At 70.6% G+C, this 162049-nt stretch carries 151 protein-coding genes and 5 pseudogenes; 58 read left to right on the top strand and 98 right to left on the bottom strand.

The genetic code is table 11. The features are described from left to right. From SSQG_RS25770 to SSQG_RS25735, 9 genes and pseudogenes are all read right to left on the bottom strand, one after another. A partial coding sequence (locus SSQG_RS25770; protein ID WP_003992792.1) for a hypothetical protein occupies positions 1-982 on the bottom strand: 982 nt, incomplete at its 3' end. After that, positions 979-2699 (bottom strand): annotated as a pseudogene (locus SSQG_RS25765) (DUF3492 domain-containing protein). The gene SSQG_RS25770 and the pseudogene SSQG_RS25765, both read right to left, overlap by 4 nt. 189 nt (positions 2700-2888) lie before the next feature. Continuing rightward, entirely contained in the window at positions 2889-4469 is a 1581-nt protein-coding gene (locus SSQG_RS25760; protein WP_003992790.1) for a dipeptide ABC transporter ATP-binding protein, read from the bottom strand. Beyond that, positions 4466-5464, bottom strand: a complete 999-nt coding sequence (locus tag SSQG_RS25755) for an ABC transporter permease (RefSeq protein ID WP_003992789.1) — start codon at positions 5462-5464, stop codon at positions 4466-4468. The genes SSQG_RS25760 and SSQG_RS25755 overlap by 4 nt, the downstream gene beginning before the upstream one ends. Continuing rightward, the gene (locus SSQG_RS25750; RefSeq protein WP_003992788.1) at positions 5461-6471 is read right to left on the bottom strand and encodes an ABC transporter permease; all 1011 of its coding nucleotides are present in this window, start codon (positions 6469-6471) and stop codon (positions 5461-5463) included. The genes SSQG_RS25755 and SSQG_RS25750 overlap by 4 nt, the downstream gene beginning before the upstream one ends. Before the next feature lie 4 nt (positions 6472-6475). Further along, the gene (locus tag SSQG_RS25745; protein WP_003992787.1) at positions 6476-8194 is read right to left on the bottom strand and encodes an ABC transporter substrate-binding protein; all 1719 of its coding nucleotides are present in this window, start codon (positions 8192-8194) and stop codon (positions 6476-6478) included. Positions 8195-8379: 185 nt separating this feature from the next. After that, the gene (locus SSQG_RS43740) at positions 8380-8472 is read right to left on the bottom strand and encodes an Ms4533A family Cys-rich leader peptide (RefSeq protein ID WP_311774658.1); all 93 of its coding nucleotides are present in this window, start codon (positions 8470-8472) and stop codon (positions 8380-8382) included. A gap of 68 nt (positions 8473-8540) precedes the next feature. After that, positions 8541-9866: a DUF3152 domain-containing protein gene (locus SSQG_RS25740; RefSeq protein WP_425315002.1), complete on the bottom strand. Its 1326-nt coding sequence runs from the start codon at positions 9864-9866 to the stop codon at positions 8541-8543. Between the two features lie 221 nt (positions 9867-10087). Further along, complete coding sequence (locus tag SSQG_RS25735; RefSeq protein WP_003992785.1) at positions 10088-11128, bottom strand: alpha/beta fold hydrolase; 1041 nt, start codon at positions 11126-11128, stop codon at positions 10088-10090. Positions 11129-11377: 249 nt separating this feature from the next. Here SSQG_RS25735 and SSQG_RS25730 point away from each other — a divergent pair, with 249 nt between their 5' ends. The 4 genes from SSQG_RS25730 (at position 11378) to SSQG_RS25715 (ending at position 13281) form a co-directional block, all read left to right on the top strand. Then, a complete protein-coding gene (locus tag SSQG_RS25730) occupies positions 11378-11602 on the top strand; it encodes a hypothetical protein (RefSeq protein WP_003992784.1) in 225 nt (74 codons plus the stop codon). Positions 11603-11805: 203 nt separating this feature from the next. Beyond that, positions 11806-12453: a TetR/AcrR family transcriptional regulator gene (locus SSQG_RS25725; protein WP_003992783.1), complete on the top strand. Its 648-nt coding sequence runs from the start codon at positions 11806-11808 to the stop codon at positions 12451-12453. 135 nt (positions 12454-12588) lie between these two features. Further along, entirely contained in the window at positions 12589-12816 is a 228-nt protein-coding gene (locus SSQG_RS25720; protein ID WP_030232462.1) for a DUF3107 domain-containing protein, read from the top strand. A 195-nt stretch (positions 12817-13011) separates the two neighbouring features. Then, complete coding sequence (locus SSQG_RS25715) at positions 13012-13281, top strand: hypothetical protein (RefSeq protein ID WP_003992781.1); 270 nt, start codon at positions 13012-13014, stop codon at positions 13279-13281. A gap of 59 nt (positions 13282-13340) precedes the next feature. On the opposite strand, the gene SSQG_RS25710 is transcribed toward SSQG_RS25715, so the two are convergent. After that, entirely contained in the window at positions 13341-14090 is a 750-nt protein-coding gene (locus SSQG_RS25710) for a ferritin-like fold-containing protein (protein WP_208865668.1), read from the bottom strand. A 475-nt stretch (positions 14091-14565) separates the two neighbouring features. Here SSQG_RS25710 and SSQG_RS25705 point away from each other — a divergent pair, with 475 nt between their 5' ends. Both SSQG_RS25705 and SSQG_RS25700 read left to right on the top strand, forming a co-directional pair. Beyond that, the gene (locus tag SSQG_RS25705) at positions 14566-17283 is read left to right on the top strand and encodes a DEAD/DEAH box helicase (RefSeq protein WP_039935428.1); all 2718 of its coding nucleotides are present in this window, start codon (positions 14566-14568) and stop codon (positions 17281-17283) included. 133 nt (positions 17284-17416) lie between these two features. Then, the gene (locus tag SSQG_RS25700; protein ID WP_003992777.1) at positions 17417-18289 is read left to right on the top strand and encodes an alpha/beta fold hydrolase; all 873 of its coding nucleotides are present in this window, start codon (positions 17417-17419) and stop codon (positions 18287-18289) included. Here SSQG_RS25700 and SSQG_RS25695 read toward each other — a convergent pair. Further along, a complete protein-coding gene (locus tag SSQG_RS25695; protein WP_039933614.1) occupies positions 18286-19179 on the bottom strand; it encodes an NYN domain-containing protein in 894 nt (297 codons plus the stop codon). The genes SSQG_RS25700 and SSQG_RS25695 overlap by 4 nt on opposite strands. Before the next feature lie 205 nt (positions 19180-19384). On the opposite strand from SSQG_RS25695, the gene SSQG_RS40415 reads away from it, so the two are divergent. After that, on the top strand, positions 19385-19561 hold the full coding sequence (locus tag SSQG_RS40415) for a hypothetical protein (protein WP_167545766.1): 177 nt from the start codon (positions 19385-19387) through the stop codon (positions 19559-19561). A gap of 235 nt (positions 19562-19796) precedes the next feature. Here the strand turns inward: SSQG_RS40415 and SSQG_RS25690 are convergent, their stop codons facing one another. The 3 genes from SSQG_RS25690 to SSQG_RS25680 form a co-directional block, all read right to left on the bottom strand. After that, a complete protein-coding gene (locus SSQG_RS25690) occupies positions 19797-20402 on the bottom strand; it encodes a MarC family protein (RefSeq protein WP_003992774.1) in 606 nt (201 codons plus the stop codon). 88 nt (positions 20403-20490) lie between these two features. Beyond that, entirely contained in the window at positions 20491-21351 is an 861-nt protein-coding gene (locus tag SSQG_RS25685) for a PHP domain-containing protein (protein WP_003992773.1), read from the bottom strand. Between the two features lie 192 nt (positions 21352-21543). Then, positions 21544-22185, bottom strand: a complete 642-nt coding sequence (locus SSQG_RS25680; RefSeq protein WP_003992772.1) for a DUF6758 family protein — start codon at positions 22183-22185, stop codon at positions 21544-21546. Between the two features lie 157 nt (positions 22186-22342). Here SSQG_RS25680 and SSQG_RS25675 point away from each other — a divergent pair, with 157 nt between their 5' ends. Continuing rightward, complete coding sequence (locus SSQG_RS25675; RefSeq protein WP_003992771.1) at positions 22343-23566, top strand: MFS transporter; 1224 nt, start codon at positions 22343-22345, stop codon at positions 23564-23566. Between the two features lie 30 nt (positions 23567-23596). Here SSQG_RS25675 and SSQG_RS25670 read toward each other — a convergent pair whose 3' ends face one another. Continuing rightward, complete coding sequence (locus tag SSQG_RS25670) at positions 23597-24181, bottom strand: suppressor of fused domain protein (RefSeq protein ID WP_003992770.1); 585 nt, start codon at positions 24179-24181, stop codon at positions 23597-23599. 457 nt (positions 24182-24638) lie between these two features. On the opposite strand from SSQG_RS25670, the gene SSQG_RS25665 reads away from it, so the two are divergent. Together SSQG_RS25665 and SSQG_RS25660 are read left to right on the top strand one after the other, a co-directional pair. Continuing rightward, complete coding sequence (locus SSQG_RS25665; RefSeq protein WP_003992769.1) at positions 24639-25757, top strand: magnesium and cobalt transport protein CorA; 1119 nt, start codon at positions 24639-24641, stop codon at positions 25755-25757. Positions 25758-25780: 23 nt separating this feature from the next. After that, complete coding sequence (locus SSQG_RS25660; protein ID WP_003992768.1) at positions 25781-26293, top strand: hypothetical protein; 513 nt, start codon at positions 25781-25783, stop codon at positions 26291-26293. A gap of 41 nt (positions 26294-26334) precedes the next feature. On the opposite strand, the gene SSQG_RS25655 is transcribed toward SSQG_RS25660, so the two are convergent. After that, positions 26335-27087: a hypothetical protein gene (locus SSQG_RS25655; RefSeq protein ID WP_003992767.1), complete on the bottom strand. Its 753-nt coding sequence runs from the start codon at positions 27085-27087 to the stop codon at positions 26335-26337. A gap of 225 nt (positions 27088-27312) precedes the next feature. On the opposite strand from SSQG_RS25655, the gene SSQG_RS25650 reads away from it, so the two are divergent. Genes SSQG_RS25650 through SSQG_RS25640 form a run of 3 tightly spaced genes read left to right on the top strand, consistent with a single transcriptional unit; the run spans position 27313 to position 30359 of the window. Next, positions 27313-28596 (top strand): magnesium transporter MgtE N-terminal domain-containing protein, encoded by a 1284-nt coding sequence (locus tag SSQG_RS25650; protein WP_003992766.1) that lies wholly within the window; start codon positions 27313-27315, stop codon positions 28594-28596. Beyond that, the gene (locus SSQG_RS25645; RefSeq protein WP_003992765.1) at positions 28586-29182 is read left to right on the top strand and encodes a DUF1003 domain-containing protein; all 597 of its coding nucleotides are present in this window, start codon (positions 28586-28588) and stop codon (positions 29180-29182) included. Before SSQG_RS25650 ends, SSQG_RS25645 begins: the two co-directional genes overlap by 11 nt. Before the next feature lie 43 nt (positions 29183-29225). Continuing rightward, on the top strand, positions 29226-30359 hold the full coding sequence (locus SSQG_RS25640; protein WP_003992764.1) for an Mrp/NBP35 family ATP-binding protein: 1134 nt from the start codon (positions 29226-29228) through the stop codon (positions 30357-30359). A 132-nt stretch (positions 30360-30491) separates the two neighbouring features. Here the strand turns inward: SSQG_RS25640 and SSQG_RS25635 are convergent, their stop codons facing one another. The 5 genes from SSQG_RS25635 to sigE all read right to left on the bottom strand — a co-directional run bounded on the left by SSQG_RS25635 (position 30492) and on the right by sigE (position 36181). Beyond that, positions 30492-31163 (bottom strand): hypothetical protein, encoded by a 672-nt coding sequence (locus SSQG_RS25635; protein ID WP_003992763.1) that lies wholly within the window; start codon positions 31161-31163, stop codon positions 30492-30494. Positions 31164-31414: 251 nt separating this feature from the next. Continuing rightward, positions 31415-31855 (bottom strand): sec-independent translocase, encoded by a 441-nt coding sequence (locus tag SSQG_RS25630; RefSeq protein ID WP_003992762.1) that lies wholly within the window; start codon positions 31853-31855, stop codon positions 31415-31417. A gap of 192 nt (positions 31856-32047) precedes the next feature. Next, a complete protein-coding gene (locus tag SSQG_RS25625) occupies positions 32048-33673 on the bottom strand; it encodes a S1C family serine protease (RefSeq protein ID WP_003992760.1) in 1626 nt (541 codons plus the stop codon). A 712-nt stretch (positions 33674-34385) separates the two neighbouring features. After that, entirely contained in the window at positions 34386-35336 is a 951-nt protein-coding gene (locus SSQG_RS25620) for an anti-sigma factor family protein (RefSeq protein ID WP_003992759.1), read from the bottom strand. A 71-nt stretch (positions 35337-35407) separates the two neighbouring features. Beyond that, entirely contained in the window at positions 35408-36181 is a 774-nt protein-coding gene (gene sigE / locus SSQG_RS25615) for an RNA polymerase sigma factor SigE (RefSeq protein ID WP_208865667.1), read from the bottom strand. Between the two features lie 162 nt (positions 36182-36343). On the opposite strand from sigE, the gene SSQG_RS25610 reads away from it, so the two are divergent. Next, entirely contained in the window at positions 36344-37042 is a 699-nt protein-coding gene (locus tag SSQG_RS25610; protein ID WP_078506917.1) for an O-methyltransferase, read from the top strand. A 118-nt stretch (positions 37043-37160) separates the two neighbouring features. On the opposite strand, the gene SSQG_RS39630 is transcribed toward SSQG_RS25610, so the two are convergent. Further along, positions 37161-37328: a DUF3117 domain-containing protein gene (locus SSQG_RS39630; protein WP_003966491.1), complete on the bottom strand. Its 168-nt coding sequence runs from the start codon at positions 37326-37328 to the stop codon at positions 37161-37163. Positions 37329-37711: 383 nt separating this feature from the next. Here SSQG_RS39630 and SSQG_RS25605 point away from each other — a divergent pair, with 383 nt between their 5' ends. Then, a complete protein-coding gene (locus tag SSQG_RS25605) occupies positions 37712-38515 on the top strand; it encodes an enoyl-CoA hydratase/isomerase family protein (RefSeq protein WP_003992755.1) in 804 nt (267 codons plus the stop codon). Between the two features lie 94 nt (positions 38516-38609). Here the strand turns inward: SSQG_RS25605 and SSQG_RS25600 are convergent, their stop codons facing one another. Continuing rightward, positions 38610-39197: a DNA-3-methyladenine glycosylase I gene (locus SSQG_RS25600; RefSeq protein WP_003992754.1), complete on the bottom strand. Its 588-nt coding sequence runs from the start codon at positions 39195-39197 to the stop codon at positions 38610-38612. Next, positions 39194-39568 carry a DivIVA domain-containing protein gene (locus SSQG_RS25595; RefSeq protein ID WP_078506915.1) on the bottom strand — a complete coding sequence of 125 codons (375 nt, stop codon included), beginning with the start codon at positions 39566-39568 and terminating at the stop codon, positions 39194-39196. Before SSQG_RS25595 ends, SSQG_RS25600 begins: the two co-directional genes overlap by 4 nt. 169 nt (positions 39569-39737) lie before the next feature. Between SSQG_RS25595 and folP the strand changes: the two genes are divergently transcribed. Next, positions 39738-40598, top strand: a complete 861-nt coding sequence (gene folP, locus SSQG_RS25590) for a dihydropteroate synthase (RefSeq protein WP_003992752.1) — start codon at positions 39738-39740, stop codon at positions 40596-40598. 52 nt (positions 40599-40650) lie between these two features. On the opposite strand, the gene SSQG_RS25585 is transcribed toward folP, so the two are convergent. Further along, on the bottom strand, positions 40651-41409 hold the full coding sequence (locus SSQG_RS25585) for a TIGR00730 family Rossman fold protein (RefSeq protein WP_003992751.1): 759 nt from the start codon (positions 41407-41409) through the stop codon (positions 40651-40653). A 119-nt stretch (positions 41410-41528) separates the two neighbouring features. Continuing rightward, on the bottom strand, positions 41529-42608 hold the full coding sequence (dapE, locus tag SSQG_RS25580; protein ID WP_003992750.1) for a succinyl-diaminopimelate desuccinylase: 1080 nt from the start codon (positions 42606-42608) through the stop codon (positions 41529-41531). Positions 42609-42693: 85 nt separating this feature from the next. Between dapE and SSQG_RS25575 the strand changes: the two genes are divergently transcribed. Then, positions 42694-43668, top strand: a complete 975-nt coding sequence (locus SSQG_RS25575) for a heavy metal transporter (RefSeq protein WP_086025184.1) — start codon at positions 42694-42696, stop codon at positions 43666-43668. Between the two features lie 345 nt (positions 43669-44013). Then, a complete protein-coding gene (locus tag SSQG_RS25570) occupies positions 44014-44460 on the top strand; it encodes a hypothetical protein (protein WP_003992748.1) in 447 nt (148 codons plus the stop codon). A 121-nt stretch (positions 44461-44581) separates the two neighbouring features. On the opposite strand, the gene SSQG_RS25565 is transcribed toward SSQG_RS25570, so the two are convergent. Together SSQG_RS25565 and fdxA are read right to left on the bottom strand one after the other, a co-directional pair. Next, complete coding sequence (locus tag SSQG_RS25565; protein ID WP_003992747.1) at positions 44582-45673, bottom strand: bifunctional succinyldiaminopimelate transaminase/glutamate-prephenate aminotransferase; 1092 nt, start codon at positions 45671-45673, stop codon at positions 44582-44584. A gap of 128 nt (positions 45674-45801) precedes the next feature. Further along, complete coding sequence (gene fdxA / locus SSQG_RS25560) at positions 45802-46119, bottom strand: ferredoxin (protein WP_010047804.1); 318 nt, start codon at positions 46117-46119, stop codon at positions 45802-45804. A gap of 140 nt (positions 46120-46259) precedes the next feature. Here fdxA and SSQG_RS25555 point away from each other — a divergent pair, with 140 nt between their 5' ends. Further along, on the top strand, positions 46260-47276 hold the full coding sequence (locus SSQG_RS25555; protein ID WP_003992745.1) for a GNAT family N-acetyltransferase: 1017 nt from the start codon (positions 46260-46262) through the stop codon (positions 47274-47276). Positions 47277-47332: 56 nt separating this feature from the next. Next, positions 47333-48184, top strand: a complete 852-nt coding sequence (locus SSQG_RS25550; RefSeq protein WP_039933607.1) for a transglutaminase-like domain-containing protein — start codon at positions 47333-47335, stop codon at positions 48182-48184. Between the two features lie 112 nt (positions 48185-48296). Here SSQG_RS25550 and SSQG_RS25545 read toward each other — a convergent pair whose 3' ends face one another. From SSQG_RS25545 to SSQG_RS25500, 10 genes and pseudogenes are all read right to left on the bottom strand, one after another. Continuing rightward, complete coding sequence (locus tag SSQG_RS25545; protein ID WP_003992743.1) at positions 48297-48911, bottom strand: response regulator transcription factor; 615 nt, start codon at positions 48909-48911, stop codon at positions 48297-48299. Then, positions 48908-50071, bottom strand: coding sequence for a sensor histidine kinase (locus SSQG_RS25540; protein WP_003992742.1), 1164 nt, complete (start codon positions 50069-50071; stop codon positions 48908-48910). The genes SSQG_RS25545 and SSQG_RS25540 overlap by 4 nt, the downstream gene beginning before the upstream one ends. Beyond that, entirely contained in the window at positions 50068-50808 is a 741-nt protein-coding gene (locus tag SSQG_RS25535) for an ABC transporter permease (RefSeq protein WP_003992741.1), read from the bottom strand. Before SSQG_RS25535 ends, SSQG_RS25540 begins: the two co-directional genes overlap by 4 nt. Next, complete coding sequence (locus tag SSQG_RS25530) at positions 50805-51716, bottom strand: ABC transporter ATP-binding protein (protein WP_003992740.1); 912 nt, start codon at positions 51714-51716, stop codon at positions 50805-50807. Before SSQG_RS25530 ends, SSQG_RS25535 begins: the two co-directional genes overlap by 4 nt. Before the next feature lie 171 nt (positions 51717-51887). Continuing rightward, positions 51888-54378, bottom strand: a pseudogene (locus SSQG_RS42210) (hypothetical protein). 156 nt (positions 54379-54534) lie between these two features. After that, a complete protein-coding gene (locus tag SSQG_RS25520) occupies positions 54535-54945 on the bottom strand; it encodes a DUF6113 family protein (protein WP_003992738.1) in 411 nt (136 codons plus the stop codon). Next, entirely contained in the window at positions 54942-55802 is an 861-nt protein-coding gene (gene mshB / locus SSQG_RS25515) for an N-acetyl-1-D-myo-inositol-2-amino-2-deoxy-alpha-D-glucopyranoside deacetylase (RefSeq protein ID WP_003992737.1), read from the bottom strand. Before mshB ends, SSQG_RS25520 begins: the two co-directional genes overlap by 4 nt. 49 nt (positions 55803-55851) lie before the next feature. Then, on the bottom strand, positions 55852-56469 hold the full coding sequence (locus tag SSQG_RS25510; RefSeq protein ID WP_039933606.1) for a Uma2 family endonuclease: 618 nt from the start codon (positions 56467-56469) through the stop codon (positions 55852-55854). Positions 56470-56521: 52 nt separating this feature from the next. Beyond that, a pseudogene (locus SSQG_RS25505) lies at positions 56522-57464 on the bottom strand (helix-turn-helix domain-containing protein). 229 nt (positions 57465-57693) lie between these two features. Further along, the gene (locus SSQG_RS25500) at positions 57694-58176 is read right to left on the bottom strand and encodes an ATP-binding protein (protein WP_003992734.1); all 483 of its coding nucleotides are present in this window, start codon (positions 58174-58176) and stop codon (positions 57694-57696) included. 154 nt (positions 58177-58330) lie between these two features. On the opposite strand from SSQG_RS25500, the gene SSQG_RS25495 reads away from it, so the two are divergent. Beyond that, positions 58331-59215, top strand: a complete 885-nt coding sequence (locus tag SSQG_RS25495) for a helix-turn-helix domain-containing protein (protein ID WP_052310348.1) — start codon at positions 58331-58333, stop codon at positions 59213-59215. Next, positions 59212-59421 (top strand): DUF397 domain-containing protein, encoded by a 210-nt coding sequence (locus tag SSQG_RS25490; RefSeq protein WP_003992732.1) that lies wholly within the window; start codon positions 59212-59214, stop codon positions 59419-59421. The genes SSQG_RS25495 and SSQG_RS25490 overlap by 4 nt, the downstream gene beginning before the upstream one ends. Positions 59422-59490: 69 nt before the next feature. Here SSQG_RS25490 and SSQG_RS25485 read toward each other — a convergent pair whose 3' ends face one another. Next, positions 59491-59685 carry a hypothetical protein gene (locus SSQG_RS25485; protein ID WP_003992731.1) on the bottom strand — a complete coding sequence of 65 codons (195 nt, stop codon included), beginning with the start codon at positions 59683-59685 and terminating at the stop codon, positions 59491-59493. Positions 59686-59861: 176 nt separating this feature from the next. On the opposite strand from SSQG_RS25485, the gene SSQG_RS25480 reads away from it, so the two are divergent. Both SSQG_RS25480 and SSQG_RS25475 read left to right on the top strand, forming a co-directional pair. After that, the gene (locus tag SSQG_RS25480; RefSeq protein ID WP_003992730.1) at positions 59862-61985 is read left to right on the top strand and encodes a S9 family peptidase; all 2124 of its coding nucleotides are present in this window, start codon (positions 59862-59864) and stop codon (positions 61983-61985) included. A gap of 649 nt (positions 61986-62634) precedes the next feature. Beyond that, on the top strand, positions 62635-63771 hold the full coding sequence (locus SSQG_RS25475; protein ID WP_039933603.1) for a hypothetical protein: 1137 nt from the start codon (positions 62635-62637) through the stop codon (positions 63769-63771). 460 nt (positions 63772-64231) lie between these two features. Here SSQG_RS25475 and SSQG_RS25470 read toward each other — a convergent pair whose 3' ends face one another. The 7 genes from SSQG_RS25470 to SSQG_RS25440 form a co-directional block, all read right to left on the bottom strand. Further along, on the bottom strand, positions 64232-65380 hold the full coding sequence (locus tag SSQG_RS25470) for an ABC transporter ATP-binding protein (RefSeq protein ID WP_039933602.1): 1149 nt from the start codon (positions 65378-65380) through the stop codon (positions 64232-64234). Further along, positions 65373-66431 (bottom strand): ABC transporter ATP-binding protein, encoded by a 1059-nt coding sequence (locus tag SSQG_RS25465; protein WP_003992727.1) that lies wholly within the window; start codon positions 66429-66431, stop codon positions 65373-65375. The genes SSQG_RS25470 and SSQG_RS25465 overlap by 8 nt, the downstream gene beginning before the upstream one ends. A gap of 11 nt (positions 66432-66442) precedes the next feature. Further along, positions 66443-67411 (bottom strand): ABC transporter permease, encoded by a 969-nt coding sequence (locus SSQG_RS25460; protein ID WP_003992726.1) that lies wholly within the window; start codon positions 67409-67411, stop codon positions 66443-66445. Further along, complete coding sequence (locus SSQG_RS25455) at positions 67404-68330, bottom strand: ABC transporter permease (protein WP_003992725.1); 927 nt, start codon at positions 68328-68330, stop codon at positions 67404-67406. Before SSQG_RS25455 ends, SSQG_RS25460 begins: the two co-directional genes overlap by 8 nt. Before the next feature lie 147 nt (positions 68331-68477). Further along, positions 68478-70118 (bottom strand): peptide ABC transporter substrate-binding protein, encoded by a 1641-nt coding sequence (locus SSQG_RS25450; RefSeq protein ID WP_003992724.1) that lies wholly within the window; start codon positions 70116-70118, stop codon positions 68478-68480. Between the two features lie 603 nt (positions 70119-70721). Then, on the bottom strand, positions 70722-72629 hold the full coding sequence (gene typA, locus SSQG_RS25445; RefSeq protein ID WP_003992723.1) for a translational GTPase TypA: 1908 nt from the start codon (positions 72627-72629) through the stop codon (positions 70722-70724). Positions 72630-72822: 193 nt separating this feature from the next. After that, entirely contained in the window at positions 72823-74994 is a 2172-nt protein-coding gene (locus tag SSQG_RS25440; RefSeq protein ID WP_003992722.1) for an ABC transporter family substrate-binding protein, read from the bottom strand. A 288-nt stretch (positions 74995-75282) separates the two neighbouring features. Between SSQG_RS25440 and SSQG_RS25435 the strand changes: the two genes are divergently transcribed. The 4 genes from SSQG_RS25435 to SSQG_RS25420 are packed head-to-tail and all read left to right on the top strand — an operon-like array spanning position 75283 to position 79216. Further along, entirely contained in the window at positions 75283-75570 is a 288-nt protein-coding gene (locus tag SSQG_RS25435) for a hypothetical protein (protein ID WP_003992721.1), read from the top strand. A 55-nt stretch (positions 75571-75625) separates the two neighbouring features. After that, on the top strand, positions 75626-76462 hold the full coding sequence (locus tag SSQG_RS25430) for a hypothetical protein (protein WP_003992720.1): 837 nt from the start codon (positions 75626-75628) through the stop codon (positions 76460-76462). A gap of 16 nt (positions 76463-76478) precedes the next feature. After that, entirely contained in the window at positions 76479-78443 is a 1965-nt protein-coding gene (locus SSQG_RS25425) for a fumarate reductase/succinate dehydrogenase flavoprotein subunit (RefSeq protein WP_003992719.1), read from the top strand. Beyond that, positions 78440-79216, top strand: a complete 777-nt coding sequence (locus SSQG_RS25420; protein WP_003992718.1) for a succinate dehydrogenase/fumarate reductase iron-sulfur subunit — start codon at positions 78440-78442, stop codon at positions 79214-79216. The genes SSQG_RS25425 and SSQG_RS25420 overlap by 4 nt, the downstream gene beginning before the upstream one ends. Before the next feature lie 137 nt (positions 79217-79353). Here the strand turns inward: SSQG_RS25420 and SSQG_RS25415 are convergent, their stop codons facing one another. The 8 genes from SSQG_RS25415 to SSQG_RS25380 all read right to left on the bottom strand — a co-directional run bounded on the left by SSQG_RS25415 (position 79354) and on the right by SSQG_RS25380 (position 88221). Further along, complete coding sequence (locus SSQG_RS25415) at positions 79354-80400, bottom strand: glycosyl hydrolase family 18 protein (protein ID WP_086025182.1); 1047 nt, start codon at positions 80398-80400, stop codon at positions 79354-79356. 109 nt (positions 80401-80509) lie between these two features. Then, a complete protein-coding gene (locus SSQG_RS25410) occupies positions 80510-83146 on the bottom strand; it encodes a SpoIIE family protein phosphatase (RefSeq protein WP_039933600.1) in 2637 nt (878 codons plus the stop codon). 252 nt (positions 83147-83398) lie between these two features. Next, on the bottom strand, positions 83399-83830 hold the full coding sequence (locus SSQG_RS25405; RefSeq protein WP_039933599.1) for an ATP-binding protein: 432 nt from the start codon (positions 83828-83830) through the stop codon (positions 83399-83401). 136 nt (positions 83831-83966) lie between these two features. Beyond that, on the bottom strand, positions 83967-84419 hold the full coding sequence (locus SSQG_RS25400; RefSeq protein WP_003992714.1) for a (deoxy)nucleoside triphosphate pyrophosphohydrolase: 453 nt from the start codon (positions 84417-84419) through the stop codon (positions 83967-83969). Between the two features lie 67 nt (positions 84420-84486). After that, on the bottom strand, positions 84487-84681 hold the full coding sequence (locus SSQG_RS25395) for an SPOR domain-containing protein (protein ID WP_003992713.1): 195 nt from the start codon (positions 84679-84681) through the stop codon (positions 84487-84489). 341 nt (positions 84682-85022) lie between these two features. Then, the gene (locus SSQG_RS25390) at positions 85023-85775 is read right to left on the bottom strand and encodes a GntR family transcriptional regulator (protein ID WP_003992712.1); all 753 of its coding nucleotides are present in this window, start codon (positions 85773-85775) and stop codon (positions 85023-85025) included. 147 nt (positions 85776-85922) lie between these two features. Continuing rightward, positions 85923-87062, bottom strand: coding sequence for a DUF4190 domain-containing protein (locus SSQG_RS25385; protein ID WP_003992711.1), 1140 nt, complete (start codon positions 87060-87062; stop codon positions 85923-85925). 253 nt (positions 87063-87315) lie between these two features. Beyond that, entirely contained in the window at positions 87316-88221 is a 906-nt protein-coding gene (locus SSQG_RS25380) for a LysR family transcriptional regulator (protein ID WP_003992710.1), read from the bottom strand. 81 nt (positions 88222-88302) lie between these two features. On the opposite strand from SSQG_RS25380, the gene SSQG_RS25375 reads away from it, so the two are divergent. Continuing rightward, positions 88303-89133, top strand: coding sequence for an oxidoreductase (locus SSQG_RS25375; protein ID WP_003992709.1), 831 nt, complete (start codon positions 88303-88305; stop codon positions 89131-89133). Positions 89134-89140: 7 nt separating this feature from the next. Here the strand turns inward: SSQG_RS25375 and SSQG_RS25370 are convergent, their stop codons facing one another. Then, positions 89141-90031, bottom strand: a complete 891-nt coding sequence (locus tag SSQG_RS25370; RefSeq protein ID WP_039933597.1) for a helix-turn-helix transcriptional regulator — start codon at positions 90029-90031, stop codon at positions 89141-89143. 134 nt (positions 90032-90165) lie between these two features. Between SSQG_RS25370 and SSQG_RS25365 the strand changes: the two genes are divergently transcribed. Together SSQG_RS25365 and SSQG_RS25360 are read left to right on the top strand one after the other, a co-directional pair. Further along, positions 90166-90486: a carboxymuconolactone decarboxylase family protein gene (locus SSQG_RS25365; RefSeq protein WP_003992707.1), complete on the top strand. Its 321-nt coding sequence runs from the start codon at positions 90166-90168 to the stop codon at positions 90484-90486. Positions 90487-90582: 96 nt separating this feature from the next. Continuing rightward, on the top strand, positions 90583-91014 hold the full coding sequence (locus SSQG_RS25360) for a (R)-mandelonitrile lyase (RefSeq protein ID WP_003992706.1): 432 nt from the start codon (positions 90583-90585) through the stop codon (positions 91012-91014). Between the two features lie 42 nt (positions 91015-91056). On the opposite strand, the gene ychF is transcribed toward SSQG_RS25360, so the two are convergent. After that, positions 91057-92145 carry a redox-regulated ATPase YchF gene (ychF, locus tag SSQG_RS25355; protein WP_003992705.1) on the bottom strand — a complete coding sequence of 363 codons (1089 nt, stop codon included), beginning with the start codon at positions 92143-92145 and terminating at the stop codon, positions 91057-91059. 169 nt (positions 92146-92314) lie between these two features. Here ychF and SSQG_RS25350 point away from each other — a divergent pair, with 169 nt between their 5' ends. After that, positions 92315-92890: a DUF6542 domain-containing protein gene (locus SSQG_RS25350; RefSeq protein ID WP_003992704.1), complete on the top strand. Its 576-nt coding sequence runs from the start codon at positions 92315-92317 to the stop codon at positions 92888-92890. A gap of 53 nt (positions 92891-92943) precedes the next feature. On the opposite strand, the gene ppgK is transcribed toward SSQG_RS25350, so the two are convergent. Together ppgK and SSQG_RS25340 are read right to left on the bottom strand one after the other, a co-directional pair. Continuing rightward, a complete protein-coding gene (ppgK, locus tag SSQG_RS25345) occupies positions 92944-93690 on the bottom strand; it encodes a polyphosphate--glucose phosphotransferase (RefSeq protein WP_003992703.1) in 747 nt (248 codons plus the stop codon). Positions 93691-93760: 70 nt separating this feature from the next. Further along, a complete protein-coding gene (locus SSQG_RS25340; RefSeq protein WP_003992702.1) occupies positions 93761-94786 on the bottom strand; it encodes a 4-hydroxy-3-methylbut-2-enyl diphosphate reductase in 1026 nt (341 codons plus the stop codon). Positions 94787-94986: 200 nt separating this feature from the next. On the opposite strand from SSQG_RS25340, the gene xseA reads away from it, so the two are divergent. From xseA to SSQG_RS25325, 3 genes are all read left to right on the top strand, one after another. Beyond that, complete coding sequence (gene xseA / locus SSQG_RS25335; protein ID WP_003992701.1) at positions 94987-96195, top strand: exodeoxyribonuclease VII large subunit; 1209 nt, start codon at positions 94987-94989, stop codon at positions 96193-96195. Positions 96196-96204: 9 nt separating this feature from the next. Continuing rightward, positions 96205-96450, top strand: a complete 246-nt coding sequence (locus SSQG_RS25330) for an exodeoxyribonuclease VII small subunit (protein WP_003992700.1) — start codon at positions 96205-96207, stop codon at positions 96448-96450. Between the two features lie 159 nt (positions 96451-96609). Beyond that, entirely contained in the window at positions 96610-97200 is a 591-nt protein-coding gene (locus SSQG_RS25325; protein WP_003992699.1) for a malonic semialdehyde reductase, read from the top strand. Between the two features lie 96 nt (positions 97201-97296). On the opposite strand, the gene SSQG_RS25320 is transcribed toward SSQG_RS25325, so the two are convergent. Further along, positions 97297-97821 carry a DUF4245 domain-containing protein gene (locus tag SSQG_RS25320; protein ID WP_003992698.1) on the bottom strand — a complete coding sequence of 175 codons (525 nt, stop codon included), beginning with the start codon at positions 97819-97821 and terminating at the stop codon, positions 97297-97299. 127 nt (positions 97822-97948) lie between these two features. On the opposite strand from SSQG_RS25320, the gene glpX reads away from it, so the two are divergent. Beyond that, the gene (glpX, locus tag SSQG_RS25315) at positions 97949-98983 is read left to right on the top strand and encodes a class II fructose-bisphosphatase (RefSeq protein WP_003992697.1); all 1035 of its coding nucleotides are present in this window, start codon (positions 97949-97951) and stop codon (positions 98981-98983) included. Positions 98984-99083: 100 nt separating this feature from the next. Here glpX and SSQG_RS25310 read toward each other — a convergent pair whose 3' ends face one another. Together SSQG_RS25310 and SSQG_RS25305 are read right to left on the bottom strand one after the other, a co-directional pair. Beyond that, positions 99084-99461 carry a WhiB family transcriptional regulator gene (locus tag SSQG_RS25310; RefSeq protein ID WP_003992696.1) on the bottom strand — a complete coding sequence of 126 codons (378 nt, stop codon included), beginning with the start codon at positions 99459-99461 and terminating at the stop codon, positions 99084-99086. Positions 99462-99635: 174 nt separating this feature from the next. Further along, on the bottom strand, positions 99636-100331 hold the full coding sequence (locus SSQG_RS25305) for a DUF1707 SHOCT-like domain-containing protein (protein WP_003992694.1): 696 nt from the start codon (positions 100329-100331) through the stop codon (positions 99636-99638). A 180-nt stretch (positions 100332-100511) separates the two neighbouring features. Here SSQG_RS25305 and SSQG_RS25300 point away from each other — a divergent pair, with 180 nt between their 5' ends. The 4 genes from SSQG_RS25300 (at position 100512) to SSQG_RS25285 (ending at position 106888) form a co-directional block, all read left to right on the top strand. Next, entirely contained in the window at positions 100512-102185 is a 1674-nt protein-coding gene (locus SSQG_RS25300; protein ID WP_039933594.1) for a fumarate hydratase, read from the top strand. 77 nt (positions 102186-102262) lie between these two features. Then, a complete protein-coding gene (locus SSQG_RS25295) occupies positions 102263-103666 on the top strand; it encodes a class II fumarate hydratase (RefSeq protein WP_003992692.1) in 1404 nt (467 codons plus the stop codon). An 83-nt stretch (positions 103667-103749) separates the two neighbouring features. Beyond that, a complete protein-coding gene (gene fomD / locus SSQG_RS25290) occupies positions 103750-104442 on the top strand; it encodes a cytidylyl-2-hydroxypropylphosphonate hydrolase (RefSeq protein WP_078506912.1) in 693 nt (230 codons plus the stop codon). A gap of 301 nt (positions 104443-104743) precedes the next feature. Then, positions 104744-106888 (top strand): SpoIIE family protein phosphatase, encoded by a 2145-nt coding sequence (locus SSQG_RS25285; RefSeq protein WP_003992690.1) that lies wholly within the window; start codon positions 104744-104746, stop codon positions 106886-106888. A gap of 101 nt (positions 106889-106989) precedes the next feature. Here the strand turns inward: SSQG_RS25285 and SSQG_RS25280 are convergent, their stop codons facing one another. Beyond that, complete coding sequence (locus tag SSQG_RS25280) at positions 106990-109281, bottom strand: transglycosylase domain-containing protein (RefSeq protein ID WP_003992689.1); 2292 nt, start codon at positions 109279-109281, stop codon at positions 106990-106992. Between the two features lie 262 nt (positions 109282-109543). Here SSQG_RS25280 and SSQG_RS25275 point away from each other — a divergent pair, with 262 nt between their 5' ends. The 5 genes from SSQG_RS25275 (at position 109544) to SSQG_RS25255 (ending at position 114422) form a co-directional block, all read left to right on the top strand. Then, positions 109544-110479 carry an SPFH domain-containing protein gene (locus tag SSQG_RS25275; protein WP_003992688.1) on the top strand — a complete coding sequence of 312 codons (936 nt, stop codon included), beginning with the start codon at positions 109544-109546 and terminating at the stop codon, positions 110477-110479. Further along, positions 110476-110736, top strand: coding sequence for a hypothetical protein (locus SSQG_RS25270; protein WP_039933592.1), 261 nt, complete (start codon positions 110476-110478; stop codon positions 110734-110736). The genes SSQG_RS25275 and SSQG_RS25270 overlap by 4 nt, the downstream gene beginning before the upstream one ends. A 139-nt stretch (positions 110737-110875) precedes the next feature. Then, entirely contained in the window at positions 110876-111400 is a 525-nt protein-coding gene (locus SSQG_RS25265) for a PadR family transcriptional regulator (protein ID WP_003992686.1), read from the top strand. Further along, positions 111397-112086 (top strand): ABC transporter ATP-binding protein, encoded by a 690-nt coding sequence (locus SSQG_RS25260; protein ID WP_003992685.1) that lies wholly within the window; start codon positions 111397-111399, stop codon positions 112084-112086. Before SSQG_RS25265 ends, SSQG_RS25260 begins: the two co-directional genes overlap by 4 nt. Next, positions 112083-114422, top strand: coding sequence for an ABC transporter permease (locus SSQG_RS25255; RefSeq protein WP_003992684.1), 2340 nt, complete (start codon positions 112083-112085; stop codon positions 114420-114422). Before SSQG_RS25260 ends, SSQG_RS25255 begins: the two co-directional genes overlap by 4 nt. Before the next feature lie 59 nt (positions 114423-114481). Here the strand turns inward: SSQG_RS25255 and SSQG_RS25250 are convergent, their stop codons facing one another. Then, on the bottom strand, positions 114482-115450 hold the full coding sequence (locus SSQG_RS25250) for a LysR substrate-binding domain-containing protein (protein ID WP_078506911.1): 969 nt from the start codon (positions 115448-115450) through the stop codon (positions 114482-114484). A gap of 133 nt (positions 115451-115583) precedes the next feature. On the opposite strand from SSQG_RS25250, the gene SSQG_RS25245 reads away from it, so the two are divergent. Beyond that, positions 115584-116138 carry a peroxiredoxin gene (locus SSQG_RS25245; protein ID WP_039933591.1) on the top strand — a complete coding sequence of 185 codons (555 nt, stop codon included), beginning with the start codon at positions 115584-115586 and terminating at the stop codon, positions 116136-116138. A gap of 6 nt (positions 116139-116144) precedes the next feature. Continuing rightward, complete coding sequence (locus SSQG_RS25240) at positions 116145-116678, top strand: alkyl hydroperoxide reductase (protein WP_003992681.1); 534 nt, start codon at positions 116145-116147, stop codon at positions 116676-116678. Positions 116679-116759: 81 nt separating this feature from the next. Here the strand turns inward: SSQG_RS25240 and SSQG_RS25235 are convergent, their stop codons facing one another. The 9 genes from SSQG_RS25235 to SSQG_RS25195 all read right to left on the bottom strand — a co-directional run bounded on the left by SSQG_RS25235 (position 116760) and on the right by SSQG_RS25195 (position 126636). Continuing rightward, positions 116760-118076, bottom strand: a complete 1317-nt coding sequence (locus SSQG_RS25235; RefSeq protein WP_039933590.1) for an AI-2E family transporter — start codon at positions 118074-118076, stop codon at positions 116760-116762. Between the two features lie 136 nt (positions 118077-118212). Continuing rightward, on the bottom strand, positions 118213-118914 hold the full coding sequence (locus tag SSQG_RS25230) for a transglycosylase SLT domain-containing protein (RefSeq protein ID WP_052310347.1): 702 nt from the start codon (positions 118912-118914) through the stop codon (positions 118213-118215). A 419-nt stretch (positions 118915-119333) separates the two neighbouring features. Beyond that, the gene (locus tag SSQG_RS25225) at positions 119334-120659 is read right to left on the bottom strand and encodes a PhoH family protein (RefSeq protein WP_003992678.1); all 1326 of its coding nucleotides are present in this window, start codon (positions 120657-120659) and stop codon (positions 119334-119336) included. A 394-nt stretch (positions 120660-121053) separates the two neighbouring features. Further along, on the bottom strand, positions 121054-121827 hold the full coding sequence (locus SSQG_RS25220) for an isoprenyl transferase (RefSeq protein ID WP_003992677.1): 774 nt from the start codon (positions 121825-121827) through the stop codon (positions 121054-121056). Positions 121828-122602: 775 nt separating this feature from the next. Next, positions 122603-123397, bottom strand: a complete 795-nt coding sequence (locus SSQG_RS25215; protein ID WP_039933589.1) for a class I SAM-dependent methyltransferase — start codon at positions 123395-123397, stop codon at positions 122603-122605. A gap of 53 nt (positions 123398-123450) precedes the next feature. Beyond that, a complete protein-coding gene (locus tag SSQG_RS25210; RefSeq protein ID WP_052310346.1) occupies positions 123451-123912 on the bottom strand; it encodes a GNAT family N-acetyltransferase in 462 nt (153 codons plus the stop codon). Between the two features lie 54 nt (positions 123913-123966). Next, on the bottom strand, positions 123967-124848 hold the full coding sequence (locus SSQG_RS25205) for an LLM class flavin-dependent oxidoreductase (RefSeq protein ID WP_003992674.1): 882 nt from the start codon (positions 124846-124848) through the stop codon (positions 123967-123969). Between the two features lie 91 nt (positions 124849-124939). Beyond that, positions 124940-125989 (bottom strand): hypothetical protein, encoded by a 1050-nt coding sequence (locus tag SSQG_RS25200; protein ID WP_039933588.1) that lies wholly within the window; start codon positions 125987-125989, stop codon positions 124940-124942. Continuing rightward, positions 125977-126636 carry a hypothetical protein gene (locus tag SSQG_RS25195; protein ID WP_086025113.1) on the bottom strand — a complete coding sequence of 220 codons (660 nt, stop codon included), beginning with the start codon at positions 126634-126636 and terminating at the stop codon, positions 125977-125979. The genes SSQG_RS25200 and SSQG_RS25195 overlap by 13 nt, the downstream gene beginning before the upstream one ends. A 278-nt stretch (positions 126637-126914) precedes the next feature. On the opposite strand from SSQG_RS25195, the gene SSQG_RS25190 reads away from it, so the two are divergent. Continuing rightward, positions 126915-127298, top strand: coding sequence for a DUF192 domain-containing protein (locus SSQG_RS25190; protein WP_039933587.1), 384 nt, complete (start codon positions 126915-126917; stop codon positions 127296-127298). Between the two features lie 26 nt (positions 127299-127324). Here SSQG_RS25190 and SSQG_RS44060 read toward each other — a convergent pair whose 3' ends face one another. Further along, entirely contained in the window at positions 127325-127981 is a 657-nt protein-coding gene (locus SSQG_RS44060) for a hypothetical protein (RefSeq protein ID WP_003992670.1), read from the bottom strand. Between the two features lie 485 nt (positions 127982-128466). On the opposite strand from SSQG_RS44060, the gene SSQG_RS38325 reads away from it, so the two are divergent. Further along, positions 128467-128730 carry a hypothetical protein gene (locus SSQG_RS38325; protein WP_052310345.1) on the top strand — a complete coding sequence of 88 codons (264 nt, stop codon included), beginning with the start codon at positions 128467-128469 and terminating at the stop codon, positions 128728-128730. Positions 128731-128861: 131 nt separating this feature from the next. Beyond that, positions 128862-129019: pseudogene (locus SSQG_RS39605) on the top strand (IS5/IS1182 family transposase); the annotation flags it as partial. Positions 129020-129165: 146 nt separating this feature from the next. Here the strand turns inward: SSQG_RS39605 and SSQG_RS25180 are convergent. From SSQG_RS25180 to SSQG_RS25105, 16 genes are all read right to left on the bottom strand, one after another. Next, complete coding sequence (locus tag SSQG_RS25180; protein ID WP_003992668.1) at positions 129166-129993, bottom strand: hypothetical protein; 828 nt, start codon at positions 129991-129993, stop codon at positions 129166-129168. Continuing rightward, a complete protein-coding gene (locus tag SSQG_RS25175) occupies positions 129990-132248 on the bottom strand; it encodes a hypothetical protein (protein ID WP_003992667.1) in 2259 nt (752 codons plus the stop codon). Before SSQG_RS25175 ends, SSQG_RS25180 begins: the two co-directional genes overlap by 4 nt. Before the next feature lie 199 nt (positions 132249-132447). After that, positions 132448-133089, bottom strand: coding sequence for an OmpA family protein (locus SSQG_RS25170; protein WP_003992666.1), 642 nt, complete (start codon positions 133087-133089; stop codon positions 132448-132450). A gap of 11 nt (positions 133090-133100) precedes the next feature. Next, the gene (locus SSQG_RS25165) at positions 133101-133676 is read right to left on the bottom strand and encodes a hypothetical protein (RefSeq protein ID WP_003992665.1); all 576 of its coding nucleotides are present in this window, start codon (positions 133674-133676) and stop codon (positions 133101-133103) included. A 33-nt stretch (positions 133677-133709) separates the two neighbouring features. Next, entirely contained in the window at positions 133710-134318 is a 609-nt protein-coding gene (locus SSQG_RS25160; protein ID WP_003992664.1) for a pilus assembly protein TadG-related protein, read from the bottom strand. Next, positions 134315-134512: a Flp family type IVb pilin gene (locus SSQG_RS25155; protein ID WP_039933585.1), complete on the bottom strand. Its 198-nt coding sequence runs from the start codon at positions 134510-134512 to the stop codon at positions 134315-134317. Before SSQG_RS25155 ends, SSQG_RS25160 begins: the two co-directional genes overlap by 4 nt. 233 nt (positions 134513-134745) lie before the next feature. After that, complete coding sequence (locus SSQG_RS25150) at positions 134746-135723, bottom strand: response regulator transcription factor (RefSeq protein WP_003992662.1); 978 nt, start codon at positions 135721-135723, stop codon at positions 134746-134748. Positions 135724-135749: 26 nt separating this feature from the next. Then, positions 135750-137447: a sensor histidine kinase gene (locus tag SSQG_RS25145; protein ID WP_039933583.1), complete on the bottom strand. Its 1698-nt coding sequence runs from the start codon at positions 137445-137447 to the stop codon at positions 135750-135752. 15 nt (positions 137448-137462) lie between these two features. Then, entirely contained in the window at positions 137463-138350 is an 888-nt protein-coding gene (locus SSQG_RS25140) for a DUF5936 domain-containing protein (RefSeq protein ID WP_003992659.1), read from the bottom strand. 16 nt (positions 138351-138366) lie between these two features. Further along, the gene (locus tag SSQG_RS25135; RefSeq protein ID WP_003992658.1) at positions 138367-139311 is read right to left on the bottom strand and encodes a type II secretion system F family protein; all 945 of its coding nucleotides are present in this window, start codon (positions 139309-139311) and stop codon (positions 138367-138369) included. A 9-nt stretch (positions 139312-139320) separates the two neighbouring features. Further along, positions 139321-140658 carry a CpaF family protein gene (locus SSQG_RS25130; RefSeq protein ID WP_003992657.1) on the bottom strand — a complete coding sequence of 446 codons (1338 nt, stop codon included), beginning with the start codon at positions 140656-140658 and terminating at the stop codon, positions 139321-139323. Between the two features lie 24 nt (positions 140659-140682). Further along, positions 140683-141039 carry a TadE/TadG family type IV pilus assembly protein gene (locus tag SSQG_RS25125; RefSeq protein ID WP_039933580.1) on the bottom strand — a complete coding sequence of 119 codons (357 nt, stop codon included), beginning with the start codon at positions 141037-141039 and terminating at the stop codon, positions 140683-140685. Next, entirely contained in the window at positions 141039-141365 is a 327-nt protein-coding gene (locus SSQG_RS25120) for a pilus assembly protein (RefSeq protein ID WP_244299520.1), read from the bottom strand. The genes SSQG_RS25125 and SSQG_RS25120 overlap by 1 nt, the downstream gene beginning before the upstream one ends. Before the next feature lie 53 nt (positions 141366-141418). After that, positions 141419-142651 carry an AAA family ATPase gene (locus SSQG_RS25115; RefSeq protein WP_003992654.1) on the bottom strand — a complete coding sequence of 411 codons (1233 nt, stop codon included), beginning with the start codon at positions 142649-142651 and terminating at the stop codon, positions 141419-141421. Positions 142652-142660: 9 nt separating this feature from the next. Beyond that, entirely contained in the window at positions 142661-143368 is a 708-nt protein-coding gene (gene cpaB / locus SSQG_RS25110; RefSeq protein ID WP_003992653.1) for a Flp pilus assembly protein CpaB, read from the bottom strand. A 70-nt stretch (positions 143369-143438) separates the two neighbouring features. Further along, a complete protein-coding gene (locus SSQG_RS25105) occupies positions 143439-144305 on the bottom strand; it encodes a hypothetical protein (protein ID WP_003992652.1) in 867 nt (288 codons plus the stop codon). Positions 144306-144656: 351 nt separating this feature from the next. On the opposite strand from SSQG_RS25105, the gene SSQG_RS25100 reads away from it, so the two are divergent. Genes SSQG_RS25100 through SSQG_RS25080 form a run of 5 tightly spaced genes read left to right on the top strand, consistent with a single transcriptional unit; the run spans position 144657 to position 149340 of the window. Next, the gene (locus SSQG_RS25100; protein ID WP_039933576.1) at positions 144657-146216 is read left to right on the top strand and encodes a hypothetical protein; all 1560 of its coding nucleotides are present in this window, start codon (positions 144657-144659) and stop codon (positions 146214-146216) included. A 20-nt stretch (positions 146217-146236) separates the two neighbouring features. Then, positions 146237-146797 (top strand): hypothetical protein, encoded by a 561-nt coding sequence (locus SSQG_RS25095; protein ID WP_039933574.1) that lies wholly within the window; start codon positions 146237-146239, stop codon positions 146795-146797. 2 nt (positions 146798-146799) lie between these two features. Continuing rightward, entirely contained in the window at positions 146800-147234 is a 435-nt protein-coding gene (locus SSQG_RS25090; protein WP_003992649.1) for a DUF3592 domain-containing protein, read from the top strand. Then, complete coding sequence (locus SSQG_RS25085; RefSeq protein WP_039933572.1) at positions 147231-147620, top strand: hypothetical protein; 390 nt, start codon at positions 147231-147233, stop codon at positions 147618-147620. The genes SSQG_RS25090 and SSQG_RS25085 overlap by 4 nt, the downstream gene beginning before the upstream one ends. Before the next feature lie 31 nt (positions 147621-147651). Next, the gene (locus SSQG_RS25080; RefSeq protein ID WP_039933571.1) at positions 147652-149340 is read left to right on the top strand and encodes a chitinase; all 1689 of its coding nucleotides are present in this window, start codon (positions 147652-147654) and stop codon (positions 149338-149340) included. A 12-nt stretch (positions 149341-149352) separates the two neighbouring features. Here the strand turns inward: SSQG_RS25080 and SSQG_RS25075 are convergent, their stop codons facing one another. From SSQG_RS25075 to SSQG_RS42205, 4 genes are all read right to left on the bottom strand, one after another. Beyond that, positions 149353-149790, bottom strand: a complete 438-nt coding sequence (locus tag SSQG_RS25075; RefSeq protein ID WP_039933569.1) for a hypothetical protein — start codon at positions 149788-149790, stop codon at positions 149353-149355. A 17-nt stretch (positions 149791-149807) separates the two neighbouring features. After that, positions 149808-151124: an Nramp family divalent metal transporter gene (locus SSQG_RS25070; protein ID WP_039933568.1), complete on the bottom strand. Its 1317-nt coding sequence runs from the start codon at positions 151122-151124 to the stop codon at positions 149808-149810. A 297-nt stretch (positions 151125-151421) separates the two neighbouring features. Next, entirely contained in the window at positions 151422-152333 is a 912-nt protein-coding gene (locus SSQG_RS25065; RefSeq protein ID WP_003992644.1) for an MEDS domain-containing protein, read from the bottom strand. A 66-nt stretch (positions 152334-152399) separates the two neighbouring features. Continuing rightward, entirely contained in the window at positions 152400-152966 is a 567-nt protein-coding gene (locus tag SSQG_RS42205; RefSeq protein ID WP_039933567.1) for a helix-turn-helix transcriptional regulator, read from the bottom strand. A 273-nt stretch (positions 152967-153239) separates the two neighbouring features. On the opposite strand from SSQG_RS42205, the gene SSQG_RS25055 reads away from it, so the two are divergent. Continuing rightward, the gene (locus SSQG_RS25055) at positions 153240-154592 is read left to right on the top strand and encodes a M14 family metallopeptidase (protein ID WP_003992642.1); all 1353 of its coding nucleotides are present in this window, start codon (positions 153240-153242) and stop codon (positions 154590-154592) included. Here SSQG_RS25055 and SSQG_RS25050 read toward each other — a convergent pair. The 5 genes from SSQG_RS25050 to SSQG_RS25030 all read right to left on the bottom strand — a co-directional run bounded on the left by SSQG_RS25050 (position 154589) and on the right by SSQG_RS25030 (position 159000). Then, entirely contained in the window at positions 154589-155131 is a 543-nt protein-coding gene (locus tag SSQG_RS25050; protein ID WP_039933566.1) for a hypothetical protein, read from the bottom strand. The two genes, SSQG_RS25055 and SSQG_RS25050, sit on opposite strands and share 4 nt — an antisense overlap. Before the next feature lie 85 nt (positions 155132-155216). Next, the gene (locus tag SSQG_RS25045) at positions 155217-156695 is read right to left on the bottom strand and encodes a GntP family permease (protein WP_003992640.1); all 1479 of its coding nucleotides are present in this window, start codon (positions 156693-156695) and stop codon (positions 155217-155219) included. Positions 156696-156800: 105 nt separating this feature from the next. After that, positions 156801-157211 (bottom strand): RidA family protein, encoded by a 411-nt coding sequence (locus SSQG_RS25040; RefSeq protein WP_003992639.1) that lies wholly within the window; start codon positions 157209-157211, stop codon positions 156801-156803. Next, positions 157208-157969: an IclR family transcriptional regulator gene (locus SSQG_RS25035; protein WP_003992638.1), complete on the bottom strand. Its 762-nt coding sequence runs from the start codon at positions 157967-157969 to the stop codon at positions 157208-157210. Before SSQG_RS25035 ends, SSQG_RS25040 begins: the two co-directional genes overlap by 4 nt. Then, the gene (locus tag SSQG_RS25030; RefSeq protein ID WP_039933565.1) at positions 157966-159000 is read right to left on the bottom strand and encodes a sugar kinase; all 1035 of its coding nucleotides are present in this window, start codon (positions 158998-159000) and stop codon (positions 157966-157968) included. The genes SSQG_RS25035 and SSQG_RS25030 overlap by 4 nt, the downstream gene beginning before the upstream one ends. A gap of 172 nt (positions 159001-159172) precedes the next feature. On the opposite strand from SSQG_RS25030, the pseudogene SSQG_RS25025 reads away from it, so the two are divergent. Next, positions 159173-160452, top strand: a pseudogene (locus SSQG_RS25025) (amino acid deaminase). 11 nt (positions 160453-160463) lie between these two features. Further along, positions 160464-162049, top strand: a 1586-nt coding sequence (locus SSQG_RS25020; protein WP_003992635.1) for an N-acyl-D-amino-acid deacylase family protein, incomplete at its 3' end; no start/stop codon positions are given.

Genomic DNA, 162049 nt, shown 5'->3' with positions numbered 1-162049 from the left:
CCACGGCCGGGGCGTACGTGAAGCCGTGGGTGGTGAGGAGGCGGGCCAGGAAGAGGAGGGCGCCGAGGGTGAGGACCTCCGCGTAGGCCGAGGGTTCGTCGAGGACCGCGGTGCAGAGGGTGAGCAGCGCCGTCAGGGCGCCCAGGAACAGGGCGAAGGCGCCGAGGAGCAGCGGTCGTACCGCGGCGGCGAAGTCCTCCAGGCCGCGGCTCGCCGCGAGCTTGCGGCGGGCGCGGGCGGTGAAGAGGTGGGCCGTCCAGGCCGCGGGCGCGCAGGCCAGGGTGAGGGCCAGGACGGGGGCGGCGGTGAGCGGCCAGGGGCCGTCGGCCGTGCCGGTGGGCAGGCCGTCGGGGCCTCCGGCGACGGCGCTGCGGAGCAGGCCGTCACCCAGGAGGGAGTAGGCGAGGAGCCAGCAGACCCACGCGCCGGTCGGGCGGGGGGTGGCGCGGTCGCTCGGACTCAGGGGGCCGCGGCGTGAGGCGGCGCGGAGGGCCAGGGCCACGGCGAGAGTGCCGGCGGCCACCGCGAGGAGGCGGGACCGGCCGTGGGCGAGGTGCGTGGCGGTCACGGCGGCGGCGCACAGCGTGCCGGGCAGGAGAGTCAGGAGGACCCAGCCGGCGCGCACCCCTGGGCCGTCGGGCGTGGCGGGCCGGGGCCCGTCCCCGTTCCGGGACACTCGCGCGAACATCTCCTCCGCCAGCGAGAAGACGTCCCGGTGGCGGAAGCGGGCGGCGGACCGGTCGGTGAGGCCGTGCGCTTCCAGGCCTGCCGCGATCTCGAGGGGGTCCACCGCGCGTTCGCACAGCTCGCGGTGGCGGTGCATCAGCGCCTTGACGGGGTCGGCGGCACCGCGCCGCGTGGCGGCCGGTCCGCGGCCGGTGGTCTTCTCCGCGGCGGCCGGGTCCGTGGTCACGGGGCTCAGCGCCTGCTCCGGGTCGGAGTCCCACGCCCCGGGGCGGCCCAGTTCGTCCAAGTCGTTCATCGTGCTCCCTCCGGGGCCGGGACGGGGCCGGCGTCTCGTACGGGTCGGTCCATCGCCCAGCCGGGGGCGCTCCGAGCGGCGAGCGGGGATGTCGAAGCCGACCAGCGGACGGGGACGTGGGCCTCGGCGGGGTGGGCGAAGGGCAGCGGCTCCCCCGCCTGGTCGAGGACGACGCGGCGGACCGGGGTGCGCGAAACGATCTCGAGGTAAATGCCGTGAAATGCCTCGATGTTCTGCTCGACCGTGAACAGTTCGAGGGCACGGGCGCGGGCGGCGGCACCCAGGCGCGCACGGCGTTCGGGGTCGCGCAGCAACGCCACGCACGCCTCGGCGAGCGCCCTGGGGTTGCGGGGCGGGACGACGAGGCCGGTGCCTCCGATGACCTCGACGACCGCGCCGACGTCGGTCGACACCGTCGCGCGCCCGCAGAGCATGGCCTCGACGAGGCCGATCGGGAAGCCCTCGACGACGCTGGACAGGACCGTCACGGCGCCCGAGGCGTAGCGTCGGAGCGGGCGGGGAGCTCCGGCCCGCCGATCTCCTCGAAGGACACCGGGTTGTCGCCGGCGGTGTGCGGGCCGTCGGCCTCGTCGGGGAAGAGCTGGGCGGCCAGTGTCCGGCAGTGGCCGAGGTAGGCCGTGCCCTCGGGGCCGGTGGGCGCTCCGACGATGCGCAGGCGCGTCGCGGGCTCCCGCTTGCGGATCTCCGCGAAGGCGTGCAGCAGCGAGACCAGGTCCTTGGCGGGCTCGACGCGCCCGACCCAGACGAGCGTGCCCGGGTCGGCACACTCCGGGGACTCGCCGACGTCCGCGAAGGGCCGGGCGTCCATGCCGGGGTGGACGGTGCGGAGCTTCTCGCGGTCGGCGCCACAGCGCTCCTGCCAGCGGCGGGCGTGGGCGTTGCCGGCCGTGACGAGGACGGCGCGTGCGTAGGCCTCGGTCGCGAGTCTGTTGTGGAAGGCCGCCAGCAGGGACCGCACGGCGGGTGGGGCGTCCGGGGCGGTGAGGTAGTGCGTCCGCAGGCGCACGCCGTACTCGGTCACCAGCAGGGGCACGCCGGTGAAGTGCCGGGCCAACAGGCCCGGCAGGGCGGCGGTGCCGCCGGACGCGGCGTGGCAGAGGTCGACCGTGCCCAGCCCGTCGTCCTCGTACCAGTCGAGGGAGAGCGGGCGCAGGGCGCGTTCCAGCTGTCCGGCCACGGCGAGCAGATCCGGCACCCGGGCCTCGCGTGCAGCCCGGTGTGCGCCGGGCGCACGACAGGCGCGTTCGAGCGTGCGGACGGCTGTCTCGGAGCGGAGCGCTCCTGCCAGTCCGCCCTCCTCGCGGGCGAGTTCGGCCAGCCCGTACAGCGCGTTGGCGAAACGGTCCGCCTCGGGGGTCCGCGCCGTCCCTGAGGGTCCTTCGGCAGCCGCTGGAGCGCCTCCGGACACCCCGCACAGCACGGCCGCCAGTTCGCCGAAGCACTCGGTGAACCGCCGACGGGCACGGCGGCCGAGGACCACTCCGTCGTCCTCGGCCATCCACAGCGGCGCGGTGCGCACCCTGCGGACATGCGGGGGCAACGGGATCCAGCCCTCGTCCTCCTGGTGTTCGCTGCGGCTGAGCGCGTAGACGTCGAACTCGTGCTGTCCGAGCCCGCGCACCAGCCGGTCGCACCAGAGCCTGGCGTCACCGCTCACGTACGGATAGCCACCCTCGGTAAGCAGTCCGATGCGCACGAGTGCACCCCCGATCTCCCGTATGGGGAGCCGCCGTTGCCCGGCGGCTCGCAGCGGGAAGAAGGTATGCGGACAAGGCGGTGGTGCGACGGACGGTTGTCCGTCGCACCACCAAAAGGGGTGAACGGTCGTAACTTTCCCGTGCGGGTCGCGTTTTGTCGCGCTAGGAGATCAACCGGACACGGCTCGTCACGCGATGGCCAACTCCCGCCGGGCGGCCCTGCGCCGGGCCGCGAGCTCCGGGTCGAGCGCCGGTACGGCGGCCAGGAGCTGCCGGGTGTACGGGTCCTGAGGGTCCTCGTAGACCTGGTCGGCCGGGCCGGACTCGACGATCCGGCCGCGGCGCATCACCGCGACCCGGTCGCTGACCTGGCGTACGACGGCGAGGTCGTGCGCCACGAAGACCAGCGCCAGCCCGAGCTCGCGCTGCAGCTCTCCCAGGAGGGCGACCACTTGTGCCTGTGTGGTGACGTCGAGCGCGGAGACGGGCTCGTCGCAGACGATGACGCGTGGGTCGGCGGCGAGTGCCCGCGCGATGCCGACGCGCTGGCGCTGACCGCCGCTGAACTCGTGCGGGTAGCGGTCGTGGTGCGCCGCTTCGAGCCCCACGCGCTCCAGAAGTTCCCGTACGCGCTCCCGGATGCGCCCCTCGTCCCGCTCTCCGCGTGCCCGCAGCGGGTCCGCGATGGACTCCCCCACGCTGCGGCGCGGGTTGAGGGAGGAGACGGGGTCCTGGAAGACCATCTGCACGTCCGGGCGTACACCGCCGCCCGGCTCGATCCGTCCCGCCGTGGGTTCCAGCAGCCCCACCAGCATGCGGCCCAGGGTCGTCTTGCCGCTGCCGCTCTCGCCGACCACGCCGAGCGTCTCACCGCGGTGCAGGGTCAGGGACACGTCGTCCACGGCCGTGAACGCCCGCTTCCCGCGCCCGAACTCGCGCCGCAGACCCGTGGCCCGGAGGACCACCTCGCCGGACACCTCGGAGGGGGCGCGCGACGCGTCCACGCGCGGGACCGCGGCGAGCAGGTCCCGGGTGTACGGCTCCGACGGCGCGCCCAGGACGGCGGTGACCGGCCCGTGCTCCACCGCCCGGCCGTGCCGCATCACCAGCACCTCATCGACGCTCTCGGCGGCGACGCCGACGTCGTGCGTGACGAGCAGCAGGCCCATGCCGGTCTCCTCGCGCAGCGTGTGCAGCAGGTCGAGGACCTGGGCCTGGACGGTCACGTCGAGGGCGGTCGTCGGCTCGTCGGCGATCAGCAGCCGGGGCTCGCACGCGAGCGCCATGGCGATCAGGGCGCGCTGGCGCATGCCGCCGCTGAACTCGTGCGGCCGGGACCGGGACCGCCGGACCGCGTCCGGGATGCCCACCCGGTCGAGGACCTCCACGGCACGCGCGCGTGCCGCCCGCCGGGACACGCGCGCGTGCACCCGGTACACCTCGGCGATCTGGTCTCCGATCGCGTAGTACGGGTCGAGGGAGGACAGCGGATCCTGGAACACCATGGCGGCTCGCCCGCCGCGCAGCCGCCGCAACTCCTCGTCGGAGGCCCGCTGCACGTCGGTGCCGGCCACCTCGACCGTGCCCTCGACCCGCGCGCCGGTGCCGCGGTGCAGACCGAGCAACGCGGACGCCACCGTCGACTTGCCGGAGCCGGACTCGCCGACCAGGGCCAGGGCGGCGCCCTCCTCCAGGCGGAAGGAGAGTCCGTCGACGGCACGCAGCGTGCCGAAGTCCACGCGGAGGTCTGTCACGTCGACCAGGCTCATGTCAGCACCACCCGTCGGTCGGCCACCGCGTACAGGACGTCCGCGACGGCGTTGGCGAGGACCACGAAGAATCCGATGACCAGGACCATGCCGACCACGACCGGCAGGTCGACGACGTTGACGGCATGGACGAGTTCCTGTCCGACGCCGGGCAGGCCGAACAGTGTCTCGGTGAGCACCGCGCCGCCGATCGCCGATCCGACGTTGTTGGCGTTCAGCGCGATGACCGGCGCGAACGCGCCACGCAGGGCGTGCCGTCCGACGATCGACCGTTCGCCGACGCCGTACGCGCGGAAGGTGCGGATGTGGTCTTCGGCCAGCGTCTCCAGCATGGAGGCCCGGGTCAGCCGGGCGAACGCGGCGGCCTCGATGAGGGCGAGCGACAGCCAGGGCAGCAGCAGGTTCCACGCCCATTGTTCGGGGTCGTCACCGAGCGCCACGTACTGCGGGAAGGGCAGCAGCTGAAGTTCCCCGCAGACGACGATCATCAGGACCAGGCCGATGACGAAGACCGGGGTGGCGGTGCCGGCGAGGGTGATGCCGGTCAGCACCCGCTCGGAGAGCCGGCCGCGCCGCCAGGCGGAGAGCACACCGGTGCCGACGCCGAGGACCAGCCAGATGACCATGGCGCCGGCCACCAGGGACAGGCTGACCGGGAGCTTGGTCAGGATCAGCTGCGTGACCTGCTGGTCGCTCTGGTACGACAGGCCGAGGCAGGGCGCGGAGCAGTGCTGCACGGACGTGCCGGTCGAGTAGTCCTGGCCGGCGACGAGGCCCTGCAGGAAGTGCCCGTACCGTACGAACAACGGGTCGTCGAGGTTCAGCTGCCGGGCCACCTGGTGCACCTGTTCCGGTGAGCAGCGCGGACCGCAGGTGATCTGGGCGACGTTGCCGGGGGTGGCGTAGAAGACGACGTAGACGATCACCGAGATGACGAGCAGGGTGACGGCCGCGCCGACGGCGCGGCGCAGGACGAAGCCGGGGACGCCGTTCATGCCGTGCCTCCCGCGTCCGCCTTCGACTCCCGCCTGCGTCCCGTCCCGATGCGCAGCCGGGAGGCCGCACGCGGGTCGAGGGCGGTGCGGACGCCGTCGCCGAGGACGGTGAGGGCGAGCACCGTGATGAACAGGGCGCCCGCGGGCAGCAGCAGGTACTGCGGGGCGGCCTGGTACCAGACGTCGGCGGCCGTGAGCATCTGCCCCCAGGAGGGGGTGGGCGGCTTCACGCCCACCCCGAGGAAGGACAGGGCGGCCTCGACGGTGATGTTCGTCGGGACGAGCAGCGCGGCGTACGTGATGATGGGCGCGGCGACCCCGGGCAGGAGTTCGCGGCGGGCGATGCTCCAGGTGCCCCAGCCGCTGAGCCGTGCCGCGGCGACGTGGTCGAGTTCCTTGAGGGTGAGCGTCTGCGCCCGCACGATCCGGGCGATGTTGCCCCAGCCGATCAGGCCGACGACGAGTGCGACGAGCACGGGCCGCGGGAAGCTCGGCGGCACGATCGCGAGCAGCGCAAGCGACATGATCATGAGCGGCATGGCGACCATGACGTCCGTGAACCGGCTCAGCAGTTGATCAACCCATCGCTTCCCCAGCGCGGCCGCGACGCCCACGGTGGTCCCGATGGCGACCTGCACCACGGTCGCGGCCAGGGCGACGCCCAAGGACACGCGTGCGCCGTGGACCAGACGCGCGAACAGGTCCCGGCCGGTCTGCGGTTCGACGCCGAACCAGTGGTCGGCGCTCGCTCCGCCGAGGGACCCGATGGGCACGCCGCCGCGCGCGGAGTCCACGAGGGAGGGGTGGTAGGTGGTCGGGTCCTGGCCTTCCAGGGCGGTGAGCAGCGGCGCGGCGAGAGCGACCAGGACGAGCAGCGCGACGACTCCGGCCGCTACGAGGGCGGCGCGCTGCGTGCGCAGCCGCCGCCAGAACTGACGAGCCCCCGAGGCGGCCGGGACGGTGGTGTCCGTCGCGGCCGCCTCGACGGCGAGAAGTGCCTCACTCACGGTGTCACTTCACCGCGACCTGGGAGATGTCCAGCACGCCGGTCCAGTCGCTGATCACGACGTTCTTGACGTCCTTGCCGACCAGTCGCTTGTAGACGGGGTGGAACAGCGGGACGGTGAGGGCCTTCTCGCCGATCTTCTTGTCCAGCGCACCCCACCTCTCGGCGGCCTGGTCGAGATCCGTCAGCTTGTTGATCGCGTCGATCTCGGCATTGACCGACTTGTCGTTCAGCAGGCCGGTGTTGAAGTTCGCGCCGTCCTTGACGATCTGCCGGCCGTCGAAGATCGGGGCGAGGAACGGGCCGCCGGAGGGCCAGTCGGCTCCCCAGTGGGCGAGGAAGAAGCCCGGCTCGGTCTTCACGCTGTGGATCTTGTCGGAGTAGTCGTTGTCCTCCAGGCCCTGCAGCTTGACCGTGATGCCGGCCTTCTTCAGCGCGTCCTGGATGGCGGTCGCGATCTCGGGGCTGGTCTCGAAGTCCTTGGCGTTGGAGTGCGTCAGCGTGACGGTGAGCCCGTTCGGGTGGCCGGCCTCCTTCAGCAGCTCCTTGGCCTTGGCCGGGTCACCGGCCTTGCCCGCCGGGAAGAGGTCGTAGGGCGTGTACCCGAAGGACTTCTGGTCCGGCAGGAAGGTGGTGGCGGGCTCGGCGAGCGCGGACCCGCCGGCGGCGTTGACCACGGACGACCGGTCGATGGCGTACGAGATCGCCTGCCGCACCTTGGGGTCGTCGAACGGCTTCACGGTCGGATTGAACGCGATGTAGTTGGTGTAGCCGAAGTGCCCGGTGCCGACGCGCGAGGCGAGGTCCTTGTCGCCGGTCACCTTGGCCAGTTCGGCGGGGCCGAGGTTGGTGTCCGTGGTGACGGCGGCGGCGTCCGCCCCCTGGGACGCGGACAGCCGCTGGTTGATCACGGCCGAGTCCAGCCCCGACCGTACGTCGATCTTGTCCGGGTAGGCCTTGCGTTCGGCGTCGGTCGAGGCGGACCAGTGCGGGTTGCGCTCCAGGACCAGCCGCTCGCCGTCGTTCTCGTTCCGCACGACCTTGTACGGCCCCGACGAGACGGGGTGCTCCTCGTACTTCGTGCCCGTGTCCTTGCTCTTCGGGACGGGCGTGAACTGCGTCTGTGTGGCGAGGTAGGGGAACTCGCCCTCGGGCTTGTTCAGACGGAAGACGATGGTCCGCTCGTCCGGCGTCTCGATCGCGTCGAGGCCCTTCTTGTCCTTGTACGGGCCCTGGTAGTCGGCGGCCCCGACCAGCCAGTCCCGCAGGTAGGGGGCACCGCCGGAGAGTTCGGGTGCGAAGGAGCGCTCGATGCCGTACTTGATGTCGGCCGAGGTGATCGGGGTGCCGTCCTCGTACGTGAGGCCCTTCTTCAGGGTGTACGTCCACACTGTCGCGCCCTTGCTGGGGCGCCCGGTGTCGGTGGCGAGGTCCGGGACGACCTCGGTGCCGGCGGCGCCGTTCTCGCGGTTGCGGGTGGTGAGCGTACGGAAGACCAGGGACGGGACGTTGCCGCCGCCGGAGGTGTACAGCCGCGCCGGGTCGAAGTCCTCCTGAGGGCTCGCGTTCAGCACACTGAGGGTGCCCCCCTTGTGGGGCGTGGAGTCGCCGCCGGCGCCCTTGGCATCGTTGTCCTTCGGCCCGCAGGCGGCGGCACCCGCTGCCAGGACCAGGCTGACGGATGCCGCGGCCACGCGGCGCGCTGTGACGGACGGTTGGCGCATCGGAATGACGACCTCTCGGATGATGTCTCGGATCGCGAGACGAAGAGACGAAGGGTGAGACGAGACTGAGCAGACGTCTCCCCGGGCGCCGGGTCGTCGAAGATGCCGCGACCGGGGTCACGGACAGGCCGTGACGGAGGTCACAAGGAGGGGGTCGGGTTCGCGACGCGCGCCTGGGGCGGGCGTCAGCAACAGTGGATGTCGGCCACGCAGAGCGGGGTCACGCCGATGAGCGCCAGCTCGATGGCGGCGCGAACGGATACATGACGGGGCGACATGCCCAGAAATATGAACGAACTTTCGGCGCCTGTCAACGCGGGACGTGGGCCGCTCCCTGTGACGCCTGTCAACTCCTGGGATACGGCCAGGGATTGGCCCGGCAGTGGATGCCGTCGTGGTCGAGGAACTTGGTCTGCTGCTGCATGACCGGGGCGAGGTCGCCGTTCTTGTCGCAGGTGACGTGGTTGTAGCCGAGGCGGTGGCCGACCTCGTGGTTGATCAGCATCTGCCGGTAGGCGTGGATCTTGTCACCGTACGTCTCCGAGCCCTGCGCCCACCGGTAGGCGTTGATCATCACGCGCTCGGTGGCGAGCGAGTCGCAGGAGACGTTGTCCACGGTGGTGTCCAGGCCGGACTTCTCGCACCAGTCGGCGGTCGTGCCGGGGCTGGCGAGGGTGATCACGAAGTCGGGGTTGCCGGAGTGGATGCGCTCGAAGGTGCGGGCGCCGTTGTGGGCCCAACTGCGCTGGTCGTTGAGCGTCTTCTGGACGGCCTCGGCGAAGAGCACGCCGTCGAGCCCGAGCCCCTGCTCCACGTCCACCCGGTAGGTGAACTTCTGCCCCGAGCCGGGTGCCTTGGCGATACCGGGGACGGCGTCGAACTTCCCCGAACCCTTGAGCTTGGCGCCGAGCGGGTAGGTCCTGGCCATCGCCTCGCCGTACGTCAGCGCCTTCGTGCCGGAGTCCGGGGCGGGCGCACGGCCGTCCGCCCGGGAGGCGGAGTCCCGTACGTCGCCGCGGCCTTGGTCGGCGGCGGACTGCGACTGCGTGCCGGCATCGCCGTTGCCGTCGGCGACCTGACCGGCGACGATCACGGCCAGCACGGTGGTGACGGCGGCGGCCGCGATACCGGTGAAGGTACGGCCCTTGGCGCCCTTGCCCGGCGCGGGTGCACCGGTGGGCTCCGCGTCGTCATCGTGAGCGTCGTCGTGATCGTGTTCGTGGTCGCCGAAGCGACCGCCTGCCGAGGCGCTCGGGTTCCAGCTGGTGACGGAGGCGTAGGCGTCCGCCGCGCGGGCGGAGGCGGGCGTGCCGGGCGCGAAAGCGTCGTCACCCTCGCCGAAGGCGTCGAGGTACTCCTGCCGCGGTCCGGGCACGGGCGCCCGTCGCTGCCGAGGTATCGGCGCGCCGTCAGCCCTCAGCTCACCCCAGCCGCCCCCGGCCTCCCGCTGCTCGGGGTGCCCGCCGCGGGCGTGGGGGAAGCCGTGCGGAGGGGTGCCGTCGGACAGCCGGGGCACCCCGCGCGCGGGGGTGCCGTCCGGAGGCCGTGGAACACCTCGCGCCGGCGTGCCGTCCTGAAGCCGCGGAACGCCCTGCGCGGGAGTCCCGCCGGGCGGACGCGGCGTGCCTTGCGCGGGTGCCCCGTTGCCCGGGGCGGGGCGGGGCCCCGGCATGCGCCGAGGGGCCGGGCCCTGGGGCGGCCGGCCCGTCTGTCCGGAGCGCGGCGGTGCCGCGCGGTCGCCCCGGCCGGTGTCCGGCGCCTGGCCCTGATCCTGACCTTCACCTTGACCCGGCCACTGTCCCGGCCCGGTCCGGCCTTCCCGTACTGCGGTTGTGTCCGCGGTGTCGCCCTTGGCGACGGGCCCGCGACGGCTGTGGCGTCCCACCTCGCGCCTCAGCCCCCCATGCTCTCGTCAGTGTGTTCCTCGTCGGCGGCCGGATCCGCCCGGGCGTCCGCGTCCCGCGTCCGCCGCTCACCCAACTCTCCCGCATCTTCGAGAAGTTCGCGAAACGCCAAGGCCACCGTCTCCGGGTACTCCATCATGGCCACGTGTCCCGCGTCCGGCAACGTCACGAGACGTGAGTCACGGAAAGCCCGGGCCGCCCGCTGCGCCATGCGGAAGCCGACCAGCTGGTCCCGGCCGCCGTAGACGAGAAGCGTCGGCGCGAGGACCCGTTCGGCCTGGCGCCACAGACCCTGCTGGCCGCCCAGCGTGTACGCGTTGACGATGCCACGCGCGGAACGCGCCATGGCGTCCCAGAAGTACGGCAGCCGCAGCCGCCGTTCCATCTCCTGCACGGCGTTGCGGAAACCTTCCGGCGTCACCCGGCCCGGATCCCCGTAGCACAGCGCCATCACACCGTGGACCCGTTGCTCCGCCGTCCATCCCCGGGTGAGCCGGGTGAAGAGCAGGGCGACGCCGGGCACCGCGAGCAGCCCCGTCGGAACGGCGGAGCGCTGCACTCGGATCTCGGGCAGAGCGGGCGACACGAGCGTGAGCGTACGGACGAGATCGGGCCGTACCGCCGCGACACGAGTGGTGACGGCGCCGCCGAGCGAGTTGCCGAACAGGTGGACGGGGCCGCGCCCGGTGGCGTCGAGGTAGCGGATCACCGCACGCGCGTGGCCGGTGACGGAGTAGTCGCCGTCGTCCGGCGGCGGGGAGTCACCGAAGCCCGGCAGGTCCAGTGCCTCGCTGTCGACGACGTCGTCCAGCAGCGGCATGAGCGCCGACCAGTTCTGCGAGGAACCCCCGAGCCCGTGCACGTACAGCGCGGGAGGCAGCCCCTCGCGCACGGGGCGTCGCGACCGCACCGTCAGTGTGACCCCGGGAAGCTCGACCGACCTGAGCCGCTCGCCCTCCGCGACCCTGACGCCCCCCACCTTCGGCAGCACGTTGGCGGGCGGCACGAACGGCAGCTCGGTCGAAGACATGCGGCAATGTTACGAGACGATCACGTAGTGGCTCATGTGTTCGCCGTCACAGGAATCGGCCATCGGGGAGCGACTGCCATTGAGGAGCCAGGAGGGGGCACCCGAGAATCAGCCGGCGGGATGCGCACTGCGTCACGTCCCGGACGCGGATCGCATAGCGTCCGGATCGGGTGTCTCCTAGGCTCGTACAGAGGGCACCCGCGTGTGGCCCCTGCATCCCCAGGGACGTTCGTAGGAAGGGAGCCCAGCATGGCCGTTGACCCCACCGACCCTGAGACGTTCGAGGCCGAGGACGCGCCGGAAACGCCTGAGTTCGACGTCGAGGCCCCCGAGGTCGACGCGGCCGAGCAGCACGCGGACATCGCGCCGAAGGGCGACGACCCGCTGACCGGCGTCGACCCGGACCGTGCCAACGAGGCCGATCTGGTCGAGCAGGCCCGGGTCGTCTCGCTCGACGAGGACGACTACCGCTGATGCATGCCGCCGAGGGCGACACTGAGCACCGGTGAGCAGGAAGGGAGGCGCATTTTGCCCGCTCTATCCCTGTTTGAAACCTTCTCAACCACTTTCGTAACCGTCCGGTCCGTGAAATTCTGCGCTCTCACCGCGCACACCACGGTTACCGAAAAGTACGATGGCGACGCGGCCAGATCCGCAGGACGACTATGGGAGGCGGCGTGACAGCCATCGAGCAGACAGAGGCGGTTCGCCCACGGGGCACACGCCTGCCACGCCGTGCCCGACGGAACCAGCTCCTGGGAGCCGCCCAGGAGGTGTTCGTGGCCCAGGGCTACCACGCGGCCGCGATGGATGACATCGCCGAGCGCGCCGGTGTCAGCAAGCCCGTGCTCTACCAGCACTTCCCGGGCAAGCTCGACCTCTATCTCGCGCTGCTGGACCAGCACTGCGAAGCGCTCATCCAGTCCGTGCGGAGCGCGCTGGCGTCGACGACCGACAACAAGCAGCGCGTCCGCGCCACGATGGACGCCTACTTCGCGTACGTCGAGGACGACGGCGGTGCCTTCCGCCTGGTCTTCGAATCGGACCTGACGAACGAGCCCGCCGTGCGCGAGCGCGTGGACAAGGTCACCAACGAGTGCGCGGAGGCCATCTGCGACGTGATCGCCGAGGACACCGGCCTCTCGCGCGCGGAGTCGATGCTGCTCGCCTCGGGCATGGGCGGTCTCGCACAGGTGGTGGCGCGGTCCTGGCTGCACAGCGACCGCAGCGTGCCGCGCGAGCAGGCCGTGCAGCTGCTCACCTCGCTGGCCTGGCGCGGTATCGCGGGCTTCCCGCTGCACGGGACCGACCAGCAGCACCACTGAGGGCCGCCTTGTTCCCGCCCGATGTTCGCTCGTGGCGTTCTCGGGCGGAGCGTGCGGATCCCCTCACCGGGCTAATGTGTGCTGCGTACGGCGCGGAAGGTCGCGCACATCACTGACCGTCGGAGGGACATAGCCGTGGAGGTCAAGATCGGCGTGCAGCACGCGCCCCGCGAGATCGTTCTGGAGAGCGGTCAGAGCCCCGAGGAGGTCGAGCGCGTGGTGGCCGAGGCTCTGGCCGGGAAGTCACAGCTGCTCAGCCTCGTGGACGAGCACGGCCGCAAGGTCCTGGTTCCGGCCGACCGTCTCGCCTACGTCGAGATCGGCGAGCCGGCTCCGCGCAAGGTGGGCTTCGGCGCGCTCTAGGCGCACCACGTGGGACGGGGCGGGGCGGCCATGGGCCATCCCGCCCCGTTCGCGTTCTCCCCACCCGCGCGGCACACGGATCACTCCACGGATGGAGCACAAATCGCCCACAGGGGTGGATTGGATTCCGCAGGTCAGGGGTAAGACGGGCTACGACCGATTTGGGCAGGCCGGCCGTGTGGGAGGGACCCCGACATGCTCCTGGAAGCGCTGAGCTCCGCGATCCTCGGCCTGGCTCTGGCGTGGGCGGCGTCGCACCGCCTGCCGCACCGTCTCCCGGCCCGCCCGCTGGTCCTGTCGACCGGCGTCGCCGGCGCGCTCTTCGGCGCGTTCGTGATGCACAGCGCGCTGGAGGCCGGGCATCTGCTGGTGGTCCTGCTCGGTGCGGTGATCGTCTCGGCGGCCTCGCTGTCGCTGCTGCTGCGTCCGGCGGGGCGCCTGCGCCGACGATCAGCGACGGCGTAGCCGAACCGCCAGGGGCGCGCGGAACCGCGCGCCCGGCGGGGACCACCTGATGACGAGCGCTAGGCGGCCAGGCCCAGCGCGGCCATCCGCTTGGTGTGGGCCTCGGTGATCCGCGAGAACATCTTGCCGACCTCCGCCAGGTCGAAGCCGTCGGCGACGCCTCCCACCAGCATGGTCGACAGGGCGTCCCGGTCGGCGACCACGCGCTGGGACTGCGACAGGGCCTCGCCCATCAGCCGCCGCGCCCACAGCGCGAGCCGGCCGCCCACCCGGGGGTCGGCGTCGATCGCGGCCCGCACCTTCTCCACGGCGAAGCCGCCGTGCCCGGTGTCGTCGAGGACCGCCAGCACCAGACCGCGGGAGTCGGAGTCCAGCCGCGCGGCCACCTCACGGTAGAAGTCGCTGGCGATCGAGTCGCCGACGTACGCCTTGACGAGCCCCTCCAGCCAGTCCGAGGGAGCCGTCTGCTTGTGGAACCCGTCGTACGCGGCGACGAACGGCTCCATCGCCTGCGTCGGCTCCTCGCCGATCTCCGCGAGCCGGTCGCGCAGCCTCTCGAAGTGGTGGAACTCGGCCGACGCCATCTTCGCCAGCTCCGCCTTGTCCTCCAGCGTTGGTGCCAGCTTGGCGTCCTCCGCGAGCCGCTCGAACGCCGCCAGCTCCCCGTACGCGAGCGCTCCGAGCAGGTCCACGACCGCGGCGCGGTACTGCGGGTCGGCGGAGGCCGTCGCCCAGTCCTGGGCGGCGACTCCGGTGTGTTCGGCGGGGGCGGTTTCCGAGGCGTTCTCAGGCTTGTCAGAGCTCGTCATGAAGCGCACAATAGCCCGCCCGCCGGGAGGCGTAAGGCCCTGGTCAATCACTGTGACGACGACTACGTGACCAAATCGGCCATCGCATGTGCGGGAATCCGGGGTATGGTGGTAATGCGCCTGCTGGTACGTTGCCGTACCTCGACAGGCCGCACGTATGAGGATGCCCGGTCGGTGGCCCGATCGGCTCCGACCCGACAGCCCTCGTCGGCCGTCCGCCACAGTGCGTACGAGATCCGGAGGGGGACACCCTCAGCGGCATGAGCGCTAGAGCGTCGGCGCGGTCCCGTGCTCTACGGCCCGCCCGTAGGCAGCCGACGTCCCCGGCACGGTCTGACACGACCCCGCGCTCGCCTCGCGCCGCCCACACAGAAGAGGCAGCACCCTGACTACGTTCCGAGAGCTCGGAATCCTCCCCGAGACCGCCGAAGCCCTTGAGGCCGTCGGCATCATGACCCCCTTCCCCATCCAGGAGATGACGCTCCCTGTGGCCCTGTCGGGCAAGGACGTCATCGGCCAGGCCAAGACCGGTACCGGCAAGACGCTGGGCTTCGGTCTCCCGCTCCTCGAGCGCGTCACCGTCCCCGCCGACGTCGAGGCCGGGCGCGCCGAGCCCGAGGCGCTCACCGAGGCCCCGCAGGCGCTCGTCGTCGTCCCCACGCGCGAGCTGTGCACGCAGGTCACCAACGACCTGCTGACCGCGGGCAAGGTGCGCAACGTCCGCGTCCTCGCCATCTACGGCGGCCGGGCCTACGAGCCCCAGGTCGAGGCCCTCAAGAAGGGCGTCGACGTGGTCGTCGGCACCCCGGGCCGGCTGCTCGACCTCGCCGGGCAGAAGAAGCTGAACCTGAAGCACGTCAAGTCCCTCGTCCTGGACGAGGCCGACGAGATGCTCGACCTGGGCTTCCTGCCCGACGTCGAGAAGATCATCAACATGCTGCCGGTGCGGCGTCAGACCATGCTGTTCTCGGCGACCATGCCGGGCGCGGTCATCGGCCTCGCCCGCCGCTACATGTCGCAGCCCACGCACATCAGTGCCACGTCGCCGGACGACGCGGGCGCGACGGTCGCGAACACCAAGCAGTACATCTACCGCGCGCACAACATGGACAAGCCCGAGATGGTCGCGCGCATCCTCCAGGCCGAGGGCCGGGGGCTGGCCATGGTCTTCTGCCGCACCAAGCGCACGGCGGCCGATCTCGCGGACCAGCTGAAGCAGCGCGGTTTCGCCTCCGGCGCGGTCCACGGCGACCTCGGCCAGGGCGCCCGTGAGCAGGCGCTGCGGGCCTTCCGCAACGGCAAGGTGGACGTGCTCGTCTGCACCGACGTCGCCGCCCGCGGCATCGACGTCGAGGGCGTGACGCACGTCATCAACTACCAGTCGCCGGAAGAGGAGAAGACGTACCTGCACCGCATCGGCCGTACGGGCCGCGCGGGCGCGAAGGGTACGGCGATCACGCTGGTCGACTGGGACGACATCCCGCGCTGGCAGCTGATCAACAAGGCGCTGGAGCTGGACTTCAACGACCCGCCGGAGACGTACTCCACCTCCCCGCACTTCTACTCCGACCTCGGCATTCCCGAGGGCACGAAGGGCGTCCTGCCGCGCTCGGAGCGCACGCGCGCCGGGCTGGACGCGGAGCAGCTGGAAGACCTGGGCGAGCCGGGCGGCCGGGCGCCGCGCGGGCGCGGAGGCCGGGGCCGTGGCGACCGGGACCAGTCCCGGTCGGCCGACCATGAGCGTTCGCCGCGTACGCCGCGACGCCGCCGCCGTACCCGCAGCGGGGCGCCGCTGGACGGGGCACCGGAGTCCGTCGGCACGACCACGCCGGAGACCACGGTCACGGGCGGCGCCGCCGAGGCGGAGGCCGTCACGGCACCTCGCACCCCGCGTCGCCGTCGCCGCACCCGCGGCGGCGCCCCGTCCCAGTCGGCGCCGGTCGCGGCGGTCGAGACGCCCGCGTCCGAGCAGGCGGAGAACGCCGTGGCGACCGCGGAGGGCACCGGCACGGAGGCGACTGAGGCGGCGGCCAAGCCGCGCCGGCGCCGTACGCGCAGGTCGGAGACCCCGGTGGAGACGCCGGCGGTGGAGACCGAGGCCGCGGTGACGCCGTCGGCCACGGAGCCGACGCCCTCGGCGAAGGCCCCGGCGGACGCGGACGCCGCGTCGGTCGCGACCGCCACAACGCCGCGCCGCCGTACCCGCAGGACCACCACGGCGTCCGCGGCCGAGACCGCGGTCGACACGGCCGAGGGCACCATAGAGGCCACCCCGGAACCGACGGAGACGAAGCCGCGGCGCACCCGCAAGGCTGCGGCGAAGTCCGAGGCCCCCGCCGACTCGGCCGAGGCCACGGAGACCAAGCCGCGCCGCACGCGCAAGGCCGCCACCGCGGCAGAGGAGGCCGTGGACACGGCCGAGACCGCCGAGGCCAAGCCGCGCCGTACGCGGAAGACCGCCGCACCGGCCGAAGCGGCCGTCGACACCGCCGAAGCCGCGGAGACCAAGCCCCGCCGCACCCGCAAGGCGGCAGCCGCGACGGACCCGGTCGACACGGCCGAGGCCACCGAGGCCAAGCCCAGGCGCACCCGCAAGGCGACGGCAGCGGCCGAGGCCGCCGTCGACACCGCCGAGGGCACGGAGGCCAAGCCGCGCCGCCGCACCCGCAAGGCCGCCGAGAGCGCCGCGACCACCGCCGTCACCACCGCCGAGATCCCGGCCCAGGCCGCTCACGACCCGGAGGCCGCCGAGGCCAAGCCGCGGCGTGCCCGTAAGGCGACGGCCAAGGCCGAGGCGAGTGCCGACACGGCCGAGGCGACCGACGCCAAGCCGCGCCGTACGCGGAAGACGGCTGCCGCGGCTCCGGACGCGGAGGCCACCGAGGCCAAGCCGCGCCGTACGCGGAAGACGGCCGCGGCGGCCGAGGCCGCCGTCGACACCGCCGAAGGTACGGAGGCCAAGCCGCGCCGCCGCACCCGCAAGGCCACCGAGAGCGCCGCGACCACCGCCGTCACCACCGCCGAGATCCCGGCGCAGGCCGCTCACGCCCCGGAGGCGGCCGAGGCCACGAAGCCGCGCCGCACGCGGAAGTCCACGGCGTCCGCCGAGGTCTCGGAGGACGCGGCCGAGGCGAAGCCGAAGGTCCGCCGCACCCGCAAGGCCACGGCCACCGCGGAGCCCACGGAGGGCTGACACTCCCCCCCCGGCGGCCCGGTCCCACCCAGCGTGGGGCCGGGCCGTCGGCCTTCCCCCGGGGTGCGGCCGTCGCGGACGCCGCCCGTCGGCGCGCACCCGCGACCACACCCTCACCCGTTACCCTCACCCCGTGACCAGGCAACCGACCTTCACCCCGCCGCCGGGCGCCCGCGCATACCCCCTGCGCACGACCCGCGGCGAGTTCGCCGTCGTCGACTCGTCGCCGAGGACGGAGGGGGAGGTCAAGGGCGTCGCCCTGATGGTGCCCGGATTCACTGGCAGCAAGGAGGACTTCGGGCTGCTGCACGAGCCGCTCGGGGCGCGTGGGTACCGGGTCGTCGCCGTGGACGGGCGGGGACAGTACGAGTCGGACGGGCCGGCGGACGACGAAACCGCCTACGCCCAGCGGGAACTGGCGCGGGACGTGCTCGCGCAGGCCGCCGCGCTGGGCGTGCCCGTGCACCTGGTCGGCCATTCGCTCGGCGGGCAGATCGCCCGTGCGGCCGTACTGCTCGACCACTCCCCCTTCCTCTCCCTCACCCTCGTCTCGTCCGGCCCGGCGGAGATCTCGGTCTCGCAGCGGCAGCGTGTGAAGCTGCTGCGGGACGCGCTCGCCTCGATGTCGATGGAGAAGGTGTGGGAGGCCATCGAGGCGATGGGGCCTCCGGAGGAGGTCGGCGGGCCCGCCCGCGGCCTCGGCGACCAGGAGCAGTTGCGCCGCCGCTGGCTGGGCACCAAGCCCGCCCAACTCCTCGCGACGGGGCGCCAGCTGTGCACCGAGCCGGACCGCGTCGCCGAACTGGCGGCCGTGCCGCTGCCGTTCCATGTGCTCTCGGGGGCGCACGACGACACCTGGCCGCTGGCGGTCCTCGACGACATGGCCGCACGGCTGTCCGCGCACCGCACGGTCGTCATGGGCGCCGAGCACTCCCCCAACGCCGACCAGCCCCTGCCCACGGCCCGGGCCCTGGCCGACTTCTGGGACAGCACCCGCGCGGCCTAGTACAGGGTTCGCAGATGTTCCCAGAAGCCGTCCCGCAGCGCACGCCGCAGGTCCGCCTGCCCGCGCAGCGAGTACTGCAACAGCCCCTCCGCCTCCACCAGCAGATCCTGATCCACCGAACCGGGCAGGTAGGGGTGCCCGGGCAACAGCTCCACGAGCGCGTCCCGGCCGCGCGCCGCCAGCCACTTCGCGGCGATCTGGGCGCCCACGAACCGCACGTCCTCGCGGGTGGGCCGGCCCGTGGTCGCCTCGTAGGCGGCGGCCGTGCGGCGGGAGACGTACGGCTTGAAGAAGTCGAGGTCCAGGGTGCGCTGGCTGTCGACCTCCCACAGCAGCGGTTCCGCCTGGTTGCGGCCCTCCGGTGCCTCGATGCCCCAGAGGTGGACGCGGGCGCCGTACCCCTGGGCCGCCTCCACCGCCGACACCAGGTCCTCGTCGCCGCCGAGCAGGGCGGCGTCGCTGATGGCGCGGTGCCGGGCGAGTGACTCCAGGTCGGTGCGGATGAGCGAGTCGACGCCCTTCTGCTGGTTGTTGGCGTTCAGGTTGCCCAGCCGCACTTTCACGTCGGGCAGTTCGGCGATGCTCTGCTGCTCCGCCGTGTGGATGCGGCGGCGGGCACCGTCGTACCAGTAGACCCGCAGCAGCCTGCTGTCGGCGAAGATCGTGCGGGCCTTGTCGATGAGCGCGTCGATCAGGCCCTCGGGGTCCAGGTCGAAGGCCCTGCGGTCCTCCGTACCGGCGACGAGCCGTCCCGCGGCGGCGTAGAGGTACCCGGCATCGACGAAGATCGCATGGGTCGAGGGCGTCTTCGCCACCTCGGCGAGCATGCGCTGGAGCAGCTCGTTGGTGCGGTCGATGCGGGCGCTGAGGGCCGCGAGGTCGTCGTTCATCACCTCCATTGTCCCGGCGGTCACGCTGCGAGCACAAACGGTCCCGGTCGGTCTCGTAACGACACTCTTACGGCTCAGTAATTAGCCGATCGAAAAATTTCCTTAGCGTAGGGAATGTTTGACCCATGCAGCCCTGTTGACTCATACGGAACACCGAGCGGCGCAGCCTGGTGGACCACGCACTCAAGTAGTTCTCCTCAGGAGGATGACCAGACGAAGGGAGAAGCCCTTGCGCTTCGAAATCATGCGACTCGACGACGTCGACGGCACGCCTGTGGACTCGACCGTTGTGGACGCCGCCTCCGTCAACCGCATCGTTCAGCAGGCCGCCGCCATCGGGCAGCGCCTGTGGATCCGCCCGGCCGAGACCACGGCCTCATAACGCGCGCGGCTCTCCCCACACCTCGAAGCCCCCGCCCGGCACCGGCCGTGCGGGGGCTTTGCTGTTCGGACCACCGTGGCCGGGGGCGTACTGGCTGAGGGGCGCGGCGACAGCGGGAACAGGACGGTGGGCCGGATGTCGGTGACGGGCCGGCCGCACCCGGAACTGCACGAACAGGCCGCCGCCGAGGCCGCGCGGCTCGGTGCTCACCGGCCCCCGGCCGTGACGCGCCCGGTCAGCTCCCCCGAATCACCTGCGTGACCCCGTTGATGATCTGCTGCACGGCGATCGCGGAGAGCATCATGCCCGCGAGCCGCGTCACCAGGACCACGCCACCGTCCTTGATGATCCGGATGATCACCAGCGAGTAGCGCATCACCAGCCACAGCACGACGTGGATGGCGAGGATGGCCGTCCACACCGACACCTGCGTGGCGACGCTGTGCGCCTTCTGCACGGCGAGGATGACCGACACGATCGCCCCGGGCCCCGCCAGCAACGGCATGCCCAGCGGCACGAGGGCGACGTTGACGTCCTTGGTCTGCTTCGGCTCGTCGGTCTTGCCGGTCAGCAGATCGAGCGCGATGAGCAGAAGCAGCAGCCCACCCGCGATCATCAGCGCGGGCACGGAGACGTGCAGATAGTTCAGGATCTGATGCCCGAGCAGCCCGAACACCGTGATCACCCCACCGGCGACACAGACGGCCTGAAAGGCCATCCGCTTCTGCACCTTGCCGGGCCGCCCGGCGGTGAGCGCGAGGAAGATCGGGGTGATCCCCGGGGGATCCATGATGACGAAGAGCGTGAGAAAGAGAGAGCCGAAGACGGCGATGTCGAACATGACAGTGATGGCCTTGCGAGTGTGGCGGGGGCGGGCGGGGCAGCCGGCAACGCCGAGTGCCTGAAAAGAAACCTGGAGGAGAGGAACCTCAGACGGCCCCGCCGGCCCCCGGCACGGGAAACGCCCCGAAGGCCCGCCGCGTGATCTCCCCGTACACCTCGGGATCCGTCGTGTACTCCCCGAGCACACAGGTCTTCCGACTGCCGTGGTAGTCCGAGGACCCGGTCACAAGAAGCCCCAGCTCCTTCGCCAGCCCCCGCAACCGCGCGCGCGTGTCCGCGTCATGGTCCATGTGGTCGACCTCGATGCCGTCCAGCCCGGCCACGGCCATCTCCGCGATCGCGGCCTCCGGCACCGTACGCCCCCGCTTGCTCGCCCCGGGGTGCGCGAACACCGCGACCCCGCCCGCGCCCTTGATCAGCCGGATCGCCTCGAAGGGGTCGGTCTCGTGCTTCTCCACGAAGACGCGGCCGCCGTCGGCCAGCCAGTCCTGCGTGAAGGCGTCGCTCACGGTCGGCACGACACCCAGCTCGACGAGCGCGCTCGCCACGTGCGGGCGCCCGACGGATCCGTCACCGGCGATCCGGGCCACCTGCTCCCAGGTCACCGGGACGCCCAGCTCCCGCAGCTTGGCGATCATGCCCTGGGCCCGGGGCACCCGGTCGTCCCGGACGAGCTCACGCTCGGCGAGCAGCGCCGGTTCGTCGGCGTCGAAGAGGTAGGCCAGCATGTGCATGCCGATCCCGTCGAGGCGGCAGGAGAGCTCGGCCCCGGTGACCAGCGTGAGCCCCTCGGGCAGCGCGGCGATCGCCTCGGCGTGCCCACGGGTCGTGTCGTGATCGGTCAGGGCGACGACGTCCAGCCCGGTCGCCGCGGCCTTGCGCACCAGCTCGGCCGGAGCGTCCGTGCCGTCGCTGGCAGTGGAGTGGGTGTGCAGATCGATACGCACGACACGAACTCCAGACACGGACGACACGAACAGGGCTGCTCAAGGATAACCGCATTTTCAACACCCACTGTCACACCCGAACCCCCCAAGCGCCCCCTACACCAACGCCCTCAAAGGGGCGCGGGGAACTGCGCGACCAGCCACACCCAGCCGGCAGCCGCCAACGCACCCAAACCCCCACCCCAGTAGGCGCTACGGCTGAAGCAAGCGCGGCGACAACGCACCGCACGGCACCAGCTCCACCTCGGCCCCCGCATCCCGCAGGTCCGCCAGCACCAGCTCGTCGTACATCAACAACCCCGACTGCTCGGGCCACACCACGGCCCACAGCCACATCCCCAGCGCCTCACCGGCGAAGACGGCCCGGTCGTCCGGCGCCCCCGACACATGCCACAGCGGCGTCGGCCGCCCCGCGGCGAGCACCTTCGCCTGAGCCGGCTTCCCGACGTCCATGGAGGGCCCGGGGTCCGGCCCATCCATCCCCGCGTACCGCGCGCCGAGGCCGACGCCGAGTTCCTCCGCGACCAGGATCAGCTCGCCCATCCCGCCGAGCGGCCCCGGCCCCGTGCAGGCCACCGCCGTCGCCCGTCCCCCCGTACGGTCGTCCCCCGCGCAGGCCACGCCCGTGAACAGCCAGCCGACCGGCAGCGGCCAGGGCATCCACACCGGCACCTGGGTGCGGTGCACCACGACGTTGAGGGCGTCGACGCTGGGCGGTATCACGGGCTGCACCGGATGGACGGTGCCGTGCACATCGCACTGCCAGGAGTCGGAGAAGAGACCGGGAGCCCTGACCCGGCCACCGCACTTCGGGCAACTGGGTTCGCCCCTCATAGGGCCCCACGGTCCTACCCCCGCCCCGCCGCGTCAAGGACGATCACCCAACCGGACGGAACCCTTCACTCAGGAGCTAGGTGTAGCTTGCATTAATTAGCATGGCTAACTTAGTGTGTGCATATACCAACTACCTCACCCGGGAAAGGGAGCACCCATGGACCCCTTCGACGCCGGAGCGGGCGGCCTTCTGAAGCAGCCCAAGTCCGTGTGGGCGACCGCCGGGGCGTCGGTCGTCGCCTTCATGGGCATCGGACTCGTCGACCCGATCCTGCCGTCCATCGCCCAGGGCCTGCACGCCACCGCGAGCCAGGTCTCCCTGCTCTTCACCTCGTACTTCCTCATCACCGCCGTCGCGATGCTGGTGACCGGCTTCGTCTCCAGCCGGATCGGCGGGAAGAAGACCCTGCTGCTCGGCCTCGCGTTCGTCGTGGTGTTCGCAGGGCTCGCCGGGACCTCCGGGTCCGTCGGCGAACTGGTCGGCTTCCGGGCCGGGTGGGGCCTCGGCAACGCGCTGTTCGTCTCGACGGCCCTCGCGGTCATCGTCGGCGCGGCGGCCGGTGGCAGCGCCGCGGCGATCCTGCTGTACGAGTCCGCCCTCGGCCTCGGCATGGCGTGCGGGCCGCTGCTGGGCGCGCTGCTCGGGGACGCCAGCTGGCGCTACCCGTTCTTCGGCACGGCGTTCCTGATGGCCGTCGGCTTCCTGTGCATCACGGTGTTCCTGAAGGAGCAGCCGAAGCCGGCCCGCAAGACCTCGCTGCTGGACCCGGTCAAGGCCCTCGGCCACGGCGGTCTGGCCTCCGCGGCGGCCTCGGCGTTCTTCTACAACTACACGTTCTTCACCGTGCTGGCCTTCACCCCGTTCGTGCTCAACATGAGCCCGTACCGGTCTGGTGCGGTGTTCTTCGCCTGGGGCGTGCTGCTCGCCGTGTTCTCGGTGATCGTGGCACCGCGTCTGCAGAAGCGGTTCGGCTCGCTGAAGGTGCTCGGCGGTTCGCTGGTGCTGCTCGCGGCCGACGTGCTCGTCCTCGGCTACGGCTCCCACACCACGGCCGTCGTCTGCACGATCCTGTCCGGTGCCTTCATCGGCGTGAACAACACCGTCTACACCGAGCTGGCCCTCGGCGTCTCGGACGCGCCCCGGCCGGTGGCGAGTGCGGGCTACAACTTCGTCCGTTGGTTCGCGGCGGCGGCCGCCCCGTACTTCGCGCCGAAGATCGAGGAGTGGACCGACCTCCACATCCCGTTCGTGGTGGCGGCGGTCACCGCGCTCGTGGGTGCCGGCGTGGTCGTCGTACGGCGCAAGGCCCTCACACACGAAGCCGAGGAGCTGGAGCCGAAGCACGCGACCGAGGACAGCGTCGCCGTCTTCGCCAACTGAGGCTTTCCGGCCTGGTGTTGGTGAGCTTCCTCACTCCAGCGGGACGGACTTCCGGGACGGATCCCGGAGGTCCGTCCCCTGGTTCAGCCACCGTTCCTGGAGCGCCTGGGCTCCGTGCACACGCTTCCAGGCGGCCTCGTTCGGGGTCATGGGAAGCAGCGGCAGGAACCGTACGGGGTCGAGGGGTTCGTCGAGCTCCAGGTCCTCGACCAGGCCGCCCGGCTCGGCCACCAGGACCGAGGTGAAGGGCGCGCCGGGCCACAGGGGCTCACCGACGTCGAGGGAGGCACCGGGGGCCACGACCAACCCCTCCACCTGCGGAGACGCGGCGAGCACGGCGAGCGGGCGGAGCACCTTGCCGGTGTCGGCGAGCCCGGCGCGGACGGAGAGGACCAGCTCGGCGCGCGGGCCCTTGACCGGGTCGGCGACGACCGCCGTGGGGTCCGTCATGGGGTGCGCGGACATGCCGAGCGTGGCGTAGCGGACGATGTCGCCCTCCTGGAAACGGAGCACCTCGATGCGGTCCGTGCCCAGGAAGGTGACCGCCGCCCGCGCGTCCGGTTCGCCCAGCGCGGTACGCAGCCGGGCCTCGACCAGAGGAAGAACATCTGCCATGCGGCGAGCATAGAACTCGTCAGTAGCGGGCAAACAAGCGCCTTGACACGTCGGGCGGCTGATACTCTTGCCCGGTGGTTCGGGGCAGCACGCAGCAGCGTCGCGATCAGGCTCCGACGCCGATGGAACTCCCTTACGAGGGACCGGCCGGAGGAGGTGGGACTGCAATGGATCGAAGTCGACCGTGCAGTAGCACCACGCTCTTCCGCCGCTGACGTAGCTGTTCTGGCTCCGGCTGACTGCCACCTCTCGCACTCGCTCCACCGCGGAAGAGCGCTTCGTTTCGCTTTGCCTGATCTGCCTCAGTAGCTGAATCAGTAACGAGACTCGCCACCATGACGGTGCGGTGCTCCCCGCTTTGTGGACGTGCCAAACATCCTCGGTCCCAACGTCCTCATTCCGGGTAGTTCCACCCGTCGCCGGTGCCTTTCGTTGCACGCCCGCGAAGGAGCCCGCCATGTCGATGATCCGCGACCTGCGCGCCGTCGTCCGTCCGTCCCGCGTGTCGCTGCGCAAGGACGGCGGGACCTACGACGCCACCCGCAGCCCCGCGACGCCCTCGGCCGTCGTCGACTGCGCCGTCTACCGGGACGGCCGCCGCATCGAGACCGAGATCCCGCTGACCCCGCACGAGGCGGTGCTTCTCGCGCGCCGTGACGGGGGCTTCGTGTGGATCGGCCTGCACGAGCCGACCGAAGCCGAATTCGCCGGGATCGCCGGGGAGTTCGGGCTGCACCCGCTGGCCGTCGAGGACGCCGTCCAGGCCCACCAGCGGCCCAAGCTGGAGCGGTACGACGACTCGCTGTTCACCGTGTTCAAGACCATCCACTACGTCGAGCACGACCAGCTCGACGCCAACAGCGAGGTCGTCGAGTCCGGCGAGGTCATGTGCTTCACCGGACGGGACTTCTTCATCACCGTCCGGCACGGCGGAAAGGGCTCCCTGCGGGCGCTCAGGCACCGCCTCCAGGACGACCCCGAGCTGCTGGCCAAAGGCCCCTCGGCCGTGCTGCACGCCATCGCCGACCACGTCGTCGACGGGTACATCGCGGTCGCCGACGCGGTGCAGGACGACATCGACGAGGTGGAGACCGAGGTGTTCTCCCCGGGCCGCCGCAAGGGCACACCGCGCGGCACCGACGCCGGCCGGATCTACCAACTCAAGCGCGAGGTGCTGGAGTTCAAGCGGGCCGTGGCGCCGCTGCTGCGGCCCATGCAGCTGCTGAGCGAGCGGCCGATGCGGCTGGTCGACCCGGACATCCAGAAGTACTTCCGGGACGTCGCCGACCACCTGGCCCGCGTCCAGGAGCAGGTCCTCGGCTTCGACGAACTGCTCAACTCCATCCTCCAGGCCAACCTCGCCCAGGCCTCCGTGGCCCAGAACGAGGACATGCGGAAGATCACCTCGTGGGCCGCGATCATCGCCGTGCCGACGATGGTGTGCGGGGTGTACGGCATGAACTTCGACTACATGCCGGAGACGCACATGAAGTACGGCTACCCGGTGATCATGGGCATCACGGTGACCATCTGTGTGGGCATCCACCGCATGCTGAAGCGGAACGGGTGGCTGTGAGCAGCCTGGATAGGCTGGACCCCATGACGGATGAGCTGCTCGGCCGCGCCCTCGTCGAGGAGGCCACGAAGAAGTCCGGCCTCATCTGGGTCCAGGGCCCCGACGGCCCGGCGCGTGCGCTGTGGCACGTGTGGCACGAGGGTGCCGCGTGCCTGGTCGGCGACGGGCCCGGCGAGCAGCCGCTGCCGGGTCTGGCCGACGGGGCCGAGGCCCGGGTGACCGTCCGCAGCAAGGACAAGGGCGGCCGGCTGGTCTCCTGGACCGCGCGGGTCACGCAGCTCGCACCGGGCTCCGAGGCGTGGGACGCGGCGGTCGCCGAGCTCAAGGGCAAACGGCTGAACGCGCCCGACGGCGAGGCCATGCCCGACCGCTGGGCCCGCGAGTGCCGGGTGCTGCGGCTGGAGCCGACCGGCGCGAGGGCGCCGATGCCCGACGGCTCCCTGGCCGAGGCCCCGCTGCCGTCCCCGGCGATCACCCGTCGGCCGGTCCCGGCGGGGCTGCCCCGGCTGCTGCTGAAGAAGCGCAAACGCCCGTGACCCGCGACGGGCGCGCGGCGGCCGAACGCGCGTAGCGGGCGCTACGACGTCGGCAGCTGCTTGCCGTAGTCCACCGTCTCGTTCCGCTCCGGCTCGCGCAGGCCGAAGTCCTCCCCCCAGGCGGAGAACGTGAGGGTGCCCGCGCCGCCGGCCCGCTCCAGGCGCAGCGGATACGGCTTGCCCTCCAGGGAGACCTCCAGGGCCCCGCCCGCGCCCTTGTCACCGGTGATGCGGATGGTGCGGACGCCCGCCTGCTCGTCGTGGCCGTCCGTCGCGAGTGTGCCGTGCAGGGTCAGCAGACCGTCGAGGAGGACACCCATGTCCGTGAAACCGCTGAACTTCTGGTACGAAGGGTCGCCCTGCGGCACCTTCACGAACTTGCCGCCGAGCTTGGAGGCCGCGGCCGCGTCCGCCTTGCCCTCGCCCTGGCCCTCGCCGTGACTCCAGAACTCCGCGTCGGCCTTGACGAAGAGCTGCTCGCCGACGCGCAGCAGCCGGAAGGTCGCCCCCTCGGTGGTGACCGACCCCTCGCCGCCGTCGTCCTTCAGACGCATGTCGAGCCCGTACGTGCGCTCGCCGCTGACGACGTTGCCGTGCACCCGGACCGCCCCGGCGGACTCGGCGGCCGTGCGGGTCTTGGCCTGGATCTTCCCGGCGGGGAGTCTGCCGACCCCGTTGGTGCCCTCGTTCGGATCCTCCGAGCAGCCCGTGAGCACCGTTCCCGTCACGAGCAGCGCGCACATCGCGCTCGCGAGTGCGGCACTGCGGCTACGGCCCTGGCGAATCGGAGTCACGGGTGGGGCTGCCTCTCTGACGGGAGACCTGAACGGCGTACCGCAGGGTACCGGGGTCGTGCGGGCCGTTCGGAGCCAGTCCGTCCGGACCGTCCGCCGACGCACCGCCGATCGGGACGGGCTAGCCTGAAGCCCACCCGAGCAGGCAATTCGGAAAGACCAGACAGGCAGACAGGCTCAGAGACAGGCAGCACGGAACACCCCGCACGAAAAGGAGCCGCGGCCATGGCAGCGGGCGCCCCCCGGATCTTCGTATCGCATCTCTCCGGTGTCGCCGTCTTCGACCCCACCGGCGACCAGGTGGGGCGGGTGCGCGATCTGGTCGTCATGCTGCGGGTGGGCCAGCGACCGCCGAGGCTGCTCGGCCTGGTCGTCGAACTCGCGACCCGCCGCCGCATCTTCCTGCCCATGACCCGGGTCACCGCGATCCAGGCCGGGCAGCTCATCACCACCGGCGTGCTCAACGTCCGGCGCTTCGAGCAGCGGCCCACCGAGCGGCTGGTCTTCGGGGAACTGCTGGACCGGCGGGTCACGCTCACCGAGACCGGCGAAGAGGTCACCGTCCTCGACCTGTCGGTGCATCAGCTGCCGGCCCGCCGGGAGTGGGAGATCGACCGGGTCTTCGTCCGCAAGGGCAGGAAGGGCAGCGCCTTCCGGCGGGCCAAGGGCGAGGCGCTGACCGTCGAGTGGAGCGCCGTCACCGGCTTCTCCCTGGAGGAACAGGGGCAGGGCGCCGAGAACCTGCTCGCCACGTTCGAGCAGCTGCGCCCCGCCGACCTGGCCAACGTCCTGCACCACCTCTCCGCCAAGCGCCGGGCCGAGGTCGCCGCCGCCCTGGACGACGACCGGCTGGCCGACGTCCTGGAGGAGCTCCCGGAGGACGACCAGATCGAGATCCTCGGCAAGCTCAAGGAGGAGCGCGCCGCCGACGTCCTGGAGGCCATGGACCCGGACGACGCGGCCGACCTGCTGGGCGAGCTGCCGCCGGACGAGCAGGAGCGGCTGCTGAGCCTGATGCAGCCGGGCGACGCGGCCGACATGCGGCGCCTGATGTCGTACGAGGAGCGCACGGCGGGCGGTCTGATGACCACCGAGCCGATCGTGCTGCGCCCGGACGCCACGGTCGCCGACGCCCTCGCCCACATCCGCAATCCCGACCTCTCCCCCGCCCTCGCCGCCCAGGTCTACGTGTGCCGGCCACCCGACGAGACGCCGACCGGGAAGTACCTGGGCACGGTCCACTTCCAGCGCCTGCTGCGGGAGCCACCGCCCTCCCTGGTCAGCTCGATCCTGGACAGCGACCTGCAACCGCTCGACCCCGAGGCGGAGCTGCCCGCCATCGCCGGGTTCTTCGCGACGTACGACATGGTCGCGGCCCCCGTGGTCGACGAGGCCGGGGCGCTGCTCGGCGCGGTGACCGTGGACGACGTGCTGGACCACATGCTTCCCGAGGACTGGCGGGAGTCCGAGTTCCACCTGGACGAGGAGGTGACCACCGATGGTTCCTGAGCGCGAGAACTCGCGAGAACGCACGCCGTCCGGCGCCACGGCCGCCTCCCGGCCGCGCACCCGCCTCGATCAGCCGCTGCCGCCCCGGCGCCGGTTCCTGCCCGAGTACGACCCGGAGGCCTTCGGGCGGCTCTCGGAGCGCATCGCGCGCTTCCTGGGCACCGGGCGGTTCATCGTCTGGATGACGGTCGTCATCATCGTGTGGGTCGCCTGGAACATCCTCGCCCCGAGCCCCCTGCGCTTCGACGAGTACCCGTTCATCTTCCTGACCCTGATGCTGTCCCTCCAGGCCTCCTACGCCGCCCCGCTGATCCTGCTCGCGCAGAACCGGCAGGACGACCGCGACCGGGTCAACCTCGAACAGGACCGCAAGCAGAACGAGCGGTCGATCGCGGACACGGAGTACCTGACCCGCGAGATCGCCGCCCTGCGCATCGGCCTGGGCGAGGTCGCCACCCGCGACTGGATCCGCTCGGAGCTCCAGGACACGATCAAGGAGCTGGAGGAACGGCAGAACGGTCACCGTCACGACCCCGTCGTATTCCCGGCGGAACGGTCACGGGGACGTGACGCAGACGACCGCTGACAGGCTTTCCTACGCCCCGGTACGGAGCCGTACCATCGTCCTTATGGCTACGGAAGACGCGGTGCGCGAGGCACTGGCGACGGTGAACGACCCCGAGATCCACAAGCCCATCACCGAACTCGGGATGGTCAAGTCCGTGGAGATCGGTGCTGACGGGGCCGTCGCGGTCACCGTGTACCTGACGGTCTCGGGCTGTCCGATGCGGGACACGATCACGCAGCGCGTGACCGAGGCGGTCTCCGGCGTCGAGGGCGTCACCAGCGTCGACGTCACGCTCGACGTGATGAGCGACGAGCAGCGCAAGGAGCTGGCGTCCGCCCTGCGCGGCGGCCAGACCGAGCGCGAGGTCCCCTTCGCCAAGCCCGGGAGCCTCACCCGCGTCTACGCCGTCGCCTCCGGCAAGGGCGGCGTGGGCAAGTCCTCGGTCACGGTGAACCTGGCGGCCGCGATGGCGGCCGACGGCCTGAAGGTCGGTGTCGTCGACGCCGACATCTACGGCCACTCCGTGCCGCGCATGCTGGGCGCCGACGGCCGTCCGACCCAGGTCGAGAACATGATCATGCCGCCGTCGGCGAACGGCGTGAAGGTCATCTCCATCGGCATGTTCACCCCGGGCAACGCCCCGGTCGTGTGGCGCGGCCCGATGCTGCACCGCGCGCTCCAGCAGTTCCTGGCGGACGTGTACTGGGGCGATCTGGACGTCCTCCTGCTGGACCTGCCGCCCGGCACCGGCGACATCGCGATCTCCGTGGCCCAGCTGGTCCCGAACGCCGAGATCCTGGTCGTGACGACCCCGCAGCAGGCGGCCGCCGAGGTCGCCGAGCGCGCGGGTTCCATCGCCGTGCAGACCCACCAGAAGATCGTCGGCGTGGTCGAGAACATGTCCGGCCTGCCCTGCCCGCACTGCGACGAGATGGTCGACGTGTTCGGCACGGGCGGCGGCCAGGTGGTGGCCGACGGCCTGACCCGCACGACGGGGACCTCGGTCCCCGTCCTGGGCAACATCCCGATCGACGTCCGTCTCCGCGAGGGCGGCGACGACGGCAAGCCGGTGGTCCTGACCGACCCGGACTCCCCGGCGGGCTCCGCACTCCGGGCCATCGCCGGAAAGCTGGGAGGCCGCCAGCGCGGCTTGTCGGGCCTGTCCCTGGGAATCACCCCGAAGAACAAGTTCTGATCGAAACGCCTCCGGGGGCAGCGCGCTCAGGGGCGCGGGGAACCGCGCGAACACCACAACGCACCCGCGGCCGCCCACGAACCCTGCCCCCACGGCGAAGGGGCGCCGAAACCCACGGCGCCCCACGATCGATCACGCGTAAGCGGCGATGTCCTTCACCGCGGCGAACCCAAGGCCATACGCACTCATCCCTCTGCCGTACGCCCCGACATGAACCCCGACCGAGGTGGACCCGGCCAGCACCCACCCGAACTCCGACTCACGGTAATGAAACGCCGTCGGCACACCGTCCACGGGAAGCGACAACGTCGACCAGTCCGCCCCGTCGAGGTCGTCCGCCAGCACCCACGCCGTCTCCGTCTGCTGCTCCAGCCAGTCGTCCCGCAGGGAGTGGTCCATCTGCCCGGGCCAGGTGAAGGACAGCAGCCCCACCCCCGCGAGCCACGCCGCCGAGGACACCGACGTCGCCTCCAGCAACCCCGTGCCGTCCGCGCTGCGCCGTGAGGGACTCGCCGCCACGGTCACCACGACCGCGAACTTCTCCTTGGCGTCCTGATCGGCCCCGGCGGCATGCTCGTTGCGCACCGTGGGCTCGTCACCGTGCCCGATCGACCCGTGCTCGACGACCCCGTCGGCCGTCGTACCGACCTGCATCAGCCAGCGCGGCCCCGTGAAGGCCTCGTCGAGGCCGTACCACGGGAAGGGCGCGCGCAGGTAGCCGTCGACCGTACGCCGGGCGGAAGGGACCTGTTGGCCTCCCTCCGCGGTCGGCGCCTGCGCGACTCCCCGACTCGTCGTCTCCATGTTCCCGGACGCCTCCTCGCTCTAGTCGGACCGGGACGGCCCGCCCCCCTTCGGGCGGTGCCGCTGGTTCAGTACGGCCCGCCCAACAACTCGGCAGCATAGCCACACCGCTGCGAGCAGCAGGGAAAACGCCCGGCGCGTGGGCCGCACGGGCGCCTGGATCAGGCCGTACGCAGCCCGACCGGAGTATGAAACGCGTCACGCCCGCCGAAGGCGTACGCCCCGGCGGGTGTCGCTCGGCTGACTGTCTCTCAGGTGGCGTCCGCGTCGAAGGGCGGACGGTCGTCCCGGTCCGGGGTCTCGGGCTTCTTCGTCATGTCGACGCGGCCGCCGGAGGCACCGGAGGACGACGAGGACGACGTGTCGGAGTCACGGCTGTGGACGGCGTCGGTGACCTCGGCCATCTCCTTCTTCAGGTCGAAGCCGTTGCGGATCTCCTTGAGCCCCAGGTCCTCGTTGTCCAGCTGCTTGCGGATGAACGTCTTGGGGTTCAGGTCCTCGAACTCGAAGTCCTTGAACTCCGGGCCGAGTTCCTCCCGGATGTCGTTCTTGGCGCTCTCCGAGAACTCACGGATCTTCCGGATCGTGCGCGTCACGTCCTGGATGACCTTGGGGAGCTTGTCCGGACCGAAGACGAGCACGGCAAGGACGATGAGCGTCACCAGCTCGAGCGGTCCTATGTCATTGAACACCTGAAGCTCCTTGCGATGTCCTCGGTCCTCGGCCCTCGGTGGTCATGGGGTCTTGCCGTGGTCCGGGCCGGATCCACGGTACCCGGCGTTCCTGTCCGACCGGTACCGTCCCGAGACTTCCGAGTGCGGGGAGTGGGAGCGCTTTCCCGAATGTTTGCCTTCTTCGTCCCTGTACATCCCGGACCTCACGTCTCATCCGCCGGAGGACCCGAGGACGAGCGTGACCGTCCGCTCCTTGCCACCGCGTTCCAGGGTCAGTTCCAGCCGGTCGCCGGGGCGGTGGGCGCGGGTCTTGACGATCAGTTCCTCGCCGGAGTGGACGCGCTGCCCGTCGACCTGGGTGATGACGTCACCGGCCTTGAGCCCGGCCTTGGCGCCCGGCCCGGCCACGGTGACCGGCGGTCCGCCCCCACTGCCCTCGGTGGCTACACGGGCGGCGTCGCCCGTGTAGTCCATGTCCAGGGTGATGCCGATCACCGGGTGGGTGGCCTTGCCGGTGTTGATCAGCTCCTCGGCGACGCGTTTGCCCTGGTTGATGGGTATGGCGAAGCCGAGGCCTATCGAGCCGGCCTGGCCGCCCTCGGGGTCGGAGCCGCTGTCCGCCGACCGGATGGCCGAGTTGATGCCGATGACGCGGGCCTTGGCGTCGAGCAGGGGCCCGCCGGAGTTGCCCGGGTTGATGGGTGCGTCGGTCTGGAGCGCGTCGACGTACGAGACGTCGCTGCCGTCGCCCTTCTCGCCGCCGGCCGTGATGGGCCGCTGCTTGGCGCTGATGATGCCGGAGGTGACGGTGCCGGCCAGGTCGAAGGGCGCGCCGATGGCCACGACCGGGTCGCCGACCTGGACGTTGTCCGAGTTGCCCAGGGGCAGGGGGGTGAGTCCGCGCACGCCCCTCACCTTCACGACGGCGAGGTCGTAGCCGCTGTCCCGGCCCACGAGTTCGGCCTGGGCGGTCTCCCCGCCGTCGAAGGTCACGGTGATCTTGCCGCCGGATCCGGCGGACTGCACGACGTGGTTGTTGGTGAGGATGTGGCCTCGGGTGTCGAGCACGAAGCCGGTGCCGGTGCCCTGCTCGCCGGAGCCGCTCACATGCAGGGTGACCACGCTGGGCAGCGCGTGTCCGGCGATCCCGGCCACGCTGTCCGCGTCCCGGGCGGCGGGCTCCTTCCCGGCCTGCGGCAGCTCGACGGTCCCGACGCCTCCGTTCCGCTCCAGATACGTCCCCATGAGGCCGCCGACGCCCCCGGAGACCAGGGCGATCAGCACGGCGCCGACGACCAGCGTCTTCCTGCCCCGCCGTCGCCGCTGCTCCGTGCTGAGCACGCCGGCGCCGGTCTGCTGGAGCGGGCCGACGCCTCCGGGAGCCACCGGGGCGGCCCAGGGGTCGTACCGCTGCCACGGGTCGGCGGCCGGGGCGGGAGCGGGTATCGGGGCACCGGGGGCCGGCACCTGTATCGCCGGTGCCGGCGCCGCAGGAGGCGGAACGGGCCCGGCCGGCGCGGCCTGGGGTGCCGGTGCCGCCACGCCGTGCGCGGGTGTCGCCGCCGGATGCTGGACAGGCGGCGCGGGCGCCCAGGGCCCCGGTTCGCCGTAGGGCGGGGTGCTGTAGGGGTCGGGGTCGTGCAGCGGCTTGGGCCCACCCTCGACCGGCACACCGGCCGCGAGCGTCACACCACCCCCGGCCCCCTCAGCGGCCACCGCATGACCGGAAGGCGACGCCCCCAGCGCACTCCGCGCGGGCGCCGCACCTGCTCCGCCCGTGCCCAACCCCGCCGACACGACGGGCCCCTCATCGGCAGCCTGGCCAACAACAGGCACCGCCTCCACGCCGCCCTCGGCCCCTTCAGCAAAAGCCGACTCCAGGACACTCCCGGCCTGCGCCGCACCGGCTCCGCCCGCGGCCACCCCGGCCGACACGACGGGCCCCTCATCGGCAGCCTGGCCAACAACAGGCACCGCCTCCACGCCGCCCTCGGCCCCTTCAGCAAAAGCCGACTCCAGGACACTCCCGGCCTGCGCCGCACCGGCTCCGCCCGCGGCCACCCCGGCCGACACGACGGGCCCCTCGTCGACGGCCTGCCGGGCGGTGGGCACCGTGTCCTGGGATCGCCCGGCAGGTTCGCCTTCGGCCCCGTCGGCTTCGCCGGCTGCCGGCATCGGCTCCGGGCGCCTCAGCTCGTAGTCGCCCTCGTCGTCGATCCGCCGGGCGGCGGGCCGTGCCAGCTCGAAGTCTCCGTCGTCGGAGCCGGACGGGCCCGCGACCTGCCCCACGGGCATCCGGACCTCGTCCACGCCCTGCCCCGCCTCCGCGGCCCCGGCCGTCTCCTCCGGTTCCCCGGAGAGGCCTTGCGGCCGAGGACGGCTCCACCACTTGGCCTTCGTGGGCTTCCCCTCGTTCATGCTCTCCCCACAGCCGCGGCACGGCTCGACGACGTGGCCGCAGTTCGTCGAATCGGCGCCCGGCCACACCTGGGCCGCGGGCGCCACCCCCGGATTCAATCAGGTTCGCGCGCCGCTGCGCAGAGGCCGGTCAGCGGACCCTACGCGAGGAGGCGGACGGAGAGGCGGACGTGGTCGTCTCGGGGAGCGGCCGGGCGAGCAGGGGCGCCGTGATCTCGGGGATGGCGGACCACGAGGTCAGGGCTGCCGAGGGAGCCGCCTCAAGGGGTCGTATCAGCGGGGACACGGCCGCGGCACCCGCCAGTACCGGGGCGGTCAGCGCATGCACGGCGGTTTGCTGCGCGGCGGGGTGCGCGACGCCGGGCAGCAGCGGTGCGGACACCTCGGTCGGGGCGACCGGGGTGGTGCCGAGTGCGCTCTGCCCCTGCACCTGCCCGAGCAGCGGCCCGGCGCCGCGGCGCCGCTGGGTGTCGGGCTGTGTCGCCGTGCCCGTGCCCTGCGTGCGCATCGGCGTCACGTTGCTCCCCGTGCCGGAGCCGCTGCGGGCCTCCGTGTCGGCCGGGGTGCCGACGGTGACGCCGCCCAGCGCGACCGCGGCCAGGGACACGGCCCCGGCGGCCGCGAACGCGAACCGCAGCCGCGAGGAGGACCGGTCGCTCTCGTGCCGGCTGACGTCATGGATGCGCAAGCCCCGGCCGGCCGCGGGAAGGCCACGGTCGCCGGCGGGCAGGACCCGGTTGCCGGAAGGCGGCAGCACGGGGACGTGCGACCGCGACGGTGCGTACCCGAACTCGAATCGGTCGCCGCGCTTCATTCCGAAGGCCCCGGACGATCCGAACCGTCCGGTCAGTCCCCCGGGCAGCCCTCCCCCACCCAGCGGCGTGCCATCACCGTCCGGGTCACCTCCGCCGGGTAGTCCCTGCAGGCGGGCCAGGAAACTCTCGGACGGGGGCGGCGGGGCCGCCTCCGCGAAGACGTTCTTCAGCCGGCGCTGGGCGTCCACCTCTGCCTTGCACTTCGGGCAGGTGGCCACATGCGCCAGTACGCGTTCACGCGCGTCATGACCGAGCTCTCCGTCCACCAGGGCGGAGAGTCGGTCTCCCAGGTGCTGCTCTGCGAGGTGTCCCTCGGAAGGCTTCGGCCGTGATCCGCTCACGCGCTCGCGCCCCCTCCTCCCAAGGCGGGAACACGGGGCACGAAGGAGCGGCGCTCGGCGCGTGCCTGAGGGGAGCGGTGCGCGAGGGCCTTGCGCAGCTGGGAGCGGCCACGGTGGATCCGCGAGCGGACCGTGCCGAGCTTCACTCCGAGGGTCGCGGCGATCTCCTCGTACGACAGCCCTTCGATGTCGCACAGCACGACCGCGGCGCGGAACTCGGGGGCGAGGGTGTCGAGGGCCTGCTGGACGTCCGCGTCGAAGTGGGCGTCGTTGAAGACCTGCTGCGGGGTGGGCTCCTTGCTGGGCAGCCGCTCGGCCGCGTCCTCGCCGAGCGCGTCGAAGCGGATGCGCTGCTTGCGGCGGACCATGTCCAGGAACAGGTTCGTGGTGATGCGGTGCAGCCAGCCCTCGAAGGTGCCCGGCGTGTAGGTCGACAGGGAGCGGAAGACGCGGACGAAGACCTCCTGCGTGAGGTCCTCGGCGTCGTGCTGGTTGCCGGTGAGGCGGTAGGCGAGCCGGTAGACCCGGCCGCTGTGCGTGCTGACGATCTCCTCCCAGGTGGGCGGAGTCCACGCCTGCCCGTCCGCGTCGGTGGTGAAGGTCGCGGTCTGGGCGAAGTCAGCGGCGTGACTGTGGTCAGCAGCGGTGTCGTTCACGGATGTCGGCCTGCCCGCTGATCCGAAGAAGCGCCGGAGCGCTCCTCCTCGATCCACAGGCGTAGCCGCACCTCCCCTGTCAGCTCTGGTGGTGTCCAGTGGAGCCCCTACCATAGCCACCTCGCCCGTTAGGACCGGATAAGCGGTTTTACGAGAATTTGATCTGTGCTGATACGCCTCGTACTGCTGCGTCGGCACTTGCTCGGCATCCTGGTCCACTGCCTGCCCCCCGTCCCGGCCCGCGCCGTTTGCTCACCCCTTTAAACGACCGGTCCCATCTGCGGGTTCCCGCGCCCAACGGATACAGTCACGCCCAGGCATTCACGGGGACAGGAGAGGGTCATTACCGGCAACCGGCAGACGAGCTGGGCGTTCGCCGACGCCTATGTCGCCGAGGACGAAGCGCTGCGCTGGGCCCGTGACCGGGCCCGCGACGCAGGGCTGCGCTCGGTGTCGCCCGGCACGGGCGCCGCGCTGCGGTTGCTGGCCGCCTCCGTCGACGCGAAGGCCGTCGCGGAGATCGGGACCGGCTGCGGTGTCTCCGGGATCCATCTCCTGCACGGTATGCGGCCCGACGGTGTCCTCACGACCGTGGACTCCGAGCCGGAGCACCAGCAGTTCGCCCGCCAGGCATTCCGCGCCTGCGACTTCGCCAGCAACCGGGCCCGTTTCATCCCGGGACGTGCCCTGGACGTGCTGCCGCGCCTCGCGGACTCGGGCTACGACCTGGTGTTCTGCGACGGTGATCGCCTGGAGGTCATGGAGTACCTCGCTGAATCGTTGCGGCTGCTGCGCCCCGGCGGGCTCGTGGTCTTCGAGGGCGCCTTCGCGAACGGCCGGACCGTGGACTCCGGTCCGCAGCCCACGGAGGTGCTGCGGCTCCGGGAGCTGCTGCGCGCGGTGCGCGAGAGCCCGGAGCTGGTCCCGTCCCTGCTGCCGGTGGGCGACGGTCTGCTGTGCGCGGTGAAGCGGTAGCCGGGTGGCACGTTAGCGGAATGCCGGCCGGGGCAAACGAAGGACAGCGCTGAGAAAACAGCCGCCCCGGCACCTCATGTGATGCCGGGGCAGCTGAAAGGGTATGGTCGCTTGCGCGTCAGCCGACGACCTTCTTGAGGGCATCGCCCAGCGCGTCGGCCTCGTCCGGGGTCAGCTCGACGACGAGCCGACCGCCGCCTTCGAGCGGAACGCGCATGACGATGCCCCGCCCCTCCTTGGTCACCTCGAGCGGGCCATCACCCGTCCGCGGCTTCATGGCCGCCATGCTCGTTCCCCTTCCTGAAACCCAGCTCATCATCAAAGCCGCCGGCCCTGAGAAGGACACACGTGCGGCCCTTGAGGCAGGACACGCGCCACCGGCATCGAACACATTGCTTCCAGGCCATTATCCCGCATCCCAGGACCCGATGACCAACATCAGTAGGCATCGCTTGGGCAACGCACGCGAGCAAAACCACTCAATTCGGCGATGAGACTGCGATACTCCGCCACCGCACACACATCCGCCGGACGGATCCGGACAGGATTTGTTTGACGCAGGTCACACGTCCGGTCCGGTCTCTCCTCGGCGATCTCCGTCATGCTGTGCTGCAGAGCGGGACCTACCGACCGGTAGGTCCCGGAGCCGCGACGCGGAGGGGATACGCCATGGCCGACACCGTGCTCTACGAGGTGAGCGACGGACTCGCGACGATCACGCTCAACCGCCCGGAGGCGATGAACGCGCTGAACGTGGAGACCAAGGTCGCCCTGCGGGAGGCGGTCGAGTCCGCGGCGGGCGACACCGCCGTGCGGGCGGTGCTGCTGACCGCCGCCGGTGACCGGGCGTTCTGTGTGGGGCAGGACCTCAAGGAGCACATCGGGCTGCTGGTCCAGGACCGGGAGACCGGCTCGGGACAGACGATGAACACGGTCCGGGAGCACTACAACCCGATCGTGCGGGCGCTGGCCGGGGCGGCCAAGCCGGTCGTCGCCGCCGTGAACGGGGTGGCGGCCGGGGCGGGCTTCGGGTTCGCGCTCGCCGCGGACTACCGGATCGTGGCGGACACGGCCGCCTTCAACAGCTCGTTCGCCGGGGTGGCGCTGACCGCCGACTCGGGCATCTCGTGGACGCTGCCTCGGGTGGTCGGACCGGGCCGCGCCGCTGACCTGCTGCTTTTCCCGCGGAGCATCTCCGCGCAGGAGGCGTACGAGCTGGGTATCGCGAACCGGCTGGTGCCTGCCGGCGAGCTGCGGGCGGAGGCCGAGAAGGTGGCGCGGGGGCTGGCCGAGGGGCCGACCGTGGCGTATGCGGCGTTGAAGGAGTCGGTCGCGTTCGGGCTGACGCACTCCCTGGAGGAGGCACTGGAGAAGGAGGACGAGCTGCAGACCCGGGCCGGCTCTTCCGAGGATCACGCCATTGCCGTGCAGGCCTTCGTCAACAAGGAGAAGCCGAAGTACCTGGGCCGGTGAGCTCGGGGGTGTAGCGCCGTCGGGGGCTGCGGGTTCCCTGTGGTGGATCGCGCCCCCGCGGCGGAGCCGCACATCGGACTCAGCCCCGCGCCCCTCAGGGGGCGCTTCTGGCCACGCACGTCTCCAGGTGATCGTCCACCAGGCCGCACGCCTGCATCAGGGCATACGCCGTCGTCGGGCCCACGAAGCGCAGGCCTCGCTTCTTCAGGGCCTTGGACAGGGCCGTCGACTCCGGGGTGACGGGCGGGACGTCCGAGAGGGTTTTCGGGATCGGGCGGGTGCCCGGCTCGGGGGCGTGGGACCAGATCAGGGTGTCCAGTTCGCCCGGGGCCCACTCGGTCAGCACGCGCGCGTTGGCGAGGGTCGCGTCGATCTTGGCACGGTTGCGGATGATGCCGGTGTCGGCCAGGAGGCGCTCGCGGTCCTCGTCGGTGAAGGCGGCCACGGACGCGATCTTGAAGTCGGCGAAGGCGGCGCGGAAGCCCGGGCGGCGGCGCAGGATCGTGATCCAGGACAGGCCCGACTGGAAGGCCTCCAGGCTGAGGCGTTCGTAGAGCGCGTCGTCGCCGTGGACCGGGCGGCCCCACTCCTCGTCGTGGTAGGCCACGTACTCCGGGGCGGACAGGGCCCAGGGGCAGCGCAGCGCCCCGTCCGGGCCGGCGAGGGCGGTGCCGTCACTCACGGTCGGTCCTCCGGGCGGGGGGCGGGCTTGTCCATGGACACGTGGTGCTCCGGGGCGTGTGTGGCCGCCGCTCGGGCGCCGGCCAGGGCCGACTCCAGGTCGGTGATACGGGCGTCGCGCTCGGCGAGCTCGGCGCCCAGGCGGCTGAGGGCCTCGTCCACGTCCGCCATGCGGTAGCCGCGCGCCGCGAGGGGAAAGCGCAGGGCCTCCACGTCGGCGCGGTCCACCGGGCGGTCCGGGGGCAGCGGGTCCCGCAGCCGCTCGGGGGCGGCCTCGGGCAGCGGGCCGTTCTCGCCGCCGCCCACCACCGCGAGGGTCACCGCCGCGACCACGACGGCCAGCGCGACGACCAAGAACAGGAACATAACCATCGCGGAGCCCCCACGGTCGGATGTGTCGGTGTCTTCGAAGGCTCGGAGTCCGCGTGGTCCCCGGAGCCCTCGGAGTCGGATGTTGTCAGGCTCCGATCGTGCCATGCGAGCCCGGCCGTTAGGGTCGCAGGCGGCGGAAGACGGGTCGTAACAGGAAAGGTCACAGGGGATGCTCAGGCTGGGCAGGCGGGAATTCGAGCCGCACGAGCCGGTGATCATGGCGATCGTGAACCGGACGCCGGACTCCTTCTACGACCAGGGGGCCACCTTCCGTGACGAGCCGGCCCTCGCGCGCGTGGAGCAGGCGGTGGCCGACGGGGCCGCGATCATCGACATCGGCGGGGTCAAGGCCGGGCCGGGCGAGGAGGTCACGGCCGAGGAGGAGGTCCGGCGGACGGTCGGCTTCGTGGCGGAGGTGCGGCGGCGCTTCCCGGACGTGATCATCAGTGTGGACACCTGGCGGGCCGAGGTCGGGGCGGCCGTGTGCGAGGTGGGGGCGGACCTGCTGAACGACGCGTGGGGCGGGGTGGATCCGGGTCTCGCCGAGGTCGCCGCGCGCTATGGAGCGGGGCTGGTGTGCACGCACGCCGGGGGCGCGGAGCCGCGCACCCGGCCGCATCGGGTGCAGTACGACGATGTCATGGCCGACATCCTGGATGTGACGGTCGGGCTGGCCGAGCGGGCCGTGGAGCTGGGGGTGCCGCGGGAGTCCGTGCTGATCGATCCCGGGCACGACTTCGGGAAGAACACGCGGCACAGTCTGGAGGCGACTCGGCGGCTGGACGAGATGGTCGCCACGGGGTGGCCCGTGCTGGTGTCCCTGTCCAACAAGGACTTCGTGGGGGAGTCACTGGACCGGCCCGTCAAGGAGCGGGTGGTGGGGACGTTGGCGACGACCGCGGTGTCCGCGTGGTTGGGGGCGCAGGTGTACCGGGTGCATGAGGTCGCCGAGACGCGGCAGGTGCTGGACATGGTCGCGGCGATCGCGGGGTGGCGGGAGCCTGCCGTTGCCCGGCGTGGGCTGGCCTAGGCCGGCCCACCACCCGAAGCTGTCGGACAGGAGGCTGAGCTCGAAAGGCCTCCTACCGGCCCGCCTCCTTCGACACCAGGGCCACCGCCTCGTCCACGTCGTCCGTGACGTGGAACAGGAGGAGGTCCTTCTCCGCGGCCTTGTGCTGGGCGATGACCGTGTCGCGGAGCCAGTCGACCAGCCCGCCCCAGTACTCGCTGCCGAAGAGCACGATGGGGAAGCGGGTGACCTTCTGGGTCTGGACGAGGGTGAGGGCCTCGAAGAGCTCGTCGAGGGTGCCGAGGCCGCCGGGCAGGACCACGAAGCCCTGCGCGTACTTGACGAACATCATCTTCCGGACGAAGAAGTACCGGAAGTTCAGGCCGATGTCGACGTACGGATTCAGGCCCTGTTCGAACGGCAGCTCGATGCCGAGGCCGACCGAGATGCCGCTCGCCTCGAGGGCACCCTTGTTGGCCGCCTCCATCGCGCCCGGGCCGCCGCCCGTGATGACCGCGAAGCCCGCCTCCACCAGGCCCCTGCCCAGCCGGACACCCGCCTCGTACTCGGGCGAGTCCGCCGAGGTCCGGGCCGAGCCGAAGACGCTGATCGCCGGGGGGAGTTCCGCGAGCGTGCCGAAGCCCTCGATGAACTCCGACTGGATGCGCAGCACGCGCCAGGGGTCGGTGTGCACCCAGTCGGAGGGGGCTCGCTCGTCCAGCAGCCGCTGGTCGGTGGTGCTGGCCTGCACCTGGTCCCGCCGCTGGAGGACCGGGCCCAGGCGCTTTTCCTCCGGCGGCTGCTTCTTCCCCTCGGGGTTGCCGGTCGCCATGTGCGCTCCCTCCGTCGTGCCTGTCGTTCCACCTCAGCGTAGATCTACGCGGGTTACCAACGAGGGACGTGAGCATGTCCGCGATGGAGCAGCGTAAACACGAAGGCGTCCCGGCGGGGTCAGGCGGTCAGCCAGTTCCGCAGACGCTCCTCGCCCGCGAGGATCTTCGCGATCTCCACCCGCTCGTCCCGCTTGTGCGCCAAGTGGGGGTTGCCCGGGCCGTAGTTGACGGCCGGGACGCCCAGGGCGGAGAAGCGGGAGACGTCGGTCCAGCCGTACTTCGGCATCGGCGTGCCGCCCACCGCCTCGATGAACGCCTTCGCCGCCGGGTGGGACAGGCCGGGCATCGCCGCGGAGCTGTGGTCGTCGACCTCGAACTCCTCCACCCCGCAGTCCGCGAAGACCTCGCGGACGTGGGCGACGGCCTCCTCCGGTGTGCGGTCGGGGGCGTAGCGGAAGTTGACGGTGACGACGCACTCGTCGGGGATCACGTTGCCGGCCACTCCCCCGGTGATGCCCACCGCGTTCAGGCCCTCGCGGTACTCGAGGCCGTCGATGACCGGCCAGCGGGGTTCGTAGGAGGCGAGGCGGGCGAGGATCGGGGCGGCCTTGTGGATCGCGTTGGAGCCCATCCAGCCGCGTGCCGAGTGGGCCCGCTCGCCCGTGGTCTTCAGCAGCACCCGCAGGGTGCCCTGGCAGCCGCCCTCGACCTGGCCGTCGGACGGTTCCAGGAGCACCGCGAAGTCGCCCTGGAGCCACTCGGGGTGCGCCTCGGAGACGTGCTTGAGGCCGTTCAGCTCCGCCGCGACCTCCTCGTTGTCGTAGAAGACGAAGGTCAGGTCGCGGTTGGGCGCGGGGACCGTGGCCGCGATGCGCAACTGCACCGCGACGCCCGACTTCATGTCGCAGGTGCCGCAACCCCACAGCACGCCGTCCTCGTCGAGCCGGGAGGGGACGTTGTCCGCGATCGGGACGGTGTCGATGTGGCCGGCCAGGATCACCCGCTCCGAGCGGCCCAGGTTCGTCCGGGCCACGACGTTGTTGCCGTACCGGTCGACCGTGAGATGGGGCAGCGCGCGCAGTGCGGTCTCGACCGCGTCCGCGAGCGGCTTCTCGGTGCCGCTCTCGGAGCGGAAGTCGACGAGCCGGGCGGTGAGCTCCGCGGCGTCCAGCGTGAGGTCGAGCGAGGTGTGCGCCATGCCGTCGACCCTAACGCGCCTGGTCCGGTGCCCAGTGTCCCCATCCGGCCCAAGGCACTCAGTACTCTCCAGTATTTTGTACGACGTGCCAGAGCCGTCCCCCACCCCCAAGCGCCGTGGCCGTCTCCTTCGATGCGGATCCGCCTTCGTGATCCTGCTCGCGGTCGCCGGTTACCTCGTCGTGCAGTACGTCACCGGAGGCACGGGCGAACCGGGCTGCAAAGTCGTCTCCGGCAAGGGCGACGGGGCGTCGTACGAGTTCTCGCCCGAGCAGGCGGTGAACGCGGCGACGATCACCGCCGTGGGCACCGGGCGGGGCCTGCCGGAGCGGGCCGTGACCATCGCGCTGGCGACCGCGCTGCAGGAGTCGGCCCTGCGCAACATCAAGCACGGCGACCGGGATTCGCTCGGGCTCTTCCAGCAGCGGCCCTCGCAGGGCTGGGGCACGCCGCAGGAGATCCTGGACCCGGCGTACTCGGCCGGTGAGTTCTACGACCACCTGGTCAAGGTGCCCGGCTACACGCGGCTGCCCCTCACCGTCGCCGCGCAGCGCGTCCAGCGCAGCGGTTTCCCCCAGGCCTACGCCAAGCACGAGCCGGACGCCGCGCTGCTCGCCGCGGCCCTCACCGGGCAGTCCGCGGCCACGCTGACCTGCGAGGGCCGTCCGGCCGCGACCCGGGCGACGGGCCCCGACGGGGTGCGGGCCGCGCTCGTGCGGGACTTCGGGCGGGACGTCCTGGAGCCGGCCGGCGCTCAGGTGGGCGACGCGCCGGCGTCCACCCCGACGCCGTCCCCGGGCGGCACCGACGGCCGGACCGTGACACTGCCCGTGACCGCCGACGCCGGTTCCGCCACCGGGCGGAACACCGAGCAGCGCGGCTGGCAGCTGGCGCACTGGTCCGTGGCCAACGCCTCCGAGCTGCACATCGCGCGCGTCACGTACGCGGGGCGGGAGTGGGTCGCCGGGAACACCGCCAGCGAGTGGCGGGCCTCCTCGGCGCAGGGCGGCTCGGGTACGGAACGGGACGTGAACGCCGTCCGTATTGTCACGATGCGCTAGCTCGTGCAGGGGTACGGGAGCTCACCCCCGGGGGTTGCACGCGCGGCTCGGCCGTGACGGTGCGCGCAGGTTTTCGCTTCCTCACCCGGGACTCCACGAGACCCTTGGGAGCAAAGGGCGGGAAGGATTCGGCGGACTTTCTCCTCGCCGGCCTTTTCGCCCTTTTGTCCCTACCCGATTATGCGACGCATTACCAAGTCTTTACGTTGCGCCTCCGCAACCTTCGCGGGCTTCGAGCGGTAGTCACTGCGCCCGAGCCGGGGCGATCAGCAGCCAGTCGATCAAGTCCCGGCCCCGGTCGGACATTTCACGAAGCTCACTGTTCTCTCCCGTCGAAGGAGCACCATGTCCCTCCCCCTGACCCGCCGGATCGCCCGTGCCGCGCTGATCGTCGCTGCGGGAGCGGCTGCCGGGGTCGGTGCGGCCGGCTCCGCCAGTGCGGCCCCCGAGCTGCCGGCCTCCCCGAATCTCGGCGGCCTGACCGCCCTGGACGGGGCGAGCGTCGGCAACACCGTCGACGGTGCGGCGCGCGAGGTCACCAAGTCCGCGGGTGACACCGGCGGCAAGTCGGTGAAGAAGGCCGTGCCGACCGCGGGCAAGCTCGGCGGCGGAGTGGTCAAGAAGGCCACCCCTGTCGCGCAGAAGGCGGCGGGTGACGCCGCGGGCTCCGCCGGGCAGCTCGTCGGTGACACGGCCGGTTCCGCGAAGGGGGGCCTGCCGACGGGCTCTCTGACGAAGGGCGGAGTGCCGGCCGCGGGCTCGCTGCCGACGAAGGGCCTGCCCATCGGCTGAGGCCGGGCCCGCACGCACACGGCGACGGGGTCCAGGGAGCTTCCCTGGGCCCCGTCGCCGTGTGCGTGTGGGCCGGTGGGGCCGGTGCGGCCGGTCGGAACCGCCGCCGCCCCCCCGGCGGTCACAGCCGGCGTACCGCCGCGGCGATCCGCTCGTCCGTCGCCGTCAGGGCCACGCGGACGAACTCCGCGCCCGCCGGGCCGTAGAAGTCGCCGGGAGCCACGAGGACGCCCCGTTCCGCGAGGTGGGCGACCGTGTCCCAGCAGGACTCGCCCCGGGTGGCCCACAGGTAGAGGCTGGCCTCGCTGTGCTCGATCCGGAAGCCGTGGGTGAGCAGGGCCTCGCGCAGGAGCTCGCGCCTTGAGGCGTAGCGCGCACGCTGGACGCGGACGTGGTCGTCGTCGCCCAGCGCGGCCACCACCGCCGCCTGCGTCGGCGCGGACGTCATCATGCCGCCGTGCTTGCGGATCTCCAGGAGCGGGCCGAGGACGGCCGGGTCACCCGCCAGGAAGGCCGCGCGGTAGCCGGCGAGGTTCGAGCGCTTGGAGAGGGAGTGGACGGACACGATGCCGTCGTACGAGCCACCGTTGACGTCCGGGTGCAGCACCGAGACCGGGTCGGCCTCCCAGCCCAGCTCCAGGTAGCACTCGTCGGAGAAGACCAGGACGCCGTGCTCGCGGGCCCACGCCACGATCCGGGTGAGGTCCGTCTTCGACAGGACCTTGCCGGTCGGGTTCGACGGGGAGTTCAGCCAGAGCAGCTTCAGGCCCTCGGGGTCCAGCTCCGTCGGGTCGTCGTAGACCTCGTACTCGGCACGGGCCAGGCGGGCGCCGACCTCGTACGTCGGGTAGGCCAGGCGCGGGTAGGCCACCCGGTCGCCGGGGCCGAGGCCCAGCTGGGTCGGGAGCCAGGCGACGAGCTCCTTGGAGCCGACGATCGGCAGGACGTGGCGGTGGGTGACGTCCCGGGCGCCGAGACGGCGCTCCACCCAGCCGGTGATCGCGTCGCGCAGCTCGGGCGTGCCCCAGACGGTCGGGTAGCCCGGCGAGTCCGCCGCGGCGACCAGTGCTTTCTGGATCAGCTCGGGGACCGGGTCGACCGGGGTACCGACGGACAGGTCCACGATGCCGTCCGGGTGGGCGGCGGCCGTGGCCTTGTACGGCGTCAGCTTGTCCCAGGGGAAGGTGGGAAGGCGGTCGGAGACTGCGGACACGGGTTCTGGCTCACTTTCTGGTTCGCACGAGCCGGGTGCCGGGAAACGCCTCGGCCCCGTACGGCGATCAGGGCGTGATCGGGCCGTACGGGACCGAGGCGGCACGGTGTGCGGGCCGCTTGCGGTGACTAGGCCTGCGGCGGCAGCGCGGCGATGAAGGGGTGGTCGCGCTCGATCAGCCCCAGCTTGCTGGCGCCGCCGGGCGAGCCGAGCTCGTCGAAGAACTCGACGTTCGCCTTGTAGTAGTCCTTCCACTCCTCCGGGGTGTCGTCCTCGTAGAAGATCGCCTCGACCGGGCAGACCGGCTCGCAGGCACCACAGTCGACGCATTCGTCCGGGTGGATGTACAAGGACCGGGAGCCCTCGTAGATGCAGTCGACCGGGCACTCCTCGATGCACGCCTTGTCCTTGACGTCGACACAAGGCTGCGCGATGACGTAGGTCACGCTGTCGTTCCTCCTCGATAGGGCGCTGGCGGGCCTCCTCAGGCTCCGCCGCCTGGCGCGCGGGAGCGCGGCGTCGTCGATGCCCACCCCTAGTATCTCCGTTCCTGGGCACGATCCGAACAGGAGGGGTGAACTGACCAGTGGAAATCTCTGCCGCCGGGCGACTCGAGGTCCGTATCACCACTGCTGACGTGGGAAAACGGGTCTCCGTACGGAGCTTGATCGAACATGCGGCTCCAGGTGAGAAGTTCACCGACACGGTCGGTGTTCTCACATCATGGGACAAGGGTGTGCTGCTGATCACACGGAAGGACGGCCAAAGCGTCCGCATCGCGGAATCCACGCTGGTCGCGGGCAAGGTCGTGCCGTCCGTCCCGGCGCGTCGCCGTGGTCCGGCCGCTTCCTACGACGAACTGGCCCGGGTCGCCGCCCGGGCCTGGCGGCCCGTGGAGAGCGAGCGGCTCGGGGAGTGGGAGCTGCGGGCCGCCTCCGGGTTCACGCGGCGGGCCAATTCGGTGCTGCCGCTCGGCGATCCCGGAGTGCCTCTCGACGAGGCGCTGGGGGCGGTGCGGCGGTGGTACGACGACCGCGGCCTGCCCGCCTACGTCCAGACCGCGACCGGCGCCGAGGGCACGCAGGAGCTGCTCTGTGCCGAGCTGGAGGCGCGGGGCTGGGTGCGCGAGGTGACCGCCGAGATGTGGATCGGTCCGCTCGCGCCGGTCGCCGACCGTGCCGAGCCGTCGGGGGTCGTGCTGTCCCGGGACGCCGACGAGGCGTGGCTGGCCCGCTACCAGCGCAAGGGTGTGAGCGAGGTGGCGCTGCGGGTGCTGGGGAGCGGTCCGTCGGTGTGGTTCGCGACCGTGCCGGGTGCCGCGGGGGCCGCTCCGGCCGCCGTCGGGCGGTGTGTCGTCGACGGGCGGTGGGCCGGGTTCGCCGCCGTGGAGGTCGATCCGGCGCTGCGGCGGCAGGGGCTGGGAACGGCCGTGATGGCGGCGCTGGCCCGGCAGGCCCTCGACGAGGGCGCGTCTGCCGCGTGGCTCCAGGTCGAGGACGAGAATGAGGGAGCGCGGGCGTTGTACGCCGGCCTGGGATTCGCCGCGCACCACGCCTACCACCACTACCGGGCGCCGGAGGCCGACGGCACGGGCCGCCGGTGACTGATCGCGATGTCGGATCGCGATGACGGAACGTTGTGAGAGGGCACGAGCCAGCTATGCGTCCCCCGTATCCCCCCTCCCCGGAGCGTTCCGCCGAGCTGCGGCGGAGGTTCTCCGAAGAGGCCCGGTCCGAGCGGCCCGATCTGTCGACGCTGTGCCTGCTGGTGGGCGCGGAGGCGGACCGGGAGCTGGACGAGGGCGGCCTGGACGAAGCGCAGGTCGAGCTCGACCGGCTGGCCGGGCTGCTGCCGCACCGGCCCGGAGGGCCGCGCGCGTGGGCCGTCGCCCTGCGGGAGCTGCTCGGTGAGCGCACGGGGTTCCACGGCACCCCGGCCGACTACCAGCGGCTGGAGTCCTCGCTGTTGCACGAGGTGCTGGTGCGACGGAGGGGGTTGCCGATTCTGCTGTCCGTGGTGTGGATGGAGGTGGCCCGGCGGGCCGGTGCGCCGGTGTGCGGGGTGGCTCTGCCGGGGCACTTCGTGGTCGGGTTCGGGTCCGGTGCGGAGCAGGTGCTCGCCGATCCGTTCGACGGTGGGCGGGTGCTGACCGGGGCGGACGCCGAGTTGCTCGTCGTGGGGGCGACCGGGGCGCGGCTGGATCCGGCGATGTTGCGGCCGGCCGATCCGCTGGACGTGGTGCTGCGGATCCTGAACAACGTGCGGGCGTGGGCGGTGGCTCGGCCGGAGCGGTCGGACGTTGCGTTGTGGGCGGTCGAGTTGTCGCTGCTGTTGCCGTCGCATCCGGCGCGGTTGCGGTACGAGCGGGCGCAGTTGCTCGTTCAGCGGGGGGATTTCGTCGGCGGTGCCGTGGAGTTGGAGGCGTATGCGGACGTCGTATCGGCGGTGGATGAGGCGGCCTCGGAGCGGGTGCGGGGGGAGGCTTCGGCGGCCCGGGCGATGTTGAACTGACCTCTCGCCGTAGGGCTTCGCGTGGTGTGAGTGTGCGGGCTTGTCGTGGTTGATCGCGCTCACGCGGCGGAGCCGCATATCGACACAGACCCGCGCCCCTTTGGGGCCCGTACTACAACCAGCCCTTTTCGCGGGCCACCCGGACCGCCTCCGCCCGGTTGCGGACCGCCAGTTTCTGGATGGCTGTGCTGAGGTAGTTGCGGACCGTGCCCTGGGAGAGGTGCAGGGCCGTTGCCAGTTCCGCGTTCGTGGAGCCGTCGGAGGCCGCTCGCAGGACTTCTCGTTCCCGGTCCGTCAGCGGGTTGGCGCCCTCCGCCAGGGCCGCCGCCGCGAGGGTGGGGTCGATGACGCGTTCGCCGGTGAGGACCTTGCGGACCGCTTCGGCGAGCTGGGCGGCGGGGGCGTCCTTGACCAGGAAGGCGTCGGCGCCGGACTCCATGGCGCTGCGGAGGTAGCCGGGGCGGCCGAAGGTGGTGAGGATGACCAGCTTCACGGCCGGGAGTTCGGCGTGCAGCAGGGCCGCGGCCTCTATGCCCGTCGCGCCGGGCATCTCGATGTCCAGGAGGGCCACGTCGACGGAGTGCGCGCGGGCCGCCGGAAGGACCTCGTCGCCGCGGGCCACCTGGGCGACGACCTCGATGTCCTCCTCCAGGCCGAGCAGGGCGGCCAGGGCCTCGCGGACCATCGACTGGTCCTCGGCGAGCAGGACCTTGATCGTGCGGCTCATGCCGGGGATCCTACGTCCGCCGGTCCGGCCGTGGGCACGCGGGCGACCAGGCGGAAGCCGTGCTTGTACGGAGCCGCCTCCAGGGTGCCGCCCGCCTTCGTCAGGCGTTCGGTGAGGCCCGTGAGGCCGTTGCCGTGGCCGCCCCGGCCGCCCGAGCCGTTGTCCTCGACGGTGAGTTCGAGCACGGGGCCGTCGAGGGTCTGGCGGCGCAGCAGCTCGACCGTGCAGCGGCGGGCCCCGCTGTGCCGTACGACGTTGGTGACCGCCTCGCGCAGCGCCCAGGCCAGGGCGGACTCGCTCTCCTCGGGGACATCGGCGAGGTCGGTGTCGGCGGGCAGCTCGGCGGTGACGCCGGCCGCGGTGAGGGCGACCCGGGCACCGGCGAGTTCGCCGCTCATCCGGGGGCGGCGGTAGCCGGTGACGGCCTCGCGGACGTCGACCAGGGCCTGCCGGCTGACCTGTTCGATGTCGGCGACCTGCTGGGCGGCCTTGCCGGGGTGGTCGGGGAGCATCCGGCCGGCCAGCTCGCTCTTGAGGGTGATCAGGGAGAGCGAGTGGCCGAGCAGGTCGTGCAGGTCCCTGGCCAGGCGCAGGCGTTCCTCGTTGGCGGCGAGCTGGGCGACGGTGGCGCGGGCCTCCCGCAGCGCGATGGTCGTCCGGACGAGTTCGCGTACGCCGGTCATCGCGAAGCCGCCGAGCAGGGCCGGGATGAGCAGGCCGCCCAGGAAGGAGTGACCGCCCGGCACCGCGAGCGCCACGGCGGTCAGCAGCGCGCACGCGGCCGGGATCGTCCAGCGCGCCATACGCAGCGGCAGGGCCGCCCCGGACGCGATCGAGACGTACACGAAGAGCACCAGCCACTCGCGGCCCAGGGTGAGGGCGAGGAGCGTGGACTGGGCCGCGAGGACTCCGAGGGAGCCGAGCACCAGGCCGTCGCGCTCGCCCCGGCCGGTGCGGAAGACCAGCGCCATGTACCAGGCGACGAAAGCGGCCAGGCCGAGCCAGCCGAGGATGCTCACCCCCGTGCTGTGGCCGCCGTGCAGCAGGTCGGTGACGGGTGCGCTCAGGTAGACCAGCCAGATGCCGGTCCACAGCGACTTCACCGCCCGCTGCTTGCGGTTGACCGGGCGCTGCCCGATACCGATCCTCACGCCGCTCACGCCTTCAAGGTGTCCTTCCGGTACAGCCAGGCCGCGCCGCCCGCGAACAGGGCGAAGGACACGACGAGGACCGCGAGGTCCTGGACGTGTGGGGCGCGGCTCTGCTCGATGGCCTGCCCCAGGGCAGCGTACGCGTGCGTGGGCAGCCACTTGGCGATGTTCTGGAGCCAGTCGGGGAACGTCGTCGTCGGCATCCACAGGCCGCCGAGCATCGACAGGCCGAAGTAGGTGATCATCGTGATCGGGCGGACCGCGTCTCCGCTCGCCAGGTAGCCGAGGGCCACGCCGAGCGCGGCGAAGACCAGGCTGCCGGCCCAGATCGCGCCGGTGAGGGCGAGCCACTGCCAGGGGTCCAGGGTCACGTCCTTCACGGCCGCCGCGACGACGAAGACGATGACGATGGACGGCAGGCTGACGACGGCGGCGCTCGCGGTCTTGGCGAGGACGTACCCACGGCCCGGCAGGGTGGTCAGGCGCAGTTGCCGCACCCAGCCGCCCTCGCGCTCCTTGGCGATGCGCTCGCTGTTGCCCATGAGGACGGCCGTGAGGGCACCGAAGGAGGCCATGGAGACCATCATGTAGGTCGGCAGGGTCAGGGCGCTGCCGGGGACCTCGGTGGTGCTGTCGGCGTTGCCCGCGATGATCAGGAACAGCAGTGCCGGGTAGATCACGGAGAAGAACAGGAACTTGCGGTTGCGCAGGGCGCGCGCGAGTTCCAGCTTGATCAGGCCGTTCACTTGGACGTCGCCTCCTCGGCGGTGGTGATGGCCACGAAGGCCTGCTCCAGGCCGAGCCCGGCGACTTCGAGGTTCCTCGGGAAGACGCCGAGGCCGTACAGGGCGTGGACGGTGGCGTCGGCGTCGGAGGACTGGATGCGGACGGTCCGGCCGGAGACGGCCAGGGAGGTCAGGAAGGGCAGGCCGCGCAGGGCGTCCTCGTCGACGGTGTCCGCCAGGTCGAAGGAGATGCGGCGGGCGCCCGCCTTCGCCTTGATCTCGGCGGCGGTGCCGTCGGCGAGGAGCCGGCCGCGGTGCAGGACCAGGACCCGGTCGGCGACGGCGTCGGCCTCTTCGAGGTAGTGGGTGGCGAACAGCACGGTCCGGCCCTGGTCGGCCTGCTCGCGCATGGTGGCCCAGAAGGCCCGGCGGGTGGTGACGTCCATACCGGTGGTGGGCTCGTCCAGGACGATGAGGTCGCTGTCGCCGGCGGTGGCGAGGGCGAAGCGGACGCGCTGGGCCTGGCCGCCGGAGAGCTTGTCGACCTTGCGGTCGGCGATCTGCGCGATGCCCGCGCGGGACAGCACCTCGGAGGGCCGGTACGGCTTCGGGTGCAGGTCGCAGGCGAGCCGCACCAGTTCGGCGACGGTGACCTCGTCCATCAGCCCGCCGCTCTGCAGCATGGCTCCCACCCGCCCGGCGACGATGGCGTCCCGGGGGCTGGTGCCGAACAGGCGGACCGTGCCGCGGTCCGGGTTCTTGAGGCCGAGGAGCAGGTCGAGGGTGGTGGACTTGCCGGCGCCGTTGGGGCCCAGCAGCGCCACCGTCTCACCGGGGCTGAGGTCGAGGGTCAGTCCGTCCACGGCCCGGACGGTGCCGTACGCCTTGCTCACCTGGTCGAAGGCGACCACCGAGGCTGTCGTTGTCATGCGGTCATGGTGGCTTCGGGGGCGCCGGCGGGGGCAGTGTCGGGCGTCCGGACTGCCGCATGACAGGTGTCATGCCGGGGTCGCCCGGCACCGCGTCCGGGACAGCCGCACGCCCGTGACGACGAAGCCCCCGCCCGATCCGGGCAGGGGCTTCGTCGTCACGGGCGGCGATCAGTTCGGGCTGGTGTCGATGACCGCGGTGCGCTCCGCCGTCGTCTTGCCGCGCAGCGCCTTGCGCAGTGCGGAGACGACGTCCTGCGGCAGCACGTCACGCTTCCCGGTGGCGGTCTGGATCTGCACGCCGTCGAAGGTCGTGCCGTACGCCTCCTTGAGCGCTTCCAGGTCGTACGTCTCCACGAGCTTGCCGCCCACGGCCTTGAATCCGAGGATCTTCGGCAGCGACAGCGATCCGAACGGGATGCTGTGCGCCGCGTCGGTCTGCACGATGGCCTTGGCCGACATCGCGGGCTGCGCGAAGTCCTTCAGCACCCGGTCGACCTCGGCGTTCGAGACGGTCGGCTGCCGGGTGGTGGTCGGGAGGTTCACCTTCCCGGCCGTGCCCGTCTCCACCTGCGTGCGGTACGCCTCCTCGATCGCCGCGGTCGACTTGGCGACGTCGATGCCCTTGCCCGCCTTGCCGTACACGGCGACGGCCTTGCCGCCCTGGAACTTGATGGTGCCGTCGGACGCCGAGCCGGCGCCGCCGGAGGCACCCTCCAGGGACGCGTGCAGCTTCTCCTCGTCCACGGGCATGACCGGCGTGACGACACGGTGGTTGCCGAAGAGCGAGCCGATCACGGAGACCGGGTTGTAGTCGCTCTTCGCCGCCGCGTCGGCCGTGGCGTCCATGTCGAACTGGAGTCCGGCCTTGTCCGGGTCGAGGGACACGGTCTTGCCCTCCACCGACAGCTTGAGCGGCTTGCCGGCGTTGGTGTCGAAGGCCTCGTCGAGCTTCTTGACCGCGCCGTCACGGGTGGTGCCGCCGATGTCGACGCCGAGCACACTGGTGCCCTTGGGCACGTCGGTGCGGTTCATCAGCAGCCCGGCGCCGTAGACGCCACCGGCGACGACCACCAGACCGACGGCGAGCAGCACCAGCTTGTTGCGCCCCTTCTTCTTCGGCGCCTTCGAGGAACCGGCCGGGGGCGGGGAGACCGGCTCGGGCAGCTTCGGGGCCGCGTGGGGCACCGGGCCGTCGCCGGGCGCGCCCGGGCCGTACGGCGAGGCCGCGCCGGGCGGTACGACGGGGATGCCGCTGGTGACGGTGTGCCCGGAGACGTTGTCGTGGCGGGCACCGCCGTAGCCCTGGCCCTCCGGAGGTTCGGGGGCCGGCTTCTGCGGGGTGAGGATGGCGGTGTCGTCGCTCAGACCGCCACCGGGGCCGTGACCCGGGGCGCCGGGGGTGGCGGGTGCGCCGGGAGAAGCGGTGTTGCGCGGGCCCGGGGGGCCTCCTGGGGCGCCGTTCCTCGGGCCGGGGCCACCAGGACCACCGGGGCCGCCGCTCCTCGGGCCGGGGCCGCCTACGGCTCCGGGGCCGGAGGGCGCGCCGGGGCCGCCGGGGCGGCCGGGGTCGCTGAAAGCCGCCGGGGTCACCGGGACCGCCCGGGCGACCGGGCGCGTCGATACCGCCGGGGCCACCGGGGCCACCCGGCCTGCCGGAGTCGTGGAAAGCACCGGGTCCGCCGGGTCCGCCCGGTCCGCCTGACGGTGGGAACATCGGGCCGTCCCCGGTGACCGGCCCGCCGGTCGGGCCCGCCGGGCCCGGGGTGCCCTGCCCGCCGCGGCCGCCGGGCCCACCGGCGCCGTCGGGAGCGCCAGGGCCCCCCTGACCACCGTAGGCGCCTTGTCCGCTCTGCCCGTTCTGCCCTCGGTCGTTCTCCGAGAAGAACGGCAGGTCGTCGCGGCGCGGTTCGCCACTGCCCGGGGCGGGACGCGAACCGTTGCCCAGCGGGCCCGCCGCGAGTGCCTCGGTGACGTCGAAGGAGCCGGTACCCCCGCCGTGCCCGGGCGCGACGGGTCCGCCGGTCGCACCGCCCGGCAGCCCGGAGCCGTTGGTGGAGCCGGGCCGGGAACCGCCCGGAGCACTCATGGAGCCGACCACGCCGCCCGGTCGCCCGGCACCCGACGCACCGGTACCGGGAGCGGCCGAACCAGGTCCGCCCGCTCCGGAACCGCCCGCCGCGGGGCCCGAAGCGCCTGGCAGCCCGGCACCGTTGGTGGAGCCACTCCCCTGGCCCGGCTTGCCCGAGCCGGACTTGCGGGGCGCGAACCAGTCGCTGGTGGGCTTGTCGTCCCCGGGCCGGGCGGGATCGGCGGCGGGCTCGGCCGCGCCCGCGCCCGTGGGCGTGGCGGCACCTGGCGCCGTCGCTTCGTCGCCGGGCCGCGCACCCGCGCCGGCCCCGGTGTCGTCCGCGCCCTGCGCCCCCGTGACGGGCTTGCGCACCACCACCGGCGGAATGGGCCGCGACCCGGGGATGTTGATCCGGATCCGGGTCGTCAGCGTGGTCTCGGTCTTGCGTTCCTCCGGCCGCGTGGCCGAACGGGCCGCGTCCGCACCGGCGTCGGAGACCGTCGGGGTCCCGTACGGCGGCGTACCCGACGGGTAGGCGGCTCCGCCGCGCCCGTTGGGCCCGGAGGACGGAGTGTCAGTTTCACGACTCAAGGCAGGTTCTCCCGGTTGGCTCCGCCGCCCGTCACAACCTCACGCGGGCAGCTCGGCGGCGCGCACCACCATACTGGCCACTTCTCGCCCGTATCCCGTGACCGCTGGGGAAACCCACACCGGACCCCCACGCCCACGTTCTGGCGAAGTGGTACGTCACTTGCGAAGTCGGACGGGATCGCCGTCCGGTTGCCGCCCCGGACCGAGGGTGGCACACATCACAGCCACGGCGATGCCGCCGAGCAGGAAGAGGTAGGAGCCGCTTCCCGCGGCGAAGAGGAAGTCTCCCTCGGGGCGGCTGGCGGTGAGCAGGATGACGGCGAGCATCCAGCCTCCGGCGGCCGCGACGCCTCCGACCCGGCTGCGGGTGAGGCGCGCGGCACCGAGGACGAGACCGGCCTCACCGGCGAGCGCGAGCAGCAGTCCGCCCGGGAACCACCCGGGCTGCACCAGCGCCCCGGCCGTGCCGACCACGGCACCGAGCAGGAACAGTCCCAGGAAGGCGGCGACCCGTCCGACGGACGGCGGCCGCAACGGCTGGGCGAGCATCGGGCTCCGGTCGTTCACGAGGCCTCCTCGACACCGGCGAACAGGTCCGTCTCCCGCTCCCCGGGGCCCCGTTCACCCCGCACCAGCTCGTAGTACTCCGTGGTGAGGATCGGCTGGGCGAGCTCGTTGGACAGCACGAAGTACGGCTCGGCCACGGTGATCTGGGTGGCGTGGGCGCGCATCGCGGCGGCCTTGGCGGCGGCGTGGGCGGTGCCGTCGACGACGGTGGTGACGCGCTCGTCGGCCACGACGCCCGGCACGTCGTCGACGGCGGCCGACTTGGCGAAGGGCAGCCCCGGGAGATCGTCCTGGAGCCGGGCGAAGGACTGCTCCACAACGGACCGGGGGACCCGGTTCCAGTAGACCTTGGGGATCTTCCATCCGGCCTCGGCGGACAGCTCGGCGGCGCGCATGGCGACGCGGTGGGCCTGGATGTGGTCGGGGTGGCCGTAGCCGCCGTTGTCGTCGTAGGTGACGAGGACCTGGGGGCGTACCTCGCGGATCACCTCGACGAGGTGCGCGGCGGCCTCGTCGACGTCGGCCTGCCAGAAGCAGGCGGGGTCGTCGTTGTCGGGCAGGCCCATCATCCCGGAGTCGCTGTAGCGCCCGGCGCCGCCGAGCAGGCGGACGTCCTGCACGCCGAGCTCGGCCATGGCGGCGTCGAGCTCGCGGCGGCGGTGCCGGCCCAGGGCGGCGCCGGTCAGGTGGGCGAGCTCGGGCGGGATGACCTCGCCGCGCTCCCCCAGGGTGCAGGTGACCAGGGTGACGTGGGCACCCTCGGCCGCGTACCTGGCCATGGTGGCGCCGTTGTTGATCGACTCGTCGTCCGGGTGCGCGTGCACCAGGAGAAGACGCCGGTCGGGCAGTTCCGTCATGGGGCCAGCCTACGAGGCCCCGGATCGCTGTTCGTCGCGCCCTGGCCCGTCACCCCTCTGCGTCGAGCACCTCGTCGTCCTGGTAGCGCGGCAGGCCGCTCGTGGAGATGGTCCACTCACCGATGGTGACGTCCTCGCCGTAGACGAAGTTCTTGCGCACGGCGTAGCGAGGGCCGCTCGGAGTGGAGTGAATGTCGGTGAAGACGGCGCCGCTGCCGGTACGAGGATCGAAGATCGCGTAGATCGGAATGCCGAGCAGCGGGTAGTCGCGCATCTTGCCCACCCAGTCGTTCTCCGGGTTGGACCGGGAGACGATCTCGACGGCGGCGACGACCGTACGGGGGTCGATCGAACCTTCGACGTCTAGGTCGGCCCAGGCGATCACCATCACGTCCGGGTGCCGCATGATGCCCTCGGGGACGTCCTCCACGTCGGGCGTGCCGTTGTGGGCCAGCATCTCGTCCGGCATCACTCTCTCCAGACGGCGGCTGACGTGCGCGGCCGTGACCTCGTGCGGTCCCCCCGGCGACATCATGTCGTGCACGATTCCTTCCTTGGTCACTTCGAACTTCCCGGGGAGTGTGTCGTCCATCGACTGCACGACATCCCTCATGGACCGGTACAGATGGGAGCCGTCCCGCCGCGCGTTACCGGGTGCGATGGCCATGGCGCTCGCTCCTCGTCGTCTGTGCCCAGGGGCAAGGATCGTCACGTTCATGCTAGGCGGCCTCCTCGAGGTCAGAGCGGCAGTCGCGGCAGTGCGTGCTGGGGGCGGGGGAGCGGAAGGCGCGGTCGCAGCCGTCGCAGTTCCGCATCGGGTACCGGGGCGGCTGCGGGCCGGCCGGTGCCCGGAACGGGGGCGGAGGCGGGAGCTGGGCGGCGAGGCGGTGGGCCAGGAGGGCGACCGGGCGGCGTACGCCCTCGGGCGGGAGGTCGGCGGTCAGGGCACCGCGTACGGCTGCGGGGGTGACGTCCCGCTCCAGCAGCGGCGACGCCGGGGCGAGGTGGGCGGTGTCGCAGGCGGACAGGAGCAGCCCGGGAGTCGTGGCGGCGGAGGTCCGCGAGGAGGTCGGTGGCGGCTTGGAGGAGCGCGGGGGCGGGGTGTGCGGGGGTCGGTACGGCCGGGAGGGGCTTGCGGGGCGTTGCCGCGGCCCCGTTCCGCCCGCGCTTCTCACGTGCCGTCGGGGCGTGGTGCGTCCCGCTGTCCTCGCACGCCTCACGCCGCTGCGGTACGGCCCCAGCGGGGGCTTCTGGACGGTGGTGGGCTGACGCCGGCTGGTTGCAAGAGATCGTGCGAGTGATGATGCGGCCGGTGGCGGTGCGGACGCGTTCGCGGCGCAGGTAGCCGTGGGCCTCCAGCTCGCGCAGGGCGGCGGCGATGCGGGTGGCTCCCTCGGGGAACCGGGCGGCGAGGGTCTTGATGTCGGCGGGGGCGCCTTTCGGCAGCGACTGGAGATGTGTGCCGAGCCCGATGGCGAGGAGCGAGAGCTCCCCGTGCTGGGCCAGGTGATTGCCGATCACCGTGAAGCGGGTGGTGTGGCGGGTGTTGTCGTGCTGGAGCCCGCCGGTGCGGTGGGCCGCGCCGGGCCGCCGGTTCGGGTGCTTGTTGCCCGCAACGCGGGTCTGGGCGTGCGGGGGCACGCTAGGGTCCTGGGTACCCATCGGGAAGCCTCTATCTTCCTCGGTGGTCAGGCCCTCGCACTGGGATTGCCGTCCCGGCGGGGGCCGTCGCATGTCTGCGGTTGTGGTGGTGCGTTGGGCTGAGCGTCGGGCCTCGAGGGCCGCGAAATCCAGCCGGTCCGGGGAGGTTCACCCGCGCGAGTGAGCACGGGACGCGGGCGGGAGGGGTGGGGCTTGGCAGGGGTTCTTTCCCTCGGGGGTTCTTCGCCTTTCAGTCGCCGACGGCACCGGAGCGCGAGGGCACGGGTTCCGGCGGCGTGAAGGCCAGTTCGGCCCAGACGGTCTTGCGCGGGAAACGCCCTTCGGTCACACCCCAGCGGTCGGCCAGCGCCTCTACGAGCAGCAGGCCCCGGCCCGACTCGGCCACGTCACCGGCGGCTCGGAGCACGGGCAGCCGGTCGCCGCGCGCGTCGGTGACCTCGATACGGAGCGTGGCGCCGACCACGTAGAGGGTCACGCGGAAGCTGCGGCCGGGCAGACGGCCGTGGGTGGCCGCGTTGGCGGCCAGTTCGGCGACGACGTGGCTCGCCCTCTCGTGCGGGAGCCCCCAGCTCCGGAGCGCGTCCACGGTGAGCAGGCGGGCGAGACGGGCACCGCGCGGAGTGGACGACAGCAGCACGGTGAAGTTGCGTACCTCGCCGCCGGAACCGGGGCGCGTCCCGGGCTCGGCGGATTTCTGAGTTTCCTGATTCACGTCACTCAGCGTGGCCGACCGGTCGTACCGTGATGCGTGATTGCCCCGCTACGTAGAGCTACCGTCCAGGGCTTGTCCGGTGCTGTCCGGACTGTCCAGGCGGTCCCGGCGGGCGGGGCGCGACGGTACGAGGCGGCACCAAGGAGGGGCGCGCATGTCGGTGAACGGTGAGGCTGTGCGGGTCAGGACCGAGGCGGAGCAGACGGAGGAGCCGGGCTGGGAGGTGGACCCGGACGACGACTGGGCGCTCGCGGTGGTGGCCACCGTGGGGCGGCAGTTGAGGCTCCGCCGGGAAGCGGCCGGCATCCGGGTCGGCGACTTCGCCCTGGCGGTCGGGTACGGCGAGGACCTCGTCTACAAGATCGAGAGCGGCAAGCGGATCCCCCGGCCCGAGTATCTGGACACGGCGGACGAGGTGCTGTGCGCCGGGGGGCTTGTCGCGGCGATGAAGGAGGACGTGAGGAGGGTCAGGTACCCGAAGAAGGTGCGGGACCTGGCGCAGCTGGAGGCTCGGGCGGTGGAGCTTCAGCTCTACGATCCGCTGAACGTCCACGGGCTGTTGCAGACGCCTGATTACGCGCGCGGACTGCTCCTCATGAGGCGCCCCGCCTACTCGGCGGAGGAAGTGGAGCGGTTCATCTCCGCGCGCGTGGCCCGCAAGGCCGTCTTCGAGCGGGACCCAGCGCCTGAACTCAGCTTCGTCCTGGAGGAATGGGCACTTCGGCGCCCTCTGGGAGGAAGGACACGGCTGCGACAGCAACTCGAACACCTGCTGGAGGTCGGGCAGTTGCGCAACGTCGAGCTGCAAGTGATGCCGATGGACCGGGAGGAGCACGCCGGTCTGGCAGGCGGAATCGAGGTGCTGAAGTTCGACGACGGCTCCATGGTGGGACGCTCGCCGGCGGTCGCCAACGGCCGACCGGTGTCCGAGCCCAGGCAGCTCCGTATCCTGGAACTCCGGTATGGCATCATCCGGGCGCAGGCCCTCACGCCGCGTGAGTCGGCCTCATTCATCGAGCAACTGCTGGGGGAGACATGAGCCGCAAGATCTCGTCCGGGGGCGCATCCGAGCTGGCGTGGTTCAAGAGCAGCTACAGCAGCAGCAGTGAGGGCGACTCGTGCGTAGAGCTCGCCACCCAGCCCGGCACCGTCCACCTCCGTGACTCGAAGAACGTCGAGGGTCCCCGACTGGCCTTCACCCCTGCCGCGTGGGCCGACTTCGTGCCGTACGCGGTCGGGTCCTGAGGCGAAACGAGGCATGTGCTCCGGCCGGGGGCCCCGGGTCCCCGGGCTCTCGGCCGGAAGCCACGGCGCTCAGAACTTGATGCTGCCGATCATGCCCGCGATGTTCGTCGTCAGCTCGCTGATCGTGGGAGCGACGGTCGAGGAGGCGAGGTAGAAGCCGAGCAGCATGCAGACGATCGCATGACCCGCCTTCAGTCCTGATTTCTTGATCAGCAGGAAGACGATGATCGCCAGCAGCACCACCGCCGAAATCGAGAGTGCCACGGCGGTTCACCTCCAAAGATCCACAGGGGCGCGGGGGTCGGACTATGGGGGCATTAAATCCGTACAGCAGCCAGCAGGTTCATACCCACTATGCGACATTGATCATAACTATCCGTCCGTGCGCATCGATCGGCGCATGGCCGCACAAGGGGGCGCATGGCCAATATGGTCAGGGCATGACGACCGAGCCTGACTCCTTCCCCCGACGGCACGCCCGTACCCAGCGCTTCACGCTCGGCGCGCCGCGTTCGTTCACTGTGGCGCCCGACGGTTCACGAGTCGTGTTCCTTCGCTCTGGTTCCGGTACGGACCGGGCGAGTTCGCTGTGGGTCCTCGACACGGAGCAGGGCCGCGAGCGCGTCGCCGCCGACCCGCGCAGCTTGCTGGGCGGTGCCTCGGAGGACCTCTCGCCCGAGGAACGCGCCCGGCGAGAACGCAGTCGCGAGGGCGGGGCCGGCATCGTCGGGTACGCCACCGACAAGGCTGTCGAGTTGGCCTCTTTCGCCTTGTCAGGGCGGCTTTTCGCGGCCGAGCTGCAGGCCGGGACGGCGCGTGAACTGCCCGCTCCGGGGCCGGTGATCGACCCGCGTCCGGCGCCCGACGGGCGGCACATCGCCTACGTCGCCCAGGGTGCCCTGCGCGTCGTGGGCGCCGAGGGGGACGGCGACCGGGCGCTCGCCGAGCCGGATTCCGAGAATGTCTCATATGGACTGGCCGAGTTCATCGCGGCCGAGGAGATGGACCGGTCGCGCGGCTTCTGGTGGGCCCCTGAGTCGGACCGGCTGCTCGTGGCACGCGTGGACGACACGCCGGTGCAGCGGTGGTGGATCTCCGACCCGGCGCACCCGGAACGCGAGCCGCAGCGGGTGGCGTACCCGGCGGCGGGCACGGGCAACGCGGACGTACGGCTGTTCGTCATCGGCCTGGACGGGATGCGCACGGAGGTCGCCTGGGACCGGGCGCGGTACCCGTATCTGGCGCGTGTGCACTGGTCAGCGGCGGGCGCGCCGCTGCTGCTCGTACAGGCGCGCGACCAGCGCGGTCAGCTGATCCTGGCGGTGGATCCGGAGTCGGGCGCGACGCGGATGGTGCACGCCGACGAAGATCGAACTTGGCTTGATCTTTTCCCCGGGGTGCCGTGCTGGAGTCCGGCGGGGCAGCTGGTCCGGATCGCGGACGAGGGCGGTGCGCGGGTGCTGGCGGTCGGGGACCGGCCGCTCACGGGAGCGCAGTTGCACGTCCGGGCCGTGCTGGACGTCTCCGACCACGACGTGCTGGTCTCGGCGTCGGCGGGCGAGGAGGCCGCGGAGGCGGAGACGGGCCAGGTACATGTGTACCGGGTCAACGAGCTGGGCGTGGAGCGGGTGTCGCAGGAGCCGGGCGTGCACGCGGCGGTGCGCGCCGGGGGCGTGATCGTCCTGGTCTCGGCGACGCTGGATCGGCCAGGTTCGCGGGTGCGGGTCCTGCGTGGCGGAAAGGCGATCGCGACTGTCCCCTCATATGCCGAAGACCCCGGTATGTCCCCCCGCGTGACGCTCACCGAGGGGGGCGCACGCCGCATCCCGTGCGCCGTGCTTATGCCTCGGGACTACGCCGGTGACACCCCCCTGCCGGTGCTGATGGACCCGTACGGCGGGCCGCACGGCCAGCGGGTGCTCGCGGCCCACAACCCGTACCTCACCTCGCAGTGGTTCGCGGACCAGGGGTTCGCGGTGATCGTCGCGGACGGCCGGGGCACACCGGGCCGCTCACCCGCCTGGGAGAAGGGGATCCACCACGACTTCACCCTGTCCCTGGACGACCAGGTGGAGGCCTTGCAGGACCTCGCGAAGCGGTATCCGCTGGATCTGAACCGGGTGGCGATCCGCGGCTGGTCCTTCGGCGGCTGGCTGGCGGGCCTCGCGGTGCTGCGCCGGCCGGACGTCTTCCACGCCGGGATCGCGGGGGCGCCGGTGACGGACTGGCGTCTCTACGACACGCACTACACGGAGCGCTACCTCGGCGACCCGGCGCGGCACCCGGAGTCGTACGCCGGGAGCTCTCTGGTGACCGCCGACGGGCTGTCCTCCCCCGCCGAGCCGCACCGCCCCCTGATGGTCGTGCACGGTCTCGCCGACGACAACGTGGTCGTCGCCCACGCCCTGCGCCTCTCCTCGGCCCTCCTGGCCGCCGGCCGCCCGCACGAGGTGCTGCCCCTGTCCGGGGTCACCCACATCACCCCGCAGGAACAGGTCGCGGAGAACCTGCTGCTCCTCCAGGTCGACTTCCTGAAGCGTTCCCTGGGCCTCACCGGTTCCTGACCGGCCGGCCGGTTCCCGGACACGGCGACGGGCCGGGGCGACATGGCGCGCCCCGGCCCGTCTACGGCACCCGCACGGCCGTACGCTGATCAGCCTGACGTGTCCGTATATCGGGACCGGGTCAGCGAAGTTGCCTGCGTGTTAACGCAGTTCGCAGCGGTTTGTGGGGACTTCCAAGGCGATCGAGACCGTTGTCCTCTCCCGCAACGAGGACGGACTGCGGTTCCCGGAGAAGCACGGGTTCGCGAGGGCGGCTTGACCCTGTCTTTGCTTCTGCGCAGTCACCTCGGAAGCCCCACGCATCGAATGGGCAGTTGAGCGCCCGCCCTGAAGCAGACTTTCGTCTGGATCAGTGGACGTTGATCTGGGCATGTCACTGACGGATGGGGACCAGGCTCACCCGAGGGAGTGAAGATCGGGAACTCGTCGACTCAGAGGCCGTTGTGGATCGGGCGTACTGCGCCCGGAGTGCAGGACGGCCGCGCGCCACCAGGCCCGGGGAATCCCCCGCCCGGGCCTGGTGGCGCCTGACCCGCCCGGCGCGGGCGGCCCGGAGTGACTGAACGGAGTCACGCTGCGGTTGCTGCTCCCGCGCCCACCGCGTTACCTGGAACGGGGCGGAGCGAGGCTCGGAGCGCGAGGAGCGGTGATGATCACGCAAGACCAGGTCGATCGAATTCTCCGGCTGGACGGAAACGGACTTCCGTTGGTCTCGCTCTACATCCCCGCGGAACCGGACAGGACGGGCCACCGCGCGCTCCTGACCCGGGTGGCGAGCCTGCTGGACCGCATCCGGCCCCTCGCGGAGGATCGCTCACTTGAGCACGCCGCGCGGCTCTCGCTCCGCGACGACATCGCGAAGATCGGGAAATCGCTCGAGGAGGAGCCCCACAGACCGGGCGCTGTCGCCGTCTTCTCCTGCAGCGGCAACGGCGTCTACGAGCAGGTGTGGCTGCCGCGAAGCACCCGCGAACGCATCGTGGTGGACGCCGATCCGTACGTCCGTCCGATGCTCGGCGTGCTCGACGAGTACTACCGCACCTGCGCGGTCATCGTGGACAAGGGGACCGGCCAGGTCTGGGAGCACTACATCGACGAGGCCCGGGAGCTGGAGACGATCCGCGACCGTACGCTGCGCAAGCCCAATTACGCCGCGGGGCTCGCCGAGGACCGGGTCCGCAACAAGGCCGACGAGCTCAGCAAACGGCACTACCGGCGGCTCATCGGCGAGCTGAAGCAGCTGTTCGGGACCGGGCGCTTCGACCTGCTCGTCGTCGGCGGCCACTCTCATGAGGTACCGGTCTTCATCGAATTTCTCCCGCGCGAACTGCGGGACCGGCTCATCGGCAGCTTCACCGTCGACCGCGAGACCGCCACGCCCGCGGACATCAAGCAGAAGGTGCGGGAGCTCGTCTCCGACCACGCACACCAGGAGCAGCGACAGCTCGTCGGCGAGATCCTCGAAGCCAGGGCGGCCCGGCGGCCCGGCGCCGTCGGGCTCGACGAGACGCTGTGGGCGGCCTCGCTGGCCGCGATCCGGACGCTGGCGGTGGACGAGGATGCGGTTGCCCCAGGCGTCGTCTGCGACCGGGACGGGCTGCTTGCGCGCTCGGGAAAGACCTGCCCGCTCTGCGGGGAGCCGCTGCGCGAGGTCCCCGACATCATCGACGAACTGACCGAGACCGTCATCGACGACGGCGGCGAGGTCCGGCACATCGAGCCGGAGACGGAACTTCGCGCGCACCAGGCCGGGGCACTGCTGCGCTTCGAACTTCCCCCGCAGTAGGCCGGCGCGGGATGGTCCCGCCGGACCCTTTGACCACCTCGCATAATCGGAGTAATCATTGTAAATAGGACCGGTCAACCACGACAGGGCTCCCTCGCGGAGTACCTGTCGGGCACCGGCCAGGTCCCCGGCGACTTCTGAGATACGAGTAGTGGGTTGATCGGAAATTTCCGGGGACCGTCTGTGTGCACGATGCCCTCAGGCGCGGATCGACGCCCCGGGCCCACTCTCGTGGCTGTGCCATCCTCGATCTCCTCCAGGGCCTGCTGAGGTGCTGGACCGGTACCTGCACCACCTGCGGACGACCTGTCCCCACCCAACAAAGCCGCCGCAGACAGGGCAGAACCTGACGAAGCGCTACTGGCCCTCTCCACTGCCACGCCGCCCGGCTGCGACAGTCCCCCGACGGGGTTTTGTCGCAGCCGGGCGGCGGCATCTCAAGGACCCATGCGTGCAGGGATCAGGCCGCGTGGACGACGTCCTTTTCCTCGGCGAAGTGGCACGCCGATTCATGCGCCGCCGGGGTGTCCAGGCCCTTGAAAGGCTGGGGCACCGCCAACAGGGGCACTTCCTCAGCGCACTTGTCCTGGGCTTTCCAGCAGCGGGTGCGGAAGCGGCAGCCCGACGGCGGATTGGCCGGGGACGGGACGTCGCCGGTGAGGATGATCCGCTCGCGGCCCTCGCGGGACTCCGGGTCGGGGACCGGGACCGCCGACAGTAGCGCCTGGGTGTAGGGGTGCGTCGGGTGCTCGTAGATCTCCGTGTCCGTACCGATCTCGGCCATCTTGCCCAGGTACATCACACCCACCCGGTCCGAGATGTGCCGGACGATCGACAGGTCGTGCGCGATGAAGAGATACGAGAGGTTGAACTCGTTCTGCAGCCTCTCCATCAGGTTGATGACCTGCGCCTGGACGGACACGTCCAGCGCGGAGACCGGCTCGTCGCAGATGATGATCTCGGGGTTCAGGGCCAGGCCCCGGGCGATGCCGATGCGCTGGCGCTGACCGCCCGAGAACTGGTGCGGGTAGCGGTTGATGTACTCGGGGTTGAGGCCGACGACGTCCAGCAGGTCCTGGACCTTGCGGCGGCGATCGCCCTTCGGGGCCACCTCGGGGTGGATCTCGAAGGTCTCCCCGATGATGTCGCCCACCGTCATACGGGGGTTCAGCGAGGTGTACGGGTCCTGGAAGACCATCTGGATGTTGCGGCGTACGGCCTTCAGGGCGCGGCCGGACAGCTTGGTGATGTCCTGGCCCTTGTAGAAGATCTCGCCCGCGGTTGCCTTCTCCAGCATCATCAGCAGCTTGGCGACCGTGGACTTGCCACAGCCGGACTCGCCCACGATGCCGAGGGTCTCGCCCTGGTAGAGGTCGAAGGAGACCCCGTCCACGGCCTTGACCGCGCCGATCTGACGCTTGAACAGGATGCCCTGGGTCAGCGGGAAGTGCTTGACCAGGTTGCGCACCTGAAGGATCGGCTCACCGCGCTCGACCGGCGCCTCGATGGCGGCGACGGCCTCCTCGTCGGTGGCGGCCTCGACCGTCTCTACCTCGGTGACGTTGGGGGTGGCGTCCATGGGCTCGTCCGTCTTCTCCAGGTCAGCCATGGATCGTCTCCTTCCAGAAGTGGCACGCGCTGCCGCGGCCGGCCAGCTCGGCGCCGTCCCGCTCGGTGACCGGGTGCAGCGGCGGGACATCCGTACGGCAGATGTCCTGCGCCTGCGGGCACCGCGGGTTGAAGGCGCAACCGGTCGGGATGCGCAGCAGGTTGGGCGGCAGGCCCTTGATCGCGTAGAGGTCCTGGCCCTTCTGGTCCAGGCGCGGGATCGACTCGAGCAGGCCCTTGGTGTAGGGGTGCGCGGGCCGCTTGTACAGCTCGTGCACCGGCGCGGTCTCCACGATCCGGCCCGCGTACATCACCGCGATCTTGTCCGCGACGTCGGCGACGACGCCGAGGTCGTGGGTGATCAGGATCAGGCCCATGTTGTACTCGCGCTGCAACTCCGCGAGCAGGTCCATGACCTGGGCCTGGACCGTCACGTCGAGGGCCGTGGTCGGCTCGTCGGCGATGATCAGGTCCGGCTCCAGGGCGAGCGCCATCGCGATCATGATGCGCTGGCGCATACCGCCGGAGAACTGGTGCGGATAGTCGCCGACGCGCTCCTTCGCGGCCGGGATCTTCACGCGGTCCATCAGCTCGATGGCCTTGGCCTTGGCATCCTTCTTGCTCAGGCCCTGGTGGACGCGGAACATCTCGCCGAGCTGGTAGCCGACGGACAGCACCGGGTTCAGCGAGGACAGCGCGTCCTGGAAGATCATCGCGATCTTCTGTCCCCGGATCTTGCGCCGGGCGTCGCCCGACATGGTGAGCATGTCCTCGCCCCGGTACAGGATCTGTCCCTGGGGGATCCGTCCGGGCGGCATGTCGAGAATGCCCATGATCGCCTGCGCGGTCACGGACTTGCCGGAGCCGGACTCACCGAGCACGGCGAGGGTCTCGCCGGAGTTCACGGTGTAGTTGACGCCGTTGACGGCCTTGGCCACACCGTCACGGGTGTGGAACTCGACGTGCAGGTCGCGCACTTCGAGCAGGGGGACGTCCCCCTCGGCCGCGCCGCGCGGCTCGGGGACGTTCCGGGTCTTGTCAATGGTGGTCACGTACGCCCTCCTCAGCGCAGCTTCGGGTCGAGGGCGTCGCGCACCGCGTCGCCGAGCATGATGAACGCGAAGACCGTGAGGCTGAGCATTCCGGCCGGGAACAGCAGCGTGTGCGGGTTGTCCCGGATCACCTTGCTGCCCTCGGAGATGTCGATGCCCCACGAGATCGTCGGGTCGCTGAGGCCGAGGCCGAGGAACGACAGCGTCGCCTCCGCGGAGATGTAACCGCCGAGCGCGATCGTGGCCACGACGATGGTCGGCGCGACGGCGTTCGGCATCACGTGGCGGAACAGGATCCGCGGGGTGCCGGCGCCCAGCGCCCGGGCCGCCGTCACGTAGTCCGCCTGCTTGGCCGTGATCACCGAGCTGCGCATGACGCGGGCGATCGAGGTCCAGCCGAGGAAGGCCAGGGCCAGGATGACCACGTACACCTTGCGCTCGGTGAAGGCGTTCAGGACGACCATCGTGCCGAGCAGGAACGGCAGGCCGAAGAAGATGTCGACGATCCGGGAGATCACCGAGTCGATCCAGCCGCCGAAGTAGCCGGCCAGCATGCCGAGCAGTCCGCCGATCAGCGTGACGGCCGCGGTGACGCAGACGCCGACCAGGATCGAGGCGCGGGTGCCGTAGATGACACGGGCGTAGATGGAGCGGCCCTGCTGGTCGTAGCCGAACCAGTCGGGCTGGAAGACATGGCCCAGCTCCGGCTTGCTCAGGTAGTGGTGGACCAGGTCGCCGTCCCGCGGGTCGACGCTGGTGAACATGCCGGGGAACGCGGCGATCACCAGCAGCAGGACCAGCAGCACCGAGGAGATCCAGAACATGGGCCGGTGCCGCAGGTCGTACCAGGCGTCACCCCACAGGGAGCGGGGCTTGTCGCTCTTCTGCGCGCTCACCTTGCCGGGGGCGTCGACGGCCGGCGGGGCCACGGCGTCCACGGTCGCGGAGTCGGTGGTCTGGGCCTTGGTCACGTCAGGCATACCGGATCCTCGGGTCCAGGACCGCGTACAGCAGGTCGATGAGCAGGTTGATCAGGAGGATGACGAGGACGAGGACCGTCACCACACCCGTGACCGTCGAGCCCTCGCTCGTCTGGATCGCCCTGTAGAGGAGGTTGCCGACGCCCTGGATGTTGAAGATGCCCTCGGTGATGACCGCGCCGCCGATGAAGCCGCCGACGTCGGTACCGACGAAGGTGACCACGGGAATCAGCGAGTTGCGCAGCAGGTGGACACCGATGATGCGGCGCCGGGGCAGGCCCTTGGCCAGCGCGGTGCGCATGTAGTCGGCCCGCAGGTTCTCGGCGAAGGTCGTCCGGGTCAGCCGCGCCACGTACGCCATGGACAGCATGGCCAGGACGAAAGCGGGCAGGAACAACTGCGAGTAGTCCGTGGAGTCCTGCACGTTGGGCGGCAGCCAGCCGAGTTCGTCGGCGAAGATGAACCGGGCGATGAAGCCCAGCACGAACACCGGGATGGAGATCACCGTCAGGGTGAAGACCAGCACGCCGGTGTCGGCGGCCTTACCGGCCCGCAGACCGGCCCACGCCCCCAGGCCGACACCGATGATGATCTCGATGGTGATGGCCAGCAGCGTCAGCCGCAGGGTCACCGGGAAGGCCTCGGCCATCAGGTCGGCGACCGGGCGTCCGGCGAGGTTGCTGCCGAAGTCTCCCTTGAGGAGATTCAGCATGTAGTGGAAGTACTGCTCGAGGACGGGCTTGTCGAAGCCGTACTCGCGCTTGATCTGCGCGATCTGTGCGGGATCGGGAGCCTTGTCCCCGTAGATGGCCCGGACCGGGTCGCCCGGCAGGATGTGGACCATCAGGAAGATCAACAGAGTTGTCCCGATGAAGATCGGGATCATCTGGAGCAGTCGCCTGGCGGCGTAGCGCCCCATCTTGCGCCTCCATGCCGTGAGGGGTCGGCGAGGCCTGCGCACTCATCTCTACCGCAGGTCGGGGGGGGTGAGGTGGAGGCCTGTGCCTACGGACCGGCGCCGCCGCTCCCCTGACGGGAGAGGCGGCACCGGCCTGCGGTCGTGTGCTTACTTCTGCTTGACCTGGATCTGGTCGAAGATCGGGTCGCCGTCCTGGCCGTACTTGATCTTGCCCAGGATGTTGACGGACTGACCGCTGTTGACCTTGTAGAACCAGAGCGGGATGGCCGGCATGTCCTTTGCGAGGAGCTGCTCCGCCTCCTGGTACTTGGCCACGGTCTCGTCGATCGAGCCGGCCTTGTCCGCCTCGGAGCTCAGCTTGTCGAACTCCTTGTTGGAGTAGCCGCTGGTGTTACCGGCGGCCGTGGAGCCGTACAGGTCGCGCATGAAGTTCGAGTTGACCGGGTAGTCGAGCACCCAGCCACCGCGGTACATGGACTTGACCTGGTCCTTGTCACGGGCGTCGAGGTCGGCCTGGAAGGTCGGCTTCGGGTCGCCGGTGCACTCCACGCCGGTGGCCTTGCGGATCGAGTTGCAGACCGCGTCGACCCACGGCTTGTGGTCCTGGTCGGCGTTGTACTGGATCTGGATCTTGTTGCCCGGGACGCCGCCACCCTCCTGGACGAGCTTCTTGGCCTGGGCCGGGTCGAACTTGACGATGTCGCCGAGCGCGCCCTTCTTGTAGCCGAGGACGCCGGGGGCGACGTAGGAGTCGGCCGGGGTACGGGTGCCCTGCAGGACGGTCTTGGTGATCGTCTGGCGGTCGATCGCCATGGACAGACCCTGGATGACCTTGGGGTCGATGTCCTTGAACTGCTTGGTGTAGAACGCCGGGACGATCGACTGGACGGCCGAGTACGGCTGGTCGATGGCGCGGTCGCCGAGGTCCGACTTGTAGTTCGTCAGCGCGGTGGTCGGGACCTGCTCGATCCAGTCCACGTTGTTGGAGCGCAGGTCCGAGTACGCGGCGTCGGCGGTCGTGTAGTTCTTGAAGTCGATACCGCCGTTCTTGGCGGCGTTCGGGCCCTTGTAGTCCGCGAACTTGCGGACCTTGATGAGCTTGTTGTGCTCCCAGGAGACGAACTTGTACGGGCCGTTGCCGACCGGCTTCTGGCCGAAGCCCTTCGGGTCCTTGAAGAAGGCCTCGGGCAGCGGCGCCCACACGTCGTAGCCCAGCTTGTACGCGAAGTACGAGACCGGCTGCGTCAGCTTGACGGTGAAGGTGTTGTCGTCGACGACCTTCAGGCCCGACATCTTGTCGGCCTTCGGGTCACCCTTCTCCGGGTGCACCTGGTCGAAGCCCACGATGTCGGCGAACCAGCTGGAGTTGGTCTGGTTGTTCTTGATGTTGGCGGACCAGTTCCAGGAGTCCACGTAGGACTTGGCGGTGACCGGGGTGCCGTCGTGGAACTTCCAGCCCGGCTTGAGCTTGACGGTCCACTCGGACGAGTCGTCGTTCGGCGTGACCGACTCGGCGTTCACGTACTCGAGCTTGCCGGTGCCGGGCTCGTAGTCGACCAGACCCGCGAAGATCGTGCGCAGGACACGGCTGCCCTGGCTCTCCTTGGCGTTGGCCGGCTGCAGCGGGTTCTGAGGCTCGCTCAGCTGCGCAGTGACGATGCCGTTCGGGTCGGCCTTCCCCTTGTTCATGTCGTCGCTGCCGCTGTCGTCGCCGCCGCCGCAGGCGGTGGCGGCCAGAGCGACGACTATCGCCCCCGCGACCCACTTGGCGCTCTTGGCACCGCGCATGGGTTCCTCCTATGAAGTCATTGGTTCACCGCGAAGGGAGCACAGGACGGATCACCGCCACAGCCCGTCGCCGGTGCCGGTTTCGTCAGGTGCCCCCGCGCTCGTGAGTCGGCGCCGCCTCCAGCGCATGACCCGTTCATCCGAGCTCTACGCGCCTAACTATCTGCCAAACGCCAGGACCGAACCACACTCTCGAGGTCTCGGTTCGATCACAGCTCGCGCCTACATCTTCCAAAATCCGGACAAAGGGTTTGGTGAAAGATCCCTGCGAAACGGACTTGTTACACATCTATCGGTGGGGGCTGTCCGCATTCCGGACGCGAGAGTGAGAAAAACCGCTTGCGACGGGGCAGACTCCCGTGCAGGGCGCCTTGGTGCCTGTCGCGCGCTCAAGAAGCCTGTGCGGCAAGGCCATTGCGCGAACCCCGGAGTCGGGGTGGCGCGGCGCTTCCGCAGAAGCGTAGTGGGAACGGGGCGTTCCGGACGCCGGTCCCGGGCAAATCGAGGGTTTTCCCTACCCCTGCCCTTGGCGTTCTGTCTTCTTCATGACGACACCGGGCACCCCGCCTCGCGGGGTGCCCGGTGTCGTTTCAGCGGCAGGCGTCAGCCGTGCTTGGCGCGGCTCGCGGCGCGGGCGCGCTCGCGGGCGTCCAGGTTCACCTTGCGGATGCGCACGGCCTCCGGGGTGACCTCCACGCACTCGTCGTCGCGGCAGAACTCCAGGGACTGCTCCAGCGACAGCTTGCGCGGCGGGACGATCGACTCGGTCACGTCGGCCGTGGACGACCGCATGTTGGTGAGCTTCTTCTCCTTGGTGATGTTGACGTCCATGTCGTCGGCGCGGGAGTTCTCGCCGACGATCATGCCCTCGTACACCTCGGTGCCCGGCTCGACGAACAGCACGCCGCGCTCCTGGAGGTTGGTCATCGCGAACGCGGTGACCGCACCGGCGCGGTCGGCGACCAGGGAGCCGTTGTTACGGGTCTGGAGGGTGCCGAACCAGGGCTCGAAGCCCTCGTGGATGGAGTGGCCGATGCCCGTGCCGCGGGTCTGGGTCAGGAACTCGGTCCGGAAACCGATCAGACCGCGGGAGGGGACGACGAATTCCATGCGGACCCAGCCGGAGCCGTGGTTGGACATGTTGTCCATGCGGCCCTTGCGGACGCCCATGAGCTGCGTGACGGCGCCCATGTGCTCCTCGGGCACGTCGATCGTCATGCGCTCGACGGGCTCGTAGGTCTTGCCGTCGACCTCCTTGGTGACGACCTGCGGCTTGCCGATGGTGAGCTCGAAGCCTTCCCGGCGCATCGTCTCGACCAGGATGGCCAGCGCCAGCTCACCGCGGCCCTGCACCTCCCAGGCGTCCGGCCGCTCGGTGTCCAGCACCCGGAGGCTGACGTTACCGATCAGCTCGCGGTCGAGGCGGTCCTTGACCTGGCGGGCGGTGACCTTGCGGTCCTTGACGGCCGCCTTGTTGTCGGCGCCCTTGCCGGTGGCGCCGCGGCCGACCAGCGGGGAGGTGTTGGTGCCGATGACCATGGAGATCGCGGGCTCGTCGACCGTGATCAGCGGCAGCGCGACCGGGTTCTCCGGGTCGGCGAGGGTCTCGCCGATCATGATGTCCGGGATACCGGCCACGGCGCAGATGTCACCGGGACCGGCCATCTCGGCCGGCTTGCGGGTGAGCGCCTCGGTCATCATCAGCTCGGAGATGCGGACGTTGCTGACGGACCCGTCGCGCTTCATCCAGGCGACCGTCTGGCCCTTGCGCAGCTCGCCCTGCTCGACGCGGAGCAGCGCGATACGGCCGAGGAAGTTGTCGGCGTCCAGGTTGGTGACGTGCGCCTGGAGCGGGGCGGCCTCGTCGTAGGTCGGGGCCGGGATGTGCTCCAGGATGGTGGAGAAGAACGGCTCCAGGCTGGTGGAGTCGGACGGGACCGTGCCGTTGTCCGGCTTGGTCAGCGAGGCGATGCCGTCGCGGCCGCAGGCGTAGACGATCGGGAACTCGATCTGCTCCTCGTCGGCGTCCAGGTCGAGGAAGAGGTCGTAGGTCTCGTTGACGACCTCGTCGATGCGGGAGTCCGGGCGGTCCGTCTTGTTGATGCACAGGATGACGGGCAGGCGCTGCTGGAGCGCCTTGCGCAGCACGAAGCGGGTCTGCGGGAGCGGGCCCTCGGAGGCGTCCACGAGCAGCACGACACCGTCGACCATCGACAGACCCCGCTCGACCTCGCCGCCGAAGTCGGCGTGGCCGGGGGTGTCGATGATGTTGATGGTGATGACGTCCCCCCCGTCCTTCGGGTGGTACTTCACCGCGGTGTTCTTGGCCAGGATCGTGATGCCCTTCTCACGCTCCAGGTCGTTCGAGTCCATCATGCGGTCGTCGACCGAGTCGAGCTGATGCGCGGCGAAGGCGCCGGCCTGCTTCAGCATGCCGTCGACGATGGTGGTCTTGCCGTGGTCGACGTGGGCGACGATGGCGACGTTGCGGATGTCGTGGCGCGTGGCCATAAAAGGCGTACTCCCGGAGTAGTGAATGCCCTGCGCGTACGTCAGTGGTGCGCGGGCCCTGCCGGGCTCAACATGCCACGGCCTCACCCCATGGTACGGGTCTGCGCCCGTTGGGGTGAGCCGGGATACGTCGGTGCAGGTCAGGCGTGGTTGTGAGGTGCTCGGCGGCCGTGTCCGGGCCGGTACGGGCGGGTCAGCTGCTGCTGGCCGAGGGGCCTCCGGCCGACTTCATGCCCTTCTTCAGGAAGCCCATGTCCTCGAAGGCCGGTGTGCCGAGGCCGAAGGCGCCGGTGTTCACCAGGTTCTTGCGGGCCGCCATGAGCTGGGGGCGCTGGTAGAGGGGGATCGAGCCGGCCGCGGCCCAGATCCGGGAGTCGGCCTTGCGGATCAGGGAGCGGGACTCGCCCTCGTCGAGGGTGGCCACGGCCGCGTCGAAGAGCTGGTCGACCTGGTCGGTGCCGACGCGCGTGTAGTTCTGCTCGATGTTCAGCGAACCGTCGGCGGCCGGGACCGGCTTGGCGTAGACGGGGCGGGCGTCGGTGGCGGGGAAGGCGGTGGTCGGCCAGGAGTACAGGGCGAGGTCGTACTGGCCGGACGCGATGTGGTCCTTGAAGTAGGACTCGTCGGAGACCTTGGAGATCTCCGTGCCGATGCCGACGTGCTCCAGCATGCGGGAGATGCGGTCGGCGACCGTGCGCAGCGTCTGGGAGCCGGGCCCGGAGGGCAGGACGAAGCGGAGCGTGAGGGCCTTGCCGTTCTTGGCGAGTGGGGCGGCCTCACGGCCGGCCGGGGCGGCGGTGCCCTGGGGGGCGTACGCGCCGGGGGCGCCGCCCTGGTGCGGCTGCTTGTACTGCTTGCCGTCCTGGGCGGGGTGGCCTGCCGGGTCGTGACGGCGGTGTGCCTTGTTGTCCTCGCCGCTGTCGCTCTCGCCGACGATGTACGTGCTGTCGTCGCCGTCCGACTCCTCGTCGGAGGACTTGCCGGCCTTCTTGCCCTCGGCGCCGGCCGCCTTCTCCCCCTTCTTCTTCTCCTCCTTGACGGGGCCGCCCCGTACCCATCCGGCATCCGCGAGCAGGGCCTGCGCCTCCTTGGTGTCCTGGTCCCCGAGGGCGCCGCTGTTGTCGGCGTACGCGGCCTGGCCGGACAGGGCGAGGTGGCTGCCGACCGGTACGGCGGGCAGGCCGAGCGGCTTGAGGACGGAGGCGACCAGTTCCTTGCGGTCCAGGGCGCGGGCGACGGCCCTGCGGACGCGCTCGTCGGCGAGCGGGCCCTCGGCGCCGTTCAGGGCGAGCTGGGTGTAGGCGGGCTCCAGGGACTTGCGCACCTCGAAGCCGCGCAGGGCCTGCTGCTGCCGGGCGTATCCGGCGGCCGCCTTGCTCTGCTTCTTGTTCTTGCCGGAGGCGGTCTTCTCGTCGGAGCCCTTCTCCCCCTCCGCGGCGGAGGGGCTGGCGCTGGAGCCCATCAGCGGGCTGCCGGAGCTGCGGGGCCGGGCGGTGACGGTGATGCGGCGGGCCGCGGAGGGGTCGATCTCGGCCAGGTCGAGGGTGCCGGCGGCCAGTTCGTCGGCCCGCTTGTCGCGCGGGACCGTGCGCAGCACGATCTCGGAGAGCTTGGCCGGCTGGCCCCACCAGCGCGCGTTGCGCGCGAGGGTGATCTCGTCGTCCTTGCGGTCGACCTTCTTCACGGTGAAGGGACCGGCGGTGACCTTGAGCTTCTTGCGCGCCCCGTCGTTGAAGGCGTCCGGGGTGCCCATGACGTCCTTCGGGTACAGGGGCGAGAACAGCGACCGCCAGTCGGCGTAGGGGCGGCCGAAGGTGACCCTGACCTCCAGGGCGTTGTCGCCGCGCTCGATCTTCTGGATGCGGTCGTAGCCGGCGTTGCGGGCGGTCCAGTAGGCGGTGTCCTTGCCGGACAGGGCGCGCCACTGGGCGGCGAAGTCGGCGGCGCCGATCTCCCGGCCGTCGCTCCAGACGGCCTGCTGGTTGAGCTTGTACAGGACGACCTGCTTGGGCTCGGTCTCGACGACCTCGGCGGACTCCAGATAGTCGGGGTTGCGCTCGGGGCGGCCTTCGGCGTTCATGCGGAACATCGACGGCAGGACGGCCTGGGCGACGCGGGTGGTGGTGGCGTCGGCGTCCGACTGGAAGGTGTTCAGGGTGTCGGGCACGGAGTCCACGGCCCAGCGCAGGGTGCCGCCGTCGGTGATCCGGTCGCGGGCGGCGGGCTGGATGTCGGGGGCGGCGAGCGGCCTGCCGGCCGGGTCCTCGGAGCCGCATCCGGCGAGCGCGGGCACCGCGAGCACTCCCGCGGTGAGGAAGGCGACCGAGCGCGAGACCGCACGCGGGCCGACGCCGTGCTGGGACATCTGTGCTACCTCCGGGAAGCCGCGGGCGTTATGATCACTTTTGGCGGTATTTGGCTTTCATCTGATGTATGCCGCCACTGAAGAGGAAAGGGTTCGGCAACACAGGGCGACACGGCGGTCACAGGCGGGAAGTCACCCGACCGGCGCAACACACCGCGCGGTGCACCCATACGCCTCGGCCAATCGATGCACATCCCTTCACAGCACAAGGTGTGACGCGCAACACTCGCAGGCGCATGAACGTTGCCGCCTTGGGCCTCGAAGGACCTGCGGAAGTGAGGGCAAGTCATGTCCGTTCACGACGAACTGACGTCAGTCCAGCGCAGTCTCGACGAACTGTTCCGGTCGCTGGGACGCCTGGAGAAGCAGCTCGGCACCGGCGGCCTGGAGATGCGCCGCGTCCGTGCCGACGCCAACCACCTGCGCGAAAGCGTCGCCCTGCTGCGCGACGCCGCCGCACCCACCACGCAGAAGCGCCCCGAGCTCGTGACGATCTCCGACGCGCCGTACGACTCCACCCTGTGGCGTGACTCGGACGACGAGGGTCTCGGCGCCCGGGACCGGCGCGCTCCCTGACCGGGGAGGAGTCGAGCGACCGGCACCTCCCCCGAACCCGACCGGAGTCGTCAAAGTGGCCACTGGTACGGAACCCCCTGCCACAGAACCCGAACAGAGAGGCGGCGGCGTACGGGCCGGTACGCGCGCCGCGATCGACGCCCCGCACCTGCGTACCGACCGGTGGTGGGTGGCTCCGGCCTGCACGGCCGCCGGCCTGCTGGCCTTCATCGTCTACTCGACCTGGCGGGCCTTCGCGAACGCCGACTACTACGCGGCGCCGTACGTCTCGCCGTTCTACTCCCCCTGCCTGGCGGAGAACTGCGCCACGATGAGGGGCGGTCCGAACTGGGAGATCTTCGGGAGCTGGTGGGGCATCTCGCCCGCCATCATCATCCTGATCTTCCCGCTCGGCTTCCGCCTGACCTGCTACTACTACCGCAAGGCGTACTACCGGGGCTTCTGGGCGTCCCCGCCGGCGTGCGCGGTGGCCGAGCCGCACAAGAGGTACACCGGTGAGACCCGCTTCCCGCTGATCCTGCAGAACATCCACCGCTACTTCTTCTACGCGGCGCTCCTCGTCGCCGGGATCCTCACGTACGACACCGTGCTCGCCTTCCGCGACGAGCACTACGCGTGGGGCCACATGGGCCTGGGCACGATCGTGTTCCTGGTCAACATCGTGCTGATCTGGGCGTACACGATCTCCTGCCACTCCTGCCGGCACATCGTCGGCGGCAAGCTGAAGCACTTCTCCAGGCATCCCGTGCGCTACCGGATGTGGCAGTGGGCGGGGAAGCTCAACGCCCGGCACATGCAGCTCGCCTGGGCGTCGCTGGTGAGCGTGGCGGTCGCCGACTTCTACGTCTACCTGGTCGCGTCCGGCGCCTTCGACGATCCGCGGTTCTTCTGATGAGTGGAGCGTTCTGATGTCCGTGGTCGACCGGCAGGAGTGGGACGTCGTCGTGGTGGGCGCGGGCGGCGCGGGTCTGCGTGCCGCCATCGAGGCCCGCGAGCGGGGCGCCCGTACGGCCGTGATCTGCAAGTCGCTGTTCGGCAAGGCGCACACGGTGATGGCCGAGGGCGGCATCGCCGCGGCGATGGCCAACGCCAACGAGAACGACACCTGGCAGACGCACTTCCGCGACACCATGCGGGGCGGCAAGTTCCTCAACCAGTGGCGGATGGCCGAGCTGCACGCCCAGGAGGCGCCGCAGCGGGTGTGGGAGCTGGAGACCTGGGGGGCGCTGTTCGACCGCACCAAGGACGGCCGGATCTCCCAGCGCAACTTCGGCGGTCACGAGTACCCGCGTCTCGCCCACGTCGGCGACCGCACCGGCCTGGAGCTGATCCGCACGCTCCAGCAGAAGATCGTCTCCCTCCAGCAGGAGGACTTCAGGGAGACCGGCGACTACGAGTCCCGGCTGAAGGTCTTCCAGGAGTGCACGGTCACCCGGGTGCTGAAGACCGTGTCCGGCAGCGGCTCCGCCGCGGGCCCTCGGGTCTCCGGCGTCTTCGCCTACGAGCGCGAGTCGGGGCGCTTCTTCGTCCTGGAGGCGCCCGCGGTGGTGATCGCGACGGGCGGCATCGGCAAGTCCTTCAAGGTGACGTCGAACTCGTGGGAGTACACGGGTGACGGCCACGCGCTGGCGCTCCTCGCGGGCGCTCCCCTGCTGAACATGGAGTTCGTGCAGTTCCACCCGACCGGCATGGTCTGGCCGCCGTCGGTGAAGGGCATCCTCGTCACCGAGTCGGTGCGCGGCGACGGCGGTGTGCTGCGCAACTCGGACGGCAAGCGCTTCATGTTCGACTACGTCCCCGACGTCTTCAAGGACAAGTACGCGCAGACGGAGGACGAGGCCGACCGCTGGTACGACGACCCGGAGCACAACCGGCGACCGCCCGAACTGCTCCCCCGCGACGAGGTGGCGCGGGCGATCAACGCCGAGGTGAAGGAGGGGCGCGGCTCCCCGCACGGGGGCGTCTTCCTCGACGTGTCGACGCGTATGCCCGCCGAGGTCATCAAGCGCCGGCTGCCCTCGATGTACCACCAGTTCAAGGAGCTGGCCGACGTCGACATCACCGCGGAGGCGATGGAGGTCGGGCCCACCTGTCACTACGTGATGGGCGGGGTCGCGGTCGATTCCGACACGGCGGCGGCGCGCGGGGTGCCGGGCCTGTTCGCGGCCGGTGAGGTGGCCGGCGGCATGCACGGCTCCAACCGGCTCGGCGGCAACTCCCTCTCCGACCTGCTGGTGTTCGGTCGCCGGGCGGGCTGGCACGCGGCCGAGTACGCGGCGGGCTCGGCCGGGGCACGCCCGGTCGTGGACGACGTCCAGATCGACTCCGCCGCAGCGGAGGCGCTGCGGCCGTTCTCGGCCGAGGCGGAGATCGAGGAACCCGCGGGCGGCCCGCCGGAGAACCCGTACACGCTGCACCAGGAACTCCAGCAGACGATGAACGACCTGGTGGGCATCATCCGTCGCGAGCCGGAGATGAAACAGGCCCTGGAGAAGCTGGCCGAGCTGCGGGTGCGGGCACGCCGGGCCGGGGTCGAGGGGCACCGCCAGTTCAACCCGGGCTGGCACCTCGCCCTGGACCTCCGGAACATGCTGCTGGTCAGCGAGTGCGTGGCGCGGGCCGCGCTGGAGCGCACCGAGTCGCGCGGCGGACACACCCGCGAGGACCATCCGGCGATGGACCGCAAATGGCGCCCGGTCAACCTGCTGTGCGCCCTCACCGACCCGACGGGCGGGCTGGCGGCGACGGACCCGGTCCGCGGCCAGATCACCCTCACCCGTGAGACCACCGAACCCGTCCGTGCCGACCTGCTCGCCCTCTTCGACAAGGAGGAGCTGGTCAAGTACCTGGCCGAAGAGGAGCTCTTCGAGTGAGCAGCTACGAGGCCCGCTTCAAGGTGTGGCGGGGTGATGTCAGCGGCGGCGGCCTGGAGGATTTCGAGGTCGAGGTCAACGACGGCGAGGTGGTGCTCGACATCATCCACCGCCTCCAGGCCACCCAGGCCCCCGATCTCGCCGTGCGCTGGAACTGCAAGGCCGGCAAGTGCGGTTCGTGCTCGGCGGAGATCAACGGCCGGCCGCGGCTGATGTGCATGACGCGCATGTCGGTGTTCGACCGGGAGGAGACGATCACGGTGACGCCGCTGCGGGCGTTCCCGGTCGTCCGCGACCTGGTCACCGACGTCGGCTTCAACTACACCAAGGCCAGGGAGGTCCCGTCCTTCGTGCCGCCGGCCGGTCTGGCTCCCGGCGAGTACCGCATGATGCAGGAGGACGTGGACCGCTCGCAGGAGTTCCGCAAGTGCATCGAGTGCTTCCTGTGCCAGGACACCTGCCATGTGGTCCGTGACCACGAGGAGAACAAGCAGGCGTTCGCGGGTCCCCGGTTCCTGATGCGGGTGGCGGAGCTGGACATGCATCCGCTGGACGCGGCGGCGGAGTCGGGCCTGGACCGCAAGAGCACGGCCCAGGACGAACACGGCCTGGGCTACTGCAACATCACCAAGTGCTGTACGGAGGTCTGCCCGGAGGGCATCAAGATCACGGACAATGCGCTGATCCCCCTGAAGGAACGGGCGGTCGACCGCAAGTACGACCCGCTGGTGTGGCTGGGCTCGAAGATCAGGAGGCGGTCCTCAGCAGGCTGAGCGCCTCCTGGAGGTTGTGTTCGGCGATCTCCCGCATCCGTTCCGGGTGCGGGAAGTCCCCCTCGACGAGGGCCGACTGCCCGTCGGGCGTGAGCAGGACGTGGATCTCCTCCTCCAGTTCCCGTTGGGCGTACCGGTCACCGCACCCAGTCCTCCTTGTAGGAGCGCCAGTCTGCCTCCGTCGCGGCGAAATCGATGTACAGCGCGACGCCGAAGTTGGCCCGGTCGGCGTCCGTACGGGACAGGCCGAGCCGGACGCCTCGCACGGCGGCGGGGACGGTCTCGGCGTGGCCCCAGTGGTCGAAGTTGCTCTCCCAGTAGAAGGGCAGGCCCATCAGCAGGTCGGTGGAGGGCGGGGTGACCTCAAGCGCGAGGGAGGTCTGCTGGGCTACGTAGCCGCCATAGGTGCTCTCCAGCGGTTGGGCGGTGTCGTACGACATCACGGCGATCTGGTCGACGCGGCGGGCGACCTGGCCGAAGAACTCCTGCGACCACCACTTGGGGTGGTCGGTGAAGAAGCCGAACACGGTATGGAGGGCTGGGAGCGGGTCGATCTGGTGGGCGGCGACGGAGAGTTGTGCGTCGCGGGAGCGGGTCTCGCGGCGCAGGGAGTCGAGGAGGGTGAGGTAGTCGCGGTCGCCGGACGGCATGGGCTCCAGGTCGAGGTGGATGCCCTCGTAGCCGGTGTCCAGGACCTGGCGGGCGGAGGCGACGACCGCGGCGCGGGTGTCCGGGTTCTCCAGGCGCATGCCGTCGGGGCCCTCGGTGGCCAGGACATCACCGAGGAAGGCCTGGACGCGGACGCCGGGGAGTTTCTCGTGCACGGCGCCGATGAACCAGCGGGCTTTCGGATAGACCGACTCGGGCAGTGTGCCGTCGTGCTCCAGCGGGCCCGAGTGGACGTACAGGTCGCGGATACCGGTGCCTCGCAGGCGGCTGGCCAGGGCGGTGACGTCGGCGTCCTTCTTCCGGCCGTCCACCCAGGCGTGGCCGAGCCAGAGGGCGTCGCGGTTCCTGGTGTGCGTGCCGTCCGCCGGATCGCCCGCGTAGTTGACGCGGAGAGCCGTCAGGGCGGCCAGGAGCGGGAGCAGCAGAACCAGCGGCAGGGCGATCGCCGTACGTCTGACCCAGCGCCTGCGGCCCCTCTTGGGGGGCGTGTCCTCCGTGTCCGCCGTGCCGTCCATGCCGTCTCCCCCGGTGGTGCGATCGGTGTTGCCGGGGATGACGATCAGCACGAACGTTCGGTTGCGATCGGCTGGGCTCCTGGCGGTCGTACGCGGCCGCCGACCGCGGTCAGAACAGGCTCAGCAGCGCCTCCGCCGGGTCCGTCAGGCTCGTTTCGCCGCCCGGTAGTGGGAGTTCGAACCAGACCGTCTTGCCGCGGGGTGTGCGACGGGAGCCCCAGGCCGCGCTGAGGAGGCCGACCAGTTGGAGGCCGCGGCCGCCCTCGTCCGTGTCGCGGGCGCGGCGGCGGCGGGGCTGGACCAGGCCGGAGTCCCAGACCTCGCAGACCAGCGTGCGGTCGAGCAGGAGACGGAGGCGGATCTCGCCCTCGCCGTAGCGCAGGGCGTTGGTGACCAGCTCGCTGACCAGGAGCTCCGTGGTGTCGACCAGGGGTTCCATGTCCCAGCTGAGCAGTTGGGCGCGTGCGTACTCGCGGGCCCGGCCCACACTGCGCGGCTCGCGCGGCAGGGTCCAGTCGCCGACGGACTCGGTGGGCAGGCCCTGTACACGTGCCATCAGCAACGCGATGTCGTCCTCGCCGTGATGCGTGTCGAGGGTGTTGAGGACGTGGTCACAGACGTCCTCCAGGGGCTGGGCGGGGTCGGACAGGGCGCTGACGAAGGCCTGGAGCCCCTCGTCGAGCGGGTGGTCGCGGCTCTCGACCAGTCCGTCGGTGTAGAGCGCGAGCAGGGCGCCTTCGGGCAGTTCGACCTCGACCTCCTCGAAGGGCTCGCCGCCGACGCCGAGCGGCATGCCCGGCGGCACGTCCAGCATCAGCGCCTGTTCGCCCGGTTCGACCAGGACGGGCGGCAGGTGGCCGGCGTTGGCGAAGGTGCAGCGCCGGGTGACCGAGTCGTAGACGGCGTAGACGCAGGTGGCCAGGTAGACCTCGGAGAGGTCCGCCTCCCGGGGGCGGCGGGCCGCCCTGGTGGCCTGCTGGACGCCTCCGGGGGCGCCGAGGCCACGGGCGATCTCGTCCAGTTGGGAGAGCACCTCGGCCGGTTCGAGGTCGAGCTGCGCCAGGGTGCGGACCGCCGTGCGGAGTTCGCCCATGGCGACCGCCGCGCGCAGGCCACGCCCCATGACGTCGCCGACGACGAGGGCGGTGCGGTGTCCGGGGAGTTCGATGACGTCGAACCAGTCGCCGCCGACCTCGCTGGGCCGGCCGGTGTTGGCGTTGCCGGGCAGGTAGCGGCAGGCGATGTCGAGCCCGGAGGCCTCCGGGTCGCCGGGCGGGAGCAGGGACCGTTGCAGTATCAACGCGCGTTCGTGCTCGCGCCGATAGAGGCGGGCGTTGTCGATACAGACGGCCGCGCGCGCCGCCAGTTCGACGGCGAGGTCGCGGTCGCGGTCGCCGAACGGCTCACTGCCCTTCGTACGGGCGAACTGCACGAGCCCGACGACGGTGTCGTGGGCGACCATCGGTACGGCGAGGGTGGACTGCACGAGTCCGCCGTCCTCGCCGGGGACGGTCTGCGGCCGGGCCGTGCGCAGGGCGTCCGCGCAGGGCGAGTTGAACGGGTAGTGGTGGACTGCGCCGACCGAGACGGGCACACCGGCACCGGCGAAGGGCGCGTCGGAGACGGCACTGGCGAAGGCCACCCGGCGCAGTTCGGCGCTGCCGTCGGCGAGCCCGGGCGGGGTCTCGTCGCCGGCCAGCAGCCCCTGGTAGAGGTCGACGGTGGCCAGATCGCAGAAGCCGGGCACGACGACGTCGAGGAGCTGCCGGGCCGTGGTCTCCAGATCGAGGGAGTTGCCGATGCGGGCACCGGCCTCGTTCAGCAGGGCCAGATTGCGCCGGGCGGCGGCGGCCTCGCGGGCGGCGGCGCGGCGGGCGGTGATGTCGATCCCGAGCCAGGCGATCCCGATGGGACGGCCCGAACCGCTGTGCACGCGATAGAGGTTGACGGACCAGTGGCGGCGCTCGTCGGAACCCGGCACGAAGCCGGTGACGTGCATGTCGGTGATGGAACTGCCGGTCTCCAGCACCCGCCGCAGCGTGGCGGCGACCCGGTCGGCCTCGCCGCGCTGGAGGTAGTCGTGGACGCCCTTGCCGCGGTGGTCGTCGACGTCACCGCCGAAGATCGACGCGAACCGCTGGTTGACGCGGCGGACCCGCAGGTCGGGGTCGATCAGCAGGAACCCGAACGGGGATTGACTGAAAATGGCCTGCGAGGCGGCGAGGTCGGTCTCGATGCTGCGCAGCGTGCGGACGTCGACGACGATGCAGACGGCGGCCTTCTCGCCGTCCTCGGTGCGCGTCGGCATGACGTACACCTCGGCCAGTCCCTCGTGGCCGCACTCGCCCTCGGCGTCCTTCGGCATCCGGAAGGGCACCACGCCGGTCCACTCGCGGCCGTCGAGGATCTCGGCCATCTTGCGCATGCCCCGCTCGCGCAGGCGCGGGTCGATGAAGGCCTCGATGGGGTCCATGCCGACGGCGCGTTCGGCGGGGATGCCGAAGAGGTGCTCGGCGCGCAGGCTCCACTGGTCGACGAGCCCGTCCGGACCGATGGAGAAGGACGCGACCTTGATGTAGTCGTAGATGGACCCCGGGGGACTGCTCTGCCACACGGCGTCCCCGGTCTGGACCCCGTCGGCCGCGAGCGCACCTCCCACGGTGGAGGCCAGGCCGTCCACAACCCTCGTCCTCGCTCCCTCCGACGGGTCCTCGGACTCCGTGGACTTCGCTGGTATCTCGCTCACGCGAACCGTCCCCTCCAGCTCACCGCGTCCGGCACCGGTCACCGGGGGCGGCTGCCCGCAGTATCCAGCACTACGGTGCCGCACAACACGGTGTTCACGATCACAGCACGGTCCCGATGGTTTTCGGTCCGGACCGTGAGAACACTCCCAGTCTTCTAACCAGGGGACACCTCGTCGAATCCCGTCGGCCCGCAACCGCCACTGGCTTGAAGCAGTCGCTCTACAGCGGTGGGAGGTACGTACACCGTTTTTTCACTCCGGTACCGCGAGTTCGAACCACACGGTCTTGCCCGCGGTGCCCGGCCGGGTGCCCCAGCGGCGGGAGGAGGATGCCACCAGTTGCAGTCCGCGGCCGCTCTCGTCCTCGGGTCGGGGGATGCGCTCGCGGGGCGGGTCCGGGAGCGGGTCGGAGACCTCGACGAGGAGGACACCGTTCAGTTCGGAGGGGCGGACCAGGCGGACACCGATGGGGCCCGTGGCATGCCGTAGGGCGTTGGTCACCAACTCGCTGACCAGCAGGGCCGCGAGGTCGGTGAGGCTGTCGAGGCTCCAGCTGCGGAGTTGGCCGCGCACGGCCTGACGGGCGGTCCGCACGGCGCCCGGCTCGGCCGTGAAGGTCCACTCGGCGCGGTCACCATCGGGGTCGATCACGCCGATCACTTCCCAGACTTCGGGCCCACCCATGTCCGGTTTCATGGGGTTAATGGGCACATACCCGATATCCGGGGCGGAGTATCGCGCGGGGCAGCGCGCTGTGGCACGAAAGGCGTACACGGCGCCCGTACAACAGTCGTCCGACTGCGCACGCCCCCGGCCCGCCTCAGGCGCCGGGCGATTCTCCCGCGCCGGGCGCCTCCCCCGCGCCGGGCCCGAGGTGTCCCAGATGCGCGAGAGCCTGGCGCACGGCGGGCACGTCCTGGTCGAGCCAGTCCACGTCCCAGATCTCGCCCGGGCGGAGCCAGCGCAGTTCGTCGTGGTCCTGGAGGAGCTTGGGGGCGGCCGAACCGGGCAGCAGCCGCGCGGTCCACACATGCAGGACGTAGGGCGGCCTGAGGGGCCACTCCCCCGGAACGCGCTCGCCGGCCTCGGCGTCGACCCCGAGTTCCTCACGCAGTTCGCGCACGAGCGCGGCGTCGGCGGTCTCCCCCGGCTCGACCTTGCCGCCGGGCAACTCCCAGCGCCCGGCCAGCTCGACGGGCGCACTGCGCCGGGCGGCCAGCAGCCGCCCGTCGTCGACCAGCGCGGCACCCACGACGACGATCCGCTCACTCATGCGGGGAGCCTACGGGACCACCCCGCGGGCATCGCGGGCCGGCCGAAGGCCGCACCCCCACGGGAGGTCAGTCGTGCGCCGTCGCCGCCCCGTTCGGCCCGAGTCGCTCGACCCAGTACAGCTGTTTGTGGCCGCGACCGTCGAGGCTGTCCGCGATCTTCTGGGCCTCGGCCCGGGTCGCGTACCGGCCGACCCGGTAGCGGTTGCCGTTGTCGTCCTCTCGTATCACGAGCCAGGGAAGAGTGATCGTGCTGTCGTTCATCGCGCCCCTCCACTTCCCACCCGCGGCCTGTGCCGCGCCCCACCCGCTAAGGAAACCGCAATGCGCATATGCCCGACCCTACGCCTAACCTTCACGCAGCGAATACGGCTTTACACAAAGAGGTACGCAACCAGCCAGAACGCAGGGGGCGCACAGCAAAGAACGCGCCGTCCATGTACCCCGACGCACCCGCCCGGAGGCATACCTCGGACGCCATTGCCGACCTGCGCAAACGACGTCCGGCTACGGACCATGGACAGCCCCGGACCGTGACGGCCGTCACGGCGATCGCGTGAGCGGGGCGCACGGGGAGCGCGCTCCGGGACTGATGTGAGCGTTCGCTACTTGACCGGAAGGTGGTAGGCGACCCGGTACCGATCGGCCGGAATGACCACGTCGGCCGTCTCGACCGGGCGGCCGGAGGCGTAGAACGTGCGCGAGACGACCAGGACCACATGGCCGGGAACGCCCCCCAGGACGAGCAGTTCCTCGGCGAGACCGGGCCGGGCACCGACCTCCTCGGCGACGTTGTCCACGATCACGTCGATCGCTCGCATGCGCTCGACGACACCCATGCCGCCGAGCGGGCCCTCCTCCGGCAGCATCACGGGCGTGCGGCCCGTGAGGGCGAGGGGCTCCCAGGACGTGGAGAGCATCATCACCTCACCGCCCTCGCGGAAGAGGTACTTCGTGCACATCACCCGCTCGCCCGGCTCGATGCCCAGCCGCTCGGCGACCGCGACACTCGCCTCGGCCTGCTCGCTGCTGGACTCCCAGGTGCCGCGCCCCTCACCGTCGGCCTGCTCCTGGCGGAACGGGGTGGCCCCACCGGTCGGGCGGTATCCGGAGCGGGAGATGCGCCGGGGCACGGGCCGCTCGCGCACATACGTCCCCGAGCCGGAGCGGCCCTCGACGAGCCCCTCCGCCATGAGCACCTTGCGGGCCTCCAGGGCGACGGTGTCCGAGACCCCGTACTCCTGGCGGATTCTCGCCTGCGACGGGAGGCGGGTGTGCGGAGGCAGCTGACCGTCGACGATCTTCTGGCGGAGATCACCCGCGACACGCAGGTACGCCGGCTGCTCACCGAATGTCACTGGCCGCTCCCATCAGGTTGTACAGACAGCAACAGCGTGGCAACCGTAGGTTGTGCGGTGCAAGCAAAGGCCAGAGAATCACTCGATGTGATGACATGGGGACCCTGAGGGCTTTACGCAGGCACTTTCTCCCCGCTATGGCCGCCGTCACACTTGCGCTTCGGAGTCTCCGCCCGTGCGCCCCTCCCACGACGGTGGGGCGGCGGCCAGCCCGAGGGCCTTGCGCGCGGTGACGGTGGCCGGGCCGTCGACGTACGCGTACGCCTTGCCGCGGTGGGTGGAGTAGGTGTCCGCGTCGGTGGCCGTGCGCGCCCGCGCCCACTCCTCGCGGGCGTCCTCCAGGTCCCGGACCAGGTCGGCGACGGGTTTCTCGGCGTCCGACGGCCAGGAGTGCCCGCGCAGTGCCTCGATCTGCTCGCCGAGCACGTCGCGCACCAGCGTGGCCCAGGCCCGGTGGCCGGCCAGGTCGTCCTCGGGGCTGTCCTCGGGCTCCTCGTACAGCGCGGCGTCGACGGCGTTGGACACCGACAGGAAGACGACCTGGTCGGTGTCGAGCGTCGTGGGGTCACCGCGCAGCGAGCCGGTCAGCCCCGCCTTCCCGTCGGTGTTGCCGAAGACGCAGGTGATCGCGCGGTCGCCGTAGCGCCAACTGTCCCGGGACGGCATGAGGTAGTAGACGTCGACGTCGCCCGGCATCGCCCAGGTGTCCATGGCGTACTGGTCCTGGAGCGCGTAGCACTTCTCGTCGGCGATGTCGGTGACCTTCGCGTCCCCGGGGAAGGCGCCGCCCGGCAGCGTGACGACCGCGAACACCTCGCCGTCGTGTCCGCCCGCGCAGGAGACCCGGTCGACGTCGTACGTGTCGCCCTCCAGCCCGCCGGGCGCGTTGAAGCAGTCGCCCTTGCGGAGCGAAAGGCTCTCATTGCCCCGCGCGCCGTCCTTGAACTCCTCCCAGGCGTCGGACGCGACGCCGGTGGACAGCGTCACGGCCCACAGCACGATCCCGACGGACGACAGCACGGCCCCCGCGATCGCCATGCCCCGGCCGCTCTGCCCGCTCCGCCGGATCTGCCACAACGCGATCAGCCCCAGCACGAGCCCGGCGGCCGGAAGGAAGCAGAGCACACCCAGCGCGAGCGCGGCGACGGCGAGCGCGTTGACGGAGACCGGGGCGCCGTACGGACGCCCTGCGGGGCCGTACGGACCGTATGCCTGCGGCCAGTTGGCAGGGGGCGGGCCGTACGGGTCCTGGGGCTGCCGGCTCCCGGGGGGCGGGGGTATGGACACGGGTGCGGGGCTCCTGGTCGAGGCGGTGAGCGGGGGATCGGACGTACAGCCGGCACGGGGGCTCGGACGTACAACTGGGGCGGGGGATCGGACGTGCGGCTGGCGCGGGGGATCGGACGTACGGCCGGCGCGGGGGATCGGACGTACGGCTGGGCGCATCGTAAGCGGCGCAGCGTGCCGCGGCAGCGCCGGTGTTGCCGCTGGGGGTCCTGAAATGAGGCCGCTCGAAGGGCACCTGAAGCCGTGACGGCCGCTAGGCCCGTCCCGTCACCCTCCGGCAGGCCTCCGCGTACGCCCGTACCAGTGGCCGTCGCCCGTCCTCCCGGCGCCAGGCCAGGACGTAGCGGCTGGGGGTGACGCCGCGCACCGGGCGGGCGGTGACGCCGCCCAGGGAGAGCAGGGGGACGTTGCCCGCGGCCACGAGGCAGACGCCGAGTCCGGCGGTCAGGGCCTCGTACGTCTCCTCCGTGCTCGCGATCTCGGCACCGATGCGGGGCGGGCGGCCGCCGCGGGCGTCCAGGGCGAGCCAGTAGTCGCGGAGCGGGCCCGTGCTCTCGGGCAGCGCGAGGAACGGCTCGTCGAGCAGGTCCGCGAAGTCGACCTCGGCGCGGCCGGCGAGGGGGTGCGTGTCCGGGAGGGCGACCAGGACCGGTTCCTCGGCGATGACCGTCCAGTCGTAGCGGTCCTGGCCGGGCAGGGGCAGCCAGACGAACGCGACATCGGCGCCGCCGTCGGCGAGGCCGGCGGTCGGATCCTCCCAGTTCACCTGCCGGAGCCGGATGACCGCCTCGGGGCGCGCGGCCGTGAAGCGGGAGCGGATCGCGGGCAGCAGACCACCGCGGACCGGGCTGGTGCTCATGCCCACCACCAGCGTGCTGCGCTGCGCCGCCCGGGCCGACTCCACCGCGGCCGCGCCCTGAGCCCAGTCCGCCAGCACCCGCCGGGCGTGCGGCAACAGCGCCGTACCGGCTTCGGTGAGGGCCACACCGTGCCGGTCGCGCCGGAACAGCTCGACCCCCAACTGCCGCTCCAGCGCACGGACCTGCTTGCTCAGGGCGGGCTGGGACACGTACAGGCGCTCGGCCGCGCGGGTGAAGTGCAGCTCCTCGGCCACCATCACGAAGTAGCGCAGCTCCCGCAGATGGACATCCATAACCACTGGTTATCACCACAGGTCTTGGACGGGCCACCGGACCCGGCGAGAGGGTGAAGGCATGACGACACGAGACGGGGAGCTGTCATGAACAAGGTGTGGCTGATCACGGGCGCGAGCAGCGGTTTCGGGCGGGCGATCGCCGAGGCGGCCCTCGCCGCGGGTGATGTGGTGGTCGGTGCCGCCCGGCGTCCCGAGGCGCTGGACGACCTGGTCGCGACCCACCCCGACCGGGTGGAGGCGCTGCGCCTCGACGTCGCCGACACGGGCGCGGCCGAGGCCGCCGTACGGGACGTCCTCGCGCGGCACGGGCGGATCGACGTCCTGGTCAACAACGCGGGCCGGACCCACGTCGGGGCATTCGAGGAGACCACCGAGGAGGAGCTGCGGGCCCTGTTCGACGTGCACGTCTTCGGCCCGGCCGCCCTCACCAGGGCCGTGCTGCCGCACATGCGGGAGCGCCGCTCGGGCGCGATCGTGCAGATGAGCAGCATGGGCGGGCAGCTGTCCTTCGCCGGCTTCTCGGCGTACAGCGCGACGAAGTTCGCCCTGGAGGGCATGTCCGAGGGGCTCGCGGACGAGGTCGCGGAGTTCGGCGTCAAGGTGCTGATCGTCGAGCCGGGTGCCTTCCGCACGGGCCTGTTCGAGACCGGGCGGGCCGGGGTGAGTGCGGACAGCGGCCTGTACGGCAAGGTCGGCGAGACCCGCGGCGTCGTGGCCCGTGGCGACGGCACCCAGCCCGGCGACCCCGCCAAGGCCGCCGCGCTCGTCCTGGCCGCACTGGACGCCGACCCCACGCCGCTGCGTCTGCCCCTCGGCGACGACGGGGTGAGCGCGGTCCTCGGCCATCTCGACCAGGTGCGCGAGGAGGTTCTGGCCTGGGAGAAGCGGAGCCGGGACACCGCGTTCGACGACTGACGGTCCCTCAGGAGGGGCCCGGTTCCGGGGCGGTGATCCGGCTCTCCGGCTCCTCGGTGGCGGCCCAGGCGGCGAGGAGCCGGAGGGCGTCGTGGTCGGGTGTGCCGGGGGCCGCGCTGTAGGCGGTGAGGGTGAGGCCGGGCAGGGCGGACAGGTCCATGGCGTCGAAGTCGAGGGTGAGGACACCGACGGCGGGGTGGTGGAAGGACTTGCGGCCGGTGCGGTGCAGGCGCACGTTGTGCTTGGCCCAGGCGGTGCGGAACTCCTCGCTGCGGGTGACGAGTTCGCCGATCAGACCGGTCAGACCGGTGTCGTGAGGGGCCCGCCCGGCCTCGGTGCGCAGCAGGGACACGGTGGTGTTCAGGGACTCCTCCCAGTCGGGGAAGAAGTCGCGGCCGCGCGGGTCGAGGAACTGGAACCGGGCGATGTTGGCCGTCTCGGTGCCGGCGTCGGGGAACAGCGGGGAGTACAGGGCGCGGCCGAGGTCGTTGGTGGCGAGGATGTCCAGGCGGCCGTTGCGGATGAAGGCCGGGCAGTCGGTCATCGACCGCAGGACGCGCAGGACGCTGTCCGGCAGCGGGCCGCGGGAGCGTCCGGCGCGGCGGGCGGGGCGCTTGGCGGCGGCGCGCGCCAGGTCGAACAGGTGGGCTCGTTCGGCCTCGTCCAGCTGAAGGGCGTTCGCGACGGCGTCGAGGACCTCCTCCGAGACGCCGGCGAGACGACCCCGTTCGAGGCGGACGTAGTAGTCGATGCTGACGCCGGCGAGCAGGGCGACCTCTTCGCGGCGCAGGCCCGGCACACGCCGGTTGCCGCCGTAGGCGGGCAGCCCCGCCTGCTGCGGGGTGATCCTGGCACGACGGGAGACCAGGAACTCACGGACGTCGCTCTCGGTGCTCACACGCTCCAGGCTAGGCCGGACGGTCCACGTGTGGGGGGTTCTGTCAGTACCTGTAACGGCAGTCCCTTCCCCACCACTTCCGGCCGAGGTTTCCTCGAACCGTCAGCCCAGGACCCGACCGAGGAGCAGCCACCATGCCGAAGCAGTCCGCGCCCCAGGAGCTGGCCGGGATCGCGCCCAAGCTCGTGGAGGTCACCGACGAGGTCCTGTTCGGTGACGTCTGGGAGCGCCCCGGGCTGTCCCCGCGCGACCGCAGTCTGGTGACCGTGAGCGTGCTGGCCGCGCTGTACCGGGCCGAGCAGCTGGACTACCACCTCGGGGTGGCCCTCGACAACGGCCTGAGCGTCGAGGAGCTCTCCGAGGCGATCACGCATCTGGCCTTCTACGCGGGCTGGCCCAATGCCATGACCGCGATCACCCGGCTCAAGCGCATCGCCGACGAGCGAGGCGTCTGACCCGACGTCACGGCACACCCCGGCCCTCCGCGCTTGCGCTCCGCACTCCGCACGCCGCACTCCGCACTCCGCACTCCGCACGACAGGGAAGAACTCGTGGACCACGTCACCAGCACCCCCACCCTCAAGGCCCCGGCCGAGCGCTTCACCGGCGACGTCTACCTCAACATGATCGCGACCCCCGCCGAGCCGGCCCGCCTGGCCGCCGCCCTGGTGCGCTTCACCCCCGGCGCCCGCACCAACTGGCACTCCCACGCCCTCGGCCAGACCCTGCACATCACCGACGGCGTCGGCCTGGTGGGCACCCGCGACGGCAGCGTCGTCCGCGTCAGCGCCGGTGAGACCGTCACGTGCCCGGCGGGCGAGGAGCACTGGCACGGCGCCGTCGGCACCAACCTCATGGCCCACATCGCCATGGTCGTCGGTGACGGCACCGGCGACGGCACGACCTGGCTGGAGCCGGTCACCGACGAGCAGTACACCGCGGCCCTCGCGACGGTCACCGACGGGCTCGCCGACCCGTCGTGAACATCGCCGGAGCTGTCCGCCGCGGTGTCGCTCCCGAGAGGTTCAGACGTTGAACCTGAACTCCACGACGTCCCCGTCCTGCATCACGTAGTCCTTGCCCTCCATACGCGCCTTGCCCTTCGCGCGGGCCTCCGCGACCGAGCCCGTCTCCACCAGGTCGCCGAAGGAGATGACCTCCGCCTTGATGAAGCCCTTCTGGAAGTCGGTGTGGATGACGCCGGCGGCCTCGGGGGCCGTGGCGCCCTTCTTGATGGTCCAGGCGCGGGATTCCTTGGGGCCGGCCGTGAGGTAGGTCTGCAGGCCGAGGGTGCGGAAGCCGACGTGGGCGAGGGTGGCGAGGCCGGGCTCGTCCTGGCCGACGGACTGAAGGAGTTCGAGGGCCTCGTCCTCGTCGAGCTCGGCGAGGTCCGCCTCCAGCTTGGCGTTGAGGAAGATCGCCTCGGCGGGGGCCACCAGGGCACGCTGCTCGTTCTTGAAGTCCTCGTCGGTCAGCTCGTCCTCGTCGACGTTGAAGACGTAGAGGAACGGCTTGGTGGTCAGCAGGTGCAGGTCGTGCAGGAGCTCGTTGCGCTCGGTGCCCTGGACGATGCCGTGCGCGAAGAGCGTGTCGCCCTTCTCCAGCATCTCCTTGGCCTCCTCGACCGCCTTGACCTTCGGCGCGAGGTCCTTCTTGATGCGCGACTCCTTCTGGAGCCGGGGCAGGACCTTCTCGATCGTCTGGAGGTCCGCGAGGATCAGCTCCGTGTTGATCGTCTCGATGTCGTCCTTGGGCGAGACCTTGCCGTCGACGTGCACGACGTTCTCGTCCTTGAAGGCACGGATGACCTGGCAGATCGCGTCGGACTCGCGGATGTTCGCGAGGAACTTGTTGCCCAGGCCCTCGCCCTCGGACGCACCGCGCACGATGCCCGCGATGTCGACGAAGTCGACGGTCGCCGGGAGGACGCGCTGGGAGGAGAAGATCTCGGCCAGTTTGGTGAGGCGGGGGTCGGGGACGCCGACCACGCCGACGTTCGGCTCGATGGTGGCGAACGGGTAGTTGGCCGCCAGCACGTCGTTCTTGGTCAGGGCGTTGAACAGGGTCGACTTGCCGACATTCGGCAGACCGACGATTCCGATCGTGAGCGACACGTTGCGACTTCCCGTGAGTGGAGGGCCAGGGGGCCAGGGGACCGGCCGATCCACCAGTCTACGGCGTGCCCGGAACCGTCCCGGGCGGCGTATCGAACGCTTGGCCAAGCCTCGACGCTCGGCGTGTCTGAGGGGCCATTCGGCATATTGAACGACCTAAGTTGGTGCGGTGGAGCGATACAGGACGCGACCTGCCCAGTACGGACCGCGACGTGACCGGCCGGGGTCGTCCCTGCCGCCCCAGATGGGACGGGGTGCGGCCGATGGAGCGGTCCGGCGGCCGAAGCAGCAGCGCCGTACGGGGGCTGTGCGGCGGCCGGTCCCCGAGTCGGCTCCCGCCGCGGGCAGCATGCCGAACCCCCGGCTGACCGGGCTGGGCAGCGGACTGTTCTGCGCGGTGGTGATGTTCCTGCTCGGCGGGGTCTGCGCCCTGCTGTTCGGGGCGTCGCTCACGGCCTACGGCGTGCTGTTCCTGCCGGTGTGCGTGCTGACGGCCATGTGGGTGCGCCGGGGGGACCTGATGACCGCGCCCGTCGTCGTGCCGATCGCGTTCGTCGTGGGGCTGCTGCCGGTGGCGGACAGCGACGGGGGTGTCGCCGGCAGGCTGATGGGGCTCGTGACGGCGCTGGCCACGCAGGCCGTGTGGTTGTACGGGGGGACCCTGATCGCCGGGCTGATCGTGATCGCCCGGCGGATCCGGCTGGTGCGGCTGCGGCGGGCGGCCGGGGCCCGCCCGCCGGTGTGACGTCCGGGGCCGGCCACCGATCAGCCGTGTGACAACCCTGCGGGTCAGTACACCTAGTGGCCCGCGGCCCGCATCGCCGCCCCCACGATGCCCGCGTTGTTCTGCAGCTGCGCCGGGACGATCTCCGCCTGGATGCCCTCGATGTGGGGCAGGAACTTGTGGGACTTGCGGCTGACGCCGCCGCCGATGATGAACAGCTCGGGCGAGAACAGCATCTCGACATGGGCGAGGTACTTGCGCAGGCGGTGCGCCGCCCAGTGTTCCCACGACAGGTCGTGGTCCTCCCTGGCCTTGCTGGAGGCCCGCTTCTCCGCGTCGTGCCCGTCGAGCTCCAGGTGGCCCAGCTCGGTGTTGGGGACGAGGACACCGTCGGCGAAGACGGCGCTGCCGATGCCGGTGCCGAGGGTCAGCAGGATCACCGTGCCCGTGCGGCCGCGGCCGGCGCCGAAGTGCATCTCGGCGACGCCCGCCGCGTCCGCGTCGTTCACCACCGTCACCGGCAGTCCGCCCAGCCGCTCGCCGAGCAGCGCACGCGCGTCGGTGTCGATCCAGCTCTTGTCGACGTTCGCCGCCGTGCGGATCGTGGCCCCGTCGGTGACCACGCCCGGGAACGTGACCCCGACCGGTCCCGTCCAGCCGAAGTGGTCGACGACCTGCTTGACGCCGTCGGCCACCCCGCCGGGCGTGGCCGGGTGCGGGGTCAGGACCTTGTGGCGCTCCTGCGCCAGGTCGCCCTTGTCCAGGTCCACCGGGGCGCCCTTGATCCCGGAACCGCCGATGTCCACACCGAAGATCTGCATGGCCCTACGTTACGACGTACGACTTGACTGTCACGGGCCGAACAGCGGTGGCTGCCCGGCCCGTCCGCGATCACTTCGCGGAATTTTCACCGGCCCCGGCCCCGCCGCGCTCGGCGACCAGCGACGCCGCCTCCTCGCGCAGGTCGCGGCGCAGCTCCTTGGGCAGCGAGAACGTGATGGACTCCTCGGCCGCCTTGACGATCTCGACGTCCTCGAAGCCGCGCTGGGCGAGGAACTCCAGGACCTGCTCGACCAGGACCTCCGGCACGGAGGCGCCCGAGGTGACACCGACCGTGGAGACGCCCTCCAGCCAGGCCTCGTCGATCTCGTCGGCGTAGTCCACGAGGTAGGCCGCGCGGGCTCCGGCGATCTTGGCGACCTCCACGAGCCGCTTGGAGTTGGAGGAGTTGCGGGAGCCGACCACGATCACGAGGTCCGACTCGGCGCCCATCTGCTTCACGGCCAGCTGGCGGTTCTGCGTGGCGTAGCAGATGTCGTCGCTGGGCGGGGAGATGAGCTGCGGGAACTTGTCCTTGAGGGCGTCGACGGTCTCCATGGTCTCGTCGACGGACAGCGTGGTCTGGGAGAGCCAGACGACCTTGGACGGGTCGCGCACCTCGACCTTCGCCACGTCACCCGGCCCGTCGACGAGCTGGATGTGGTCGGGGGCCTCACCGGAGGTGCCGATGACCTCCTCGTGGCCCTCGTGGCCGATCAGGAGGATGTCGTAGTCCTCGTCCGCGAAGCGGACGGCTTCCTTGTGGACCTTGGTGACCAGGGGGCAGGTGGCGTCGATGGTGGCGAGCTTGCCGCGCTCGGCCTCCTCGTGGACGACGGGGGCCACGCCGTGCGCGGAGAACATGACGATGTTCCCCGGGGGCACTTCCTCCGTCTGCTCGACGAAGATCGCGCCCTTCTTCTCCAGGGTCTGCACGACGTACTTGTTGTGGACGATCTCGTGCCGGACGTAGACCGGAGCCCCGTACTGCTCCAGCGCTTTCTCGACGGCGATCACGGCGCGGTCCACACCCGCGCAGTAGCCACGGGGGGCGGCGAGCAGGACACGGCGGCCAGGCGAAGCAGACATGCGTCCCATCGTAAGGCCGCGTTCGGCGGGTCGAAGATCGCATCCGTGTGACCCTCCCGGGAAGACTGACGGGACGCGAGCCCAATGACGGATGCCGGATGACGGATGCCGAATGACGGGCGCCGGATGACGGACGCCGGATGACGGATGCGTGCGCGGGCGGTGAGCGGTGAGCGGTGTTGTCAGCGGTGCCCACTACGCTCGCGGGCATGGCTGTGAACACGTCTGCGGAGTCCCCGCTGCCCGTCGGTGAGGTGTCGCGGCTGATCGGGGGGTGGATCGACCGGCTCGGGGCGGTGTGGGTCGAGGGGCAGATCACACAGTTGTCGCGGCGGCCGGGCGCGGGTGTGGTGTTCCTGACGCTGCGGGACCCGTCGTACGACATCTCCGTCAGCGTCACCTGCTACCGGCAGGTGTTCGACGCGGTGGCGGACGTGGTGAGCGAGGGTGCCCGGGTCGTCGTCCTCGCGAAGCCGGAGTGGTACGCCCCGCGGGGGCAGCTGTCGCTGCGGGCCACCGAGATACGGCCCGTCGGGGTCGGGGAACTGCTCGCGCGGCTGGAGCAGCTGAAGAAGGCCCTCGCGCGGGAGGGCCTGTTCGCGCCGGAGCGCAAGAAGCCGCTGCCCTTCCTGCCGCAGCTCGTGGGGCTGGTGTGCGGGCGGGCCTCGGCCGCCGAGCGGGACGTCCTGGAGAACGCCCGGCACCGCTGGCCCGCGGTGCGCTTCGAGGTGCGCAACGTCGCGGTGCAGGGCGTGCACGCCGTGCCGCAGGTCGTGCAGGCCGTGAAGGAGCTCGACGCGATCGAGGACGTGGACGTGATCATCGTCGCGCGGGGCGGCGGCAGCGTGGAGGACCTGCTGCCGTTCTCCGACGAGCAGCTGATCCGGACGGTCGCGCAGTGCCGTACGCCGGTGGTCTCCGCGATCGGGCACGAGCCCGACAACCCGCTCCTCGACCATGTCGCCGACCTGCGCGCCTCCACCCCGACCGACGCGGCCAAGAAGGTCGTACCGGACGTCGGTGAGGAGTACGAGCGGGTGCGGCTGCTGCGGGACCGGGCGCGGCGGTGCGTGGCCGCGCTGGTCGAGCGGGAGGAACGCGGGCTTGCCCACGCCCTGGCCCGGCCGTCGATAGAGGATCCGCACCGGATGATCGACGAGCGTGCCGACCATGTGGCGGACCTGCTCGACCGGGGCCGGCGCTGTCTGCGGCACCAGCTGGACCGGGCCGACTCGGAGCTGACGCACACGCACGCGCGCGTGGTGGCCCTCTCCCCCGCCGCGACCCTGAAGCGCGGGTACGCCGTGCTCCAGAAGGCGGACGGGCACGCCGTCCGCGACCCGGGCGAGGTGGAGGCCGGCGAGGCCCTTCGCGCGCGGGTCTCCGAGGGTGAGTTCTCCGTACGAGTGGACACATAGGGTGGGTGGATGACCAGCGAGGTTGATGAGACGCCGGACATGAGCGAGGCGCTCGGGTACGAGCAGGCGCGGGACGAGCTGATCGAGGTCGTCCGGCGCCTGGAGGCGGGCGGTACGACGCTGGAGGAGTCCCTCGCGCTCTGGGAGCGGGGCGAGGAGCTGGCCAAGGTGTGCCGGCGCTGGCTGGACGGGGCCCGGGCGCGGCTGGACGCGGCGCTGGCCGAGGAGGCCTCGGAAGAAGCGGACGGCGAGTAGCCACAGGCTGTGCGCTGCGGGGTGACAGCGGTCCACCGCGGGTGACATACGACACGTGACGCACGACACCCTCAGGTTAGTTGAACGTTGAACTTCACTCGCGTACGGTCGGAGACGTCAGCCGGTCTTCCGGATCGACCGTCGCGAGAAAGTGCATCCATGTCCCTCGTTCTTGACCCCGCCGCCCAGGACCTGCTGTTCCGCGAGGCCCGTAGCGCCAACACCTTCACCGACGAGCCGGTGACCGACGAGCAGGTGCAGGCGATCTACGACCTGGTCAAGTACGGTCCGACCGCCTTCAACCAGACCCCGCTGCGCATCACCCTGGTCCGCTCCCCCGAGGCCCGCGAGCGCCTGGTCGCGCACATGGCCGAGGGCAACCGGCCCAAGACGGCGAGCGCCCCGCTGGTGGCGATCCTCTCCGCGGACAACGAGTTCCACGAGGAGCTGCCGCACCTGTTCCCGGCCGCCCCGCAGATCAAGGACATCTTCTTCTCCGAGCGCCCGGTCCGTGAGAACGCCGCCGCGCTGAACGCCGCCCTCCAGGCCGCGTACTTCATCGTCGGCGTCCGCGCCGCCGGTCTCGCCGCCGGCCCGATGACCGGCTTCGACTTCGAGGGCGTCCGCAAGGAGTTCCTGGACGACGACCACACCCCGCTGATGGTCGTCAACATCGGCCGCCCGGGCCCGGACGCGTGGTACCCCCGCTCCCCGCGCCTGGAGTTCGACCAGGTCGTCAAGACGGTCTGAGAGCCGTCCAGCCGGCCTGAGAGCCGCGTACAGGAAAGGCCCCCGGCAGCGCGCCGGGGGCCTTCGCCGTGTGCGGGGGCGTGTGCGAGGGGGGTGTCACTCCGTCTTGAGCGCGTCCGCCATCTTCGTCAGCTGCGCGAACGACGCCGTGCCGGTCACGACCGTCGTCGAGCCCTTGGTGCCTTCGAGGACCAGCGCGTCGTACCGGCCGCCCTCGTAGCGGGTCCATGTCCGGCCGTCGATCTTCTCGGTCCGCCCGGTCTCCTTCGCCCCCTGCGTCCGCTCGTCGACGAAGACGGGGCGCCGCTGAGTGGACTGCTCGACCGCCACGTACTCCCCTTCGGGATCGTGGAAGCCGAGGTGCCAGGCCTCGAACTCGTCACCCTGGTAGCGGACGGAGGTGGCCTTCCATGCGCCGGGCAGGCCGTCCGGCGCGGCCACGGGGTACGAGGCGGCGCGACGTGCCGTGAGCAGTTCGACCCGGTAGTCGACGCGCTTGGTCTCCTGCGGGCTGTCGTCGTGCGGGATGAAGAGGTATATGACGCCCGCGACGAGGACGATGACCCCCATGGAGAGGATCATGTCCCGTGCCGTCTTCTGCTTGCCGTTCGTGCCTGCCACGCCCTCTATCGTCGCAGGTCTCCGGTTTGCTCATCCGTGGGGGCCCCTGCTCATTTTGCCGTCTCGGAGATAGAGTCAGGCAACAGAACCCTCATCCGGCCGTCGTCGTACAGAAAGGTGCGCTCCGATGACCGAGCATCATCACTTGCCGTCCGAACTGGATGTGCCCTCCGAGGCCCCCGACCGCAACCTCGCCCTGGAACTGGTCCGGGTGACCGAGGCGGCGGCTATGGCCGCGGGCCGCTGGGTGGGGCGCGGTGACAAGAACGGCGCCGACGGAGCCGCGGTGCGTGCCATGCGGACCCTCGTCTCCACCGTCTCGATGAACGGCGTCGTCGTCATCGGCGAGGGCGAGAAGGACGAAGCCCCGATGCTGTTCAACGGGGAGCACGTCGGCGACGGGACGGGGCCCGAGTGCGACATCGCCGTGGACCCGATCGACGGCACCACGCTGACCGCGAAGGGCATGACGAACGCGATCGCGGTGCTGGCCGCCGCCGAGCGCGGCTCCATGTTCGACCCGTCGGCGGTCTTCTACATGGACAAGCTCGTCACCGGCCCCGAGGCGGCCGACTTCGTCGACATCAACGCCCCGGTGGCGGTGAACATCCGCCGGGTCGCCAAGGCCAAGCGCTCCGCGCCCGAGGACGTGACGGTGGTGATCCTGGACCGGCCGCGGCACGAGGGCATCATCAAGGAGATCCGGGACACGGGTGCGCGCATCAAGCTGATCTCCGACGGCGATGTGGCCGGCTCGATCCTGGCGCTGCGCGAGGGCACGGGTGTCGATCTGCTGCTCGGCATCGGCGGTACGCCGGAGGGCATCATCTCGGCCTGCGCCGTGAAGTGCCTGGGCGGAACGATCCAGGGCAAGCTGTGGCCCAAGGACGACGAGGAGCGGCAGCGGGCGGTCGACGCGGGGCATGACCTCGACCGGGTGCTGACGACGGAGGACCTCGTCACCGGGGAGAACGTGTTCTTCGTGGCGACCGGGATCACCGACGGTGAGCTGCTGCGCGGTGTGCGGTACCGGGCCGAGACGGCCACGACCGACTCGATCGTGATGCGGTCGCGGTCGGGGACGGTGCGGAGGATCTCCTCCGAGCACCGGCTGAGCAAGCTGCGGGCGTACAGCGCGATCGACTTCGACAAGGGGAAGTAGCGCCGCCTGGAGGGGCGGGGGCTGCGGATCGCCGGCGTGTGCGGGCCGGTTGTGGTTGATCGCGCAGTTCCCCGCGCCCCCGAGCAGTGGTGCTCGGCTGTCAGCCTGCCGCGGCTATGGGGTTCGCCGATTGCGCCGCCTTCTTCAGTTCCACGTCGCGGCGGCGGCGCCGGGCCAGGACCACGCGGCGTTCGGCGGCGGTGAGGCCGCCCCAGACGCCGTAGGGCTCGGGCTGGAGCAGGGCGTGTTCGCGGCATTCGACCATGACAGGACAGCGGGCGCAGACCCGCTTCGCCGCCTCCTCCCGGGAGAGCCGGGCGGCCGTGGGTTCCTTGGAGGGGGCGAAGAAGAGGCCGGCCTCGTCGCGCCGGCACACCGCCTCGGTGTGCCACGGGGCGTCCTGGTCCCTGTCTCGCGCTGGCACCCGCGGGGCCGGAACGGCAGCTACCTGCAGGGACGAATGCGGCGGTTGCAGCACGGTCTACTCCTGACGACGGCTTCGCGAGCGAGAGACGATGCAGCAAGCCCTACCCGCTGTGCGCGCGCCTATGCACTGAGTTCCGAACCGCTGGTTTCGCCCTCGTTCCAGAGCTCCGGGGGCCGGTGTCACCGGTGACCGTTTTGCTCCGAACCGCAGGTGAATTCGCGACTGTCAATGGTTCAGATGCTTGCGCAAACTCTTGTCGACCTTGCGGTGCACCCGGTCCAGGATGTCCGCGACGACCTTGCCCCGCCGGGGGCGCGCCTCGACGCTGCCGAGGACCGCCCAGCCGTCGACGTAGACGACCGGGGCCTCCGGTTCGCCCGAGTCGAGGGTGTCCACCTCGAAGCTGCCGAGCACTCCGCCGCCCATGCCGCGCAGCGAGACGTTCTCCGGGACGCGGATGTCGACGCTGCCGAAGATCGCGAACGACTTGATGACGACCTGCTGGTGGTCGAAGAGGGCCTCGCTGAGGTCGATCTCGACGCTGCCGAAGACCGCGTACGCGTGGATACGGCGGCCGGTGCGCCAGCGGCCCTTGCGGACGGCGCTGCTGAAGATCGCGACCACGTTGTCGTCCGGGTCGATCGGAATGGCGCCCGCGGTGGGGCGGTACGGGGCCGGTTCCGGGGAGGGGCCGTGGCGGTGCGCGGCGGGCAGGTCCCGTATGAAGACCTCCAGCTCGCCGACCGTCTTGGCGCTCAGCACCCCCTCGACCCGCTCGGCGTGCTCGTCCGCGGTGAGACGGCCCTCGGCGAGGGCGTCGCGGAGGATGTCGGCGATGCGGTCGCGCTCGGCGTCGGAGGCGCGGAGCTCGGAGCCGGCGGGCACGCCCTGCTGCTGAGGATCTGACTTCTGAAGGTCCACGGCAGCAGCGTACCGAAACACGATAGATCGCGACACCCCCTGTATCGCGGCCGAGGGCGACGCCGAGTGTGACGAACTGAGCCTTACCTCACGAGCTCACCCGTCAGCGGCAGGTTCTAGTCTGGTGGGCGCTCGCCGGAGGAGGCGGGCCGCCGTCTGTCGAGTGAGGAATGGGCGAAGATGCCTGCTGAGTTCGCGTACACCGATCTGCTCCCCCAGGGAGAGGACACCACGCCGTACCGGCTGGTGACCTCCGAGGGTGTCTCCACCGTGGAGGGGCCGGACGGGCGGACCTTCCTCAAGGTGGAGCCGGAGGCGCTGCGCAAGCTCGCCGAGGAGGCCGTCCACGACATCCAGCACTACCTGCGCCCGGCCCACCTCGCGCAGCTGCGCCGCATCATCGACGACCCCGAGGCCTCCGGCAACGACAAGTTCGTCGCGCTGGACCTGCTGAAGAACGCGAACATCGCGGCCGCCGGCGTGCTGCCCATGTGCCAGGACACGGGCACGGCGATCGTGATGGGCAAGCGCGGGCAGAACGTGCTGACGGCGGGCCGCGACGAGGAGGCGCTCAGCCGCGGCATCTACGACGCGTACCAGAACCTCAACCTGCGCTACTCGCAGATGGCTCCGCTCACCATGTGGGAGGAGAAGAACACCGGCTCCAACCTCCCGGCGCAGATCGAGCTGTACGCGACCGACGGCGGCGCCTACAAGTTCCTGTTCATGGCGAAGGGCGGCGGCTCGGCCAACAAGTCGTTCCTGTACCAGGAGACGAAGGCCGTCCTGAACGAGGCCTCCATGATGAAGTTCCTGGAGGAGAAGATCCGCTCGCTGGGTACGGCGGCCTGCCCGCCGTACCACCTGGCGATCGTGGTCGGCGGCACGTCCGCCGAGTACGCCCTGAAGACGGCCAAGTACGCCTCCGCGCACTACCTGGACGAGATCCCGGCCGAGGGGTCGGAGCTCGGGCACGGCTTCCGGGACGAGGACCTGGAGCAGAAGGTCTTCGAGCTGACGCAGAAGATCGGCATCGGGGCGCAGTTCGGCGGCAAGTACTTCTGCCACGACGTGCGCGTGGTGCGCCTCCCGCGGCACGGCGCGTCCTGCCCGGTGGCCATCGCCGTGTCCTGCTCCGCCGACCGCCAGGCCGTCGCGAAGATCACCGCCGAGGGCGTCTTCCTTGAGCAGCTGGAGACGGACCCGGCGCGGTTCCTGCCGGAGACCACGGACGAGCAGCTCGACGAGAGCGGCGACGTCGTGAAGATCGACCTCAACCAGCCGATGGAGACGATCCTCGCGGAGCTCACCAAGTACCCGGTGAAGACCCGCCTGTCCCTCACCGGTCCGCTGGTCGTGGCCCGTGACATCGCGCACGCCAAGATCAAGGAGCGGCTGGACGCGGGCGAGGAGATGCCGCAGTACCTGAAGGACCACCCGGTGTACTACGCGGGTCCGGCGAAGACCCCGGAGGGCTACGCGTCCGGTTCCTTCGGCCCGACCACGGCCGGCCGCATGGACTCCTACGTGGAGCAGTTCCAGGCGGCGGGCGGCTCCAAGGTCATGCTCGCCAAGGGCAACCGCAGCAAGCAGGTCACCGACGCATGCGGCACGCACGGCGGCTTCTACCTCGGCTCCATCGGCGGCCCGGCCGCCCGGCTCGCCCAGGACTGCATCAAGAAGGTCGAGGTCGTCGAGTACGAGGAGCTCGGCATGGAGGCCGTCTGGAAGATCGAGGTCGAGGACTTCCCGGCGTTCATCGTCGTCGACGACAAGGGCAACGACTTCTTCCAGGACCCGGCGCCCGCGCCGACCTTCACCTCCATTCCGGTACGGGGTCCCGGACTCGCCTGAGAAGGGCGGTGACGATTCGCCTCCACGGGGAACAGTGGTCGCGGCGCTGACGCTGTGACACGTGGAGGTGATCGTCGATGACCGACGAGCAGGACAGGACCGAGTACCGCACCGAGCACGATTCCATGGGAGAGGTGCGGGTGCCCGCCCACGCCAAGTGGCGGGCCCAGACCCAGCGGGCGGTGGAGAACTTTCCCGTCTCCGGGCAGCGTATCGAGCGCGCGCACATCGAGGCGCTGGCGCGGATCAAGGGTGCGGCGGCCAAGGTCAACGCCGAGCTGGGGGTCCTGGACAAGGATGTCGCCGGGGCGATCCAGGAGGCGGCCGGGGAGGTCGCCGAGGGGAAGTGGGACGAGCACTTCCCCGTCGACGTGTTCCAGACGGGGTCGGGCACCTCGTCCAACATGAACACCAACGAGGTCGTCGCCACGCTCGCGAGCGAGCGGCTGGGGAAGGGCGTGCACCCCAACGACCATGTGAACGCGTCCCAGTCGTCCAACGACGTGTTCCCCTCCTCCATCCACATCGCCGCCACCGCCGCCGTCACCCGCGATCTGATCCCCGCCCTGGACCACCTCGCCACCGCCCTGGAGCGCAAGTCCGAGGAGTTCTCGGACGTCGTGAAGTCGGGGCGGACCCATCTGATGGACGCGACGCCCGTGACGCTGGGGCAGGAGTTCGGCGGGTACGCCGCTCAGGTGCGGTACGGGATCGAGCGTCTTGAGGCCTCCCTGCCCCGGCTCGCCGAACTGCCCCTCGGCGGGACGGCCGTCGGCACCGGCATCAACACCCCGCCCGGTTTCTCCGCCGCCGTGATCGAGGAGGTCGCCCGTACCACCGGGCTGCCGCTCACCGAGGCCCGTGACCACTTCGAGGCGCAGGGCGCCCGGGACGGCATCGTGGAGACCAGCGGGCAGCTGCGGACCATCGCGGTCGGGCTGACGAAGATCGCCAACGACCTGCGCTGGATGTCCTCCGGGCCGCGCACCGGCCTCGCCGAGATCGCCCTGCCCGACCTCCAGCCCGGCTCCTCGATCATGCCGGGCAAGGTGAACCCGGTCATTCCGGAGGCCGTGCTGATGGTCGCCGCCCAGGTCGTCGGCAACGACGCGACCGTCGCCACCGCCGGTGCCGCCGGCAACTTCGAGCTCAACGTCATGCTGCCCGTCATCGCGAAGAACGTCCTGGAGTCGGTCCGGCTGCTCGCCAACGTGTCGCGGCTGCTCGCCGACCGGACCGTCGACGGCATCACCGCCGACCGCGAACGGGCCCGGGAGTACGCCGAGTCCTCCCCCTCCGTCGTCACCCCGCTCAACAAGTACATCGGGTACGAGGAGGCCGCGAAGGTCGCCAAGAAGGCCCTGGCCGAACGGAAGACCATCCGTCAGGTCGTCCTGGACGGCGGGTACGTGGAGCGCGGCGACCTCACCATGGAGCAGCTCGACGAGGCGCTGGATGTCCTGCGGATGACACGTCCGTGACGATCGGAGGCGTGCGTGCGCCCGGCGCGTGAACCGTGACACGCGCCGCAGCGTCGTATGCCTATGGCACCTAATATCTGTGCATGGCAGACGGCGGAGCGGTGAGACGCGTGGAAACGGGTGGTGCGGCTGGCTTCTGGGCGCCCGGGAGCCGGATCCTGTGGCGGTACCGGGAGAACGGCGGCGCGCGGTTCCACATCGCGCGTCCCGTCACCGTCGTACGGGACGACGCCGAGCTGCTCGCCGTGTGGCTGGCGCCCGGCACCGAGTGTGTGAAGCCCGTGCTCGCCGACGGCACCCCCGTGCACCAGGAGCCGCTGGAGTCCCGCTACACCAAGCCCCGGACCGTGCAGCGCGACCGCTGGTTCGGCACCGGTGTCCTGAAGCTCGCCCGGCCCGGCGAGCCCTGGTCCGTGTGGCTGTTCTGGGAGCCGGGCTGGCTCTTCAAGAACTGGTACGTGAACCTGGAGGAGCCGATGGTCCGTTGGGAGGGCGGCGTGGACTCCGTCGACCACTTCCTGGACATCTCCGTGCACCCGGACCGCAGTTGGCACTGGCGTGACGAGGACGAGTTCGCCCAGGCCCTGCGGGACGGGCTGATGGACGACCGGCAGGCCGAGAAGGTACGGGCGGCGGGGCGGGCCGCGGTCGAGGTGATCCGCGCCTGGGGGCCGCCGTTCTCGGAAGGATGGCAGCACTGGCGCCCGGATCCGTCCTGGGCTGTACCGTCACTTCCGGAGGACTGGGACCGTACGCCCGCGCATGTGTCCTCATGAGACCCTTGATGCGCCCCCGGGCAAGAAACGTAGGATCGTCCTCCGCAAGGGCGCGCGGCGGCAAACACCGGAGCACGCACTGGGCTTGACCGATCGTCACCGAGGGGCGGCAGGACGTGAGCGAGGGGTACGAGGGCAACACCGGCGGGGCCTGCGCAAAGGCCCCCGAGGACCGCAGACGGTCCGCCGGTGGCACAGGAACAACCTCTGACCACGCGGAAATTCCGTTCCTGGGGCACGTATTCCGGGTATCGGAGTTTCGGCGGGACCACCTGCACCTCTGGCGTGCAGCCCCGGACGGATGGATTCGACACGCGTGACGGAGCAGCCGACCTCCTGTGAACGCCCGCAGCCGGGCGTCGACCCCGCGGACCCCCGCGGGGCGCTCGTGCATACCTCGACACCGGTTCGTGCGCCCGGCATGGGCGCCTTACCCGTACAGGGCCGCTCAGGCGGCGACGCCACCGTTCCGGTCTCGACGGCGCACACTTCACCGGGTACGTCGGAGCCGGGCACCTCCACGCCGTTCGGCAAGGGCAAGGACACCGTGAGCGACCCCGCCTCCGAGCACTCCCAGCCGGGTGCCGAGCAGACCGCCGAGCGCGACACCCCGCGGCCGCGGCCCTCTTCCGAAGGTATTCCGGTCCAGCCGGCCGACGAGCAGGACCGGCCGGCGCCGAATCCCGAGGGACACGAGCGCCGCAGCGGCCAGACCCTGCCGCCCGGCCGGCCCACGCCGATGCGGCGGGACGGCGACCGGCTCAGGTTCGTCGGTGCCGCCACCCGGCGGATCGCCCGTGGCATCGACCTCGACGAGATCGTGATGGGGCTGTGCCGGGCCACCGTGCCCACGTTCTCCGACGCGATCCTGGTCTATCTGCGCGACCCGCTGCCCGTCGGCGACGAGCGGCCCACGGGCCCGCTGGTGCTGCGGCTGCGGCGCACCGACCGGATACCGGCGGAGCGCGACACCGAGAACGGCTTCCTGCCGGCCGCGCAGCCCGAGCCCAACGAGCTGGACACGGTCGGCGCCGAGCTGTGCGAGGTGCGGCCCGGCAGTGCGCTCGCCGAGGTGTTGCGGGGTGTGCGCCCGGTGTTCACCGACGCCCCCGCCGCGCGTGCCGCACTGCCCGAGCTGCTCGGTGACGGCGGTGAGTTCGCCGTGCCGGAGGGACAGCGGGCCATTCTCGCGCCGCTGCGCGGCCGGCGCCGGGTCATCGGTGCCGCGCTGTTCCTGCGGCGGCCCGAGCGCCTCGCCTTCGAACCGGACGACCTGCTGGTGGCCGCGCAGCTCGCCACGCACAGCGCGCTCGGCATCGACAAGGCCGTGCTGTACGGCCGCGAGGCCTACATCGCGGACGAACTCCAGCGCACCATGCTGCCCGAGACGCTGCCCCGCCCCACCGGCGTGCGGCTCGCGTCCCGTTACCTGCCGGCCGCCGAGACGGCCCGTGTCGGCGGTGACTGGTACGACGCCATTCCCCTGCCGGGCAGCCGTGTCGCCCTGGTCGTGGGTGACGTCATGGGCCACTCCATGACCTCCGCCGCGATCATGGGCCAGCTGCGCACCACGGCCCAGACGCTCGCCGGGCTCGACCTGCCGCCGCAGGAGGTGCTGCACCACCTCGACGAACAGGCCCAGCGCCTCGGCGTGGACCGCATGGCGACCTGCCTGTACGCGGTCTACGACCCGGTATCGCACCGGATCACCATCGCCAACGCCGGTCATCCGCCGCCCGTCCTGCTCCACCTGGGCGGCCGCGCCGAGGTGCTGCGCGTGCCCGCCGGTGCTCCCATCGGGGTCGGCGGTGTGGACTTCGAGGCGGTGGAGCTGGACGCGCCGGCCGGGGCGACGCTCCTGCTGTACACCGACGGTCTGGTCGAGTCCCGTCTCAGGGACGTGTGGACCGGCATCGAGCAGCTGCGGGAGAAGCTCGCCGCGGTCGCGCAGCTCACCGGGCCGGACCATCCGCCGCCCCTGGAAGCGCTGTGCGACGAGGTGCTCGACATGCTCGGCCCGGGCGACCGGGACGACGACATCGCGCTGCTCGCCGCCCGCTTCGACGGGATCGCGCCGAGTGACGTGGCGTACTGGTTCCTGGAGCCGGAGGACGCCGCCCCCGGCCGGGCCCGCCGCCTGGCCCGGCGCGCCCTGGCACGGTGGGGTCTGGAGGAGCTCAGCGACTCCGTCGAGCTGCTGGTCAGCGAGGTCGTCACCAACGCGGTGCGGTACGCGTCCCGGCCGGTCACGGTTCGGCTGCTGCGCACGGACGTCCTGCGCTGCGAAGTGGGCGACGACGTCCCCCAGTTGCCGCGGCTGCGGCAGGCCCGTGCCACCGACGAGGGCGGCCGTGGCCTGTACCTGGTGAACCGGCTGGCCCGGCGCTGGGGCGCGACGCGGCTGAGCACGGGCAAGGTGGTGTGGTTCGAGCTGAACCGGAGCTGACCGTCTCGGCCTCGTGACGGCGACCGGCACGGGACCGCCCGACGACAGCGCCGCACAGCACAAGGGCGCCCGGTGTCGACCGGGCGCCCTTCGCGCGTCTCCTACCCTTCGTCGCCCCGCCCGACCGGGTCGAACGGGTCGCCGTCGGTCGGCGGTGACGTACCCGGACTCGCCGGCGGCGAGAAGGTGGGCGGTGTCGTCGACGGGCTCGTCGGCGGTGTGCTGCTCGGTTCCTCCGTCGTCGGCGGCGGGGACGACGACGGCTCCTCGGTCGTCGGCTCCTGCGTGGGCTCCTCGGTCGTCGGCTCCTGCGTGGGCGTCGGCGTCCACGTCGGCTTGACGGCCGCGCCCTGCTGGGTGTCCAGGTCGAACTTGGTGACCTCGCCCATCACGCCGAAGGTGTAGCCGGCCCAGATCTGCGCCGGGAAGCCGCCGCCGTTGATCCGGGGCTCGCCGGCCGCCTTGTACATCGGCATGTGCTTGTAGGGAGGCTTGGTGTCCTCGCCGAACAGGCCGACCGAGGTGACCAGGTTCGGTGTGTAGCCGGTGAACCAGGCCGACTTGTTGTTGTCGGACGTACCCGTCTTGCCCGCGACCTGCTGGCCGTCGCGCCCCGGGTTGTTGCGCACGGACTCCTGGGCGGTGCCGTCGTCGACCACACCGGTCAGGACCGAGGTCACCGAGTCGGCGGCCTCGGGGCTGATGACCTGGTCTCCGACGGGATCGGGCATGGTCACGGTGTGGTTCAGGTGCTCCGCCGACTTCACGACGGCCGGCGTGACCTTCTTGCCGTGGTTGTCGAGGGTCGCGTAGACACCGGCCATCTGCAGGGGGCTGGCGCCCATGCTGCCCAGGGTCTGGGCGGGCACGGCCTCCATGTTCTCGGTGTCCATGCCCAGCTTGCCGGCGACCTTCACCACCTCGGACATGCCGACGTCGACACCCATCTGCGCGAAGACGGAGTTGACGGACTTGTTCATCGCCGTCTGGACGGAGATCGGGCCGTAGTCCTTGTCGTCCTCGTTCTCGGGGGCGAAGCCGACCTTGCTGCCGTTGTCCATGACCTGGCGCTTGCTCGTGCCGTCGTAGACCGTGCTCGCGGTGATCGGGTCGCCGTCCTGCGTCTTCGCCTGCTCCTCCAGGGCGGCGGCCAGGATGACCGGCTTGAAGGTGGAGGCGGGCTGGTAGTCGGTGCGGGTGGCGTTGTTGGTCCAGTGCTTGAAGTAGTCCTGGCCGCCGTACATCGCGACCACGGCGCCCGTCTTCGGGTTCACGGACGCGGCACCCGCCTGGATGTACGCGTCGACCTTGCGCTTGTCGGGGTCGAGCTTGCTGGTCAGCTGCTGCTTGACGGACTTCTCCAGCGCCGCCTGCTTCTTCTTGTCGATGTTGAGCGTGACGGTCCAGCCTCCGGCGCCGACCATCGCCTCGGCTTCCTTGCGGCTGCTCGCGGTGCCCTCCGCGACGAGCTGCTTCTCCAGTGTCGCGTTGGCCGCGTTGACCAGGTAGCCCTTCTGGCCCTCCATGCCGGGGGCGGGCTTGGGCTCCTTGGGCACCGGGAACTTCATGCCGGCGCGCTCGGACCGGCTGAGCCAGCCCTCCTCGACCATGTTGTCCAGGACGTAGTTCCAGCGCGCCTTCACCAGCTTCTTACCGCCCTCCGAGGCGACCGCCCAGTCGTACTGGCTGGGGGCCTGGAGCAGCGCGGCGAGGTAGGCGCCCTGCTCGACCGTGAGCTTCTCGGCGTCGGTGCGGTAGTAGGCCTGGGCGGCGGCCTGGATGCCGTAGGCGTTGCGGCCGTAGTAACTGGTGTTGATGTAGCCGGCGAGGATGTAGTCCTTGGACTTCTCCCGGTCCAGCTTCAGCGAGATGACCAGTTCCTTCAGCTTGCGCGAGACGGTCTGTTCCTGGGACAGGTAGTAGTTCTTGACGTACTGCTGGGTGATCGTCGAACCGCCCTGCGAGCCACGGCCGGAGAGCGTGTTGAACAGGCCGCGGGCGGTGCCCTTGAGGTCGACGCCCGCGTCCTTGTAGAAGGTCTTGTTCTCGGCCGCGACGAAGGTGCGCCGCACGTCCTTGGGGACCCTCGACAGGTCGACGACCTCGCGGTTGACCTTGCCGTCCCGGGCCATGATCGAACCGTCGCTGTACTGGTAGATGTTGCTCTGCCGCTTGGCGTCGGCGTTCCCCTCGGGGATGCCGATCACCATGTACAGCACGATGAAGGCGCCCATGCCGAGCAGGCACAGGGCGAAGAAGGTGCCGAGGATCTTCTTCCAGGTGAAGAGCCTGCGTATGCCGCTCTTCCCGACCGCGGCCGACGAACGGTGGCTCTTGGGTGCCGCCCGGCGCCCACCGCGCTGTCGGGCGCGTCTGTCTTCCGCTCGTCCCATGAGTCCGATCTGCTCCGCTTCGTTCATGTGTGCTCACAAGTCACACAGGTTCGCCGCTCAGGTCAGCTCAGAAAGCTAACACCGGGAGATAAGAGATAGGGCTGTCGATCCGGCCCTTTGCGGACGTGACAATCAGCACCCATCCCCACCGGAACCGACGTTCCAGACACCCACAGGGTTGCCAGAACCCGAAAAAGTGATATCACTTAGATAGGCGGAAGCCAGGCAGAAGCGGCTTCCCAGGAGAACCGGGGGATCACCCATGTCCACATCGAAACCGCAGGTCACGGCCGACGTGCCAGAGATGCCGGCGCCCCGCGTGCGGGAGTTCACCGCGCACAGCATCGGCGGCGGGCTCGCCCTGCTCCTCGGCCTGCTCGGACTGCTGACCGGCGCCGGGCTGATCGCGACCGCCACCTCGGTGGCCGGGGCCGGGGCGAAGGCCGCGCTGATCGTCGCCGGCATCCTGGTCGCCCTCGCGGCCTTCCTGGCCATGTGCGGGCTGAACATGGTGGCGCCCGGCGAGGCCCGGGTGGTCCAGCTCTTCGGCCGTTACCGGGGGACGATCCGGCAGGACGGCCTGCGCTGGGTGAACCCCTTCACCACGCGTACGAAGATCTCGACGCGTGTCCGCAACCACGAGACCGCAGTCCTGAAGGTCAACGACGCCTACGGCAACCCGATCGAGCTCGCCGCGGTCGTGGTCTGGCGCGTCGAGGACACCGCGCAGGCCACCTTCGAGGTGGACGACTACATCGAGTTCGTCTCCACCCAGACCGAGGCGGCCGTGCGGCACATCGCCATCGAGTACCCCTACGACGCCCACGAGGAGGACGGCCTCTCCCTGCGCGGCAACGCCGAGGAGATCACCGAGAAGCTCGCCGTCGAACTGCACGCGCGCGTGGAGGCCGCCGGGGTGCAGATCATCGAGTCGCGCTTCACGCACCTCGCGTACGCCCCCGAGATCGCCTCGGCGATGCTCCAGCGGCAGCAGGCCGGAGCGGTCGTCGCCGCGCGGCGGCAGATCGTGGACGGAGCCGTGGGCATGGTCGAGGCCGCGATCGCCCGGATCACCGAGCGGGACATCGTGGAGCTGGACTCCGAGCGGAAGGCGACCATGGTCTCCAACCTCATGGTCGTGCTGTGCGGAGACCGCGCCGCGCAGCCGGTCCTCAACACCGGGTCCCTCTACCAGTGACGGTCCCTCCCGAAGGTCCGGGTTCGCGGCGCCGGCCGCAGCAGCAGCGCAAGCAGGTGCTGCTGCGGCTGGACCCGGCGGTGTACGAGGCGCTCGCGCGATGGGCCGGGGACGAGCTGCGGTCGGCCAACGCACAGATCGAGTTCCTGCTGCGCAAGGCGTTGGCCGAGGCGGGGCGGTTGCCGCGGGAGACCGGGCCCATCCCCCGGCGCGGCCGGCCGCCCGGGGGCTCCGCCGGCGGGCCCCCGCCGGACTGAACGACCTCGTCCCCGAGCACCGTGACCGCTGTTGCGGAACCGTGACAACAGGCGTTCACCTGCACGCCCGCACCGCCGGACACGATCTGCACACTCGGCGTATACATGCCGCGTATACACCCCGTGTACAGTCCTGGGCATGTCCATCGGTCACACTCTCCTGGGACTCCTGGAGTCCGGCCCGCGGCACGGTTACGACCTCAAGCGGGCCTTCGACGAGAAGTTCGGTCACGACCGGCCGCTGCACTACGGCCAGGTCTACTCGACGATGTCCCGCCTGCTGAAGAACGGGCTCGTCGAGGTCGACGGCATCGAGGCGGGCGGCGGGCCCGAGCGCAAGCGGTACGCGATCACCGAGGCCGGTATCACCGACGTCGAGCGCTGGCTGGCGACGCCCGAGAAGCCGGAGCCCTACCTCCAGTCGACCCTCTACACCAAGGTCGTCCTCGCGCTGCTCACCCGCCGCGACGCCGGCGACATCCTCGACACCCAGCGCTCCGAGCACCTGCGCAGCATGCGGATCCTCACCGACCGCAAGCGCAAGGGCGATCTGGCGGACCAGCTCATCTGCGACCACGCGCTCTTCCACCTGGAGGCGGACCTGCGCTGGCTGGAGCTGACCGCGGCCCGGCTGGACAAGCTCCGTGAGGCGGTGACCCGGTGACCCATCCCGCTGGTTCGCTGCTCATCGCCCAGGACCTGCGCAAGACCTACGGGCCGACCACCGCGCTCGACGGCGCCGAGTTCTCGATCCACCCGGGCGAGGTCGTCGCCGTGATGGGGCCGTCCGGCTCGGGCAAGTCGACGCTGCTGCACTGTCTCGCCGGGATCGTGACGCCCGACTCGGGCTCGATCACGTACAACGGGCGCGAGGTGACCTCGATGAGTGACTCCGAGCGCAGTGCGCTGCGCCGCTCGGAGTTCGGCTTCGTCTTCCAGTTCGGGCAGCTCGTGCCGGAACTCACCTGCGTGGAGAACGTCGCGCTGCCGCTGCGGCTGAACGGGTCGTCCCGCAAGGCGGCCGAGCGGACGGCGCTCGGCTGGATGGAACGGCTGGAGGTCGACGACCTGCGCAAGAAGCGGCCCGGCGAGGTGTCCGGCGGTCAGGGGCAGCGGGTCGCAGTCGCCCGCGCGCTGGTCACCGACCCGCGCGTGCTGTTCGCCGACGAGCCGACCGGCGCGCTCGACTCGCTCAACGGCGAGCGCGTGATGGAACTGCTCACGGAGGCCGCCCGGTCCACCAACGCGGCCGTGGTGCTCGTCACCCACGAGGCCCGGGTGGCCGCGTACTCCGACCGCGAGATCGTCGTACGGGACGGCAGGTCGCGGGACATGGAGCGGGTCGTATGAGTGTCAGGCAGTGGAGCCGGGACCTGGCCATGGGGACCCGGTTCGCCTTCGCGGGCGGACGCGAAGGATGGACCCGGGCGCTGCTGACGGCTGTCGGCGTCGGGCTCGGTGTGGCGCTGCTGCTGCTCACCACGGCCATCCCGAACGCGCTGGCGGAACGGGACCGGCGCGAGGAGGCGCGCAGCGACCACACCTTCAGCCAGCAGGAGATACCCAAGGCCGACGACACCCTGCTCGTCGTGGACGCGGACACCACGTACCGGGACCAGGACGTCCGCGGGCGCCTGCTGGAGCCGGACGGGCCCAAGGCCCCGCGGCCGCCGGGGGTCGCGGCGTTCCCGGCGGACGGCGAGATGGTCGTCTCCCCCGCACTCAAGGAGCTGCTCGCCTCCGACGACGGGAAACTGCTGCGGGAGCGGCTGCCCTACCGGATCTCGGGCACGATCGGCGAACAGGGTCTGGTCGGCTCTCAGGAACTCGCCTTCTTCGCCGGCGGCAAGGGGCTCGAGCAGCGGCTGGAGGGCCCCGCCAGCGGGGCCCGGATCGACAGCTTCGGCAACGACGACCTGGGGTCGTCCGACCCCTGGGACCCGGTGCTGCTCCTGCTGGTCCTGGTCGTCTTCGTGGTGCTGCTGATGCCGGTCGCCGTGTTCATCGCCGCGGCCGTACGGTTCGGCGGCGAGCGGCGCGACCGCAGGCTCGCGGCGCTGCGGCTGGTCGGCTCCGACAGCCGGATGACCCGCCGGATCGCCGCCGGCGAGGCGCTCGCCGGTTCCGTGCTGGGACTCGTCCTCGGCACCGGGTTCTTCCTGCTCGGACGGCAACTGGGGGCATCCGCCGAGGTGTTCCACGTCAGTGTGTTCCCGAGCTATCTGAACCCCTCTCCCCTGCTGGCCGCCCTGGTCGCCGTGGCGGTGCCGACGGCCGCGGTGCTGGTGACCCTGTTCGCGCTGCGCGGGGTGGTCATCGAGCCGCTCGGCGTGGTGCGCACCGCCAAGCCCGCGCGGCGCCGGCTGTGGTGGCGGCTGCTGCTGCCGCTGGGCGGGCTCGCGATGCTCTACCCGATGATCGGGCAGGGCCGCGACCAGGGGGACTTCAACCAGTACCTCGTCGTCGGCGGTGTCATGCTGCTGCTCGTCGGTGTGACGGCGCTGCTGCCGTGGGTCGTGGAGACGGTGGTGGCCCGGCTGGGCTCGGGCGGGGTCGCCTGGCAACTGGCCGTGCGCAGGCTCCAGTTGAGCAGTGGCGCGGCCGCTCGCATGGTCAACGGCATCGCGGTGGCGGTGGCCGGGGCGATCGCGTTGCAGATGCTGTTCGCCGGGGTGGAGGGCGACTACACCGCGTCCTCGCGGTACGACGTCTCCCGGGCCCAGATGAGCGTGGAGGTGCCGGAGGGTGCCCGCACCGCGGCCACCATCGGGGAGTACCGCGACACGGAGGGCGTGCGCAAGGTCACCGCCCTGTCCGATGTCTATCTCGGTGACCGGCGCGACGAGCCGGACTCCTTCGCCCAGATCACCGTGGCCGACTGCGCGTCGCTGCGCGAGGTGGCCACGCTCCCCTCCTGCCGCGACGGTGACGTCTTCGCGGTCAAGGGCTCGCAGTACGACAGCGAGAGCGACCACCTGGCCAAGCCCGGCACGACGTTGTGGGCCGACGCCGGGGACACTGCCCGGTCCGGCGACCGCGAGGTCTCCTGGACCGTGCCGAAGGACATCCGGCAGGCCCAGCCCCGCGAGGACCCGACCGGGAACGAGCGCGGCGGCATCCTGCTCACACCGGGTGCGCTGCCGGGCAGCCTCAAGGCCCATCTCTCCACACAGCTCTTCCTGAGTCTGGACCTCTCCAAGGCGGACGCCTACGACCACGTGCGCAACACGGCCGCGCGGCTCGACCCGACGTCCCAGCCCATGACCTGGAACAGCATCGAGCGCAACGACCGCTACGCCACCATTCGCACCGGCCTGTCCGTCGGAGCCGCGTGTGTGCTGGCACTGATCGGGGCGAGCCTGCTGGTGTCACAGCTGGAGCAGTTGCGCGAACGCCGCAAGCTGCTCTCCGCCCTGATCGCCTTCGGTACCCGGCGCCGCACCCTCAGCCTGTCGGTGCTGTGGCAGACGGCGATCCCGATCGGTCTGGGGCTGCTGCTGGCGGCAACGGTGGGCATGGCCCTGGGGGCGGTCCTGCTGCGGATGACCAACATGAAGATCCGGGTGGACTGGCCGAGCGTGCTCTCGATGACCGGCATCGGCGCGGCAGTCGTCCTGGTGGTGACCCTGCTGAGCCTGCCGCCCCTGCTGAAGCTGATGCGACCGGACGGCTTGCGCACGGAGTAGCAAGCCCGGGCCCCGCCTGCGCCGAGCCGTACCCGGGGGGCGGCGGCGTAGGCGGGGGCCTAGGTCGTGTCCGCAATGTCCCCTCGTTCGCCTATGACCCGTACGGGCAGGGGCCGCAGGGCCTGGCGCAGGGCGGCTGCCAGTTCCTCGTACTCGGCGCCGCGCGGCGCCCCCGCCCGCATCGCCAGGGCGACCCGGCGGGTGGGGGCCGGGTCGGCGAAGTACCCGGTGAGGAGCTGGTTGCTGCGGGAGGTCTCGACCTTGAGGGCCGTGCGCGGCAGCAGCGTGACGCCGAGCCCGCCCGCGACGAGTTGCACCAGCGTGGACAGCCCCGCGGCGGTCGTGGTGACGGGCGCGTCCTCGCGGCCGGCCTCCCGGCAGATGTCGAGGGCCTGGTCGCGCAGGCAGTGCCCCTCGTCCAGGAGCAGCAGGTGCAGCTCGCGCAGCGCCTCGCGCGCGATGCCCTCGCGTCCGCCGAGCTCGTGGTCCAGCGGCGTGACGAGCACGAAGTCCTCGTCGAACAGCGGCAGTTCGGCCACGCCCGGCACGCCGAGGGGCACGGCGAGCAGCAACAGGTCGAGCCGGCCGCTGCCGAGGCCGTCGACGAGGGAGGCGGTCTGCTCCTCGTGCACCTGGAGGTCGAGGTGCGGATACCTGTCGTGGACGAGCCGCAGGACCGTGGGCAGCAGATAGGGCGCCACGGTCGGGATGACGCCCAGTCGCAGCACGCCCGTGAACGGGGCGCGCACCGCCTCGGCCTCCTCCATGAGCGCGCCCACTTCCCCCAGCACCGCCTTGGCCCGGACGGCGATCCGCTCACCCTCGGGTGAGAGCAGCACCTTGCGCGTCGTACGCTCGAGGAGCGTCACTCCGAGTGTTTCCTCGAGCGCCGATACGGCACCCGAGAGAGCGGGCTGGCTCATGCCGATCGCCCCTGCCGCGTCCCGGAAGTGGAGGTGCTCGGCCACGGCCGCGAACGCCCGTAGCTGCGCGAGGCTGGGTTGCCTGCGCTTATTACCCACAGTCACTAATAACTACCTCCGATCAACCCGACCGAGTATAGCTATTTCCGTAATCAATCGAGCCTGTGCCAACATCAATAACGTCCAACCCATGAGAAACACTCGCAATCCGGGTGTTTCTTCGCTGCAAGGAGTGTGTGTGCTCACCGTCGGTGACAAGTTCCCCGAGTTCGAACTGACCGCCTGCGTCTCGCTGGAGGCGGGCAAGGAGTTCGAGGAGATCAACCACAAGACCTACGAAGGCAAGTGGAAGGTGATCTTCGCCTGGCCCAAGGACTTCACCTTCGTGTGCCCCACCGAGATCGCCGCCTTCGGCAAGCTGAACGAGGAGTTCGCCGACCGCGACGCGCAGGTCCTGGGCTTCTCCGGCGACTCCGAGTTCGTCCACCACGCCTGGCGCAAGGACCACGACGACCTGCGCGACCTGCCGTTCCCGATGATGGCCGACTCCAAGCACGAGCTCATGCGTGCCCTCGGCATCGAGGGCGAGGACGGCTTCGCCAAGCGCGCGGTGTTCATCGTGGACCAGAACAACGAGATCCAGTTCTCGATGGTGACCGCGGGTTCGGTCGGCCGTAACCCGAAGGAGGTCCTCCGGGTCCTGGACGCGCTCCAGACGGACGAGCTCTGCCCGTGCAACTGGTCGAAGGGCGACGAGACCCTCGACCCGGTCAAGCTGCTCTCCGGGGAGTGATCTGACATGTCGCTGGACGCACTGAAGTCCTCGATACCGGACTACGCCAAGGACCTGAAGCTCAACCTGGGCTCGGTCATCGGCAACTCGGACCTGCCGGCCCAGCAGCTGTGGGGCACGGTCCTGGCGACGGCGATCGCCTCCCGCTCCCCGATCGTGCTGCGCGAGCTGGAGCCCGAGGCGAAGGCGAACCTGTCGCCGGAGGCCTACACGGCGGCGAAGTCCGCGGCCGCGGTGATGGCGATGAACAACGTCTTCTACCGCACCCGGCACCTGCTGTCGGACCACGAGTACGGCAACCTGCGCGCGGGCCTGCGGATGAACGTGATCGGCAACCCGGGCGTCGACAAGGTCGACTTCGAGCTGTGGTCCTTCGCGGTCTCCGCGATCAACGGCTGCGGCATGTGCCTGGACTCGCACGAGCAGGTCCTCCGCAAGGCCGGCCTCGACCGTGACGTCATCCAGGAGGCCTTCAAGATCGCCTCCGTGATCCAGGCGGTCGGCGTCACGCTGGACGCCGAGGCGGTCCTGGCCGAGTAACCCCTGGCCGCACGCCTCACGTCGCAGGGCCCCGCCCACCTGACCGGTGGGCGGGGCCCTGCTGCTCTTCGAGGACCCGGGCTACTCCGAGAGCGACTCGGACGGCGCGGGCTGCTGTGTCGCCCCCACCGGTGTCGCCTCACGCGGCCGCGCCGCGTGCCGCAACGCCGACTTCCGTGAGTACTCGCGCAGATATCCGGCGACCGTGTTCGTCACCGCCACCAGGGGCACGGCGACGACCGCACCGCCGATCCCGGCGACCATCCCTCCCGCCGCGACCGACAGCACCACCGCGAGCGGATGCACCCGCACCGCCCGCCCCAGGATGAACGGCTGCAGGATGTGCCCCTCGATCTGCTGCACCGCGAGCACCACCACGAGCGTCATGACGGCCGTGAACACCCCCTGGGTGACCAGCGCGACCACCACCGCCAGTGCCCCGGACACCACCGCGCCGACCAGCGGTATGAACGCGAACAGGAAGATGAACACCGCCAGCGGCACGGCCATCGGCACATCGAGGAAGTAGATGCCAAGACCGATGAAGATCGCGTCGATCAGCGCCACGATCACCGTGCCCCGCACGTACGCCGTCAGCGTCCGCCAGGCCGCCGGCCCGGCCCCGGCCATTCCCGGCCGCGCCGCCGCCGGCACCAGCCTCAGCGTCCACTCCCAGATGCGCTTGCCGTCGTAGAGCAGGAACAGCGTCGAGAAGACGGCCAGCAGAATCCCCGTCAGCGCCTCGACGACGACCGTCACGCCCTCCAGCCCCGCCGAGGTGATCTGGTCGGTGTTCGCCCCGACCGCCTCCCGCAGGTTCTTGGCGATCTCGTTGATCTGCTTGTCCGTGACGTGGAAGGGGCTGTTCAGCAGCCAGTTCCGCAACTCGTCGATGCCGTTCTGGATCTGGCCCGAGAGGTCGTCGATGTTCTCCATGACCTGCCAGGTCACGAACCAGCCGATCAGCCCCATGACGACGAACCCGAGGATCGCCGTCATCGCCGTGGCCGGCCCGCGGGGCACTCCCAGTCGCCGCAACCGTCCCACGGTCGGCTGGAGCAGCGCGGTGATGAGCAGGGCGCTCACGAACGCCAGCACCACCAGCTGGACGGCGCTGATGACCCGCATCAGCACCCACAGCGTGCCCGCGAGGACGAGCAGCCGCCATCCCGCCTCCGCCGCGACCCGCACTCCCCACGGCACGGCCGAGGCGGGGTCGGGCCGGGCCGGGACGTCAGGCGCGTAGTCCGGGGGCGGCGGCACGTGTTCGCCGGGACCCGCGAGGGACTCGGACGCCTCCCGCTCCCGTTCGGCCTCGGCGCGGCGCTCGTTCCACTGCTCGCTCATCTCGGTCAGTCCGGCACCGAGCCGGCCGAGCCACCCTGGCACACGCGACATGATCCGTCCTCTTCCCCCGTCTCTGCGCAGCACTCCCCCGGGAGCCGTCCGTCCCGACCGTACATGGCGCGAGCCCCGCACCGTTGAACGGTGCGGGGCTCGGGCGAAGCGTGGGCTGCGGCTCAGGGCCGCGGGCTCAGTACCAGCTGTTGGCCTGCCAGAACGACCAAGCGTCACACGGGCTGCCGTAGCGGTCGTTCATGTAGTTCAGGCCCCACTTGATCTGGGTGGCCGGATTGGTCTGCCAGTCGGCGCCGACGGACGACATCTTGGATCCGGGCAGAGCCTGGAACATGCCGTAGGCCCCGGAGGAGGGGTTGACGGCCTTGTAGTTCCAGTCGGACTCGTGGTCCACGATGTTGCTGAAGCACTGGAACTGACCCGACGGCACGATCTGCCGCGCCATCGCCTGGATCTGCGCGATGGTGTAGGAGCTCGAGACGGGGATGTTGGAGATGTCCTTGGAACGGCTGGCGGCGGCGTCCTTGGCCTCCGCGCGCTCCTTGGCCTCCTTGGCCGCCTTGGCTGCCTTCTCGGCGGCCTCCTTCTTGGCGATGGCCGTCTCGGCGGCGGCCTTGCGGGCGGCCTCCTCGGCGTCCTTCTTGGCACTCGCGTCCGCCGCGATGGCCTGTACGTCGGCCTGCTGAGTCAGGGACGCGGTCTGCACCTGGGCCTGCTGACCCGCGGGGATGTCCGCGAGCAGCGTGGTGCCGCTTGCCGTCGCTTCGGCGTCGTTGTTCTGCGCGGTGCTGCCCGAGGCAACTCCGACGACGCTTCCGACAGCGGTGACCGCCGTGGCCGAAGCCACTGCGAATCCCCGGACCGAGATCCGGCTCACACGGTTTCCTTCCAGCACCGTCCGCTTCGGTGACCCTCGCGGACGCAATCGTGCCCCTGACGCTGGCCTCCCCAACTGCGGGGTCACGGGAGGCTCGGGCCCGGTGGGCAACTCCCGCGAGGGGAGCGCCGTGTGATGCTCGGGCGGCATACGACATCGCTATGCAGTTGAAGCTGTGCTCTTTGTGGTGCCGTACCGCTGGGGGTACAGGTGTGTCGTATGCGGGGCCTGACAGGAGTGAGACTCTGCCGTAACACGACGGTGCAAGGCAATTCCGAGTTGCGTGTGAAAGCTCACAGCCCGTTTGACGCGGGAGATTCACAGAAACCGCAAGACGCGAAGGCGCCGCCCGGCTAGGCTCTTCGCCTTTCCGGACGGCGCCAACTACTGCGTAACCACCCCTCCTTGGGGCGGAACGGTCAGATGTGACCGTCTTCGAGCATTTCGGTCACAAGGGCAGCGATCTGGGACCTCTCGGACCGGTTCAGGGTCACGTGCGCGAAGAGCGGATGCCCCTTCAGCTTCTCGACGACGGCGACGACACCGTCGTACCGGCCGACCCTGAGGTTGTCCCGCTGGGCCACGTCATGGGTGAGAACCACCCGTGAATTGGCCCCGACCCGGGACAGAACGGTCAGCAGCACGTTCCTCTCCAGCGACTGCGCCTCGTCCACGATGACGAACGCGTCGTGCAGCGAACGGCCGCGGATGTGGGTGAGCGGCAGGACCTCCAGCATGCCGCGCGCGGTGACCTCCTCGATGACCTCCCGGCTGGTGACCGCCGACAGGGTGTCGAACACGGCCTGCGCCCAGGGGCTCATCTTCTCGGCCTCGGAGCCGGGCAGATAGCCGAGCTCCTGCCCGCCCACCGCGTACAGCGGACGGAAGACCATCACCTTCTGGTGCTGACGGCGCTCCAGCACCGCCTCCAGGCCCGCGCAGAGCGCCAGCGCCGACTTTCCGGTGCCGGCCCGGCCGCCCATGGACACGATGCCGACGTCCGGGTCGAGCAGCAGGTCGAGCGCGATCCGCTGCTCGGCGCTGCGGCCCTTGATGCCGAACGCCTCGCGGTCCCCGCGTACGACGCGGATGTTGCCCTCGGGTGTGACCCGCCCGAGTGCCTTGCCGCGCTCCGACTGGATCGTCAGACCCGTGTGCACCGGCAGGTCGGCGGCTTCGGGGACGTAGACGTGCCCCTCCTCGAAGAGGATGTCCACCTGCTCGCCGGGCAGGGTCAGTTCGGACATTCCGGTCCAGCCGGAGGAGTCCGTGATGGCGAGCTCCGCGCGGTACTCCTCGGCGAGGAGTCCGACGGAGGACGCCTTGATCCTGAGCGGGAGGTCCTTCGACACGACCGTGACGTCGAACCCCTCGGCCTGCAGGTTGCGGGCGACCGCGAGGATGCGGGAGTCGTTGTCCCCCAGGCGGTAGCCGCTGGGCAGCACGCTGGGGTCCGAGTGGTTGAGCTCGACACGGACGGTCCCGCCGAGGTCCCCGGTGGGGATGGGGGCGTCGAGGCGGCCGTACCGCACCCGGAGGTCGTCGAGCAGGCGCAGGGCCTGGCGGGCGAAGTAGCCGAGTTCGGGATGGTGCCTCTTCGCCTCCAGCTCTGTCACCACGACGATGGGGAGCACCACCTCGTGCTCGTCGAAGCGGCTCAGGGCGCCTGGGTCGGCCAGCAGGACGCTGGTGTCGAGGACATAGGTGCGCCGGTCTGGCTTGTGGCGCTTTGTGCTGGTCACCACGGAAGGACGTACCCCCTCGGATGAGGTCGGGGAGCGACGGAGTGGAGCTGGACCGGTTGACGGCCGCTGAGCACGGGCCGAGAACCGGCCCTCCGCCTCTTCGTCCGTGCTGTGACCGCACGATCGGGCTGGTGCAAAGGGCCTCCCGGGCGGACGGCCCCGTGCCGTCCGCTGAGAACCGACACCCGTGGTTCGGGCATCGACCTGTCTGACTTATGCCCTCGAACGAGCGTCGCCATGCCACGGCATATGACGGCGAGCCGGTGAACTCCGTGTGACATCCGTCTTCGGAGGGGTACCGGAAAGGGTTGCGACGTGCGGTGACAGCGGTGCCCGGCGGCGTACGGCGTCTTGTTGAAACAGGGACGTCAGGAGGTGCGCGCGGGCGCGTGAATCAGCCGCCGAAACGCCGGTGGCGGGCGGCGTAGTCACGCATGGCGCGCAGGAAGTCGACCTTGCGGAAGGCCGGCCAGAACACGTCGCAGAAGTAGTACTCGGAGTGCGCGGTCTGCCAGAGCATGAATCCGGACAGCCGCTGCTCGCCACTGGTGCGGATCACCAGGTCGGGGTCGGGCTGGTCGCTGGTGTAGAGGTGACGCCCGATCATGTCGGTGTCGACGGCCTCGGTGAGCTCCTCCATCGAGGTGCCCCGCTCCTGCGCGTCGAGCAGCATCGAGCGCACGGCGTCGGCGATCTCCTGCCGGCCGCCGTAGCCGATGGCGACGTTGACCAGTATCCCGTCGACGTGCGCCGTGGTCTCCTCGGCCTCCTTCAGGACCGTCTGCATCCCGGAGGGCAGCAGGTCGGGCGTGCCCACGTGGTGCACCCGCCAGCGGCCGTCTGCGGCCAGGGTGCGGACGACGTCCTCGATGATGCCGAGCAGCGGACCGAGCTCCTCCTGCGGCCGGTCGAAATTGTCCGTGGACAGGAGCCAGAGGGTGACGACCTCGACGTCGGTCTCGGAGCACCAGCCGAGGAACTCCTCGATCTTTCCGGCACCGGCCCGGTGGCCGTCGACGGTGCTGGAACCGGCGGCCTTCGCCCAGCGCCGGTTGCCGTCCATGATGACGCCGATGTGCTTGGGCACCTGAGCGTGGTCCAGGTGGCCTTCCACCCGGCGTGCGTACAGCCTGACCAGCAGGCCGCGCAGCTTGTCGCGCAGGTTCACGTGATTGTCAGCCCCTCCGTACGGATCGGACAGGCCGCGACATGCGGCCCGGTCGTGGCCGCGGGCGGTCCCTGCCCGTATGGCGGTCCCCGGAGGCGAAGCCTACCCCCGCTGCCGTCACGGGCCGCCAAGCGGGTGCGGAACGAATGGTTCCGGCCGACGCCGTGGCGCCCCCCGGCGCACAAAGAAAACGGGCCGGTCCGTGGGGGGGATACGGACCGGCCCGAGGGGGGGTTTCCACCATAACCCTTCGTAAGTGATGCTGCGTGCATCGGCGTGCCACAACTACTCTCCGGAGTCGCCCGACAACGTGTCGATGCCCGCGGAACCTGTGGTTCAGGCCTCAGATCTGGCCGAAAGATGGCCGACGCGCAGGGAAATCGTGAGCACCGAGGCGAAAGCCGTGATCTTCTCACTCCTGGAGACCCGCTCGGCGCGTCGCCCTCGACACCCTCCGACGGGTGACCTCACCTGCGAACGCCCGCTTGACTCCGGCACAACCTGACCGTGGAGCGGCCCTGCACCGCGCAGCCCCCTCCACTGCGCGGTACCGCCCGCGCAGCTTTGCTCACGCGAATCACCTTGATCTGAACTTACGTCAGTCGCGATCCGAAGGCGAGCCACGAGCGATAACGATGTGAAAACCCTCGTCGGGAGATGCGCAAGTGGGGTGAGCGAAACGAGTGACGCGAGGGGCTGCTGGGACGTAACGGGGCGGGTGGCGTCGAACAGGACGAACAGGTGATAGGGCGAAATCAGCCCTCTTTCACTCCTCTCAGAGGGCCGGCCTGCGTGCCTCGAAGAGCTGGCGGCTGCTGTGGGCGACGAAGGGCCCCTCCGCCTCGATCCGCTCGTGCAGGGCGCGGAGCTGCGGCTGGTACGTCTCGACCGTGAAGCCGGGCACCATCCACACCACCTTCCGCAGGAAGTGCACGACCGCACCGATGTCGTGGAACTCCATGCGCAGCCTCTCCGCCCGCAGCTCGACGACCTCAAGCCCGGCCGCCTCGGCGTCGGCCCGCTCGCGGTCGGGGTGCCGGGCGCCACGCACGTCCTGCGGCTGTGGCCCGAGGAAGTGCTCGACGAGTTCGAAGACGCTGCCCGGCCCCACGTGCTGGGCGAAGTACGTCCCTCCGGGCCGCAGGACGCGGGCGATCTCCTCCCAGTGCGGGCGGACGGGGTGGCGGCTCACGACCAGGTCGAAGGCACCGTCGGCGAAGGGCAGCGGGCCGTCCTCCAGCGCGGCGACGACCGCGACTCCGCGCGGACGGAGCAGGGCGGTGGCCTTCGCCACGTTCGGCGGCCACCCCTCGGTGGCCACGGCCAGCCGGGGCACTTTCCCGGCCCGGCCGAGCGCGAACTCCAGCACTTCCCCACCCCCGGTCTGCACGTCGAGCACGGCATCGGCCCGGCCCAGCCGCTCGGCCATCGACACGGCGTACCCCCAGGAGGGCCGCGCCTCGGTGGCCCGCCCTTCGAACCAGGAGAAGTCCCATCCCTCCGTGGGGACAAAGGCGCCTTCGGTGACGAGGTCCTCGAAGGTGCGGCGGGGGTGGTGGGTCTCTGCCATGAGGGGAGTACTCCCGGTCAGGAATGGACGAGCGGTCAGGAAAGGGAGAGCGGTCAGGAAAGGACGAGCAGGACGTGCTCGTCCTCTCCGTGCCGGACGGTGCCGGTACGGAGGAAGCCGAGCTTCTCGAGGAGACGTACGGAGCCGGTGTTGCCGCTGAAGGGGTCGGCGTACAGAGGCCGGTTCTTCTCACACTCCAGGAACAGAGTCAGGGCCCTGCTCCCGATGCCGCGTCCCCAGTAGACGCGTCCGAGCCAGTACCCGATGAAGCGGCGGTCCCCGTCCCACCAGGCGACGACGCTGCCGGCGACGTCACCGGCCACGGTCACGGTCCGCACGAGCACGGTGTCGTCCCCGAGGACCCGCTGTCTCCAGTGGGTCATGAACGCCTCCCGCGGCCGGGGCGTGAACCTGGACCGCCGCACGGCCTCCTCGTCGTGCTCGTAGGCGAGGAACGCCTCTAGATCGTCGTCCACCACGGGCCGAAGCCGCACGTCATCGTCGTCGATGCTCATGCCGGTGAGTCTGGCACCCGGCACTGACAATGGTGTCCCGCGCACGGCGTCCCGTCAGGGAACGAGCGGCCGTACTTCCTCCGCCGCGAAGCGCACGAACCCCTCGGGGTCCGGTTCGTCACCGGTGGGCTGGAGGACGACGGTGTCGGCCCCGGCCTCCACCAACCGCTCGACGGCCTCGGCGACAGCACCCGCGTCCCCGGCGACACCGAGTTCCGGAACGGCTTCGAGCCCCTCGACGGCCAGTTCGGCCCGCAGCCGGCCGGCGGCGCCGGCCCCGGTGGCGGTGAGCAGATAGACGACGACGGGATGCGCCTCGTGCCCGCGGCCGGCCGCCTCCCGCCCTTCACCGATGAGGCGCCTTGCCTCGCGCACTCCTTCGGCATGGGTGGCGGCGGTGAGGACGGTCCCGTCGGCCGCCTCCCCGGTGAGCCGCAGCGAACGGGGCCCGGTGGCCCCGGCCAGCACTGCGACCCCACGGTCCGTCGCGGGCGGCCAGTCGAGCGCCACATCGTCGAGCTTGACGTACCGCCCGTCGGTCGTCACCCGCTCACCGCCCAACAGCGCCCGCAGCGCGAGGAGATGCTCCCGCAACAAGGTCACCGGCGACTCGGCCCGCGCCCCCACCTGGCCCATCCAGTCCTGCACACCGTGCCCGACCCCGACGATCGCCCGCCCCGGAAACATCCTGTCCAGCGAGGCGATCTCCATCGCCGTGATGGCGACGTTCCGCAACGGCACGGGCAACAGCCCGACCCCGACCCGCACCCGCTCCGTCCAGGCGAGGGCGGCGGCCGCGGTGGAGACACCCCCCTCCCTGAAGCAGTCCTCCCAGAGCCAGAGCTCTTCGAGCCCGGCTTCATCGGCGACACGGGCGACGGATCGAAGCCGCTCGGGGGCGAGCTGGGGGCGGAAGACGGCACCGAGTGTGGTCATGGGGTCTTCCTATCCGGGCCGGGACGGGACGGACAAGGCGTTTTAGGCCCTACTGGAGCGATCGCACGACACAGCAGGGCCTCGACGACCGTCAGCGGTTGACGGACTGGATCTCCTGGACCACTACGTCTTGCTGAGCACCGAACGTGCCGTCAGGCAGCTGCCGTTCGCCCTGGACACCGGTGCCTGTCCAGTGAATCTTCCAGGTGACCGTCGCCTGGAGCTTGTACGAGCCATCGCCGGAAGAACGCAGATACTTGACCCCGCACGGTGGAGCCTCGTCCGCCTTGCCCTTGGCGTACGGTTCACCGATCGAGCCATCCGCGTTGATCCGGCACTTGCCCGAGCCGGGATAGGTAACGGCGTCATCCGTGCCCGGCTCGATCTTCAGAGAGACTGGTTCGGCGGTGGTAGTCGCCTGAATGTTCAGCAAGGGGACGCCGGCCGTCACCGACACCGGCTTGAACTTCGCCCCGTCCAGCCAGGCCCAGGTCGGCAGGTTCACCTTCGTGGCTTCCTGGGGTGCGAGTTCGACCGTGGTGGAAGGCACACGGATTTCGGCGTACGCGAGCTGGGCGAGTACCTCGGGCGTGATGGCTTCGGGAACGTCCGGGGGCGGAGGGTCTCCGTTGTCCACCCAGAAGATCGGCTTGTCGCAGTCGAGGGCCCCTGGATCCCCTTCACGCCCAGGCGTGACATAGGAGGCCCACCAGTAGCCCTTGCCCTTCTTCTCCTTGTTGAAATCCTTGTAGGGATGACCGTTGACGTAGCGGTCGCGTTGCTCGGCGTCCCATTGGTAACCGGTCGACTCGGCCTGCCAGACCGGCTCCAGGGTCTTTTCGAGCTGATCAGGGGTGTACTTCGGGGCGTAGTAGCAGGCGGGCGGCGTCCACGTCGTGGCTGACTTCACCGAGCCTGCCGACTGGCCTGACCCGTTGTCAGAACGATCGAAGACGACGACTCCGGCAGTGGAGGAGAGAGTGCCGCTTCCGTCTGAGTCACCCTTGACATTCGGATTGGCGGGTGCTTGAGCTCCGCCACCGATGATGTTGTCGGCGAAGGCCGGGGCGCCACACAGCAGTAGCGAACCGATCGAAATCGATACGATCGCGGCCCGGGAAACTCTGCTCAAGGCTGGCACTTGTCGCTGGCTCTCTGCGAAAGAATCTTCTCAATGACCCACACACCCTCGTCGTTCTTTCGCAGCTGGGTGTTGTAGAGAACGTAACTGTTCTTCGAGGCCGGCGTTTTGTTGACCTTCTTCGTCTTCAAGTACATGTCGTAGGCCTTGCTCTGGTCCTCGCAGTACACGAGCGACCCACGATCCTTGCCGCTGGCGTTCACGACGGGGTCGTAGAAGCGGTACGCGCCCGTGACGCGCGCCTTGGCCTTGACGTACGCCTCGATGAACGTCTGTGTCCCTGCGGCGGCTTCGCCCTCGTAGTAGTAGAGGTATGCCTTGTCGAGCGCGTCCTGGTTGACGATCGCCAGGTCGACGGCCTTGATGGACTGCTCGCTGTCCGCCAGGATCGCGTCCTTCTCCTCGTTGCCGGTCTTCGGCCAGTCGAACGTGTAGGAGAGGTCGGACGGGAGCTCGATCTTGGGCCGACCGGCGGAGGCCGGGTCGGATGCGGTCGGGGATGCCGACGCCTCACTTCCCGTGTCGGCACCCGCGATCTTGTCGTTGTCCTTGCTCTTGGAGCTGTCATCGCTCCCGCACGCGGACAGCGTCAGGGCCGCAGCGGCGGTCAGCGTGAGCGCTGCGAGGAGGGTGGGGCGGCGGTTCACGGTCGGCTCCCGGTCAGAGGCGAGGCTTCTCTTGAGCGAACCAAAGCTATACAGCGGGGTGGGGTCGCACCAGGGTGAAGCCTGTCAACTGACGGGGTGTATGGGGATGAATCGGTGATTCGCCGACCAGGTCGAGCAGTAACGGTTGCGTCAAGGGACGGTAGCCGTCCGCCGGCTGACGGGGCATGGGCCCGTGGGCCCATGTGGGGCCTGCTTCTTCGGGGATACGTTCGGGTTCGGACATCGGTGGCGGGTGGGACGCGCGGAGGTGGGGCGGTATGGGGCGGCGCTGGCGGGACGGGCGCGGGGAACTGGTCGTGCACGGGGGTGAGGGGCCGTCCGTGCGCGTTCCCCTGGAGATCGCCACCTCTTATCGGGCCCGGACCAAGGGGTTGTTGGGACGGGACTCCGTCGACGGAGCGATCCTCCTCTCCCCGGCCAGCGGCGTGCACACCTTCCGTATGCGCATCCCGATCGATGTCGCCTACCTCGATCGGCACCTTCGCGTCATCGCCGTGCGCACCATGCGGCCGGGACGACTGGGGATGCCTCGGCTGCGGGCCCGGCATGTGGTGGAGGCCGACGCGGGTGTGATGGGTGCGTGGGGGGTGCGAGAAGGAGCTCGGGTGGAGGTTGTCGCGGGCAGCGGAGGGGGGCTCTAGGCGGACCGTGCCGTGAAGCGGTCCGCCTAGTCGCTGACATCGCTAGGCGTCGCCCCGATCATGGGAGACCTCCGGTAGATCGCTGACCTTCGCCGGCTTGCCGTTCCGGGCGGGCTAGAACTCGCTGAAGACCGACGTCCAGCGGTCCGCCGTCTCGATTTCCACGGTGGCCTTGCGGCCCGGCTCCTTGCTCGCCCGGCGTTCTTGACCTCCTTGACGTGCACGGTGCCGTTCTTGTCCTTGTAGACCACGTCCGCGTCCGGGATCTCGTCGAGATTCACCTTCTCCCCGTTGCCCAAGTCAGCCTCCTTGCGGTTCATCTTGCCGCCGGCTCCGGCGCCCACGTCGGTTCCGGGGGCCGCGTCGTCGGCAGCGCGGCGTACGGCGTTCACCTCCGCGCGTGCCTCGGCAAGCTTGGTGGCGTCGGAGGCATTGGCGACCTTGCCTTCCAGCGCCGCGGCGGCAAGTGGATCTTCGATCCGTTCTTGCCTCGATCGGTCGGGTCCCGTCAGGGTCCGGCCCCTTTCTGCGGCGCGAATGCTCACCGAGTCGATCGCGCAGCGGGACGGCTCACCACGCGCTCCCAACTCGACCAGGATCACACGGTGGAGGCGGCCCCAGACCTGTGCGCGGCTCCACCAGGCGAAGCGCCGGTAGACCGTCTGCCAGCACAGCCCGAACACGGGCGGCAGTCGGAGGCTGAAGAGGCCGCGCTGCTCGCCGCCTCGCCGGCGAAGTGGCCGGGGTCGGGGTCAAGGACCGCCCAATCGGGCACTCAGCGGCCACCTTGGATAATGTCGCTTTTATGAGTACCGCCTTGTATGGATGGCTGGAATGCAGGCCCCAGCCTGGGCACTATGGCACTGAACACGCGACATGGGAGCCCTTCTCCGAAATCCGGCACCTTCATTGGGCCCGTGATTACATGTCATGGTCAGCTCTCTTCGACGTCCGGAGTGTGGAGTCTGTCAGGGCTCTCTTCCCTGAGCGCGGAGCCCCTGTAGATATGTCGGACACGGCACGAAGGGATGCGGACGATTTCGAGGGCCACAGTCATTCGTGGTTCTCGTGGCGTGAACTGTCGGCTGTCGACTGGAATGCCCCCTGCACCGACGGCCCGTCTCGGTACTGGGTCCGCCGCTGGTCCCGTACCCATGAAGGATCCCTCGTGCCCGGCGGATTGGCCGCACTCCCGGATGAGCTGTACGACTCGGCCGCCGCCAAGTTCGGAGAAGGCAATATCGCTCCCTCCCGGTGGCCCGCCGACGGAGAGCTCCTGCTCGGCAACGAGGTGTACCGACCTGTCGTCCCTGCCTATCGCGACCTGGTACCGACCGACGGACCATGGCAACCCGTGTGGAACGTGATGGGCACGCTGTCCGAACTCCATGGCGAGGACAACGTCCGCCTCGTCGTCTGGTTCGGCGGCTGAAGGGAAACCCTTGGGGGGACCGGTCGCGCGTCACGCGGTGACGGCTTCCGCACCCTCACCCTACTTCGCAGCTTCGCCCCGGCCTACTGCCATTCCAGACCTGGATACTCCAGCAGTGCCAGGTCACGCCTGAGCGAAGTCTCGGATGGCTCACGCTCCACAGGCGCCTCGCCGGCGACTACAAGACCCTCGGCACCAGCTCCGAAGCCGTGATCCACATCGCCTCGATCGACAACCTCGCCAAGCGCATAACGGACGAGATCACATCAACTGGCGAGGAACTTACTAGCACCTTCATCGAAGGGCACTCGCTGCTTCGCCGTTCCCCGCCACTCCTCCAGCTCGACGATCGGGCGGTCGCGGACAACAGCCCTGATGATCACGGGACATCACCGTCGCATTGGTTGTTGGAGGGCAGCACATAGTGTGATCAATTCACCAGGGGATGCGCTGTGGAATCCGACGGTTCCACCAAGACGCAGCTTCGCCCTTCCGGCTTTCCTGCGTAAACTCACTCACGACTTCATCGATTTGCGCCACCGCAAGTCGAAGCGCATCGGCATGCTCGCCTACGACCTCGCCCATAAGCCCCGCCAACGCATCCCGTGCCTCTAGGTCACGGCGGAACAAATCCTCCCTGTAACGCCGGGACGGAGCCCAGTCCCCCTGCAGTCGACGGGCCAGTCTCTCCCACACGCGTAGGTAGTAACGTACTTGCCCCTCGACGCTCCCCGTATTTCCCTTGGGGAAGGTCGCGAGGAACGCGTCGGATACGGGTGTATCGATGATTTCGTGGTCGAGGATCTCTGGGAGAATCTCCACCCTCGCCCGAGGGAGGTCCTCCACCGGTTCCTCCGTCACGGCGACCTGATAAGCCGTCTCCTCATCGCTGTCCAATGCCTCCAGACGACATCGGACCGAACGCCCGCCCGGAGTCGCTACCCAGTAATCACTGGGCAACTGCATTTCACCAGGATAGAGAACCGAACTTCGTGTTCTGGCAGCTAGACCGAGCGCAAGCCCAGCTTCCGTAAGGCCGTCGACCGCCCTGTCCTCGATGTAGATATCCAGCTCAAGGGCCAGGTCGCCCGGCGGCAGTCGCCGATAGGAGCACAGGACCGGGGCATCCCAGTTACGCCCGTCCTGAGCCCCGTCCGCATCGGCGACATCGACCAGCCGGCCCGCCAGGTCGAGCAGGTCCGCAAGCGCCCCTCTGAGCTGTGAAGGCTCAAGCTCTTCGACACTGAAAAGATTACCAATCACTTGTACGCCCCATCGTATACCTTCTGGGCCTTCTCAACCTTTTCCGGATTGTTCACGAACTTGGGATTACGTTGCAACTGCTGGGACTTGCTGGCGTCACCCTTGTTTCGCGCTATTTCTTTCAGAGCATCGTATTCGATGCGATCCATTTCAACCAGACCCGGTCCGGACTTGGGGAAGACCGTTCCATTTCCCTTGACTTCGTATGTGCGGCCATTGATCTCATAGGTGTTTCCGTCATCCAGGAGCGTTCCTCGATTGTTAGCAATCCCCTCGATATCGCTGCGGACAAGATCTTCGTTCCCTCGGAGAATCACGGTGTTGCTCTCCTTGACCTCGCCAGACGCCGCCCCGCTGACGGTGTGACGCTTGTTGGGGAACTTCAGCACCTTTCCCCTGGCGGGTCCGGCAACGTCGTCCCCCGCTTGCCACTCATGTGCCGATCCCTGGCCGGACTCGTTCTTCTGTGCCTCTTCAGCGGCCTTGTCGGCCTCGTCAGCCTTCTTCCGAGCTTCCTCGGCCCGCTCCTCGGCGTCCTCGTCGCAGCCGCCCTGGGCGAGGATGACGTAGGGGGAGTCGGTGGCGCCGGCGGCGAGGACCGTGGTGCCTGTGCCGGGCGAGCCGGTGATGAGGCCGGGGGTGCTTCCAGGTGGGTTTCCGCCGTACGGGATCCGGCGGGTCGGCGCCGCGATGGTGCAGCCCGACTCCCGGGCCTGCTTCTCGGCCGCATCCGCCGCCTCGTCGGCGTCCTTCGCCGCCTTCCGAGCGCCCTCGGCATCGCCCGCCTTGGCGGCCTTGCGGGCCTTCTCGGCCGCGTCCGACGCCTTGTCGAGGACTTCGCCGACCTCGGCCAGCTTCTTGAACTTGGTGAACTTCGTGATGGTCTTCGGGCTGAAGATACCGACGACGTTGACAACAGTGTTGCCGATGGAGGCCCCGTAGTTGCCCTTCTTCCAGTTCTCCTTGTCGACGAACGTGTCGATCGCCAGGTCGGAAACGAAGTCCTCGGGCGAGTTGACCCAGCCCCAGACGGAGGAGAGGTAGTTCCCCTTGTCCCACTCCTTGCCCAGTTCGTCGGCCTTGTCGCCCCACCAGTCGGTGGTGTAGCCCTTCAGGCCGTTCCAGGTGTCCTTGACCGAGCCGACCGGGTCGCTGACGACGTCCATGGTGTCGGCCAGGAAGCTCTTGGTCGGGGCCACGAAGAAGCCGCGGACATGGTCCATGAAGGTCCTGTCGTGGCGTTCCTGGTCATGTACGTCGTCCCAGAGGGACTTGTCCTCGAACGGGCCCGGAGCGAGCGGGATCGTGTCGTTCGGGCCCGCGCCCTCGTAGGTGATGATCTGGGCCGACGCGGGGATGCCGCTGCCGCCCGTGTCACCGGCGCCCGTGGCTGTGCTTGTGCCGTCGCCGGATTCCGTGCCGCCGTCGGCTTCCGAGCCTTCCTGGGTGCCCGCGCCGCCCTGGGTGTCCGAGCCGCCTTGGGTGTCCGAGTCTCCCTGGGTGTCCGCATCGCCGTTCGTGCCCGTGCCGCCGTCGGCGCCGGCGTCCGCCTCTCCCTGCTCCGCGACGTCGTTGTCCCCCGCCGCGCCCGTCTCCGTACGGTCGCCCTGCGGAGCGGGGCAGGCCGTGCCCGTCACCCTGCAGACCGCCGACTGGATGCCGTCGGCGATGTGCCCGCCGAGCCCACCGAGCGAGAGCGCGACGATGATCGCCGCGACCACTGCGATGAGCCCCGCGTACTCCACCGCGGTCTGGCCCTCGTCCCGCCGCCAGCGGATCATCCGCTCCAGGTTGAACGCCCGCCGCTCCTCCCTGTCCTGGGGAGCGCTCTCGAACCACTCACGCGACCGGGCCCGGCGCAACAGCACGATGACCGCCACCGGCATCGCCGCCTGCGTGATGCCCCGCAGATCACCGTGCATCAGCGTGCCGAACGACAACCACACGACCCACGCCTGTACGGCGATCAGGGCGCGGCTCGTCCACACCCCGCCCCGCCACAGGCGCCGGGCCAGGTAGACCCCGGCCACGCTGGGCAGCGAGTCGTAGACCAGGATCCCGAAGATCTCGCCGGAGTAGTACGACACCACCGACAGCACGGTGACCACGTACACCGCCGTCAGCGCGAACTGCACCCACAGCAGCACCTGCGCCCAGCCCAGCTCCCTGGGCAGCGGCGAACGCCGGCCCCAGGACAGGAGGTTCTGCGCACCCCACGTCCCGCTCGGCGGTATGGAGTTACCGTCACCGGACATGCGTGACCTCAGCTCGTTCAGCGTCGATTCAGGACGAACACCCGGGCGAGGCTAAGGAACATCGGTCACCGACACATGGGCCCCTGGCCCCAACTCCGGGCCCATTCGCAGCACAGCGAAGTGCTGTCTCGGGAACGAGCGGGGCCCGTCCTCGCCGACGGTGGCGAGGACGGGCCCCGGGTGGGTCGCTTGTGGTGGCTCAGCTCTCCGTGCGCGGGAAGGAAACCTCGACACGGCGGTTCTTCTTGCGGCCCGCCTCAGTGGAGTTGTCCGCGATCGGGTACTGCTCGCCGTAGCCGCGCGTTTCGTAGGTGATGCCCGAGTCCGCGAGTTCACCCTCCAGGACCCCCTGTACGGCTGACGCACGTCGGCGGGACAGGGCATCGCCGTGGGCCGACGAGCCCAGGTTGTCCGTGAAGCCGAAGACACGGATCTTCTTCGCGTTCTGCGCCTTGATCTCCTCGGCGATGTCCGCGATGCGCGCCTTCGCCTGAGCGCCGAGTTTCGCACTGTCCTTGCCGAACAGCACCTCGGCCTGCAGTGCGAACTTCACGTCCGAGTTCGTGTCTTCGCGGCGTTCGTCGCCGCTCTCGTCCTCGACGACGGTCTTGATGTCGAGGACCTTGGCATCAGCGAGGGTCGCACCCTCGACCAGTTTCAGGTCGGGGTCGTTCGCGTCGACTTTGACCGGTGCGGCGGCATTGGGCTGGGTGCCTGGCGGGTAGCTAGGGCCGTCGGCTGCGTGGGCGGATGCGGCGGCGAAGACGTTGGTGGCCAACACGAGGGAGGCTGCGGCGATGACGATCGCCAGGTGTGGTGTCTCAGTTCGGGCGTCGTTCATGGTGGTCCGCCTCACCCGGAGATCTTGATGGTGGCGGCGGCGAACTGCGGCAGCTGGAACGTCACCTCGGTCGAGCTGTCGGGAGGCGCAGGGAACTGCATGAAGACAGGGATGGACTCGCCCGCCTTCATGGAAGGGAAGTTGGTCGTGGTAAGCGGGCGGCCTTCTGTATCCCTCAGCACGTAGTACCGCTTCTTCCCCTTGGCGTCCACCAGTGTGGCGCCCCCGAGCGACCGTCCGTTTCGGATGATCTCTGTTTCGTTACCACTCAGTTGAGCGGGCACGTTGACAGTGCCGCTGCCGTCGTTCTTCAAGTTGCCGCTGACAGTGAGAAACCCACCCGAATCCCGCTCAGCCGAGGTGACCTGCAAGAGCAGACCGTCTGGGCCCTTCAACTCGGCAAGAGGCTCCTCCGATTGACCTTCCTGAGCACTCGGTTTTGATCCGCTGGCCTTGGAAGCCGACGCCTGCGTGCCACCGGCCTTGTCGTCGCCGCTGCTGCAACCGGCCACACCGAGGGCCAGGCTGACCACAACCGCCGCTGCGGCCATCCCGCTGCGGGCCGTCGTCGTGAACCGCATGCTCATGAGCTCCGCTTCCTTTGTTCGTCGATCTCTTTGTCAGTCGGCCAGATGGACGTCGAAGAGCTCCTCGGGACCAGGCAGATCCGAGAGATCATCCGGGTCCAGGTCCCAGGTTTGACCTTTGCAGCTCAGCTGCGGCAGGTCCTCGGGGTTGCCGTTGTCCTCATCAGGCAGTTGGAAGGAACAACGCGGCTCGATCACGGCCTTGGCCTCTGCAGTCGCATACGTCTCTTCCGTACCGGGGATGATGCTGTCGCCGACGGGATCGTTCGTCTTGACCTTGACCTCGTAACCCTGCGGGTCCCACTCGGGGTCGCAGCCGCCCACGACATGTGCGTCGTTTTCGTCGGCGAATTGTTGCGCCCGCCAGCACGACGGCTCGAGCCCCTCGACGTTCCCGTGGAAAATGTCTTGCCAGAGATCAGGATTGGGCAGGTTGTCCAGCCACCTGTCCACGAGTTGGTCGCGCCGATCCTGTGCAACCGCGAGGGCGGCAGCGTCCGCCGCCGTCTGCGCGCCGTTTCGTGTCACTGCGGCCTGGCCGACCGCAAGATACGCGAACGCAAGAAAGAGCAGGCCCGCCACCACCGTAATGTAGATGGGGAAGGCCTGCCCTGCGTCGTCGCACTTATGGGGCTTCGTCAGCCGGCAGTGACCTCGGTGATCTTGTCCTTGATCGCGTTGTAGATGTCCTGACCGATGTCCGTCCCCGTGATCGCCAGCACGATCGCCACAACCACCGCGATGATTCCCAGGTACTCGACTGCGGTCTGGCCCTTGTCGTTGCGGGCGGCGCGGGTGTGCAGGTACGAGACGGTGGTGTTGATCCAGTTGCTCATGGTGGTGTTCCCCTCCGGTACCGGCCGGACGCCTGCCGACCGACGCGCAAGCCACTTCGGCGCTGATGGCGTTACCGACTTCCTCCGTGCCGGTCCCGCTTTCGACGCCAGAAACGTACGCCGCACCCCCAGTCCGACCAGAGGGCCCCAGGGCCCAATCCCGGGCCCAAAGCAGGTCATGAGACCTGCCGTTTACGCCCTGGGCCCATGAGCCCGGTCCCCTGTGCCCCCATTCAGCCACGCTCGGTCCCCCCTGTCCCAACCCCCGAACCGGGCACCGTCCCGAGCCACTTGGCCACAGCCTCGCCGCGGCTGGTGCTGTGCAACTTGGCGAAGATGCGGTTGATGTGGTTCTTGACGGTCTTCTCGCTGATGAAGCACGTGGCGGCGATCTGCTGGTTGTTCATGCCGGACGCGATGAGGTCCATGATCTCCGCCTCCCTCGTGCTCAGTTGGAACCGCGACCTGTCGGGAGCGGCCGGACGGCCACTCGTCCATTCAGACGAAGACTGTCCCACATGCGGTTGCATTTGCGAAAGGTTTTCTGAAGAAGTGGACGGGGATGGAGCGGGGTGAGGCGTGAAATGCACTGGCAGCGCCGGATTCTGAGGTTGACTATACGATTTTGCGGAAGTAGAAATTCCGTATGCAGTCGCACTCGATGACTGACCCAGGCCTTCCGGCAGGGGCGGGGTCGGGGTCTGGTCCCTGCGGAGTTGGGCCAGCAGGGCACCCGCTGCCGTGGGGGTGAAATGTGCCCGGCCCTCCTTGATGTCCCGTACGGCGTCGACCAGCTGGTCGGCCGTGAACTCGCCGTGGACCAGGTAGCCGCCCGCTCCCCGGCGCAAGGCCTCCTGGACGATCTCGGACTCCCTGCTGTAGGTCAGCATCACCACCGGCGCGATCTGTACGAGGTAGGGCAGGGCCGAGATGCCGTCCACGCCGGGCATGCGCACGTCGAGGAGGACGACGTCCGGGCGGTGCTGCTGGGCGGCGTCGTAGGCCTGGCGGCCGTCGGTGGCCTCCGCCACGACCTCGATGTCCGCGCGGCCGGAGAGCAGGGCGGTGAGGCCGGCCCGGACCACCGGGTTGTCGTCCGCCACGACGACCCGCAGGCGGCGGACCGGCTGCGCCGGTTGCGGGAGGTCGGCGAACGGGTGGTGCGGTGGCGGCTGCGGGGCGCCGGTGGGGTGGGGCGTCTGGTCCGGCATCAGGGGCCTCCTCTCGGGTCGTGGGGTCATGCGGTGGGGGTGGTCAGGGCGGCCAGGGGGAGTTCCAGGCGGACCTCCGTGCCCTGGGAGTGACCGCCGCGGCCTATGCGGATGCGGGCACCGACCGAGGCGGCTCGTTCGACCATGCCGACCAGGCCGAAGTGGCCCGCTCGGCGGAGTTGTTCGAGGGTGGTGCCGGGCGGGAGGCCGCGGCCGTCGTCGTAGACGCTGATGCGGAGCAGGTCACCGTGAACGCCCGCGCTGACGTCGACGCGGGTGGGGTGGGCGTGGCGGTGGGCGTTCTCCAGGGCTTCCGAGGCGATGGTGAGGAGTTGGCGGGCCACGGCCGGGGGGACGGGCGGTACGGCGTGGGCGCCGGTGGGGCGGTAGACCGCCGGGAGGCCGGTGCGGGTGCTGAAGTCGCGGGTACGGGCCGCCAGTTCGACCAGGACGTCCGTGGCCTGGGAGGGGTCCGATTCGCGGCGCAGGTCGGCCAGGAGTTCCCGGGATTCCGCGGCGGCCCGGCGGGCGGAACGGGCGACCAGTGCGGCCTGCTGTCTCACCAGGGCCGGGTCCATGCGGTCGGCGTTCGCCGAGGTGGTCAGGCCGTCGGCTGCCAGGGCCACGCCGTGCAGGGTCTTCGCGACCGAGTCGTGCATCTCGCGGGCCAGGCGGGCTCGTTCGGCGCTGACCGCTTCCGTCACGGCGAGACGGGCCTGGACGGTGGTGAGGGCCTGGGTGGCGGCGCCGAAGCGGAGCATGAGGTTGCGGAGGCTGGAGCCGACGGCGCCGGCGATGACACAGAGGCCGGGCAGGAGGGCGGACTCGGTGATGCCCGGGGCCGGGTCCTGCTGTGCCGCGTGGATGAGGAGCAGCAGGAGGGCCTGGAGGGAGGCGAAGCCCGCCGCGCCGCGCCAGCCGTAGACCAGGCCTGCCAGGAGCGGGGTGCAGACGCTGACGTAGGCGAGGGTGCTGTCGGGGCCGGCGGCGATGAGGAGCAGGGCGCCGAAGAGGGTGTCCACGGCGAGGAGGGAGGGGTGGCGCAGGAGGAGGGGGCCGAAGCGTTCCCAGTCCCGGAAGAGGACGTAGGAGGTCATGAAGGTGACGACCACGGCCGCGCCGACGAGGCGGGTGGGCAGGCCGTCGTTCGCGTTGACGAGGGCGGTGGGGGTGGCGAGGGCGATCATGGCCAGGCGGAAGCCGAAGACCTGGCGGCACATGGCCTGGAGGGCGTTGACCTGGATGTCGATCGCGGGACCGGCGGGGTGGGTGGTGTCCTTGCCTTCGGCCGGGAGCTGGTTCCCGGCCGCACCGGCCGGGCCGCGGCCGTCGTCGGGCGCGGATGGCCCCTGGGGGAACGCGGCGGCCGATCGGTCGCGCACCGAGGATCCCGGCTCACCGTTCGCGTTCGCCTCCGGTGCACTGCCCGCGGGCGTAGGCATCGGCATCGGGCCCGGTGCGGCGGCGTCCACCGCGGCCCCCCGGGGTATCCCTGGCTTCCGCCGCCCATCCCTCTTGATCCGCAGCGTGGGCTCACCGCCCACGGCCGCCTCCCACCCCGGTGGCAGCGCGGGCGTCACCGATGTCACCGGTACGTCCGATGCACCCGTGCGGACATGCGCCGGCAGCACGGTCCCCGCCGGGGGCGTGGTGATCTCCGGCGTCTGCTCGGCCCGGCGGCGGCGACGGCCCAGCAGCCCCGTCCGCTCCCCTGTCATCGACATGCCCTCGCCCCTCCCCTACTTCCCCGTGACCGAGCCGAAGTCCGTGCCCGAGCCGAGGATCAGGCCGGCGCCGAGCAGGAGCATGGTGGCCGGGACCATGAAGGTCGTGATCATCATCGTGGCCTTGGGAACGGCCCGGGCCGCCTTGCGGCGGGCGTTCTGCGCGTCCGTGCGGCGCATGTCCTTGGCGAGGGACACCAGCGTGTCGACGATCGGCGCACCCAGTTCCTCGCCCTGCTGCAGCGCCGTCACGAACATCGCCACCTGCTCGGAGTCGTTGCGGCGGCGCAGTTCCGCGAAGGCCTGGCGGCGGCTCATGCCGAGGTCCATCTGACGCAGGGTGATGCGCAGTTCGTCGGCCCAGGGGCCCTCGTAGCGGGAGGCGACCCGGTCCAGCGCCTGGCGGAAGCCGAGGCCGGCGCTCACCACGACAGCGAGGACGTCCAGGAAGTCCGGCAGGGTCCGTTCGATGACGTCCTTGCGGATGCGGATCGCCGACCAGATGCCGACCTCCGTCCAGAACGCGCCGAAGGCCAGCAGGAGCAGCGCGACCAGCAGTTGGCCGCGCATGAGGAAGACCAGGAAGCCCACGGCTCCGAGGAAGCCGTAGACCGCCCGCCGTGCCGCGTACCGGTCGATCGTCAGGCCGCCCGGGTTGCCCGCGAGGTCGATCTTGCGGCGGTACTTCGCCACCTGCTTCGGGCCCATCAGGCGCAGCACCGCGGGCGCGTAGCGCATGCCCAGGCGGTCGATGAGGGAGTCGACCGCGCCGGTGCGGGTGGAGCCGACCTCCAGGGCCAGGGCGAGGTCGCCGGGCAGTTTGGCCTCCGCGCGGTACATGCGGATGCCGGCGAAGACGCCCCAGACACTGAGGCCCATCAGCAGGGCGAGCAGCAGTCCCATGGTTGCCTCCGTGCTCTCAGACGTCGATGCGGGACAGGCGGCGGATGAGGACGAAGCCCACGGCGTAGAGCGAGAAGGCGATGATGACCGCCGCCTGGCCGAAGGCGGAGCCGGTCATGCGGTCCAGGGCGCCGTCCTTCACCCCGTTCATCAGGAACAGGGAGCCGACGCCCAGGACCGGGACGGCGTACGACGTCATGGTGACCTGGGAGAGCTGGGTGCGGACCTCGCGCCGGGTCTCCTTGCGTTCCTCCAGGGTCTCCGTGAGGTTGCGCAGGGCGCTGACCACCTGGCCACCGGCCCGGTTGGACAGGACCAGGGTGGTGACGAGGACGACCAGTTCGCGGGACGGGAGGCGGTCGGCCAGTTCGCCCAGCGCGTCGTCCATCGAGGCACCGACCGCCAGCTGGTCGGAGACCTTGCCGAGTTCCTCGCCCGCCGGGGCCTCCATCTCCTCGGCGGCCATGCCGATCGCCGTGCGCAGGGCGAGGCCCGCCTGGGTGGCGTTGGCGAGGATCCGGGCCATCTCGGGAAGCTGGTTGATGAACTTCTCGATGCGTTTCTGGCGTTGCCAGTTGAGGAACTGGACGGCGATCCCGATGCCGAGCAGTCCCGCGAGAGGCCCGAAGAACGGTGCCAGAGCCGCCTGGCCGATCAGCCACAGGCCCGCGACCGTGGCGAGCATGTAGACGAAGAACTCGCCGGGGGTGATGTCGAGGCCGGTCGCCGCCAGGCGCAGTTCCAGTTTCTTGCCGAGCCTGGTGCGCCGCAGGCGGCGGTCGATGCCGCGGAAGTTGCGGCGGCGGCCGCCGGCCGGGAGCTGGCCCGTGGCGGACAGGCGGTCGACCAGGACCTGCCGTTGTGCCTTGCCCATGGCGTAGGAGTGCAGGCCGACGACCACGAGGGCGCAGGTCAGCAGAGTGACGCCGGTGGTGAGCGTGATGAGCGATTGCAGTTCCATCGGTCGGTCCTACCTGGCTTCTCGGGTGGCTAGCTGGTCCGCCGACTGAGCGATGCCGAACGCCTGTGGGAGGGGCTGGCTCGCCATGTAGAGGCGGTCGGCGGTACGGCGCGGGAGCGGAAAGTACTCGAAGACTCCGTGGATTCGGCCGTCGGAGGTCATGGGCCGCGCGTGGAAGCGGGCGACCGTGACCAGGCGGTACGGGTCGCTGCCGTGGCTGTCCATCAGCGCGATCTCGGTGATGCGGCGGGCGCCGTCCGCGAACCGGGTCAGCTGCACGATGACGTCAACCGCGCTGTTGATCTGGTCGTGCAGCGCGACGAAGGGGATCTCCACGTCCGACATGGACGCCAGGGTCTGCAGTCGCATCAGCGCGTCCTCGGCGCTGTTGGCGTGGACGGTGGCGAGTGAGCCGTCGTGGCCGGTCGACATCGCCTGCAGCATGTCGAGGGACTCGCCGCCGCGGACCTCACCGACGACGATCCGGTCGGGGCGCATGCGCAGCGAGTTGCGCACCAGGTCGCGGATCGTCACCTGGCCCTTGCCCTCGACGTTCGGCGGACGCGACTCCAGGCGGATCACGTGCGGCTGCTGGAGCTGGAGTTCGGCGGAGTCCTCGATGGTGATGATGCGTTCGCCCTGGGGGATGAGCCCCGACAGGGCGTTCAGGAGCGTCGTCTTGCCGGTGCCGGTCGCGCCCGAGACGATGACGTTGAACTTCGCCTGCACCAGGCCCGCCAGCAGGTACAACATCTGCTCGTCGAGCGAGCCGAGGCCGATCAGCTCCTGGAGCGTGAAGGAGCGCGGGAAGCGGCGGATGGTGAGGGTGGCGCCGGTCAGGGACAGCGGCGGGATGATGACGTTGACGCGCTCACCGGAGGGCAGGCGGGCGTCGACCATCGGGTTGGACTCGTCCACGCGCCGGTTGACCGTCGAGACGATGCGCTCGATGGTCTGCATGAGCTGATCGTTGGAGGCGAAGCGCAGGGGCAGTTGCTCGACCCGGCCGCCGCGCTCCACGAAGATCGCGTCCGGGCCGTTCACCATGATCTCGGTGATGGACGCGTCCTCCAGGAGCGGTTCCAGGATGCCGAGGCCCAGTGCCTCGTCGACCACCCTGCGGATCAGCTGCGAGCGCTCCACCGTCGACAGGACCGGGCCCTCGCGGCTGATGATGTGCCCGAGAACCCGCTCCAGCCGGGCCCTGCGCTCGGCGGCGGCCAGCGAACTCATCTCCGCGAGGTCGATCTCCTCCAGGAGCTTGGCCCGGTAGGAGGCGACCATGTGGCCGTCCTCGCCCCGGTTGCCGTTCTCCTCGGGGGTGTTGATGCGTGCTCGCAGGCTCATGAGTGCGGGGCTCCTCGCTCTTGCTCAGTGGTCGCGCGGCATCGTGGCGGTCTTGACGGCCGGGTCGAACTTCCAGCCCGGCACGAGGGACGGGATCTGCACGGTGGCCGTGACCGTGACCTCGTCCCCACCGGTCGGCGCCGAGCAGCTCGTCCCGTCGGCCAGCCAACTGCTGACCGCTGCCCTGCAGTCCGCCTCGGACGGGCCGTCCAGTGACGCACTGCGCGCCCCCGTCCTGGCCGCCGTGCCCGCCTGCTGGGCGGTGTAGGCGATCAGGCCGAGCTGCACGGCCCCCAGGGCGACGATCAGCAGGATCGGCAGGAACCCGATGTACTCGATGGCGACCTGGCCGCGGTCTCGGCCCTTGCGGTTTCCGGTCATCACGGTTTCGCCTCCTCGACCGCCCCGGCGTGGCCGTGGACCGTGAACCCGAAGGACAGCGTGCCGGGGAAGAGGACCGGCACCTCCAGGTCCACGTCGGCCGTCACGTAGCCCGAGCCGCCGCAGGTCACCTCGGCCCCGGACCGCCACGCGTCCGACAGCTTGTCCTTGCCCGCCCGCTCACACACGCCCTGCCGCACTCCCCGCTCCGCCGCCGTCCCCTGCCGTACGGCCTCGTCCGCGGCGTTGCCCGCGAGCGTGTAGGTGTAGCCGACGAGGACGACCTGCCACAGGGCGATCAGCGTCACGATGATCGTCGGCGTCATCCCGAGGAACTCGATCGTCACCTGGCCCTTGTCCCGCTCCCGTAAAAGCACCTTCACCCCTCCCTCCTCCGCCGGAAGCCCACCGCACCCCGGACCCCCTTCTGGGCACCGTCCGGGGTCTTGACCAGTCCCAGCTCCCCCGCCAGTCCCCACAGGGCCTGCTTCACGGAGCTCTTGTTCTCCAGTTCGTGGACGCGGCCCGCGTCCACGACGCTCTGCAGTTCCTTGAAGTTGGCGGGGACCACGGTCGCCGCGACCGCCGTGCCGGTGATCTTCTGGATCAGCGGCGGCTGGATCTCGGTGTTGCGGGTGTGCCGGTTGACGACGACGGTGGTCTCCTCGGCCTTGCGGATCTGCAACCGGTCCCACATCCGCACGGCCCGTTTCGCGCCCCGTACGGCGACCACGTCCGGCGTGGTGACGAGCAGGGCCCGGTCGGCCATCTCCACGGCCGCCGCGCCGGCGCCGCCGAGCTGGGCGCCGCAGTCGATGACGACGACCTCGTAGCGGGAGCGCAGGGCGCTGACGATCTGCCGGGCGGCGCGGTCGGTGACGTCCTCGCCGCGTTCCCCTTCGGCGGGGGCGAGCAGCAGGGCGAGGCCGGTGTCGTGGCGGAAGACCGCGTCGGCGAGGACGCGCGGGGAGATGTCGGTGATGGCGGCGAGGTCGACGACGGAGCGGCGGAACTGGACGTCCAGGTAGGAGGCGATGTCGCCGGTCTGGAGGTCCATGTCGACCAGGGCGGTGCTGCGGCCGGAGGCCTGGGCGGCGAGGGCCAGCTGGATCGCGGTGAGGGTGGCCCCGACACCTCCCTTCGCGCCGCTGACGGTGACGACGGTGCCGCCGACGCCGGTGAAGACGTCGCCGCCCGCGCCCAGGTGCCGGCGTACGCCGGTGGACCACTGGGCGACCGCCTGGACGCGGCTGGCGAGTTCCTCGTAGCTGAGGGGCAGGGCGACCAGGCCGCGGGCGCCGTAGTCCATGGCGGCCTGGAAGAGGCCGGGGCTCGCGTCGGAGGTGACGAGGATGACGCCGACGGCCGGGAAGCGCAGGGCCACTTCGCGGATCAGTTCCAGCGCGGGGACCGGGCCGATCCGCTCGTGGACGATCACGACCTCCGGCAGCTCGTCGACCGACTCGGCGGCCAGCCGCGCGAGGGTGTCGACGAGCTGGGTGGAGTCGACCACCGGGGCGACGGGCTCGGCGTCCGGGAGCTGGCTGAGCAGTGTCGTGACGGACCGGACCGCGTCCGTGTCACCGACTGCCGGGAGGATCCTCGTGGGCATGGCAGCCTCTCACTTGTCCTTCGCGAGTTCGTACGTCCGGTCCCGCTCGGGGACGGTGGTGTCGCTGCCGGGCGCGACGAGGGCGAGCCGGACGCGCTTGGCGAAGGACTCGGCGTAGGTGATGCGCTGGGCGTCGAGGGCGGACAGTGCGAAGGTGATCGGGACGCCGTCGGTGGGCTGCTGGGTGCGGTTGCTCTCGTCGGGTTCGAGCGCGGTGAGTTCGCCGACGTCGAGGACCTTGGCGTTGGTGACGATGATCTTCGACTGGTCGGGGTCGCCCTCGCGCGCGCCCTCGAAGGTGGCGTAGACGTTGACCGAGGCGCCGGGCGTGATCTTGCCGGCCACACCGGTCGCCGCGTCGATCATGATGGCGACCTCCTGCTGGCCGGGCTGGAGGGCCGGCCGGCGGACGATCATGTCGGACTGGAGCAGGGAACCCGCGCGCAGCGTGGTGACGGCGATCTTGCCCTGTATCTCCCGCAGATCGGTGACCGCGTTGTCGGACAGCCACCGTTCGGGCATCTTGATCTTCTCGAACTGGCCCGTGCGGAGGGTGGTGTAGGGCGGCACCTCGGACTTCAGCCGGTAGGCGGTGACCTCGGGGCCGACCTTCGACTTCACGTCGCTGATGACGGAGAGCACGCCGGCGAAGGCGCCGAGGGCGCAGACGACCGACAGGAGCAGGAGAATCACGCCGCGGCGCTGACGGGAGTTCATGAACCGTACAACCTCGTTGGGGATATCGGTCGAGCGGGATCGGAACAGTGCTGACGAGCGGTGTCAGGCCTCAGCCGACGGCCGTTCGGCTCTCGGGTTGCTGGTGGGGTGGACTGTCGTGGACGGGTGGCGAGGCCGAGCAGAACACGCAGCGGTCCCCGATGACGTCGATGCCGCACCAGTGGCACCGGCTGCGCCGGACGGAGGTGACCAGCTGGTAGAGGACGGACAGGTCGGGCAGGTAGCTGCAGAACTCGACGAGCCTGCCGGTGCCCCACCAGCCGGGCGACTCGGCCGGGAGCGGGGTCTCGCGCAGCCCCTGCACCTTCCAGGAGTGGGCGAGGGGGCCGGTGACCCAGTCGGAGGGGAGCTGGCCCTTGGCGAGAAGCATCCAGGTGCCGAACTCGGGGCCGGGCAGCTGTGCCTCGGGGGTGATCCTCACGAGGTGCGGCTCGGGGTGGGCGAGGACGCCGAACTGGCTGCCGGGCACCCAGGACTTGGCGTGCGACTTCAGGCCGACGGGCACGCGGTCGAGGCGGGCGACGGAGTTCAGCAGCGCGCCGGCGTGGATGTAGTGCACGAGCAGCCGGCCGGCCGAGGCGAGCACGCCGGGGCTTAGGTCACAGGAGGCGAGTTGCCGTAACTGGCGGGCCAGGACGGCCAGCGCGAGGGGTGGCAGGTCCGGCCGGAACAGGGCGATGCGGTCGCTCTCCATGAGGGAGCGCAGGGTGTGCAGCCGTCGCTGCACCGCGGTGGGCGCGGCCTGCGAGCAGACCACGATCACATGTCCGTGGTGCTCGACCAGGGCCTGCATCTCGGCCAGCGCCTGCTCCAGGGGGCGCCGGTCGACGTCCCGCAGCACGACGGCAGGCAGGGTGCGGTCGTCCTGTGGCGGCAGCGCCATGTCGGCGCTGGTCACGGCAATGGCAGTTGGCACGCGCAGCTCCCCGTTTCCCCATGCCGGCCGGAACGCCGGGTGTCACTCCGGCGCACCGTGTCGACTTCACTGCGTGACTACCTCAGCACTGTATCCACGCCTCTGTGACCGGAGAACAGCGTTTGTGTAGCTGGAGAGCAACTGCCGTTGCACAAGAGGCGTCAAAACGGGGCAGGTTGAGCATCTTGCCGGTCGTCCTGGTGGGCCCGGGGCGGTTCCGGCGGTGGGCCCAGCGGGCCCAGTGGTGACGGTGGGCCTTCGTTTGGGTCCTGAGGCCCACGCCTGACGCGGCGTCGCGTACCTACGCTCGCCGTCCGAAAAGACACGCGGACGGGTGTGGAGGGGTGCCGTATGGCGGGCGGGGGCGGCATACGGACGTACGGGCGCGGAGCGGTCTTCGACGACCGGGGGGCGACCGGCACCGAGTACCTCGGCATGGTCGTCGTCAGCGCGGCGATCGTCCTGGCCGTCTCGGCCACCGGTGTCGGCCAGTTGATCTACGACAGGCTCGCCGCGCAGGTGTGCCGGGTCGCCGGCGGCGGCGACTGCGGGACGGGTGGGCCGGGGCCGGACAAGCCGCTCACCGACGCGGACTTCGAGCCGGCGTTGTGCCAGGTCTCCTCGGTCACCGACAAGGCGGGCTCCAAGGCGAAGATCCTCTTCTGGGAGATCGGCAAGGAGTACGGCTTCCAGGAGCAGCACCTGAAGGCGAAGACGGACGTCAACGGGGACGGCAAGGTCGACGACCACGACCAGCTGGTCTATCTGACCTTCACGGACGCCGCTTCGGTCGGGGCGAAGAAGGACTTCAAGCCGGGGATGAAGGTGGGCCGGTTCGGCGCGGACAAGGTGGAGCTGGGGCTCGGCATCAAGGTCACCAACGGCGACACCTGGGTGTTCCAGAGCCCCGAGGAAGCGCAGCGGTTCCGGGACGACGTGGAGAAGCTGCAGATGTACGAGATGCGGCGCACCATGCCCGGCGGGGCGGAGGCGAGTATCGGCGACAGCATCGCCTACCTCTTCGGGAAGGGCCCCCTCAAGGACGAGGAGGACACCCAGAACCGCATCAAGGAGAACCTCGGCGACAACCGGAAGATCACCTACGGCAAGGTCGGCGTGGAGGCCTCGGCGTCGGCGGGCCTGAAGATCTCGGCGGGCGACGAGAAGAAGCTGAGCGCCGCGCTCGGCGGTTCCTTCAAGTACTCCCCCGAGGTGACCTGGACGGACAACTCCTACAAGAACACCAAGTCGTACACCTACTCCTCGTCCATCGAGTACGGCTCCAAGGTGAGCTACGAGGCGGGCCCGCTCAGCGGCGAGTACACGGCCAACACGACACAGACGGGCACCATCACGGTCACCTACGACAAGAAGACCGGCAAGCTGGTCCGCGTCGACATGACCCGCACCGTGGAGGAGGGCGGCCAGAAGGACGGGGCCAAGGCGGGCGGCGACAACGGCAGAAAGGACGGGGACAAGCGGGGCGGGAACGCCGGGGTGAAGGGCACCGACTCGCAGACCGGCATCGAGATCGTCACCCACACCCTCACCTTCGATCCGGGCCCGACGGGCGACCGGGACCGGGCGGTCGCGGAGCGCTGGCTGGACAGCAGCAACGAGCAGATCGCGACGCCCTTCCAGTACATGTTCGGCGACCACGCGCCGACGTCCCGCCCGGGCGCCGACGACCCCTTCGGACAGCTGATGTTCGACCAGGGCAAGTCCAGCCGGATGACGTACACGGGCGACGTGAACGCGGCCGAGTACGGCTTCGAGTTGAATCTGGGGCTCAGCCTGGGCATGACGATCAGCACGGAGAAGAAGGCGGAGACCCTGACCGACGCCCAGTTCCTGGGGGCGCCGCACGGAGACGGTCGCTCCTATCTTCCCTACAGCTACTGTGCGAACTGACGAGACGGGAGCCCCTGCCGATGAAGACCCGCCGTGCCTGCCTGGCCGCCGCCCTGCTGACAACCGCCGTGGCCCTGACCGGCTGCGGGAGTTCCGGTTCCGGCGCGGGAGAGGTGCCCGAGGGCTGGGGGACGCTGAAGACGAAGGGCGTCGACGTGTCGTACCCGAAGGGGTACGAGGAGCAGAGCGCCGCCGAGCGGGGCGAGCACAACGCGGCCGCCGCGGTGCGCACGGAGGGCGGGAGGAAGGTCTCGGTCGTCACCGTGCAACTCGGGTTCACCGAGGCGAACTCGGCCGAGCAGGCCGCGATCGCCGCCGAGGCGGGGATTCAGCTGGGCGCCGACGTCGAGGGCCAGAAGGACGTGGACCTGGCCGGCACGGACGAGGCCAAGCGCATCGACTTCTCCTTCAAGGCGACCGGCGAGGACGGCGGACCGGCAGCGGGGACCCCCGTCGAGGGCGTGATCCTGGCGGGCCTGGACTCGCACGACACCACCTTCGCGATCCGGATCGACGCCGAGCGGGACGCCCTGCCGGACGGGGACCTGGACCGGATCATCGACTCGGTCGAGGTGCACTAGCCGTGGAGGTGCCGGGCGCCGGATACGTCGTCCTCGCGCTGCTGGTGGCGCTGTTCGGCGCCCTGGCGTGGAGGTACGCGCGGCGGCTCGTGACGGTGACGCGGGTGCTGCGGCGCGGTGCCCGGGCGGAGGGCAGGTGCGTCCGGGTGGAGACAGAGCCGTACCAGCGCTCCGACGCCCGGCGGCACTTCTTCGCCTTCCGTACGGCCGACGGCGTGCGGGTCGAGTTCGAGGACCTGGCCGGCCGGTCGACGGCGGAGGGCAGCGCGGTCACCGTCGCCTACGACCCGCGCGATCCCGCGGGCACGGCGACGGTCGCGGGCCGGGGCAGCTGGTCCCCGGTGCTCCAGGCACTGGCCCTGGTCGCCGGGTGCGGCATGGCCACGGCCGGGTTCGCGATCCTGCTCTACTTCGAGATCACCGGGGGCAACCGATGACGTTCGTCCGCTGCTGGGCCGTCGGCATCGTCGTGCTCGTCCTCACCGAGTACTTCCAGATGACGCTGCTCCACGATCCGCTGGTCGGCCCGGCGGGCGTCGGGTCGTTCGGGGCCGCGCTGGCGCTGGTGCATCTGCCGAACCTGGTGTGCGTCGTGCTGGCCACCTGGGCGGCGGCGCGGGTGCATCCGGAGCCGTGGCGGGAGATGCCCGCGCGGCACGTGGCGGCGGCGTGCGCGGTGCCGGCGGCGGCTCAGGTGCTGCTGCTCTCCCTGCGGCCGGGGGTTTTGGACCTTGCGGGTGCGGCGTTCTGGATGTCCACGGGGGTGCTGCTGGCGGGCTGCACGGTGGGACTGCTGCTCGACCGGTTGGTCTGGACCTCTTGACAGCCCCTTTGGTCTGGACCATTTTCTTGTCATGTCCCCACACAGACGATCCCTGCGGTTCTGGTCGGGTGCCGTCACGGCCGCCCTGGCCCTCACTGTCACGACCGTCGGCCAGGCCTCGGCCGCCGACGTCAACAACGCCAGGAACGCCGGCTTCGAGTCGGGCCTGAGCGACTGGACCTGCTCGGCGGGCAGCGGCACGACGGTCTCCTCCCCCGTCCGCACCGGCACGGCCGCGCTGCGGGCGACCCCCTCGGGGCAGGACAACGCCCGGTGCGCCCAGACGGTCCGGGTGAAGCCCGGCTCGACGTACACGCTGGGCGCCTGGGTCCGGGGCGGGTACGCCTACCTGGGCGTGACGGGCACGGGCACGACGGACGTGTCCACCTGGACGCCCGACTCCTCCTCCTGGAAGCAGTTGTCGACCACCTTCACCACCGGCTCCTCGACGACCTCGGTGACGGTGTACACGCACGGCTGGTACGGGCAGGCCGCCTATTACGCGGACGACGTGTCGGTGTTCGGCCCCGACGGCGGCGGGGGCACGGACCCGGGCCCCACGATCCCGTCCGCGCCGGGCGGCCTGAACGTCTCGGGCACCACGTCCTCCTCGGTCTCCCTGGTGTGGAACACGGTGCCGGGGGCGACGGGTTACACCGTCTACCGCGACGGCACGAAGGTGACGGCGGTCTCCGGCACCTCGGCGACGGTGACCGGGCTCGCGGCCTCGACGTCGTACTCGTTCCAGGTGACGGCGACGAACGGGGCCGGTGAGTCGCCGAAGTCGCCGGCGGTGACGGGGACGACGAAGACGCCGAGCGGCCCGGGCCCCGCCCTGCCCAAGCACGCGGTGACCGGCTACTGGCAGAACTTCGACAACGGCGCCACGGTCCAGAAGCTCGCCGACGTCCAGTCCCAGTACGACATCATCGCCGTCGCCTTCGCGGACGCCACCTCGACGCCGGGCGCCGTCACCTTCACCCTGGACTCGGCCGGGCTCGGCGGCTACACCGTCGACCAGTTCAAGGCCGACATCAGGGCCAAGCAGGCCGCCGGGAAGAAGGTCGTCGTCTCGGTCGGCGGTGAGCGCGGCGCGGTCACGGTGAACGACGCGGCCTCGGCGACGAACTTCGCGAACTCCGTGTACTCCCTGATGCAGACGTACGGCTTCGACGGCGTCGACATCGACCTGGAGAACGGGCTGAACGCGACCTACATGACGCAGGCCCTGCGGTCGCTGTCGTCGAAGGCGGGCTCGTCGCTGGTCATCACGATGGCACCGCAGACGATCGACATGCAGTCGACGTCGAACGCCTACTTCCAGACGGCCCTGAACATCAAGGACATCCTCACGGTCGTCAACATGCAGTACTACAACAGCGGTTCCATGCTGGGCTGCGACGGCAAGGTGTACAGCCAGGGCTCGGTGGACTTCCTGACCGCCCTGGCCTGCATCCAGCTGGAGGGCAGCCTCGCCCCGTCCCAGGTCGGCCTGGGTCTGCCCGCCTCGACCCGGGGCGCGGGGAGTGGTTATGTGTCACCGTCGGTCGTGAACAACGCCCTGGACTGCCTGGCCAAGGGCACGAACTGCGGTTCGTTCAAGCCGCCCAGGACCTATCCCGGCCTGCGGGGCGCCATGACCTGGTCGACGAACTGGGACGCGACGGCGGGCAACGCGTGGTCCGGCGCGGTGGGACCGCATGTGCACGGGCTGCCGTAGGACCCGGCGACCTCACCCCATCGGACGGTAGTGGCCAAGGACCCAGGCCAGCTGCGGGAACCACTCCTGGAGCCGCGACCTGGGCTTGGCCTCCACCACGCACTCGAAGAACCGGCCGTCCATGTGGATCACCGCGACCATCAGCGCCTTGCCGTTGGGGCTCGCCCGGTAGTGGACACTGCGAATCTCGGGCCAGCGGAACTCGATCGAGAGTCCGGACGACTCGAAGGCGACGCCGGACGCGTCGACGACCACCGCGTTGCGTTTGTCGACGGCGAGGAAGTCCGGGCCGGCCGGTGCCGGTTGCTGGGGCAGGGCCTGGCCGTACGGAGGCGGTGCGGGAGCGTGCGGTGGCGGTGCGGGAGCGTACTGCGGTGGCGGTGCGGGAGCGTACTGCGGCGGGGGCGGGCCGAAGCCGGGGCCGGGAGGTGGAGGTGGCTGCTCGGTCATCCGTCGATTCTCCCTGGCTAGAAGAAGTCCCCCCACGGCTGGTCCCAGATCTGCTTCACGCACAGGACCAGGAACAGCAGGCCGGCGATGCCGAGCATGGCGTTGCTCACCGGTCCGTTACGCCACTCGCGTGGCGTACGGGAGGAGTTCAGGAGCCAGATCAGGGTGGCGGCGAGGAACGGCATGAAGGCCGCGCCGAGGACGCCGTAGATGATGACCAGGCGGAAGGGCTGGCCCTCGAAGAGCAGGATCATCGGCGGGAAGGTCAGCCAGAGCAGGTAGGCACGGAAGGGCCAGGAGCGTTCACGGGTCCCCGAGGCGACCTCCTCGCCCTTGGCCTGCCCCGCGCCGGACAGCCGGGCCACGAAGTCGGCGAACATCAGGCTCACTCCGTGCCAGACGCCGATCAGCGAGGTGAAGGACGTGGCGAAGAAGCCGACCAGGAAGAACTTCGCCGTGGCCGCGCCGTACTCCTTCTCCAGGATGTCGCTCAGCTGGACCAGGCCCTTGTCGCCGCTCGCGATCGCGACGTTCGCGGAGTGCAGCATCTCCGCGCCGACGAAGAGCATGGCGATGACGAAGATGCCCGTCGTGATGTAGGCGACGCGGTTGTCGAGGCGCATGACCTTCATCCAGCCGGTGTCGGTCCAGCCCTTGGCGTTGACCCAGTAGCCGTACGCCGCGAGTGTGATCGTGCCGCCGACGCCGCCGATCAGGCCCAGGGTGTTGAGGATCGAGTCCTTCTCGTCGGGCAGCACCGGGAGGAGCCCCGCGAAGGCGTCGGCGAGGTTCGGGGTGACCCGGATCGCCAGGTACACCGTCACCACGAACATGACGCCCACCAGGACCGTCATGACCTTCTCGAACACCGCGTACTTGTTGAACCAGACGAAGACCAGACCGACCAGACCGCAGGCGATGCCCCACCACTTCAGGTCCATCACGTCCGGGAACAGCGCCTGCAGCGGCAGCGCGCTCGACGACATCGCCGCAGCGCCGTAGACGAAGCCCCACACGACCACGTACACGGCGAAGAACCAGGTGGTCCAGCGGCCGAGGCTCGCCCAGCCGTCGAACAGGGTGCGCCCCGTGGACAGGTGCCAGCGGCCCGCCGCCTCGGCGAGGGAGATCTTGACCAGACAGCCGATGATCGCGGCCCACAGGAGGGTGTAGCCGAAGTTGCTGCCCGCGATCAGCGTGGCGACCAGGTCACCGGCCCCGACCCCGGTCGCGGCGACGACGATGCCGGGCCCGATGTACTTCCAACTGGCCTTGCGCGGCTGAGGTACGTGCGCGGCCTTGTGGTCCGTGGAGTTTCCCGTGGTGTCCGCCATGAAGGTCAAGAAACCGCAATGTACCCGGACCTACAAGAGGGCGCGGCGTAATCACCCTAGGGGCGCGGGGAACTGCGCGACCAACCACAACGAACCCGCACCCCGGAGACGGGCCAAGGCGGCACCAACGGCACCGCCAAGGCCCACCCAGCGGAGCGTCACGGCTGTCGCCGACCACAGCCGCCGTGCGCGGCGAACAGGGTGAGGCGGAAGCGGCTGCCGCCGTGCAGCAGGGCGTCGGTGGCCAGTTCGCCCACGAGCGGTTCGGCCACGTCCGCCACCTCACCGCGCTCAGCGTCACGCGTACTGGAGACGGACCGTGGAGCCCTCGGTGTCGTCGCGGATGTCGACGTAGGCGCAGACCTGGCGGGCGTACCACAGGCCCGGCCCGGGCTCCTGGCCGCAGGACTGGGGTGGGACGAACCCGGCGAGCGGGTCGCCGATCGGGCGGGCCGAGCGCAGTTCGCAGACGCAGGCGGGCGCCTCGCCCCAGAGCAGGGCGGTGCCGTCCAGGGGCGCCAGGGCGGCGGCCGCTTCGGCGACGGCCGTGGCGAACAGCTCGGCGTCGGCGGCGGCCAGTCCCCGGCCCTCCGCCCAGGTCTGCACGGCGGCGGCGTGGGGTCCGGCGAGGGGCTGCGCGCCGGCCGGGGGCAAGGGGAGGGGTACGGCGTCGAGTTCGGCCGTGAGGCGTACCGGGTCCTCGTACACGTCCGTGTCGGGGTGGGCGCGGCGCGCCGCGGCGACGACGGCGGGCCCCGCCGTGCGGGTGTCGTAGGCGCACAGGGCGATGGTGGCCATGGGGGCGAAGAGGAGGTTGGCGAGGGACTCGTAGCGGATCCACTCGGTGGTCTCGCGGGCCGAGCGGCCGGCGCGGCCGCTCCAGACGGGCTCCATGAGCAGGTGGATGCGGCCGCCCGGGCCCGCGTTACCGGTGAGGTAGGTGGCGGCCCGGGCGACGGCGTTGGCGGCGGAGCCGGTGTACCAGTCGGTGTGCGGGACGTGGACGACGTCCTTCGCGTCGCTGCCGAGGGCGTCGCGCAGGAGGTCCAGGTTGCGGGGGTCGGCGATGGCGACGGGTGGTGGTTCGCCGGGTGCGGCGAGGCCTTCGCCGAGGAAGGGCAGGGCGGCGGCCACGAAGGCCTCGTCGGAGTCGAAGACGGCCATGCGGTGGTCGAACGCGGCGGGCGTGGCGGGTTGTCGGGTGGTCATACGGTCCCCTCGGGATGTGGGCGGTTCCCCTGGTCTGTGGTTTCGCCGGTCTGTGGTGGGGGCGGATCAGCGCTGTGCCGTCACCCAGGCGGCGATCTGGCTGCGGTTGCTGAAGCCGAGCTTGCTGAGGATGCGTTCGACGTGGCCTTCGGCGGTGCGGCGGGCGATCACCAGACGGTCGGCGATCCGCTGGTTTCCGAGCCCTTCGGCGACGAGCCGGGCCACCTCGGTCTCGCGGCGGGTGAGGCGGACCGTGGTGTCCAGGTACGGGGCCTCGGGCGCCTGGGTGCGGGGACGGGCCGGTTCCTGGAGCGCCTGGGCGACGAGGGCGTGCAGCGGCGGCTGGGCGGAGTGGTCGTGCAGCCCGAGCGTGTCGGCGGCGAGGGGGACGAGTGCCGGGTCGTGCAGCCCGGACAGGTGCACGAAGCGCACGCCGTCCGGGAACGCCCTCCGCACACGGGCCGCGATACGCGCGGCGAGCCGGGTCTCGCCGACGCCGCCCGGCCCGGTCAGCGTCACCAGCCGTGTGCCAGCCAACAGCTGGCGGCCCTCGTTCAGTTCGCCACGCCGGTCGACGAAGCTGGTCGTCTCGACCGGCAGTTGATGGTCCCGTGGTGGCGCTGATCCGCCCATGATCAGCCAGTCCTCTGGAGGGGTGTGGTCCGGGGGTCCGGACAGTCCGGCTCCCCTTGCGCGAATCCTCACTCTGTCCCGCCGCGTACATGTATGCACGCGCGCGTCACACCCGTGGGTGTACTTCCCTCGGGACACCTCGACCGCGGCGTCGCACGCGTACACTGCGCGGCCACTTTCAGTCTTGACCTGCTCATGCCATTAGCAGAACGATATGCGCCACCCGCACCAGCACGTCGCACGGAACCACCCCACCTCCCACAAGGAGATTTCATGCGACTTCGCACACGAGGCGCCGGTGCCCGCACCGGCAGACGCACCGCGGCCCTCGCCGCGCTTCTCGCCCTCGCCCTCGCGGCGCCCCTGTACTCGACGACGACCGACGCCACCGCCGACAGCGCGCCCAAGGCGGCCGTCTCAGCCGACGACGTCCGGCAGTACGAGGTCCATCTGCACTCGACGGCCGCCGACCGCACGGCACTTCAGCGCACCGGCGTGACGGTGGACGAGGTGCACGCTCACGGGGTCGTCGTCTCCGGCCGCGCGGACCAGATCAAGAAGCTCCGCGCCCAGGGCTACGAGGTCACCGCGCTCGGCGCGGTCCCCGACCGGTCCGCCGGAAGGGGCGACGTCCGGCTGTTCGACTTCCCGTCCGCCGACTCGCGGTACCACAACTACGCGGAGATGACGAGCGAGATCAACTCGATCGTCGCGGCCAACCCGTCCATCGCGAGCCAGCGCGTGATCGGCACGTCGTACCAGGGCCGGAACATCGTCGCCGTCAAGATCAGCGACAACGTCGGTACCGACGAGTCCGAGCCGGAGGTGCTGTTCACCCACCACCAGCACGCCCGTGAGCACCTCACCGTCGAGATGGCGCTCTACCTGCTGCGCGAGCTGACCTCCGGCTACGGTTCCGACTCGCGCGTCACCAGCATGGTGAACAACCGCGAGATCTGGATCGTCCCGGACGTCAATCCGGACGGCGGGGAGTACGACATCGCCACCGGGTCGTACCGCTCGTGGCGCAAGAACCGCCAGCCCAACTCGGGTTCCTCGTACGTCGGTACGGACCTGAACCGCAACTGGGACTACCGCTGGGGCTGCTGCGGCGGCTCCTCGGGCTCGACGTCCTCCGAGACGTACCGCGGGTCGTCCGCCGAGTCCGCGCCCGAGGTGAAGGTCGTGGCCGACTTCGTGCGTGGCCGGGTCGTCGGCGGCAAGCAGCAGATCAAGGCCGGCGTCGACTTCCACACGTACAGCGAGCTGGTGCTGTGGCCGTTCGGCTACACCTACTCCGACACGACGACCGGGATGACCGCGGACGACAACGCGGCGTTCAAGGCGGTCGGGCAGAAGATGGCGGCGAGCAACGGGTACACGCCGGAGCAGTCCAGCGACCTGTACATCACGGACGGGTCGATCGACGACTACCTCTGGGGTGCGCACAAGATCTTCGCGTACACCTTCGAGATGTATCCGCGGTCCGGGGGTGGGGGGTTCTACCCGCCCGACGAGGTGATCGAGCGGGAGACCTCCCGTAACCGGGACGCGGTGCTGCAGTTGCTGGAGAACGCCGACTGCATGTACCGGTCGATCGGCAAGGAGAGCCAGTACTGCGGCTAGTCGGCGTCTTCCTCGAAGTAGGCGTCCAGCACCGCGTCCAGCTCACTGTCCCACTCCGTGAAACGGCTCCTGGCCGGCGCCTCGATCTCGATCGGGTACCAACGCCGGTCAGGGGTGTGGACGGTGACGGTGTAGCGCTTGCCGAAGCGGGCGGTCTCCGTCTCGACCGCGCCGATCTCGTCCCAGCGGAACTCGCACTCCTGGTCGTCCAGGACGAGCCGGACGCCTCTGTGGTCGGCGACTATTCTCGCGCGGCGGTCGGACGCCTCGAAGACGGGCCCGTCCGGCACGGCGTCCTCTTCGGACTCCGGGGCGGTCCGCTCCTCTTCGTCGGCCTCCTCTGCCTCCTCGGCCTTCTCGACCTCCTCGGCCTTCTCGACGTCCTCGACGTCCACCGCGTCCGCGACCTCAGGCTCCTTCTCCGGCCCGTCCTCCCCCGTCTTCTTCGCGGACGCGGGTGACGTGAGCCCGGGGATGAAGGCCGGGTCGAATCCGGCGCCTTCCAGGGGCTGGCTGCTCGAACCTATGCGCTGCTCCACAGCGGAGCAGTATGGTCGACAAACCTGTGTCACACACAGCCAGCCCCTGCATCGTTATCAGACGCCTACACGGACCGACGGGCGTCTACACGAACAAGCTCAGCACCGCCGCCACCACGAACCCCGCCACCGACAGCACACTCTCCAGCACCGTCCACGACTTGAGGGTGTCCCGCTCGCTGATGCCGAAGTACTTGGCCACCATCCAGAAGCCGCCGTCGTTGACGTGCGAGGCGAAGATGGAGCCGGCCGAGATGGACATGATGACCAGGGCCACGAAGGCCTGGGAGTGGTCGCCCTCGGACAGCAGCGGCGCCACGATGCCCGCCGTCGTCACGATCGCCACCGTCGCCGAGCCCTGGGCCACGCGCAGGACCACGGAGATCAGGTAGGAGAGGACGATCACCGGCAGACCCACGTCGTTGAACGTGTCGGAGAGGGCCTGGGCGACGCCGCTGGCCTTGAGGACGGCGCCGAAGATGCCGCCCGCGCCGACCACGAGCAGGATGTTGCCGACCGGCTTCAGGGACGCCGTGGACACCGTCTCCAGCGACTTGCGGGACCAGCCGCGCCGGATGCCGAGCAGGTAGTACGCGAGGAACAGGGCGATCGTGAGCGCCACGAAGGGGTTGCCGAAGAACTCGATCACCGAGCGGAGGGTGGACGGGTCCAGGGCGATCGAGGAGAACGTCGCGGCGAGGATGAGGACCAGCGGCGTGCCGATGATGGCGAGGACCGTCGACAGGGACACCGGCTGCTCGCGCGGCGCCACCCCGGCGGCCCGCTGCTCGTCGATGACGGCCTGCTTGGCCTCGTCCGCCGCCTCGACCATGTCCTGCGGCACGGCGACGAAGATGCGGCGGCCGATCCACGCCGAGTACGCCCACGCGGCCAGCACGGCCGGCAGACCGCAGACGATGCCCATGAGGATGACCCAGCCGAGGTCGACGTGGAGGAGACCGGCGGCGGCCACCGGGCCGGGGTGCGGAGGCAGGAAGGCGTGGGTGACGGAGAGGCCCGCGAGCAGGGGCAGGCAGTAGAGCAGGATCGACTTGCCGGAGCGCTTGGCGGCGGCGTAGACGATCGGTGCCAGGACGAAGATGCCGACGTCGAAGAAGACCGGGATACCGAAGATCAGGCCGGTGAGGCCCATGGCGAGCGGGGCGCGCTTCTCGCCGAACATGCCGAGCAGACGGCCTGCCAGCACCTCCGCGCCGCCACTGACTTCGAGGATGGCGCCGAGCATGGTGCCCAGGCCGATGATGATCGCGACATGGCCGAGGATGCCGCCCATGCCGGACTCGATCGTGGAGACGGCGTCCGACTTCTGGACCGTGCCGAAGAGTTCGGTGACGGACAGGCCGGCCGCGAGGCCGACGGCTATGGAGACCGCGAGCAGGGCGACGAACGGCTGGAGTCTCATCTTGATGATGAGGAACAGGAGCAGCACGATGCCGAGCGCCGCGGTGAGCAGCAGTCCGGCCGTGCCGTCGACGAGGAGGAGCAGGCCTCCGGTGTGGGGTGGGGTCTCGGCGGGGGCCGACGCGGCGAGCGAAAGGGACATTCGGGGGTCCTCTACGTAAATGCATGCAGCTTCTGGGTAGGGGGGAGCGCGGCGCGGCGCATCGATGGCGCCGCACCTCACGGGCGTGCGGGAGTCGCGGGGGTGTCAGCCGAGGACGGCCAGCGCGTCGATCTCGATGAGGAGACCCGCGGGCAGGCCCACGTAGACCGTGGTGCGCGCGGCGGGCGGCTGGGTCAGGCCCTGCTCCTCGAAGTACGCGTTGTAGATCGCGTTCATCTCGGCGAAGTGGTCGACGTCGGTGAGGTAGACGCGGATCATCATCACGTCGTCCCAGCCGGCGCCGCCCTCCTCCAGGATGGCCTTGACGTTGGCCAGGGTCTGCAGGGTCTGCTCGCGCAGGGTCGGCCCGGCGGGCGTGGGGGGCTTGCCCTCCTCGGCGGGCAGGAAGCCGACCTGGCCGGCGACCTGGAGGATGTTGCCCTTCCGCACCCCGTGCGAGAACTTCGCCGGCGGGGTGGTGTGGGTCTTGGGGGTGAGTGCGATCTTGTCCGTCATACGGTGCCCTTCACTGGTGTTCTGCCGGAGTACTCCCCGCTGATGGCGTCCGCCGTACGGCGCACCAGCGGCAGGAGGGTGAGGAGTTCGTCCGCGGTGACGACGACGTTCGGCGCGGAGACCGACATCGCGGCGACGATCCGGCCGTCGGCGCCGCGGATGGGCGCCGCGACGCAGTTGATGGACTCCTCGTGGCCGCCGAGGTCGGTGGCCCAGCCCTGTTCGCGCACCTTCTCCAGCTCGCGCAGGAACGCCGCGGCGTTGGGTGTCGAACGGGCCGTGTAACTGGGGTAGTCGAGCTTCTCGGCGACCGCCCGCCGCTCGTGCTCGGGCAGGTCGGCCAGCAGCAGCTTCGCGACCGCGGCGACGGTGATGGCGACGGGTTTGCCGATGCGGGAGTACATCCGCACGGGGTAGCGGCTCTCGACCTTGTCGATGTAGAGGACCTCGTTCTCCTCGTACACGGCGAGGTGCACGGTGTGGCCGCAGTTCTCGTTGAGGCGGACCAGGTGGGGGTGGGCGATCTCGCGGACGTCGAGGTTCTCCATCGCCTCCTGGGCGAGCGCGAAGAGGCGGGCGCCGAGGCGGTAGCGCTGGTCGGACTGGCGGTAGACCAGGCCGTGCTCGTGGAGGGTGCGCAGCAGGCGCAGGGCCGTGGACTTGTGCACGCCGAGACGGTCGGCGACCTGCCCCAGGTCGGCGGGCCCCTCGGCGAGCAGCGGCAGGATGCTGAGCGCGCGGTCGACGGTCTGGCTCATGGCGTACGTACCTCCTCGTCGGCCCGCTGGGGGTCCTCGGTCCAGCCGGGGCCGAGTCGCAGTCTCCCCCATGCCGCGTCGTCCAGGGCGACGAGCCGGTCGGCGTGCTGCCGGGCGGGCGGGGTCGCGAGGTCGCCGGGCACGGTGAGGGCGGCGGCGGCCATCAGGTGCCCGTGCCGCAGCCGGTCCCGCACGGGCAGTCCGCGCAGGGTGGCGGAGAGGAACCCGGCGGCGAAGGCGTCCCCGGCTCCGACGGCGGCGACGACGTCGACGCGGGGCGCGGGCACGAAGGTGACATCCTGCTTCTCGAAGACGGTGGCTCCGGCGGCGCCCTGCTTGACGACCAGCACCTCGGGTTCGGGGAGGGCGGCGCGGACGGCCTCCGGGCTGTGCAGGCCCCAGGCCTCGTCCTCCCCGACGAACACGAGGTCGGCGCCCCGGGCGAGGTCCCGCACCACCCGGGGGGCGTCCGTGTCGCGCCAGAGGCCGGGCCGGTGGTTGACGTCGAAGGAGACCAGGGGGCGGCCGGGGCGTCGGGTGGTCAGCTCGCGCATCAGGTCCAGGCAGGACGCGGAGAGCGCGGGCGTGATGCCGGACAGGTGCAGCACGCGCCCGGCGCGCACCGCCGCCGGGTCGGGGTCCGTCACGCTCATCGCGGAGGCCGCCGAACCGGCCCGGTAGTAGGCCACCTCATGGGCGTCGGTGGCCCGGTCGCCCGCGGTGCGGAAGTAGATGCCCGTGGGCCGGTCGGGGTCGCGGCGGACGTGGGCCACGTCGACCCCGTACCCGCCGATCGCCTTCACCAGGTGATCGCCGAACGCGTCGTCCCCCACCCGGCTGATCCACCGCACGGAGTGTCCGGCGGCGGCCAGCACGCACGCCACGTTGGACTCCGCGCCTCCGATGCCCCGGTCGAAGGAGGGGACGTCGGCGAGGCGGCCCGGCCGGGAGGGCAGGAACGTGACCATGGACTCGCCGAGCGCGACGACGTCCACGACGTCGGGGGCGTTGCAGGGTCCGGTGGGGGTCACGATGCTCGTAGCTCCTCGTGGGGTCGGTCGTCGTGTCGGGTCGCCGTGTCGGGTCGTCGTGCCGGTCGGTGGCGGTTTCATTGACCGCGGGTGGCCGAGATGTTAGACAGCGTTGAGCGATATACGCAATGAGTGTTGCAAGAATTGCAACACTGCTGATCAGGGAGGCTCCATGACAGCCGACACCGCCGCCGAGTCCCTCGCCCGGCTCGCCGCAGAGCGCGTCGACCACCGCTTCAAGGGCCTCCCGCCGGACGCCGACGGCCTGACCGTGGGCGAGCTGGCGGCCCAGCGCCGCAACCTCTTCACCGGCGGCTTCGCCACGCCCGTGCTCGCGCTGTCCGCCGAGCGGCTGGAGCACAACCTGAAGCTCATGGAGGTGTACGCGGACCGGCACGGTCTGGCCTTCGCGCCGCACGGCAAGACCTCCATGGCGCCCCAGCTGTTCCACCGGCAGATCGAGCACGGGGCGTGGGGCATCACGCTGGCGGTGCCGCACCAGGTGCGGGTGGCCCGGGCGTTCGGGATCCGGCGCGTTTTCCTCGCCAACGAGCTGGTCGACCCGGCGGCGCTGCGCTGGGTCTCCGCGGAGCTCGACGCCGACCCGGACTTCTCCTTCGTCTGCTACGTCGACTCCGTGCGCGGGGTGGAGTTGATGGACGCGGCCCTGGGTGACGCCTCGCGCCCCGTGGACGTGGTCGTCGAACTCGCCGCCGGCGAGGGGGCCCGTACCGGGGTCCGTACGGAGGCGGAGTGCGCGGCGGTCGCGGACGCGGTGGCGGGCGCCCGGAGCCTCAGGCTGGTCGGCGTGGCGGGCTACGAGGGCGAGGTGCCGCAGGCAGACCCCGAGCGGGTGACGGCGTGGCTGCGGCGGCTGGTCGCGCTCGCCGCCGACTTCGACAAGGCGGGGCGCTTCGCCGGCCTGGACGAGATCGTCGTCAGCGCGGGCGGCAGCGCCTGGTTCGACGCGGTCGCCGACGTCTTCGCGGAGATCTCCGCGCTCTCCTTGCCGGTGCTGAAGCTGCTCGCGCTCTGGGCGCCTACGTCTCGCACGACGACGGCCACTACCGGAAGCTGACCCCGTTCAACCGGGTGCCCGAGGAGGGCGCTCTGGAGCCGGCGTTCCGGCTGTGGACGCAGGTGGTGTCCCGGCCGACGGCGGAGCAGGCCTTCGTCAACGCGGGCAAGCGGGACGCGGCCTACGACCTCGACCTGCCGTTCGCGCAGGTGGTCCGCCGGGACGGTGCCGAGCGCCCGGCGACCGGCGTGTCGGTGACGGCCCTGTCCGACCAGCACGCCTGGCTGCGCACCACGCCGGAGGCGGATCTGGAGGTCGGCGACTGGGTCGGTCTCGGTCTGTCCCATCCGTGCACGTCGTTCGACAAGTGGCCGCTGATCCCGGTCGCGGAGGCGGACGGCACGGTCGTCGACTACGTGCGTACCTACTTCTAGGAGGCCGCGGCATGGAAGAGCTCGTCATCCGGGACGCCGACGTCGTGGACGGCTCCGGCGCGGACTCCTACCGGGCCGATGTCGTGGTCGACGGCGGCCGGATCGTGGGAATCGTCAAGGAGGCGTCCGCGGCCGGCTGCCAGCGCCCCAAGGCGCGCCGGGAGGTGGACGCCGAGGGGCTCGTCCTCTCCCCCGGCTTCGTCGACATGCACGCCCACAGCGACCTGGCCCTGCTGCGCGACCCCGACCACAGCGCCAAGGCCGCGCAGGGCGTCACGCTGGAGGTCATCGGGCAGGACGGGCTGTCGTACGCGCCGGTCGACGACCGCACGCTCGGCGAGGTGCGGCGCGCGATCGCCGGGTGGAACGGCTCCGGGGACGACATCGACTTCGACTGGCGGACGGTGGGCGAGTACCTGGACCGGCTCGACCGGGGCATCGCGGTCAACGCCGCGTATCTGATCCCGCAGGGCACGGTCCGCGCGCTCGCCGTCGGCTGGGAGGACCGCGAGGCCACGCCCGAAGAGCTGGACCGGATGCGGCAGTTGGTCGCCGAGGGCATGGAGCAGGGCGCCGTCGGCATGTCGTCGGGGCTGACGTACACGCCCGGCATGTACGCGAAGGACGCCGAACTGACCGAGCTGTGCCGGGTGGTGGCGTCGTACGGCGGCTACTACTGCCCCCACCACCGCTCCTACGGCGCCGGCGCCCTGGAGGCGTACGAGGAGATGGTCGCCCTGACCCGGGAGGCGGGCTGCTCCCTGCATCTCGCCCACGCCACCATGAACTTCGGCGTGAACAAGGGCCGGGCGCCGGAGCTGCTGTCCCTGCTGGACGAGGCGCTGGCGGCCGGGGCCGACATCACCCTCGACACCTACCCCTACACGCCCGGCTGCACCACGCTCGCGGCGATGCTGCCGAGCTGGGCCAACGAGGGCGGCCCGGAGCAGGCCCTCAAGCGGCTGGCGGACGAGGAGACGGCGGCACGCGTCCGCCACGACCTGGAGGTCACCGGTTCGGACGGCTGCCACGGCGTGCCCATCGAGTGGGACACGATCGAGATCTCGGGGGTGGGTGACCCGGCCCTGGCGGAGTTCGTCGGCCGGACGGTCCAGGAGTCGGCGGACGCGCGGGGCGAGGCCCCCTGGGTGACGGCGCGTGGGCTGCTGCTGGCCGACCGGCTGGCCCCGACGATCCTCCAGCACGTCGGCCACGAGGAGAACGTCCGGGCGATCATGCGCCACCGGGTGCACACCGGCGGCTCGGACGGCATCCTCCAGGGCGCGAAGCCGCACCCGCGGGCCTACGGCACGTTCCCGCACTACCTCGGGCACTACGTGCGGGAGTTGGGGGTGATGTCGCTGGAGGAGTGCGTCGCGCACCTCACCTCGCGCCCGGCGGCCCGCCTCCGGCTGCCGGACCGGGGCCTGGTCCGCGAGGGATACGTGGCCGACCTGGTGCTCTTCGACCCGGCGACGGTCGCTGCGGGGTCGAGTTTCGCCGAGCCGCGGGTGCTCCCGACGGGAATTCCCCATGTGCTGGTCGGCGGGCGGTTCGTGATCGAGGACGGCCGGCGCACGGACGCCCTGGCGGGCCG

Source organism: Streptomyces viridochromogenes DSM 40736 (genome assembly GCF_000158955.1).
Lineage (GTDB): Bacteria > Actinomycetota > Actinomycetes > Streptomycetales > Streptomycetaceae > Streptomyces > Streptomyces venetus.
The sequence above is the reverse complement of the archived record's forward strand: the minus strand, read 5'-3'. Positions and strand labels throughout refer to the sequence as shown.

Excerpts from the sequence above, each read along its gene's own strand:
- SSQG_RS25760 (WP_003992790.1), bottom strand. The coding sequence starts at position 4,469 with ATGAGCCTGGTCGACGTGACAGACCTCCGCGTGGACTTCGGCACGCTG.
- SSQG_RS25755 (WP_003992789.1), bottom strand. The coding sequence starts at position 5,464 with ATGAACGGCGTCCCCGGCTTCGTCCTGCGCCGCGCCGTCGGCGCGGCC.
- SSQG_RS25745 (WP_003992787.1), bottom strand. The coding sequence starts at position 8,194 with ATGCGCCAACCGTCCGTCACAGCGCGCCGCGTGGCCGCGGCATCCGTC.
- SSQG_RS43740 (WP_311774658.1), bottom strand. The coding sequence starts at position 8,472 with ATGTCGCCCCGTCATGTATCCGTTCGCGCCGCCATCGAGCTGGCGCTC.
- SSQG_RS25740 (WP_425315002.1), bottom strand. The coding sequence starts at position 9,866 with ATGCCGGGGCCCCGCCCCGCCCCGGGCAACGGGGCACCCGCGCAAGGC.
- SSQG_RS25735 (WP_003992785.1), bottom strand. The coding sequence starts at position 11,128 with ATGTCTTCGACCGAGCTGCCGTTCGTGCCGCCCGCCAACGTGCTGCCG.
- SSQG_RS25730 (WP_003992784.1), top strand. The coding sequence starts at position 11,378 with ATGGCCGTTGACCCCACCGACCCTGAGACGTTCGAGGCCGAGGACGCG.
- SSQG_RS25715 (WP_003992781.1), top strand. The coding sequence starts at position 13,012 with ATGCTCCTGGAAGCGCTGAGCTCCGCGATCCTCGGCCTGGCTCTGGCG.
- SSQG_RS25710 (WP_208865668.1), bottom strand. The coding sequence starts at position 14,090 with ATGACGAGCTCTGACAAGCCTGAGAACGCCTCGGAAACCGCCCCCGCC.
- SSQG_RS25705 (WP_039935428.1), top strand. The coding sequence starts at position 14,566 with ATGACGCTCCCTGTGGCCCTGTCGGGCAAGGACGTCATCGGCCAGGCC.
- SSQG_RS25695 (WP_039933614.1), bottom strand. The coding sequence starts at position 19,179 with ATGAACGACGACCTCGCGGCCCTCAGCGCCCGCATCGACCGCACCAAC.
- SSQG_RS40415 (WP_167545766.1), top strand. The coding sequence starts at position 19,385 with ATGACCAGACGAAGGGAGAAGCCCTTGCGCTTCGAAATCATGCGACTC.
- SSQG_RS25690 (WP_003992774.1), bottom strand. The coding sequence starts at position 20,402 with ATGTTCGACATCGCCGTCTTCGGCTCTCTCTTTCTCACGCTCTTCGTC.
- SSQG_RS25680 (WP_003992772.1), bottom strand. The coding sequence starts at position 22,185 with ATGAGGGGCGAACCCAGTTGCCCGAAGTGCGGTGGCCGGGTCAGGGCT.
- SSQG_RS25675 (WP_003992771.1), top strand. The coding sequence starts at position 22,343 with ATGGACCCCTTCGACGCCGGAGCGGGCGGCCTTCTGAAGCAGCCCAAG.
- SSQG_RS25670 (WP_003992770.1), bottom strand. The coding sequence starts at position 24,181 with ATGGCAGATGTTCTTCCTCTGGTCGAGGCCCGGCTGCGTACCGCGCTG.
- SSQG_RS25665 (WP_003992769.1), top strand. The coding sequence starts at position 24,639 with ATGTCGATGATCCGCGACCTGCGCGCCGTCGTCCGTCCGTCCCGCGTG.
- SSQG_RS25660 (WP_003992768.1), top strand. The coding sequence starts at position 25,781 with ATGACGGATGAGCTGCTCGGCCGCGCCCTCGTCGAGGAGGCCACGAAG.
- SSQG_RS25650 (WP_003992766.1), top strand. The coding sequence starts at position 27,313 with ATGGCAGCGGGCGCCCCCCGGATCTTCGTATCGCATCTCTCCGGTGTC.
- SSQG_RS25645 (WP_003992765.1), top strand. The coding sequence starts at position 28,586 with ATGGTTCCTGAGCGCGAGAACTCGCGAGAACGCACGCCGTCCGGCGCC.
- SSQG_RS25640 (WP_003992764.1), top strand. The coding sequence starts at position 29,226 with ATGGCTACGGAAGACGCGGTGCGCGAGGCACTGGCGACGGTGAACGAC.
- SSQG_RS25635 (WP_003992763.1), bottom strand. The coding sequence starts at position 31,163 with ATGGAGACGACGAGTCGGGGAGTCGCGCAGGCGCCGACCGCGGAGGGA.
- sigE (WP_208865667.1), bottom strand. The coding sequence starts at position 36,181 with ATGGTAGGGGCTCCACTGGACACCACCAGAGCTGACAGGGGAGGTGCG.
- SSQG_RS39630 (WP_003966491.1), bottom strand. The coding sequence starts at position 37,328 with ATGGCGGCCATGAAGCCGCGGACGGGTGATGGCCCGCTCGAGGTGACC.
- SSQG_RS25605 (WP_003992755.1), top strand. The coding sequence starts at position 37,712 with ATGGCCGACACCGTGCTCTACGAGGTGAGCGACGGACTCGCGACGATC.
- SSQG_RS25595 (WP_078506915.1), bottom strand. The coding sequence starts at position 39,568 with ATGGTTATGTTCCTGTTCTTGGTCGTCGCGCTGGCCGTCGTGGTCGCG.
- folP (WP_003992752.1), top strand. The coding sequence starts at position 39,738 with ATGCTCAGGCTGGGCAGGCGGGAATTCGAGCCGCACGAGCCGGTGATC.
- SSQG_RS25585 (WP_003992751.1), bottom strand. The coding sequence starts at position 41,409 with ATGGCGACCGGCAACCCCGAGGGGAAGAAGCAGCCGCCGGAGGAAAAG.
- dapE (WP_003992750.1), bottom strand. The coding sequence starts at position 42,608 with ATGGCGCACACCTCGCTCGACCTCACGCTGGACGCCGCGGAGCTCACC.
- SSQG_RS25570 (WP_003992748.1), top strand. The coding sequence starts at position 44,014 with ATGTCCCTCCCCCTGACCCGCCGGATCGCCCGTGCCGCGCTGATCGTC.
- SSQG_RS25550 (WP_039933607.1), top strand. The coding sequence starts at position 47,333 with ATGCGTCCCCCGTATCCCCCCTCCCCGGAGCGTTCCGCCGAGCTGCGG.
- SSQG_RS25545 (WP_003992743.1), bottom strand. The coding sequence starts at position 48,911 with ATGAGCCGCACGATCAAGGTCCTGCTCGCCGAGGACCAGTCGATGGTC.
- SSQG_RS25530 (WP_003992740.1), bottom strand. The coding sequence starts at position 51,716 with ATGACAACGACAGCCTCGGTGGTCGCCTTCGACCAGGTGAGCAAGGCG.
- mshB (WP_003992737.1), bottom strand. The coding sequence starts at position 55,802 with ATGACGGAACTGCCCGACCGGCGTCTTCTCCTGGTGCACGCGCACCCG.
- SSQG_RS25510 (WP_039933606.1), bottom strand. The coding sequence starts at position 56,469 with ATGGCCATCGCACCCGGTAACGCGCGGCGGGACGGCTCCCATCTGTAC.
- SSQG_RS25495 (WP_052310348.1), top strand. The coding sequence starts at position 58,331 with ATGTCGGTGAACGGTGAGGCTGTGCGGGTCAGGACCGAGGCGGAGCAG.
- SSQG_RS25490 (WP_003992732.1), top strand. The coding sequence starts at position 59,212 with ATGAGCCGCAAGATCTCGTCCGGGGGCGCATCCGAGCTGGCGTGGTTC.
- SSQG_RS25480 (WP_003992730.1), top strand. The coding sequence starts at position 59,862 with ATGACGACCGAGCCTGACTCCTTCCCCCGACGGCACGCCCGTACCCAG.
- SSQG_RS25475 (WP_039933603.1), top strand. The coding sequence starts at position 62,635 with ATGATCACGCAAGACCAGGTCGATCGAATTCTCCGGCTGGACGGAAAC.
- SSQG_RS25470 (WP_039933602.1), bottom strand. The coding sequence starts at position 65,380 with ATGGCTGACCTGGAGAAGACGGACGAGCCCATGGACGCCACCCCCAAC.
- SSQG_RS25460 (WP_003992726.1), bottom strand. The coding sequence starts at position 67,411 with ATGCCTGACGTGACCAAGGCCCAGACCACCGACTCCGCGACCGTGGAC.
- SSQG_RS25455 (WP_003992725.1), bottom strand. The coding sequence starts at position 68,330 with ATGGGGCGCTACGCCGCCAGGCGACTGCTCCAGATGATCCCGATCTTC.
- SSQG_RS25450 (WP_003992724.1), bottom strand. The coding sequence starts at position 70,118 with ATGCGCGGTGCCAAGAGCGCCAAGTGGGTCGCGGGGGCGATAGTCGTC.
- typA (WP_003992723.1), bottom strand. The coding sequence starts at position 72,629 with ATGGCCACGCGCCACGACATCCGCAACGTCGCCATCGTCGCCCACGTC.
- SSQG_RS25440 (WP_003992722.1), bottom strand. The coding sequence starts at position 74,994 with ATGTCCCAGCACGGCGTCGGCCCGCGTGCGGTCTCGCGCTCGGTCGCC.
- SSQG_RS25435 (WP_003992721.1), top strand. The coding sequence starts at position 75,283 with ATGTCCGTTCACGACGAACTGACGTCAGTCCAGCGCAGTCTCGACGAA.
- SSQG_RS25425 (WP_003992719.1), top strand. The coding sequence starts at position 76,479 with ATGTCCGTGGTCGACCGGCAGGAGTGGGACGTCGTCGTGGTGGGCGCG.
- SSQG_RS25415 (WP_086025182.1), bottom strand. The coding sequence starts at position 80,400 with ATGGACGGCACGGCGGACACGGAGGACACGCCCCCCAAGAGGGGCCGC.
- SSQG_RS25405 (WP_039933599.1), bottom strand. The coding sequence starts at position 83,830 with ATGGGTGGGCCCGAAGTCTGGGAAGTGATCGGCGTGATCGACCCCGAT.
- SSQG_RS25400 (WP_003992714.1), bottom strand. The coding sequence starts at position 84,419 with ATGAGTGAGCGGATCGTCGTCGTGGGTGCCGCGCTGGTCGACGACGGG.
- SSQG_RS25395 (WP_003992713.1), bottom strand. The coding sequence starts at position 84,681 with ATGAACGACAGCACGATCACTCTTCCCTGGCTCGTGATACGAGAGGAC.
- SSQG_RS25375 (WP_003992709.1), top strand. The coding sequence starts at position 88,303 with ATGAACAAGGTGTGGCTGATCACGGGCGCGAGCAGCGGTTTCGGGCGG.
- SSQG_RS25365 (WP_003992707.1), top strand. The coding sequence starts at position 90,166 with ATGCCGAAGCAGTCCGCGCCCCAGGAGCTGGCCGGGATCGCGCCCAAG.
- ppgK (WP_003992703.1), bottom strand. The coding sequence starts at position 93,690 with ATGCAGATCTTCGGTGTGGACATCGGCGGTTCCGGGATCAAGGGCGCC.
- SSQG_RS25340 (WP_003992702.1), bottom strand. The coding sequence starts at position 94,786 with ATGGGACGCATGTCTGCTTCGCCTGGCCGCCGTGTCCTGCTCGCCGCC.
- xseA (WP_003992701.1), top strand. The coding sequence starts at position 94,987 with ATGGCTGTGAACACGTCTGCGGAGTCCCCGCTGCCCGTCGGTGAGGTG.
- SSQG_RS25330 (WP_003992700.1), top strand. The coding sequence starts at position 96,205 with ATGACCAGCGAGGTTGATGAGACGCCGGACATGAGCGAGGCGCTCGGG.
- SSQG_RS25325 (WP_003992699.1), top strand. The coding sequence starts at position 96,610 with ATGTCCCTCGTTCTTGACCCCGCCGCCCAGGACCTGCTGTTCCGCGAG.
- glpX (WP_003992697.1), top strand. The coding sequence starts at position 97,949 with ATGACCGAGCATCATCACTTGCCGTCCGAACTGGATGTGCCCTCCGAG.
- SSQG_RS25300 (WP_039933594.1), top strand. The coding sequence starts at position 100,512 with ATGCCTGCTGAGTTCGCGTACACCGATCTGCTCCCCCAGGGAGAGGAC.
- SSQG_RS25295 (WP_003992692.1), top strand. The coding sequence starts at position 102,263 with ATGACCGACGAGCAGGACAGGACCGAGTACCGCACCGAGCACGATTCC.
- fomD (WP_078506912.1), top strand. The coding sequence starts at position 103,750 with ATGGCAGACGGCGGAGCGGTGAGACGCGTGGAAACGGGTGGTGCGGCT.
- SSQG_RS25285 (WP_003992690.1), top strand. The coding sequence starts at position 104,744 with ATGGATTCGACACGCGTGACGGAGCAGCCGACCTCCTGTGAACGCCCG.
- SSQG_RS25280 (WP_003992689.1), bottom strand. The coding sequence starts at position 109,281 with ATGGGACGAGCGGAAGACAGACGCGCCCGACAGCGCGGTGGGCGCCGG.
- SSQG_RS25275 (WP_003992688.1), top strand. The coding sequence starts at position 109,544 with ATGTCCACATCGAAACCGCAGGTCACGGCCGACGTGCCAGAGATGCCG.
- SSQG_RS25265 (WP_003992686.1), top strand. The coding sequence starts at position 110,876 with ATGTCCATCGGTCACACTCTCCTGGGACTCCTGGAGTCCGGCCCGCGG.
- SSQG_RS25255 (WP_003992684.1), top strand. The coding sequence starts at position 112,083 with ATGAGTGTCAGGCAGTGGAGCCGGGACCTGGCCATGGGGACCCGGTTC.
- SSQG_RS25240 (WP_003992681.1), top strand. The coding sequence starts at position 116,145 with ATGTCGCTGGACGCACTGAAGTCCTCGATACCGGACTACGCCAAGGAC.
- SSQG_RS25235 (WP_039933590.1), bottom strand. The coding sequence starts at position 118,076 with ATGTCGCGTGTGCCAGGGTGGCTCGGCCGGCTCGGTGCCGGACTGACC.
- SSQG_RS25215 (WP_039933589.1), bottom strand. The coding sequence starts at position 123,397 with ATGGCAGAGACCCACCACCCCCGCCGCACCTTCGAGGACCTCGTCACC.
- SSQG_RS25210 (WP_052310346.1), bottom strand. The coding sequence starts at position 123,912 with ATGAGCATCGACGACGATGACGTGCGGCTTCGGCCCGTGGTGGACGAC.
- SSQG_RS25205 (WP_003992674.1), bottom strand. The coding sequence starts at position 124,848 with ATGACCACACTCGGTGCCGTCTTCCGCCCCCAGCTCGCCCCCGAGCGG.
- SSQG_RS25190 (WP_039933587.1), top strand. The coding sequence starts at position 126,915 with ATGGGGCGGCGCTGGCGGGACGGGCGCGGGGAACTGGTCGTGCACGGG.
- SSQG_RS25175 (WP_003992667.1), bottom strand. The coding sequence starts at position 132,248 with ATGTCCGGTGACGGTAACTCCATACCGCCGAGCGGGACGTGGGGTGCG.
- SSQG_RS25170 (WP_003992666.1), bottom strand. The coding sequence starts at position 133,089 with ATGAACGACGCCCGAACTGAGACACCACACCTGGCGATCGTCATCGCC.
- SSQG_RS25165 (WP_003992665.1), bottom strand. The coding sequence starts at position 133,676 with ATGAGCATGCGGTTCACGACGACGGCCCGCAGCGGGATGGCCGCAGCG.
- SSQG_RS25155 (WP_039933585.1), bottom strand. The coding sequence starts at position 134,512 with ATGAGCAACTGGATCAACACCACCGTCTCGTACCTGCACACCCGCGCC.
- SSQG_RS25150 (WP_003992662.1), bottom strand. The coding sequence starts at position 135,723 with ATGCCGGACCAGACGCCCCACCCCACCGGCGCCCCGCAGCCGCCACCG.
- SSQG_RS25145 (WP_039933583.1), bottom strand. The coding sequence starts at position 137,447 with ATGTCGATGACAGGGGAGCGGACGGGGCTGCTGGGCCGTCGCCGCCGC.
- SSQG_RS25140 (WP_003992659.1), bottom strand. The coding sequence starts at position 138,350 with ATGGGACTGCTGCTCGCCCTGCTGATGGGCCTCAGTGTCTGGGGCGTC.
- SSQG_RS25135 (WP_003992658.1), bottom strand. The coding sequence starts at position 139,311 with ATGGAACTGCAATCGCTCATCACGCTCACCACCGGCGTCACTCTGCTG.
- SSQG_RS25130 (WP_003992657.1), bottom strand. The coding sequence starts at position 140,658 with ATGAGCCTGCGAGCACGCATCAACACCCCCGAGGAGAACGGCAACCGG.
- SSQG_RS25125 (WP_039933580.1), bottom strand. The coding sequence starts at position 141,039 with ATGACCGGAAACCGCAAGGGCCGAGACCGCGGCCAGGTCGCCATCGAG.
- SSQG_RS25120 (WP_244299520.1), bottom strand. The coding sequence starts at position 141,365 with ATGACGCCGACGATCATCGTGACGCTGATCGCCCTGTGGCAGGTCGTC.
- SSQG_RS25115 (WP_003992654.1), bottom strand. The coding sequence starts at position 142,651 with ATGCCCACGAGGATCCTCCCGGCAGTCGGTGACACGGACGCGGTCCGG.
- cpaB (WP_003992653.1), bottom strand. The coding sequence starts at position 143,368 with ATGAACTCCCGTCAGCGCCGCGGCGTGATTCTCCTGCTCCTGTCGGTC.
- SSQG_RS25100 (WP_039933576.1), top strand. The coding sequence starts at position 144,657 with ATGGCGGGCGGGGGCGGCATACGGACGTACGGGCGCGGAGCGGTCTTC.
- SSQG_RS25095 (WP_039933574.1), top strand. The coding sequence starts at position 146,237 with ATGAAGACCCGCCGTGCCTGCCTGGCCGCCGCCCTGCTGACAACCGCC.
- SSQG_RS25085 (WP_039933572.1), top strand. The coding sequence starts at position 147,231 with ATGACGTTCGTCCGCTGCTGGGCCGTCGGCATCGTCGTGCTCGTCCTC.
- SSQG_RS25080 (WP_039933571.1), top strand. The coding sequence starts at position 147,652 with ATGTCCCCACACAGACGATCCCTGCGGTTCTGGTCGGGTGCCGTCACG.
- SSQG_RS25075 (WP_039933569.1), bottom strand. The coding sequence starts at position 149,790 with ATGACCGAGCAGCCACCTCCACCTCCCGGCCCCGGCTTCGGCCCGCCC.
- SSQG_RS25070 (WP_039933568.1), bottom strand. The coding sequence starts at position 151,124 with ATGGCGGACACCACGGGAAACTCCACGGACCACAAGGCCGCGCACGTA.
- SSQG_RS25065 (WP_003992644.1), bottom strand. The coding sequence starts at position 152,333 with ATGACCACCCGACAACCCGCCACGCCCGCCGCGTTCGACCACCGCATG.
- SSQG_RS42205 (WP_039933567.1), bottom strand. The coding sequence starts at position 152,966 with ATGGGCGGATCAGCGCCACCACGGGACCATCAACTGCCGGTCGAGACG.
- SSQG_RS25055 (WP_003992642.1), top strand. The coding sequence starts at position 153,240 with ATGCGACTTCGCACACGAGGCGCCGGTGCCCGCACCGGCAGACGCACC.
- SSQG_RS25045 (WP_003992640.1), bottom strand. The coding sequence starts at position 156,695 with ATGTCCCTTTCGCTCGCCGCGTCGGCCCCCGCCGAGACCCCACCCCAC.
- SSQG_RS25040 (WP_003992639.1), bottom strand. The coding sequence starts at position 157,211 with ATGACGGACAAGATCGCACTCACCCCCAAGACCCACACCACCCCGCCG.
- SSQG_RS25035 (WP_003992638.1), bottom strand. The coding sequence starts at position 157,969 with ATGAGCCAGACCGTCGACCGCGCGCTCAGCATCCTGCCGCTGCTCGCC.